199 protein-coding genes, 1 tRNA gene, 4 pseudogenes and 1 riboswitch (2 of these 205 only partly in view) are annotated in these 229,911 nt (G+C 72.1%); of the genes and pseudogenes, 105 read left to right on the top strand and 99 right to left on the bottom strand.

What is annotated here, in order from left to right; translation table 11 throughout:
- Together SCAB_RS05350 and SCAB_RS05345 are read left to right on the top strand one after the other, a co-directional pair.
- Positions 1-31: the end of an NHL repeat-containing protein gene (locus tag SCAB_RS05350; protein WP_012999027.1), read on the top strand. 1,664 nt of this gene lie to the left of the window's left edge; only the last 31 of its 1,695 coding nucleotides appear in the window; the start codon falls outside the window, past its left edge; it ends in the stop codon at positions 29-31.
- 40 nt (positions 32-71) lie between these two features.
- Positions 72-587 carry a MarR family winged helix-turn-helix transcriptional regulator gene (locus SCAB_RS05345; protein ID WP_012999026.1) on the top strand — a complete coding sequence of 172 codons (516 nt, stop codon included), beginning with the start codon at positions 72-74 and terminating at the stop codon, positions 585-587.
- Positions 588-643: 56 nt separating this feature from the next.
- Here the strand turns inward: SCAB_RS05345 and SCAB_RS05340 are convergent, their stop codons facing one another.
- On the bottom strand, positions 644-1,747 hold the full coding sequence (locus SCAB_RS05340) for an NAD(P)/FAD-dependent oxidoreductase (protein WP_012999025.1): 1,104 nt from the start codon (positions 1,745-1,747) through the stop codon (positions 644-646).
- 145 nt (positions 1,748-1,892) lie between these two features.
- Here SCAB_RS05340 and SCAB_RS05335 point away from each other — a divergent pair, with 145 nt between their 5' ends.
- Positions 1,893-2,381, top strand: coding sequence for a phosphatase domain-containing protein (locus tag SCAB_RS05335; protein WP_012999024.1), 489 nt, complete (start codon positions 1,893-1,895; stop codon positions 2,379-2,381).
- 59 nt (positions 2,382-2,440) lie between these two features.
- Here SCAB_RS05335 and SCAB_RS05330 read toward each other — a convergent pair whose 3' ends face one another.
- From SCAB_RS05330 to egtA, 5 genes are all read right to left on the bottom strand, one after another.
- On the bottom strand, positions 2,441-2,659 hold the full coding sequence (locus tag SCAB_RS05330; RefSeq protein WP_012999023.1) for a dodecin: 219 nt from the start codon (positions 2,657-2,659) through the stop codon (positions 2,441-2,443).
- Positions 2,660-2,996: 337 nt separating this feature from the next.
- The gene (gene egtD / locus SCAB_RS05325) at positions 2,997-3,959 is read right to left on the bottom strand and encodes an L-histidine N(alpha)-methyltransferase (protein WP_012999022.1); all 963 of its coding nucleotides are present in this window, start codon (positions 3,957-3,959) and stop codon (positions 2,997-2,999) included.
- A complete protein-coding gene (gene egtC / locus SCAB_RS05320) occupies positions 3,956-4,771 on the bottom strand; it encodes an ergothioneine biosynthesis protein EgtC (RefSeq protein ID WP_012999021.1) in 816 nt (271 codons plus the stop codon). Before egtC ends, egtD begins: the two co-directional genes overlap by 4 nt.
- A complete protein-coding gene (egtB, locus tag SCAB_RS05315) occupies positions 4,771-6,117 on the bottom strand; it encodes an ergothioneine biosynthesis protein EgtB (RefSeq protein ID WP_012999020.1) in 1,347 nt (448 codons plus the stop codon). The genes egtC and egtB overlap by 1 nt, the downstream gene beginning before the upstream one ends.
- Complete coding sequence (gene egtA, locus SCAB_RS05310) at positions 6,114-7,388, bottom strand: ergothioneine biosynthesis glutamate--cysteine ligase EgtA (protein ID WP_012999019.1); 1,275 nt, start codon at positions 7,386-7,388, stop codon at positions 6,114-6,116. The genes egtB and egtA overlap by 4 nt, the downstream gene beginning before the upstream one ends.
- A gap of 302 nt (positions 7,389-7,690) precedes the next feature.
- Between egtA and SCAB_RS05305 the strand changes: the two genes are divergently transcribed.
- Complete coding sequence (locus SCAB_RS05305) at positions 7,691-8,518, top strand: TIGR02452 family protein (protein ID WP_012999018.1); 828 nt, start codon at positions 7,691-7,693, stop codon at positions 8,516-8,518.
- An 8-nt stretch (positions 8,519-8,526) separates the two neighbouring features.
- Here the strand turns inward: SCAB_RS05305 and SCAB_RS05300 are convergent, their stop codons facing one another.
- The 6 genes from SCAB_RS05300 to SCAB_RS05275 form a co-directional block, all read right to left on the bottom strand.
- Positions 8,527-8,973, bottom strand: a complete 447-nt coding sequence (locus SCAB_RS05300; protein WP_012999017.1) for a type II toxin-antitoxin system PemK/MazF family toxin — start codon at positions 8,971-8,973, stop codon at positions 8,527-8,529.
- A 72-nt stretch (positions 8,974-9,045) separates the two neighbouring features.
- Entirely contained in the window at positions 9,046-10,455 is a 1,410-nt protein-coding gene (locus SCAB_RS05295) for a flotillin family protein (RefSeq protein WP_012999016.1), read from the bottom strand.
- 161 nt (positions 10,456-10,616) lie between these two features.
- Positions 10,617-10,841: a hypothetical protein gene (locus SCAB_RS05290; RefSeq protein WP_012999015.1), complete on the bottom strand. Its 225-nt coding sequence runs from the start codon at positions 10,839-10,841 to the stop codon at positions 10,617-10,619.
- Between the two features lie 52 nt (positions 10,842-10,893).
- Complete coding sequence (locus SCAB_RS05285) at positions 10,894-12,318, bottom strand: amidase (protein ID WP_037726922.1); 1,425 nt, start codon at positions 12,316-12,318, stop codon at positions 10,894-10,896.
- A gap of 116 nt (positions 12,319-12,434) precedes the next feature.
- On the bottom strand, positions 12,435-13,454 hold the full coding sequence (locus tag SCAB_RS05280; protein ID WP_012999013.1) for a helix-turn-helix domain-containing protein: 1,020 nt from the start codon (positions 13,452-13,454) through the stop codon (positions 12,435-12,437).
- Between the two features lie 171 nt (positions 13,455-13,625).
- Positions 13,626-14,600, bottom strand: coding sequence for an alpha/beta hydrolase (locus tag SCAB_RS05275; protein ID WP_037726918.1), 975 nt, complete (start codon positions 14,598-14,600; stop codon positions 13,626-13,628).
- Positions 14,601-15,369: 769 nt separating this feature from the next.
- Between SCAB_RS05275 and SCAB_RS05270 the strand changes: the two genes are divergently transcribed.
- Positions 15,370-16,404, top strand: coding sequence for a LacI family DNA-binding transcriptional regulator (locus SCAB_RS05270; RefSeq protein WP_012999011.1), 1,035 nt, complete (start codon positions 15,370-15,372; stop codon positions 16,402-16,404).
- Between the two features lie 111 nt (positions 16,405-16,515).
- Positions 16,516-17,730: a 4-hydroxybenzoate 3-monooxygenase gene (locus tag SCAB_RS05265; RefSeq protein WP_012999010.1), complete on the top strand. Its 1,215-nt coding sequence runs from the start codon at positions 16,516-16,518 to the stop codon at positions 17,728-17,730.
- 13 nt (positions 17,731-17,743) lie between these two features.
- Here SCAB_RS05265 and trxA read toward each other — a convergent pair whose 3' ends face one another.
- Positions 17,744-18,127 (bottom strand): thioredoxin, encoded by a 384-nt coding sequence (gene trxA, locus SCAB_RS05260; RefSeq protein WP_061334773.1) that lies wholly within the window; start codon positions 18,125-18,127, stop codon positions 17,744-17,746.
- Between the two features lie 128 nt (positions 18,128-18,255).
- On the opposite strand from trxA, the gene SCAB_RS05255 reads away from it, so the two are divergent.
- Complete coding sequence (locus SCAB_RS05255; RefSeq protein ID WP_012999008.1) at positions 18,256-19,716, top strand: dihydrolipoyl dehydrogenase family protein; 1,461 nt, start codon at positions 18,256-18,258, stop codon at positions 19,714-19,716.
- A 26-nt stretch (positions 19,717-19,742) separates the two neighbouring features.
- On the opposite strand, the gene SCAB_RS05250 is transcribed toward SCAB_RS05255, so the two are convergent.
- Positions 19,743-20,399 (bottom strand): peptide deformylase, encoded by a 657-nt coding sequence (locus tag SCAB_RS05250; protein ID WP_012999007.1) that lies wholly within the window; start codon positions 20,397-20,399, stop codon positions 19,743-19,745.
- A gap of 187 nt (positions 20,400-20,586) precedes the next feature.
- On the opposite strand from SCAB_RS05250, the gene SCAB_RS05245 reads away from it, so the two are divergent.
- The gene (locus tag SCAB_RS05245; RefSeq protein ID WP_012999006.1) at positions 20,587-21,996 is read left to right on the top strand and encodes a PepSY-associated TM helix domain-containing protein; all 1,410 of its coding nucleotides are present in this window, start codon (positions 20,587-20,589) and stop codon (positions 21,994-21,996) included.
- A gap of 126 nt (positions 21,997-22,122) precedes the next feature.
- Here the strand turns inward: SCAB_RS05245 and SCAB_RS05240 are convergent, their stop codons facing one another.
- Positions 22,123-22,470 (bottom strand): tetratricopeptide repeat protein, encoded by a 348-nt coding sequence (locus tag SCAB_RS05240; protein WP_037726915.1) that lies wholly within the window; start codon positions 22,468-22,470, stop codon positions 22,123-22,125.
- Positions 22,471-22,572: 102 nt separating this feature from the next.
- Between SCAB_RS05240 and SCAB_RS05235 the strand changes: the two genes are divergently transcribed.
- On the top strand, positions 22,573-23,538 hold the full coding sequence (locus tag SCAB_RS05235) for a pirin family protein (RefSeq protein WP_012999004.1): 966 nt from the start codon (positions 22,573-22,575) through the stop codon (positions 23,536-23,538).
- Positions 23,539-23,765: 227 nt separating this feature from the next.
- Positions 23,766-24,224 (top strand): annotated as a pseudogene (locus tag SCAB_RS49535) (ATP-binding protein); the annotation flags it as partial.
- Here the strand turns inward: SCAB_RS49535 and SCAB_RS05225 are convergent.
- Positions 24,205-24,753, bottom strand: a complete 549-nt coding sequence (locus tag SCAB_RS05225) for a hypothetical protein (protein ID WP_012999002.1) — start codon at positions 24,751-24,753, stop codon at positions 24,205-24,207. The pseudogene SCAB_RS49535 and the gene SCAB_RS05225 sit on opposite strands and share 20 nt — an antisense overlap.
- Positions 24,754-25,064: 311 nt before the next feature.
- Here SCAB_RS05225 and SCAB_RS05220 point away from each other — a divergent pair, with 311 nt between their 5' ends.
- From SCAB_RS05220 to SCAB_RS05175, 10 genes are all read left to right on the top strand, one after another.
- Complete coding sequence (locus SCAB_RS05220; protein ID WP_012999001.1) at positions 25,065-25,403, top strand: ArsR/SmtB family transcription factor; 339 nt, start codon at positions 25,065-25,067, stop codon at positions 25,401-25,403.
- On the top strand, positions 25,403-27,127 hold the full coding sequence (locus SCAB_RS05215) for a SulP family inorganic anion transporter (RefSeq protein ID WP_037726913.1): 1,725 nt from the start codon (positions 25,403-25,405) through the stop codon (positions 27,125-27,127). The genes SCAB_RS05220 and SCAB_RS05215 overlap by 1 nt, the downstream gene beginning before the upstream one ends.
- A complete protein-coding gene (locus SCAB_RS05210; RefSeq protein WP_012998999.1) occupies positions 27,124-27,477 on the top strand; it encodes a zinc ribbon domain-containing protein YjdM in 354 nt (117 codons plus the stop codon). Before SCAB_RS05215 ends, SCAB_RS05210 begins: the two co-directional genes overlap by 4 nt.
- 433 nt (positions 27,478-27,910) lie before the next feature.
- On the top strand, positions 27,911-28,261 hold the full coding sequence (locus tag SCAB_RS05205; protein WP_037726911.1) for an ArsR/SmtB family transcription factor: 351 nt from the start codon (positions 27,911-27,913) through the stop codon (positions 28,259-28,261).
- 1,149 nt (positions 28,262-29,410) lie between these two features.
- Positions 29,411-30,721, top strand: coding sequence for an NAD(P)/FAD-dependent oxidoreductase (locus tag SCAB_RS05200; RefSeq protein WP_012998997.1), 1,311 nt, complete (start codon positions 29,411-29,413; stop codon positions 30,719-30,721).
- Positions 30,718-31,446 carry a DUF1365 domain-containing protein gene (locus tag SCAB_RS05195; protein WP_012998996.1) on the top strand — a complete coding sequence of 243 codons (729 nt, stop codon included), beginning with the start codon at positions 30,718-30,720 and terminating at the stop codon, positions 31,444-31,446. Before SCAB_RS05200 ends, SCAB_RS05195 begins: the two co-directional genes overlap by 4 nt.
- Positions 31,443-32,765, top strand: coding sequence for a class I SAM-dependent methyltransferase (locus SCAB_RS05190; RefSeq protein WP_078580057.1), 1,323 nt, complete (start codon positions 31,443-31,445; stop codon positions 32,763-32,765). Before SCAB_RS05195 ends, SCAB_RS05190 begins: the two co-directional genes overlap by 4 nt.
- Positions 32,762-34,075: an SAM-dependent methyltransferase gene (locus SCAB_RS05185; protein ID WP_012998994.1), complete on the top strand. Its 1,314-nt coding sequence runs from the start codon at positions 32,762-32,764 to the stop codon at positions 34,073-34,075. The genes SCAB_RS05190 and SCAB_RS05185 overlap by 4 nt, the downstream gene beginning before the upstream one ends.
- Positions 34,072-34,905, top strand: a complete 834-nt coding sequence (locus SCAB_RS05180) for a DUF1295 domain-containing protein (protein WP_037726905.1) — start codon at positions 34,072-34,074, stop codon at positions 34,903-34,905. Before SCAB_RS05185 ends, SCAB_RS05180 begins: the two co-directional genes overlap by 4 nt.
- Entirely contained in the window at positions 34,902-35,591 is a 690-nt protein-coding gene (locus SCAB_RS05175) for an alpha/beta fold hydrolase (RefSeq protein ID WP_012998992.1), read from the top strand. Before SCAB_RS05180 ends, SCAB_RS05175 begins: the two co-directional genes overlap by 4 nt.
- Before the next feature lie 108 nt (positions 35,592-35,699).
- On the opposite strand, the gene SCAB_RS05170 is transcribed toward SCAB_RS05175, so the two are convergent.
- The 7 genes from SCAB_RS05170 to SCAB_RS05140 all read right to left on the bottom strand — a co-directional run bounded on the left by SCAB_RS05170 (position 35,700) and on the right by SCAB_RS05140 (position 42,730).
- The gene (locus SCAB_RS05170) at positions 35,700-36,032 is read right to left on the bottom strand and encodes a hypothetical protein (RefSeq protein ID WP_012998991.1); all 333 of its coding nucleotides are present in this window, start codon (positions 36,030-36,032) and stop codon (positions 35,700-35,702) included.
- Between the two features lie 78 nt (positions 36,033-36,110).
- Positions 36,111-36,764, bottom strand: coding sequence for a fasciclin domain-containing protein (locus tag SCAB_RS05165; protein ID WP_012998990.1), 654 nt, complete (start codon positions 36,762-36,764; stop codon positions 36,111-36,113).
- Positions 36,765-36,843: 79 nt separating this feature from the next.
- Positions 36,844-38,445, bottom strand: coding sequence for a molybdopterin-dependent oxidoreductase (locus SCAB_RS05160; RefSeq protein WP_037726903.1), 1,602 nt, complete (start codon positions 38,443-38,445; stop codon positions 36,844-36,846).
- A 570-nt stretch (positions 38,446-39,015) separates the two neighbouring features.
- Complete coding sequence (locus tag SCAB_RS05155) at positions 39,016-39,768, bottom strand: anti-sigma factor (protein ID WP_012998988.1); 753 nt, start codon at positions 39,766-39,768, stop codon at positions 39,016-39,018.
- Complete coding sequence (locus SCAB_RS05150) at positions 39,765-40,349, bottom strand: sigma-70 family RNA polymerase sigma factor (protein WP_041668906.1); 585 nt, start codon at positions 40,347-40,349, stop codon at positions 39,765-39,767. Before SCAB_RS05150 ends, SCAB_RS05155 begins: the two co-directional genes overlap by 4 nt.
- 216 nt (positions 40,350-40,565) lie before the next feature.
- Positions 40,566-41,999: a sensor histidine kinase gene (locus SCAB_RS05145; RefSeq protein ID WP_012998986.1), complete on the bottom strand. Its 1,434-nt coding sequence runs from the start codon at positions 41,997-41,999 to the stop codon at positions 40,566-40,568.
- Positions 41,996-42,730 (bottom strand): response regulator transcription factor, encoded by a 735-nt coding sequence (locus SCAB_RS05140; RefSeq protein ID WP_012998985.1) that lies wholly within the window; start codon positions 42,728-42,730, stop codon positions 41,996-41,998. Before SCAB_RS05140 ends, SCAB_RS05145 begins: the two co-directional genes overlap by 4 nt.
- A gap of 174 nt (positions 42,731-42,904) precedes the next feature.
- Here SCAB_RS05140 and SCAB_RS05135 point away from each other — a divergent pair, with 174 nt between their 5' ends.
- The 4 genes from SCAB_RS05135 (at position 42,905) to SCAB_RS05120 (ending at position 45,635) form a co-directional block, all read left to right on the top strand.
- Positions 42,905-44,269 (top strand): ferredoxin reductase family protein, encoded by a 1,365-nt coding sequence (locus tag SCAB_RS05135; protein ID WP_012998984.1) that lies wholly within the window; start codon positions 42,905-42,907, stop codon positions 44,267-44,269.
- A gap of 11 nt (positions 44,270-44,280) precedes the next feature.
- The gene (locus tag SCAB_RS05130; protein WP_012998983.1) at positions 44,281-44,715 is read left to right on the top strand and encodes an FMN-binding protein; all 435 of its coding nucleotides are present in this window, start codon (positions 44,281-44,283) and stop codon (positions 44,713-44,715) included.
- Complete coding sequence (locus SCAB_RS05125) at positions 44,708-45,061, top strand: hypothetical protein (protein ID WP_041668904.1); 354 nt, start codon at positions 44,708-44,710, stop codon at positions 45,059-45,061. The genes SCAB_RS05130 and SCAB_RS05125 overlap by 8 nt, the downstream gene beginning before the upstream one ends.
- A gap of 103 nt (positions 45,062-45,164) precedes the next feature.
- A complete protein-coding gene (locus SCAB_RS05120; protein WP_012998981.1) occupies positions 45,165-45,635 on the top strand; it encodes a GNAT family N-acetyltransferase in 471 nt (156 codons plus the stop codon).
- A 24-nt stretch (positions 45,636-45,659) separates the two neighbouring features.
- Here SCAB_RS05120 and SCAB_RS05115 read toward each other — a convergent pair whose 3' ends face one another.
- On the bottom strand, positions 45,660-46,427 hold the full coding sequence (locus SCAB_RS05115; protein WP_078580295.1) for a transposase: 768 nt from the start codon (positions 46,425-46,427) through the stop codon (positions 45,660-45,662).
- A 365-nt stretch (positions 46,428-46,792) separates the two neighbouring features.
- Between SCAB_RS05115 and SCAB_RS05110 the strand changes: the two genes are divergently transcribed.
- Positions 46,793-47,308, top strand: coding sequence for a DUF2231 domain-containing protein (locus SCAB_RS05110; protein ID WP_012998979.1), 516 nt, complete (start codon positions 46,793-46,795; stop codon positions 47,306-47,308).
- 116 nt (positions 47,309-47,424) lie between these two features.
- Here the strand turns inward: SCAB_RS05110 and narI are convergent, their stop codons facing one another.
- Genes narI through SCAB_RS05090 form a run of 4 tightly spaced genes read right to left on the bottom strand, consistent with a single transcriptional unit; the run spans position 47,425 to position 54,278 of the window.
- Positions 47,425-48,270, bottom strand: coding sequence for a respiratory nitrate reductase subunit gamma (gene narI, locus SCAB_RS05105; RefSeq protein WP_012998978.1), 846 nt, complete (start codon positions 48,268-48,270; stop codon positions 47,425-47,427).
- Positions 48,267-49,052, bottom strand: a complete 786-nt coding sequence (gene narJ, locus SCAB_RS05100) for a nitrate reductase molybdenum cofactor assembly chaperone (protein ID WP_012998977.1) — start codon at positions 49,050-49,052, stop codon at positions 48,267-48,269. Before narJ ends, narI begins: the two co-directional genes overlap by 4 nt.
- Positions 49,049-50,578, bottom strand: a complete 1,530-nt coding sequence (gene narH / locus SCAB_RS05095) for a nitrate reductase subunit beta (protein ID WP_012998976.1) — start codon at positions 50,576-50,578, stop codon at positions 49,049-49,051. The genes narJ and narH overlap by 4 nt, the downstream gene beginning before the upstream one ends.
- Before the next feature lies 1 nt (position 50,579).
- The gene (locus SCAB_RS05090; protein ID WP_012998975.1) at positions 50,580-54,278 is read right to left on the bottom strand and encodes a nitrate reductase subunit alpha; all 3,699 of its coding nucleotides are present in this window, start codon (positions 54,276-54,278) and stop codon (positions 50,580-50,582) included.
- Between the two features lie 326 nt (positions 54,279-54,604).
- On the opposite strand from SCAB_RS05090, the gene SCAB_RS05085 reads away from it, so the two are divergent.
- From SCAB_RS05085 to SCAB_RS05040, 9 genes are all read left to right on the top strand, one after another.
- Entirely contained in the window at positions 54,605-55,849 is a 1,245-nt protein-coding gene (locus SCAB_RS05085) for an MFS transporter (protein ID WP_041668903.1), read from the top strand.
- Positions 55,850-56,249: 400 nt separating this feature from the next.
- On the top strand, positions 56,250-56,516 hold the full coding sequence (locus SCAB_RS05080) for a hypothetical protein (RefSeq protein ID WP_148274178.1): 267 nt from the start codon (positions 56,250-56,252) through the stop codon (positions 56,514-56,516).
- Positions 56,517-56,843: 327 nt separating this feature from the next.
- Positions 56,844-59,102: a formate C-acetyltransferase gene (pflB, locus tag SCAB_RS05075; protein WP_041668900.1), complete on the top strand. Its 2,259-nt coding sequence runs from the start codon at positions 56,844-56,846 to the stop codon at positions 59,100-59,102.
- Positions 59,103-59,107: 5 nt separating this feature from the next.
- The gene (pflA, locus tag SCAB_RS05070; RefSeq protein WP_012998972.1) at positions 59,108-59,842 is read left to right on the top strand and encodes a pyruvate formate-lyase-activating protein; all 735 of its coding nucleotides are present in this window, start codon (positions 59,108-59,110) and stop codon (positions 59,840-59,842) included.
- A 186-nt stretch (positions 59,843-60,028) separates the two neighbouring features.
- Entirely contained in the window at positions 60,029-60,658 is a 630-nt protein-coding gene (locus SCAB_RS05065; RefSeq protein ID WP_012998971.1) for a DoxX family membrane protein, read from the top strand.
- Between the two features lie 190 nt (positions 60,659-60,848).
- Positions 60,849-61,754: a universal stress protein gene (locus SCAB_RS05060; protein ID WP_037726885.1), complete on the top strand. Its 906-nt coding sequence runs from the start codon at positions 60,849-60,851 to the stop codon at positions 61,752-61,754.
- Positions 61,755-61,779: 25 nt separating this feature from the next.
- On the top strand, positions 61,780-62,802 hold the full coding sequence (gene adhP, locus SCAB_RS05055; RefSeq protein WP_012998969.1) for an alcohol dehydrogenase AdhP: 1,023 nt from the start codon (positions 61,780-61,782) through the stop codon (positions 62,800-62,802).
- 721 nt (positions 62,803-63,523) lie between these two features.
- On the top strand, positions 63,524-64,354 hold the full coding sequence (locus SCAB_RS05045) for a universal stress protein (protein WP_012998967.1): 831 nt from the start codon (positions 63,524-63,526) through the stop codon (positions 64,352-64,354).
- A 331-nt stretch (positions 64,355-64,685) separates the two neighbouring features.
- On the top strand, positions 64,686-65,246 hold the full coding sequence (locus SCAB_RS05040) for an adenine nucleotide alpha hydrolase family protein (protein ID WP_012998966.1): 561 nt from the start codon (positions 64,686-64,688) through the stop codon (positions 65,244-65,246).
- Positions 65,247-65,396: 150 nt separating this feature from the next.
- On the opposite strand, the gene ppdK is transcribed toward SCAB_RS05040, so the two are convergent.
- Complete coding sequence (gene ppdK / locus SCAB_RS05035) at positions 65,397-68,084, bottom strand: pyruvate, phosphate dikinase (RefSeq protein WP_012998965.1); 2,688 nt, start codon at positions 68,082-68,084, stop codon at positions 65,397-65,399.
- A gap of 201 nt (positions 68,085-68,285) precedes the next feature.
- Between ppdK and SCAB_RS05030 the strand changes: the two genes are divergently transcribed.
- Both SCAB_RS05030 and SCAB_RS05025 read left to right on the top strand, forming a co-directional pair.
- Positions 68,286-70,031, top strand: a complete 1,746-nt coding sequence (locus SCAB_RS05030; RefSeq protein ID WP_012998964.1) for a sensor histidine kinase — start codon at positions 68,286-68,288, stop codon at positions 70,029-70,031.
- A 297-nt stretch (positions 70,032-70,328) separates the two neighbouring features.
- Positions 70,329-71,117 (top strand): HAD family hydrolase, encoded by a 789-nt coding sequence (locus SCAB_RS05025; protein ID WP_012998963.1) that lies wholly within the window; start codon positions 70,329-70,331, stop codon positions 71,115-71,117.
- A gap of 61 nt (positions 71,118-71,178) precedes the next feature.
- On the opposite strand, the gene SCAB_RS05020 is transcribed toward SCAB_RS05025, so the two are convergent.
- A complete protein-coding gene (locus SCAB_RS05020) occupies positions 71,179-71,769 on the bottom strand; it encodes an Rv1733c family protein (RefSeq protein WP_012998962.1) in 591 nt (196 codons plus the stop codon).
- 385 nt (positions 71,770-72,154) lie between these two features.
- On the opposite strand from SCAB_RS05020, the gene SCAB_RS05015 reads away from it, so the two are divergent.
- A complete protein-coding gene (locus tag SCAB_RS05015; RefSeq protein WP_012998961.1) occupies positions 72,155-73,225 on the top strand; it encodes a zinc-dependent alcohol dehydrogenase family protein in 1,071 nt (356 codons plus the stop codon).
- 583 nt (positions 73,226-73,808) lie between these two features.
- Here SCAB_RS05015 and SCAB_RS05010 read toward each other — a convergent pair.
- On the bottom strand, positions 73,809-74,516 hold the full coding sequence (locus tag SCAB_RS05010; RefSeq protein WP_012998960.1) for a phosphoribosyltransferase: 708 nt from the start codon (positions 74,514-74,516) through the stop codon (positions 73,809-73,811).
- Positions 74,517-74,749: 233 nt separating this feature from the next.
- Here SCAB_RS05010 and SCAB_RS48270 point away from each other — a divergent pair, with 233 nt between their 5' ends.
- From SCAB_RS48270 to SCAB_RS47515, 3 genes are read left to right on the top strand one after another with little or no spacing between them, the layout of a single operon-like run.
- Positions 74,750-75,760, top strand: coding sequence for an Acg family FMN-binding oxidoreductase (locus tag SCAB_RS48270; protein WP_041668899.1), 1,011 nt, complete (start codon positions 74,750-74,752; stop codon positions 75,758-75,760).
- Positions 75,757-76,194, top strand: coding sequence for a P-type ATPase (locus tag SCAB_RS48265; protein WP_199837892.1), 438 nt, complete (start codon positions 75,757-75,759; stop codon positions 76,192-76,194). The genes SCAB_RS48270 and SCAB_RS48265 overlap by 4 nt, the downstream gene beginning before the upstream one ends.
- Complete coding sequence (locus tag SCAB_RS47515; RefSeq protein ID WP_012998957.1) at positions 76,191-76,661, top strand: universal stress protein; 471 nt, start codon at positions 76,191-76,193, stop codon at positions 76,659-76,661. The genes SCAB_RS48265 and SCAB_RS47515 overlap by 4 nt, the downstream gene beginning before the upstream one ends.
- 136 nt (positions 76,662-76,797) lie before the next feature.
- On the opposite strand, the gene SCAB_RS04990 is transcribed toward SCAB_RS47515, so the two are convergent.
- Positions 76,798-77,499 carry a CBS domain-containing protein gene (locus SCAB_RS04990; protein ID WP_012998956.1) on the bottom strand — a complete coding sequence of 234 codons (702 nt, stop codon included), beginning with the start codon at positions 77,497-77,499 and terminating at the stop codon, positions 76,798-76,800.
- A gap of 246 nt (positions 77,500-77,745) precedes the next feature.
- On the opposite strand from SCAB_RS04990, the gene gap reads away from it, so the two are divergent.
- The 5 genes from gap to SCAB_RS04965 all read left to right on the top strand — a co-directional run bounded on the left by gap (position 77,746) and on the right by SCAB_RS04965 (position 85,617).
- Positions 77,746-78,759 (top strand): type I glyceraldehyde-3-phosphate dehydrogenase, encoded by a 1,014-nt coding sequence (gene gap / locus SCAB_RS04985; RefSeq protein WP_012998955.1) that lies wholly within the window; start codon positions 77,746-77,748, stop codon positions 78,757-78,759.
- A gap of 204 nt (positions 78,760-78,963) precedes the next feature.
- Positions 78,964-81,375, top strand: a complete 2,412-nt coding sequence (locus SCAB_RS04980; RefSeq protein WP_041670391.1) for a glycoside hydrolase family 65 protein — start codon at positions 78,964-78,966, stop codon at positions 81,373-81,375.
- 213 nt (positions 81,376-81,588) lie between these two features.
- Complete coding sequence (locus SCAB_RS04975) at positions 81,589-84,282, top strand: bifunctional acetate--CoA ligase family protein/GNAT family N-acetyltransferase (RefSeq protein ID WP_041668897.1); 2,694 nt, start codon at positions 81,589-81,591, stop codon at positions 84,280-84,282.
- A 13-nt stretch (positions 84,283-84,295) separates the two neighbouring features.
- Positions 84,296-85,030, top strand: a complete 735-nt coding sequence (locus SCAB_RS04970; protein WP_012998952.1) for a CBS domain-containing protein — start codon at positions 84,296-84,298, stop codon at positions 85,028-85,030.
- 59 nt (positions 85,031-85,089) lie between these two features.
- Positions 85,090-85,617: a flavodoxin domain-containing protein gene (locus tag SCAB_RS04965; RefSeq protein WP_012998951.1), complete on the top strand. Its 528-nt coding sequence runs from the start codon at positions 85,090-85,092 to the stop codon at positions 85,615-85,617.
- A gap of 96 nt (positions 85,618-85,713) precedes the next feature.
- Here the strand turns inward: SCAB_RS04965 and SCAB_RS04960 are convergent, their stop codons facing one another.
- Complete coding sequence (locus SCAB_RS04960) at positions 85,714-88,005, bottom strand: heavy metal translocating P-type ATPase (protein ID WP_012998950.1); 2,292 nt, start codon at positions 88,003-88,005, stop codon at positions 85,714-85,716.
- A gap of 380 nt (positions 88,006-88,385) precedes the next feature.
- Between SCAB_RS04960 and SCAB_RS04955 the strand changes: the two genes are divergently transcribed.
- The 3 genes from SCAB_RS04955 to SCAB_RS04945 are packed head-to-tail and all read left to right on the top strand — an operon-like array spanning position 88,386 to position 90,918.
- A complete protein-coding gene (locus SCAB_RS04955) occupies positions 88,386-89,762 on the top strand; it encodes an MBL fold metallo-hydrolase (RefSeq protein ID WP_012998949.1) in 1,377 nt (458 codons plus the stop codon).
- Positions 89,763-89,800: 38 nt separating this feature from the next.
- Positions 89,801-90,169, top strand: a complete 369-nt coding sequence (locus SCAB_RS04950; protein WP_012998948.1) for a rhodanese-like domain-containing protein — start codon at positions 89,801-89,803, stop codon at positions 90,167-90,169.
- A complete protein-coding gene (locus tag SCAB_RS04945) occupies positions 90,166-90,918 on the top strand; it encodes a sulfite exporter TauE/SafE family protein (RefSeq protein ID WP_012998947.1) in 753 nt (250 codons plus the stop codon). Before SCAB_RS04950 ends, SCAB_RS04945 begins: the two co-directional genes overlap by 4 nt.
- Positions 90,919-90,952: 34 nt before the next feature.
- On the opposite strand, the gene SCAB_RS04940 is transcribed toward SCAB_RS04945, so the two are convergent.
- On the bottom strand, positions 90,953-91,234 hold the full coding sequence (locus tag SCAB_RS04940) for a metal-sensitive transcriptional regulator (RefSeq protein WP_012998946.1): 282 nt from the start codon (positions 91,232-91,234) through the stop codon (positions 90,953-90,955).
- 76 nt (positions 91,235-91,310) lie between these two features.
- Between SCAB_RS04940 and SCAB_RS04935 the strand changes: the two genes are divergently transcribed.
- Complete coding sequence (locus tag SCAB_RS04935) at positions 91,311-91,877, top strand: rhodanese-like domain-containing protein (protein ID WP_012998945.1); 567 nt, start codon at positions 91,311-91,313, stop codon at positions 91,875-91,877.
- 245 nt (positions 91,878-92,122) lie between these two features.
- Here the strand turns inward: SCAB_RS04935 and SCAB_RS04930 are convergent, their stop codons facing one another.
- On the bottom strand, positions 92,123-93,106 hold the full coding sequence (locus SCAB_RS04930) for an NAD(P)-dependent alcohol dehydrogenase (protein WP_037726866.1): 984 nt from the start codon (positions 93,104-93,106) through the stop codon (positions 92,123-92,125).
- Positions 93,107-93,269: 163 nt separating this feature from the next.
- Here SCAB_RS04930 and SCAB_RS04925 point away from each other — a divergent pair, with 163 nt between their 5' ends.
- Positions 93,270-93,938, top strand: a complete 669-nt coding sequence (locus SCAB_RS04925) for a TetR/AcrR family transcriptional regulator (protein ID WP_012998943.1) — start codon at positions 93,270-93,272, stop codon at positions 93,936-93,938.
- A gap of 29 nt (positions 93,939-93,967) precedes the next feature.
- Here SCAB_RS04925 and SCAB_RS04920 read toward each other — a convergent pair whose 3' ends face one another.
- The 8 genes from SCAB_RS04920 to SCAB_RS04885 form a co-directional block, all read right to left on the bottom strand.
- Positions 93,968-94,594 (bottom strand): CBS domain-containing protein, encoded by a 627-nt coding sequence (locus tag SCAB_RS04920; protein ID WP_037727055.1) that lies wholly within the window; start codon positions 94,592-94,594, stop codon positions 93,968-93,970.
- 11 nt (positions 94,595-94,605) lie between these two features.
- Entirely contained in the window at positions 94,606-95,937 is a 1,332-nt protein-coding gene (locus SCAB_RS04915; RefSeq protein WP_037726864.1) for a Ni/Fe hydrogenase subunit alpha, read from the bottom strand.
- Positions 95,934-96,689 carry an NADH-quinone oxidoreductase subunit B family protein gene (locus SCAB_RS04910; RefSeq protein WP_012998940.1) on the bottom strand — a complete coding sequence of 252 codons (756 nt, stop codon included), beginning with the start codon at positions 96,687-96,689 and terminating at the stop codon, positions 95,934-95,936. Before SCAB_RS04910 ends, SCAB_RS04915 begins: the two co-directional genes overlap by 4 nt.
- Position 96,690: 1 nt before the next feature.
- Positions 96,691-97,497, bottom strand: a complete 807-nt coding sequence (locus SCAB_RS04905; RefSeq protein WP_012998939.1) for an FAD/NAD(P)-binding protein — start codon at positions 97,495-97,497, stop codon at positions 96,691-96,693.
- Positions 97,494-97,976, bottom strand: a complete 483-nt coding sequence (locus SCAB_RS04900) for a Crp/Fnr family transcriptional regulator (RefSeq protein WP_012998938.1) — start codon at positions 97,974-97,976, stop codon at positions 97,494-97,496. Before SCAB_RS04900 ends, SCAB_RS04905 begins: the two co-directional genes overlap by 4 nt.
- Positions 97,977-97,979: 3 nt before the next feature.
- Complete coding sequence (locus SCAB_RS04895) at positions 97,980-99,107, bottom strand: 4Fe-4S dicluster domain-containing protein (protein WP_012998937.1); 1,128 nt, start codon at positions 99,105-99,107, stop codon at positions 97,980-97,982.
- Positions 99,108-99,535: 428 nt separating this feature from the next.
- Entirely contained in the window at positions 99,536-100,027 is a 492-nt protein-coding gene (locus SCAB_RS04890) for a hydrogenase maturation protease (RefSeq protein ID WP_037726860.1), read from the bottom strand.
- Positions 100,028-100,230: 203 nt separating this feature from the next.
- Positions 100,231-101,106, bottom strand: coding sequence for a universal stress protein (locus SCAB_RS04885; RefSeq protein WP_037727053.1), 876 nt, complete (start codon positions 101,104-101,106; stop codon positions 100,231-100,233).
- Positions 101,107-101,319: 213 nt separating this feature from the next.
- On the opposite strand from SCAB_RS04885, the gene SCAB_RS04880 reads away from it, so the two are divergent.
- On the top strand, positions 101,320-101,994 hold the full coding sequence (locus SCAB_RS04880) for a CBS domain-containing protein (protein ID WP_173402840.1): 675 nt from the start codon (positions 101,320-101,322) through the stop codon (positions 101,992-101,994).
- Between the two features lie 137 nt (positions 101,995-102,131).
- Here the strand turns inward: SCAB_RS04880 and SCAB_RS04875 are convergent, their stop codons facing one another.
- From SCAB_RS04875 to SCAB_RS04855, 5 genes are all read right to left on the bottom strand, one after another.
- Positions 102,132-103,055 (bottom strand): DUF1918 domain-containing protein, encoded by a 924-nt coding sequence (locus SCAB_RS04875; RefSeq protein ID WP_012998933.1) that lies wholly within the window; start codon positions 103,053-103,055, stop codon positions 102,132-102,134.
- A 107-nt stretch (positions 103,056-103,162) separates the two neighbouring features.
- On the bottom strand, positions 103,163-103,621 hold the full coding sequence (locus SCAB_RS04870) for an Hsp20/alpha crystallin family protein (RefSeq protein WP_037726856.1): 459 nt from the start codon (positions 103,619-103,621) through the stop codon (positions 103,163-103,165).
- Positions 103,622-103,703: 82 nt separating this feature from the next.
- Positions 103,704-103,991 carry a DUF1876 domain-containing protein gene (locus SCAB_RS04865; RefSeq protein WP_037726853.1) on the bottom strand — a complete coding sequence of 96 codons (288 nt, stop codon included), beginning with the start codon at positions 103,989-103,991 and terminating at the stop codon, positions 103,704-103,706.
- Positions 103,992-104,002: 11 nt separating this feature from the next.
- A complete protein-coding gene (locus SCAB_RS04860; protein ID WP_037726852.1) occupies positions 104,003-105,358 on the bottom strand; it encodes a nicotinate phosphoribosyltransferase in 1,356 nt (451 codons plus the stop codon).
- A 27-nt stretch (positions 105,359-105,385) separates the two neighbouring features.
- Positions 105,386-105,985: an Rv1733c family protein gene (locus tag SCAB_RS04855; RefSeq protein WP_012998929.1), complete on the bottom strand. Its 600-nt coding sequence runs from the start codon at positions 105,983-105,985 to the stop codon at positions 105,386-105,388.
- A gap of 366 nt (positions 105,986-106,351) precedes the next feature.
- Between SCAB_RS04855 and SCAB_RS04850 the strand changes: the two genes are divergently transcribed.
- Genes SCAB_RS04850 through SCAB_RS43625 form a run of 3 tightly spaced genes read left to right on the top strand, consistent with a single transcriptional unit; the run spans position 106,352 to position 109,472 of the window.
- A complete protein-coding gene (locus SCAB_RS04850; RefSeq protein WP_037726849.1) occupies positions 106,352-107,221 on the top strand; it encodes a universal stress protein in 870 nt (289 codons plus the stop codon).
- Positions 107,214-108,767, top strand: coding sequence for a bifunctional aminoglycoside phosphotransferase/ATP-binding protein (locus tag SCAB_RS04845; protein WP_173402839.1), 1,554 nt, complete (start codon positions 107,214-107,216; stop codon positions 108,765-108,767). Before SCAB_RS04850 ends, SCAB_RS04845 begins: the two co-directional genes overlap by 8 nt.
- Positions 108,768-108,803: 36 nt before the next feature.
- Entirely contained in the window at positions 108,804-109,472 is a 669-nt protein-coding gene (locus SCAB_RS43625) for a zinc-binding dehydrogenase (RefSeq protein ID WP_012998926.1), read from the top strand.
- A 44-nt stretch (positions 109,473-109,516) separates the two neighbouring features.
- On the opposite strand, the pseudogene SCAB_RS04835 reads toward SCAB_RS43625, so the two are convergent.
- Positions 109,517-110,909, bottom strand: a pseudogene (locus SCAB_RS04835) (hypothetical protein).
- Positions 110,910-111,275: 366 nt separating this feature from the next.
- On the opposite strand from SCAB_RS04835, the gene SCAB_RS04830 reads away from it, so the two are divergent.
- Positions 111,276-111,914 carry a hypothetical protein gene (locus tag SCAB_RS04830; RefSeq protein ID WP_049875838.1) on the top strand — a complete coding sequence of 213 codons (639 nt, stop codon included), beginning with the start codon at positions 111,276-111,278 and terminating at the stop codon, positions 111,912-111,914.
- 52 nt (positions 111,915-111,966) lie between these two features.
- Positions 111,967-113,019: an NAD-dependent epimerase/dehydratase family protein gene (locus SCAB_RS04825; RefSeq protein ID WP_012998923.1), complete on the top strand. Its 1,053-nt coding sequence runs from the start codon at positions 111,967-111,969 to the stop codon at positions 113,017-113,019.
- A 415-nt stretch (positions 113,020-113,434) separates the two neighbouring features.
- On the opposite strand, the gene SCAB_RS04820 is transcribed toward SCAB_RS04825, so the two are convergent.
- The 3 genes from SCAB_RS04820 to SCAB_RS04810 form a co-directional block, all read right to left on the bottom strand.
- Positions 113,435-114,811: a glycoside hydrolase family 43 protein gene (locus SCAB_RS04820; protein WP_012998922.1), complete on the bottom strand. Its 1,377-nt coding sequence runs from the start codon at positions 114,809-114,811 to the stop codon at positions 113,435-113,437.
- 89 nt (positions 114,812-114,900) lie between these two features.
- Positions 114,901-116,469 carry an alpha-L-arabinofuranosidase B gene (locus SCAB_RS04815; RefSeq protein WP_037727047.1) on the bottom strand — a complete coding sequence of 523 codons (1,569 nt, stop codon included), beginning with the start codon at positions 116,467-116,469 and terminating at the stop codon, positions 114,901-114,903.
- A gap of 138 nt (positions 116,470-116,607) precedes the next feature.
- Positions 116,608-118,035: a glycoside hydrolase family 43 protein gene (locus SCAB_RS04810; protein ID WP_012998920.1), complete on the bottom strand. Its 1,428-nt coding sequence runs from the start codon at positions 118,033-118,035 to the stop codon at positions 116,608-116,610.
- Positions 118,036-119,313: 1,278 nt separating this feature from the next.
- Between SCAB_RS04810 and SCAB_RS04800 the strand changes: the two genes are divergently transcribed.
- The 3 genes from SCAB_RS04800 (at position 119,314) to SCAB_RS04790 (ending at position 122,960) form a co-directional block, all read left to right on the top strand.
- Complete coding sequence (locus SCAB_RS04800; protein ID WP_041668896.1) at positions 119,314-121,617, top strand: beta-L-arabinofuranosidase domain-containing protein; 2,304 nt, start codon at positions 119,314-119,316, stop codon at positions 121,615-121,617.
- A 343-nt stretch (positions 121,618-121,960) separates the two neighbouring features.
- Positions 121,961-122,034 (top strand) — tRNA-Trp (locus tag SCAB_RS04795).
- Positions 122,035-122,216: 182 nt separating this feature from the next.
- Entirely contained in the window at positions 122,217-122,960 is a 744-nt protein-coding gene (locus SCAB_RS04790; RefSeq protein ID WP_041668894.1) for a hypothetical protein, read from the top strand.
- A 248-nt stretch (positions 122,961-123,208) separates the two neighbouring features.
- Here the strand turns inward: SCAB_RS04790 and SCAB_RS04785 are convergent, their stop codons facing one another.
- Positions 123,209-123,925: a hypothetical protein gene (locus SCAB_RS04785; protein ID WP_049875837.1), complete on the bottom strand. Its 717-nt coding sequence runs from the start codon at positions 123,923-123,925 to the stop codon at positions 123,209-123,211.
- Between the two features lie 144 nt (positions 123,926-124,069).
- Between SCAB_RS04785 and SCAB_RS04780 the strand changes: the two genes are divergently transcribed.
- Complete coding sequence (locus SCAB_RS04780) at positions 124,070-125,443, top strand: penicillin-binding transpeptidase domain-containing protein (RefSeq protein WP_012998916.1); 1,374 nt, start codon at positions 124,070-124,072, stop codon at positions 125,441-125,443.
- Between the two features lie 10 nt (positions 125,444-125,453).
- On the opposite strand, the gene SCAB_RS04775 is transcribed toward SCAB_RS04780, so the two are convergent.
- On the bottom strand, positions 125,454-126,110 hold the full coding sequence (locus SCAB_RS04775) for a helix-turn-helix domain-containing protein (RefSeq protein ID WP_012998915.1): 657 nt from the start codon (positions 126,108-126,110) through the stop codon (positions 125,454-125,456).
- 306 nt (positions 126,111-126,416) lie between these two features.
- On the opposite strand from SCAB_RS04775, the gene SCAB_RS04770 reads away from it, so the two are divergent.
- Positions 126,417-126,923: a SigE family RNA polymerase sigma factor gene (locus SCAB_RS04770; protein ID WP_012998914.1), complete on the top strand. Its 507-nt coding sequence runs from the start codon at positions 126,417-126,419 to the stop codon at positions 126,921-126,923.
- Between the two features lie 465 nt (positions 126,924-127,388).
- Here SCAB_RS04770 and SCAB_RS46845 read toward each other — a convergent pair whose 3' ends face one another.
- From SCAB_RS46845 to SCAB_RS04755, 3 genes are all read right to left on the bottom strand, one after another.
- Positions 127,389-127,640, bottom strand: a complete 252-nt coding sequence (locus SCAB_RS46845; protein WP_148274176.1) for a hypothetical protein — start codon at positions 127,638-127,640, stop codon at positions 127,389-127,391.
- 286 nt (positions 127,641-127,926) lie between these two features.
- Positions 127,927-129,849, bottom strand: coding sequence for a protein-arginine deiminase domain-containing protein (locus SCAB_RS04760; protein WP_049875650.1), 1,923 nt, complete (start codon positions 129,847-129,849; stop codon positions 127,927-127,929).
- A 162-nt stretch (positions 129,850-130,011) separates the two neighbouring features.
- Positions 130,012-131,595, bottom strand: a complete 1,584-nt coding sequence (locus tag SCAB_RS04755) for an alpha/beta hydrolase (protein WP_012998912.1) — start codon at positions 131,593-131,595, stop codon at positions 130,012-130,014.
- 423 nt (positions 131,596-132,018) lie between these two features.
- On the opposite strand from SCAB_RS04755, the gene SCAB_RS04750 reads away from it, so the two are divergent.
- The 4 genes from SCAB_RS04750 (at position 132,019) to SCAB_RS04735 (ending at position 135,608) form a co-directional block, all read left to right on the top strand.
- On the top strand, positions 132,019-132,684 hold the full coding sequence (locus SCAB_RS04750) for a response regulator (RefSeq protein ID WP_012998911.1): 666 nt from the start codon (positions 132,019-132,021) through the stop codon (positions 132,682-132,684).
- A 1,038-nt stretch (positions 132,685-133,722) separates the two neighbouring features.
- Positions 133,723-134,319: a hypothetical protein gene (locus SCAB_RS04745; RefSeq protein ID WP_049875649.1), complete on the top strand. Its 597-nt coding sequence runs from the start codon at positions 133,723-133,725 to the stop codon at positions 134,317-134,319.
- A gap of 66 nt (positions 134,320-134,385) precedes the next feature.
- Complete coding sequence (locus SCAB_RS04740) at positions 134,386-134,694, top strand: transposase (protein ID WP_041668893.1); 309 nt, start codon at positions 134,386-134,388, stop codon at positions 134,692-134,694.
- Positions 134,691-135,608, top strand: a complete 918-nt coding sequence (locus SCAB_RS04735) for an IS3 family transposase (RefSeq protein ID WP_012998059.1) — start codon at positions 134,691-134,693, stop codon at positions 135,606-135,608. The genes SCAB_RS04740 and SCAB_RS04735 overlap by 4 nt, the downstream gene beginning before the upstream one ends.
- 28 nt (positions 135,609-135,636) lie before the next feature.
- Here the strand turns inward: SCAB_RS04735 and SCAB_RS04730 are convergent, their stop codons facing one another.
- Positions 135,637-136,092 carry a hypothetical protein gene (locus SCAB_RS04730; protein WP_041668892.1) on the bottom strand — a complete coding sequence of 152 codons (456 nt, stop codon included), beginning with the start codon at positions 136,090-136,092 and terminating at the stop codon, positions 135,637-135,639.
- Between the two features lie 66 nt (positions 136,093-136,158).
- Here SCAB_RS04730 and SCAB_RS04725 point away from each other — a divergent pair, with 66 nt between their 5' ends.
- From SCAB_RS04725 to SCAB_RS43615, 3 genes and pseudogenes are all read left to right on the top strand, one after another.
- Positions 136,159-136,404, top strand: a complete 246-nt coding sequence (locus SCAB_RS04725) for a hypothetical protein (RefSeq protein WP_148274175.1) — start codon at positions 136,159-136,161, stop codon at positions 136,402-136,404.
- A 470-nt stretch (positions 136,405-136,874) separates the two neighbouring features.
- Positions 136,875-137,344: pseudogene (locus tag SCAB_RS44455) on the top strand (transposase); the annotation flags it as partial.
- 236 nt (positions 137,345-137,580) lie between these two features.
- Entirely contained in the window at positions 137,581-138,729 is a 1,149-nt protein-coding gene (locus tag SCAB_RS43615; protein ID WP_158512222.1) for a sensor histidine kinase, read from the top strand.
- A gap of 858 nt (positions 138,730-139,587) precedes the next feature.
- Here the strand turns inward: SCAB_RS43615 and SCAB_RS47255 are convergent.
- Positions 139,588-139,851, bottom strand: a complete 264-nt coding sequence (locus tag SCAB_RS47255; RefSeq protein WP_037726836.1) for a hypothetical protein — start codon at positions 139,849-139,851, stop codon at positions 139,588-139,590.
- 399 nt (positions 139,852-140,250) lie between these two features.
- Positions 140,251-141,237, bottom strand: a complete 987-nt coding sequence (locus tag SCAB_RS04710) for an ArsR/SmtB family transcription factor (protein ID WP_037726834.1) — start codon at positions 141,235-141,237, stop codon at positions 140,251-140,253.
- Between the two features lie 141 nt (positions 141,238-141,378).
- Between SCAB_RS04710 and SCAB_RS04705 the strand changes: the two genes are divergently transcribed.
- From SCAB_RS04705 to SCAB_RS04690, 4 genes are all read left to right on the top strand, one after another.
- Positions 141,379-141,831, top strand: a complete 453-nt coding sequence (locus SCAB_RS04705; protein WP_012998906.1) for a peptidase inhibitor family I36 protein — start codon at positions 141,379-141,381, stop codon at positions 141,829-141,831.
- A 442-nt stretch (positions 141,832-142,273) separates the two neighbouring features.
- Positions 142,274-142,723, top strand: coding sequence for an SRPBCC family protein (locus tag SCAB_RS04700; protein ID WP_012998905.1), 450 nt, complete (start codon positions 142,274-142,276; stop codon positions 142,721-142,723).
- A gap of 313 nt (positions 142,724-143,036) precedes the next feature.
- Positions 143,037-146,606, top strand: coding sequence for a S8 family serine peptidase (locus tag SCAB_RS04695; protein WP_012998904.1), 3,570 nt, complete (start codon positions 143,037-143,039; stop codon positions 146,604-146,606).
- Between the two features lie 247 nt (positions 146,607-146,853).
- On the top strand, positions 146,854-147,714 hold the full coding sequence (locus SCAB_RS04690; protein WP_012998903.1) for a hypothetical protein: 861 nt from the start codon (positions 146,854-146,856) through the stop codon (positions 147,712-147,714).
- Here the strand turns inward: SCAB_RS04690 and SCAB_RS04685 are convergent.
- Complete coding sequence (locus SCAB_RS04685; RefSeq protein WP_012998902.1) at positions 147,707-150,619, bottom strand: helix-turn-helix transcriptional regulator; 2,913 nt, start codon at positions 150,617-150,619, stop codon at positions 147,707-147,709. The two genes, SCAB_RS04690 and SCAB_RS04685, sit on opposite strands and share 8 nt — an antisense overlap.
- A gap of 360 nt (positions 150,620-150,979) precedes the next feature.
- On the opposite strand from SCAB_RS04685, the gene SCAB_RS04680 reads away from it, so the two are divergent.
- Positions 150,980-151,894: an AraC family transcriptional regulator gene (locus SCAB_RS04680; protein ID WP_037726829.1), complete on the top strand. Its 915-nt coding sequence runs from the start codon at positions 150,980-150,982 to the stop codon at positions 151,892-151,894.
- Positions 151,895-152,015: 121 nt separating this feature from the next.
- Here SCAB_RS04680 and SCAB_RS04675 read toward each other — a convergent pair whose 3' ends face one another.
- Positions 152,016-152,312, bottom strand: a complete 297-nt coding sequence (locus tag SCAB_RS04675) for a DUF2218 domain-containing protein (protein WP_037726827.1) — start codon at positions 152,310-152,312, stop codon at positions 152,016-152,018.
- A gap of 394 nt (positions 152,313-152,706) precedes the next feature.
- On the opposite strand from SCAB_RS04675, the gene SCAB_RS04670 reads away from it, so the two are divergent.
- From SCAB_RS04670 to SCAB_RS04650, 5 genes are all read left to right on the top strand, one after another.
- The gene (locus SCAB_RS04670) at positions 152,707-153,993 is read left to right on the top strand and encodes a bifunctional cobalt-precorrin-7 (C(5))-methyltransferase/cobalt-precorrin-6B (C(15))-methyltransferase (protein WP_012998899.1); all 1,287 of its coding nucleotides are present in this window, start codon (positions 152,707-152,709) and stop codon (positions 153,991-153,993) included.
- On the top strand, positions 153,990-154,739 hold the full coding sequence (gene cobM / locus SCAB_RS04665; protein WP_012998898.1) for a precorrin-4 C(11)-methyltransferase: 750 nt from the start codon (positions 153,990-153,992) through the stop codon (positions 154,737-154,739). Before SCAB_RS04670 ends, cobM begins: the two co-directional genes overlap by 4 nt.
- A gap of 440 nt (positions 154,740-155,179) precedes the next feature.
- A complete protein-coding gene (locus SCAB_RS04660; RefSeq protein ID WP_012998897.1) occupies positions 155,180-156,235 on the top strand; it encodes a FecCD family ABC transporter permease in 1,056 nt (351 codons plus the stop codon).
- A gap of 1 nt (position 156,236) precedes the next feature.
- The gene (locus SCAB_RS04655) at positions 156,237-157,004 is read left to right on the top strand and encodes a heme ABC transporter ATP-binding protein (protein ID WP_012998896.1); all 768 of its coding nucleotides are present in this window, start codon (positions 156,237-156,239) and stop codon (positions 157,002-157,004) included.
- A 62-nt stretch (positions 157,005-157,066) separates the two neighbouring features.
- Positions 157,067-158,068: an ABC transporter substrate-binding protein gene (locus tag SCAB_RS04650; protein WP_012998895.1), complete on the top strand. Its 1,002-nt coding sequence runs from the start codon at positions 157,067-157,069 to the stop codon at positions 158,066-158,068.
- A 114-nt stretch (positions 158,069-158,182) separates the two neighbouring features.
- Here SCAB_RS04650 and SCAB_RS04645 read toward each other — a convergent pair whose 3' ends face one another.
- The gene (locus tag SCAB_RS04645) at positions 158,183-159,340 is read right to left on the bottom strand and encodes a cobalt-precorrin-5B (C(1))-methyltransferase (RefSeq protein ID WP_012998894.1); all 1,158 of its coding nucleotides are present in this window, start codon (positions 159,338-159,340) and stop codon (positions 158,183-158,185) included.
- 18 nt (positions 159,341-159,358) lie between these two features.
- Between SCAB_RS04645 and SCAB_RS04640 the strand changes: the two genes are divergently transcribed.
- Complete coding sequence (locus SCAB_RS04640; RefSeq protein WP_012998893.1) at positions 159,359-160,102, top strand: cobalt-precorrin-6A reductase; 744 nt, start codon at positions 159,359-159,361, stop codon at positions 160,100-160,102.
- A gap of 31 nt (positions 160,103-160,133) precedes the next feature.
- Here SCAB_RS04640 and SCAB_RS04635 read toward each other — a convergent pair whose 3' ends face one another.
- From SCAB_RS04635 to cobG, 3 genes are all read right to left on the bottom strand, one after another.
- A complete protein-coding gene (locus SCAB_RS04635) occupies positions 160,134-161,624 on the bottom strand; it encodes a precorrin-2 C(20)-methyltransferase (RefSeq protein ID WP_012998892.1) in 1,491 nt (496 codons plus the stop codon).
- Complete coding sequence (locus tag SCAB_RS04630; protein WP_037727038.1) at positions 161,621-162,253, bottom strand: precorrin-8X methylmutase; 633 nt, start codon at positions 162,251-162,253, stop codon at positions 161,621-161,623. The genes SCAB_RS04635 and SCAB_RS04630 overlap by 4 nt, the downstream gene beginning before the upstream one ends.
- A gap of 101 nt (positions 162,254-162,354) precedes the next feature.
- Positions 162,355-163,689, bottom strand: a complete 1,335-nt coding sequence (gene cobG / locus SCAB_RS04625) for a precorrin-3B synthase (RefSeq protein WP_037726820.1) — start codon at positions 163,687-163,689, stop codon at positions 162,355-162,357.
- 111 nt (positions 163,690-163,800) lie between these two features.
- Positions 163,801-163,877, top strand: a riboswitch (cobalamin riboswitch).
- 90 nt (positions 163,878-163,967) lie between these two features.
- On the opposite strand from cobG, the gene cobN reads away from it, so the two are divergent.
- A complete protein-coding gene (cobN, locus tag SCAB_RS04620; RefSeq protein ID WP_012998889.1) occupies positions 163,968-167,597 on the top strand; it encodes a cobaltochelatase subunit CobN in 3,630 nt (1,209 codons plus the stop codon).
- 54 nt (positions 167,598-167,651) lie between these two features.
- Here the strand turns inward: cobN and SCAB_RS04615 are convergent, their stop codons facing one another.
- The 10 genes from SCAB_RS04615 to SCAB_RS04570 all read right to left on the bottom strand — a co-directional run bounded on the left by SCAB_RS04615 (position 167,652) and on the right by SCAB_RS04570 (position 177,876).
- Positions 167,652-168,353 carry a gamma-glutamyl-gamma-aminobutyrate hydrolase family protein gene (locus SCAB_RS04615; protein WP_012998888.1) on the bottom strand — a complete coding sequence of 234 codons (702 nt, stop codon included), beginning with the start codon at positions 168,351-168,353 and terminating at the stop codon, positions 167,652-167,654.
- Positions 168,350-169,843, bottom strand: a complete 1,494-nt coding sequence (locus tag SCAB_RS04610) for an aldehyde dehydrogenase (RefSeq protein ID WP_012998887.1) — start codon at positions 169,841-169,843, stop codon at positions 168,350-168,352. Before SCAB_RS04610 ends, SCAB_RS04615 begins: the two co-directional genes overlap by 4 nt.
- Positions 169,844-169,954: 111 nt before the next feature.
- On the bottom strand, positions 169,955-171,412 hold the full coding sequence (locus tag SCAB_RS04605) for an APC family permease (RefSeq protein WP_012998886.1): 1,458 nt from the start codon (positions 171,410-171,412) through the stop codon (positions 169,955-169,957).
- Positions 171,413-171,617: 205 nt separating this feature from the next.
- A complete protein-coding gene (locus tag SCAB_RS04600; RefSeq protein ID WP_012998885.1) occupies positions 171,618-172,268 on the bottom strand; it encodes a TetR/AcrR family transcriptional regulator in 651 nt (216 codons plus the stop codon).
- A gap of 57 nt (positions 172,269-172,325) precedes the next feature.
- Entirely contained in the window at positions 172,326-173,171 is an 846-nt protein-coding gene (locus SCAB_RS04595) for a fumarylacetoacetate hydrolase family protein (protein WP_012998884.1), read from the bottom strand.
- Between the two features lie 11 nt (positions 173,172-173,182).
- A complete protein-coding gene (locus SCAB_RS04590; protein ID WP_012998883.1) occupies positions 173,183-174,088 on the bottom strand; it encodes a 3,4-dihydroxyphenylacetate 2,3-dioxygenase in 906 nt (301 codons plus the stop codon).
- Positions 174,081-175,541: an aldehyde dehydrogenase gene (locus tag SCAB_RS04585; protein ID WP_012998882.1), complete on the bottom strand. Its 1,461-nt coding sequence runs from the start codon at positions 175,539-175,541 to the stop codon at positions 174,081-174,083. The genes SCAB_RS04590 and SCAB_RS04585 overlap by 8 nt, the downstream gene beginning before the upstream one ends.
- 123 nt (positions 175,542-175,664) lie before the next feature.
- Entirely contained in the window at positions 175,665-176,477 is an 813-nt protein-coding gene (locus SCAB_RS04580) for an acetoacetate decarboxylase family protein (RefSeq protein WP_012998881.1), read from the bottom strand.
- A 14-nt stretch (positions 176,478-176,491) separates the two neighbouring features.
- Complete coding sequence (locus tag SCAB_RS04575) at positions 176,492-177,682, bottom strand: NAD(P)/FAD-dependent oxidoreductase (protein WP_037726817.1); 1,191 nt, start codon at positions 177,680-177,682, stop codon at positions 176,492-176,494.
- Positions 177,683-177,687: 5 nt separating this feature from the next.
- Entirely contained in the window at positions 177,688-177,876 is a 189-nt protein-coding gene (locus SCAB_RS04570; RefSeq protein ID WP_012998879.1) for a ferredoxin, read from the bottom strand.
- A 211-nt stretch (positions 177,877-178,087) separates the two neighbouring features.
- Between SCAB_RS04570 and SCAB_RS04565 the strand changes: the two genes are divergently transcribed.
- The gene (locus tag SCAB_RS04565; protein ID WP_037726816.1) at positions 178,088-179,443 is read left to right on the top strand and encodes a glutamine synthetase family protein; all 1,356 of its coding nucleotides are present in this window, start codon (positions 178,088-178,090) and stop codon (positions 179,441-179,443) included.
- Between the two features lie 20 nt (positions 179,444-179,463).
- Positions 179,464-180,768, top strand: coding sequence for a cytochrome P450 (locus SCAB_RS04560; RefSeq protein ID WP_037726814.1), 1,305 nt, complete (start codon positions 179,464-179,466; stop codon positions 180,766-180,768).
- A 65-nt stretch (positions 180,769-180,833) separates the two neighbouring features.
- Here the strand turns inward: SCAB_RS04560 and sigJ are convergent, their stop codons facing one another.
- Complete coding sequence (gene sigJ / locus SCAB_RS04555) at positions 180,834-181,760, bottom strand: RNA polymerase sigma factor SigJ (protein WP_012998876.1); 927 nt, start codon at positions 181,758-181,760, stop codon at positions 180,834-180,836.
- A 101-nt stretch (positions 181,761-181,861) separates the two neighbouring features.
- Here sigJ and SCAB_RS04550 point away from each other — a divergent pair, with 101 nt between their 5' ends.
- Positions 181,862-182,248 (top strand): hypothetical protein, encoded by a 387-nt coding sequence (locus SCAB_RS04550; RefSeq protein WP_012998875.1) that lies wholly within the window; start codon positions 181,862-181,864, stop codon positions 182,246-182,248.
- Between the two features lie 94 nt (positions 182,249-182,342).
- Positions 182,343-183,209, top strand: coding sequence for an AraC family transcriptional regulator (locus tag SCAB_RS04545; protein ID WP_037726809.1), 867 nt, complete (start codon positions 182,343-182,345; stop codon positions 183,207-183,209).
- Positions 183,210-183,328: 119 nt separating this feature from the next.
- Here the strand turns inward: SCAB_RS04545 and SCAB_RS04540 are convergent, their stop codons facing one another.
- Positions 183,329-183,994, bottom strand: a complete 666-nt coding sequence (locus SCAB_RS04540) for a DUF6215 domain-containing protein (RefSeq protein ID WP_012998873.1) — start codon at positions 183,992-183,994, stop codon at positions 183,329-183,331.
- A 335-nt stretch (positions 183,995-184,329) separates the two neighbouring features.
- Between SCAB_RS04540 and SCAB_RS04535 the strand changes: the two genes are divergently transcribed.
- Positions 184,330-185,325 (top strand): Gfo/Idh/MocA family protein, encoded by a 996-nt coding sequence (locus tag SCAB_RS04535; protein ID WP_012998872.1) that lies wholly within the window; start codon positions 184,330-184,332, stop codon positions 185,323-185,325.
- Between the two features lie 156 nt (positions 185,326-185,481).
- Positions 185,482-187,695, top strand: coding sequence for an alpha-L-fucosidase (locus SCAB_RS04530; protein WP_012998871.1), 2,214 nt, complete (start codon positions 185,482-185,484; stop codon positions 187,693-187,695).
- Between the two features lie 6 nt (positions 187,696-187,701).
- On the opposite strand, the gene SCAB_RS04525 is transcribed toward SCAB_RS04530, so the two are convergent.
- Positions 187,702-188,742 (bottom strand): L-idonate 5-dehydrogenase, encoded by a 1,041-nt coding sequence (locus SCAB_RS04525; RefSeq protein ID WP_012998870.1) that lies wholly within the window; start codon positions 188,740-188,742, stop codon positions 187,702-187,704.
- A 26-nt stretch (positions 188,743-188,768) separates the two neighbouring features.
- Complete coding sequence (locus SCAB_RS04520; protein WP_012998869.1) at positions 188,769-189,542, bottom strand: SDR family oxidoreductase; 774 nt, start codon at positions 189,540-189,542, stop codon at positions 188,769-188,771.
- A 125-nt stretch (positions 189,543-189,667) separates the two neighbouring features.
- Between SCAB_RS04520 and SCAB_RS48255 the strand changes: the two genes are divergently transcribed.
- Both SCAB_RS48255 and SCAB_RS48250 read left to right on the top strand, forming a co-directional pair.
- A complete protein-coding gene (locus tag SCAB_RS48255; protein ID WP_012998868.1) occupies positions 189,668-190,435 on the top strand; it encodes an IclR family transcriptional regulator in 768 nt (255 codons plus the stop codon).
- A gap of 68 nt (positions 190,436-190,503) precedes the next feature.
- Entirely contained in the window at positions 190,504-191,280 is a 777-nt protein-coding gene (locus SCAB_RS48250; protein WP_012998867.1) for an SDR family oxidoreductase, read from the top strand.
- On the opposite strand, the pseudogene SCAB_RS04505 reads toward SCAB_RS48250, so the two are convergent.
- The 3 genes and pseudogenes from SCAB_RS04505 to SCAB_RS04495 all read right to left on the bottom strand — a co-directional run.
- Positions 191,267-191,745: pseudogene (locus SCAB_RS04505) on the bottom strand (molybdopterin dinucleotide binding domain-containing protein); the annotation flags it as partial. The gene SCAB_RS48250 and the pseudogene SCAB_RS04505 overlap by 14 nt on opposite strands.
- Positions 191,746-191,916: 171 nt before the next feature.
- A complete protein-coding gene (katG, locus tag SCAB_RS04500; protein WP_012998865.1) occupies positions 191,917-194,130 on the bottom strand; it encodes a catalase/peroxidase HPI in 2,214 nt (737 codons plus the stop codon).
- Between the two features lie 24 nt (positions 194,131-194,154).
- Positions 194,155-194,598: a Fur family transcriptional regulator gene (locus tag SCAB_RS04495; protein WP_037726803.1), complete on the bottom strand. Its 444-nt coding sequence runs from the start codon at positions 194,596-194,598 to the stop codon at positions 194,155-194,157.
- 216 nt (positions 194,599-194,814) lie between these two features.
- Between SCAB_RS04495 and SCAB_RS04490 the strand changes: the two genes are divergently transcribed.
- Positions 194,815-195,498, top strand: coding sequence for a UdgX family uracil-DNA binding protein (locus SCAB_RS04490; protein ID WP_012998863.1), 684 nt, complete (start codon positions 194,815-194,817; stop codon positions 195,496-195,498).
- 31 nt (positions 195,499-195,529) lie between these two features.
- Here the strand turns inward: SCAB_RS04490 and SCAB_RS04485 are convergent, their stop codons facing one another.
- The 7 genes from SCAB_RS04485 to rhaI form a co-directional block, all read right to left on the bottom strand.
- Positions 195,530-196,324: an SAM-dependent methyltransferase gene (locus SCAB_RS04485; RefSeq protein ID WP_041668889.1), complete on the bottom strand. Its 795-nt coding sequence runs from the start codon at positions 196,322-196,324 to the stop codon at positions 195,530-195,532.
- Positions 196,325-196,436: 112 nt separating this feature from the next.
- Positions 196,437-197,102, bottom strand: a complete 666-nt coding sequence (locus SCAB_RS04480) for a LutC/YkgG family protein (RefSeq protein ID WP_012998861.1) — start codon at positions 197,100-197,102, stop codon at positions 196,437-196,439.
- On the bottom strand, positions 197,099-198,586 hold the full coding sequence (locus tag SCAB_RS04475) for a LutB/LldF family L-lactate oxidation iron-sulfur protein (protein WP_012998860.1): 1,488 nt from the start codon (positions 198,584-198,586) through the stop codon (positions 197,099-197,101). The genes SCAB_RS04480 and SCAB_RS04475 overlap by 4 nt, the downstream gene beginning before the upstream one ends.
- Positions 198,583-199,338 (bottom strand): (Fe-S)-binding protein, encoded by a 756-nt coding sequence (locus SCAB_RS04470; protein ID WP_012998859.1) that lies wholly within the window; start codon positions 199,336-199,338, stop codon positions 198,583-198,585. Before SCAB_RS04470 ends, SCAB_RS04475 begins: the two co-directional genes overlap by 4 nt.
- A gap of 98 nt (positions 199,339-199,436) precedes the next feature.
- A complete protein-coding gene (locus SCAB_RS04465; protein WP_012998858.1) occupies positions 199,437-200,873 on the bottom strand; it encodes a rhamnulokinase in 1,437 nt (478 codons plus the stop codon).
- A 38-nt stretch (positions 200,874-200,911) separates the two neighbouring features.
- Positions 200,912-202,951: a bifunctional rhamnulose-1-phosphate aldolase/short-chain dehydrogenase gene (locus SCAB_RS04460; RefSeq protein WP_012998857.1), complete on the bottom strand. Its 2,040-nt coding sequence runs from the start codon at positions 202,949-202,951 to the stop codon at positions 200,912-200,914.
- Between the two features lie 344 nt (positions 202,952-203,295).
- Positions 203,296-204,456 carry an L-rhamnose isomerase gene (gene rhaI / locus SCAB_RS04455; protein WP_012998856.1) on the bottom strand — a complete coding sequence of 387 codons (1,161 nt, stop codon included), beginning with the start codon at positions 204,454-204,456 and terminating at the stop codon, positions 203,296-203,298.
- 258 nt (positions 204,457-204,714) lie between these two features.
- Here rhaI and SCAB_RS04450 point away from each other — a divergent pair, with 258 nt between their 5' ends.
- The 11 genes from SCAB_RS04450 (at position 204,715) to SCAB_RS04400 (ending at position 217,020) form a co-directional block, all read left to right on the top strand.
- Positions 204,715-206,232 (top strand): sugar ABC transporter ATP-binding protein, encoded by a 1,518-nt coding sequence (locus SCAB_RS04450; protein WP_012998855.1) that lies wholly within the window; start codon positions 204,715-204,717, stop codon positions 206,230-206,232.
- Positions 206,229-207,269 (top strand): ABC transporter permease, encoded by a 1,041-nt coding sequence (locus tag SCAB_RS04445; RefSeq protein ID WP_012998854.1) that lies wholly within the window; start codon positions 206,229-206,231, stop codon positions 207,267-207,269. Before SCAB_RS04450 ends, SCAB_RS04445 begins: the two co-directional genes overlap by 4 nt.
- Positions 207,262-208,281: an ABC transporter permease gene (locus tag SCAB_RS04440; protein ID WP_012998853.1), complete on the top strand. Its 1,020-nt coding sequence runs from the start codon at positions 207,262-207,264 to the stop codon at positions 208,279-208,281. The genes SCAB_RS04445 and SCAB_RS04440 overlap by 8 nt, the downstream gene beginning before the upstream one ends.
- A 131-nt stretch (positions 208,282-208,412) precedes the next feature.
- A complete protein-coding gene (rhaS, locus tag SCAB_RS04435; RefSeq protein ID WP_012998852.1) occupies positions 208,413-209,495 on the top strand; it encodes a rhamnose ABC transporter substrate-binding protein in 1,083 nt (360 codons plus the stop codon).
- Positions 209,496-209,544: 49 nt separating this feature from the next.
- Entirely contained in the window at positions 209,545-209,865 is a 321-nt protein-coding gene (locus tag SCAB_RS04430; RefSeq protein WP_012998851.1) for an L-rhamnose mutarotase, read from the top strand.
- Between the two features lie 57 nt (positions 209,866-209,922).
- A complete protein-coding gene (locus SCAB_RS04425; protein WP_012998850.1) occupies positions 209,923-211,347 on the top strand; it encodes a BNR repeat-containing protein in 1,425 nt (474 codons plus the stop codon).
- 111 nt (positions 211,348-211,458) lie between these two features.
- On the top strand, positions 211,459-212,484 hold the full coding sequence (locus SCAB_RS04420; RefSeq protein WP_037726795.1) for a LacI family DNA-binding transcriptional regulator: 1,026 nt from the start codon (positions 211,459-211,461) through the stop codon (positions 212,482-212,484).
- Between the two features lie 111 nt (positions 212,485-212,595).
- A complete protein-coding gene (locus SCAB_RS04415) occupies positions 212,596-213,897 on the top strand; it encodes an alpha/beta fold hydrolase (RefSeq protein ID WP_041668888.1) in 1,302 nt (433 codons plus the stop codon).
- A 188-nt stretch (positions 213,898-214,085) separates the two neighbouring features.
- Positions 214,086-215,309, top strand: coding sequence for an RNA-guided endonuclease InsQ/TnpB family protein (locus SCAB_RS04410; protein WP_041670374.1), 1,224 nt, complete (start codon positions 214,086-214,088; stop codon positions 215,307-215,309).
- A 70-nt stretch (positions 215,310-215,379) separates the two neighbouring features.
- Positions 215,380-216,132 (top strand): PIG-L deacetylase family protein, encoded by a 753-nt coding sequence (locus SCAB_RS04405; RefSeq protein ID WP_012998846.1) that lies wholly within the window; start codon positions 215,380-215,382, stop codon positions 216,130-216,132.
- 48 nt (positions 216,133-216,180) lie between these two features.
- A complete protein-coding gene (locus SCAB_RS04400) occupies positions 216,181-217,020 on the top strand; it encodes a pentapeptide repeat-containing protein (RefSeq protein WP_012998845.1) in 840 nt (279 codons plus the stop codon).
- Here the strand turns inward: SCAB_RS04400 and SCAB_RS04395 are convergent.
- Positions 216,988-218,529 (bottom strand): cytochrome P450, encoded by a 1,542-nt coding sequence (locus SCAB_RS04395; protein WP_012998844.1) that lies wholly within the window; start codon positions 218,527-218,529, stop codon positions 216,988-216,990. The two genes, SCAB_RS04400 and SCAB_RS04395, sit on opposite strands and share 33 nt — an antisense overlap.
- Positions 218,530-218,648: 119 nt before the next feature.
- Here SCAB_RS04395 and SCAB_RS04390 point away from each other — a divergent pair, with 119 nt between their 5' ends.
- Both SCAB_RS04390 and SCAB_RS04385 read left to right on the top strand, forming a co-directional pair.
- Positions 218,649-219,257 carry a TetR/AcrR family transcriptional regulator gene (locus tag SCAB_RS04390; protein ID WP_012998843.1) on the top strand — a complete coding sequence of 203 codons (609 nt, stop codon included), beginning with the start codon at positions 218,649-218,651 and terminating at the stop codon, positions 219,255-219,257.
- Between the two features lie 129 nt (positions 219,258-219,386).
- The gene (locus tag SCAB_RS04385) at positions 219,387-220,112 is read left to right on the top strand and encodes a DUF2470 domain-containing protein (protein ID WP_012998842.1); all 726 of its coding nucleotides are present in this window, start codon (positions 219,387-219,389) and stop codon (positions 220,110-220,112) included.
- On the opposite strand, the gene SCAB_RS04380 is transcribed toward SCAB_RS04385, so the two are convergent.
- The 4 genes from SCAB_RS04380 to SCAB_RS04365 form a co-directional block, all read right to left on the bottom strand.
- Positions 220,080-221,336: a lactonase family protein gene (locus SCAB_RS04380; protein WP_037726790.1), complete on the bottom strand. Its 1,257-nt coding sequence runs from the start codon at positions 221,334-221,336 to the stop codon at positions 220,080-220,082. The genes SCAB_RS04385 and SCAB_RS04380 overlap by 33 nt on opposite strands.
- 144 nt (positions 221,337-221,480) lie before the next feature.
- Positions 221,481-222,668 carry a hypothetical protein gene (locus tag SCAB_RS04375; protein ID WP_012998840.1) on the bottom strand — a complete coding sequence of 396 codons (1,188 nt, stop codon included), beginning with the start codon at positions 222,666-222,668 and terminating at the stop codon, positions 221,481-221,483.
- A gap of 50 nt (positions 222,669-222,718) precedes the next feature.
- Positions 222,719-223,990 (bottom strand): aromatic acid exporter family protein, encoded by a 1,272-nt coding sequence (locus SCAB_RS04370; RefSeq protein ID WP_012998839.1) that lies wholly within the window; start codon positions 223,988-223,990, stop codon positions 222,719-222,721.
- A 116-nt stretch (positions 223,991-224,106) separates the two neighbouring features.
- Positions 224,107-224,601: an FBP domain-containing protein gene (locus SCAB_RS04365; RefSeq protein WP_012998838.1), complete on the bottom strand. Its 495-nt coding sequence runs from the start codon at positions 224,599-224,601 to the stop codon at positions 224,107-224,109.
- A gap of 146 nt (positions 224,602-224,747) precedes the next feature.
- Here SCAB_RS04365 and SCAB_RS04360 point away from each other — a divergent pair, with 146 nt between their 5' ends.
- Positions 224,748-225,722, top strand: a complete 975-nt coding sequence (locus SCAB_RS04360; RefSeq protein ID WP_012998837.1) for a phosphotransferase family protein — start codon at positions 224,748-224,750, stop codon at positions 225,720-225,722.
- 117 nt (positions 225,723-225,839) lie between these two features.
- Entirely contained in the window at positions 225,840-226,100 is a 261-nt protein-coding gene (locus SCAB_RS04355; RefSeq protein ID WP_012998836.1) for a hypothetical protein, read from the top strand.
- A gap of 153 nt (positions 226,101-226,253) precedes the next feature.
- On the opposite strand, the gene SCAB_RS04350 is transcribed toward SCAB_RS04355, so the two are convergent.
- The 3 genes from SCAB_RS04350 to SCAB_RS04340 form a co-directional block, all read right to left on the bottom strand.
- Complete coding sequence (locus SCAB_RS04350) at positions 226,254-227,282, bottom strand: SDR family oxidoreductase (RefSeq protein WP_012998835.1); 1,029 nt, start codon at positions 227,280-227,282, stop codon at positions 226,254-226,256.
- 431 nt (positions 227,283-227,713) lie between these two features.
- Entirely contained in the window at positions 227,714-228,379 is a 666-nt protein-coding gene (locus SCAB_RS04345) for an HAD family hydrolase (protein ID WP_012998834.1), read from the bottom strand.
- 65 nt (positions 228,380-228,444) lie between these two features.
- Positions 228,445-229,494, bottom strand: a complete 1,050-nt coding sequence (locus SCAB_RS04340; RefSeq protein ID WP_012998833.1) for a PHP domain-containing protein — start codon at positions 229,492-229,494, stop codon at positions 228,445-228,447.
- Positions 229,495-229,575: 81 nt separating this feature from the next.
- On the opposite strand from SCAB_RS04340, the gene SCAB_RS04335 reads away from it, so the two are divergent.
- On the top strand, positions 229,576-229,812 hold the full coding sequence (locus tag SCAB_RS04335; protein WP_037727035.1) for a hypothetical protein: 237 nt from the start codon (positions 229,576-229,578) through the stop codon (positions 229,810-229,812).
- Here SCAB_RS04335 and SCAB_RS04330 read toward each other — a convergent pair.
- On the bottom strand, positions 229,793-229,911 hold the 3' end of the coding sequence (locus SCAB_RS04330; protein ID WP_012998831.1) for a VanZ family protein. Its footprint extends 553 nt past the window's final position; the window shows 119 of its 672 coding nt (coding positions 554-672); its start codon lies off the right edge, out of view; it ends in the stop codon at positions 229,793-229,795. The genes SCAB_RS04335 and SCAB_RS04330 overlap by 20 nt on opposite strands.

Raw genomic sequence — 229,911 nt, 5'->3', positions numbered from 1 at the left:
CCGGAAGTCGGTGGGCCGCACGGAGGGGTGAATTTACTTGAGTTAGGCAACAAGATGGTAAAGTGGATCGTATGTCCCCCTCACCACCCCCGGACTCCGCTTCCCCGGAAGTGATCGAGATCGAGCGAGCCCTCACGCGCATCACCTACCTCAGCACCCGGGCCCGGGCCCATGAGCGCCTGATGAGCCTGGCCGGGGTGCCGCTGGACCGGGCCGCTGTGGCCCTGCTGCGGCAGATCGCCGACTCCGAGCCGCTGCGGCCGGGGGAGCTGGCCAACCGCCTCGGAGTCGAGGCGTCCCACGTCACCCGCCAGGTCCAGCAACTGGAGAAGACCGGTCACGTCACCCGGGTCCCCGACCCGGACGACCGGCGCGCCCAGCGCATCGAGCTGACGGCGGCCGGCGGGCGGGCGATCGACCGCATCCGCGAGGCGGGCGTGCGCGGTATGCAGATGGCGCTGTCCGAGTGGTCGCCCGAGGAACTGCGGCAGCTGGCGGGACTCTTCCACCGGATGGTGGACGACTTCCTCGCCCATGCCAACGAGTTGGGGGAGCAGGAACAGACGGGCGCGGCCCGGGGCGAGTGAGGGCCGGCTCGATCGAAAAATGCCCCGGCCCGCTCCACCCCTGCCGCGCCCACCCCTCAGGCCGAGTACCCGAGCTGCTTCCTGATGTACGGCGTCATCAGCGTCTTCGCCTTCGCCAGCGTGGACGTACGGCCGCCGAGCACCGCCGTCTCGCCCCCCGGCACCGGCACGAGCGTGATGCCGTCGGCCGGCCCGAGCGGCACGATCAGCGGAGTCCGCCGGATCGGCCGGTACGACCGCGGCTCCTTGCGGTGTCTGCCCGAACTCGCCAGATGCGCACGGATGTTGTGCGCGGCGACGTCCGCCTGGGCGAACGCGACGGGGGACAGCTTCAGTTCGCTGACGTCGTTGACGTCACCTACCGCGAACACGTCGAGGTGTCCGCCGACCCGCAGTGTCCCGTCGACCTTGACGTGTCCCGCCGGGTTGAGCCAGTCCCCGTGCCCGGCCAGCCGCAGCCAGAGCGTGTTGGGCGTGGTGCCGTTGGCCCAGAACGACAGGTCGGCCTCGATGAGACCGCCCCGCCCGTCCCGGTAGGTGCCGAAGTCGGGCCCGGGGGAGACGAACGAGTCGAGCCGCACCTCCACGTCGTGCGCCTCCAGCCACGCCAGGGCCCGCCGTCCGGCCCACTTGCTGCCCGTGGAGCTGAGCAGCTCGGACCCGGCGTGCGCGAGGGTGACCCGCGCGTCGGGCCGGGCCAGCCGTACCTCGGCGGCGAGTTCCACGCCGCCCGGCCCGCCGCCGACGACCAGGACGTGCTCGGCGGCGGCCACGTTCTCCTGGTGCGCGGCGAACGTCTTGCCCGCCTCCTCGGTGGTGGTGCCGAGGAAGCGGGCCGGCTCCGGATAGTCCGCCCCGGTCGCGATCACGACCACGTCGTACGGCAGCCGCTCGCCCGTCGCGAGCGTCACCTGCCGCTCGGCGGTGTCGATCCCGACCGCCTTGCCCGTCACGACCCGGCCGTTGCGCAGCAGCCGGTCGTACGGGATGAAGGGCGTCGTCGTCCACGCCTCGTGCACGCCCGCGCGCAGTGCGGCGATGCGGTGGAAGAAGACCTCCTTGCGGTCCACGAGGGTGACCCGTGCGACCTCGTCCAGCTGTCTGGCGAGGCGAATGCCCCCGTATCCGCCGCCGATCACGATGATTTCGCCGTCAGGCACGCCTGTTCTCCTGTGCTGTGTGGGGGGAGAGGCGACGAGCGTAACGCTTGAAACCTAAAGCTACGGGCGGAGTTCGTGTTTGTTGTGTGAAGCGACAACGGGCGACACGAGTCATCTGCCGCCCAGGCCTGCCTAGGCTGGTGCGGTGACCGACAACGACCGGCCCCTCGCCGTCTTCGACCTGGACAACACCCTCGCCGACACCGCGCACCGGCAGCGGTTCCTGGAGCGGAAGCCGCGCGACTGGAACGCGTTCTTCGCCGCCGCGCCGCAGGATCCGCCGCTGGCCGAAGGGGTCGCGCTGGCGCGGGAGAGCGCCCGGGAGTGCGAGGTCCTGTATCTGACCGGGCGGCCCGAGCGCTGCCGCCGCGACACCGTCGACTGGCTCGCCGCGCACGGGCTGCCCGAGGGCCGGATCCGGATGCGCCGCGACAACGACCGCAGGCCCGCCCGCCGCACGAAGCTGGAGACCCTCCGGGATCTCGCCCGGACCCGTGAGATCCGTGTCCTGGTGGACGACGACGAACTCGTCTGCGCGGACGCGGAGCGGGCGGGCTTCAAGGTCGTACGGGCGCGCTGGGCCGCGGACTCCGCGGCGCTGAAGGAGGCGCAGGAGGGGGAGGGGCGGACCTGAGCGTCCGCCCCCTCTCGGCCGGCCCTTCGGCCGGCCCTTCGGCCGGGCCGGGCGGCCGGTCAGCCGGTCTCGTCGTCCAGCCGGAAGCCGACCTTCAGGCCCACCTGGTAGTGCGCGATCTGTCCGTCCTCGATGTGCCCCCGGACCTGTGTCACCTCGAACCAGTCCAGGTTGCGCAGCGTCTGGGCGGCGCGGGCGACGCCGTTGCGGATGGCGTGGTCGACGCTCTCGTCCGAACTGCCGACGATCTCGGTGACCCGGTACACATGGTCGGTCATGCGGGTTCTCCTTGTCGCGAGCTCCATCGTGGCCGATGCGCCACAGGTTCTTCCACGGTGCCTCAGGCTCCGCCGGTTCGCGAGGGGGGCCGGGGTGGGTGGGGGTGCGTGTTCGGGTGCGGGGCCGGTGGGGCTTCTCGCGCAGTTCCCCGCGCCCCTGAAAAGCAGGGGCTGCGCCCCATGCTTTTCAGACCTGCAGGACCGTTGGCTTTCAGGCCCGCAGGGCCATCGCATGCCAGGCCCGCAGGGGCCTGGGCTTTCAGGGGCGCGGGGAACTGCGCGACCAGCCCCCACGCACCCGCACCCGACAACGCACCCCCCGCCAAACCGCCGCGCGCTACCCCGCTCGGCTCAAGGACAGCGCGAACCGGCCCTGTTCATCCGTCCACCAGTGGGTCAACTCCATCCCTGCGGAAGCCAGTTCCGCCCGCACCCCCTCCCTCCTGAACTTCGCGGACACCTCGGTCCGCAGCTCCTCCCCGGCCTCGAAATCCACCGCCAGATCCAGCGCGGGGATCTTCACGGTCTGCGCCGTACGGGACCGCAGCCGCATCTCGATCCATTCGCACTCGGCGTTCCAGAGGGCGACATGGTCGAAGGCGTCGGGGTCGAAGTCCGCTCCCAGCTCCCGGTCCACCACGTTCAGCACGTTCTTGTTGAACTCGGCGGTCACCCCGGCCGCGTCGTCGTACGCGGCGACCAGCACCGCCTCGTCCTTGACCAGGTCCGTGCCCAGCAGCAGCGCGTCACCCGGCGCCAGCAGCGCCCGTACGGCGGCCAGGAACGCGGCGCGCTCCGCGGGCACCAGATTGCCGATCGTGCCGCCCAGGAACACCACCAGCCGGGGCCCCGGGGTCCCGGGCAGGTCGAGCCCGGCGGTGAAGTCGGCGATCAGGGCGTGCACGTTCAGCCCCGGCCGCTCGGCGACCAGCGCCTCGCCGGCCTGCCGCAGCGCGCTCTCGCTGACGTCGACCGGCACGTAGGTGTGCAGGCCGGGCATCGCGTCCAGCAGGTGCCGGGTCTTGTCGGACGAGCCGGACCCCAGCTCGACCAGGGTGCGCGCGCCGCTCGCCGCGGCGATCTCGCCCGCCCGGCCGACCAGGATCTCGCGCTCGGCACGGGTCGGGTAGTACTCGGGCAACTCGGTGATCCGCTCGAACAGTTCGCTGCCGCGGGCGTCGTAGAACCACTTGGGCGGCAGGGTCTTCGGGGTGCGGGTCAGACCGTCCAGGACGTCGGCGCGCAGCGCCGCGTCCGTGGCGTCCTCCGGCAGGGTGCGGGTGAGAAGGAACGGGCTCACGCAGGGGGCTCCTTCGGATGTGCGGATGACGGGGCGTGGTCGTTGTGGCCGGCGGCTTCCTCCGGCTCCTTGAGCGGGGTGAGCAGGACGTCCGTGCGGCTCGCCGCGAGCAGCGTGCGGTCCGGGACCTCCACCCAGTGCGGATCGTCGTCGTACGGCTCGGATGCCACGACCGTGCCCAGGCCGGGCCCGGTGAGGTACCACAGCGTGTCGCCCCAGGCGGTCGCGGCGATCGTCTCGCCGTCCGTCAGCAGCAGGTTGAGCCGCGACCCGGGAGCCGCCCGGGCGACCTCCAGGACCGTGTCGGCCAGCGCCTGGCCCTCCGGGTCACCGGCCCGCAGCCGGTTCAGGACCAGGGCCCACACGAGCGCGGAGTCGTTGCGGGCCTCCATCGACAGCACCTCGACGGCCGGCAGCGAGGCCACGAGCGGCGCCAGGGACCGGGGCCACCCGGCCACCGCCCCGTTGTGGCTGAACAGCCAGGGCCCGGCCGAGAACGGCGCCGCCGCGGCCTCGTCGTCCGCGCCGGCCACCGTCGCGTCCCGGACGGCGGCCAGCAGCGCCCCGGTGCGGACCACCCGGGCGAGGTCCGCGAAGGACTGGTCGCCCCAGATCGGCCCGGCCCGCCGGTAGCGCCCCGGCACCGGGTCGCCCTGCGCGTACCAGCCGACCCCGAACCCGTCGGCGTTGACCGTCCCGTACCGCTGCCGCCGGGGTGCCCACGACTGCCGGAACAGACCGTGCGGCGGGTCCACCAGGACCCTGCCGAGCGGCAGGTCGGTGGTGCCGAGGCAGGCGATGTGCCGGCACATCAGACGGCCTCCGGGGTGGCGTCGCGGGCCGTGCGGAACCCGCTGAAGATCTGCCGCCGGATCGGATAGTCCCAGTTGCGGAACGTCCCCCGGCACGCCACCTGGTCCACGGCGAACGAACCGCCGCGCAGCACCTTGTGCTCGGGGCCGAAGAACACCTCCGAGTACTCCTTGTACGGGAACGCCGAGAACCCCGGGTAGGGCAGGAAGTCGCTCGACGTCCACTCCCAGACATCGCCGATCAACTGCCGTACGCCCAGCGGCGATTCCCCCGCCGCATAGCTGCCGGCCGGGGCCGGGCGCAGATGGCGTTGTCCGAGGTTGGCGTGTTCCGGCGCCGGGTCGGCGTCGCCCCACGGGTAGCGGGTCGAGCGGCCGGTGACCGGGTCGTGCCGGGCGGCCTTCTCCCACTCGGCCTCGGTGGGCAGTCGGCGACCCGCCCAGCGGGCGTACGCGTCCGCCTCGTACCAGCACACGTGCAGCACCGGCTCCTCGGCCGGCACGACCTCCGTGACACCGAAACGCCGCCGCAGCCACTGCCGGCCGTCGCGCCGCCAGAACAGCGGCGCGTGGATGCCGTGGGCGCGGATGTGGTCCCAGCCCTCGGCGGTCCACCAGCGTGCGTCGTCGTAGCCGCCGTCCGCGATGAACGCCTGGTAGGCGCCGTTCGTCACGGGCGTCGTGTCGATGTGGAACGCCGGGACGCTCCGGCGGTGCGCCGGCCGCTCGTTGTCCAGCGCCCACGGCTCGGTCGAGGTGCCCATGGTGAACTCCCCGCCGGGCACCAGCACTTCGGACGGTCCCGTGAACAGCGGTACGGGCTCGGGATCCGGCGCCGACAGCACGGCCGGGCCCTGCCGCAGCTGATGGGTGATCAGCATCGTCTCGTCGTGCTGCTGTTCGTGCTGGGCGATCATGCCGAAGGCGAAGCCCGCGTCGGTGAGCCGGGTGCCGTGGAAGTCGGCGCTCTCCAGCACGTCCAGCGCCCGTCCGCGCACCTCGTGCAGGTACTGCCGGGCCTCCTCCGGCGCGAGCAGCGGCAGCGAGGGCCGTGCCGCGCGCGGATGCTCGAAGGCGTCGTACAGGCCGTCGATCTCGGGCCGCATCGCCTCACGCCCGGCGACGTTGCGCAGCAGCCACAGCTCCTCCTGGTTGCCGATGTGGGCGAGGTCCCAGACCAGCGGGGACATCAGCGGCGAGTGCTGGGCGGTGAGATCGGGTTCGTCGACTGCGGTCGTCAGGAGCGCGGTGCGGGCCCGGGCCGTGGTCAGGGCGGCCAGCGCGCGCTCCCGGAGTATCTCGGGGTCGGCGCCGGCCGTCGGGGCCGGTGTCCGGGGTGCGGTCATGCGGGGATGTCCTTCCCGTGCAACAGGTCCAGCAGATCGTCGGCGGGGCAGCGGCCCCGGGCCACATAGCGGTCGGTGTACGCCGCGACCGCGTCCAGTACCTCGGTGCCCGCGCCCAGCCGGGGCAGGGCCTCGGCCGCCGCGGCGAAGCAGACGGCCGCCGCTTCCCGCAGGTCCGGGTCGGTCAGACCGTCACGGGTGGCCGCCTCCCAGAGCGGATTGCGCGGTGGCGGTTGCGAACCCGCCCGCTCCGCGAGCGGCTTGACGGTCCGGTACGCGATCTCCGCGGCCTCCGGGTCCTCGAACAGGGCCGTCGTCACCGCGAGCGGCACGATCCAGCCGTCCTCGCCGGGCTGGGCGTCGATCATGCGCAGCTCCAGATGGCCGCGCGGGCGCACCGGCGGGAACAGGGTCGTCAGGTGGTAGTCGAGGTCGGCGCGGCTCGGCGGGTTGTCGGTTCCGGTCCACTCCCGGAACGTCATCGCCCCGGGCACGCCCCAGGGGCCTTCGTCGGCCCGGACGCACATCACCGGCGCGTCCAGCACCAGCCGTGCCCAGGCCTCGCGCGGGTCGCCGTCGAGGTCCGGCGCGGTCGTCCGGCCCGGGTCCATCGCCGCCCACAGCGCCTGCCGCGTCGAACGCAGGCCGGTCACCCGGCCGCGCGCCAGCGGGGAGTGCGCGAACGCGGCCACCAGGACGGCTCCGAGCTGGTGCGCCAGCCACCAGCGCCGCCGGTGGCCGAGGGGGCCGGGCTCCTCGTACCCGGCGTCGAGGCACACCTGCACGGACGCGGTCGAGCACATCATGGCCAGCCCCTCGGGCCCGAAACGCCGGAGATAGATCTCCATCGCGTCGTACCGGGGCTCGTGGAGGTAGCGGGTCGGGGGGTTCCAGGGTTCGTGGCCGTAACCGCTGATGCCGAGGTCCGCCTCGCGCAGGGTGGCGCGTACGGCGGCGAGGTCGGCCGAGACGGAGTCGATGCACTCCGTCAGGGAGGCGGCCGGTGCCGAACTGAGCTCCAGCTGGCCGCCGGGCTCGACGGTCAGCGGCGAGTTCAGGGTCAGCGTCCGCAGTGCGGCGTAGGCCGCTGCGAGTCGTGCGGGTGTTGCCGGGAGCCGCGGGTCGCGCAGCTCGTGGACGTGCCATTCCAGCTCGACACCCAGGGTCCGGGGTGGACCGGTCTTGAAGCAGATGCCCCGTACCAGGGCCTCCACCTCCGCCTCGGTGACCGGGGAGCGCGGCTCCGTACAGTCACTCAGCGAATCTGACATGTCGGGATCCTCCTGATATGTCAATCTCGTCGGTCGAGCCCCCGGTCCGCACCCGGTGGGGCGGGGCCGGTGGCGCTCGTCCCACCCAAACCCTCGCGCCGCTTTCGCACAAGGGGACACATCGTGGCAATGCGGATCGACGATCCCCGTTCCCGGGATCTTCGGGCACCCCTTCCCTTTCCCGTTCCCGGCCGTTCACACGAGGAAATTCCGTTGCGGTCCTTCACCAGCATCGCCCAGGATGCGCCCATGAGCACGACGGGGGAGAAGGCGGCGCCCGCGCCGCACACGGGGGTGGCGGCGTGAGCGCGCGTCTGCGGGGAATCGCTCGGGAGACCGAGGACATCGTCGCGGCCGGGCACTATCGCGCGCCCTCCGGTCACCGGGTGTCCATCGCGGACGACGTGGCCGCCGCACGTGCGGGCACCCGGCTGCACGGCCCCGACCCGGTCGGGACTCCCCGGGCCGGCCCGGTGCGATCGGCCGTCGAGGTCACCGGCGAGAGCAGCCTGGAGGCCGCCCGCCGTCTGACGGCGGCCGACACCGCCCCGGTGGCCGTCCTCAACTTCTCCTCGGCCCGCAATCCCGGCGGCGGCTATCTGAACGGCGCCCAGGCGCAGGAGGAGGCCCTCTGCCGGGCCTCCGCGCTCTACACCTGCGTCCGGGAGGCTCCCGCCTTCTACGCCCACCACCGGGCCCACCGCGACCCGTTCTACACGGACCGCGTCATCCACTCACCCGCCGTCCCCGTCTTCCGGGACGACCGCGGCACCCTCCTCGACACCCCGTACACGGCCGGCTTCCTGACCTCCGCGGCCCCCAACGCCTCCGTCGTCCGGCGTACGGCTCCGGAGCGCGCCGCCGAGCTGCCCCGCGCCCTGGCCGGCCGCGCGGAACGCGTCCTGGAGACGGCGGCGGCGCACGGCTACCGCCGGCTGGTCCTGGGCGCCTGGGGCTGCGGGGTGTTCGGCAACGACCCGGCCCAGGTGGCGGCGGCGTTCAGGGCCCTGCTCAGGGACGGCGGCAGGTTCGAGGGCGCCTTCGCGCACGTCGTGTTCGGCGTGCTGGACCGTACCAGGGGCGCGGCGGTCCGCGGCGCGTTCGAACGAGAGTTCAGCCGGGGTTCCTGAGCGGCGGCCTACCGCCAGCCGTACCGCTCCCGCAACCGCAGCACGACGGAGTTGAACCGCATCCGGTCCAGCGCGCAGGCCTCCCGCCGCATCCCCGCCTCGTGCAGCCGCAGCACCCGGTCCACGTCCACCCAGGAATCCCGCCCGGACCGGTCCCACGGCCCGCTCCCGATCGGGACCCACTCCCGGTCGCCGTCGTGCCGCTTGCTCGACAGCTGCACGGCGAGCAGGGTCCCCGCTGCCTCCCTGGCCACGACGAGCACGGGACGGTCCTTGCCCCGTCCGTCGTTCTCCTCGAACGGCACCCAGGTCCACACGATCTCCCCGGGGTCCGGATCCCCGTCGTGCGCGGGCGCGTACTCGGTGCGCACCCGCCCGACGTCACGGGGATCGGCCTCGGTGGTGGCGGTGGGCCCGTGGCGCCCCGGCACGTCCTGCTCGGCGAAGGAAGTCACAGCGCACACGCTAACCCGCGCCCCGCCGGGGGCGCGGGCCCGGTGGCCGACGGCCACCGCCGCGTCACCGCGCTACGACTCCCTGTCGACCTGCACCTTCTCCACGGCCACCTTCTCCACCGGCACCCCGTTGACCCCCGCGGAGGCGCCGTTGGGGTTGTTCATCGAGGACAGCAGCTGCCGGGCCAGGCCGAGCCCCGTCCCGCCCATCGTGAGGGCCTTGGCGAACATGTCCGCCATCCCGTCGGCCCCGTTGAGCAGCACCATGTTGTCGACGTTGCCGAACGCGGAGGCGCCCGCCTGCACGATCTCCGGCCACTGCTCGGCCAGTTGCTGCGCGATCACCGCCTCCTGGTTCTCGGCCAGCGCGGCGGCCCGTGCCTTGATGCCCTCGGCCTCCGCGAGCCCCTTCGCGCGCGTGGCCTCGGCGGCGGCGATGCCCTTGGCCTGCCGGGCCGCGGCCTCGGCCTCACCGGTCAGCTGGGTCGCGGTCGCCTCCGCGGCGGCCGCCAGCTCGGTCTCCTTGGCCTTGGCCTGCGCGGCGGAGATCCGGGCGTCGCGCTCGGCCTCGGCGAGGGTCCGCTTCTCGTAGGCCTTGGCGTCGGCCGGCTTGCGCACGTCCGCCTGCAGTTGCTGCTCGCGCCGGGCCGCCGCCAGCTCCGCGACCCGCGTCTCCTGGACGACGACCTCCTGCAGGGCTGCCGCCTCGGCCAACGGACCGGCCTGCTTGGCCTTCGCGGAGGCGTTGTCCCGCTCGGCCTGGTAGCCGGCCTGGAGGATCTCGCTGTCCCGGGTGGCCTCCGCCATACGTGCCGCGGCCTGCTGCTCGGCCTCGGTGGCGAGCCGGTTGGCCTCGGCCTGCGCGATCCGGGCGTCCCGCTGCACGGCCGCCGCGTGCGGCATGGCCATGTTCTTGATGTAGCCGGTCGGGTCCTCGATCTCGTGGATCTGCAGCGAGTCGACGATCAGGCCCAGTTTCTCCATCTCCGTGCCGCACGCGGCCCGGGTCTGGCCGGTCAGCTTCTCGCGGTCCCGGATCATGTCCTCGACCGTCAACCCGCCCACGATGGACCGCAGATGACCGGCGAACACGTTGTGCACCCGCTCCGACACCCGCTTCTGCTGGCCGAGGAAGCGGCGCGCCGCGTTGGCGATGGAGACGAAGTCGTCGCCCACCTTGAAGATGACGACGCCCCGGATCTTCAGCGGAATGCCCTGGAACGTCACGCACTCCACGGCCAGTTCGGTCTGGTTCAGATCGAGGGAGAGCTTGCGCACCGCCTGCATACCGGGCAGGACGAGGGTGCCGCGCCCGGTGACGATACGGAAGTTCATGCCATCCGTGAGGCCCTCCATCTTGTGCTTGGAACCGGAGATGATCAGAGCCTCGTTCGGTTCGGCGACACGCCACATGAGCTTGAAGAGACTGATCAGTACCACTGCGACCGCTACGGTCGCCCCCGCGATGATGCCGACGAACATCGGCCCACCCCCTCTGGCCAGGTGCCCTCACGGCACCGAACGTCGGGAGTGTCCCGCGTGGCCCGGCGGCGGTACAGGGCGCGAGGGGCCGTTGTTGCAGTCCTGATGCGAACCGGTTCCCGAAGGCCGACACACCGCGCCGCGGGCGGCCCGACGGGCCGTCAACTGTCGTACGCGGCCGACACGTACACCGTCCGGGGCGGCAGGTACTCCATCACCATCACGAGCGTCCCCGGTGCGATCCGGTCCTTCGCGGAGGCGGGGTAGGCGAGAAAGTGCTCGGCGCCGCCCCGTACCCGGACGATCACCTCGCCGACGAGCCCGGGACCGACCGCGCCGGTCACCCGTCCCATCAGCCCGACCATCGACGCTTCGTCCATGGTCACAGCGTACGGGTCGCGGGCGGGCGCCGAACCCGCCCGCCCGCGTCCGGCACACTCAGACCGCGGGGGAGTCCGCGGTGCTCCGGCGCGGCGGCCACCGCTCGTGCCAGCGCTGGTCCGCCTCCAACTGCGCGGCCAGCGACAGCAGAAGGGGCTCGCTGTCCGCCGGGCCGAGCAACTGGGCGCCCACCGGCAGTCCGTCGTCCACGAACCCCGCCGGTACGTTGACGCCGGGCCAGCCCAGCACGTTCCACGGCCACGCGTACGGGCAGGCCGCGATCATCGCGCGGTCGGTACCGAACCCGCCGAGGTTCAGCATGGAGCCGATGCGCGGCGGGGGAGCGGCGGTGGTCGGCGCCAGCACCACGTCGTACGACCGGAAGAGCGCGCCGATCCGCCGGTGCAGGGCGAACTCGGCGCGCCGGGCCAGCCGCAGCGGCGCCCCGCCGAGCAGCCGGCCGAGGCGGGCGGCCTCCAGGGTGCGCGGGTCGAGGAGTTCCCGCTCGGCGACGGCACCCACCCGTTCGGCGATGCCGGCGGTGGCGCGCGGAATGAAGGTCAGCCCGATCTGCCCGTACCGGGGCTCCGCCTCCTCCACCTCGTGCCCGAGCGCGGCGAGCCGTTCCGCCACCGCCCGCACCCGCTCCCGCACCCGGGGGTCGAGCCGCGCGGGCAGCGCCGTGAAGGGCGGTTTGAGGGACAGGGCGATCCTGAGCCGCCCCGGGTCCCGGCCGACGGCGGCCGAGGCGTCCACGGGGGCGGGCCGGTGCAGGTCGCCCTCGTGGTTGCCGCTCGCCGCGTCCAGCAGGAGCGCGGCGTCGGCCACCGTGCGGGCGAGGGTGCCGTTGACGGTGATGCCCTGGAAGGACTCCGCGTGCGGCCAGGTCGAGATGCGGCCGCGCTGGGGCTTGATGCCGACGAGGTGCGTCCAGGAGGCGGGGATGCGCACCGATCCGGCGCCGTCCGAGCCCAGCGCGGCCGGGACGATCCCCGCGGCCACGGCCGCCGCGGAACCGCCGGAGGAGCCGCCCGGGGTGTGGTCCGGGTGCCAGGGATTGCGGGTGGCCCCGAAGGCCGGCCCCTCCGTGAACGGCCACTGTCCCAGCTCGCACGTGTTGGTCTTGCCCACGACGATCGCCCCGGCCGCGCGCAGCCGCCGTACGGCCTCGCCGTCCTCCGGGAGCGAGGGGAACTCGCCCCGGCAGCCGAACGCGGTCGGTTCGCCCGCCACGTCCATGTCGTCCTTCACCGCCACCGGCACGCCGAGCAGCGGCCGCCGGCCGCCCTCCGCCAGCTCCCTGTCCGCCGCGTCGGCCTCCGTCAGCGCCGCCTCGGCCCGCACCCGCCGGAACGCGTTCACCGTCCCCTGGCTCGCCTCGATCCGGGCGAGCGTCCGCTCCACGAGCGCCCGCGAGGTCACCTCCCCGGCCGCCAGTGCCCGAGCACACTCCACGAGACCCGGCGCACGGTCGACATCCATACGGAACACCTCCGGAAGCAGGATTTCTACCGAACGGTAATGTCCGCGCGGGCGCGACGGTACGGCGTGGACGACTTGCCTGACGAGGGCGGCGATTCGTGCGGGCGGCCGGGGGCTCAGCCGCCGCGGGCCAGGTGCCGCAGGGTGAGGGCCAGATGCAGCCGGAGCCGTCCCCGGGGCGTGCGCACCGGCCAGCCGAGGACCGCCTCCGCGTGGGTCAGCCGGTCCTGGAGGGTGGAGTGGTGGACGTTGACGCCACCGGCCGCCGCCCGCAGGCTCGCGGTCGTGGCGACCGCGTGGAGCGTGGCGAGCATCCAGGGCGCGTCCGCCGCGGCCCGCTCCAGGTCCCGTACGTCCGGCGGCGGTTCGGCCCCCGGCGCGATCAGCCCGGCGAGCAGGGCGATCCCGCCGAGGTCGTCGGCGTGCACCACGCGTTCACCGGGGTCCTGTGCGGTGCCCTCGGCGGTGAACCGCAACGCCGTCCGCGCCTCGGCCCACGACCCTGGCAGCCCCAGCACCGCCACCTCCGGCCCGACCCCGACCCGCCCGGCGGGCAGCTCGTCCTCGCCGACCCGGCCCCCGCGCACACGCAGAACGCGGGGACGGCCGCCCAGCGGGGCGACGGCGCGGACCCGGGTGGCCCGGTCGTCCAGGCCGAGGCGCCGGGCCGCGTGCAGCCGGGCCCCCTCGTCGGCGGAGGGGTCGAGCACGGTCTCCACGAGCGCCGGGTCGTCGGCGGGGGAGAGGGGCGCCCGGCCACGGGTGCGGTCCAGCACCACCCGCAGCGCCCCGGCGGCCCGCTCCAGGATGACCGCGTCCACCACACTCGGCTCACCGCCCCCGGCCCGCTCCAGCCACAGCGCGGGCGCACCGCCCGGCACGAGCGGGGCGGACGGCCAGCCCGGGTCCTGCGGCGGGCCGGTGTCGTGGCGCCGCCCGTCGGTCTCGACCCGCACCCGCACGTGCCGCTCCGCGTCGACGAGGCGCGCGGGACACCCGGCCAGCACGGCCGCGCCGCGCACCAGGGCCTCCAGCCCGGCCCGCGCCTCGGCCAGCGTGTCGAAGTAGGCGATGACCCGCACGGCGGCCCCGGCATCCGGATCCACCGCGGTCAGCCGCCCCGCCAGCTCTTTCATACGCCTCATAGTGCGCCATGGCCCCGCCGGGCGGGAGAGCGGTGACGGTCTGGAGAGCGGTGGGCGCAGCCCCTGCTCTCCAGGGGCGCGGGGAACTGCGCGACCAGCCCCCACCGGACGGACGTCCGGGGGTCGAAGGTGCGCAGCCCCTGCTGAGGACGGGAAGCCCCCTCACTCCCCGAGCAACCGCCGAACCCACCGCACATGCGCCTCCCGGCACTCCCGCGACACCGCCGCCTGCGGCGCGAACCCGTCGAACCCGTGGAACCCCCCGGGCCACACATGCAACTCCGCGACCCCACCCGCCTGCCACAACCGGGACGCGTACGCCACGACCTCGTCCCGGAACGTCTCCGCCGACCCCACGTCCAGGAACGCCGGAGGCAACCCGCTCAGATCCAGGGCCCGCGCCGGCGCCGCGTACTCCGACACCTCGTCCCCGCCGCGCCGCTCCCCGAGCAGCGCCGTCCACCCCGTCTCGTTGGCCGTCCGGTCCCACACCCCCCGCCCCGCCATCTGGTGGGCGGAAGGCGTGTCGTTGCGGTCGTCGAGCATCGGGCACAGCAGCACCTGCCCGATCGGCCGGGGCCCCTTCCGGTCACGCGTGAGCAGCGCCAGCGCGGCGGTCAGCCCCCCGCCCGCGCTCGCCCCCGCGATGATGATCCGCTCGGCGTCGCCGCCGAACTCGTGCGCGTGCCCGGCCGTCCACAGCAGCCCCGCGTAGACGTCCTCGACGGGCGCCGGATGCGGGTGCTCGGGTGCCAGCCGGTACTCCACGGACACCACGACCGCGCCCACCTCCCGCGCCCACGCCAGCGGCGCGTCCACCCCGACCCGGTTGTTGCCGACGATCATGCCGCCGCCGTGCACGTGGTAGATCACGGGCAGCGCCGCCGGGGTCGCGGGAGCGGCCGGACGGCAGATGAGCAGGGAGATCTCCGGCTCCCCCGGAGGGCCCGGCACCAGCCGGTCCTCGACCTCGAAGAACCCGTCCATGGTGAGGTCGAGCTGGGCCAGCAGCGCGATGCCGGGGCCCTGGCGCATCGCCGGGATGTCGTCCATGGTCAGCCCGCGCGGCACCATGTCCTTGATCGCTTCCAGGGCCGCCGCGAGCTCCGGATCGAACGGGGGCGGGGTCATGGTCATGGCTTCTCCTCGTGCGGGTTCCGCGTCCGCGCCGCGCACCGCGACGCGTGGCCGGCGGTGCGGACCGCGACGTGTGCCAACGGTTCGTACCGTGATGATGGGCGCGGCGGCAAGCGCGAGGACGCCGTCGTACGGCGGTGCTTGCCCGCCATCCGGCGGGTGGCCCGGGAGCCGTCCGGAGCGGGCCGTGGTCCGCGTGGTGCGGGAGGCGTCCGCAGCGGGCCGTGGTCCGCGTGGTCCGCACGCGTCCCGAGCGGCGCGGCCGGCGGGCGCGGCGCCGGTGTCCGCACCCGCGTCGAACACATAGTTCACGCCATAGCTTTCGCGTCGCGGCACCCCGTGCCGCAGCGCGGCCGGGCGGTCGCGGCACCGGCGGGGCCCACCTCCGCGCGCGTCCCGCGCGCACCGGGCGCACGGCCGTGGCCAGGCACGCGACCGCTCCCCGACCGCCGACCCCGACCAGCGGATCGGCCACCACCCTCGGCCGAACACCGAGGTGCCGCCACGTCACCGGCGCGCCCTGGCACGGGACGAGGGCCGGTCGCCCGCCCAACGGCCGGGAGCGGGAAGCAGGCCACACGACTGTGCACGGACACGGCCGACACACGCGTGTGGAGGTGGCGTGAAATGGCCGCCCGGTTGAACAGATTTCGAACACATTCGCCAAACTGCCCAGCCACAAAGATCGGTGGTCCGAACCCGGGCCTCGCACGGTCGGCGGTCCCCCGGCCGGAACGACCTTCACCGCTTCTGCAAGGATGCCCTCCTCATGGTGCAGATACCGAAAGAGCCCGCCCCGCCCTCGCCCCTGCAGCGATCCGTGCCCACGAGCGCCGACGTGGCACGGCTCGCGGGTGTCTCACGCGCGACGGTCAGCTACGTCCTGAACAACACCAGCGCCGTCCGTATCAGCGAGCCGACCCGCCGCCGGGTCCACGAGGCGGCCAAGGAACTCGGCTACGTACCCCACGCGGCGGCCCGCAGCCTGCGCGCCGGCCACAGCCGCCTGGTACTGATGCCCACCCCGAACGTTCCCGTCGGCCCGCTCTACAGCCAGTTCATCAACGAGATCCAGTGGGCCCTCAGCCGGCTCGACTACACCGTCGTGCAGCACGGCGGCATCGGACTGCGCGGCGACGACGCCGCCCGTGCCTGGGCGGAGCTGCGTCCGGTCGCGGTCATCGTGCCCGGCGTCGGTATCGGTCCGCAGGGGGTGGCGGTGCTCAAGCGCTCCGGCGCCAGGGCCGTCGTCACCCTGACCCCCGAACCCGTCGAGGGCGCCCACGCGTTGATCCTGGACCACGCGGGCGTCGGCCACAGCGCGGGCCGGCACCTGGTCGAGAGCGGCCGCCGCCGCATCGGTGTCGTCGTGCCCGAGGAGCCCGGCTTCGGGGTCTTCTCCCAGCCCCGGCTGGCCGGTGTACGCCGCGCGGTGCAGGGCACCGAGGCCACGGTCACGGAGCTGCCGCTCGCCTACGACGAGGCGGCCGCCGCCCGGCTCGCACGCGACTGGCGCTCCCTCGGTCTGGACGCGGTGTTCGCGTACAACGACGAATACGCGATGCTGGTGATGCGGGCCCTCCAGGACGAGGGCATCGGCATCCCCGGGGAGACGGCCGTGGTCGGGGCCGACGACCTGATGCTCGGCCGGCTGTTGCGGCCGCGCCTCAGCACCGTCCACCTGGAGCTGCCGTCCGGACGTCACCTCGCGGAACTGGTCGACCGCGTGGTGCGCGACCCCGCGTCGGTCCCCACCACCCACGACGTCCTGGGCGCCAGGATCGTCCACCGCGAGTCGAGCTGACCGGGCCGGTCCGATCGGGCCCGGGCGGACCGGACGCGGCCGAGCGGGCAGGGCCGAACGGGCACGGCTGAACGCACAGGGCGGCGGACCGCCCGCCTCGGGAGGCGCGTCATGCGCACGAAGGTCGGCATCATCGGCGGAGGCCCCGCCGGACTCCTCCTCGCCCGGCTGCTGCACCGGGCGGACATCGACTGCGTGGTCCTGGAGAGCCGGACCCGGGCGGACGTGGAGCGGCGCCCGGGCACGGGCCGGGGGTACGACGGCATCCTGGAGCAGGGGACCGTCGAAGCGCTGCGCGCGTGCGGCGCCGCCGGACGCCCGGAGACCGAGGGTCTGGTCCACCACGGCCTCGAACTGCGCTTCGACCGTGCACGGCACCGCCTCGACCTCCCGGCCCTCACCGGCGGCCGTACGGTCACGAGTTGCGCCCGGACGGAGATCGTGCGGGACCTCGTCGCCCTGCAACTCGCCGACGGGCCGCCGCTGTTGTTCCAGGCGGCGGCGGTCGGCGTCGAGGACCCGCTCGGCGGGCGGCCGGTGGTGCACTTCGTCCACGACGGCTACCAGGAGGAGCTGTCCTGCGACTGGGTGGCGGGCTGCGACGGTCTCCACGGCATCTCCCGCCATGTGGTTCCCGCTCCGGTCCGCCGGGTCCACAAGCACGAGTACCCGTACGCCTGGCTCGACGTCCTGGCCGAGGTGCCGCCGCCCCGCGAACCGGTCCACGCGCGCGGCGACCACGGCTTCGTCCTGCACGCCCCGCGGTCCCGCTCGTCGTCCCGGTTCCACCTCCAGGTCCCCGCGGGCACCGACCCGGCCGACTGGCCCGACGCGCGCGTCCGGGACGAACTGGCCGCGCGTCTCGCCCTCGACGACGACATCGACGACCCCGACGGCATCGGCCGGACCCTGGAACACGGGCCGATCACCGCCAGATCCGTGACCCCGCTGCGCGCCCACGTCCACGAGCCGATGCGGTACGGGCGGCTGCTGCTCGCCGGGGACGCCGCCCACGGGCTGCCGCCGATCGCCGCCACGAGCCTCGATCTCGCGGTGTCCGACGTGACGCTCCTCGCCCGCGCCCTCATCGGGCTGTACACCGACGGCACGGCGCAACTCCTGGACCGGTACACGCGGTTGTGCCTCGACCGGGTCTGGCAGGCGGCCCGTTTCGGCGACGACCTGATCCGGCTGCTGCACACACGGCCCGACGGCGGCGCCTTCGACCACCGTCTCCAGCTCGCCGGGCTGCGCCGGATCACACAGTCCCGGGAGGCGGCCGCGGAACTGGCCGCCCACTACACGGGGCTGCCGCCGGTCTGGTGAACCGGCCGGCCCGTCAGCCGTTCTGCTCGGCCTGCGCCTGCTGCTCGGCGACCGCCTTGCGGACCTCGTCCATGTCCAGCTTCCGGGCCTGCCCGATGACGTCGGTCAGCGCTGCCTCGGGCAGCGCGCCCGGCTGCGCGAAGACGGCGACCTGATCACGGACGATCATCAGCGTCGGGATCGACTGGATGCCGAAGGCCTGCGCCAGCTCCGGCTGCGCCTCCGTGTCGACCTTGCCGAACACCAGGTCCGGGTTGTCACCGGCGGCCTTTTCGTAGACCGGGGCGAACTGCCGGCAGGGACCGCACCAGGCCGCCCAGAAGTCGATGAGAACGAACTCGTTCTCGGTGACCGTCCGGTCGAAGTTCTCCTTGGTCAGCTCCACGGTGCTGCTCATGGCGTGCATCCCTCTTCCTGGTCTCGGTGCTCGGGGGCGAGCCGCACACGACAACGCCGCCCCGTGGTGGCGTATTCCGCGCGCCTACCCGTTTGGCCACCGCGCACACCAGCAACCAGACTGACCCCATGACGGATACGGAGAACACCGAAGGCACAGCGGGCGACGCGACACCGGCCGAGTACGACGTCGTGGTGCTCGGTGCCGGACCCGTGGGGGAGAACGTCGCCGACCGCACCCGCGCGGCCGGCCTGTCCACCGCGATCGTGGAGAGCGAACTGGTCGGCGGCGAGTGCTCGTACTGGGCGTGCATGCCGAGCAAGGCCCTGCTGCGCCCCGCGATCGCCCGCGCCGACGCCCGCCGCGTACCCGGGCTGCGCCACCTGGTGGAAGGGCCGCTGGACACCGCCGAGGTGCTCGCCCGCCGCGACTACGAGACCGGGAACTGGAAGGACGACGGCCAGGTGGCCTGGCTGGAGAGTGTCGGGGCGGTCCTGTACCGCGGCCACGCGCGCCTGGCCGGGCATCGCCGGGTCGTCGTGGACGCCCCCGACGGCGGGCGCCGGCTCCTCACCGCCCGGCACGCGGTGGTGGTCTCCACCGGCAGCCGCGCACTCCTGCCCGACCTGCCCGGACTCGCGCAGGTCCGGCCCTGGACCAGTCGCGAGGCCACCAGCGCGCGGACGGCTCCCGGCCGGCTGATCGTCGTCGGCGGCGGTGTGGTGGCCGTCGAGATGGCCACCGCCTGGCGGTCCCTCGGCTCCGAGGTCACCGTCCTCGTCCGCGGCAAGGGCCTGCTGCCCCGCATGGAACCCTTCGCGGGTGAACTGATCGCCGAGGCGCTCGGCGAGTCCGGCGTGGACGTGCGGACGGGGACGTCGGTGACGGCGGTGTCCCGCGAGAACGGGACCGTGGTGGCCCTCACCGACACCGGCGACCGGCTGGAGGCCGACGAGATCCTCTTCGCCACCGGCCGCGCCCCGCGCACCGACGACCTCGGCCTCGACACCGTCGGCCTGGAGTCCGGCGCGTGGCTGCCCGTCGACGACAGTCTGCGGGTGACGGGCAGCGACTGGCTGTACGCGGTCGGGGACGTCAACCACCGGGCGCTCCTCACCCACCAGGGCAAGTACCAGGCCCGGATCGCCGGGGCCGCCATCGCCGCCCGCGCGGCCGGGATCCCGCTCCTGGAGCGCGACCCCTGGGGCGCCCACGCGGCCACCGCCGACCACGCAGCCGTCCCCCAGGTCGTCTTCACCGACCCCGAGGCCGCCGCCGTCGGCCTCTCCCTCGCGGAAGCCGAGCAGGCCGGCCACCGCGTCCGCGCTGTCGACGTCGAGTTCTCGTCCGTCGCGGGAGCGGGCCTGTACGCCGACGGCTACCGGGGCCGCGCCCGTATGGTCGTCGACCTGGACCGCGAGATCCTGCGCGGTGTCACCTTCGTCGGCCCCGCCGTCGGCGAGCTGATCCACTCCGCCACCGTCGCCGTCGCCGGCGAGGTCCCGGTCGACCGGCTCTGGCACGCGGTGCCCTCGTACCCGACGCTCAGCGAGGTGTGGCTGCGGCTGCTCGAGGCGTACCGGGGCTGACACGCGGCCGCCGGCCGTCCGGGCGCTCAGTCGGGCAGCAGAAAGCCCAGCTCCCGGGCGGCCCGGGCCGGAGTCGGGTCGTTCCAGCGGTCGGCCATCGCCTGGTTGGAGGAGAGGGACCGCAGCTCGGCGTGGTCGAGGTAGAGCGTGCCGTTCAGGTGGTCCGTCTCGTGCTGGACGATACGGGCGGGCCACCCCGAGAACTCCTCGTCCACCGCCCGCCCCCGCTCGTCGAGCGCCCGCAGCCGCACCCTGGCGTGCCGGGCCACCACGGCCTGCCAGCCCGGGACGCTCAGACAGCCCTCGAAGAACGCGTCACGGAACGGCCCGACCGCCTCGTACGCGGGATTGACCAGGACGCGGAACGGCTGCGGGACCCTGCCCCGGGCGAGCCGCACCTCCTCCGGGACCGGCGCGGGGTCCTCGATCACCGCGATGCGCAGGGACACTCCCACCTGGGGCGCGGCGAGACCGACACCGGGCGCCGCGTGCATGGTGGCGCGCAGGGCGGCGACGAAGCGGGCCAGGAGGGCCGGGTCGAGCTGGCCGTCGAAGGGCTCGGCCGTGCGGCGCAGCACCGGGTCGCCCGCGGCGACGATCGGCAGCGGCCCCTCATGGGCGAGGAGTTCCTCGACCCGGTGCTTCAGCGGGCGGGAGTCGGCGCGGTCGCGTTCGGAAGGCATCGGGCCAGGATGCCAACCGCGGTCGTACGACGCGAGGCGGCTCACGCGAAGGCGCGGCCGCACGCCGCACACTGGCGGGCGACCGGAGCGCATGTGACCCACGTCACATGCGAGGCCGGGAACTCGGGGCCCTCACGATCCGACTACTGGACCGCCACGTCGTCCCCGCATCCCGGAGCATCCGCCGATGACCATCGCCCCCTCGACCGAGACGGACGAGTCCCGCGAACCCGTCGCCAAGCCCGACGGCGCCACGAGGGGCTGGGCCTCGCTCAGGCCGCTCGTGCTGCGGCTGCACTTCTACGCGGGCGTCCTCGTCGCCCCGTTCCTCCTGGTCGCCGCCCTGACCGGCGGACTGTACGCCGCCTCGTTCTCGGTCGAGAAGATCGTCTACGCGGACCGGACGACCGTCGCGAAGGTCGGCGACGAGAAGCTGCCGATATCCGAGCAGGTAGCCGCCGCCCGCAAGGCACACCCCGAGGGCACCGTCTCCGCCGTGCGCCCCTCCCCGGAGGACGACGCGACGACCCGGGTGATGCTGACGGGCGTGAAGGGCATCGACGAGGCCAACACGCTCGCGGTGTTCGTCGACCCGTACACCGCCGAGGTGCGCGGCGCCCTAGAGCAGTACGGCTCGACCGGCGCCCTGCCGGTGCGCACCTGGATCGACAAGTTCCACGCCAACCTCCAGCTCGGCGAGCCCGGCCGCCTCTACAGCGAACTCGCTGCCAGCTGGCTGTGGGTCATCTCGGGCGGCGGCCTCGTGCTCTGGTTCGCCCGTCGCCGCGCCCAGCGCAAGGTGCGCGGCACCAGCGGCCGCCGCCGCACGCTGGGCCTGCACGGCACGGTCGGCGTCTGGGCCGCCGCCGGGTTCTTCTTCCTCTCGGCGACGGGCCTGACCTGGTCGACCTACGCGGGCGCCAACATCGAGGTGCTGCGCACCGAACTCCACCAGGCCACCCCGGCGATCTCCGCCGCCGCGGGCGACCACGGGGACCACGGCGACGGCTCGCCGGAGGGCGGGGCCGCGGCGAAGGGCGACCTGGACAAGATCCTCGCCGCCGCACGGGCCAAGGGCCTCGGCGACCCGGTGGAGATCGTGCCGCCGGCCGACGCGTCCTCCACCTATGTGGTCAAGCAGGTACAGCGCAGCTGGCCCACCAAGCAGGACGCGGTGGCCGTGGACCCGGCGACGGCGGAGGTCACCGACACCCTCCGGTTCGCCGACTTCCCGGTCCTCGCCAAGCTCTCCCGCTGGGGCATCGACGGCCACACGGGCGTGCTGTTCGGGCTGGCCAACCAGCTCCTGCTGATGGCCCTGGCGGCCTCCCTGGTCGTCCTGATCATCTGGGGCTACCGGATGTGGTGGCTGCGTGGCCGCGCCTCGTCGTTCGGCCGCCCGATCCCACGCGGGGCCTGGCAGCACGTGCCGCCGCAGATCCTGGTCCCGGCCCTCGTCCTCATCGCCGTCCTCGGCTATTTCGTCCCCCTCCTCGGCATCCCGCTGGCCGTGTTCATCGCGGTGGACGTCGTCCTGGGCGAGATCGCGCACCGGCGCGGCAAGCGGTCGTACGGCGGCCGGGCAGAGGCGAAGTAGGGCGGTCGGCGCGGCCGTCGCGGGCCGCGCGGACCTGACGTGGCCCCCCGGGGGGCGCGAAGCGACGGAGTGAGGGGGCGCGTCCTGACCGGACGCGCCCCCTCACTCCGTGAACCCCTGCGCTTTCTATGGCTGCGCGAACTCGCCCGCGAGGGCCGAGGCGATCCGCAGGTGGGACTGCGCCTCCTGGTGCCGGGACTGCCGCTCCAGCGTGCGGCCCAGCATCAGCCGGGCGTACTGCTCCACCGGGTCCCGCTCCACGAGGACGCGCAACTCCGCCTCGGCCTTGCGCAGTTGGGCCGAGTGATAGTACGCGCGGGCCAGCAGCAGCCGCGGACCGGTCTGCTCCGGAACCTCCTCGACCAGCGGGCCGAGGACACGCGCCGCGGCGGCGTAGTCCTTGGCGTCGAAGAACATCCGGCCGCGCTCCCAGCGCTCGGCGGGTGTTCCGTGGTCGTAGTACGTCGTGTCCACCGGTGCCTCCTTCGAGGCGCACAACCTCCGCTTGCCGTTGAATATTCCACCACTTTGGGTGCCGGCTGACGGGGGTGGGCGGACGGGACTAGGTTGTGCAGCATGAGCAATCTTGATCGCGAGCCGGTCCCCGCGGTGTGCGGCGGCCGGGGCTTCGTGGTGGCCGAACCGGTGCGGGAACTCCTCAGCCCCCGAAAGGTGAGGCTCGGTGAGTCCACCGAGGTGCGGCGGCTGCTGCCCAACCTGGGCCGCCGCATGGTCGGCGCCTGGGCCTTCGTCGATCACTACGGTCCCGACGACATCGCCGACGAGCCCGGTATGCAGGTGCCGCCGCACCCGCACATGGGCCTGCAGACGGTCAGCTGGCTGCACCAGGGCGAGGTGCTGCACCGCGACTCCACGGGCAGCCTGCAGACGATCCGTCCGCGCGAGCTGGGCCTCATGACCTCCGGGCGGGCCATCAGCCACTCGGAGGAGAGCCCGCGGTCGCACGCCCGCTACCTGCACGGCGCCCAGCTCTGGGTCGCCCTGCCGGACAGCCACCGGCACACCGACCCGCGCTTCGAGCACCACGCCGAACTGCCGGTCGTCACGGCCCCCGGCCTGAGCGCCACCCTCGTCCTCGGCTCCCTGGACGGGGCCACCTCGCCCGGCGCGACCTTCACCCCGATCGTCGGCGCCGACCTCACACTGGCCGCCGGCGCCGACGTACGGCTCCCGCTCGAACCCGACTTCGAGTACGCCGTCCTCGCCATGGCCGGCGAGGCCCACGTCGACGGGGTACCGGTCCTCCCCGGTTCCATGCTCTACCTCGGCTGCGGCCGCACCGAACTCCCCCTGCGCACCGACACGGACGCCTCCCTCATGCTCCTCGGCGGCGAGCCGTTCGAGGAGGAGCTGATCATGTTCTGGAACTGGATCGGACGGTCCCAGGAGGAGATCGAACAGGCCCGTTCGGACTGGATGGAAGGGACACGGTTCGGTGAGGTGAAGGGCTATGACGGGGCTCCGCTGCCCGCACCGAAACTGCCGCCTGTGCCGTTGAAGCCGCGGGGGAGAGTGCGCTGACCTGTGGAAGTGACTGATCGTTCGGTGCCGGGCGGGTAACGCGCAGCCGTGCGCCGGCTCGCGCTCGCGGGGGAGTGGAGGGGTGTGCCGCAGTGGGCGAGTCGGTCGATCGGCGGACGGTGTCGGCAGCCGAGTCCCCGGCGGCAGAACGACTGTCCAGATGCCATGGTGGAATGGGGGTAGAGGGTGTCGGCACGGGCTGAGCTGTACAGGAGTTTGCGAGGGCACTCGGCCACATCGACTACCTGCGGGTCCTCCTGCCAGGACGAGATCACCCGCCGCGAGACCGTCGCCTTCCTCCGCAGGCTCCAGCGGGCTGAGTTCGAGCAGCAGGCCACCCTTGCGTATCGCCCAGGCGCTGGGACACCTCGCGGTTCGGCAGGGCGCCCACGTCCGTTTCGCCAAGAGCAACCGGATCCTCGCCGAACTCGCCGGTGGCCACGCGGACCGCACCGGAGAGGCGGATCCGCGAACTGGTGCGTCCCGACGTGCTCATCCTCGACGACTTCGCCATGCGCCAGCTCTCCGCCGCCCAGGCCGAGGACCTCTACGAACTCGTCTCCGAGCGCCAGAGCCGGTCCCTGATCGACACCAGCCAGCAGGTGATCATGAACGGGCCCGGCTACCGCCCGAACAAGCGGCCCAAGAAACCCACCGACAAATGCGTCAAATCCCCGGTCCGCTGACGCCCGGCCCGTCCACGTTCCATTCTTGCGGTAGTTCCTCGTCACAGAAGACGCAGACGAAGTACTCCTCCCGAACGATGTTCAGCTGACCGCAGGCGGGACAGCGCCGGAACACCACCTCGTGGGTGAAACCGGCCGGATGATCAATCCCAGCTGTGTCCAGAGCCCGCGCGACAGCCCGCCACGAGCTGACGTCCGGGCAGTATCCGGTCGACTGATTGCTCACCTCACCGACCACCCACTGCCCGGACTCCTTGCGGAAGCTCATCTCCCCGGCACCCAGAACAGGGCCACCGCCGGCACACACCACGTGCTCGCTCCGGCGCGGCGCCAGCCCCAGCACACCTGCCGAGTCGATGACGAACGTGAAGGGCTCGACCAAGTCCGCCGCTGTCAGAGTCGAAAGCCAGTCGTCGAAGTCCGCCGCCGAGTGGATGCGTTGGCCCTCAGCCTCTGGCCGAACAAGGGCCCGCAGATCAGGCGGTCCCACATATCGATAGCTCCATCCCAGCAAGTTCACGCCGGCCAACGTAATGCCCTCGCGAGGCCGGGGCACGGGGAAGTACGTGAACGTACGCCTGGGGAACAACGCGAACGTCCACAGCCTTGGTCGTAGCCGCGGATTCCCGCCGCACGTCGCGGCCCGCGGGCGCTTCACGCGATCTCTTCAGCAGTGTGCCCGGAGTGGGGCAGCCGACCGGGCGTCGATGAGATGCTGAATTGCAAAATTTCGCAATTGATTAGATGCTGGATGAGCTAAGCCCACTCCATCGGTGGTCACGGGCGCAGCGCAGCCGGATCCGCCCCGAGGCGGGGTGTCGTAGGAGAAGCCGAGGGGTCGTGTCCGTTCCGCTGTACCAGGCCAAGGCCGAGTTCTTCCGGATACTGGGGCATCCCGTGCGGATCCGGGTGCTGGAACTGCTGCAGGAGGGACCGCGACCGGTGCGGGACCTGTCGGCCGCCATCGAGGTGGAGCCGTCCGGCCTGTCACAGCAGCTGGTAGTGCTGCGCCAGTCCGGGATCGTCACGTCGACCCGGGAGGGCTCCACGGTCGTCCATGAACCAGCGGGCGGAGACGTCGCGGACCTGATGAGGGCCGCGCGGCGGATCCTTGCCCAGATGCTCGCCGGGCAGGGCGAGCTGCCGGCCCAGCTGCGCGAAGCCGGGGTCCCCGCGTGATGACCTCGGCGATCAACCGGGCAAAGTCCCGGCTTGCCGCGCTCCTCCCCGCTCGTGCCGACCTGGCGGCCGTGCGGCGAGCCCCGCGGCGGGACCTACTGGCCGGACTGACCGTGGCGATCGTGGCGCTGCCGCTCGCGCTCGGCTTCGGTGTCTCCTCCGGTCTCGGCGCGGAGGCGGGCCTGGCGACCGCAGTGGTCGCCGGCGCGCTCGCAGCCGTGTTCGGCGGGTCCAACCTCCAAGTGTCCGGGCCCACCGGGGCCATGACCGTGGTGCTGGTGCCGATCGTCGGCGAGTACGGTCCGACCGGCGTGCTGACCGTCGGGCTGATGGCGGGCATCATGCTCGTGGCGCTGGCCGCGCTGCGGGCAGGGAAGTACATGCAGTACGTGCCCGCACCCGTCGTGGAGGGCTTCACCCTCGGTATCGCCTGCGTGATCGGACTCCAGCAGGTGCCGAACGCACTCGGCGTACCCAAGCCCGAGGGCGACCGCGTGCTGGTGACGACCTGGCGAGCCGTCGCGGAATTCGCCAAGCATCCGCACTGGACGGCCGTCGGACTCGCGACCGCGGTGGCCGCGGTCATGCTGATCGGCGCCCGCTGGCGGCCGACCGTCCCGTTCTCCATCGTCGCCGTCATAGCGGCCACGGTCGTCACGCAGGTCGCGGGCCTGGATGCGGCACAGCCGATCGGTGACCTGCCGTCCGGGCTGCCCGCGCCCTCGCTCGGCTTCCTCGATGTGGGTTCGCCCGGCTCCCTGCTCGCCCCGGCCGTGGCCGTGGCGGCGCTCGCCGCGCTGGAGTCCCTGCTGTCCGCCTCGGTGGCGGACGGCATGACGGTGGGCCAGAAGCACGACCCCGATCGCGAACTGTTCGGCCAAGGTCTGGCGAACATCGCCGCCCCGCTCTTCGGCGGGGTGCCCGCGACCGGCGCGATCGCCCGTACCGCGGTCAACGTCCGCACCGGCGCCGGCTCCCGGCTGGCCGCCCTCACCCACGCCGCGATCCTCGCGTTGATCGTCTTCGCTGCCGCGCCCCTGGTGTCGAAGATCCCGCTCGCCGCCCTCGCCGGTGTACTGCTGGCCACCGCCGTCCGCATGGTCGAGGTCGGCTCGCTCAGGGCGATGGCCAGGGCCACCCGCTCCGATGCGCTGATCCTCGCCCTGACCGCGGTCGCGACCCTCGCCCTGGACCTCGTGTACGCGGTGATCATCGGCCTGGTCGTCGCGGGCGCCCTCGCCCTGCGTGCCGTGGCCAAGCAGGCCCGCCTCGACCAGGTGCCGCTCGACCGGGGCGACCACAGCGCCGAGGAGCACGCCCTGCTGGCCGAGCACATCGTCGCCTACCGCATCGACGGGCCGCTGTTCTTCGCCGCCGCCCACCGCTTCCTGCTGGAGCTGACCGACGTGGCCGACGTACGGGTCGTCATCCTGCGCATGTCGCGGGTGTCGACGATGGACGCCACAGGTGCCCTCGTCCTGAAGGACGCGGTGGAGAAGCTGACACGGCGCGGCATCCTCGTCCTGGCCTCCGGTATCCGCACCGACCAGCGCCAGGTCCTGGACTCCGTCGGCGCGCTGGAATTGCTGCGGCACGAGGACCGGGAGTACGCCACCACACCCGAGGCGATCCTGGCTGCCCGTGACCACCTGGCGGCAGCAGGCGTCCTGCCCGCTCTCCCCGCCCAGTATCGGCCCACTGACGGAAAGACCCCTGTGCCATGAGTGACAACAACCTTCCTGCCTGCCCCGCATGCTCCGGTGAGTACACCTACGAGATGGGCGCGCTGCTGGTCTGCCCCGAGTGCGGGCACGAATGGTCGCCCTCCGAGGAATCAGCAGGCGGCACCGGGAGCAAGGTGATCCGGGACGCGGTCGGCAACGTGCTCGCCGACGGTGACACCGTGACGGTGGTCAAGGCGCTGAAGGTCAAGGGCAGCCCGACCGGCATCAAGGCGGGCACCAAGGTACGCAACATCCGCCTCGTCGACGGCGTGGACGGCCACGACATCGACTGCAAGGTCGACGGCTTCGGCGCCATGCAGCTCAAGTCCAGCGTGGTCAAGAGGGCTTGACCCCGATGGCTCACTGTTCCGACCGCGCGGGACGACTCCCCGGGCGGCCTTCGCAGGGCCTCCAGTCGATGCTTCGGCCGGGGGCGAAGGCGCCGCCACCGTGGCGCACCGGCGCGAGGGTGCAGGCATCCTCCTCGGTGGTGATCGCCACGTCCTCAACGAATCCCGGCGTGGTCGGTTGGCGGCCGGAGGCATTGGTGGCGACCGCGTGGGCGATGTCGGCGCCCCCTCGCGAAACCTCATGAATTGCTAAAATTGGCAATTCATGAGGCTGTGGGCGCTGTATTCGGCGGCTTGGCTTCCGGCCCGCGGGTTCGGCATCGCCGGTGCCGCAGGCGAGGATGGACCGCATGTTCTTGACGAGTGAGTGGATGCGAGGCGCCGAGCTCCGGCCGGTGGGGCCATGCTGTTGCGTCGGGGAGGAGGCGGCACGATGAGTACGCCGCTGTACCAGCTGAAGGCCGAATTCTTCAAGACGCTGGGTCATCCTGCCCGCATCCGGGTGCTGGAGCTCCTGAGCGAGCGGGAGCACGCTGTGGCGGAGATGCTGCCCGAGGTGGGCATCGAGCCCGCACATCTGTCCCAGCAGCTGGCCGTGCTGCGGCGGGCGAATCTGGTCACGACCCGCAAGGCGGGCTCGACCGTGTACTACTCGCTGACCAGCCCGCAGATCGCGGAGCTGCTGCGGGTCGCGCGGAGCATTCTGTCCGGGGTGCTCGCCGGGCAGGCCGAGCTGCTGGCAGATCTGCGGGCCACGCAGGGCAAGGGAAAGCCGCTGTCGTAGCGGCGGTCCTTGAACCGCTTCCGTCTCCCGAGAGTTGACAGCGCCCTGTGGAGCACGCGCACCCCGTGACGCGCGCGGCGGTGAGAGTTTTCGACATCCGGATGGTCGCGCGGCACAGGGACGGGTTCGTAGGGCCGGGAGGGGAGTCGTGCACCGGGACCGTTGGGGCTGACCGGTTCGTGCCCCGCGGCGCGGGTGCATCGGCGGTGCAGGACGCCCACGTTCCAGCGCGCCGGCGCGTCGTCCTGCGATGGGTCCCAGAGTTCGTCGTAGGAGATGCCCAGGTGCACCTCGGTGCAGTCAGCGGCCTGGCCACCGCAGTTGGGCTGCCGAGCGTGGACGCGATCGGCATGGTCGCCGGACTGGCATTTCCGCCGCCGGACGCCGGGTCTCGAAACCGCACGGTGCCAGGCCCGGGTCCGCAGGAGGGCGTCGACCCGGCGGACCCGTACGGCCCCTTCCTCAGCCGCGCTCTCTCCCACGACTCGGGCGCGCTGCGACCGGGTTCTCAACCTGGCACCCGGCCCGGCGGCGGAAGCCGGGACCCGCGCCCAGCACCTCGCCCTCACCAGCGACGACGCAGTGGCCGCCGGCCGCCGTGTCGACGCCGTCGGCGTCGCCCTTCTGGAGATCCCCGACAACTACTACGACGGCACTGCTGCACGGTCACCGTGGGCCGCGTCTTCTTCGAGATCGTCCAACGCACCGGCGGCTGTCGCGGCTACGGCGCCGCCAACTCCCGTCCGGTCGGCCGCACAACGCCGATAGCCGTATGACGCCTGCCGCGCGGTGGACCCGTGCGACAGACCGCTTCCGCCCATTGTCCGGTGTGAGGGCCTGCCCGGTCCCGGGGCGCAGCAGAAGCAGCCCTCCGGCGATCGCGATGGTCGCGCCATCATGGCGCCACATGCGCCTGCCCCCAGCCGAGGCTTCCTGCCTAGGGTGAGCAGCTTGCAGATGCTCACGGCCGTCAACCACAGGCCGGCGAGGAAGTGCGGGCGCCCGTCGACCGAGCCGCCTCGCGAGGTCGAGTGGCTCCTTGGATTCGATGAGATACCGCGGCGCCGATCTGCGAGAACGGCCAATCCACCGCCCGACCTGCTCCGGATTACGCGGAGACCGCAGATCGCGGAGGCGGGAGGAGAGGCGATGGAAACCGAGCCGGAGGAGGCGCGCGGCCCGCAACGCCGGTCACGGCACGAGCGGCGGACGGCCGTGATCGGGTCGGGAGTCGCGGGGCTGACCGCCGCGTACCTGCTGGGCCGGAACCGGCACGTCGTCCTGTACGAGGCCGACGACCGGCTCGGTGGGCACGCTCACACCCACGAACTGACGTCGCCGCACGACGGACGGGTGCACCGTGTGGACTCCGGCTTCATCGTGCACAACCGGCGCACCTACCCGCATCTGCTGCGGCTCTTCGACGAACTCGGCGTGACCACGCAGGAGTCGGAGATGACCATGTCGGTGCGGTGCGAGGGGTGCGGGCTGGAATACGCCGGGGCCCGCGGCCCGTCCGGACTGTTCGCCCGGCGCGGCAACCTCGTGCGCGGTCGCTATCTGCGGCTGCTGGCCGAGGTGCCCGCCTTCCACCGGGCGGCCCGGCGGCTGCTGGCGCAGGGCCGAGAGGGGACCCTCACACTGGCCGAGTTCCTGGACCGGGAGGGTTTCTCCGCCTACTTCCGCACCCACTTCGTGACGCCCGTGGTGTCGGCCGTGTGGTCCTGTGACGCCGGTACGGCCCAACGCTACCCGGCCGCCTATCTGTTCCGTTTCCTGGAACACCACGGGTTGCTGTCGGTGAGCGGCTCGCCCGTGTGGCGCACGGTCACCGGCGGTTCCCGCACCTATGTCGAACGGATCGCCAAACGCCTCGGCGAGATCCGCACCGGCAGCCCGGTGCGGGCCGTGCACCGTCATGCCGACGGCGCGGACGTCACGACCGACGACGGCGCGACGCAGTCGTACGACGCGGTGGTGATCGCGGTCCACCCGGACCAGGCGCTGCGCCTGCTCGCCGACCCGACCGAGCGGGAACGGGAGGTGCTGAGCGCGTTCCGCTACTCCCGCAACACCACCCTCCTGCACACCGACACCCGGCTGCTGCCGCGGTCCCCCGGCGCCCGCGCCGCCTGGAACTACCTGATGCCCGGGTGCGAGGCCGGGGCCGACCGGGTGCGGGTCAGCTACGACATGAACCGGCTGCAACGCCTGGACGCCACCGAGAGATTCGTGGTCACCCTGGGCGGCGAGGACCGTGTCGACCCGGACCGGGTGCTGGCCCGCATGGTCTACGAACACCCCGTCTACACCCCCGAATCGGTGGCCGCACAACGGCGTCTGCCCGAGCTGAGAACCCCCGTCTGCGCGTTCGCCGGTGCCTACCATGGTTGGGGCTTCCACGAGGACGGCTGCCGGTCGGGCGTGGAGGCCGCGGCCGCGTTGGGGGCGCGCTGGTGAACGTCCTGCCTGCGCTGTACTCCTGCACGGTCGCGCACGTGCGGACCGCTCCCCGGTACGCCCTGCGCCACCGCACCTACATGTGGGTCATCGACCCCGACCACCCGCCCCGACTGCCGCTCCCCCTGCGGCCGTTGGCCCGGTTCGACCCGCGTGACCACTTCAGCGGGGACCGGTCCTCGATCCGGGCCGGCCTGGACGCCTACCTCGCCGCACAGGGCGTCCACCTGGGCGGTGGCCGGGTGGTGATGCTGACCCACGCGCGGGTGTTCGGGTACGTGTTCAACCCGCTCACCCTGTACTGGTGCCACGGCACCGACGGCGGTCTGCGCTGCGTGGTGGCCGAGGTGCACAACACGTACGGCGGACGTCACTGCTATCTCCTGCGCCCCGACGCCACCGGCACGGCCCGTTCGGACAAGGCGTTCTACGTCTCCCCGTTCTTCCCCGTCGACGGCGGCTACCGCATGCGGCTGCCCCCGCCGGACGACCGGCTCGCCCTCACCGTGCACCTGGACCGAGAGGGCGGCCGGGCCTTCACCGCGACCGTCCGCGGTGCCCGCCGCCCGGTGACCGCCCGGGCCCTGCTGCGGCTGGTGCTGCGTCACCCCTTCTCGACCCTCGCCGTGTCGGCCGCGATCCGCTTCCACGGCATCCGCCTGTACCTGCGGGGACTGCCCGTCCAGCCCCGCTCCGATCACCGCACCCCGGAGAAAGCGACATGACTGCAGCAGCGTCCCGTACGACCTCCGAGGGACATGCCGTTCCAGCGCCGCCGTCCCCGGTGGGCGCCCCCGCCGCGCTCGGCACCCTCCACCCGGCCGATCCCGCTCGCTGGCCCGACATCGTCACCGTGCCCCCGGCATCACGCCTCCGTACCGCGGTGACCGCGCTGCTGGTGCGGCGGGCGCTGGAGGGACTGCCGCTGCGGGTCAGGTTCGCCGGTTCCGACATGGCGGGCCTGGGGGGTCCGCTGCTGGAGGTGCGGGATCCGGGCGCCTTCCACGCGCGCGTCGGGGCGGACGGCCTGGTCGGATTCGGCGAGTCCTACATGGCCGGCGAGTGGGACGCCCCCGATCTGGTCGCGGCGCTCACCGTGCTCGCCGCCCACACGGCCGAACTGATCCCGGCCCCCTTGCAGCGACTGCGTGGCGTGTGGGCACCGCGGCACCCGCACGACGAGCGCAACACACCCGACGGCTCCCGCGCCAACATCAGCCGTCACTACGACCTGTCCAACGACCTGTTCGCGCTCTTCCTCGACGACACCCTCACCTACTCCTCAGCCCTCTTCCGGGGCTTCCCGGCCACCTGGGACCTGCTAGCCGCGGCCCAGCACCGCAAGATCGACCGCCTCCTCGACCTGGCAGACGTGGGCGCGGGAACCCGCCTGCTGGAGATCGGCACCGGCTGGGGCGAACTCGCCCTGCGTGCCGCCGTCCGCGGCGCCCGCGTCACCTCGCTCACCCTGTCCCGGGAACAGCAGGCCCTGGCCCTGGAGCGAGTGCGCGCGGCGGGTCTCCAGGACCGTGTCTCCATCGAGTTGTGCGACTACCGCGAGGCACGCGGGCAGTACGACGCCGTCGTCAGCGTGGAGATGATCGAGGCGGTCGGCGCGGACTTCTGGCCGGTGTATTTCCGCACCCTCGACGAGCGGTTGGCACCGGGCGGCAGGGCGGCGCTCCAGGCGATCACCATGCCGCACGAACGGATGCTGGCCACCCGCTCCACCTTCACCTGGATCCACAAGTACGTCTTCCCCGGCGGGTTCATCCCCTCCACGACGGCGATCGAGGAGACCGTCCACGATCACACCGGGCTGCACCTCGCCCGCCGTGACGCGTTCGGCCCCCACTATGCCGAGACGCTGCGGCTGTGGCGGGAGAGGTTCACCCGGCGCGCCGACGAGGTCGACGCGCTCGGCTTCGACGAGACCTTCCGCAGGCTGTGGACGTTCTACCTGGCCTACTCCGAGGCCGGCTTCCGCTCCGGCTATCTCGACGTGCAGCAGTACCTGTTCACCAAGGAGAATCCCGCGCGATGACCAGCACTGTTCCCGCGAAGGCCACCGGCGCCGCCCACCTGCTCAGCGCCCTCGCCCTGGACGTCCTCGGCGGCCCGCTGCCCCTGCGGCTGCGTGCCTGGGACGGCAGCGAGAGCGGCCCCGCCGACGCACCCGTGGTCGTCCTGCGGTCCCGGCGCGCGCTGCGCCGCCTGCTGTGGCAGCCCGGCGAACTCGGCCTGGCCCAGGCGTACATCACCGGCGAACTCGACGTCGACGGGGACCTCGCGCACGGGCTGCGGACGATGTGGTCCGCACAGCGGGAGCGCGGTCTGCGTCCGCCTCGGCTCACCGCCGCCGACCGGGCCCGCGCGCTCGCCACCGTCGTACGTCTCGGCGCGGTCGGCCCGCGTCCTCCTGCGCCGGACTCCCAGGCGCGACTGCGTGGCGGCCTGCACAGCAAGGCCCGCGACCGGGCCGCCATCAGCCACCACTACGACCTGTCCAACGACTTCTACCGGCTGCTCCTCGACGAGACCATGGCCTACTCGTGCGGCTACTGGGCGAGTGACGACGACGGCTTCGGGCCCGCCGACGCCCAGCGGGCCAAGCTGGAGCTGATCCGCCGCAAGCTGTCCCTGGCCCCCGGGTCCCGACTGCTGGACATCGGCTGCGGCTGGGGCTCGTTCACCCTGTACGCGGCCGAACGGCACGGCGTCCAGGTCACCGCCGTCACCCTGGCCCGCGAGCAGGCGGCGTACGTCCGTGAGCAGGTCCGCGAACGGGGCCTGGGCGAGCGGGTGGACGTGGTCTGCCAGGACTACCGGGACATCCAGGGCGGCGGGTACGACGCCGTCGCCACGGTCGAGATGGGTGAGCACGTCGGCGACGCGGAGTACCCGGCCTTCGCCGCCGCCCTGCACCGGCTGGTCCGGCCGGGCGGCCGGGTGCTGGTTCAGCAGATGTCACGGGGCCGCAGCGCCCCCGGCGGCGGGGCGTTCATCGAGGCGTACATCGCCCCGGACATGCACATGCGGCCCCTGGGGGAGACCGTCGCCCTCCTGGAGGAGGCGGGACTGGAGGTCAGGCACTCCGAGTCGCTGCGGGAGCACTACGTCCGCAGCATCGAGGCATGGCACCGCACCCTTGAGGAACACTGGCAGCGGTTCCTGGCGCAGGTCGGCGAGGAGACCGCCCGGGTGTGGCGGTTGTACCTGGTCGGCGCCGCCCTGGCGTTCGAGGAGGGCCGGATGGGCGTCGACCAGATCCTGAGCGTGCGGCCGGGACCCGGCGGCGCGAGCGGCATGCCCACGACCACGCATGCCTGGTACGAGGGGCTGGAGAAGCCGTGAGCGGATTCCCGTGGGGCGTGTTCGGGGTCAACCTCGCCTGGTCCGCCGCCGCGGCCCTCACGGTCATGCTCGTCACCTTCGCGCTCGCGGTCCGCGTGGGCCTGCACCGCATCGTGGACATCGCCTGGGGGCTCGGCTTCACGGTGGTGGCGGTCGTGAGCTTCGCCGCCTCCGCCGCACAGGACGAGGGCGATCCCGTACGACGGCTGCTGGCGACCGCGCTGACGGCGGCCTGGGGGCTGAGGCTGGCCGTGCACATCGCCCGGCGCGGACGGGGCCACGGCGAGGACCCTCGCTACGAGGCGATGCTCGCGAAGGCCACCGGCAACCGGAACGTGTACGCCCTGCGCATGGTCTACCTGCTCCAGGGCGCCCTGGTCTGGCTGGTGTCGCTGCCCGTCCAGGCCGCGCAGTACGTTCCCGGCCGGCCCTCGGCCCTGGCCTGGGCCGGTGCGGGGCTGTGGGCCGTCGGCCTCTGCTTCGAGGCGGTCGGGGACGCCCAGCTGGCCCGGTTCAAGGCGGGCGCGGAGGGCCGCGGGCGGATCATGGACCGTGGTCTGTGGGCCTGGACGCGGCACCCCAACTACTTCGGCGACTTCTGCGTGTGGTGGGGGCTGTTCCTGATCGCCTGCGGCTCCCCGGGGGCCGCAGCCGTGTCCGTGGCGTCCCCGGTGGTGATGAGTCTGCTGCTGATCCGGGGCAGCGGGAAGCGGCTGCTGGAACGGCACATGGCCGACCGGCCCGGATACGCCGACTACGTGGCCCGGACCAGCGGCTTCTTCCCGCTCCCGCCGAAGCGGCGCCGGACCGCGGAGGGGAGGCCACAGTGAAGGAAGGGGACTTCGGTGCGCTGCTGCCCCGACGGCGCCCCTCCCGGCCCCGGGCGGCCGTCCTGGTGCTGCACGGCGGACAGGCGACGAGCGAGCGCCCCACCAGCTCCCGGCAGTTGGCCGCGCTGCGGATGGATCCCCTCGTGCGTGCGGTGACAGCCGCGCTGCCCCACGACGACGTTCTGGTCGCCCGGGTCCGCTACCGCCTGCGCGGCTGGAACGGCGAGCGTGCCGATGCCCTGCGGGACACCCGGCGCGCCCTGGACGAGCTCGCCGAACTGGCCGGTCCCGTCCCCACGGTGCTGCTCGGCCACTCCATGGGCGGCCGGGCCGCCCTGCGTGCCGCCGGCCATCCGAGGGTGTCCGGGGTGCTCGCCCTGGCGCCGTGGTGGCCGGCGGGCGAGCCGGTCGCGCAGACGGCGGGCCGGCACGTCGTCGCGCTGCACGGGGACCGTGACAGCGTCACCTCGGCCGCCGAGACAGCGGAGTGCGTCCGCAGGGCGCGGGGGACGGCGGCGCGGGCCGGGATGGCCGTCGTCGGCGACGGCGACCACGCGATGCTGCGCCGGTACCGCGTCTGGCACCGTACCGCCTCGTCCGTCGTCGCCCACCTCCTCGACCCCGACGGCGTCCCCGACCCGCTGCCCGAGGAGTGCTACGGCGCAGGGGACTTCCCCGTGCTCTGACCGGCCGACCTTCTCAAGGTCGGTGACGCGTTCCACCGCCAGGCTCACGTTCTCTGCTGCGCTCCGCCCGCGCGCGGGCGAAGCGGTGAACGTGTGGCCGGTGATCAGTCAGACGGGGTAACCGCACCACGCCTCCCAGGCCGTCCGCAGGTCGCTGTGCCAGTGGACCCGTCGGTCGTCTGTCGTGCGGGAGCGCAGTGCCTCCGGGGCCAGCAGATGGATGGTGGCCGGGCCGTCCGGCCACGGCACGCTCGGCAGGAAGTCGTCCGCCGGCAGCAGGAGTTGCCGTAGGTCGAGGCCGGTCACGGACATGCCGGCGCACAGTTCGGTGAGTTCGTCGTGTACGGCCGAGCTGAGGTCGGGGGTCAGCGGTCCTGCCCCGGCGCACCACAGTCGGGTGCCGCAGACGGCGAGGACGCGCAGGCGGAGAAGTGCCGGCATGTTCCTTGGTCCAGTCCGTGTGACGGAGACGGGCCTGCCGGGCACCACGGTCCGCGGTGCCCGGCAGATGGCTGTGTGTCAGCTCTTGGGCATGAGAACGGTGTCGATGATGTACACGTGGGCGTTGGCGGTCTTCACGTTTCCGCAGACGACCTTGGCGGAGTCGTTGACGGTGTAGGACTCGCCGGAGCCGGAGGTGGTGAGCTTCGACTTCTCCAGAGTCTCGAAGGAGCCGTTCTCCAGGTCCTTCGGCGTGAGCTTCTGGCCGACGACGTGGTAGGTGAGGATCTTCGTCAGCTGTGCCTTGTCGTTCAGGACCTTGTCCAGGGTGGCCTTCGGGATCTTGGCGAAGGCGTCGTTGGTCGGCGCGAACACGGTGATGTCCTGGGCGTTGTTCAGGGTGTCGACCAGTCCGGCCTTCTTCACCGCCGCCACCAGGGTGGACAGGGCGGGGTTGTTGGAGGCGGCCGTGGCGACCGGGTCCTTGGCCATGCCGTCGAAGGAACCGGCACCGCTGGTGGGCACCGCGGAGCAGGCGGAACCGAACGGCTTGTCCATGGCGGTGGTGCTGCCGGATCCGGTCATGCCGTCGTCCGATGCGGAGGCCGACGCCTTGGACGAGGAGTCCGACTTGGTCGAGTCGCCGCCGCTGTCGGAGCAGGCACTCAGGGCCAGCGGGAGGACGGCCGCTGCGGCGACGGTCACGGCGATGCGGCGGATTCGGGTGTTCACGATGTTTCTCCTGTGGGTCACGGCAGCGCGTGCTGCCTGCTGAGGGAAAGGTGAAAGGGGAAAGGAGTCAGGGAAGCGGTCAGTCGACGGTGACGACCACGGAGTGCCATCCGCTCGCCCCGTCCGGGACGGTCCGGGTGCGTTTCTCGGTCTGCACCCGGCCGGTACGGTCGGTGGCGCGCACGGTGAGGGTGTGGCCGCCCCTGGCGGCCTGCCAGGGGAAGGACCACTGGCGCCAGGTGTCGCGGGTGTCCTCGGCGGCGAGCCGGGCCTGCTGCCAGGGGCCGTCGTCGATACGGACCTCGACCTTGTCGATACCGCGGTGCTGGGCCCAGGCGACCCCGGCGACCATGACCGTGCCGGCCTTGGGACGGGCGAACGGTTTGGGTGTGTCGATCCGCGACTGGGTCTTGATCGGCGCGTCGCGGGCCCAGCCGCGCTTGACCCAGTAGGGGTCGTAGGAGTCGAAGGTGGTGAGCTCGATGTCCTTGATCCACTTACAGGCGGAGACGAAGCCGTACAGGCCGGGCACCACCATGCGGACCGGGAATCCGTGTTCGAAGGGCAGCGGTTGGCCGTTCATGCCGAGAGCGAGAAGGGCGTCGCGGCCGTCCATCAGATCCTCGACGGGACTGCCGATCGTCATGCCGTCCACCGAGCGGGCGACCAGCTGATCGGCCGGCCCGCCCTTCGACGGTGGCCGCACTCCGCACTCGGCCAACACCTCCGCCAGGCGTACGCCGATCCAGCGGGCGTTGCCCACGTAGGGCCCGCCGATCTCGTTGGAGACACAGGTGAGCGTGATGTCCCGCTCGATCAGCTCACGCCGCAGCAGGTCGCCGAAGGACAGCGTGCGGGGCCGGGTGACGCCCCTGCCGTGGACGCGGAGCCGCCAGCCGGCCGCGTCCACCTTCGGCACCACCAGGGCGGTGTCGACGCGGTAGAAGCCGCCGTTGGGTGTGGTGAAGGGACTGACACCGGGAATCCGGAGCCCGGCACCCCGGGGAACGGCAGCAGCCGGGGAGGCGGGGCGGGGCAGGGCGAGCCGGTCGCGGTAGGCGACCGCGTCCTGCCCTCGGGAGGCGTTGAGCGTCCGGCCGAACAGACCGGCCCCGGCCGAGGCGGCGGCAGCGGCTGTCGCCGCGACCACGAAACCACGACGGTCCCAGTCCGCTTCCGGCCGTACCGCGCCGTCGGGCGTCCCGTGTTCTCGTGGAGCGAGGCGACCCGTCAGCGCGTGAAGGAGGACGGCTCCGGCGGCGGCGCCTACGGCCGACGGCAGCGCGTCGGCCACTCCGGCCGAGTCGGGCCTTCCGGTCGCCGCGACCGCGCCGACCGCCCCGAGAAGCAGTACGCCTGCCGCCCCGGTGCGCCGGAACCGCAGCGCGGCGATTCCCAGTCCCAGGGCGAAAAGGGCCAGCACCGCGAGGATTCCCAGTTGGAGAACCAGCTTGTCGTCCGTGCCGAAACGGCGGATCGCCCAGTCCTTGACCGCCGCGGGCGTCCGGTCGATCGCCGCACTGCCCACCGCGACGACCGGACCCGCCTGCGGGCGCACCGCCACCGACACGAGTTCCGCGACGGCGAGCGCCGTGAAGCCCGCGAGTGCGCCGCTGAGCGCACCCAGCAGCGGCCGCGTCAGGCCGCGCCGGTCGAGTGGTTCCTTCTCGTTCTCCGTCACGCGGGGAATCCGGTTCCGGCAGCCGCGCGGATTGGTCTGCCCCACGATCGGATGAATTTCCCTTTCCGGCCAATCCGTTCACGCCTCGGCTACGGATGACATGGACTTCGGATCGCGTTCCTGGCGAGTTCGGCGTTGCCGGACGACACCCTGCCGATGGTCCGCGCGGCGGAGGGGGCGAGTAGGTGTTCGCCTTGCTCGTGCGGCGGCACGCGCCGATGCCGACCCGGTCGGCGACGAAGACGGCTCGCGGCGCTGCTGCCCGCGCAGCGCCCGCGCCGACCGTCGTCGTGACGGTCGCGGGCCCGGACTGACCTCCTCGACCGCCCCTGCAGGTGTGGCGCGGGCGCGGTCGCCATCAGGTACCCGACGGCGATCCACACCCCGACCGCGACGGCTGGGATCCCCGGTCTGCGCAGTCGGGCCGGTGTGACCGGATCAGGCCCCGGCCCCACCGGTCGGCCAGTCTGCGCCGGGGCCCGTCCGGACAGGACGGCCGAACCGCGATACGTAACGGTGGCGCGTTTCCCCCTACTGCTTACGGTGCCATCCCGATGTGCGGGGGTCCCTTCAGCCCGGGAAGGGCATGACCGCGAGCGGGGCGGAGGTCGGCTGCTTCGAGCCCCCGGCGGGTTCGAGGGTCACGCCCATGCCCGACGCTCCGTCGAGTGCCCCGCGCATCAGCACGGTCTGGTCCCTGCGCCGGGGGTCCATGAGACCGGCGGACCGCATCGTGCCGTCGTCGTCGAACCACAGCTGGTAGACCTTGTCTGCGGACGGACGCGCCAGCCCGGAGGCCACGAACACGGCCCTGTCCAGGTTGCGGGAGACGACCACGGTGCCGCTGGCCCCGGCCGTCAGTTCGCTGCTGCGGCTCCGGGCGTCCGGCGCGGCCAGTACTGCCGCGATCTCGTCCGCTCCGCGCTCGGCGCGGCGCGCCTGGTCGACCGCTTCCTCGGCCCGCTGGTACTGCCAGACGGTGGTCCCACCGAGCGCCGCGGCCGCTGCCAGGCAGGCGGCGAGTGCCCACCGGGACAGCAGCCGGGTGCGTGGCCGGGCCCCGCCCGAGCGGCTCGGCGTCGATCCGCCGGGAGCCTCCTGCCGGACGGTGGCGATCCTGCGCAGCACCCGCTCGCGCATCACTGGAGGCGAGGTGGTGGAGACGGCGAGGCCCAGTCGGGCCGCTGTCGCGCACAGCTCGGCGGTCTCCTGCGCGCACGGTTGGCAGTCCGCGAGATGACGCTCGAACGCCTCGTGTTCCTCGTCGGACAGTGCGTGCAGGGCGTAGGCGCCGGTCAGGCGGTGCAGTTCGGCGGTGGTCATGCGGTCACCCCCAGGCAGTCGCGCAGTCGGATGAGTCCGTCGCGCAGTCGGGTCTTCACGGTCCCGAGGGGAAGCGACAGGGCCTCGGCCGCCTGGCGGTAGGTCAGTCCGCGGTAGTACGCCAGGGTGACCGCCTGGCGCTGGATCTCGGTCAGCGTGCGCAGGCAGCGCCGCACCTGCTCCCGCTCCAGCCGCGCCTCCACCTGCTCGGTCACATCGTCGAACTCGGGCGTCCGCTCCAGGAGGGCGGCCTTGTGGTCCCGGACCACCGCGGCCTCCACCGAGCGCACCCGGTCCACCGCCCTGCGGTGCGCCAGGGTGAGGATCCAGTTGACGGCCGTCCCCCGGTCGGGGCGGTAGCGGGGAGCGGTCCGCCACACCTCCACCAGCACCTCCTGCGCCACTTCCTCCGACTGTGCGTGATCGCGCAGGACGGCCCGCACCACACCCAGTACCGGCCCGGCGACGGTGTCGTAGACATGGGTGAACGCGTCCTCGTCACCCAGTGCCACCTGGGCCACCAGATCCTGGAGGTCAGGTTCCGTCGATGGATTTCTACCGATATGTACTGCTTCTTTCACCGAGGGCCTCCACGGTCGGGACATGTCCGGGCGTAATCCGTTCCCGCTGAGCGGTCGGATTGGTTGCGGTGGTGGTGAAATCGCAGGTGGCGGGCTGCGAGGGGCGCCACCGAGCAGGCGGGCCGGGTCAGACGGACGAAGCTCCCGCGGCCAGCACCGCTGCCACACCGCACTCGGCGGCCGGCCGCCCGTCAGGCGTGTGGACGACCCTGCGGGTCAGTACACCTGGCCAGGGAGTGTGAGACGGAAGGTGGTGTGTCCGGGGCTGCTGGTGACGGTGGCGGTTCCGCCGTGGGCGGTGATGACGGCGTGGACGATGGCGAGGCCGAGTCCGGTGCTTCCGGTGCTGCGGGAGCGGGCGTGGTCGGCGCGGACGAATCGGCCGAAGACGTCGGCCTGGAGTGTGTCGGGGATACCGGGGCCGTTGTCGCTCACGTCCACGAGGACGGTGCTCTGCTGCCTGGTGAGCGTGATGGTCACATCGGTGCCGGCCGGCGTATGGGTTCGGGCGTTGGCCAGAAGGTTGCCGATCGCCTGTTGGAGGCGATGGGCGTCCCCGGTGACGACGACCGGTTCTTCGGGGAGGTCGAGGAACCAGTGGTGGCCGGGGCCGGCGGCGCGGGCGTCTTCGGTCGCGTCGAGGATCAGCAGGGTCAGGTCGACCGGTTCGTGTTCGAGGGGCCGCCCCGCATCAAGTCGCGCGAGGAGCAGCAGGTCGTCGACGAGGCGGGTCATGCGCAGGGACTCACTGTCGATGCGTTCCAGGGCGTGGCGGACCTCGGTGGGGAGGGGGGCGTTGTGGCGGAGGGCGAGTTCGGCGTGGCCGCGGATGTTGGCGACGGGGGTGCGCAGCTCGTGGCTGGCGTCGGCGGCGAAGTGGCGGAGCCTCTCCTCGCTCGCGTGGCGGCGGGTCAGGGCGTCCTCGATGTGGCCGAGCATGTGGTTGAGGGCGGTGCCGACCCGGCCGACCTCGGTACGGGGGTCGGTGTCGGGGAGCGGTGCGGGCATGGCGACCTCCCCGCTGGCAAGTGGCAGTCCGGCGACCTCGGCCGCACGGGCGGTGACCTTCTGCAGAGGGAGGAGGGAGAAACGCACCCATACGGCCCCGGCGATCCCGGTGGCCGACAGGGCGGCAGCGAACAGCACCGCCTCGACCGCTTGGAGGCGGTGGACGGTTTCTTCGACCGGGTGCAGGGGCAGGCCGGTGATCAGGATGTCCTGGTCGTCGCCCCGGACAGCCGTGACACGGTATTCGCCCAGACCGGAGAGGCGGATGCTGTGCCCCTTCCCGTCCACGGGGATTCCGGCCAGGGCGCGCTGCTCCCCGGGCTTGAGCCGGAGGGGGCGGTCGGTGGCGTCGTCGACCACGGCGGCTTGGGTGACGTGGCCGTCGAGGAGTCGCGCGCCGAACGTGGCGTCGGCCTGGCCCCGGGTGTCGGGCCGGTTGTCCGCGTCGGGGTCGGCCTCGTGCTCCAGGCTGGCCGCGAACCGGCCACCGGACGCGGAGAGCTGCTCGTCCAGGCGGCCCATCAGAAAACCCCGCAGAGCGAGAGCGGTGGTGATCCCGACGGCGAGGCAGGCCAGAGCGAGCAGGGTGACGAGTCCGGCGGTGAGCTGGCCGCGCAGGGTGCGGGGCGGCAGGCGCCTCACGAGGCTTCCGGTTTGAGGACGTAGCCGACGCCGCGCACGGTGTGGATCATCGGGGAGCGTCCGGCGTCGATCTTCTTGCGCAGGTAGCTGATGTAGAGCTCGACGATGTGGGCGCGGCCGCCGAAGTCGTAGGACCACACCCGGTCGAGGATCTGCTCCTTGGACAGGACCCGGCGGGGGTTGCGCATGAGGAAGCGCAGGAGTTCGAACTCGGTGCGGGACAGCTCGACGACGGCCCCGCCGCGCCGGACCTCCCGGGCCTCCTCGTCCATGGTGAGGTCTCCGACCCTGAGCCGGTTCGTGCCCTGCCCGGCGGTCATTCCGGCCCGCCGCAGCAGCCCGCGCAGTCGCGCCAGGACCTCCTCCAGACTGTAGGGCTTGGTGACGTAGTCGTCACCGCCCGCGGTGATCCCCGCGATGCGGTCCTCGACCGCGTCGCGGGCGGTCAGGAACAGGACGCACACCTCGGGCATCTCGCGTCTGAGTGCCCGCAGGACCTGCAGGCCGTCCAGGTCGGGCAGCATCCAGTCCAGTACCACGGCGTCGGGGCGGAAGACACGGGCAGTCGCCAGCGCGGTCGCTCCGTCGCCGGCGGTGCGCACCTGCCACCCCTCGCCGGTGACGACTCCGGCCAGGACATCGGTGACGTCGGGTTCGTCGTCGACGACGAGGACCCGGACGGGGTCTCCGTCCGGGCGGTGCAGAAGAGATGTCGCACGCGGCTCGTCCATGGTCCCTTCAGCATCCCCCGGCGCGGGCCGCCGCGGGGTGGGGTGTGTCTCTGAGTTTCCTCTGAACCGGAGCCGGGAGCGGTCCGGCGGGGCCGATTCAGAAGGTACGCAGAGGTTGGGCTGTGAGGCTGGCCGCCCATCGCCGGAGCGTGCGCCGTGTCCCTGAGGAGCCCGATGACCACCACGTCCACGACCACGACGTACGCGAGCCGCGGGATGCACCACCGGCGCCCACGCCGCAGCCCTGTCCTGTTCCTGGCTCCGCTGGGGATCGGGGCCGGCGCCGCAGGGGTGCTGGCTCTGTGGTGGAGCGACACGACCTCGGTGGTCGGCCCCGCGGACTGGCTCACCGGAGCGGGGCGTATCACCGGTCTCCTGGCCGGGTACGCCTGCGCGGTCCTGCTGGCGTTGATGGCCAGGGTGCCGCTCCTGGACCACACCATCGGCACCGACCGCCTCGCCCGCTGGCACGCCTGGGGCGGTCGCTGCACCGTGTCCCTCGCCCTGGCCCACACCCTGCTGATCATCTGGGGCTACTCGCTGACCTCGCACACGGGCATCGTCGGGCAGACATCCACTCTCGTCCTCCACTACCCCGACCTGCTCAAGGGCACGGCCGGTTTCCTGCTGCTGGTCGCCACGGGGATCCTCTCCGCCCGGGCCGCCCGGCGCAGGATGAGTTACGAGACGTGGCACTACCTGCACTTCGCGACCTATCTGGCCGTCTTCCTCACCTTCGGCCACCAGCTTTCCGACGGAGCCGACTTCGTCGGCAACCGCCTCGCGCAGGCCGCCTGGTACACGCTGTTCCTCGGCGTCGCGGCGCTGGTCGCCTGGTACCGCTTCGCCGTCCCCGTCCGGCGGGGACTGCGCCACCGTCTGCGAGTGACCGCGGTCCACCCCGAAGCACCCGGCGTGGTCTCCGTCCATCTCACGGGCCGGCACCTCGACGACCTCGGGGGCGAGCCGGGGCAGTTCCTGCGCTGGCGTTTCCTCACCCGCGGACTGTGGTGGACAGCGAACCCCTATTCCCTCTCCGCCCCCGCCCACCCCGGCCACCTGCGCATCACGGTGAAGACCGCCGGCGGGCACAGCGCAGCCCTGGCCAGCCTGAGGCCCGGAACCCGGGTGTGGGCCGAGGGACCCTACGGAGCGTTCACCGCGAACCGCCGTACCGCACCCAAGGTCCTGCTCCTGGCCGGCGGGGTCGGCATCACCCCTCTGCGTGCGCTCTTCGAGACGCTCCCGGGCCAGGTGACCCTCGTCTACCGTGCGCGCCGTGCCATCGACCTCGCCCTGCGCGGAGAACTCGACGCGATAGCCGCCCGCCGCCGGGCCACCGTGCACTACGTCGTCGACGAGCCGGCCGGATACTCCTCCCCCCTCACCGCCGGGGCCCTGAGCGCCCTGGTCCCCGACCTGCGCGCGCACGACGTCTACCTCTGCGGCCCTCCCGGCATGGCCAGGGCAGCGATCGAAGCCCTGCGCGCAGCCGGCGTCCCCGCCCGGCGCATCCACCACGAGTCCTTCGTCCTCTGAGGAGAACCGTCATGCGCCGAGCCGTCCTCGCCACCACGGGGATCAGCACCCTGGTCGTCGTTCTGCTCAGTCTCAAACCCCACCAGAACCCCACACTCGCCGGAGTGACTCCCCGTGCTCCCGCAGTGGCGCACACTCCCGCGGGTTCGTCGTCGGGCACGCCCACGGCAACGGGCACGTTCACCGGGGATCCCGTCGACACCCCGTACGGAACAGTGCAGGTCGCGGCCACCCTCGCCAGGGGAAGGATCACCTCGGTGAAGGTCCTCCAGGCCCCGGACCACAACGGCCGGGACCGGCAGATCGCCTCCTACGCCCTGCCCCGCCTCACCCGGGAAGCGCTCGGAGCGCAAAGCGCCCACATCGACGCCGTCTCCGGAGCCAGTTACACCAGCCAGGGGTACGTCCAGTCCCTCCAGAGCGCTCTGGACCGTGCCCATGCCTGACACCCCGGGGCTGCGCCACGTCGAGCACGTCATGGGCACGGTTTTCCCCTTCGACATACGCGACCAGCCGACGCCCGCCATCCGTACTGCCTCGGCCGAGGCGGTGACCGCGCCCCACTTTCTCCACGGCGCGGGTGCGCGCCACACGTGTGTCAACGGCGGTGGTGACCTGCAGCTCCGCGGCCAGGCGTGCGCGGACAGAGCGTGGCGCGTCGGTAGAGCCCTGACGCTGACCGACGCGTACGCCACCGCAGTGTTCGCCCAAGGGATCGCGGCACAGGGACGGTCGGAAAGGCTGGACCGTCATGAAGCGCCGGCGGTGCTGCCCGGCGGCCGGGAACGGTGAACCACGGAATTCAGCCGCCTAAAGGTTGTCCCGTAACTCTGAGCTGGGTCTAGGCTGAGCCAGCCATCTGGGTACCGATCTCGTGGAGGCTGAGACAGCGCCTATGGACATATCCCTGCGCGAGCTTGAGGACAGCGACCTGCCGATCTTCTGGCAGCAGTTGACGGATCCCGAGTTGCAGCAGATGGCAGCTGTGACCAGGAAGTATCACTACGACCGTGGCCACTTCGACCAGCACTGGGCGAAGGTGCGCTCGGACTCGTCCGTGATCTTGCGAACCGTTCTTGCTGACGGCGTTGTAGCAGGGCACGCCGCTGTTTTCGGACCGCCGCAGGAGCGTGAGGTCACGTATGTCATTGGGCGAGCTCATTGGGGACAGGGCATTGCGACCACGGCCCTTGCCGTACTGATCGATCTGGAGCCCGTCCGGCCGCTCCATGCCGACGCCGCCGCTGACAATGCCGGCTCCATCCGTGTGCTGGAGAAGTGCGGCTTCACCGTCACGGGAAAGAGCCGGTGCTTCGCCCGGGCTCGTGACGAGGAGATTGACCTGGTGCGCTTGACGCTGAGCTGAGCACGGCGCCGCTACTGAGACCCCTCAACCGGCCAATGCGAGGTTGTGCAGGCGGGCGATGCCGAGCATGGCCTGATGAACGCCGTTGTCCTTGAGTCGGCAGTCACGGAGGATCTTCCAGTTCTTCAGCCGGGAAAGCGCATGTTCCACCCGGGCTCGGGCCCGGCGATGGACGGTATTCTCCGCCTCCTGCTGCTGGGTGAGGTGCGTCTGGCCGGACCGTTTGCGGTGTGGGATGAGGAGCCCGGTTCCCTGGTAGCCGCCGTCGGCGATGGTTGGGGCGCCGCGACAGACTCTGTCGACACCGGACTCCGTGAATGCCCGGCAGTCGTTGCGGCTGCCGGGCAGCGGAAGGCCGATCGCCACGACCAGGCGGCTGTTGGCGTCGATGACGACCTGCAGGTTCGTCGAGTATCGGTAGTTCTTGCTGGATGCGGCGACGCTACGGTCGCGTGTGGGCACCAGGGTGCCGTCGACGATGTAGACGGTGTCCTTGCGCGGCCGACGGGCGGGCGAGATGGCTAACAGGGGCATGAGGTGATCAAGGATGCGATCAGCCGCAGACTTCGAGACCCCGAACAGCGGCGCTACCTGCCGCAACGTGAGGTTTGTCCGCCAGTACGTGGCCACCAGCAATACGCGGTCGGCCAGCGGCAGTCGCCAGGGCCGCCCTCGCTGAATATCACCACCACGACGCCGCACCAGAGCCACCAGCTTGGCGAACTGCACCTCGGTCAGCCCGGAGAACGGCTCGATCCACTTCGGATCATCCGCTGAGATCACCCCACCCATGTCCAGCCAACGCACCAACTGCCCCACCAGTTACGGGACAACCTTTAGGGCGTGTTGCGAAAGTCCCGCCTGCCTCGCGACGCCATGCACGCACTCTCGCCGCACCGGGCGAAAGCCCAAGTACATCCAGTACGAGGGCTTCCGCCCGGCACGCCGAGAGCACGCACCTGACGCCGCGAGGCCCGCCCTTCGGGCGAACGACGGGACTTTCGCAACACGCCCTAGGGGCGTGAGGTGCGACACGACGTCATTCCCGCCCGCCGACAACGGGCGCCTCCACTCGTGTTCGCGGTCGGCCACCTGGTCGGCTCGGGAGCCCGGCTCGTCCCCGTCCACGATCCACCACCATCCGAAGGGAGACCCTTGTGGGACTCGACCTGATCAACGGCATCCCCGCGCACGTCCTGTTCGTGCACATCGTCGTGATCCTGGTACCTCTGACCGCGCTCGCGCTCATCCTTTGTGCCGGCTTTCCCGCCGTCATGCGCCGGTTCGGCCTCGCCCTGCCGGCCCTCGCACTGGTGTCCCTGATCAGTGTGCCGGTGACGAGCCACGCCGGCGAGTGGCTGGAACGGCACGTGGACAGCGATCCCCTGGTCCGCCGGCACGCCGAACTCGGGGACGAACTGCTCCCGTGGGTCCTCGGGCTCTTCCTGGTCTCCTCGGCGGTGTGGTGGTTCCACCGCCGTGCCTCCCGCCACACCCCCGGGGCGGAGGGATCCGGCCGCCCAGTGGGCACGCCGCTGCGGATCACTGCCGCAGCGCTGTCCCTCGTCATCGGAGTCGGCGCCGGGGTGCAGGTCTACCGGATCGGTGACTCGGGCGCGAAAGCCGCCTGGCATGACGGTTACTCCGCCACCGCGCACCCGAGTCGCGACTGACCCGGCCGCCCCGCGCGGTCGGCCGACGCCGCGGCGCCGAATCCGTAGGGCGTCCGGGCCGCTCAGCCCGGGGTGACCATCGAGCTGGTGCGCCCGGCAGGAGGTGGAGTCGATGGTCACGCCCGCTCCTGACGTTCTGCCTGTCGGGCGAGCGCCCCGCCGGAGTCGCCGGCGGCCGCAACGGCCTGGACCGCTCGGCGAGCGCCGGGGGTGCGCCTGCGGCGGCCGGGGCGTGCAGAGGAGGCCGAGGCTCTGGCGCGCCCCCGGTAGACCAGGTACGGCCGGACGAGATAGCCGACCGGCGCGCTCCAGACGTGCACCAGCCGGGTGAACGGCCAGACGGCGAAGAGGAGGCACGCGGTGAGGGCGTGCAGTTGGAAGAGCACCGGTGCCCCGGCGATCGCCTCCGGCTGCGGCTGGAGGGTGAACAGGCCCCGGAACCACACGGAGACGGTCGAGCGGTAGTCGTATCCCGCGCCGAACACGTTGTGGGCGGTGGTCGCGGTGATGCCCAGCAGGACGGTGACGGACAGCAAGGGGAAGAGGAGTTTGTCACTGCGATCGGTGGTGAGGCGGATCCTGCGGGTGAGCAGGCGCCGCGCGCACAGCATGCCGAGTCCGGCGACCATGGCCACGCCCGCGGCCGAGCCCGCCCAGACGGCGGTGGTGTGATAGGCGTGTTCGGAGATCCCGGCGTTCTCCGTCCAGGACGCCGGTACCGCGAGGCCCACCACATGGCCCGCGATGACCATGAAGGCGCCCAGGTGGAACAGCGGGCTGCCCCGGCGCAGCCAGCGGTGTTCGAGGAGCTGACTGGTGTGGGTGGTCCAGCCGAACTGATCGTGCCGGTAGCGCCAGAGGTGGCCGACGGCGCACACGGCGAGGCAGATGTACGGGAGGGCCACCCACAGGAGGAGGTCGGCGCCGCTCGCCGCGGCGGAGGCGGTGTCCGGGGCGTTCATCGAGGGCCTTCCGGGGAGGAGAGGGGCGGTAGGAGCGTGGGCGGTGCCTGCTCGGGCGGAACGAAGGTGCCGGGCGGCGCGAACTCACCGGCCCCGTAGGCCCCGTACGGATCGAGGCCGACGTCCTCCTGCGGCGGTCCCTGCGCGACGAGGTCGGCGACTGCCTTCCGGTCGGCATCGGTGGGTGGTGGCAGGAGGGTGAGCAGGGCGGCCAGGACGTGTCGGTACGGGGAGCCGGCGTCGGTCAGCGCGTGGTGGATCAGCTCCAGCCCTCGACGGTGCTGTCGTAGCGGTGCCTCGCCCGTCCGGGGTCCGGCGAGAGCGGCGAACTCCAGCACCACGGGCAGGTGGTCGGGGAGTTCACCGGTGCCGGCGTCCCAGCCGGCCGCCCGGTACCGCTGGTTCAGAGTGAGCAGGGCCATGCCCCGGCGGCGGGTGTCACCGTGCAGGTAGTAGGTCAGGTACAAGCTGCTCTTGCGGCGCAGGTCGAACATCTCTACGTAGTGGCGTTGCGGCCCTTCCGGATCCTGGTCGGTGAACCAGGTGGTGAAAGCGGCCAGGTCCTCAGCGGCGGGAGAGCGTGGCAGGTCCGCGACGGCGTTCGTCAACTCGGGCCGCGCGTCCAACAGTTCGGGGTCCGGGTACTGGAGCAGCAGGGAGCACAGCCGTAGCAGCAGCGTGCGGGCCCCGGTCTCCGCACGGGTGAGACGGGACGGGCGGCGAACAGCGGCCCGGACGCGGGTGCGGACGATGGCGGGGATCGTCGTCGGCAGCGGGCTCACGGGCGGCCTCCGGTGGTGTGGTCACGGCGCAGGGTGGGGAGACCGAGCAGCACACGGCGGCCCGATCGCTCGTCGGCGGAGGGCTCGACCGGGCAGCGGTTCTCCATCGCGCTCAGCGCGGCGGCGTCCTCCTTGTGGGCGGCGGGGACGACGTACCGGTCGGCGTACTTGGCGACGGCGAGCAGCCGGTGCAGGTCCTCCGCCTCCCGAGCGGTGAGGCCGACGGCCTCGAGCACGGACTCGTCGCCCGTCCCGCCGAGTGCGCGTTCACGCATGTACGAGCGCAGCGCGGTGAGTTTCATCAGCACCCCGGCCACGACGTCCGCGTCCCCGGCGGTGAACAGCTCCGCCAGATACTCCAGCGGGATACGCAGCCGGGTGACGGCGGCGAAGACATGGTCGGGGTCGTCCTGGTCGCCGCCGGCCGCGTCGACGGCGTCGAGGACCGGGGAGAGCGGGGGGACGTACCAGACCATGGGCAGGGTGCGGTACTCCGGGTGCAGCGGCAGAGCCACCTTGTAGCGCGTCACCAGGTCGTACACGGGGGAGCGGCGTGCGGCGTCCAGCCAGTCGTCCGGGATGCCGGACTCCCGTGCCGCCGCGCGGACCGCGGGGTCGTGCGGGTCGAGGAACACGGCTCGCTGGGCTTCCAACAGATCCTTTTCGTCGGGGGTGGCGGCGGCCTCGCCGACCCGGTCCGCGTCGTAGAGGAGCAGACCGAGGTAGCGCAGCCGACCGACGCAGGTCTCGGAGCAGACGGTGGGTTGGCCGGCCTCCACGCGCGGGAAGCAGAAGGTGCACTTCTCGGCCTTGCCGGTGACGTGGTTGACGTACACCTTCTTGTACGGACAGGCCGTCACGCACATCCGCCAGCCCCGGCAGCGGTCCTGGTCGACGAGCACGATGCCGTCCTCGACCCGCTTGTACAGGGCGCCGGACGGACAGGCGGAGACGCAGGCGGGGTTGAGGCAGTGTTCGCAGAGGCGGGGCAGATGGAAGAGGAAGGTCTGCTCGAACTCGAACCTCACCTTCTCCGCCCACGCCCCGGTGAGGTTCGGGTCTGCGCCCGCGTGCTCCGGCGCGCCGCCGAGGCCGTCCTCCCAGTTGGCGCCCCAGGTGACGGCGGTGGGCTTGCCGGTGAGGACCGAGCGGGGGCGGGCGACCGGCAGGTCCGGGCCGGCCGGAGCGCTGACGAGGTTGTCGTAGTCGTAGGTGACGGGCTCGTAGTAGTCCTCGATGGAGGGCAGGTCGGGGTTGGAGAACAGGGACAGCAGCCGCCTGACGCGTCCGCCGGAGCGCAGGACCAGCCGTCCGCGCCGGTCGAGCATCCAGCCGCCCTTCCACTGCGCCTGGTCCTCGTAGCGGCGCGGGTAGCCGACGCCGGGCTTGGTCTCGACGTTGTTGAACCAGGCGTACTCGACGCCGGTGCGGTTGCTCCAGGTCTGCTTGCAGGTGACCGAGCAGGTGTGGCAGCCGATGCACTTGTCGAGGTTCATCACCATCGCGATCTGGGCCATGATCCTCATGTCAGTACTCCACGTCCTGTGAGCGGCGGCGGATGACGGTGACCTCGTCGCGCTGGTTCCCGGTCGGGCCGTAGTAGTTGAAGGCGTAGGTGAACTGCGCGTAGCCGCCCGCGAGATGGGTGGGCTTGACCAGGAGCCGGGTCAGGGAGTTGTGGATGCCGCCGCGCCTGCCGCTCACCTCGGTCTTCGGGACGTTCACCGTGCGGTCCTTGGCGTGGTACATGTACACCGTGCCCTCGGGCATACGGTGGGTGACCACGGCGCGGGCTGCGACGACGCCGTTGCGGTTGTACGCCTCGATCCACTCGTTGTCCTTCACGCCGATCTTCTCGGCGTCGGCGGTGGACATCCAGATCACCGGGCCGCCCCGGGACAGGGCGAGCATGTAGGCGTTGTCCTGGTACTCGGAGTGGATGGACCACTTGGAGTGCGGGGTGAGGTAGCGGACCGTCACCTCGGCCCGTTCGCCGCCCAGTTCCTCGTTTCCGTAGTGCCTCTGTGTGTTCAAGGGTGGCCGGTAGACGGGCAGTTGCTCGCCCAATTCCGCCATCCAGTCGTGCTGGACGAAGAAGTGCTGGCGGCCGGTGAGGGTGTGCCAGGGCTTCTTGTGCTCGACGTTGATGACGAACGGGGAGTACCGGCGACCGCCCGTCTCGCTGCCCGACCACTCGTACGAGGTCAGTACCGCGCGGGGCTGGGTGCGGGTGTCGGCGAAGGTGATGCGCTCGGCCTCGCGTTCGGCGGACAGTTCCACCAGGCCCTCGCTGCCGGTGCGTTCCCGGAGGCGCCGGAAGCCCTCGGTGGCCAGACGGCCGTTGGTGGTGCCGGACAGGGCGAGGATCGCCTCGCACATGTCGGCGGCGGTGGCCAGCGAGGGGCGGCCGGCGCCGGCTCCGGCCGTCGCGGTACCGTTGAGGCGCCCCAGTTCGGCCACCTCCCGGCCCGGGTGGACGGTCACCCCCTTCGTCGTGGTGCCCAGCGTGTCCAGCAGCGGGCCGACGGCACGCATCTTCTGGGCCACGGCGGTGTAGTCCCGCTCGATCGTGACCAGCTTCGGCATGGTCCGCCCCGGGACCGGTTCGCACTCGCCGGCCTTCCAGTCCCGGACGACGCCGCCGGGCTGCGCGAGTTCGTCCGGGGTGTCGTGCATGAGGGGTACGGCGAGGACGTCGGTGCGGGTGCCGAGATGGTCGGCGGCCAGTTCGCTGAACCGGTCGGCGATGGTCAGGAAGGCGTCGTAGTCGGTCCGGGCCTGCCAGGGCGGGGCGATGGCCGGGGTGAAGGCGTGCACGAAGGGGTGCATGTCGGTCGACGACAGGTCGTCCTTCTCGTACCAGGTGGCTGCCGGGAGGACCACGTCGGCGAGCAGCCCCGTGGAGGTCATCCTGAAGTCCATGGTGACCAGCAGGTCGAGCTTGCCTTCCGGGGCCTCCTCCCGCCACACCACGTCCCTGGGGCGCCCCTCGGGAGGCGTCTCCGCGGAGCGGACCGCGGCGTCCGTGCCCAGCAGATGGCGCAGGAAGTACTCGTTGCCCTTGCCGGAGGAACCGAGCAGGTTCGCCCGCCACACCGTCAGCACACGCGGGAAGTTGGCCGGGTCGTCGGGGTCCTCGGCGGCGAACTTCAACCGTCCGGACGTGAGTTCGTCGACGATGTGCTCAGAAGGTGTACGGCCTTGAGCCGCTGCCTCGTCCGTGAGGTCCAGCGGGTTGCGGTTGAATCCGGGATGCCCCGGCGTCCACCCCATGCGGATCGCCTGGGCCAGACAGTCGGCGGTCGCACGCCCCGCGAACCGGCCCTCGCCCAGCGGCGACGCCAACTCGTCCGGCCCGAAAGCCTCGTAGCGCCACTGGTCGGTGTTGAGGTACCAGTACGAGGTGCCGGCCATGTGCCGGGTGGGCCGCTGCCAGTCGAAGGCGAACGCCAGATGCTGCAGGCCGGTGAGGGGGCGGATCTTCTCCTGGCCGACGTAGTGCGCCCAGCCGCCGCCGTTGACGCCCTGGCAGCCGGTCATCGTGACCAGGGCGAGGAACGCCCGGTAGATCGTGTCGGAGTGGAACCAGTGGTTGGTGCCGGCACCGAGGGCGATCATCGAACGGCCGTTGGTCCGCTCGGCGTTGCGGGCGAACTCGCGGGCGATCCGGGCGGCCTGCTCGGCAGGGACGGAGGTGATGGTCTCCTGCCAGGCGGGCGTGTATGGCTGCGCGGCGTCCTCGTACGACGACGGCCAGCTGCCCGGCAGCCCCGGCCGCCGCACCCCGTACTGCGCCAGCATCAGGTCGAAGACCGTGGTGACCAGGCGTCCGCCGACCCGGCGCACCGGGACCCCGCGCACCATCGTCGAACCGCCCTCCGTCGGCCCCTCGTCGAAGCGGGGGAGCACGATCTCGACCGTGTCCTCGGCCCGGTCGAGCAGGCTCAGCTCGGGGACCACGTCGCCCAGGCCGAGATTCCAGCGGCCACGCCCGGCTTCCCCCCACCGGAAGCCGAGCGAGCCGCCGGGGACCACCGGATCGCCGGTGGCCCGGTCCACGAGAACCGTCTTGAACTCGGCGTGCTCCTCCTTGCCGCCGAGATCGGCGGCGGTCAGGAACCCGTCCGGGACCAGACCGTGCCCGTCGCGCTCACGCAGGGTCACCAGAAACGGGGCGTCCGTGTACGTCCTCAAGTAGTCGCGGAAGTAGGGCACTTCACGGTCCACCAGGAACTCGCGCAGGATGACGTGGCCCATGGCCATCGCCAGCGCGCCGTCCGTGCCCGGATGCGGGGCCAGCCACTCGTCGGCGTGCTTGACGTTGTCGGCGTAGTCCGGACTGACCGCGACGACCTTGGTGCCGTTGTAGCGGGTCTCGGTGAGGAAGTGCGCGTCCGGAGTGCGGGTGACGGGGATGTTCGAGCCCCACATGATCAGATACCCGGCGTTCCACCAGTCGGCCGCCTCCGGTACGTCGGTCTGGTCGCCGAAGACCTGCGGTGAGGCAATCGGCAGGTCCGCGTACCAGTCGTAGAACGACAGCAGGGTGCCGCCGATGAGCGACATGAAGCGTGCGCCGGCGGCGAAGGACGCCATGGACATCGCAGGGATGGGGGAGAACCCGGCGACGCGGTCGGGGCCGTAGGCCTTGACCGTGTGGACGTGGGCGGCGGCGATGAGCTCGCTCACCTCGTCCCAGTCGGCGCGCACGAGCCCGCCCTTGCCCCGGGCCCGTTTGTACGCACGTGCCTTGGCCGGGTCGCCGGTGATCTCGGCCCAGGCCGCCACCGGGTCACCGAGGCGGCGCCGGGACTCGCGCCACAGCTTCAGCAACTCCCCGCGCACGTAGGGGTACCGGACGCGGCTGGGCGAGTACGTGTACCAGGAGAACGAGGCTCCTCGGGGGCAGCCACGCGGCTCGTACTCGGGGCAGTCCGCGCCGATCGACGGGTAGTCGGTGGCCTGGTGCTCCCAGGTGATGATGCCGTCCTTGACATACACCATCCACGAGCAGGAACCGGTGCAGTTCACCCCGTGCGTCGAACGCACCACCTTGTCGTGGGCCCAGCGGTCCCGGTAGAAGTCCTCCCAGCGGGGGTCGGCTTCGCCGAACACGGCCCGGCCGTCGGCCGACACCTCGCGACGGGTGAGCAGCCTCCGGGCCGCGAGCGGCCATCCCCCGCCGTCTCGTGCCACCCGGCGCCCTGCGTTCTGCTCGTCGTCCATGCCCAGGACGCTAGGCGGGGCGGGCCCGGGCGCACCCGGGGTCGACGGTCCTCGGGGACAGGCCCGTCCGGCCCCATCACGGAAGCACGGACAGGGCCGAACGGCCCTGCCCCGGGCCGCACATCACCGGTCGTGCGCGATCAGCGGCGGTTCCCCCGGGCCTTCCGGCCCCCGACAGGGACGTCCGGCCCATGCCGACCGGGCGCGCACCTGAGGACAGTTGGCGCGGGTTGTCGCACCCCGACCGAGAAGCCGGACGACAAGTCCGTGCACATCACCGCGAACCCGAGATCCCGCACATGCGTGAAGGGGAAGGAACGGACACCATGGTCCAGTCTTCGACGACAGAGAACGGCAGACCGACGGGAGGTGCCGTACCCGGCCGGGCATGGCCGATGCTGGCCCTGGCCACCGTCGGCTTCGCCGTCAACTTCTGGGCCTGGGCCCTGCTGAGCCCTCTCGGCCCCCGGTTCAAGGACACCTTGGAACTCAGCTCCTTCCAGCAGTCCCTGCTCGTGGCCGTACCCGTCGTGGTCGGCTCCCTCGGGCGCATCCCGGTCGGTGCGCTGACCGACCGGTTCGGGGGACGAGTCATGTTCCCCCTCGTCTCGGCGTCCACCGTCCTCCCGGTGCTCTACCTGGGCCTGGCCGGTCACTCCTCGCTCACCGCGCTGCTCGTCGGCGGGTTCCTCCTCGGAGTCGGCGGCACCGCGTTCGCCGTCGGAGTGCCCTTCGTCGGTGCCTGGTTCCCGCCCGAACGGCGCGGACTGGCCATCGGGGTCTTCGGCATGGGCATGGGCGGCACCGCGATCAGCGCCCTGACCACGGTGAAGCTGGTCGACGCCCACGGCATGGCCAACCCGTTCCTGCTCACCGCGGCCGTCCTGGCGGCCTATGCCGTCGCCGCCGCCGTGTTCCTCCGCGACGCCCCCGGTCGCACGGTGCCCACCGAGCCGCTCTCCCGACGGCTCGCCGACACGCTGCGCCTCGGCGTCACCTGGCAGGCGTCCGCCCTGTACGCCGTGGCCTTCGGTGGCTACGTCGCCTTCTCCGTCTATCTGCCCACCTACCTCAAGACCGGTTACGGCCTCACCCAGGCCGACGCGGCGAACCGGATGGCCGGCTTCGTGCTCCTGGCGGTGGCGATGCGGCCGATCGGCGGCTGGCTGTCGGACCGCCTCGGACCGGTCCGGGTCCTGGCCGCGGCGCTCGGCGCGGTACTGACGGGAGCCGTCGTTCAGGCCCTCACCCCGGCCCTGGCACCCGTCGGCACCCTCGCCTTCCTGACGATGGCCGCCGCGCTGGGCGCGGGGAGCGGAGCGGTGTTCGCCCTGGTCGCGCTGCTGGCTCCCGCGAACAAGGTCGGCTCGGTCACGGGGGTCGTCGGCGCCGCGGGCGGCCTCGGCGGGTTCGTGCCACCGCTGGTGATGGGCTCGCTGTACGGCGCCTACGGCTCGTACGCACTCGGCCTCGTCCTGCTCGGCCTCGTCGCGGCGGCGGCCCTGGCCTTCACCGAGACCGGCGTCCGGCACGCCCTGACCCGCCGGACGGCCACGGCCCGCTCCCACTGACACCGACCGGCGGGCAACCGCTCGCGCCCCCGCCCCCGTCGGACACGGGCCGGGGGCAGCGGTGATCCGTACCGCCCCCTCCGTGCGGCGCGCGCCGGGGCTCGCGGCGTTTGCCGATCCCGCGGTCGGCCAGTCCCTCACCGGGTCAGCGCGTCACTGTCCCGTTCGCACGGTGACAGGCCCGTCGGCCTGTGGGTGGACGAGATGTGCCTCCCTGCGTTCCGCAGGAACCGCCATGGCCGGCCTGTGCCTGCCGCTCCCCGCCCGCCATGGGCCGTACGGTCCCTCACCCGGGCCGTTCGGCGGGGCGGACGAGCCTTCCGGCATCCTGCGGCGGCTCGGGCCCCGCGGTTCCATGAAGGCGGGGGGACGACCCGCCCGACCGAGGGGGATGAGCAGCGTGGGTACCTCACCGACTCCCGGCTTCCGGAGGCTGTTCGCCGTACTCCTGGGCGGGTCCGCGGCCCTCACGTTCGTGTTGAGCGCCGTCCTCGACGCGCTGTTCGTACGGCGGCTGCGGCGGCAGGCCCGAGAGCACGACGCTCGCGCGGACCGGACCGAGGACCACCCGTCCGACACATCCGAGGACCGCACACCGGACCACCCGCACACGGCCCCGGTGGACCGAGCCCCGCAACGGCCTCGGCGGACGGCCGCGCACGGGTGACAGCGAGTCCCCACCGTCCGGGAGCATGGCAGCCGGGCGGCACCGAGTGCGGCCCTCAGGGGCACGATTCCGGCCGCGGAGCTGTGGCAGGGGATGCCCGACAGCCCGTCGCCAACTGCGCGGGCGCGGGTTCCCCGACGGTCCACGGGCCCAGGACCGCGGGCACCGCCCGGTTGGTCGGCCGTGCGGGTACCGGGCCACCCGGCCCGGTGGAGCAGGGCCGTGCGGCCCGGCCCCGCGTGCCCTGTCGGCACTCCCTCCGACCGGCACGCAGCGGCGAGCATCCGAGGTGCAGGCAGGTGCGACGAACCGAGGAGAGGACCGGCGATGACCGCGACCACGACCGTGGGCAGCCGAACGAGCGACGCCTGGCGGGACTTCGCCGGGACGCACTGGCGCGAACAGATCGACGTACGAGACTTCATCCAGGCCAACTACACCCCGTACGAGGGCGACGCCGGCTTCCTCAGCGGCCCGACGGACCGCACCCGCGCCGTCTGGGCGAAGATCACCGCGCTGTTCCCCGAGGAGCGAGGCCGGGGCGTCCTCGATGTCGACACCGCGACCCCATCGACGATCACCTCGCACGCGCCCGGGTACATAGACCGCGACCGCGAACTGATCGTCGGCCTGCAGACGGACGCGCCGCTCAAGCGCGCGATCATGCCGAACGGCGGGCTGCGGATGGTGGAGAACGGGCTGCGCGCCTACGGCTACGAGCCCGACCCGTTCGTCACCCGGGTCTTCGGCACGTACCGCAAGACCCACAACGACGGTGTCTTCGACGCCTACACCCCCGAGATGCGCGCCGCCCGCAAGGCGGGCATCATCACCGGCCTGCCCGACGCGTACGGCCGGGGCCGGATCATCGGCGACTACCGGCGCGTGGCCCTGTACGGCACGGACCGGCTGACCGAGGCGAAGAGGGCCGAGCGCGCCCTGCTGGACGCCCGCCCCTCCACCGCCGACGTCATCCGTGACCGAGAGGAACTCGCCGAACAGACAAGGGCGTTGGGCGAATTGACCCGCATGGCCGCCACGTACGGCTGTGACGTCTCCCGCCCCGCCGAGACCGCCCACGAAGCCGTGCAGTGGCTCTACCTCGGCTACCTCGCCGCCGTCAAGGAACAGAACGGCGCCGCGATGTCGCTGGGACGCACCTCGACGTTCCTCGACGTCTACCTCCAGCGGGACCTGACGGCCGGGCTGCTCGACGAGACCCGCGCCCAGGAGCTGATCGACGACTTCGTCATCAAGCTGCGGATCGTGCGCTTCCTCCGCACCCCCGAGTACGACGCCCTCTTCTCCGGCGATCCGACATGGGTGACGGAGTCCATCGGGGGCATCGGGGCCGACGGACGCCCCCTGGTCACCCGCACCTCCTTCCGGTTCCTGCAGACGCTGTACAACCTGGGCCCCGCCCCCGAGCCGAACCTCACCGTGCTGTGGTCGCCGCGGCTGCCGGAGGGCTTCAAGCGGTTCTGCGCGCAGGTCTCCATCGACACCAGCGCCGTCCAGTACGAGTCCGACGAGCTGACGCGCCCCCGCACCGGGGACGACACGGCGATCGCCTGCTGTGTCTCCGCCATGGCCGTGGGCCGGCAGATGCAGTTCTTCGGTGCCCGGGTGAACCTCGCCAAGGCACTGCTGTACGCGGTCAACGGCGGCCGGGACGAGATGACCGCCGAGCAGATCGCCCCGGCCGCGCCCCCGCTCACCGGGGAGTACCTGGACTACGAGGAACTGTCGGCGGCGTACGACCGCGTCCTGGACTGGCTGGCCGCGACGTACGTCGACGCGCTGAACGTCATCCACTGCATGCACGACAAGTACGCCTACGAGCGCATCGAGATGGCGCTGCACGACCACCCCGTGCACCGTTTCATGGCCTGCGGTGTCGCCGGTCTGTCGGTTGCCGTCGACAGCCTGTCTGCCGTCAAGTACGCGCGGGTGAAGGTGTTCCGGGACGCCGGCGGCCTCGCCGTCGACTTCCGCACGGAGGGGGACTTCCCGGCCTACGGCAACAACGACGACCGCGCCGACGACATCGCCGTCAGCCTGGTCGAGTCGTTCATGGCGAAGGTGCGCGAGCATCCCACCTACCGGGGCGCCGAGCACACCCAGTCGGTCCTCACCATCACCTCCAACGTGGTCTACGGCAAGCACACCGGCAACACCCCCGACGGCCGCCGCGCCGGACAGCCCTTCGCGCCCGGCGCGAACCCCATGAACGGCCGTGACCGGCACGGGGTCGCCGCCTCGGCCCTGTCGGTCGCCAAGCTGCCGTACGAGCAGGCCCGCGACGGCATCTCACTGACGACGACCATCACACCGGAGGGACTGGGCCACCGTCCCGAGGAACGCGCGGGCCACCTCGTCGGCATTCTCGACGCCTACACCGCATCGGGCGGCTTCCACATGAACGTCAACGTCCTGGACCGCGCCACGCTCCAGGACGCGATGGAGCACCCGGAGAAGTACCCCGACCTGACCGTGCGCGTCTCCGGATACGCCGTCAACTTCGTCCGGCTGACCCGCGAGCAGCAACTCGACGTCGTCAGCCGCACCTTCCACGGATCGATGTGAGCCGGATGCCCTCGCCCCGGGGCCGGATCCACTCCTGGGACCTGTCCACGGGCGTGGACGGTCCCGGGACCCGGTTCGTCCTGTTCGTCGCCGGCTGTCCGCTGCGCTGCCTGTACTGCGCCAACCCCGACACCTGGCACATGCGCGACGGGAAGGAGACCACGGTCGACGAGGTCATGGCGGAGATCGAGAAGTACCGCCCCTTCCTCACCACAGCCGGCGGCGGAGTCACCCTCACGGGCGGCGAACCCCTCCTCCAGTCCGGTTTCACCGGCGAGATCCTGCGTCGCTCCAAGGAACTGGGGCTGCACACCGCCCTCGACACCTCGGGCTTCCTCGGCGTCCGCGCCACCGACGAACTCCTGGACGCCACCGACCTGGTGCTGCTGGACATCAAGTCCTTCGACGTCACCACCTACCGTCGGCTGACGGGCGGCGAACTGGGCCCCACCCTGAACTTCGCCACCCGCCTCGACCGGCTCGGCGTCGCGATGTGGATCAGATACGTCCTGGTGCCCGGCTGGACGGACGAACCGGAGTCCGTCGAGGGCCTCGCCCGCTTCGTGTCCGGGCTCGGCGCCGTCGACCGCGTGGACGTCCTGCCCTTCCACAAGCTCGGCGCCGCCAAGTACGAGGCCCTGGGGCTGCCGTTCCCGCTCCGCGACACCCCCTGCCCGGACGCCGACCTGATCGAACGGATCAGTGAACGGTTCAGGACGCACGGCGTGCGCGCCCACTGACCACGGCTGCGGCGCGGTCCGCGACCACTCGCACCGCCCGGTAGCGAGCCGTCGTCCAACAGGCCTTGCGGACAGGGACGTTCAGCCCCGGGGTCACGGACCTTCGGCATCCGGCGCGGCCCGGCGGACGCGACGAGAGTGAAGGCATCACACCACGTCCCCACCGCTTTCGAAGGGAAGCCCATCATGGCCGTGCACGAGCACCCTCACCGGAGGCCCGGCCTCCACCTGCCGTCCTTCCGCGGGAGCCGGGCCGCCTCGGCGGCAGAGCCCACCCTCGCGGCGGCGACCGGCACGCACGCGGTGGCGGCCTACGCCCTCGCGTCCCTGCGTCTGCTCACCGGGTTCGTCTTCCTGTGGGCGTTCCTCGACAAGACCTTCGGTCTCGGCTATGCCACCCCGTCCGGAAAGGGCTGGATCGACGGCGGCTCGCCGACGCGGGGCTTCCTCGGCTCCGTGGCCGTCGGGCCGATGGAGTCCACCTTCCACTCCTGGGCGGGAGACCCCTGGGCGGACTGGCTGTTCATGCTGGGGCTGCTCGGCATAGGGCTGGCCCTCACCACCGGAGTGGCGCTGCGGCTCGCGGCCGTCGCCGGCACCGTGATGATGGCGCTGATGTGGGTCGCCGAATGGCCGCCCGCTCGGCACCTGTCGGACGGCTCGCCGAGCATGTCGACGAATCCGTTCGCGGAGTACCACCTCGTCTACGCCGTCGTCCTGGTCGTGCTCGCCGCCACGGCCGCCGGCGACACCCTGGGCCTGGGCAGGTTCTGGGCCGGACTTCCGCCGGTGCGCCGCAGTCCCTGGCTGCGATGACCGTGGGAGAGGCGGCGGGCCCGACGGTGGGCCCGCCGCTCCACGAAGGCGCGGCGCAGGGCCGGTCGGCCCTCCCGAGGGACTTGCGGCCCCTGCCGGGGAACCGCCCCGGCGCACGAAGCTGCAATCGGGACCCCGAAGTCCTCGCGCGAACTCTCCGATCCGTATTCCGACCCCAAAGGTGGAGATCATGAACCGCACCGTCACCGTCGGCCTCGACGGCTCCCGTGAGAGCCGCTCGGCAGCCGAGTGGGCGGCCCGCGAGGCCCAGTTGCTCGGCGTCCCGCTGAAATTGGTCCACGTCTGGGAGCCCGTCCCGGTTCCGATGGCCCAGGCACCCCTGCTCGGCGCGGAGACCCAGCAGCACTGGACCGGGCGGATCCCCAGGGAGGCCGCCGAGGGCATCCGCCTGCGCCACCCGGCGCTGGAGGTCGTCTCCGAGCACGTCTCCGGCCGGCCCTACGAGGTGCTGGTCGATGCGGCCGAGGACGCCGCTCTGCTGGTCCTGGGCTCGCGCGGACTGAGCGGCATCGGCGGCTTCATGGTCGGCTCGGTCGGGCTGGCGGTCGTCGCCCACGCCGAACGGCCGGTCGTCCTGGTCCGCGCCGCCGAACCGGCTTCGGACAAGCATGAGACGGACCCGGCCGGCATCCCGTCCGCGGCGGCACCGTTCCGGCCCGTCGTCCTCGGCCTCGACATCGAGAACCCCGACGAGGAGCTGATCGAGTTCGCGTTCGCGGCAGCCGCCCGCCGGGACACATCCCTACGAGTCGTCCACGGGTGGAACCCGCCGCCCTACTACGCGTACGGCCTCTCCGTCGACCTCGAACTCCACGGTGCCCTCGCCCGCCGCGAGACCACGGCCCTCACCGAGGTCCTGCGCCCGTGGCGCGAGAAGCACCCCGACGTCGAGGTCACCGAGGAGTCGAACTACGGCACGCCCGGCCCCCACCTCGTCGACGCGTCCCGCGAGGCCTCCCTGGTCGTGGTGGGCCGCCGGATCCGCCGCAGTCCGTTCGGCGCCCACATCGGCCCGGTCGCCCACGCCGTCCTGCACCACAGCGCCGCGCCCGTCGCCGTCGTCCCGCACCACTGACGCCACATCCCGAGGAGTTGAACCCATGAAGGCAGCGGTCGTCCGTGCTTTCGGCGAGCCCTTGGTCATCGAGGAGCGCCCCGATCCGGAGCCCGGCCCCGGTCAGGTCAGAGTCCGGGTGGAGGCGTCCGGGCTGTGCCACACCGACATCCACGCCGCTCGCGGCGACTGGCCGGTCAAGCCGAACCCGCCGTTCGTCCCCGGCCACGAGGGCGTCGGCCTGGTCGAGAAGCTCGGTGACGGGGTCACCCACCTCCGTCTCGGCCAGCGGGTGGCCGTGCCCTGGCTGGGCCGGGCCTGCGGGCGGTGCGAGCACTGCCTGTCCGGCTGGGAGACGCTGTGCGAACAGCAGATCAACACCGGTTACGGCTGCGACGGCGGGTACGCCGAGAAGATGTTGGCCTGGGCCGATTTCGCCCAGCCGGTGCCGGACGGTGTCACCGCAATCGACGCGGCCCCGCTGACCTGCGCCGGCGTGACCACGTACAAGGCGCTCAAGGTCGCCGAGGTGAAGCCCGCGCAGCTGGTCGCGATCTCCGGGATCGGCGGCCTCGGACACCTCGCCGTGCAGTACGCCAAGATCGCCGGGGCGACCGTCGCCGCGATCGACGTGACCGACGAGAAGCTCGAACTGGCCGCCGAACTCGGCGCGGACCTCCTCGTCGACGCCCGCAAGCAGGACGTGGGCCAGGTGCTCAAACGGCACGGCGGTGCCCACGCGGCCATCGCCCTGGCGGTGAACGACGCGGCCTTCGCAGCCGTCAACACGGGCCTCAGACGCGGTGGCAAGCTCGTCATGGTCGCGCTGCCCGCGCACGGCAGCGTCCAGGTTCCGATCTTCGACACGGTCCTCAACGGCACGTCGGTGATCGGGTCGATCGTCGGCACCCGGCAGGATCTTGCCGAGGTCTTCCAGCTGCACGCGGCGGGCCGGACCCGGGTCGTCTGCGAGACGCGCCCGCTGGCCTCGGTCAACGACTGCATCGACGAGGTGCTGCGCGGACAGGTCAAGGCCCGGATCGTGTTCGACCTCGCCGCGGGACGGTGAGCGGGAGGACGAAGAACCTGCCGGTCGACGTCGGCGTGGACGGCTCGGGCCCGACCCTGCGGGGCGTGGGCCGGACCGCCGGCAAGGCCGCCCGGCGCGGAGCCCCGCTGCGGGCTTCACCCCGTCCTCGGCGCCGTGCGTACGCCTCCCGGCCGAACCGCACGATCCACCGGGCGGCCGTCGGCCGGCTGGACGATCGACGCAGCGCTGCCGACCTGCGGAGACGGTCGACCGGCACCGGACCTGACCCCGCCCCGGGGCGACTCACCGGGGGGCGGCCACGGCCCGTGCGGCCGGCCGTCGGCGAGGACGTCCGTCAGGGCGTCCAGGGCCGCGGAAAGGGCGGGAACCGCCCGGAGGTCGAGTTCGCCGTGCAGCGTCAGGAGCGTGCTGCCGTCGGCTGCCCGGGTCGTGCGGTACGCGGCAGACCTCGTGTGGTTGTCGTCCATGAAGTCGTGCAAGCCAAGCCCGTGCGAGCTGTGGAAGGGCCGTTGGGCCCCTTCCTGGTGGTTCTGGAGAGAGGCCCTGTGGCCCGCCCCGCGGCGGAACCCGTGACGCCTACCCGGCTCCACGGTCCGAACGGCCCTGGGGACAGGGGCCGTTCGGCCCGCTGATGGGTTCTCCCGGCTCCTCCCGGGGGAGGCGGGACACGGCCAGCCTCGTGGAGGGGGCCACCGCCCGGTGCTCCCCGGTCACTGCCTGCCGAAAGGGAACCGGAGTCATGACTCACAACGTCGTCGTCGTCGGGGTGGACGGCACCCTCTCCTCCACCAGGGCCCTGGACTGGGCCGCCGGGGAAGCGGTCCAGCGCGGTGTCGGGCTGCGCCTGGTGTACGCCGTGCCGGACCGCGACGAGGCCGCACCGATCCTGAATGCCGCCCTCTCGCGCGTCCGGGGGCGGCACCCAGGCCTCCCCGTGCGGGCCGTCGCGGCCGAAGGCGGGGCTGTGGGGGCGCTGGCACGCGAGAGCGCCGACGCGGCCCTCACCGTGGTCGGCACCCGGGGCATGGGCCGCACCGCCGGCCTGTTCCTCGGTTCCGTCAGCCTGCGGCTGGCCCGGCATGTGCGCGGTCCGCTGCTCGTCGTGCGCGGCGACCATCCGTGCGACGGTGGGCGTGAGGTGGTGCTGGGCCTGGAGGACGACACGGACGAGCGGGCCGCGGTCTACGCCTTCGAGGAGGCCCGCCGCCGAGGCACCCGGCTGCGTGTCCTGCACTCCTGGTCCCACCGCCACGTCACACCCGCACTGCCACCGCTGGTGAGCACGGAATGCCGGCGACCGGACCCGGCCACCTCCTACGAACGCGTAGAGGAGGCCGTCCCGCGCTTCGCCCTCGCCGCTTTGCGGGAGCGGTACGCCGATGTTCCGGTGGAGGCCGTCACGGTACGGACGAGCGCCCCGGAGGCGTTGCTGGAGTCGACCCGCGAGGCCGGTCTGGTGGTCGTCGGTGCACACCGCCGCACATCCGCCGTCGCGCCGCACCGGACAGCGGTGGCTCCCGTCCTGCTGCACCGCGCGCACTGCCCGGTGGTCGTCGTCCCCGCCGCATGACCGCACGGACCAGCCCGTACGGACGAAAGCGGCCTGCGCACGTCCCGTGTGACCGCCGTCGGTCTCGACGGATCACCGGAGAGTCGCGCGGCCATGGACTGGGCCGCTCGCGAGTGAGATGTGCTCCCTCCCGCTCCGGGGCGCGCACGCCGGCGACCTGCCACCGCACGGGTATGTGCCGTTCGCCGGGGAACCGGTCTCTCCGCCGACCTGCTGCGGGAGGCGGTCACCCGGCCGGCCCGACGCCACCCGGCCTGCCGATCGAGGCCGAGCGGCTCTCCGGGACACCGCATCGGCACTGGCCGCCGCGGTCGAGGACGGCGAGCTGCCGGTGCCCGGACCGCGGGGCCTGGGCGGGGCCGCCGGGTTCCTGCTCGGCTCCGTGGCGTCGGCCGTGGTGGAGCGGGCCGGGCGGCCGGTCGTTCTCGTCCGCGCCGAGGCCACGAGGGAGTACCGGACCGACGCGTCCGGGACAGCAACGACCGCCTACCGGGACGTCGTGCTGGGGCTGGACCTCGCCGACCCCGACGACACGGTCCTCACGTTCGCCTTCGACGCGGCCTCCCGGCGGGCGCCCGGGCTTCGGGTCGTCCGCGGCCGCAGCCCGCGTCCGGTCGGCGGGCATGCGACCGACGTGCGGCGGGAGCCGCCCGCCCTGCTCGCCCCCTGGCAGGACAAGTACCCAGGAGTGGACGGGACCGATGAGGCCGTGGTCGGCCGACCGGGAGCGCATCCGGCGGACGCCTCCCTCGACGCCTGTCCGGTGGCCGTCGGACGTCGGATCCGTCCGGCCCGGGGCGCCCCGCACATCGGCCCCGTGACCTACGCCGCCCCACGGCGTTCCGTCGCCCCGGTCGCCGTGGTCCCGGTAGCCGTGGTCCCGCACACCTGACGCGGCGCGTGCCGGGCCGCCTCGCCCCGGGCAGGAGGGGGCGGGGCGGTGCCTCGTATGCGAGGGTCGAGCGAATCCGGGGGACGGCGGCGCGGCTGTCGGGCCGACGGCCGGTTGCACCGGCCCCCGGCGTCCGCCGCCGGGCCCCGCTCACCGGCTGTCGCTGACGTCCGTCCTCGCCAAGGTGGCACGGCCGGCCTCCAGACGGGCCACGGGGATGCGGAACGGAGAGCAGGAGACGTAGTCGAGCCCTGCGGCATGGAAGAAGTGCACGGACTCGGGGTCGCCTCCGTGTTCGCCGCACACCCCGATCGTCAGATCAGGGCGGGCGGCGCGGCCCTCGTCGACCGCGATCCGGACCAGCCGGCCCACACCGTCGCGGTCGATCGTCTCGAACGGTGAGGCGGTGAAGACGCCCTTGTCGAGATAAGCGGAGAAGAACGCCGCCTCGACGTCGTCGCGGGAGAAGCCCCACGCGGTCTGGGTGAGGTCGTTGGTGCCGAAGGAGAAGAACTCGGCCTCCTCGGCGATCCGGCCCGCGGTGAGCGCGGCCCTGGGCAGTTCGATCATCGTGCCGACGGGGCACCGCACGGGCACACCGGTCTCCTCCGAGACCCGGGCCAGTACCTGCTCCACCTCCTCGCGGGCGAGCCGTAGCTCCTCGACCGCGCCGACCAGCGGCACCATGATCTCCGCACGCGGTGCGCCACCGGCCCGGACACGCTCCACGACCGCCTCGGCGATCGCCCGCACCTGCATCGCGACCAGTCCGGGCACCACCAGTCCGAGACGTACGCCCCGCAGGCCCAGCATCGGGTTCTCCTCGTGCATGCGGTCGACCGCTTCCAGCAGTGCGGTGTCGTGCGCGGCGGGCAGTTCACCGCGGGCCTCGGCCGTGGCGACACGGACGGCCAGCTCGGTGCGGTCGGGCAGGAACTCGTGCAACGGCGGGTCCAGCAGGCGGATGGTGACCGGCAGACCGTCCATGGCCTCCAGGATGCCGGCGAAGTCCCGCCGTTGCAGGGGCAGCAGCGCGCGCAGCGCCCGTTCGCGCTCGCCGTCCGTGCGGGCCAGGATCATCTCCTCGACCAGCTTGCGCCGCTCGCCGAGGAACATGTGCTCGGTGCGGCACAGCCCGACGCCCTGGGCGCCGAACCGCCGTGCGCGGGTCGCGTCCTCCGGCGTGTCGGCGTTGGCGCGCACCTCCAGCCGGCGCACGGAGTCGGCCCGGCGCAGAGCCCGGGCAGCCGCCGCGACGATCCCGTCCGCCTGCTCACCGGTCTCCAGGTACCGCATGAACGCGGAGGCCACCAATGGAACGCCACCCAGGTACACGGCACCGGCCGAGCCGTCGACCGAGAGCACCGTGCCCTCCTCGACGACGGCGCCGTCACGCGTGGTGAAGCGCCGGGCATCGGTGTTCACGGTGAGTTCCTCGGCGCCGCACACACAGACCTTGCCCATACCGCGGGCCACCACGGCGGCGTGGCTGGTCTTGCCACCCCGGCTGGTCAGCACCGCCTGGGCGGCGAGCATGCCGGGCAGGTCGTCGGGGGTGGTCTCGTGGCGTACGAGGACGACCTTCTCGCCGGCGGCGGCCCGGCGTACGGCCTCGGCCGAGTCGAAGACCGCCGCACCGACCCCGGCACCGGGCGAGGCCGGGAGACCGCGGGCGAGTACGTCACCCGTCGCGGTGGTGTCGAAGCGCGGGAACATGAGCCGGGCGAGCCCGGACCCGCTCACCCGGGCGAGCGCCTCGTCCGGGGTGATGAGTCCCTCCTCGACCAGTTCGGCGGCGATGGCGAACGCGGCCTCGGCCGTGCGCTTGCCGACCCGGGTCTGCAGCATCCACAGCGTGCCGCGCTCGATGGTGAACTCGATGTCGCACAGGTCGCGGTAGTGCCGCTCCAGGGTGCCCATGTGGTCGCACAGCCGCCGGTGGGACTCCGGATCCAGCCGCTCCAGGTCCGTCAGCGGGACGGTGTTGCGGGTGCCGGCGACGACGTCCTCACCCTGCGCGTCGGACAGGTAGTCGCCGTAGAGTCCGGGGCGACCGGTGGCGGGGTCCCGGGTGAAGGCGACGCCGCTGCCGGAGTCCGCCCCGAGGTTGCCGAACACCATGCGCTGCACGGTGACCGCGGTGCCCAGGTCCTCGGGGATGTGCTCGCGCCTGCGGTAGAGGCGGGCCCGCTCTCCGTTCCAGGAGCGGAAGACCGCGAGGACGGCGAGACGCAGTTGTTCGGCGGGGGACTGGGGGAAGTCCTGTCCGGTCTCGTCACGGATCAGGGACTTGTAGGTCTCCACGAGCCAGGCGAGGTCGCTCGCGTCGAGGCGCACGTCGTCCGGGGCTTCCCGGGCCTCCTTGAGCAGCGCCATGGCCTCTTCGAACAGGGCCGGGCCGACTCCCATGACCGTGCTGCCGAACATCTGAACGAGTCGACGGTAGGAGTCCCAGGCGAACCGCTCGTTCCCCGACGTCTTGGCGAGCCCCTGGACGGATTCGTCGTTCAGGCCGATGTCCAGGACCGTCTCCATCATGCCGGGCATGGAGAAGCGCGCTCCCGAGCGGACCGACAGCAGCAGCGGGTCGTCCCGCTGTCCGAGGGACCGTCCGACGGCCTGTTCCACGGCCTTGAGATGCCGGGAGATCTCCTCCGACATCCCCTCCGGTTCGGCATCCGTGGCCAGGAACGCCCGGCAGGCCTCGGTGGTGACGATGAAGCCGGGCGGGACCGGAAGGCCCAGCCGGGTCATCTCGGCCAGGTTCGCTCCCTTGCCGCCGAGCAGGTCGGCCATGTCGCGGCCGCCCTCCGTGAAGTCGTACACGTAACGGACCATGGCGCCGGGCTCCTCCGGTCGGCTGCGGACTCGCTTCGGTTCCAGCGTCGTACGGACGGTGGCCGACGGGGAGGTGCTGTCCGTCCCCCGCGGCGGGCCGATCGGCCCTGGTCCGCTGTTCCTCCCCGGCCGCGCGCACTAGCGTGGCCGGTGCCGGACCGGTCGGTGCCTGCTTTCGCGGGCAGAAGATGGAGGAGCGCGGTGCCAAGCTCCGACGAGGCGCGCATACGGCTGCCGCAGCTGCGGCTGGACGAGCTGCTGGGGGAGTTGCAGGCTCGGCTGGACGCGGCGCGGGGGACGCGTGATCGGGTGCACAGCCTGCTGGAGGCGGTGCTGTCGGTCGGCCGGGAACTGGAGCTGGAGCTGGCGCTGCGCAGGATCGTGGAGGCGGCCGCGGTGCTGGTGGACGCGGAGTTCGCGGCGCTGGGGGTGATCGGGCCGGACGGGAAGCGGCTGTCGGCCTTCCATACGGTGGGGGTGAGCGAGGAGCAGATCGCGCGGATCGGCCCGTACCCGGAGGGGCACGGGATCCTGGGGGAGCTGATCAGCCACCCGGAACCCCTGCGGCTGACCAGGATCGCCGACCACCCCGCCTCCTACGGTTTCCCAGCCCATCATCCGCCCATGAACTCCTTCCTCGGGGTCCCGATCCGGGTGCGTGAGCAGGTGTTCGGGAATCTCTATCTGACGGAGAAGCGGGGTGGGGCGCAGTTCGACGAGGAGGACGAGTCGGTGCTGTCGACGCTGGCGGTGGCGGCCGGTGTGGCGATCGACAACGCGCGGCTGTACGAGGAGTCCCGCTTGCGGGAGCGGTGGTTGCGCGCCAACGCCGAGATCACCCAGGACCTGATGTCGGGGGCGGAGCAGGCCCTGGTACTTCGGTTGATCGCGGAGCGGGCCAGGCAGATCACCGGCGCGGCCCTCGCCGTCGTGGTGGTGCCGATGGAGGGCACCGAGTCGCTGACGGTGGAACTGGCCATCGGACAGGAGGCGAAGTCGTTGAGCGGGCTGGTCCTCCCGGTCGAGGGCACCCTGGTGGGCGAGGCGTTCACCGGCGCGACCGCTGCGACCAGCGAGGACGTCGCGCACGACGAGCGTGTGTGGGGCGGAGCACCCCGCATCACCGGCCTCGGCCCGGCGGTGGCCGTCCCCGTCGGCACCCGGGACGAGGGCATCCGTGGCGTCGTCCTGCTGGTCCGGGCGGCGGGACAGTCGCTCTTCACCACCAAGGAGACCGAACCGCTCCGTGTCTTCGCGGCCCAGGCAGCCATCGCCATGGAACTGGCCGAACGCCGCCAGGACGCGGAGGAGATCGCGGTGCTCAAGGACCGCGACCGGATCGCCCGGGACCTGCACGACCTCGCCATCCAGCGCCTGTTCGCCACCGGGATGACGCTGCAGAGCGCGGGGCGCTTCATCGAGCACCCGGAGGCATCCGAGCGGGTGCTGCGGGCGGTGGACGACCTCGACGAGACCATCAAGATCATCAGATCGACCATCTTCGGCCTGCGCACCCACGACGGCGGGGCGGACGGCGGCTTGCGAGCCCGTGTGGTGCGGACGGTCGGTGAGGCGGCACCGGTGCTCGGGTTCACGCCGAGCCTTCGGATGGAAGGGCTGATCGACACGGACGTGTCGAAGGAGACCGCCGACCACGTGATCGCTGTGCTCTCCGAGGCCCTGACCAACATCGCCCGCCATGCCCGCGCCGACCGCGCCGAGATCGCGCTGGCGGCCGACGGACACGGGCTGGTGCTGACGGTCGGGGACAACGGGGTGGGCATACCGCCGGACGGCCGTCGCAGTGGCCTGCGCAACATGGCGGAGCGGGCCGGGCAACTCGGCGGCCGGATGGAATGGGACTGCCCCGAGGACGGTGGCACGACGCTGGTGTGGCGGGTGCCGGGGACGCATGAGCAGGGCGCTGACGCGTCCGTGGATCCATGACGCATTCGCAGGGCCCTGGTGCATCCGTAGTGCGACGACGCATCCGTGCGGCACGGGCGGGACCGGCCACGGCGCGGGCGCGGACCGCGGAAGCCCGGCAGGCGAAGAGGCCGTACGGCCCCGTGCCACGGACGACCGGGTGCCCGACCCTCAAGGTGGCGCAGTGTGGCATCCGAGCACCTCGGAGGTCGTGATCGCCCGCACTCCCCGCCTCGTGCGCGATGTGATGACCCACACCGTGCTCGCCGTGCGCCGCAAAGCGTCGTTCAAGGGCATCGTGACCGTGAGGGAGAGGGCATGGCCATCAAGTCCCGGGAACCGCTCGCTCCCGTACTGGAGAATGTCCGGGCGGTCGTGTTCGACACCGACGGAGTGATCACCGACTCGGCACGGGTGCACGCCGCGGCTTGGAAGACCGCCTTCGATGCCTTCCTGCGCGCCCACCCGCCCGATGACCCCCACCAGGGGCGCCCCTTCGACCTCCGCGACGACTATCTGCGATTCGTGGACGGCCGCTCGCGACTCGACGGCGCCGCCGCCTTCCTCGTCTCGCGCCGCATCGAAGCGGGGGCCGAGACGGTGAGCGCCGTGGCGGCGGACAAAGAACGACTGTTCATCCGGCGGCTGAGTGAACAGGGCGTCGACGCCTACCCGGGGACGGTACGGCTGGTCCGTGCCCTGCGCGCGGCACGAATACCGGTGGCGGCCGTGTCCGCCTCCCGGCACGCCCGTGAGCTGCTGACCGGGGCCGGGGTGGCGGATCTCTTCGACACCTTGATCGACGGGGGAGAGGCCGCCCGACTGGGCCTGGCCGGTAAACCGTGCCCCGACCTGTTCCTGGAGGCGGCCCGCCGTCTCGGTGTCCCCCCGGACCGAGCCGCGGTCGTCGAGGACGCCCTGGCCGGAGTCGAGGCGGGACGGCGCGGCGGCTTCTCCCTGGTCGTCGGCGTGGACCGCGCCCGAGGGCCGGCCAGCGGTGAGCGACTGCTCCGCAGCGGCGCCGACATCGTGGTGGGCGACCTCGGTGAACTCCTCGACGGCGGATCGTGGCGGCGGGAGAAGCGGGGGCGGGAAAAGCAGGGATGATCCGGGCCGGGTTCGCACCGCGCGAGGCGAGCGGGGCGAACCCGGCCCAGATCATGCCCGGTCAGCTTGTCCTCTGGCTCCACATCGGGCCGATCCGGGACCACTCCGCCCCCCATCGCGCGATCCGCCGCCGGTCGAGCCACCACCGTCCGACGCCGCCGGCACCGAACACCAGACCGCTCAGGGCAAGGCCCGCCGCAACGCCCAGGACCCCCGCCTCCACGGCCGCCTCGGTGGGGGTGGGCGGCTCTGTGCTCAGCGCACCCCGGCCGTCGGTCCACACCTCGACCCCGGCGCCGGCCTTCTGTCCGGTCTCCACCAAGGTCGAACCGGTACGGGTGACGCCCTCGGGGGTCGTCCAGCGCACCTTTCCCGAAGCCTTGCCGTGCGTGCCGGTCACACCCGAGGCATTCGACGGGACATCGGCCAGGAGCACCGCCGAGACGGAACGACGATCGGCACGCTGTTCGGCGAAGACCGCGTCGGCGGCCCGAGCCGTCATGAGCCCGGTGACGGACCCGCCGACCAGGACGACCACCCACACCGCCAGCACGATCCAGGTCTCCGCCGTGTCCTCGCGTCGGCGCAGGGGATTGTTCTGCCAACGCCACAGTGCCTTCCTCGTCCTCCTCGGGTGCCTGCTGCCGTTCATCGGCCCTGCCTCCTCGTCACCGTCTCCCCAAAGAAGGTGACAGTCGTGGAACGCTGTTCACATGGGCCGAACAGGTACCGCTCCCAGGCCGACGGGGACCGGCTCCGCCGGCCGGAGGGGACCTCCGGCCCCGGCCCGGCAGCCCTCCGCCATCGTGCCGGAGGGCGGGGACCGGGCCGGGACGCCGCAGCAGGGGCGCCACGAGCGGCCCGCGCAACGGCAGACCCTGCGAGAAGGGGTCCCGCCACCCCATCCGGCACCGGGCCGGGGCCGACCGGCCCATGCGCGGTCCGGTCGGGCGGGACAAGCTGGATCTGCGGGGGCAGTCCCGGCACGGCAGGTGACACAGAAGGGCCGGGTCAGATCGAGAAAGGCAGGGATCGTCATGAAGGGCTTCGTGTTCCGCGGCCCCGGACAGTCGTCCTGGCAGGATGTGCCCGACCCGGGGATCAAGGACCCCACCGACGTGATCGTCCGCGTCGACACCGTCACGATCTGCGGGACGGACCTGCACATCCTCAAGGGTGACGTGCCCGGCGTCCGCCCCGGCACGGTCCTGGGGCACGAGGCGGTCGGTGAGGTCGTCGAGGTCGGTGGCGGCGTACGCACCGTGCGGCCCGGCGACCGTGTGCTCGTCTCCTGCATCACCGCCTGCGGCCGCTGCCGCTTCTGCCGCGAGGGCGCGTACGGTCAGTGCCTGGGCGGCGGAGGCTGGATCCTCGGGCACCTGATCGACGGCACCCAGGCCGAGTACGTCCGCGTCCCGTTCGCGGACCTGTCCGTGCACCCGCTGCCCAGCACGCTGGCCGGCGAGGAGGCGGTGCTCCTGGCGGACATCTTCCCCACCTCCTACGAGGTGGGTGTGGTCAACGGGCACGTGGGTCCCGGCGACACCGTCGCCGTCGTCGGTGCCGGCCCCGTCGGCCTCGCCGCGATCGCCACCGCCCGGCTGTACTCGCCCGAGCGGATCGTCGCCGTCGACCTGGCCCCGGCCCGGCTGGAGGCCGCCAGGCGGCTCGGGGCGGACGCCGTGGCCGATGCCCGGGAGGCGCCGGAGCAGCTGGTCTCCGACCTCACCGACGGGCTCGGCGCGGACGTCGTGATCGAGGCCGTCGGCGTCCCGGAGACCTTCGAACTCTGCACCCGCATGGTGCGCCCCGGCGGACACGTGGCCAACATCGGTGTGCACGGCGAACCGGCCACCCTGCACCTCGAAGACCTGTGGATCAAGAACGTGACCATCACGACGGGCCTGGTGGACACCCGCTCCACACCCATGCTGCTGCGGATGGCCGCCGCCGGGCGGCTGCCGACCTCCTCCCTGGTCACGCACACCTTCCCGCTGGACGGGATGGAGGAGGCGTACGACGTCTTCTCCCGCGCGAACGACACCGGAGCGCTCAAGGTCGTCCTCGGCGGACCCCGCCACGACGTCCTCGCCGTTCCGGCGGCCTGACACCGCCGAAGACGGATGGCACATCCCACGGCTCGGTCGCCTCGGAATCCGCCCGCGCCGTGGACGGGGTGGTTGATCGCCTTCGAGGCCGCCCACGAGGTCCACGGGACCCCGTGGGCGGCCTCGCCGCGAGACGTCTTGGTCCGCATCGAGGCGGAACCGGTCACCGGACGTGAACTCGTCCGAAGGCGGACGATGTACGGAGTGCGCCTGCCCCTGTGACGACAGCCGCGGCGTTCTCCGCCGCCTCCGAAGCGTCCGGTGGCGGCGCGGCGCTTCTCAGGACGACCGCGCCACACGCCGCCGAGCCGCCGAGGGCGGATCCGGCGGACGCACGGAGCCGCTGTCCGCTCCCGGTGCGCGGACAGCGGCGAGCGGCCGGCGGCCGCCGGGGCGGTGTCGTCGAGCCGTGGCCACGCGCTCTCGCACGGCGGCTTCGGGGTCCGCGGCGAGGCCCTCGGGTTCCCTCGCGGTGGTCGGCCCGCCGGAGCCGGCCCGTAGTGGGCCGCGCGCATCAGGGCCTCCATGTCGGCGAGCATCGGCATCCGCGGGTTGACGGGGGCGCACTGGTCCTCGTAGGCGTTCAGGGCCTGTTGGGACAGTGCGTCCGGGAACGTCCGCTCGTGACGGGGGCGGGGGTCGGAGACGGGGACGGAGCCGGGGTGACACGCGTGAGGAGGCCGATCACCTCGGAGTCACGCGTCTGTGTGAAGTCGCGGTACCACGCGCCGACCGAGCCCAGGGCCTCGGACGTCTCCAGACAGACGACGTGATCGGCGACCGTGCGCAACCGGGCGACGGCCTCCGCCGATCCCACCGGGACGGCGAGAACGACCCGCGCCGCGCCCTGGCCGCGCACCACCCGGCAGGCCGCCTCGGCCGTGGCACCGGTGGCCAGCCCGTCGTCCACGACCAGCACGGTGCGACCCGCGAGTGACTCACGGGCACGCCCGGCGCGGTAGCGGGCCACACGACGCTCCAGTTCCACTCGCTCGGCATGCTCGACGTCGGCCAGTTCCTCGTTCCGCAGTCCGGCGTCGTCGATCACGTCCTGGTTGAGGACACGGACACCGTGTTCACCGATCGCGCCGAAAGCCAGCTCCGGCTGCCGCGGCACCCCCAGCTTGCGCACCACGAGCACGTCCAGTGGTGCCGCGCACGCTCTGGCCACCTCGTACGCGACCGGTACGCCGCCCCGGGGCAGCCCCAGGACCACGATGTCCTCGTCGTGCAGGTGCCCGAGACGACGGGCCAGTCGGCGTCCGGCGTCCGTACGGTCGTCGAAGGGCATACGTCACCTCCTCGTGCGTCCCCGCGCCGCGACGGCGCGGGGGAGTCGGTGTGGAAGAAAAGGCGTCCTTCTGTCCGTGGCTCCATTGCATCGCGTCGCCGTGCGATCGCGCGAGGGGCCTTCGGCCCGGGGGAGGGCCGGATGGTCCCTCGCGGTGTCGGCGGCACCGTCGCAGACTTTTCATGGGCAGGCTTTTCGTGAGCGGATACCGGATGTCCCGTCGGGAGGTTGCGATGACCACGCGAGAGCTGGACACGAAGACGGTGACCGATCTCGTCTCCGACGCCACGGCCGCGCCGTCCATGCACAACGCGCAGCCCTGGCGCTTCCACTTCGTGACCGACGAACGCGTCCTGCTGCTGCGCGCGGACCTCGGCCGGGCCATGCGCCGGACCGACCCGACCCACCGCGCGCTGCACATCGGCTGCGGGGCGGCGCTGTTCAACCTCCGCGTGGCCGCCGCGCACGCCGGCCTGTCCCCGCTGGTCCGGCTGCTGCCCGACCCGGGCGATCCGCGGTTGCTCGCCGCCGTCCATCTGGCCGCCGCACGCCCGGCGGACGTCGGGGAGCCGACAGCCGACGAGCAGGAGCTGGCACGGCTGTACCCGGCCATCCACCGACGGCACACCAGCCGCTACCCCTTCGACGACCGGGACGTTCCCGAGGACGTACGGTCGCGGCTTCGGGTGGCCGCCGCCAGGGAGGCGGCCGAGCTGGCCTTCCCCGGTGCCTGGCACCTCGACACGGTCATGGAGCTGGTCCGTGACGCCGAGAGCCGCGACACGCTGGACCCCGGAGGCAGGGAGGACCTGGAACGCTGGACCCGGCTCGGACCCGAGGCCGACGTCGCCACCGACGGCGTACCCGAGTACGCGTTCGGACCGCGCCGACGGGGCGGTAAGGCACCGGCGCGGGACTTCGCCGGGCGACGGCCGGTGGCCGGCCGCGGCAGCACCGCCTTCGAGAGCAGCCCCCATCTGGCCCTGCTGTACACCCGCGGAGACGCGCTCCTCGACTGGCTGCGCGCGGGGCAGGCGCTGGAGCACGTCCTGCTGGAGGCCACGACAGCCGGACTGGCCGGCGCGCTGACCTCCCACCCGCTGGAGAACGACGACCTGCGCACCCTGGTCCGCGACCCGGTCTCCGGGCGGGGGTACGTCCAGATGGTGCTGCGTCTCGGCTACGGGCCGCACGGCCCGGCCACGCCCCGCCGCCCCGTCCGGGACGTCCTCGACATCACCTGACGGGCCCGCCCGGCCGGTCCTGCGCGGCTTGCCGCACGGGACAACCAGGTGACACCAGCTCGGCTCGCACCCCGGCGACGCCCCTCGTCGCGCTCCGCACCGGCGCCGAGCCGCCCAGCCCGCTCCAGGTCCGGCTGGACAGCCTCGGCCGACGGCTCGCGCTGCTGAGCGGCGTGGCGGTCGGGGCGTACGCGCTCGTCGCACTGGTGCGGGGCGAGACCCTGTCGGACATCGCGCTGCGGGCGGTGGCCCTGGCCGTCGCCGCGATTCCCGAGGGGCTGCCCGCCGTCCTGGCTCTGACGCTGGCCCTGGGCGTGCACCGGATGGCCCGCCGCGGCGCCATCGTCAAGCGGCTCGCCTCGGTGGAGTCGCTCCGGCGCGGCCACGGTCGTGTGCAGCGACAAGACCGGCAACGCTCACCCTCAACGAGATGACCGTACGAAGCCTGTGGGCCGATGGAAGGCTGTACGACGTCACGGGCGAGGGCTGTGGCGGGGAAGGTGCCGTCCGGGGTGTCGAGGGGCCCTCCGAGAGGCTCCGCGACGCGGTGCTGCCCTTCGCCCTGTGCAACGACGCCCGTCTCAAGGCGGAACTGCCGGTGCTCGGCTCGCGTGGACTGGGCGCGGTCACGGGCTTCGTCGTCGGCTCGGTCTCCCAGCGCCTGATCGCGAGGTCGGCGCGGCCCGTGGTGCTCGTCCGGGCACGTCAGGGCCTCGGTGACGAACACCTCCCGGCCCCGGACGGCATCTCACCGGAGGAGATACCGCGGACCCCTTACCGGGACGTGGTCCTCGGACTGGACACCGCCCGTCCGTGTGACGACCTCATCGAGTACGCCTTCGCGGCCGCGGGGCGGTCGGGGGCTCGGGTCTTGGCAGGGGCAGCCTCCATGGAACGGTGACCGGTCCCGCCGCGGTAGGGCCATAGGGCCCCACTCCTCAGGTCCTCAGGGAGAGCGGCCCGGCGACCGTCGACGAGGCGGAGGGCGCGTCCTACGGCTTCCCCGGGGACACGGGAGCCGTGTCCCCGGGGACCGCTCAGCTCGCCAGTTGGGAGCGGCGTGACGTGCCCTGTTCCGCGCCCGCAGGCGTGTCGTCGACGCGGTGGTCCAGTTCGGCGGAGACGTCGACCACTCCGTCGACGCCGCCGCACAGCCGCACCACGACCGGGGCCAGCGACTTGCGCTCCACGGTGCCGCGCAGTGTGACCCGTCCGTCGACCACCCGCACGACGACGGTGTCGGGGGCGATGCCCAGGGTGCGCAGGAGGACCTCGCCGTTGATCTCCTCGCGGATGGCGCGGTCGCCCCGCAGGAAGACACGGAGCAGATCGGCCCGGCTGATCAGCCCGACCAGCCGTCCGGCCTCGTCGACGACCGGCAGTCGCTTGACGCGGTGCCGTTCCATGACCTGGGCGGCCTCGACGACCGTCCACTGCGGTTGAGCGGTCACGGCGGGACTGTTCATCAGCCCCTCTGCCGTCGCCGCCTCCGCCTTCGCACGGGCGGCGGGTTTCGGATGCAGTACCGGCAGAAGACCGGCCGGGTCCAGCTGCGCGGCCTCCTTGCGCAGCAGGTCCGCCTCGGAGACGACGCCCACGGGGCGGTCGTCGTCGTCCACCACCGGTACGGCCGTGATGTCGTACTCGGCGAGCAGCTTGGCGATCTCCTTGAAACCGGTGTCGGGTCGTACGCGGACGACCGACGTGGTCATGAGGTCGCTCACCATCCGGTGCCGCATGGGTCTCGCCTCCCAAAGGACGCTCGTGTCTCTCCGCTTGCCTTCCCACCCACTCTCCCCTTCCGCCGGCCGCCACTCCATGGGCCGGTCGGCCCTGCGCGGGGACCTGCGGCCCCTGCTCCCGGCGAGGCCACTGCCGCGACGCTGCAATCGGGGAGGCCGACCGCGAGGCCGGGGTGACCGTCGCCGTCGCCGGTCCTCACTCGCACCAGCCGCCGTTCCCGATTCCTGAAGGAGCACACCGCCATGACCGTTCGCGTCGGCATCAACGGCTTCGGCCGTATCGGCCGCACCTACCTGCGCGCGGCCCTCGACCGCGCCGAGGCAGGAACCCGGGGCGTCGAGGTGGTCGCGATCAACGACATCACCTCGCCGGCCACGCTCGCACACCTGCTGGAGTACGACTCGACGTTCGGGCGCATCGGACGCGAGGTCCTCCACGACGACAGCTCGATCACCGTCGACGGCCGGCGCATCGAGGTCACCGCCGAACGCGATCCGGCCGCCCTGCGCTGGTCCGATCACGGCGCCGACATCGTCGTGGAGTCCACCGGCCGCTTCCGCGACCGTGAGTCCGCCGCCCTGCACCTGAAGGCCGGAGCCCACACGGTGCTGCTGTCCGCGCCGGGCAAGGGTGTGGACGCCACCATCGTCATGGGCGTCAACGACGGCACCTACGACCGGCACCGCGACCGGATCGTCTCGGCCGCCTCCTGCACCACCAACTGCGTGGCCCCCATGGTGAAGGTCCTCGACGACGCCTTCGGCATCGAGCGCGGCGTGATGACCACCATCCACGGCTACACCAACGACCAGGCCCTCCTGGACGGCCCGCACAAGGACCTGCGGCGCGCACGCTCGGCGGCACTGAGCATCATCCCGACCAGCACGGGCGCCGCCCGTGCCGTGGGCCTGGTGATGCCGGAGCTGGCGGGCACCCTGGACGGGATCGCGGTCCGGGTGCCCGTCGAGGACGGCTCCCTGACCGACCTGGCCGTGGTGCTGGAGCGCGAGGCCACGGTGGAGGAGGTCGACGCCGCGTTCCGGACGGCCGCCGACGGCCCGCTCCACGGCATCCTGCGCGTGTCGAACGCCCCCATCGTCTCCCGCGACGTGATCGGGGACCCGTCGTCCTGCGTCTTCGACCCGGGCCTCACCCAGGTCAACGGCACCCTCGCCAAGGTCTTCGGCTGGTACGACAACGAGTGGGGCTACACCAACCGCCTCCTCGACCTGACCGCCCTGGTCGCCGACGACTGAGGACACCCGGGAGGCATGATCCCCCGTCTGCCGCCGTACCCGCGTCGTACCGGGGCCGGCCGGCCTAGGCTCGACACGACGACCGGGACGCTCATGGGCTCCGCGCGGCCCCGCCGTCGAGGCGGCTTCGCGGAGCCCGACGTGCCGCCCGACGTGCCGCCCGACGTGCCGCCCGACGTGCCGCCCGACGTGCCGGAGGACCGGATGCGTGACTGGATCTGGGAGTACGAAGGTTACGACCCGGAGCAGGAGGGGCTGCGCGAGGCGCTGTGCACCCTCGGCAACGGCTGCTTCGCGACCCGCGGCGCGCTGCCCGAGTGCGGCGCCGACTCCGTGCACTATCCGGGCACCTACGCCGCAGGCTGCTACGACCGGCTCACCTCGGAGGTGGCGGGCCACCGGGTCGAGAACGAGGACATGGTCAACCTGCCCAACTGGCTGCCGCTGCGCTTCCGCCTCACCGGCGAGGAGTGGCTGGCCCCGGACCGTCACCGGCTGCTCGACCATTGCCTCGGTCTGGACACGCGGACCGGTCTGCTGGAGCGCCGCTCCACCTACGCCGTGGCCGCGGACGACGGCGCGGGCGACCCCGCAGCCGCTGGTACCCACCGACGTCTGCGGGTGCGGCAGGTGCGGCTGGTGCACATGGGGGATCCCCATCTCGCGGCGCTGCGCACGGAGTTCACCGCCGAGGACTTCTCGGGCGAACTGGAGGTGGAGGCGGCCCTGGACGGCCGGGTGCGCAACACCGGAGTGGCACGCTACCGGGACCTGCAGGCCCGCCACCTCGTGCACGTCCACACCGGCTCCGCGGACGCCGACACGGTGTGGCTGCGCTGCCGCACCGGCGCCTCGGACATCCGTATCGGCATGGCGTCACGAACGCTCGGCGCGGGCGGGGAGAGCCCCGAGGCCCGGCACGAAGGGCGGCGGGCGGTCCAGCGGTTCCGCCTCGCCCTCACCCCGGGCCGTACCGTCACCGTGGACAAGACCATCGCCCTGTTCACCTCCCGCGACCCCGCCATCGACGACCCGCTCCGGGCGGCCGTCGACCGCGTCGGCCGCGCCCCCGGCTTCGACGAGCTGCTGGAGTCCCATCTCACCGCGTGGGACCTGCTGTGGCGCCGGGCCGACCTGGAGGTGCCCGGCGAGGCCGGCCGCGTCCTGCGGCTGCACCTGTTCCACGTCCTGCAGACGCTCTCCCCGCACACCGCGGACCTCGACGTCGGCGTCCCGGCGCGAGGACTGCACGGCGAGGCCTACCGCGGACACGTCTTCTGGGACGAACTGTTCGTCCTGCCCTATCTGAACCTGCACTTCCCCGAGGTCTCCCGGGCGCTGCTGACCTACCGTCACCGCCGCCTGCCACGCGCCCTGACCGCGGCCGGGGACGTCGGGCGGACGGGAGCGATGTATCCGTGGCAGAGCGCGAGCGACGGCCGCGAGGAGACCCAGCAGCTGCACCTCAACCCGCGCTCCGGGCGCTGGCTGCCCGACCACTCCCACCTCCAGCACCATGTGGGCTCGGCGATCGCCTACAACGTGTGGCGCTACTACGAGGCCACCGGCGACGGCGAGTTCCTGCACACCAAGGGTGCCGAGACACTGCTGCAGATCGCCCGGTTCTGGGCGGACGCGGCCACCTGGGACGAGGGCCTCGGCCGCTACCGTGTCCGTGGTGTCGTGGGACCGGACGAGTACCACGAGGCCTACCCCGGGGCCGAGCGGCCGGGCCTCGACGACAACGCCTACACCAACGTCACCGCCGCATGGGTCCTCGCCCGCGCCTGTGAACTGCTTCAGACGCTTCCCTGGCCGCGCCGCCGCGAACTCGCCGACCGCACCGGCTTCGACGGCGGCGAACTCGAACTGTGGGAGGACGTCTCCCGCTCTCTCCACGTGCCGTTCCACGACGGTGTCATCAGCCAGTTCGAGGGGTACGGCGAACTCGCCGAACTCGACTGGGCGACGTATCGGGCGACGTACGGCGACATCCGGCGGCTGGACCGCATCCTGGAGGCCGAGGGCGACACCGTCAACCGTTACAAGGCGTCCAAGCAGGCCGACGCGCTGATGCTGGGCTATCTTTTCTCACCCGCCGAACTGCGCACTCTCTTCAGCCGGTTGGGCTACCGCCTGGACGAGGAGAGCTGGCGCCGGACCGTCGACCACTACCTGGGCCGTACGTCACACGGCTCCACCCTCAGTGCCCTCGTGCACGGCTGGGTCCTGGCCAGGGCGCGGCGCGCGGAGGCGTGGACCTTCGTCCAGGAAGCACTCGCCGGGGACATCGCCGACCTGCAGGGCGGCACCACCGCCGAGGGCATCCACCTGGGGGCCATGGCGGGCACCCTCGACCTCGTCCAGCGCGGGCTGACCGGGCTGGAGACACGGGAAGACATGCTGCGGCTGGACCCGGCGCCGATCCCGGAGCTGTCCTCGTACGGGTTCTCCATCCGCTACCGCGGCCACTGGGGCGTACGCCTGCGGCTCCGGGCCGGGCAGCTGCACATCACCGTGCCCGAGTCCGACCGGGACCCGATCACCGTCGCGCTCGCCGACCGCATGTTCACCCTGCGGCCGGGGGAGTCCCGCACACTGGCCCTCCCGGACTGAGGCAGGGCCTACGTACGGATCCGGGCTCGTCGGCGGACGGGGGGCCGTCTCACACCTACCGGGACGCCGCCCTGCGCGTTGCCACTGGTGACGGGGCCGTCAGGCTCGTCCGATCAGGGCCGACCGGCCCTCCCTCCGCCCCCGGTCAGCCCATGCGAGCGCCGCCCGTTCCGCCGGATGCTCGAAGTGTCACCGGCCCCGAGGAGACCTGCCATGACGGAAGACCTGCTCAGCCGCCCCCCTGTCCACGCCCTGCTCGCGGACGGAACGACCGTTCGCGTCCGGGCCGTGGAGCGAGGCGATCACGACCAGTTGCAAGGACTCTACGAGGAGATGTCCCCGGAGAACCTGCGGCGGAGGTTCTTCGCGGCGAGCCGGCGATCGGCCGAGCAGGCGGCGGACCGGGCCTGCACCCCGCCGCACGCCGGACACCGCGCGCTGCTGGCGGAGCGCGAAGGCCAAGTGATCGGTCTCGCGGAGTACGAGGCCGGTGACACCGACGACACGGCCGAGATCTCCGTCGCGGTCGCCGACGGACTGCACCACCGGGGCGTCGGCACGCTGCTGATCGAGCACCTCGTGTCGGCCGCCCGCGCGGAGGGGATCACCACGTTCACGGCCGACACGCTCAGCGAGAACAACGAGGTGCTCCGGCTCTTCACCGACCTCGGTCTGCGCACGTTCCGCACCTTCGACGGCCCCGAGGTGCGCTGGACCATCGGTCTCGCCGAGGACGACGGCTATCTCACGGCCGTCGAGACCCGCGGCCGGGCCGCCGACGTCGCAAGTCTGGTGCCGCTGCTGCGGCCCCGTACGGTCGCCGTGGTAGGCGCCGGCCGCAAGCCGGGTTCCGTGGGGCGGGCCGTCCTGCACCACCTGCACACCGGGGGTTTCACCGGACGACTGTTCGCGGTGAATCCCGCTGCCGCCTCCCTTCTCGGCGTGCCGTGTCACCCCTCCGTCGCGGCCCTGCCCCAGACCCCCGATCTCGCGGTCCTCGCCGTACCCGCGGCCGCCGTCCCGGTCACGGCCGAGGAGTGCGGCAGCGCCGGCGTCCGGGCCCTGCTGGTGGTCACGTCGGGCCTGGACCGTGACCAGGCGCGGGCCCTGATGGCGGCCTGCCGCTCGCACGGCATGCGTCTTGTCGGCCCCAACTGCCTGGGCGTCTCCCACACCGACCCGGCCGTCCGGCTGGACGCGACCTTCGCCGTCGGCCATCCGAGCCCCGGCACCGCCGGTGTCGCCGTGCAGTCCGGAGGGGTGGGTATCGCCCTGCTGGACGGGCTGTCCCGGCTCGGTATCGGTGTGTCGTCCTTCGCCTCGCTCGGCGACAAGTACGACGTCAGCGGCAACGACATGCTCCAGTGGTGGGAGAGCGACGGCCGCACCGACCTCGCCCTGCTCCACCTGGAGTCCTTCGGCAACCCCAGGGCGTTCTCGCGCACAGCGCGCCGGGTGACCCGCCGTATGCCGGTGCTCACCGTCGACGCCGGCCGCACCGAGGCGGGGCGCCGGGCCGCCGCCTCGCACACGGCCGCCGCCGCCACCCCGACCATGACCCGCCGGGCACTGTTCACCCAGGCCGGCGTCACCGCCACGGGGTCGGTCGGTGAGCTCCTCGAAACCGCGGCCCTCCTGCATTCCCAGCCCCTGCCGAAGGGGTTCCGTGTCGCCGTCCTCACCAACGCGGGTGGCGCGGGCGTCCTGGCCGCCGATGCCTGTGTGGAGGCCGGACTGCTCCTCCCGGCGCTCGCCCCCGAACTGGTCGACGACCTGCTCACCGCGCTGCCCAGGGGCGCCAGTGTCGGCAACCCCGTCGACGCCACGGCCGCCGTCACGGAGGAACAACTCAAGGACTGTGTGGAACGGGTGCTGAGCAACGGCGGTATCGACGCCGTACTGCTGGCCCTCGTCCCCACGGCGGTCGCCGAGGCGACCGGCGACGACCTCGTCAAGGCCCTCACCGACGCCGGGAGCCCCAGGACGAAGCCGGTCGCCGCGGTGCGACTCGAACAGGACCTGCCGGTCCGGCTGCTGACCGCCAACGGGGGCGGCACCGTCCCGTCCTACGCCGAACCCCAGGCCGCCGCACGGGCTCTGACCCACGCCGCCCGCCGAGCCGCCTGGCTCGCCCGCCCCGCCGGAACCGTCCCGGACCTGGAGGACGTCGAGACCGGGCGTGCCCGCGCCGTCGTCGAGGCGTTCCTCGCCACGAACCCGGACGGCGGCTGGCTCGACCCGCGCACCTGCGCCGACCTCCTCACCTGCTACGGCATCCCCCAGATCCCATGGGCCTGGGCCGAGACGGAGGACGCCGCCGTCCTCGCCGCCGACCGGCTGCGCGGCCCCGACGGCCGCGTGGTCATGAAGGCCCACTGGCCGGGCCTCGTGCACAAGACCGAACAGCACGCGGTCCACCTCGATCTGCAGAACGACTCGCAGGTCCGCGCCGCCTTCCGCGATTTCGAGACCCGCTTCGGGGCGCTGCTGGACGGCGTCGTCGTCCAGCCGCTCGCCCCGCGCGGCACCGAACTCTTCGCCGGCGTCGTCCAGGACGAGGTCTTCGGTCCGCTCGTGCTGTTCGGGCTCGGCGGCACCGCCACCGAAGTGCTCGGCGACCACGCGGCCCGGCTCGCCCCGCTCACCGGCCTCGACGTCCACGACCTGATCACCGCGCCGCGCTGCGCCCCGCTGCTGTTCGGGGCGCGCGGCAGCGGACCGGTCGACCTCGAACGCCTGGAACGGCTGCTGCAAGGGCTGTCGCGGATGGCGGCCGACCTGCCGCAGCTCACCGAGGCCGACTTCAACCCCGTTCTCGCCACGTCGGCCGGAGTCTCCGTGCTCGACGCGCGCGTACGCCTGCTGCCCCGCAGGCCCCAGGACCCGTATCTGCGGCGCCTTCGCTGAGGAGGGATCGGACATGAAGCACGACAAGGTCGGCTCCGTGATGACGACGGACGTCGTCCGTGCCGAGTACGACACCCCGTTCAAGGAGGTCGCGCGGCTGCTCGCCGGCCACCGGATCAGCGGACTGCCGGTGATCGACGACGACGAGAAGGTCATCGGGGTGATCTCCGAGACCGACCTGATGGTCCGGCAGGCAAGGACACCCGACCCGTACGGGCAGCCCAGGCACCGTTTCCCCTTCGCCGTGCTGACGCGCGCCGCACGACGGCAGGCGGTCAAGGCAGAGGCCCGCACCGCCGGCCGGCTGATGACCGAGCCGCCTGTCACCGTGCACGCCGACGACACCATCGTCGAGGCCGCCCGGACCATGGCCCGGCACCGCGTGGAGCGGCTGCCCGTCGTGGACGAGGAGGAGCGCCTCGTCGGCATCGTCTGCCGCCGCGACCTGCTCCAGGTCTTCCTGCGGCCCGACGAGGAGATCCGCTCCGTCGTGACCAGGGACGTGCTGGAAGGTGCCCTGTGGCTGCCCCCGCACAGCATCGACGTGACCGTGGCCCAGGGCGTCGTCACACTTTCCGGCCAGACGGAACGCAAGAGCGAGACGGAGATCGCCGTCTCCATGACCCGCCAGGTCGACGGAGTCGTGGGCGTGGTCGACAAACTCACCTGGAAACTGGACGACGCGCACGTCGAGCCGGCCGGGCAGGCGCTGCACGGCGTCGCGGACCACTGGCTGCGCAGGCTGTGAACCGACAGCCACGCGCAGGCGTAACCGCACGCGCAGGCCGTGAAAGGAGGCGTACCACCATGACCGCCAAAGTCCTGGTCGCCTACGGGACGACCAACGGATCCACCGCCCGGATCGCCGAGACCATCGCCGAGACCCTCATCAAGGAGGGACTGACCGCCGAGGCCAGTCCCGCCGAATCCGTCGTCACGCTGCTCCCGTACGACGCCGTCGTGGTCGGCGGCGGGGTCTACGCCGGGCGCTGGCAGAAGAACGCCCGCCGCTTCCTGCGTCGGCACCGTCGCGAACTTCCCCTGCGCCCGCTGTGGTTGTTCAGCAGCGGTCCCCTCGACGCCTCCGCCGCCGAGCGGGACATCCCACCCGTTCCCGGCGTCCGCAGGGCCGTCATCCGGTTCGACGCCAGGGAGCACGTCACGTTCGGGGGCTGCCTGGAGAAGGGCGCGAAGGGCTTTATCGCCCACCGCATCGTGGAGTCGGGCAAGGGAGGCGACTTCCGGGACTTTCCCGCGATCGAGGCGTGGGCGGGCCGGATCGCGAGGGAACTGCGGGGAGCGTCGCAGGAACCAGAAAAGCAGAGGAACGGGTGAACCGGGAGGTGCGCGGGTGCGGTGCGGCGGGCGATCGGTCGCCCGCCGCACCGTGTGCGTGGCCGCTCCCGCGGCCGCGTCGCCGCGCGGGACACCTCACGGTGCCAGCGAGAAGTAGCTCTCCTCCTCCTGGTCGAAATGCAGCCGCAGCACGCCGTAGAGCCCGTACAGGCAGGCCCGCAGGTCGTCGATGTTCTCCGGGCGGAGCCGGCCGTCCTCGTCGGTGAGGGTGAGGTGGGTGGCGATACGGCCGGCGAGTCGGTCGATCTCGGCGTGGGCCCTGCTCATCGTTGCTGTGGACTCGGGGCCGCCCAGCGAGTCGGCGAGCGCCGGATAGAGTCGGCGCTCCTCGGCGTGCTCGTGCGGCAGCAGCCGTTCGGTCAGCAGCCGGTGCACCTCCTCGACGGATGTCCGCGCCGCGTCCGGGGGCGCCTCGGAGAGCCGGTCGGCCGCCGTACGGACGGCCTCCACGACCTCCCGCAGGTCGTCGTGCTCGGCCGCGAACCGGTGGACCAGCCGCTCCGCGGTGGGCGTGAGCACCTGCACGTCCTTGCGGTCGGGCAGGAGCGCGCGCAGGGCGTTGAGGATGACGGCCACGTCGATGCCTTCCTGGAGGAGGGCCCCCGCGGCCGGAGGGAGCAGCCCGAAGGCCGCCGCCACCATCGCGGCCAGCGACATGACCATGCCGCCCAGCGCGCTCTGCACGGCGATGCGGCGGGCGCGTACGGCGATCCCCATGGCGTCGGCGAGCCGGTCCACGCGGTCCGTGGTGAGCACGACGTCGGCCGCTTCGGAGGAGGCGCCGGAGCCACGTGCCCCCATGGCGACACCGACGTCGGCGGCGGCGAGTGCCGGTGCGTCGTTGACACCGTCGCCGACCATCACGGTGACGGCCCGGGAGCGTTCGGCTCGTACCGCCGCGACCTTGTCGGCGGGGGACTGCCCCGTGCGCACGTCGTCGAGACCGAGAACGGTGGCGACCTCGCGGGCGGGTTCGGCGCGGTCACCGGTGAGCATCGTCAGGCGCCGTATGCCGGCCGCACGCAGCCGGCGCAGTGTCCTCGGCGCGTCCCGGCGCAGTGGATCACGCAGCAGAGCGGCACCGGTCACGTCACCGTCGTCGGCCACCCAGACCACGGTCGCGCCGTCGAGCACGGCCCGGTTGTCGACCGCGCGGACCCATGCGGTGGTCTCGGCCCCGACGGGCATCCGGCCAACGGACAGCGGCAGGCCGTCCACGATGCCTGTGGTGCCGCGTCCCGGCATCTCATGGACGTCCGTCGGCAAGGACAGCTCCAGTCCGCGTCGATGGGCCTCGTCCACGAGCGCCTGGGCCAGGACGTGCGGGGAGTACCGGTCGAGGGAGGCGGCCCGGCGCAGCACCTCCGCCGGATCGGAGCCCGGGGCCACGGCGACGTCCACCACACGAGGGCGCCCGGCCGTGAGCGTGCCCGTCTTGTCCAGGACCAGCGTCCGGGCCCGGCCCAGGCTCTCCAGGGCGCCGCCGTCACGGACGACGACACCCAGCCGGGCCGCCCGTGAGAGGCCCGAGACGATCGCCACGGGAGCGGCGAGCAGCAGGGGGCAGGGCGTGGCGACCACCAGCACCGCGACCGCGGAGGTCGCCGACCCGCCGAACAGCCAGGCCAGACCCGCCACGACCAGGCTCAGCGGGACGAACCACGCGGCGTACCGGTCGGCCAGACGCACCACCGGGGCCGTCTCGGCACCGGCCTGCCGGGCGAGCCGGACGATCTCGGCGTAGGCGCTGTCCTCCTCGGTGGCGGTGGCCCGCAGTTCGAAGGCGGTACCCGCGTTGACTGTGCCGCTGCGCACCAGTTCGCCCCGGCCGTGTTCGACGGGCAGCGACTCACCGGTGAGCACCGACTCGTCCAGGACGGCGAGGCGATCGACGACGCGGCCGTTCACCGGAACGACCTCGCCGGGCCCGACCACCAGCAGATCGTCCACCGCGACCTCGGCCAGGGGGACGGTGTGTATCTCGACCCCCGTGCGGCGGCGCGCCGACCGTGGGGCGTGCCGCACCAACGCGCTGAGATCGCGGGACGCCCGCCGTCGCGCCGCGGCCTCCAGCGCCCTGCCGGTGGCGAGCATCACCGCGATCAGAGCCCCGGCCAGGTACTCGCGTACGGCGAGCGTGCCGCCCAGGGCAAGGACGGCGATCACGTCGACTCCCGCGTGCCCCTGATGCAGGGCGCGCAGGATCCAGACCACCGACGGGACCACCGCCGCCACGGTCCCGGCCGCCCAGCACAGATCGGCCACGTCGGGCGCGTCGGCGAGCCGGGCGACCCCGCCGACGACCAGCGCCGCCGTGGTCACCGCCAACAGCAGCGCGTCCGTTCTCCGTGCCAGTCGTACACGCATCAGCCGGCCTCCTCGCCCGTCCGACGTGGCTCCGCTCGCTGGGCGGGCCATCGGCCGGCACAGGGCTCCGGTTCCAGCGTCTCGCGCACACGGCGGTACGGCTCGGGGCCGTCCAGCCCGGGCGGCGGGAAGAACGGCCCCTCTCTCTGGGCCGGTGGGGCCCAGGTGGAGGCGGAACGCCCCCGTGCGGCTGCGGTCGGCGCATGTGAGGTGCAGACGAGGCCGACGGCGACGAACATCGCGGCGAGCCGGGTACCCGAGGGGCACCGGGCGATGGGCTTGAGCGGATGCCCTTCGCCTCGGAATACCCCCCTGGGTATAGCTGTTAAGGTGGACGTCAGATACCCCCGGGGGTACATTTCCGAGAGGAGTCGTGAGCCGTGTTCTTCGTCGACACCCTGGAGTTCGAGGGCCTGGGCAACCGCAGTTACCTGGCCGGCGGGGCCGGTGCCGCGGTGGTCGTGGACCCGCCGCGGGACATCGATCAGGTCATCGCCGCAGCGGCCCGCCGTGGAGTGCGTATCGCTCTCGTGGCCGAGACCCATGTGCACAACGACTACGTCACCGGCGGTCTGGAGCTGGCCCGCGTCACCGGTGCCCGGTACTTGGTGCCGGCCGGAGCGCACGTGTCGTTCGCCCGCACCCCGGTCGCCGACGGCGACATCGTGGCGGTCGACGAGGGGCTGGTGCTGCGTGCGGTCGCCACGCCCGGACACACCCCCCACCACACCTCCTACGTCCTCACCGAGGACGGACGCGGCGCGGCGGTGTTCACCGGCGGATCCCTGCTCATCGGTACGGTGGGCCGCCCCGATCTGGTCGAGCCGCGGCTGACCGAGCAGCTGGCCCGCGCCCAGCACGCCTCCGCCCATCGGCTTGCCGAGGAGCTGGACGACGAGGTGCCGGTGCTGCCGACCCACGGGTTCGGCAGTTTCTGCTCCTCCTCGCATGCCGAGGGGGACGCGACCACCATCGGCAAGGAACGCACGGCCAACGACGCGCTGACCCTGGACGTGGACACCTTCGTCGCCCGGACGCTCGCCGGGCTGGACGACGTGCCCGCCTACTACGCGCACATGGGCCCGGCCAACGCCGCGGGTCCCGATCCGGTCGACCTCACCCCTCCGGAGCGTGCGGACGCCGAGGAGATCGCTTCCCGGCTGGCCGCGGGGGAGTGGGTGGTGGACCTGCGCAGCCGCACGGCCTTCGCCGAGGGGCACGTGACCGGGTCGTTCAACTTCGAGGGCGACGGCAAGCTCGCCACCTACCTGGCCTGGCTGATCCCGTGGGGCAAGCCCGTCACCCTGCTCGCCGAGACGCCCCGGAGGATCGCCGCCGCTCAGCGGGAGCTGGCGCGGGTGGGCATCGACCGCCCGGCCGCAGCCGCCACCGGAGACCCGGCCGCCTGGATCCGTGCGGGCGAACGGCTCGCCTCCTTCCCCCGCGCCCGCTTCGCCGACCTGGCCGATGCCCGCCGACGCGGCGACGGCGTGGTCGTTCTGGACGTGCGCCGCGACGCGGAGCGTGCGGGCGGCTGCATCGACGGCTCGCTCCACCTCCCCGTCCACGAGCTGCACGGCCGCCTCGGCGAGGTGCCGGACGGGGTGGTGTGGGTGCACTGCGCCGGTGGGATGCGCGCGGCGATCGCCGCCTCCCTGCTCGATGCCGCAGGCCGGGACGTGGTCGCCGTCGACGACGGATTCGACGCCGCTGCCGAGGCGGGACTGACGATCATGCGCCCTGGCCGCACCGACTGACACGCCCTGCCGCGCATCCGCACGAAAGTGATTCCCCGATGTTCTCGTTTCTCCGCCGCGGCCGTGGCCGCGGACGTCTCACCCCTCAGCCGGCCCACGAGCAGACCAGTGACGGCACCGCCGTCCTGCTGGACGTCCGCGAGACGGCGGAGTGGAACGCCGGCCACGCGCCCGGCGCGCTGCACCTGCCCCTGACCCGTCTGGCGGCGGGAGCGTCGCTTCCGGCGGCCGTGCAGGGCAGGCTGGTGATCACGATCTGCCGCTCGGGTCACCGCTCCCAGCAGGCCGCCTCGTTGCTGGGCGGGCGCGGCTTTCAGGCCACGGATGTCGCCGGCGGCATGACCGCCTGGGCGCGTGCGGGGCTGCCGGTCCTCGGCCAGGACGGCAGCGACGGTGTCATAGCGTGAGTGCGCTGATCCTGGCCCTGATCGCGGGGGCGGTGGTCGGGCTCGCGCTCGGCGCACTCGGCGGGGGCGGCAGTGTCCTGGCCGTTCCGGCGCTGATCTACCTGCTCGGCTTCACCCCGGGTGCCGCGACCACCGCCAGTCTGATCATCGTCACGGTCACCTCGCTCACCGCTCTGTACGCCCACGCCCGCACCGGACATGTCCGCTGGAAAGCCGGCGCCCTGTTCGCCGCGGCCGGCCTCCTGCCCGCCGCCGCAGCCGGAGCTGCGGCATCCCGCGTGCCCCAGCCGTTGCTGACCGCCGCATTCGCGGCCATCGCCGCACTCGCGGCCGTCCGCATGCTGCGTCCCGGCCGCGCCGCCATCGGTCCGGCGGCCGGCGGGAGGCAGCCCGCCCGGGCCGCCGGAACCGGCGCGGGGCTGGGTGCGCTGACCGGTCTGCTCGGGGTCGGCGGAGGGTTCCTCGCCGTCCCGGCCCTGGTCACCGTGCTCGCCTTCGAGATGCAGGCCGCCGTGGGCACCAGCCTGCTGGTCATCTCGGCGAACTCACTGGCCTCCCTGGTCACCCGCGGCGCCACGACCGTCGGCGTCGACTGGGCGGTGATCGGCCCCTTCACCGGGGCGGCCGTCCTGGGCGCCTGGGACGGCAGACGCCTGGCCGCCAAGGTCACGGGCCCCCTGCTGCAACGCACCTTCGCCGTCCTGCTGTTGGCCGTGGCAGCGCTGATGCTCATCGACGCCCTCACCTGAGGAGTCGGGCGGTGCGGCGCCGCAGGATCATCGCTCAGGCCAGCGACAGAAACAGCTTCTCCAGCCGGGCCCGCATCTGCTCCCGGTCGCCGGAGGCCGTCATGTCGGAGTCGGTCAGGCAGTGCTGCAGACCGGTGGCGATGATCGCGAAACCGGCCTTGTCCAGAGCCCGGGACGCCGCGGCGAGCTGGGTGACCACGTCCTCGCAGTCCCTCCCCTCCTCGATCATCTTGATCACCCCCGCGATCTGACCCTGCGCCCGGCGCAGCCGGTTGACCACTGTCTTCAGTTCCTCGGCCGCCATCGCCAGTTCCACAACCCACGCTCCTTCGAGATACCCCCTTGGGTATCCTACCGAAGGGGCAACCCTGACCGAGCAAAGGAAAATCCCCATGGCACCGACCGCCACCCTCACCGCCGACCAGGCCCACAGCCGCCTGCACGAGCTGACCGTCATCGACGTGCGCACTCCCGGCGAATACGCCTCCGGCCACCTCCCCGGCGCCCACAACATCCCCCTCGACCACCTCGACGCCGCCCTGCCCGTGCTGAAGACCGCCGCGGACCGCGGCGACCTCCTCATCGTGTGCGCCTCCGGCGCCCGCTCCGCCGAGGCCTGCCGGCGCCTGGCCGACCAGGGGATCACCGCCGCCACGCTCACCGGTGGCACCACCACCTGGACGCAGCTCGGCCACGACACGCACCGCCCGGCCGGCACCCGCGCCCCCTGGGCCATGGAGCGGCAAGTCCGCTTCGCCGCCGGATCCCTGGTCCTGGCCGGCCTGATCGCCGGACGACGCTGGAACGCGGCCCGCTGGCTCTCCGCAGGCATCGCCGGCGGCCTGGTCTACTCCGCCCTCACCCACACCTGCGGCATGGCCGCGGTCCTCGCCAAACTCCCTCACAACCAGCCCAGGGCAACCGACCTGGACGACACCCTCGCGGCTCTGACCCGGTGATGCCCCGACCGCAAGGCGGGTGATGTTCTCCCGTGAGGCCTGCGCCGGTCAGGACGGCACCGCGCCGGTGGAGGACCACGTGGGGAGTCCGCCCGGGCGGAGCTGACCGGGGTGGTGCCGGCCGCTCAGACGTGCGCCGCAACGCGCTCTTCTCCGCGACTCTCGGTGCACGCGCAGTCGTGGGCGGCCGTGAGGATGTCCCTGGGCGGTGGTTGTGCCGTGGGGCCGGGTGTCGAGTGGGATCGTCACTCGAAGGGGAGGGCGAGCGCCAGCTTGCCGGTGACGCGGCCGTCGAGCAGACGTCGGATCGCCGAGGCGGTCTCGGCGAGCGGATGGACGCGGTCCACGACGGGTCTGAGCGCGCCCGTGTCGATGAGCGTGGTCACCTTGCGCAGTGCGACGGCGTGCTCGGTGGCGATGAAGGTGCCGAGGTGCTGGCCGACGAAGGGGGACAGCATCTGGGCGCGGAGTTGCCGGTCGGTGCCGCCGAGCCAGGGGCCGTCCGTCTCACCGCCGGTGATGACCAACCTGCCGTGGGGTGTGAGAGCGTCCCGCAGATCCCGCAGACGGCGGTTGCCGGCGATGTCGACGATGGTGTCGTAGCGTCGTCCGTCGGCGAGGAAGTCCTCGCGGGTGTAGTCGATCACGTGGTCGGCACCCAGTGACCGTACGGCGTCGAGCTTGGGGGTGCTCGCGACCGCCGTGACCCGGGCGCCGAGGTGGTGGGCGAGCTGGACGGCGAAGGTGCCCACGCCGCCGGCGGCTCCCGTGATCAGGACCTCCTGACCCTGCTCGATCCTGCCCTGGTCACGCACCGCCTGGAGCGCGGTGAGCGCGCTGACGGGCACCGTCGCCGCTTCTTCGAAGGTGAGTCCCGTCGGCTTGGGAGCGATTCTGTCGGGCCGGGCGGCGGCGTAGTCGGCGAAGGCGGCGGGTGCGGTGCCGTAGACCTCGTCACCGGGTGCGAATCCGGTCACGGTCGACCCGACCGCCTCGACGACGCCGGCGATGTTGCGGCCGGGATTGGGAAGCCTCGGCCTGCGCAGCCCGCTCACGGGCCGGACCGCGTAGGGCAGTCCGGCCATCATGTGCCAGGTGCCCCGGTCCACGCTGGAGGCACGCACCCGCACCAGTACCTCGCCGGGCCCGATGCCGGGCTTGGGGAGCCGCGCCACGCGAAGCACGGGTTCCGGCCGGGTGCCGTAGCGCTCCTGTACCACGGCCGCCATGGTCGTGGATCCGCTGGTTGCGATCGGTCGGCTCGTCTTGTGCATCGTCGGATCTCCCACCTCTCCGTACTTACGGTGTAAGTATTGCTTACGCCGTAAGTACAGCACTTACGGCGTAAGCTCGTCAACGCCGAGAGACCGAGAGAGGAAGTGAGCGCTCACCGTGCCCCGACGTACCAGGCCGCAGACGAACCGCGAGACACTCACCCGGCAGCGCGTGCTGCGCGCAGCCGTCGAACTCGCCGACGCAGGCGGCCTGGAGACGCTCAGCATGCGCAGACTCGGCGAGGCCGTCGGAGTGGAGGCGATGTCCCTCTACAACCACGTGGCCCACAAGGACGATCTGCTCGACGGCATGGTCGACCTGGTCTTCGGCGAGGTCGAGCTGCCCGAGCCCGGCGACGACTGGCGGGAGGCGATGCGGCAGCGGGCCGTCTCCATGCGCCTGGTGCTGACCCGGCACCGCTGGGCCATCGGACTGATGGAGTCACGGTCCAATCCGGGCCCTGCCACCCTGCGTCACCACGACGCCGTGCTCGGCTGTCTCCGCCGAGGCGGCTTCTCCCTGACCCTGACCGCCCACGCCGTCTCGCTCCTGGACAGCTACATCTACGGCTTCGCCCTGCAGGAGAAGAGCCTGCCCTTCGACTCCCCGGAGGAGACCGCCGAACTGGCCGAATCCATCACGAGCGGTTTCGGTGACGGCGAGTATCCGCACCTGAGGGAGATCGCGACCGCTCACGTGATGCGTCCCGGGTATGCCTACGGCGACGAGTTCACCTTCGGACTCGATCTTGTCCTGGACGGCCTCCACCGAGCGGCGACAGGCTGACGGGCGGGCCGTCGCACCGGGCGGCACGGTCAGCGATGCGAGAGGTCGAGACGGATGTCGACGACCCCCTCCACGGCCCGTGCGGCCCGGGCCAGGACGGGTACGAGACCGCGGTCGGGGAGCGAACCGCCCAACGTCACCACGCCCTCCGCGACGGCGACAGTGATCGCCTCCGTGGACGGGAGCGAGGTGAGGACGGAGCCGCGTATCTCCTCGGCCAGCTCCTCGTCGGGGCGGAGGAACACCTTGAGCAGGTCCCCGCGGCTGACCACACCCTGGAGCATGCCGACGCGGTCGACGACCGGGAGCCGCTTGACCTTGCGGCGCGCCATGATGCGGGCCGCCTCGGCCAGGGAGGCGTCAGGGTGGACGGAGACGGCGGGGGCGTTCATCAGCTCCCCGGCGGTGACCGCGCCCGCCTTGAGGCGGTCCGCGAAGTCGCCCTGGCGCTCGTCGGCGTCCCGGAACTCCTCCTTGTGCAGCAGATCGGCCTCCGACACCACGCCGACGACCCGGCCCTCGCCCTCCAGTACGGGCAGAGCGCTGACCTTCCACTGGTCGAACAGCTGGACGATCTCCTTGAAGGGCGCGTCACGCCCCACAGCGACGACGGTGTGTGTCATGACGTCGCTCACGGTGTACGGAGAATCAGCCATCATGGCCTCCTTCAGGTGCGGACGACGGTCAGGTCGAGGAAGTGTGCGGAGCAGGAAATGCACGGGTCGTGGTTGCGGATCGCCCGCTCGCACAGGGCCGTCAGCTCCGCGTCGTCCGGGTCGCCGCCGGTGATCGCGTCCTGGGCGACACGGAGCAGGTCGTCCTCGATCGCGCCCTGGTTCTGCGCGGTGGGCGGAACGAGCCGGGCATCGGTCAGAATGCCGTCGGCGTCGATCGTGTAGCGGTGATAGAGCAGTCCGCGCGGGGCCTCGGTCGCCCCGTGGCCGACGCCGGCGGCCGGCGGGACCTCGGTGTACGGGCGCGGCGGCGGCTCGTACGCCTCGATGATCCGCAGCGCCTCCTCCACGGCGTACACGACCTCCACGGCCCGAACCAGGATGGTCCGGAAAGGGTTGCGGCACACCGCGCCCTCGCGCGGATCACCCAGCCCCGCCGCACGCGCGGCCTCCAGCGCCACCGGTGACAGCAGGCGCCCGCCGACCGCGAACCTGGCCAGGGCACCGGTGAGATGGCGTCGCCCGTCCAACCGGGCGTGCAACGCCGTGGAGTGCGGCACCTGGGTCTCGGTGACGTGGCCGGTGAAGTCCCGCACCGGGAAGGACCGGAGCGTACCGTCGGAGCGCAGCACGGTCGGAGTGCCGCCCTCGACGGCATACGTGTCGGGGGCGGCCAGCGCGAACAGGTCGGCGTCGACCCGGGCCTCGGGGAACTCGAACCCGGCCACCCAGCGCACGGTCTCCAGCGCGTCGTCCAGTGCCTTCCTCAACTCTTCAGCCAGCGGCCGCAGTTCGGAACGGGTCGGGGCGCGGTGGAAACCCCCGAGCCGTACGTTGACGGGATGGACGGCCCGTCCGCCCAGCAGCTCCATCACGGAGTTGCCCGCCTTCTTCAGCCTCAGCCCCCGCTCGACCTCCGCCCGGTGCGTGCGTGCCAGCTCGATCGCGCTCGCCCGGCCCAGGAAGTCCGGCGCGTGCAGCAGGTAGACGTGCAGGGTGTGGCTCTCGATCCACTCGCCGCAGTACAGCAGCCTGCGCAGCTCACGGATCCCCTGGTCGACGGTGACGCCGCAGGCGTCCTCGACGGCCGCGCACGCGCTCATCTGATACGCCACCGGACAGATTCCGCACACCCGGGCGGTGATGTCGGGCGGCTCGGTGTACGCCCGGCCTCGCAGGAACGCCTCGAAGAAACGGGGCGGTTCGTAGATGTCGAGCCGGGCCTCGCGCACCATACCGTCGTGGACGCTCAGCCGCAGCGCGCCCTCACCCTCCACCCGGGCGAGCGAACCGACATGCAGGACTCGGGAGCCGCGATGGGTCACTTCGGCACCTCCTCGTCGAAAGCGAGGGCGTTGAAGGTGTGCAGCAATCGATCGGTGGCGGCGTCGTCGAGGCCGTCCCGTCGCAGCACGGGGATCAGCGCGGGCAGGTTCACCGTGCCCGAGGGCCCGAAACAGCCGTAACAGCCCCGCCCGTACGCGGGGCACAGGGCCCCGCAGCCGGCGTGGGTGACCGGTCCGAGGCAGGGCGTGCCGTGGGCGACGGTGACGCAGACCGTGCCGCGCCGCTTGCACTCGAAGCACACACTGTGGTTCGGGACGTCCGGCCGGCGTCCGGCGAGATATGCGGTGATCACCTCGATGAGCTGCCGCTTGTCGATCGGGCAGCCGCGCAGTTCGAAGTCGACGTCCACGTGGGCCGACACCGGTGTGGACGTGGCCAGGGTCGAGACGTACTCGGGGTGGGCGTAGACGACCCGCCGGTACTCGTCGACGTCCGCGTAGTTGCGCAGTGCCTGGATGCCGCCCGCGGTCGCGCACGCGCCGATCGTGACCAGACGACGCGAGGCGGACCGGATCTCCCGGACCCGCCCGGCGTCCTCGGCGGTGGTGACCGAACCCTCGACCAGTGCCAGGTCGTACGGTCCGTCCCCGACCGCGCTGGAGGCCTCCAGGAAGTGGGCGATGTCCACCTGCCCCGCCAGCGCGAGGAGTTCGTCCTCGCAGTCCAGCAGGGTCAGCTGACAACCGTCGCAGGAAGCCAGTTTGAACACGGCGAGCTTCGGCACGGCCATCTCACAACTCCCTCACGGACAGCAGGGCTTCGGCCCGGTCCCAGCTCACGACCGGACCGTCCCGGCACACCAGCAGCTGACCCAGCTGGCAGTGCCCGCACGTCCCGGTCGCGCAGCGCATGTTCCGCTCCAGCGACACCCGGATCCGCTCGCCGGGCACCCCGCGATGGACCAGCTCCCGGGCGGTGGCGCGGATCATCGGCTCGGGACCGCAGACGAACGCCCAGCCGGTGCCGGGGTCGAACGGGGCCCGGCCCAGCAACTGGGTGACCACGCCGACGTCGCCGTGCCAGCCGGGGCCGGGCCGGTCGACCGTCATCCCCGTGAACGCCGTCGGCCAGCCCTCGGTCTCCTTCCGGCCGATCAGGTCGCTCGGGGTGCGGGCCCCCACGAGCACACTGAGCCGGCCGAACGCCTCGGGCTCGGCGAGCACGCTCAGGACCAGCGGGCGCAACGGGGCGAGGCCGATGCCGCCCGCGACCACCAGGACGTCCCGGCCGCCCGCCTGCCCGACCTCCCAGCCGGTGCCGTACGGTCCGCGCAGCCCGAGCACGTCACCCGTACGGGCCGCGCACAGCCCGTCGGAGACGGCGCCCACGGCCCGGACGGTGTGCGCGAGCCCGCCCGTGCCCTGCACGGAGCTGACCGACAGGGGGATCTCGCCGCGGCCGAAGCAGTGCACCATCGCGAACTGGCCCGGAGCGAAGTCCGCCAGCACCTCGCCGGCCGGCTCCAGTCGCAGCGTGACCGTCTCCGGGGTCTCCCGCCGCCGGTCGACCACGCGGTACGGAACGGGCACGGTGGTCATCGCGCACCCCCGCCGTGCGGGTGGCCGTACAGGTCCACCAGGCGGGTGCGGGCCGCGCCGAGCCGGTGGGACAGCACCCGGCCCACCCAGAGCCCGACGGCCCGGCCGAACTCGGCGTCCTCCTCGCACATCCTTCGCACGGCCACGGCGTCGAACTCGTGGGCCGCCACCTGGGTGACGGCCCCGGCACCCAGCTGCCAGACGTACGGCTCGTACAGCCACGACCAGCCCACCAGGTCGCCGGCGCCCAGGGTCTCGATCACCGGCGTGCGGCGACCGGGCATGTGCAGGTCCAGGGCGACCCGGCCGTCCCGCACGACCCAGAAGCGGTCGGCACGTCCGCCCTCCTCGAACAGCCGGGTGCCCGGCCGCAGATCGACCTCGCGGGCGACGCGCAGCAGCCGGTCGCGGTGCGCGGGCGGCAGCGCGTCGGCGAGGCGCAGGGCGGGAGAGGGGCGCAGGGCAGGGAAGGGGCTCATCGCTCATGCCTCCGCAGGGGGCGCGCTTCGGTCGGCGGTGAGTTCCGCGTCCAGCGCGGCGACCTCCTCCGTGATGTCGATGCCGGTCGGGCACCAGGCGATGCACCGCCCGCAGCCCACGCATCCGGAGGTGCCGAACTGGTCGTGCCACGTGCCCAGCTTGTGGGTGAGCCACTGCCGGTAGCGCGAGCGCCCCGAGGCCCGCACCGGCCCCTCGTGCAGATGGGAGAAGTCCAGGTCGAAGCAGGAGTCCCAGCGCTGCCAGCGCTCGGTGTGGTCACCGGTCAGGTCGGTGACCTCCTCGGTGGTCACGCAGAAGCAGGTGGGGCACACCATCGTGCAGTTTCCGCAGGTCAGACAGCGGGCGGCGACGTCGTCCCAACGCTCGGCCTCCAGGCTCGCACCCAACAGCGTCCGCAGGTCGACCGGGGGCAGGGACCTGCCCATGCGCTCACGCGCCGCGTCCACCGAGGCGCGGGCGGTGTCCCGCGTGCTCTCGTCGGCCGTGCGGTGCGGGACCCGGTCCAGCAGGAGGGCGCCGTCGTCGCTGCCCACCCGGACGAGGAAGCGGTGGCCGTCCCCGTCCACGACCTCCGTCAGCGCGAGGTCGTACCCGGGATCGGCAGCCGGCCCGCCGCCCGTCGACACACAGAAGCAGGTGGCGCCCGGTTCCGTGCACTCGGCCGCGATCAGCAGCGCCCGTCCGCGACGCTTGCCGTAGCCGTCGTTCGCGTATCGCCCGCCGGTCAGGACCCGGTCCTGGATCGCGATGGCCCGCAGGTCACAGGGCCGGACGCCTAGAAAGGCGTACGCCGGTGCCTCGGGCGGGTGCGCGGTGAACACCGGCTCGCCGTCTGCCGTCCGGTCGGCGCTCCACAGCTTCTCCCGCGGTGGATGGAGGTAGTTCTTCCACGACTGCGGGCCCGCGCTGTGCGCGAACGCGGCCCCGTCCTCGCGCCGGACGAGACGGTAGCGGCCGGCCTCCAGCTCGACCCCCCAGCCGTAGGGGAGCTCGGCCGCCGAGCCCAGCTCCGCGAGCACGACCGCGCCGTCACGGACCGTCGGCCCGACGACGGTGCGCCCGTCGGCCACCAGTACCGACACCAGGGCGTCGAGGCCGTCGCGGTCCATAATCGCCGGTGGAGCCGTTGGGGTCATCGTGTTCCTCCTCCGTCGAGGCGGTTGCCTGCCCTTCGCTTCCAGCGTCCGGCCGGGGCCGGGCACCATGGCAGGGGCCGTACGGCCCCTGCACCGGGCCGATCGGGCCCGGTGCGCGGAGCCGCGATGCGGCCCCGGGCGACACTTGCCGCGGCCGGGCAGCGCCCCGAAGAGGCATGGAGCAACGCGCGACCACTGCCATGACACCGCACCGGACGGGCGAGGGCACGTCAGGGCCTTGTCGCGAAGTCACGGTTCGACACGGTCGGCGCAGCACCCGGCGTCCGGTGTGCCTGCGCCTCCGCGTACCTCGGTGTCCCGCTGTGTGCCGTTGGTCCGGGGCGGCCGTGCCGCTGCCGGCGATGGCGCGATCGGTGTGTCGTGCGTTCACGACAGCCTCCTCACCGACGCGCGCGGTACCGCGTGATCTCGTTCCGGACCGTGTCGACGAGGGGCCCCAGCGAGGCGGTGACGGCGGGGGAGAGCCCGGTGCCGATGGATCCGTCGGCTCCCTCCACCGCGTACACGACCAGACGCCCCGGCAGCCGTCCCAGTAGGCGGGCAAGCTCGACGGCCTCGCCCAGGCCCAGCCCGTGCGAGCTGGTGGCACCCGACCGGGCCGGGTGACCGGCGCCGAGTTCGAGACGGTGCACCCGCCCGGGGCTTCCCGGATGAGCGTGGGCGGCGTCCACCACCACGGCGAGCCCCGCGTCCTCCCAGAGGCCGATCAGCCGGCCCGGGTCACCGTCGCAGGTGGCGAGCACGGTGTCCGACGGCAGCGGAAGGTCCTCCGCCCGCTCCCGCAGCCTGGCGACCGCCGCCCAGCCCACGCCGTCGTCGCGCCGGAACTCGTTCCCGACACCGATGACGCTGATCCGCCTGCCCTTTGTCATGGTCCGCACCGTTCGTAGGGACGCCCGGGCTCAGCGAGGGGCCGAACGGTCCGGGGCCGTGAGCGGTTCCCCGCGTCCCGGCCCGGTCACCCATGCCGCCGTCCAACACGTGAGCTGCCCGGTGGCCGTCGTGCCCCGATCCACTCTGACTCGAAGCGGGAGGACGACGGCGGAGGCCGACGGCACACCGGGTCCCCACGCCGTCAGGCCAGTTCCGGGACCACGGCGACCGGACACGCGCAGTGATGCAGCAGGACATGGGCGACCCGCCCGAGCTGGAGACCGAGACGGCTCTGGTTGCGCACGGCTCCGACGACCATCAGGTCGGCGCCCACCGAGGCGTCCAGCAGGACACGGTGTGCCGGGCCCTCCACCGGCCGGGGTCGGATCTCGACGTCCGGGTGTTCCCGCACGGTTTGGCGCAGCGCCTCGTCGAGGTCCGCCGAGGCCCTCTCGCGGTGTCCCTGATCCGTGCGGTCCGCCGGCAGGGGACGGTCCATGTGCTCATGGTCCGGACTGCGCCAGGCCCGTACCGCGGTGAGGGCACAGCCGCGCGACTCGGCCTCACGGACGGCGAACCGTACGGCGCCCGTGCGTTCGGGCTCGTCGCCGAGGCCCACCACGACCGGGCCGTGGGACCCCCTGGCAGCAGGCTCCGCGCCACGGACCACGACGACCGGGCACAAGGCGCGGGCCGCCACCGCGAGACTCACCGAGCCGAGCAGCAGCCCGGCCACCTCGCCCCTCCCACGTTCTCCCACCACCAGGGCGAATGCCTCGCTCGCCGTCCGCAGCAGGGCCGACACGGCATCGTCGGGCACTGTCTCGCCCGTCACCCTCACCCCGGGGGCGCGGAGCCTGGCACGCTCCGCGCAGGAGGCGACGATGTGCTCCGCCATCACCTCCCCGGCGGGACGACCGGTGGAGAAGGACGGCACGGTCCGTTCGTAGCGTTCCCAGCGGGACGCGTGCACCAGGCGCAACGGCAGTCCGTGCCGCGCGGCCGCATCCGCGGCCCAGTCGACCGCCAGCAGGCTGGAGTCGGATCCGTCGACGCCCACGACCAGCGGGAGTTCCATCGCCATCTCCGCCTTCCCGTCCGCCTGCTGCAGGCACTCCTTGAAGACACCGTCGCACCACTGGTGGACCGTCGCGACACGGACCGGTCGCCGAGCGGGTCCGGGTTGCGTGGGCTCATGACCCGGTGATGCTGGAGACGTGCGGTCGAACGCCCGCCCGGGCCGCTGGACCGCACGTGATCCCGTATCCTCCGCGCCCAAGGACCCGTGGCCATGCCCGACACCCCCCACATCGTCAGCGACGTGATGAGCCTCCCGGCGGTGGCCGTTCGGCGTGACACGCCGTTCAAGGACATCGTGCGGGCCATGACGGACCGGCAGGTCAGTGCCGTGCCGGTGGTGGAGGGCGACGGCCGTGTGGTGGGTGTGGTCTCCGAGGCCGACCTGCTGCCCAAGGAGGAGTTCCGGGACCGCGACCTCACCCGTGCGGAGCAGCTCCGGCGGATGTCCGACCTCGCCAAGGCGGGCGCGGTGACCGCGGAGGAGGTCATGAGCGCGCCCGCGATCGTGGCGCACCCGGACGTCACACTGGCGCAGGCTGCTCGGATCATGGCCGTGAACCGGGTCAAGCGCCTGCCGGTGATCGACGACGAGGGACGGTTGCTCGGCGTCGTGAGCCGTGGTGACCTGTTGAAGGTCTTCCTGCGGTCGGACGAGGACATCGAGGAGGAGGTGCGCCGCACGGTGGTGGCCTACCTCTTCCCCGCACTCAGTCACACGATCCATGTGACGGTGCAGGACGGGGTCGTCACCCTGCGCGGGAGGGTCCGGGACCCCACGCTGGGCTGGGTCGCCGAGCGTCTGGTCCGCGCCGTGGAGGGCGTGGTGGACGTGCACGCCAGGCTCGGCGAACTGGACGACGCCCCCGGCCCGGCGAAGGACGGCTGACCGGGGGACCGACGAGGAGGAGGCGGCGCCCCGGCGATCTGGGTGCGGTGCGGCCGGACGGTGGACAGCCCCCACGTCCACCGCCCGTCCGGACGGTGGACGTGGCCCGCCGCCCACCGTCCGCCCGGAGCGCCGCCTCACTCGTCCGCCGGTGTGATCCGGCGACCGGTCAGGCGTGTGGCCCGGATCGACACCCACATGTCGCGGGCGCCGCCGGCCCATGGCGTCGTGTGTGCCTGTCCGGTGAGACGACGCACGGCGTCGGCTTCCGTGACGACGCTCGCGGGACCGACGGCGAGTACGCTCCACCCTCGGCTCAGCGGCTCGTCCACATGGTCGACCTCGAAGGCCACCTCCGTTCCGACTGCCGCGGCGAGCAGCGAGTCGGGGGCGGTGCGGAAGGCGATGGTGTCGTCGACGGCTTCGTAGTTGACCGGGACGACCGCCGGACGGCCGTCGGGTGTCGTCACCGCGACGCGTCCCACGCCGTGCGTGGACAGCAGCCTGTGGCATTCGTCCGTGTCGAGGTCCCGCAGCCGCGGATGCCGCAGTGCCCGCCCCCGGCCGGGCGGCAGATCGACGCCCCCTCCGCGCAGAGCGTCGGCGGTGGTGCCCAGTGCGTCGGCCAGGTTGATGACGGCCGCCTGCGTCGGATCGGCGGGATACTCCTCCAGATACGCCAGATAGCCGGGCGACATGCGCGCGCGTCGGGCCGTCTCCTCGCGGCCGAGTCCCTGCCGCTGTCGTTCCGCGACCACGCGTCGGCCGATGTCACCGGGACCGACGGCGTCCGACGACGGCGCCCGTTCACCGGTGGCGGATCCACCGTCGGCCCCTCGTGAGGAGGAGCCGCCGACCGTTCCCGGCGGCGCGGAGGCGAGATGATTGACGTGGGCGTCGGGGCCGGGGAAAACGAGCGTCACCTCGTTCGTGTCCGACCAGCGCACGTCGTAGGGCGGTGTTCCGTCCTCGTGGTGGAGTCCGACGATCTCGCCGTCCCGCCGAGTGGCGCCGGACGTGGTGGTTTCGATGACGAGCTGGTCGCCGAGACGAGCTTCCATGGTGCCGCCCCTCTTCTCAGGGTCTTCCGTGTCCGGGTCACGAACGGGGCCGTGGCCGCGCCGAATCCGGGCGGACGGTGTCCTGCCGTCGGCCCGCGAGAACGGGCTCAACCGGTGATTTCGACGCGCCGTGCCCGGACCTTCTCGCTCTTGGGGATCCGGACCGTCAGTACGCCGTTGTCCAGTTCGGCGCTGATGTGTTCGGTTTCGGTGTTCGGTGGCAGGGTCGTGCGGTAGTCGAACCGCCCGATGTGCCGGGTCTGCCTGCGCACCGCACCCGTGCGATCCCTCTGCCGGACTTCACCGTGGACGTCGAGTTCACCGTCGGAGACCTCCACGGTGATCTGCTCCTTGTCCATGCCGGGCAGCCCCAGTTCCACCAGGTAGGCGTCCTCGGCGTCCTCGATGTCGGCCGCCGGTGCCCATGGTCCGGACGAGCCGGACGTAGGCCATCCGCCGTCGGCGAAGGCGGCGTGCATCAACTGGTCCACCTGCGTACGAAGGTCGTCCAGCTCGCGCAGAGCGGCCGGCAATGCGGCGGTTCCCTGTCGTGCGGGATGCGTCATGGCTGCTTTCCTCCTGGGTTCCCTCACTGCTTCGTGGTTCGTGTGTCCTTCCGGCTTCACGGGGCTTCACGTCCCGGGGGTTTCACAAGGGCCATCCGGTGGCCTGCGGTCTGCTCGGCCGTGATGCTCCCACCCCCTCGATGTCACGCTCGGCGGCCCTGATCAGCTGCCGGGCGAGGTTGTTCATGGCGCGGCCCGCCGCCAACTCCTCGCCGATCTCCGGCACATCGGTGTCCGTGGGATGACAGTGAGCCGAACCGCGGCCGACGATCCTCGCGACGCCGGTGTCCAGCACCAGATGGGCCTTGGTCGCTCCTTCGTCGTCCTCGAAGAGATGGAGGCGGACCTTCCATTCCGCTGTGTGCGCCATCGCGTTCCTCCTCATCCCGGCGCGGGCCGATGTGCCGCGACCATGTTCTCGACGCGGTGCCGGACCTGAGCGGTGAGTTCTCTCAGTCGCCCCGAGGACGTGGCACGCGGCGCGACCGGCCCTACGATCCGGCGGGCCGACGCCGGCAACCGCGCCATGTCGTCGGCGCATCTCGCCCGGCACTCGTCGAGTGTGGACGGTCTTCCCGTACGCCGCCCGTTCCGCATCACCGTCTCCAGCAACGCCACGGCGCCGTCCGTCGGCTTTTCGTCGGCGAGGCCGATCACGTCGGCACAGCCGGGGCGGCGGAACACCTGCTTGGCGCCTGGCGCCGTCACCTTCGCCGACGACAGTTTCATCACCGGGCGGCCCTCGTACTCCACCAGTTTGTACGCGGAATCCAGATACGGAGCGTCCGCGGCAACCCCGACACGGGTGCCGACGGCGTACACGTCGATCGGCGCCCCGGAGCGCACCAGCTCGTCGACGGCGTACTCGTCGAGGCCGCCGCTGGCGACGATCCGCACCCCCGTCAGGCCCGCTTCGTCGAGGATCGACCGTGACCGTACGGCGAGGTCCCCGAGGTCGCCGCTGTCCAGTCGCACGGCGCAGCCGGGTGCCTGTTCCGCGAGGTCCAGGTCGCGCAGGACGTCCGCAGCCACCCGGACACCCTCCTCGGTGTCGTAGGTGTCCACGAGCAGGGTCACCGGCCCGGGGTGGGTGCGGACGAAGGCACGGAAGGCGTCCTCCTCGGAGGCGAACGCCTCCACGAAGGAGTGGGCCATCGTCCCGACAGCCGGTATGCCGAGCGCCGTGGCCGCCGCCACGTTGCTGGTCCCGGCGAATCCGGCCAGCGCACCGAGCCGGGCCGCCTGGAACCCGGCCTGCGGACCGTGCGTGCGCCGCAGGGAGAAGTCCACGAGCGGCCGGCCGGCCGCCGCGAGCACGCACCGGGCGGCCTTCGAGGCGACGGCCGTCTGATGGCTGAGCTGATTCAGCAGGTACGTCTCGACCAGCTGTGCCTCGGGCAGCGCGGCCATCACCTCCAGCAGGGGCTCACCGGCGAGCACGACCCGGCCCTCCGGCACCGCCCGAACCCCGCCGGTGAACTCCAGGCCGAGCAAGGGTGCCAGATCCCGGCGCGGCCGGTGCAACGCCGCGGCGAAGGCATCGACGTCCTCGGGGCCGACATGGAATCCGGTCAGGTGGTCCAGTGCCGATTCCAGTCCTGCCGTGATCAGGAAGCCGCGTTCCGGGGGCAGGTCACGGACGAAGAGACTGAACGTCGCCGGGGCGGTCATCCCCTCCCGTAGGTAGGCCATGGCCATCGTCACTTCGTACAGGTCGACGGTCGTCTCGTCCGACATTCCCGCTGCCTCCTCCCGCACGGTTCGTCAGCGACGGAAGCGGGCGGACCACAGCGGCTCCACCTTGTCCCAGTCGGCGTCCCACCGCGCGTACCTCCCGCGGTCCAGCAGCAGGCGCGTGCCCGAGCGGACCGCGTAACAGCCCATGGCCACGCCGAAGGCCGCCATGCCGCCCGCCAGCCAGCCGGAGGCCTTCGCGTTCAGCGTGTTCATCGGGGGCGCGGTGAGGTTTCCGTCACGGTCCAGCCACACGCGCACCGAGGCGCCCTTGTCCGTCCCCGCCTTGACGAGGGCCTCTCCGGTGCGCATGCCGCCGTTCTCATCGGTCCAGCTGACCCGCGCAAGCTGTTTCGCCGCGTTGTTGTCGCGTTCCAGGTCCTCCGCCAGCCGGGCCGTGATCTCGTGCCGCTCCGCCCTCTGGACCTGTACGGTCCGCACCGACGACGCGTACACCCGCGTCCCCGCGCTGTAGGCGACCACCGGCAGCCCGAGCACGAGCACGAGCAGCAGAAAACGCCGGAGCCAGGACTCGAACCTGTCGGACGGGCGCATCAGGGGGTTCGGGCCTTTGAGCCTGTCGCGCGGGGAGGGCGGGCCCGGCGTGTACGGAGTTCCTTGTGCGGTCATGGGTCGGCCTCCAGCGGCTCGCTGGTCGTTCTCCCTGTCCTCCTGGTCCCACCCTCGGATGCCGGCGGTCTCCGGTCATAGGGCCGAATGTCCCTGTCCTGGCGTCTTCCGGCCCTGCGCGGGATCCGACTGCGCGGGATCCGACCCGACTGCGCGGCGGCGGGCTGTCCCACACCGGAGTTTCGTGTCGCCTCTCGTGTCGTCGGCCTCGGTCCACATGCGCGCCCGCGGGGTTTGCGGTACTCCTCGAAGGACGGCGCGCCGCAGCCGCTCGGCGTGTCGACCAGGTTCGGGCGGGTGGGTCGGCGGACTCGTTCGCCTCGTCCGCCCGCATCTCCAGCTTCGTACGAGACGGAGGCCGCCGCCATGGAACCAGTCGTCACCGTGGGCCTCGACGGTTCACCCGCGAGCCTCGCCGCCGCCCGCTGGGCCGCCGACGAGGCCGAGAGGCGCAGGCTCACGCTTCGGCTGCTGCACGCGTGGCCGCTGCTGGCACCGCAGCCGGCCCACACCCCCGCCGAAGTCGACCAGAACTACTGGGCCAAGCGCCTCGTCCACACCGCCCAGACGGAGCTGGGCGCACGCCACCCGGGTCTGACCGTCGTCGGCAGTCTCGTCGCCGACGACGCCCAGGAGGCTCTGCTCCGCGCCGCCTCGGAGTCCGAGATGCTGGTGCTGGGTTCACGGGGACTCGCGTCCGCCGAGAGCTACTTCATGGGTGACGTCAGCATGCCGGTAGTGGCGCGGGCCGAGCGGCCCGTGGTCCTGGTCCGCGCCGAGCCGACCGAGGAGCAGCCGGACGCCGCCCCTGCCGACAGGATCGTCGTGGCGATGGACCTGCGCGGGTCCGCCGACGAACTGCTCGACTTCGCGTTCCACAGTGCCGCAGCGCGGGGCGCTGCCCTCCTCGCCGTCCATGGGCGCAGCGTGCCGTTCCACGCACGCATGCCCTGGGGCGTGGACCACGGGGTCGGCGAGGAGCTGTCGCGGGAGGCGGGGGAGGAGCTGAGCAGGGTCCTGCGGCCCTGGCGCGAGAAGTACCCGCAGGTGGTGGTGGCGGACAGCATCCATCTCGCGAGCCCCGCCGAGGCCGTCGTGCACGCGGCGAAGGGGGCCGCGCTGCTGGTCGTCGGACGACGGGCGCACCGGCACGGCGCGACGCACCATCTCGACCATGTGGCTCATGCGGCCCTCCATCACGGCCGCTGCCCCGTCGCCGTCGTCCCTCATGAGTGAAACCGGAGCCCCGGGGGAGCAGCCGCCGCCACGCGCGGAGGTGGCCGAGACCCACACCGCGATCGTGTTCTTCGCGGGTGATCGCGCCTACAAGGTCAAGAAGGCTGTCGATCTGGGTTTTGTGGACTACACCGACCGGCAGGCACGACGGGCGGCCTGCGTACGCGAAGTGGCGCTCAACCGCCGCTTCGCACCGGATGTCTACCTGGGCGTCGGCGAGGTCGTCGCCCCTGACGCCGAGGTGTCCGAACCGCTCGTGGTCATGCGCCGCATGCCGGCGGGCCGTCGCCTGTCCGCGCTGGTGCGGGCGGGCGCCGATGTCGACGAGGTCCTGCGTGCCGTGGCTCGGCGCCTCGCCGCCTGGCATGCGACCGCGCCCCGCGGCCGCGACGTGGACGAGCAGGGAACCAGGGACGCGCTGGCGTCACGCTGGGAGGCGAGCTTCGAGCAGGTCCGCGCGACGACCGAGGGTGGCTCCGGCTTCGACGGTGTGCCCGAGGTCCAGCGGCTGGTGCGCCGCTATCTCGCCGGCCGCGAGGCGCTGTTCGACTCCCGTATCGAGCAGCGGCGAGTGGTCGACGGGCACGGCGACCTGCTCGCCGAGGACATCTTCTGCCTGGACGACGGTCCCCGTGTCCTGGACTGCCTGGAGTTCGACGACCACCTGCGCTACGTCGACGGGCTCGACGACGCCGCGTTCCTCGCCATGGACCTGGAACAGCTCGGCGCCCCGGCGGCGGCGGCCCGTTTCCTCGCCCGGTACGGCGAGTACTCGGGTGACCCCGCGCCGCCGTCGCTGTGGCACCACTATGTCGCCTATCGCGCGTTCGTGAGGGCGAAGGTGTCCCTCATCCAGGCGGAACAGGGCGCGCCGGGGGTCCGGTCGGCGGCACGGCGTCTGGTCTCGACGACTCTGCGCCACCTGCGTACCTCCGCTGTCGGCCTGACACTCGTAGGCGGGCTGCCCGGCAGCGGGAAGTCCACTCTCTCCGGCGCCCTGGCGGACCGGCTGGGCGTCACCCTGCTCAGCAGCGACCGCCTCCGCAAGGAGCTCGCGGGCATACCGCCGGAGAGCCCTGCGCCGGCCGCGTACGAGGAGGGGCTGTACACACCGGAGTGGACGGCCAGGACCTACGACATCCTGCTCGACCGAGCGGCGGCCCTGTTGTCGCGTGGCGAGTCCGTCGTCCTGGACGCCACCTGGTCCGCCGCGGAGCTGCGTGCGGCGGCGGGGAGGGTGGCCGAGCGCACCTGCGCCGATCTGGTGGCCCTGCACTGTCAGGTGCCGGACGAGGTCGCCGCGGCACGCCTGAGCACGCGCTCCCCCGGGCCGTCCGACGCGGACCTCGGCGTCGCCGACGCGCTCGCGGCGCGGGAACCTCCCTGGCCCGACGCCGTCGTGGTCGACACCAGCGGTCCGCTGGAATCCGCGGTCTCCCGCGCGCTCGCCGCCGTACGACCGTGGGGTACGGACCAGGCCCCGGTGTTCCGCCGGCCCTCGGCGGAACCGGACCAGGACCGAGGCGCCGGATCTTCTCTCCCGTGAACGGCCGGGCCGCGCATCCTCTGATTCTTCCGGGCAGTGGGGCGCTCGGGCAGCAAGGCATCAAAGCCGACGGCCCTGCCCGAAGTCGGCTGCGGGAGGACCAGGCGGAAGGCCGTCGCCTACCTCGCCCTGTTCAGGGCCGATCGTCATCTCGCGCCGGGGGCCGACGTGGCGGTCTTCGGCTGCGGGCCGCTCGGTCTGGCCGCTGTCGCCCTGGCCCGGGGGGCAGGAGCGAACCTCGTCGTGGCGACTGAACCCGCTGCGGACCGGGCGGCCATCGCCGGCAGAATGGGAGCCGACCGGGTCCTGAGCGGAGAGCGAGGCCGCGAACTGGCCGACGAACTGCGTGACGCCACCGACGGCCGCGGTTTCGATGTGGTCGTCGACGCCACCGGCGCGGCAGCGGAGGTTCTGCCCGAGGCCGAGCGGATTGTCGCGGTCGGCGGGCACGTGGTCCATCTGGGGGTCGGCGGCCCCGCCGCGCCGATGCATCCGATCGTGACCATGGTGAACGGCACCACACACAGCTTCAGCATGGGGCATCTGGGTGGCTTCGACCCCGTCATCGCTCTCCAGGCGGTGGGCCGAATCGACCTGACTCCGATGGTCACCGCGCGCTATCCGATCACGAGCGGGCTCGAGGCGCTGGCCCACGCGGCCACACGAAACAGCGCGAAGACGTTGGTCACCGCGGGTGCCGATTGATCGTCCGCTGCTCCTCCGGACGGCCTGCGTGCCGGTCCGGACCTTCACCAGCCGGTGAGCAGGAGGTGGTTGAGGAGCAGCGCGAGTACGGCCTGGGCGGCCAGCCAGGCGCGGGGCCGGGGGAGCAGGGCGCCTGCCGCGAGCAGCCACACGGCGAAGGGCAGCCAGATCCGTTCGGTCTCTGCCTTGCTCATACCCGACAGGCCGGCGACGAGGAGTGCGCCCAGAGCGAGGAGTACCAGCAGGGCCAGGCGGACTTCGGAGGTGTGCCGGGGTGTGGTCTCGACGGCGACGGACAAGGAGCGTGTGCGTGCCCGGATCGGCAGGAGGCGTGCGCGCTCCCGGACGACCAGGGCCGCGATCCGCCGCAGCCCCGCCACCGTGGCCGGGCCCACGACCAGTACGGTGCAGGCGAGGTTCGCCCACACCCAGTAGCCGTACGGTCTGAACCCGCCCGCTCCCTGGTAGTAGCGTTCGACGAGCGGGTGGTACGCCTCCCACCAGTCGAAGCCCACGAGTGTGAAGGCCAGCGGTACGACGGCGGTTCCCGCAATCAGGAAGGGCAGTGCCCTGAGCCTCCTTCGCCCGAGGACCAGCACCCCCGCCCCGATCACCGCGAACAGCGTGAGCCCGTACGAGAGGTAGCAGATCAGGCCGAACACCAGGCCCGCACCGAACGCGGCGGTGCACGACCGGCGGATCGTCCTTGCCGTCGCCGCGAGTGCGACGAGGGCTACGAACCACGCGGCGACGGCCGCGAAGTAGCCGTCGGCCGACGTCCCCATCCACACGGCGGCGGGCGCGAGCGCGAGGAAGGGTGCCGCTCGGCGGGCCAGGGTTTCATCGGCCAGGCTTCTCGTGGCGACGAGGACGGCGACCGCCGTGGTGGCCCCGGTGGTGACGGCCCATACGCCGGCCCAGGCGCCTCCGCCCAGGCCGATCCGGTCCAGGAGGACGAAGGTGAGGGTGGCGCCCGGGGGATGTCCGGCGACGTGCGGGGGCCAGTGGTCGGCGGATGTGACCAGGATGTGGTTCGTGAAGTCCCGGAGGGTCGCGGGGATGTCGTCGAAGCGGTCGATGACCTGGAGGTACTCGTACCGGGTGGTGAGCCGCCGGGCGATGCCCCGGTGCCAGCCGTCGACGAGGGCGAGCGAGAACGTCCACGCCGTGGCGGTGGCCCAGGCGGCGAGCAGCAGGCGGCGCCAGGGCAGGCGTGCGGCGACGGTGGGGCCGTACCGCCACGACGACCGCCGCGACGGTCAGCGCTGCCGGGGTGCCGGGGCCGATGTGGGGAAGCCAGTTGGCGTACAGGGGCGGCCAGCCGACGTGGAGGACGTCCTTCGACCGCTTGATGGCGACACCGACCAGCGCGGCCGTCACAACGAGCAGTGCGGCGGCGGCGACCGCGTACAGGTCGCGGCGGAGATCACGGTTCACAGGGGAACGTCAGGCCGGACGGCCGCGGCCGGGCCCGGGACCGACGCGGACGTCAGCATTTCGTCATGGTTCACGGACGGTGTGGTGCCGCCCGCCCGCGTGGCCCTGCTCGTACGGAGTCCGGGCGGGAGTGCCGCTGCACGGGAGTCTACGGCGAGCGTTTCCGCTGCCAGGAGGTGGAAGGCCCGGGTTCCTCGAATTCGGTGGCCGCTGCGACGGTGCTCGTCCTGGCCGCGCGGGAACCCACCCGCCGTCGGCGGCCGCCGACCTGAGGAGGGCGGGGACCCGCGTCGCGCCGTCTTACGGGTGTCTTACGCCTTCCCGCCGGACGGTGTCGCTGGGCGGGGGGCCTCCTACGGTGACCGGATGCGATCCCTCCGTGTTCTTCGTACGACGGCGCTGGTGACGGCCGCGCCACTGACACTGGCCGTCGCGGGTCTGCTGCATCCGCGGCATCTGACGACGGCGACGGCAGGTCACTGGGCGGGGCTGCACATCGCCCTGCTGCCCGTGTTCCCCCTTCTGGCGCTCGGCCTGATCGTCCCGTTGTGGGGCAGGCCCGGCAGGGATGCCGAGGGTGCCTTGACGGTGCTCGCGTGGTCCGGGTGCCTGGTCTACGCGGCGTACTACTCGGGGCTCGACGCGGTGGCGGGGATCTCGGCCGGCACCGTGGTGGATCACGGCATCCGAGGTGCGGCCGGGCGGCTGTTCGCGGTCGGCGGTGAGTTGGGCCGGACGGGGGTGTACGCGCTGGCCGTGGCCTGCCTCGCCACGTGCGCGGTGCTGTGGCGCCGACATGGGGCACGGATCCTGCCGGGGTCCGTGGTGCTCCTCGCCGCCTGCTGGTTCTTCGTCGACAGCCACATCTTCTGGCCGCGGGGCGTGTTCACCATGCTCGGCTTCGCCGTCGCCTTCACCCTGCTGACGGTGGCGACGTACCGGTCGCCGAAGGACACGGCACGAACCGAAGTGCTGCGAGCCGCTGAAAGGCTTACGAACCGCTGACATTCCCGAGACGATCGGCCCGCGAGCGGATGGACGGTCCTACGGTCGGAGCATGTTGATCCTGGTCACCGGAGGTGCGGGCTTCATCGGCTCGCACGTCGTCACCGCCCTCATCGGCGCCGGGCACACGGTGCGCGTCCTCGACGCACTGCTGCCCGCCGCCCACCGCACCGCGCCGCAGATCCCTCCCGGGGTGGACTGGCGGCACGCCGACGTCCGTGACAAGGCAGCCGTCACCGACGCCTTGCGGGGCGTGGGCGCCGTCTGCCACCAGGCCGCGATGGTCGGCCTCGGCAAGGACTTCGCCGACGCGCCCGACTACGTCGGTTGCAACGATCTCGGCACCGCGGTGCTGCTGGCGGGCATGGCGGAGGCCGGGGTGAGGCATCTGGTGCTGGCAGGTTCGATGGTGGTGTACGGCGAGGGACACTACGCATGCTCCCGGCACGGCGTGGTCCGGCCGGGGCCGCGCCTGGTGGCGGACCTGGAGGCGGGGCGCTTCGAACCGCCGTGTCCGCACTGCGGTGAGCCGCTCACCGGCGGGCTGGTCGACGAGGACGCGCCCGCGGACCCGCGCAATGTGTACGCCGCCACGAAGCTCGCCCAGGAACATCTGGCCGCCGCGTGGGCGCGGGCGACGGGCGGCAGGGCGTCCGCCCTGCGCTACCACAACGTCTACGGCCCCGGCATGCCGCGCGACACTCCGTACGCCGGCGTCGCGTCCCTGTTCCGGTCCGCGCTGGCGCGCGGGGAGGTCCCGCGCGTGTTCGAGGACGGCGGCCAGCGGCGGGACTTCGTACACGTCCGGGACGTGGCGGGGGCCAACCTCGCCGCGCTCGACGGTGTGCGCGGCCTTCCGGAGGGCGGCCTGCGGGCGTACAACGTCGGCAGCGGCGAGCCGCACACCGTGGGGGAGATGGCCACCGCGCTGGCCGCGTCGTACGGCGACCGGGTACCGGTCGTCACCGGGGAGTTCCGGCTCGGCGACGTCCGCCACATCACGGCTTCCTCACGACGTCTCCGCGAGGAACTGGGGTGGAAGCCGCAGGTCGCCTTCGCGGAGGGGATGGCGGAGTTCGCCGCGGCACCCCTGCGAGCCGGGTGAGTCCGGCCGGTCCGCTCCTTTCGATCCATCACCGATCGTTCCCCCCCGACCCCAGACCGCCGCAGGCAGACGGACCTCGAACCGGCAGCCGCCCGGCACGTTGGACGCAGCCGCGTGCCCCTGGTGGGCCTCGACCCGACGGAGGAGCACCGCGGCCGGGACGGGCACGTCGCGGCACTCGGCCACGTGCCCGTAGCCGTGAAATGCCCGTAGGCCGTCGTCGCATCCGGGTTCATGGGCGGACGGACCGGTGACGCTTCGTTAGGCGCAGGTCCCCGTGGCAGGTTCGGCTGACCATCGCCGGAGCCGTGGCCCTGGCCACAACAACTGCCGCCGTGACGGTGACCGTGGTCTCGGCGGGGGAGAGTGCGCTGACCCGCAGGGCGGAAGGCGGTCGGGGGAGTCTCGCCCAAGCTCAGTACCAGACGGAGAACGTGGCGTCGCCCCTGCCGGTGGCGGTGGAGATCGGGTCGATGCGCAACGCGTAGTTGAAGTGGCGGATGTAGCGGTCCGGGTGGTTGTGCGAGCGGAACGACGACCAGGACGGGTCGGCGAGCCCGGCGGTTCTGTGGAAGGTGGCGTCCTGGGCGAACAGTGTGGTGCCGTCGTTGGCGTCCAGTCGCAGCTGGTAGTAAGCGTGCCGTAGGTAGCGGGTCGGCTGGTTGACGGACTGGAAGGAGACGCCGGAGGGGTCGGCCAGCCCCGGCACCAGCTTCCATTGCGAGTCGGTGTAGGGGTCGAACGGGTACGGGTCGATGCGGCCGAGGGAATCGACCTGCCGCCAGTATCTGTCGGGGAAGTTGTAGGACTTCAGCCGGTTCCAGGCAGGCTTTCCCCACTTGGTGATCATGTTGTCGTACACCGTCTGGGGGATCGGCTTGATGTCGGCGTGCTTGGAGTTCAGCGGCTGGGTGTGGACGCGCCGGTCGGTGGCGGTCCAGGTGCCGGTGGAGAGGTCGTCGGTCTGGTAGGCGTAGAAGAGCGCGTTGGCGTCGCCCCACAGGTACCAGGTGCCGGAGGCCTCGGTGAGGATGGGGCCCTCGATGCCACCCTGCGGCGCCAGGCCCGAGGTGAACTGGGTGAAGCTGCCGGGCGCGAGGGAGGTGGACCTCGCACCGACCAGGCTGTTGCGGCCCTTGTAGTACAGGTAGTTGACGCCGTTCACGTCCTTGGCCAGGGTGCCGTCGATGATGTCGTAGCCCGGGTCGAAGAAGACCTGCGGTGCCGTCACCGTCTGGAAGTCCGTCGTGTAATTCACCATGATCACGTTGTGGCCGCTGCTGTTCACGGCCGAGTAGATGAGTGCGTACTGGCCGCGGGAGGGGTCCCAGAAGGCTTCGGGCGCCCAGGTGTGGGTGGCCATGTCGTGCAGTTTCAGCAGGCGGTAGTTGTCGAAGGAGCGCAGGTCGGCGGAGTCCCAGACGTGGATGTACGGGGTCTTCCTGGTCCAGTCGGTGCCCTTCAGGTTGGTCGCCATGACGACGTAGGTGCCGTCCTGCCTGGGCAGGATGAAGGGGTCGCGCAGACCGCCGTCGCCGGCGGTCGGGGTCACGACGGGGTTGTTCTGGTTCAGCGGCATCCACTGCAGCGCGTCGGTGCTGACGGCGAGGTGCAGGCCGTAGTCCGTGCCGAGGTTTCTCGGTGACTGGGTGAAGTAGGCCATGACGAACGGGGAGGTCGTCGCGGCGCTCGCCGACTGGTTGCCGAGGGTCAGTACGCCGGTGGTGGACAGCGGCACGGCCGCGGCCATGCCGAGGAAGAGCCGGCGCGAGGGAAGGGGTGTTGCGCTCATCTGGTGCCTCCAGGGCGTGGGGAACGTGCGGGCGGATCCACAACCGTGGGCGGCCCCGGCCCGGAGCCGCCCACGGGTTCTGTCCCTCGTCAGCTCCAGGGAGCGGCGGTGAGCCAGCTGGTGTCCTGGGCCCACGACTTCGTGTTGTCCCAGGTGTTGGTGCCGCCGTTGGCGGCGATGTAGGCCGTGTAGTTGTAGTGGCGGAGGTACTTGGTCGGGAAGTTGACCGACTGGAAGGAGGTGCCGACCCCGCTGTTGCCTGCGGTGGGACAGAAGGTGGCGTCCTTCGCGAACGAGCTGCCGCCGCCGTCGGTGTTCAGGTACAGCTGGTAGTTGGAGTGACGCAGGAACTGGCCGGGCTTGTCGGCGGACTCGAAGGACAGGCAGGAGGTGTTGGCCAGTCCGGCCCGGACGATCCAGGTGGCGTTGGCCTTGTCGGTGGCCGGGCTGGCGGAGTTGACGCTGGAGATGACGACCTTGGTGTCGCCCGTGTTGTGCCGCAGGTAGTGCGTGGTGCAGCAGGGCGAGGTGGTGGCCTGCAGGGAGACCCGCGAGCCGGGGGTGAGGGTTCCGGTGCCGGTCGAGCCGCTGTTGTAGCCGGCGGCGGTGATGTTGGCCTGGACGGCGTTCTCGGTGGCGTCCGAGGGGTAGCCCGCGGTCATGACGCCCTCGTAGAAGGTGCCTTGGCCGGTGTTGCTGTTGTCGCCGCCGATGCCGAGGATGATCGCGCCCTGCTTCTTCATCGGGTTGTAGCCGCCGGCGGTGGGGCGTATGCCGTTGTAGAAGGTGGACAGGCCGCCCGACTGGGCGTTGCCGCCGCGGATGGCCCAGTGGTTCGGCTCGCCCTTGATGATGGCGGTGGTGAACCGGTGGTTGATGGTCGGGTCGCCCGAGTTCACTCCACGGTTGACGCCGGAGAACAGGCCGTTCTCCAGGTCGGCCATGATCCAGGGGCCGGTGCCGCTGCCGGAGCCCCAGCCCGTGCTGTTGCCGAAGTAGATGGCCTCCATGGTGCCGTTGCCGTCGTCGTTGCCGGTCGTCTCGGCGTTGCCGTAGTCGAAGCAGCAGCCGGCGTTGTAGTGCGTGCCGTCGAAGATGGCGTACATGCCCTCGGGTTGGTCGCCGGTGGCGATGCCGTTGGTGTTGTTGTTGCGGTAGCCGGTGCCGGGGGCGACGTAGACGCCGTACGCCTTGTGGCCGCCGACGGTGACCGGGGCCTCGAAGGCGTTGGCCAGGTTGTCGTTCCCGTTCTCCGCCGGACCGGGCCAGTGGCCCTTCAGCGCCTGGGTGAGGTCGTTGTGCTTGGGCGACTGGTCGTAGATGACGGTGATGACACAGCTGGTGTTCGCGCAGAAGGAGTCCTGCTGCGCGGCGTCGGAGACACCTCCGGCGGCCAGCGGGCCGATGTCCTTGGTCGCGCTGTCGGAGGCGCGCTTGACCTGGTACAACGGGCCGTTGTACGCCCCGTACAGGGCGCGGGTGGTGCTGTGCGCGGCCACGCAGGGGGTGCCGCCCGCGGCGTAGATGTCGCACGGCCCCTGGGTGGCGGCCTGCGAGGTGGTGGCCGTGGCGGTGAGCAGACCGGCGGCGAGCGCGACGGTGGCACCGGCCGCGAGCAGCGCGTGTCTGACACCGCGTATCCACAGTGGCTTGATCATGAAGGACTCCTTCACCAGGCGGGGTGTGAGGGTGAGCGGACGTTTCCCTGCTGTTCGGCCGTGCGGATGTGGGGGGGTTGCGGTGACGCGTCGGTGCCGGCGCCGATCCGGAGGCGCCGGCACCCCTGGCGACGCGGGTCAGTTCGTCACACGGAAGGTGGCGTCACCGCGGGCTGTCGTGGTGGTGATCGGGTCGAGGCGCAGCTGGTAGGCGTAGTGGCGGATGTAGCGGTCGGGGAAGTTGTACGACTGGAACGACGACCAGGTGGAGTCGGCGAGGCCTGCGGCCTTGCGGAAGGTGGCGTCCGCGGCGAACTGGCTGCTGCCGTCGTTGAGGACGAGCTGGACGTCGTAGTTGGCGTGGCGCAGGAAGTAGCCGGGGTGGGCCACCGACTCGAAGGAGACGGTGCCGGTGCCTGCCAGGCCGGGCCTGATCCGGAACTGGGAGTCCTCGACGGGGGTGACGTTCGGGTCGATGCGCACGTCGAAGTCGGTCTGGCGCACGTACCGGTCCTGGAAGTTGTACGACTGGAGCCGCTGGGCCGGGGTGTTGGGCCAGCGGGAGAGCACGCGGCTCTCCTCGGCGGCCGTGAGGGTCATGATCGCGCCGTGGCGCTTGGGGGTGCCGCCCATGTCGTAGCTGGTCGTCGGTTGCAGCCGGTAGGTGCTGACGTCGAACGGGTTGGTCGTCAGGATCGGCCGGTACTCGCGTACGCCCTGCGCGTTGTTGTGGTCGATGTAGAGGGCCCACTCGTCGCGGTCCCTGAACTTCATCCAGACCGGGCCTTCCACCACGTTGCCGGTGAGGCCGATGCTGGAGAGGTTGCCGAGGTTGGTCCACGTCCCCAGGATCGAGTTGCTGCCCTCGATGTTGTTCTGGCCGTCACCGGAGGCGCGCAGGTAGCGGTAGGGGCCGGTGCCGCCGGGCACCTCGGTCATCTGGGTGTCGACGACCGGGGTGCTGCCGGGAGGGTCGATCCAGATCTGCGGGGTGGTGATGGTGCGGAAGTCCTTGGTGCGGGCGGAGTAGATGCGGTACTTGAAGATGCCGTTGACCGTGGCGTTCGTCGCCCAGTACAGGACGTAGTCGTTGGTCTCGGGGTTCCAGATCGCCTCCGGCGCCCACGCATTCTTTCCGCCGGGGACCAGTCCGGCGGCGCCGAGCAGCCACGGCTTCGACCAGGTCACCAGGTCGGTCGACTCCCACACCACGAAGTTGGGGCTGCCGTTGGTGTACGTCGAGCCGCAGCGGATGCACAGGTCGGTCGCGATGATCCAGTACTTGCTGCCGTCGGGTGAGCGCACCAGTGCGGGGTCGCGCACCCCCTTCGTGCCGATCTTGGAGTTGAGGATCGGCGCTCCGCCGTTGAGGTCGTTCCAGTGCATGCCGTCCGTGCTGTGCGCGAGGTACAGCATCTGACCGGTCGCGGAGTCGCCGGTGAAGTGCACCATCAGATAGCCGGGGTCGGCGGCGGCCGCCCGTTGGGGTGTGGTCAGGGCTTGCCCTGTGAAGAGGAGGCAGACGGCGAGCAATATCACCGTCAGCCGGGCGCGGAGCGCAGACATGGGATCTCCTGTCGGGTGCGGGTGCCATCGCCGGGCGGAGGGGGAGCGGGGTGGCGGGGGAACTGGGCCTTGGAACGGGCGGGGCAAAGCCCGGCTGCCGCGCGAGCCGCAAGGGGCGGATCCGAATGACGGTGCTTTCCCGCTTCGCCCAGGACGCCGTGGTGACGGCGGGTCAGGATGCACGAGCATGTGCGTCTACCCAGGTGGGGCGGGGTTGCGGCACGGGCCGGGTGTCGGTGCTTGTCAGCGCCCGTGTAGGCGTGTCGGGTGGGCGGCGCTTCGGTCGGAAGCCTGCATAGCCGATTCACTGTCCGATCCGGCGTTGGACGACATATCGAACGCTGTTCGTGAAATCGGGCAGAGGCTAGATCCGGAAAAGAGCGCGCGTCAATACATCCGACACATTCGGTCCATCGAACGTACGGATGGGCGACGATCATGGCCGGCGGCGTGAGCACGCTCTCCCTGGTCGACGCCCAGCGCAACCACCGGGAACGCCGGCCGAGGACGGAGCCGGGGAGGCCGCGGTGGCTCAAGGAGGCTGCGAGTGCCGCCTCCGCTCCCACGCATCCAGCAACATCCCCCGCCCGCACAACCCCCGGCACACCGCGCCGGCAGCCGGTACCGCCCTCGATCACCAGCCACAACGCAGCGCTCAACCCCGTCGGGCAATCACCAGCACAATGCCCGCCCAGTTTCTGTTATTGCCCCGCCGTCCCCCCGTCTCCTGTACATGCACGCAACAGAGCAGATCGGTCGGCGCACCATGCTCAGGGCCGCGGGCGCCGCGGCCGTCGGTCTCGTCGGCGTCGGCACCTCCTCGGTGGCCGCCAAGGTGAAGACCTGCGGCGCGCCCTGCTCCGCCGGGTACGCGAAGTCGGCCGCCAAGCTGCATGCGCAGAGCGGCTGCACGGCTCGTCCGCAGGTCATCGTGTACCGAGGCATGGAAGTGCGCCCCGGCAGCACGTGGCCGCAGAGCTACGGGATGACCCGACAGCCGGTGAGAATTGTGTGTTCACGGGCTGGACACCAGCAACGTCCCTACCCGTTAATCCATCCAATGTGTCAGCGAAGACCTGTGTTCCATATTTCGGACGACGTCTGAAAAATCGAACCACGAGGAAATATCGTCGACCCTCGACCCTCGGCCCCCGGTCTGCCGTAGAGCGCCGCGTCGGCAGCACACCAGCCCGTGACGCGCCACGCCCGACCGTCGGACGTGTGAGCCGGCACATCACAAAGTCCAAGCAGCCGCTCTGCCGTATCGAAAGGCTCACCATGTCTCCCTCCGTCAGCAGGCGTCGTCTTCTGCAACTGGCCGGGGCCACCGTGGCCGCCTCTGCCACCGGATCCCTCGTCGGTGCGTCTTCCGCCCAAGCGGCCATCGCCCCCGCGAGGACCGACATCGGGGTCCTGGCGCACCCCTTCGAACTCGGCCAGGTCCGGCTCACCGCGAGCCGGTGGCTGGACAACCAGAACCGCACCCAGAACTACCTGCGGTTCATCGATGTCGACCGGCTGCTGTACAACTTCCGCGCCACCCACAAGCTGTCCACCAACGGTGCGACCCCCAACGGCGGCTGGGACGCGCCGAACTTCGGCTTCCGCACCCACATCCAGGGGCACTTCCTCACGGCGTGGGCGCAGTTGTACGCGGTGACCGGGGACACCACCTGCCGGGACAAGGCGACCCGCATGGTCGCGGAACTGGCCAAGTGCCAGGCCAACAACAGCGCTGCCGGTTTCAACACCGGGTACCTCTCCGGCTACCCCGAGTCCAACTTCACTGCTCTCGAGCAGGGAACCAGTGGCGAGGTGCTGTACTACACGATCCACAAGACCCTCACCGGCCTGCTGGACGTATGGCGCCTCATCGGCAGCACACAAGCCCGGGACGTGCTCCTCGCCCTGGCCGGATGGGTCGACTGGCGTACCGGCCGGCTGACCGGCCAGCAGATGCAGACCATGCTGCGCATCGAGTTCGGCGGCATGAACACCGTGCTGACCGATCTCTACCAGCAGACCGGCGACGCGCGATGGCTCACCGTCGCCCAGAGGTTCGACCACGCCGCGGTCTTCGACCCGCTGGCGGCCAACCAGGACAAGCTCAACGGGCTGCACGCCAACACCCAGGTACCCAAGTGGATCGGGGCCGCCCGGGAGTACAAGGCCACCGGCACCACCCGCTACCGGGACATCGCCACCAACGCCTGGAACATCACCGTCGCCGCGCACACCTACGCCATCGGCGGCAACAGCCAGGCGGAGCATTTCCGCGCCCCGAACGCCATCGCCGGCTTCCTGAACAACGACACCTGCGAAAGCTGCAACACCGTCAACATGCTGACACTCACCCGGGAGCTGTACACGCTCGACCCCGACCGCGTGGAGCTGTTCGACTACTACGAGCGGGCGTGGCTGAACCAGATGATCGGCCAGCAGAACCCGGCCGACGACCACGGCCACGTCACCTACTTCACCCCCCTCAAGCCGGGAGGCCGGCGCGGTGTCGGCCCGGCGTTGGGCGGCGGCACCTGGAGCACCGACTACGGCAGCTTCTGGTGCTGCCAGGGAACGGGCCTGGAGATGCACACCAGGCTGATGGACTCCATCTACTTCCACAATGACACCACGCTGACCGTGAACATGTTCGTGCCCTCGGTGCTCACCTGGACGGAGCGCGGCATCACGGTCACCCAGACCACGACATACCCGACCAGCGACACCACGACCTTGCAGGTCACCGGCAGCGTCAGCGGAACGTGGGCGATGCGCATCCGTATACCGGGCTGGACCACCGGGGCCGCCGTCAGCGTCAACGGCGTCGCGCAGAACATCACCACCACGCCCGGCAGTTACGCCACCCTGAACCGCTCGTGGACCTCCGGCGACACGGTCACCGTCCGCCTGCCCATGCGGATCGGCATCCGACCGGCCAATGACAACGCGAACGTCGCCGCGATCACCTACGGCCCGGTGGTCCTGTCCGGCAACTACGGTGACTCCACGCTCAGCTCCCTCCCTGCGCTGACCACATCCTCGATCAAACGGACCAGCAGCAGTTCACTCGCCTTCACCGCAACCTCCAGCGGCTCCACCGTCAACCTGGGCCCGTTCTACGACGCGCACGGCTTCAACTACACCGTCTACTGGAACACCACCGGCAACACCGTCCGTCTCGTCAACGCGAGCAGCGGTCTCCTGCTGGGCATTCAGAACATGTCCACGTCCAACGGCGGCCGCGCTCTGCAATGGACGGACAACGGCACCGCCGACCACAACTGGGAAATGGTCACTGATGGAAGCGCGATCCGGTTCCGAAACGCCCACAGCGGCAAGGTGCTCGGCGTCCTGAACATGGACACGGCAGACGGCGCGACCGTCCTCCAGTGGTCGGACAACGGCACCGCCGACCACAAGTGGACGCTGCTCGGCCAGGGAGACGGGACCTACAAGATCCGCAACGTGAACAGCGGCAGGCTGCTCGCCATCGCGGGCAACTCCACCGCGGTCGGCGCGTTCGCGGTCCAGGACGCGGACGACGGCACCGCCGACAACCGCTGGCGCATCGTGCTGAACTGAGGCGTGTGGCACAAGGCCGTGAACTGGGCATTACCTGTGCATCGCTGGGGTGTCGGGCGCTGAACGGGTGTGGGTTGAGTCGTACACGGGGCTGCGGTTGACGTAGTTTCGCGGATACTCAAGCTGTGCGGGAGCGGAGTGGCAAAGGCACGACTCAGGCACGCTGGGCGCCCGGGTCCTTCCCTCCGCTACCGGCAGTGGGGCTCGTCGTCGATCGGTACGCGCGGGTACTGCGACAGCCACCGCCACGGGAGTCTCGCTGACCTGCGGGACACGCAGGAATCTGAAGCGACAGAAATCGTTGGTGATGGCCCTGCGGCCATGTCAAGCTTTCCCCCGTCAAAGGGGTGTAGCTCAGATGGCCAGAGCGCCGGCCTCCAAAGCCGGATGCCGCAGGTTCGACTCCTGCCGCCCCTGCCCAGATCTCATGCTCCTCGTGGCGACTGGAGTCCACCCAGGCCCGGGCTGGGTGGAGATGCCCACGCCCGCGATGCTGCTCGCTGAGACCACCGGCCGCCCGGAGCGTCAGCGCAGCATGTGAAGGTACGTGCATGACATGGAGCGGCGAAACACCAGCGTGGCGGGAAGTGGTACAGGCCATGCGGGATGCCTCGGACGCCGAGGAGAGCGTACGCCTGGGCGAAGGCGTGGGGGATGAGGAGATGAACGGCTGGGGGGTCTCAGTGCCCGAGCCGATCCGGGAGATCTGCCGCCGGAGTGGAGTGCTTCAGGTGGGCCCCCACGGCGAGTTCGGGGCCGCGTACCGCTCCGGGGCCGTCAACGGCGGGGCCGTCCGGCGGTGCGGAAAGCCCGGCTCGTTTCGTGTCGTGCACACCAACGCAGCCGCGGAGACGTACTACGTGGACATCGATCCCGGGACGGGCGCGTGGGGTCCGGTGTTCAAGTTCTGGGAGGACCACGGTGCCGAGCTGGTCGCGCCGTCACTCGCGCACTGGCTGGTGACCGTGGCAGAGATGGTGAAGCGCGCCTCGGAGGATGCGGAGCACTTCGGCGGCTTCTCCACGGCATTCCTCAACTGGTTCTCCGGGGACTTCGCCGATGCCGACGACGAGTTCCCCGAGGATTCGCCGGCTGCCCTGGCGCGCGCGGCCGGGCCTGTGACCGCGATGCCTGTCACGGCCGAGGCAGCGCGTGCCTCGGGTGATGCCGTGCTCGCGGACATCGGCTCCCGGCTGCCCGAGCGTGCGCTCGTAGCCGACCTGCGCAGGGCGGACGGACCGACGGAGATTCCGTTCGGCCGTCACCCCGGCTGGCCCGGAGGTACTCCCGTCTACCACCGCTTCCACAACGGCACGATCCTCGCGGCCGTCGGCGAGGCCTGACCATCGCGGCAGTGGCTCGTAGCTGCGACTCCGGGCCCACCTGAACGGTGATCAGGTCCCTGGCCGACATCCCTGTTGATCCGGCCCGAGCCGAGTGGCCGTGGTCGACAAGCTGCGAGCGCCGTACCCGGTGGAGCTGGAGGGGGCCGCGCCACGTGGATCGCGGCGCGGTTGACCAGGCGTCCGCAGGTTCTGCTTCACCAATGCCGTGGCTGAGACGGCTGGTTCCGGTGCTCACCGTGGCGCCCTCACCGTGGCGCGGTGATCCACAGCCGGCCCAGGATGCTGCCGGCGCGGAGGGCGACGAGGCAGGAACCTAGGTAGGCCGCGATGATCCCGGTGAAGGCGAGGTGCCAGGTGAATTCCGCGCCGACCGAGTAGTTCCCCGTGCCCATCCAGCTGAAGAAGCCCAGGATCACCTCGAGCACCGAGAGCACGGCGATCGAGAATCCCCAGGGCATCGTCGGTATGCCGATCAGGAAGGCCAGGAAGCGCAGGTTGGGGTGGCCTCGGTGGACGACGGCGACCAGCAGCACGGCCAGCGCCGCGACGACGTAGGCCTGGGTGAAGGCGTTCCACTGCAGCCAGTCGACGAGAGACATCGCGTCCCGTGTCTCCAGTTCCAGGAAGCGGTGGCCGTTGTGCGTGTACGCGAGGGTGATCAGGTTCCCGATGACGAGCACGCCGAGCAGCCAGCCGCACAGGGCCACGACGAGCAGGGCCGACAGGCCCACGGCCACCCCGACCTGCGTCGAGGACATCTCGGCCAGCCGGACCCGGGCCTCGCGTGCCGTCCCGCCCAGTCCGCGGGCGAGCGCCACGGTCGACCTGATGGTGCCCAGCCAGGAGGTCACGAGGACGAAGACCAAGAACGCCGTGAGGGCGATGCCCGGGCCGAAACCCGCCTTGAGCGCGAGTTCCCCCACGTCGTCGGGCTGAGGTATGCCCTGCAGGAACTCATCCATCCGTTCGCCCCCGTCCCCGCCCCTCCCGAACACGCCGAACTCGGGGCGCACTGCGCGAATCCTGGCACGAAGCACGCCGGTTCGGACCGGGAAAGTCACAACAACTGCGTCACCGATCACGGGCTGTTCTCTAGGCTGTCCTCCATGCACTCGATGATCAGGGGGGCGCTCGGCGTCTCGGGTGTTCTCGCCGCGCTGGCCGCTCTGTCGACCGGCTGCAGCAGGGGCGGCTCACCCACCGACTCCGCCGACGACAAGCCCAGCGGCACACCCGGTTCGCAGTCTGCCTCCAGTCCGTCGTCGCACCGCGGGCTCGGCGACATCCTCGTCGGCGGCAGGGCCGTCACAGGGTCGAAGCCCTCGGGCAACAAGAAGGTGCCCTACCAGCGCACTTACTCCGACGGATCGGTCTACGCGCCGGTCACCGGCTACCGGACAATGGTGTACGGCAACGCGGGACTGGAAGCCGTGTACGACGACGTACTGGCCCCAGACCCATCCGGTGACGCACCGGGTGACGTCTCCACGACGATCGACCCCGGCGCCCAGAAAGCCGCGTTCGACGCGCTGGGCGACCGGCAGGGAGCAGCGGTGGCTCTCGACGCCGAGTCCGGGAAGATTCTCGCGCTGGTCAGCACCCCCTCCTACGACCCGGCGGCGTTCGGCGGACAGCGACCGGCGGACGCGAAAGCGTGGAAGACCCTCAACGCCGCCGACCCCTCGCCCCTGCGCAACCAGGCGCTGCACCGGATCGGCTCCCCTGGCACGACCTTCAGCGTCGTCGTCGCGGCGGCCGCGCTGGAGGCCGGACTGTACGAGACGGTGGACGAGAGCACCAGCAGCCCGCTCACCTATGTCCTGCCCCGGACGGTCACCCGCGTGACCGGCGCGTCTCCCCGCTGCGAGGACGCTTCGATCAAGGAGGCGTTGCGCTCCTCCTGCGACAACGTCTTCGTCAAGATGGCCGCCGAACTCGGCGCGGACCGACTCCGGGCGACGGCGGAGAAGTTCGGCTTCGACGACGACACGCTGACCGTGCCGGTGAAGGCCTCCGGGAGCAGCTACCCCCAGGGAGACGTACCGGCCCCGGACACGGCGCTGACGGGTATCGGTGGCGGAGACGTCCGGGCGACCCCGCTTCAGATGGCCAGGGTCGCGGCCGTGGTCGCGGGCGAGGGGCGACTCGTGGCCCCGCAGATGGTGGAGCGGGTGGTGAAGGCCGACGGCACCACCGTCAAGCCCGAGGCACCAGGCGGCAGGGCCGGGCAGGCCGTCTCCCGCCGCACGGCCGACGCGCTGCGGACGGCGCTCGGGGGTGGGACGGGGGCCGGGTCCGGCGGAACGTCCGCGTGGGTCGCCGACGGTCAAAAGGGGTCCGGTACCTCATGGTTCATTACGTACGCGGATGCGGAGGGCGGGCGGCCGGTCGCCGTGGCGGTCTGTGTCGAGGGTTCCCCGTCCGGAAAGGACGACCGGGCTGCCGAGGTCGCCGACGTACTCATCGCCGAACTCTCCTGATACCTGGCCCTCACCGGAGAACGCAGCCAGGGTGGCTTTCTCGGGTGTGGAGCCCGAAGTCGTTGAAGAACTGGATGTGTCCCTTGCTGTTCCGCGCTGGTGCTCGGCGCATGATGCCGAGCAGTTCTCCTGGTGTCAGAGCGGAGAGAGCCCGGAAGTCGCGGTTCATGTGGGGCTGGTCGTGGTATCCAGCCTGGCTGGCCAGGCCGGCGAGCGAGTCCAGGCCGCTCGATGCCACAGCCAGCACACGGTGGAAGCGGATGATGCGGGAGAGGGTTTGAGCAGGCAGCCCGATGTGCTCTCGTAGCAGCCCTTGTATGCGGCGCTGACCGAGGCCGGTGACTGCGGTCAGCTCGCGTAAGGACGCGGCGCCGTCACGATCACGCAGCAGGTTCCATGCCTGGGCGGCGGCAGGTGGGAGGGCCGTCGTTCCGTCGCTGAGTCGCCGGGTGAGTAGGGTGTCGAGAAGCTGCCAGCGGCGGGGCCAGCGCGGTGTGGCGGCCAGTTGTTCGGTGGCCTTGGCAGTCCAGCCGACTCCCATGATGTGGTCCGGGTCGACGACCGTCCTGGCCAGGTGGTGCAGGGGGAGGTTCAGGAGCCGGTATGCGCCGAGCGGGGTGAGTTCGATCTCGACGGCAGATGCGGATCCACTGAAGCCGGCCAGCATGGGCCCGCTTTGGAGACCCGCGATCATCGCAGGCCACCGATCTGGTGACGCTTCTTCTGGACCGCTGTCGATGGTCAGCGGCTCCCCCCAGCCCAGGAGCACGATGACGGCTGCCGAGGGAAGGGTGACCCGCCCTGTCGGCTCGGCATCCTGCGACGACTGTGCGAGGGAGGGCGGGGAGGTTGCGGAATGGGACGGCGAGGATGATCTCGTGTGGGCCAGGTCACATGGTGGGAGTGCATAGCGGGGTAGGGGCCAGCGCCTTTTTGAAGGTGCAGGGGCGTGCAGGGGTAAGGGGCGACGGTTATGGGGGAGTTGCGGGCCGACGCGTTCGACCGGTTCGTGACGGCTCGGTGGTCGGCGTTGCTTCACCTGGCCCGGCTGCTCACCGGCGGTGACCGGCACCGGGCCGAGGATCTGCTGCAGGAGGCGCTGGTCAAGCTGTGGTTCGCCTGGCCGAAGGTGGGCGAGCAGGCGCCAGAGGCGTATGTGCGCAGGATTCTTGTCCGTGCCGCGGCTCGCTCGGCACGGCGTCGCTGGTGGGGCGAGCATCCCGTGGACCGGTTGCCCGACCCGCCCGGGGTGGGTGACGAGACCGCCGCCGTGGATGAACGGACCCGGTTGGAGGCCATGTTGGCGCTGCTGCCGGCGCGGCAGCGGGCCACGGTGGTGCTGCGCTACTACCAGGACCTGCCCGAACGGGACGTCGCGGAGGTGCTGGGATGCCCGGTCGGTACCGTCCGTTCGCTCACGACCCGCGGCGTCGCACGGTTGCGGCTGCTTCTGGCTGAGGCCGTCGAGCCAGTGGAATGAAGAAGGAGCCATGGATCACTTCGAGCAGGACCTGGCACGGATGATGCGTGACGGTCAGGAGGACAGGCCCTACGAGGACCGGCACCGCCACCGACTGCAAGCCGGCGTTCGCACCCGACGCCGGACCCGGACGGCCTTCATGGCCACCTCCGTGCTCTCCGCTGCCGGACTCGGCGTCGGCGTCGGACTGATGGTTCTGCCGAGTTCGGTCGCTCAGGGCGGACCTGCCGTCGCCCGGCCCCGCCCTGTCACCTCTGCCGAGGCGGGCCTGATGCCGTCGACGGCCCGTCCCGCGTCCACCGCCGAGGACATGCCGATGCCGGCCTGCATGTCACCCACGGGGCCGGAGCCGATGCCGTACCGCTCCTCGACTCCCGAGCCGCTCCCGATGCCGTACCGCTCCGCACCTCCCGAGTCGGCCCCGATGCCGACCTACACGTCACCCACGAGGCCGGAGCCGATGCCCTACCGTTCTTCGACTCCCGAGCCGGCCCCGATGCCCACCTGCACGCCGACCACGACGCTCGATCCGATGCCGTACCGCTCCTCAACTTTCGAGCCGGTCCCGATGCCGACGCACAATCCGACCACCAGGTAGCGACGTGGTCGGATGCAGCGGCCGAGTTCGGTTGTGATCTGACGGACCTGCGCCTTCTCGCGCAGCCGGTCGGCGACATGGCTTCCGGCCGGGTCGGGTACGGCTCGGTTCCGTGACACCAGCGCCTGCTTGTCCGACGGTTGCTCCCGAGGATCCGGCAGGCTCCGGAGTTGCTGACGCCCTGACGCCCTGACGCCCTGACGCATGGGCGGGAAGCATGCCTCCCGTCCGTGCGCCAGGGCGTGAGCCCCGCGGCTTCCGGTTCTCCCGGATCTCGAAGTCCCCCGCACCCCTTCGGTCGAGGTGGCGCGGTCGCTCATGACCGGCCCTACCTTGACGACAACACGACGACAAGGTCGATGCAGCCGGATACCCGAGCCGCCCGGCAAGGCCGCTGACCGCTGCTCACCGAGCCGAGCCCGCCCACCATGCGGTCGACACGTCGCGCAGGGTGTTGGTGCCGCAGTGCACCTCGCCCTGGCCGAGGTGATAGGTGTACCAGTCGTCGATGTACGACACCTTCAGACCGGCTCGCGTGTAGACGGCCGTGACCGCTTCCGTGAAGATGTCCTTGCCGCCGATGACGGGTCCCCACTGGCGGGGGGCCAGATAGCGGTCGCGGCCCAGGAGTACGCCGTTGACCGCGCCGGGCACGTATGCGCTGGTCATGACCGGCGCTGGAGCCTTCGCGCGCGAGGCGGCAGGGTTGTCGGCGAGCCACTTCTGCTGGCCGTGCTCCTTGAGGCTGTTCACCAGGGCCGAGCCGCCGCCCATGCGCGTCAGGCGTGGCACGGGAACGCTCTGCCCGTCGGCGGCCTGCTCCATCACGTCACGCGTGTACAGGGCGGGCACCCGTACGATCTCGCCGTCGGTGACGCCCGTCTCCCGCTTGAGGATCTCCAGGTTGGCCGCGATGCGCTCGGCCGCCATCTCGTTGTCGGCCACGAGGTGCCGGGAGGCGAGCGCCTGGGCGATGGTCTCCTTGGGGGCGGGAGCGCCCTTCGTGCGGGGGACGGAGAACACCTTCGTACTGCCGTGTCCGGCGCGCTCGGCGTCGCGCAGCAGCTTCAGCCCGGCGCTCGGGTCGGCGAGGCCGATCCGCCAGCCGCGCGGGGTGTCGGCGGGCAGGAACTGCACGAACTCGTCGACGTGTCCGACGCCCAGCCAGGAGGTGTCCAGAAGCAGGGGGTTCTGGAGGCCCTGTGACGTCAGCATCGTGCGCATGACCTTGGACGGGCGTATGTCGCTGCCCTTGCGTTCGCCCATGATGATGCGCCCGGCCGGGTACGACTTCCCGTTGTGCGCGTAGGGCGGGACGGTCTCCAGGTTGCCCATCGAGTTGAGTGACCAGTCGGCCGGCGGGACCGGGTCGGTGACCTGTACGACGCCGATGTCCCGGCCGCGGATCCTCTCGAACAGTTCCCGGCCCGACTCCCGGTCCAACTGGGCGGAGCGCAGCATCACGCGCATGACCTGTGGGCGGCCTCCCGGCCCGGTCATGCTGACGTAGGCCGGTTCGACGAAGTCCTGGGCCCAGGGGTCTCCGTACTTGGTGAAGGTGACCAGTGGTGCGGTGACACCGGCTGCCTTGACCTCCCTCGCCAGGTCCTTCACGAACTTCCGCTGCAGGCGCCCGTATTCGCCCTCGCCGCGGACCTTGGTGACCATCACCTGCTGGGTGTCCTGGAGGTGATGCTGGGTCAGGAGCGGTGCGGTGCGCAGGGTGACGGAGTCGGACGACGTCCCTTCGCCCGACTTCACCGTCAGGCGGATCACCGCCCTGCCGTCCCACCGGGCGCTGTCGCGGATGACATCGGTCGCCTCGACGCCGAACTCCACGCCGGAGCGCAGCTCGGCGGCGGTCAGCCGGGTCCGGGAGGTCACCAGGGTCCATGTCCCGGAGCGCTTGAGAAAGACGTGCGTGTGCTTGGTTCCTGCGGTGACCTTCAGGCTGCCTTCGGCGTCGGCGGGAAGGCCGGGAAGGGGCAGGGACCGGATCCGGGCGAGGTCGGCGGCGTCCGCGCTGCCGTTGACCTTCGTGTCCGAGGCGTCGTTGCAGGCGGCCAGCTTGGCGTCGGACAGGGGTTTGCCGCCGGGGCCGGTGGCGGGGCACCGCTTGGTGTCGTCGTCGAGGTTGGGCAGGTGCACCGCTCCACGACTGACGGACCAGCCGTCCTCGCCGGATGTGTCGGTGTCGCCGCTGACGTCGATCCGCCCGTCGCGGTTCACGTCCGCGCGCAGATCGGCCCGGGTGGCTGGGCCCGAGGCGGAAGCGGGGAGTGCGGGGCCCGCCAGCACGGATCCCGCTGCCGCGAGAGCCAGGACCATCGGCCCGGCAGGGTGGATACGCCTACGTATGCGTGAACGCACCTTTCGGCACCTTTCAGTTGGGGTGTTGTCGTGCAGCAGACAGGTCGGCGGGGAACCGTTCCGGGAGGGGGTGTCGAGTTCCCGCGCCGACGTGTCGGACAGGCTGTGGACGAGGCCGGGTCACCGGCTCGCCGTCGGTCCCAGCAATCCCGGCAGCGGGTTGACGAGGCTGCTGGCCGACTGGCGCTGGGCGGCGGTGCCGGTGGGCCAGACCGCCGGGCAGTGGGCGCCCTTGCGCGGTGTCTTCAGGGTGAGGAGGTACTTGTCGATGGCGCCCTGGGCGCACGGGCTCATCCAGTAGTCGCCGTGCCCGACTCCGTCATAGGTGAGGAGAACCGCCTCGTGACCGATCTGACGGGCTGCGTTGGCGCCCCAGGAGTGCGGGGTGGCCACGTCATAGCGGCTGTTGGTCATCAGGATCGGCGGGGTGCCGTCGACCCGCAGCCGGTGCTGAGGGTTGGTCACCTTGTTCGGCCAGTTCTGGCAGCCGGTCAGGTCCGTCCAGGCCAGGGGATTGACCCGGGTGACGGGGGAGATACGGGCCAGTTTGCGCTCGTAGCCCGCGAGGGTTTTGTACGACCGTAGTCCGAAGTCGTTGTCCTGGCAGGTCACCGCCAGGTATCCGTACTCTTCGGGCTTGCCGTGCCCCCGCTCGGTGAGGGACGGGCTGCCTTTCGCGGCGTCCAGTCGAGCGAGATCAGCAGCGAACTCGAACCAGGAGGACGGGTCGTACATGGCCCCGAGCGCGGTGTTCCGGAGTTCGGCGAGGGTGTACGTGTGGGGCGGGTCGCCGGGCAGGACGATTCCGTCGGCGGCGCGGCGGGCGAGCGACTTGTACAGTGCGCGCACGTCGCGGTCGTGCAGGGCGCAGGACGTGGTGCGGGCGCACCAGTCGGCGAACTGGCCGAACGACCCCTCCATGGCCACGGCCTCGGTCTTCTGGTAGGCCCAGGCGCCCAGGCTGTGGTCCATGTTGGAGTCGAGGGTCATCGCCCGTATGCGGCGCGGATAACGCTCGGCGTACTGCTGGCCGATGGCGGTGCCGTAGGAGACGCCGTAGTAGCTGATCCGGCGCTCGCCGAGGCCGGCCCGGATGGCCTCCATGTCGCGGACGACGCTCGCGGTGTCCATGTGGTCGAAGAGCTTCCCGGAGAGGTCCCGGCAGTTGCGGCCGAGGTCATGGTTCGTCTTGCGCAGGGAGGCGAAAGAGGCGGCATCGTCCGGGAAGAGCAGCTCGTTCTGGGCAATGATCAGATCCGCATCGCACATCACCGCATTGCTGCGTCCGACGCCGCGAGGGTCGAAGCCCACGATGTCGAAGCGCGCGCGCAGGGCCGACGAGAAGGATTCGGGGGCGGAGAAGGCGAAGTCGACGCCGGACCCGCCCGGGCCACCGGGGTTGATCAGCAAGGAGCCGATCCGGTGGGCGCGGTCGGTGGCCGGGAGCCGGTTGAGCGCCAGGTCGATGGTCGCTCCGCCCGGCTTCTTCCAGTCCACGGGCACCTTGAGGGTGGCGCACTCGAAGCCGGACGTGCCGTCGGGGGAGGCACAGGGTTTCCAGGTGATGCGCCCGGCCGTCGGGGCCTTGGCCGGGGCGCTGGCTACAGAGGTGCCGGCGAGCAACTGGCCGAACAGTGTGGTGATCAGGACGCCTACGGCCAGTCTGCTGCGGGTGCGCGCCTTTTGTGGGGCATTGGGGTGCACGGATGGTCCTCCATGACTGCGGAGTCTGGGGTCGAGTCCCCCTGCGAGACGGAACGCACATGGCCGAACGTCCGTGTGGGGAGGACTACTTGACGAGTCATCGCATCACGGAGGGCGTAGTGCCGTCCCCCTCCGAAGGGCTAGGTTCTGACTCGCACACGCTCCCCATTCGCGGAGCCGAGGGCTGGTCAACAGCAGCGAGCGGCAGAGAGGTTCAGGCAGTCCTGTGCCCGGACATTGAGGCGATCACCGGCAGTTGCGCGTAAGCAACTACGGAGTGCGGGACGCCATGTGCGTGTCTCTTCTCCGGGCCATGGAGCCATCGGGCTACGCGAAGGCGGAGCAGCCGTGGGCCGCCGCTTGCCCTATGCCGGATGGCAGTTGCACGTTCGAGGTGTCTCTGCCCTTGAGGAAGGAAGTCCCGTGACGGTTTCCGTGTTGCTGGCTGACGACCAGGACATGGTGCGCTCCAGCATGCGCATCATGATCGACGTCGAGGCCGACCTCAAGGTGGTCGGGGAAGCCTCCGACGGAGAGGCGGCCATCGGCATGGCTGCCCGGCTCCGTCCGGACGTCGTGGTCATGGATATCCGTATGCCCAGGATGGACGGAGTGGCGGCAACGCGGAGCATCAGGAGCGCGAGCAGCCCGCCGGCTGTTCTCGCGCTCACCACCTTCGATCTCGACGAGTACCTGTTCGGCACGCTACGAGCAGGCGCCGCGGGCTTCGTGCTCAAGCAGGACAGTGCCGCCACCCTGCTTGAGGGCATCCGAGCAGTCGCCCGGGGGGAAGGATTCGTCTCGCCCGGGCCGACCAGACGGCTGATCGAGCGAGTGTCCGTTCCGGAGGACACCCCCTACCAGCTACCGGCCGAAGTGACACGACGGGAGCGGGACGTCCTCGCTCTGCTCGGCCGCGCGATGAGCAACACGCAGATCGCGCACCGCCTGCACATCGAGGAGAGCACCGTCAAGTATCACGTCCAGAACCTGCTCACGAAGCTCGACGCCCGCACCCGGGTACAGGCGGCCCTCATCGCCAGTCGGGCCGGAATGGTGCCGGATTCCTCGGGCGACGGGCAGAGGTGAGCGTTGCGGCGGAGGCTGTCCGAAAGCGGCGTACCGGCCCGACCTGATCCGAGCGCTTTCGTCGGCATCGGGCCGGCCTCGCTCGGGCGGACGCCACCGACGTGGTCGGGCCGCCGGACTTGAGAGCCACCGTCAGGTGTGGTGGTTCCCGTCGGTCCCGAGTCCGCCATCGGCGGGCCGGCCATCGTCGGCGATGCCGGTGCACCAGTCATGACCGTCGCCTCGGACCGCCGTCCCGCTCACCGGACCGGGGCACGTGTCCCAGAGGGGCGCTCCGGGGCACGCGCCCCGAAGCGGCGCCGAATCCTTCATCGGTGCAGCGACATCACACGCCGGCCAAGGACACCGAGCTCCCGGTGAGACCGGTCGGCGGCTCGACAGGACCACGCCGTGTCGTCGAGGGGAGCGCGGGCGCCGGTTCGTGCCGATGCCGATCGCCTTGACGACGGCGTCGTTCCCTTCGCCGCGTAGCCTTTCCGGCGCCGGTTGTGCCTCGGTAGGGGCCTGCTCGGCGTGGTGGTCCAGACTCGCTTTCTGTGAGTGCAGGACGCCGTCGGAGCTGAAGTCCCAGACCCGCCGGTGCGTGTCGGGCACGGCGAAGGTTCATGGGCGCGATCGTCGCCGCGGCCGCCCTTCGGGTGGGGTTCGAGCAGTCGCCCGACAACCGTTCGATCTTGCCAGTCGTGGACGGCGAGCGCGGCGCGGTGCGCCATGCCCCTTCGATGCGGCGAACTCCTCACAGACGGCCCGGCCGCTCTGCATCGTGACCATCGCGGCGATGACCACGAAAGCGCGGAGGTTGCCGCCTTCACCACCAATGCCGCCCGTGTCGAACTGACTTGGCAGCCGTATGTGGTTACCACATAGGACACGCTGTTAGAAGGCTATTCAGGAAAAAATTCGAAGAATCTCGCGGCTTGCTGAACGTGAGACTGCGGGTTCGCGTACTTCTCGGTGAACGCAGGCGCCGCGTCCAGGAAATACTTCGGCCGGCTCAATGGTCGATACCACCCCCCTGATTCAGAGTGAGGCATCAGTATGTCCAGGGCTCTTCCGAAGTACCGCAAGCGTCGCGTAGCGTTGATCGGCGGTACTGCCGCAGTGGTGTTGTCCGGAGCGGTGATTGCCGGCTCCGCCATGGCCGGGCAGACGAACAAGCCGAACGGCGATTCCAATGGCGCGCAGAATTCCGCCGCGTCCACGGTGAACTGTCCGAACGTCGCGTCCCAGATCTCCGCTATTCCTGCCGCTGCGCAGGCCGAGGTCAACCGCAACCTTGAACTTCTGAACACCCAGATCGAGGATGCGAACAAGCGCCTCGCCAATGCGGCCGGTCAGGGCGGAGCCAACTTCGTCGAGAACGCCGTCCTCAGCCCGCTCAAGGACAAGCGCGTCGCGACCATCGACCGCATCGTCAAGGCCGCGGGGGACGGTGCAGCGAATCTACAGGTCGACGTCCTGGCTACGTGCACTCTCAACAACAACGGCGCGGGCAATGCCGGAGAAAACGGCAACGCGAATGGAAACGACGGCGACAACTGCGCCGCAAACGCTGGTGGTCAGGCCGGTAACGGCCAGGCGGGCAAGGGTCAGGCTGGTGACGGCCAGGCCGGTAACGGTCAGGCGGGCAACTGAGGTTCCCCCGAGATGCGGAGGAAGTTGACAGCGGGTCAGATGGGACTCATGAGAGGACCTGTGACCATGGCTGCACCCCGGAAATACTCGCTCGAGTTGCGTGAGCGTGCGGTACGGATGTACCGCACCACCGAGCCGAAGCCGCAGATCAAGAAGCTGGCCGTCGACCTCGGCGTGCACCCCGAGGCCCTGCGCGGCTGGATCCGCCAGGCCGAGGCGGACGCCGGCGAACGCGACGACCGTCTCACCACCGACGAACGCGCCGAGCTCGCGGCCCTGCGCAAGGAGAACGCCCAGCTCAAGCGGGCCAACGACGTCCTGCGGACGGCCTCGGCTTTTTTCGCGGCGCAACTCGACCCGACCCGGCCCAGGTGACGGCGCTCGTTGACGAGCATCCCCGCCTGGGAGTCGAGTGCGTCCTGCGGGAACTGCACATCCCCTCCTCCACCTACTACCGCTGGCGCCGCGCGGAGAAGGAACCGTGCGAACGGCGACGCCGCGACGTCGAACTGGCCGAGCGGATCAAGGAGATCCACGCGGAGTCCGGCGGCAATTACGGATCGCCGCGCGTGCACGCCGTCCTCAGACGCGAGGGCACACGCGTGGGCCGCAAGCGGGTCGAGCGCCTGATGCGCGAGGCCGACATCGCGGGGATCAGCCCGCGGCGGAAGGGCTTCACGCGCCGCGATCCCAAGGCCAGCCTCGCCCCGGACCTGGTCAACCGGGACTTCACCGCACCGGCGCCGAACCGGTTGTGGGTCACCGACCTCACGATGGTCTCCACCGGCGAGGGACCGTTGTGGCTCTCCGCGATCCGGGACGCATTCTCCCGGCGGGTGGTCGCGTGGGAGACCTCCGCCCGCGCGGACGCCGACCTGGTCCTGACCACGCTGGAGTACGCGCTCGCGTCCCGCGAGGTCGAGCCGGGCAAGCTCATCCACCACGCCGACCACGGCTGTCAGTACACGTCCATCAAGCTCACAACCCGGCTGATGCGGGCGGGAGTTGAGGCGTCCATGGGCTCCGTCGGGGACTCGTACGACAACGCCCTCGCGGAGAACCTCTGGATGCTCATCAAAACCGAGGGCCTCCGTGGCCGCACCTTCACCACGAGGGCCGAGGCGAATCTCGCGCTCTTCGAGTACATCGACGGCTTCTATAACTCCCGCCGCATCCAGGAACGGCTCGGCTTCCTCAGCCCGATCGAGTTCGAGGAGAAGTACTACGCCGAGCAGGCGACGGCCGAACCAACGAATCTGAACACCCGTCAACCCCTGCTGACCAGCTGATCAGCGGCTCCCGCATGACGGGGGAACCTCAAACGGCCAGGCCGGTAACGGTGAGGCCGGTAAGGGTCAGGCGGGTCACGGCCAGGCTGGTAACGGCCAGGCCGGCAACGGTCAGGCGGGCAACGATCAGGCCGGTAATGGCCAGGCTGGAAACGGTGAGGCTGGCAAGGGTCAGGCGGGCAAGGGTCAAGCTGGTAACGGTCAGGCCGGCAACGACGGGGCGGGCAAGGGCCAGGCCGGTAATGGTCAGGCGGGCAACGGTCAGGCCAGCAACGACGGGGCGGGCAAGGGCCAGGCCGGCAACGGTCAGGCGGGCAACGGTCAGGCCGGCAACGGCGGGGCGGGCAACGGCCAGGCCGGCAACGGTCAGGCGGGCAACGGCCAGGCCGGCAACGGCGGGGCGAACGCGGGTGACAACTGCGGAAACAACGTCGGCGGTAACGATCAGGCGGGCAACGCCGGCAACAACGGAGGCGGAAATCAAGCAGGCGGCCAGGCCGGGGCCGCGAACACGGTGAACTGTCCTGACATCGCGTCCAGGGTCTCCGCCGTGCCCGCCGCGGCGCAGGCCGAGGTCAACCGTAACCTCGGCCTCCTGAAGACCCAGATAGAGGATGCGAACAAGCGCCTCGCCAACGCGGCCGGTCAGGGCGGAGCCAACTTCGTCCAGAACGCCGTCCTCAACCCGCTCAAGGACAAGCGCGTCGCGACCATCGACCGCATCGTCAAGGCCATCGGTGGCACCGCCGCGAAGCAGCAGGTCGACGCTCTGGCCACCTGCACCGTGAACCGATAGTCGTCGGCGGACGGTACGTCACCGACGTGGCCGCTCGGGCACCAGCCCGAGCGGCCACGTCGCTGTTCTGCCCCTGAGTGAGCGTTGCCGTCCGCCCTGGCTGAAGTTGTCGTCGTGATGGAGTCAAGGCGAGGGCATGCAGTCAAGGAACTCGTTCCCCTCACTTTGGATGGGCTGTTCATCGCCCGCCCCAGCACTTGGTGCAGTTCTGCAGCGTGTGCAATGTTTCGACCCCGTCCAACCCATAGTTTTGCCTAGCCCCTTCGATCATGAATGGAGCTGGATGAAACGTGCGCACCTCCATGAAAGAGAATCGGCCGGTCATGGCTGCATTGAGCGACGGCTTGTTGGTCAGTCGTCAGCTCGAGGCGGCTGCGTTTACCGGTTCCACCGGTATCCCCTTGGATGCGAACATCGGGCACGGGTTCGATGTCCAGGCGATTTCGAAGAACGTCGGGAAGAAAAAACAGATCTCCCCGTGTGGTGCTCCATGGAACTGGATTACGCCTCAAGGACTGTGGGAGACGGCGAAGCCGTTGATTCCGAAGCACCAAGCGCGCAGTCAGGGCGGCGGCACAGCGAACACATGCGACGAAGCGCTGTTCGCGGCCATTCTCTACGTGTTGGTCAGTGGCTGTGCCTGGCGTTCGCTTCCGCCGTGCTTCGGAGTATCCAAGTCGACGGCCCACCGCCGTTTTCTGATGTGGACCAGGGCCAACCTGTGGCGACAGCTACATGTAGCGCTTCTGGGGAGGTGTGAGGAAGGGAATCTGATCGATTTCTCTCGAAGAATCCTGATCTCCGCCCACGCCCGGACCGAAAAGGGGGCGAACGTAGAGGTCCGGGAGGCATGGACAGATGCAGAGGAAATCCCAGGATGTGTGTCCTGCCGGACAAGGCCGGACTGCGCTTGGTCGTCGGTGTCTCAGCCACCAGCACATCCGTGATCCGTACACTCTGGTAAGAGAACGGTGGCTGAAGCTTGTACCTGGGCCGGTTGGACAGTGCTTCCACCACTGCGATCTCGGGAGCGCCGACGAGCCCATGACGCAGCAGCGGAACCCGGGGTATCGGCAGCGCAACGACAACAGCGCCCCGACGGGGTGCCGTAACGGAGTTCATATGCTCGGCACGGTGAGCGGTTCACCCGAAGCACCCCGCTCGCATCGTGCGACGGTGATCGCCCTTGCTGTCGTGGCAGCCGCGCTCGACCTGGGCGACCTCTACTGGTTCGGCGTGACGATGTACGGGCTGCCGGTCAGCGTCGTCGCCGGAACCTCGTTGGGTCTGTCCGTGATGTGGCGCCGTACGCGTCCGGTGGCGGCACTGGTCGTCGCCGGGTCGGGATACCTGGTTGCATGGGTCGTGGTCGTCTGCCTACCCGATGCGGGGCTGGTACCCACCATGGCCCAGGCCGCGGTGTGGGTGGTGGTGTTCAGCCAGATCGCCGAGGGCACCGCCCGTATGCGCCACAGCGCCCTCGCCCTGCTCGGTGTCTCTGTCGTACTGGACGCTCAGCAGCACATCCGGATGATGAACCAGAGCGACACCCCTCCCTTGATGGCGCTCTACAACGTCATGACGTTCACATTCGTTCCCCTCGCCCTCTGCGCTGTCGCCGACACCGTACGCGGCCGTGTCCAACTGGCCACCGCGCAGGCGGCGCAGGCCGAGCGGCTGCGCGAACTGGACGCACGCACCGCGGCGCACAACGAACGGCTGCGCCTCGCACGGGAGTTGCACGATGTCGTCGCCAACAGGCTGAGTGCGGTCGCCATGCGGATCACCGCCGCCGGTCATGTCCGAAGGCTGCCGGCGACATCCGAGAGCGATGTCCTCGACGAGATCGGAGAGGAGATCGACTCGGCCCTCGGCGAGCTGCGCAGCATGCTGGGCACGCTGCGCAGCGACGGGGGCGGCGCGGACACCGCGGCTCCCCCCTCGCTGGCGAACGTCGACGAACTGGCTGACAGCGCGCGCCGGGCCGGTGCCGAGGTGGAGATCGTCATCAAGGGAACCCCGGTGCCGCTGCCGAGCATGCTGGACCTGACGGCCTACCGCATCCTCCAGGAGGCCCTCGCCAACGTCAGCCGCCATGCCCGGCCACCCTGCGCGACCCTGACGGTCGACTACCGGACGGACGGTGTGTACCTCCGTGTCGATGACGAAGGCGGGCACGCGGGACCGGACGCGCTGCCGGGCCACGGCATCATCGGCATGCGCGAACGCGCGGCACTGTGCGGCGGCCGGGCCACGACGGGGGCTCGCCCGGACGGAGGCTGGACCGTCGAAGCAGCCCTGCCCCTGCCGCTCGGGTCGACCTGACACCCAACCATGGCCGGCCGAGCTCAAGGCCTCGATCGTGCCCGAGGCCGAATGGTTGCTCGCCCATCCCGGTGATGCGGTGACAACCATCGCCCTGTTCGGCCCGGATTCCGCGAGTCCACCCATGCCGGCAAGAGAGCCGAGCGGGAAGCCGAGACCCGCACCGCGCGTCGGACGAGATGCCTCGCCGTCGGTCTGTCGGTGTTCCTCGTCCTGACGCACGCCGCCGGTCTTGTCGCCTGGCAGCGCAATGAGGTCAGTCGGGAGGAATCCGCCAAGGCCACCGCTCCGCCTTGGCCCAGCCCATGCCGCTGCGGGCACGGTGTGGCAGCGGCCCCGGAACTCCTGACAAGGGCTCCGGTGGCTTCGGCTGTCAGGGAGTCCGAGGTGCCGGCGTGCACCGACGGTGGCGGCCCCTACCGAGGCAAGGGACGCGGCGAATCTCCGCTCCGAGTGCCGACGGCACTTGGGTGAGGGTGCCGATCACGTCCAAGGTGTAGTTCTCGGCCTCCGTGCTCCAGGCATTCGGCCTGGCGGTGTCGGCGATCTCTTCGGAGTACTGCTCCACCCTCGACCGGGCGTTGCGCGGCGTCATGCCCGTGCAACGAATCCCGGAGGGGAAAGATCGCCGACACCGTCCGGGACGCGCCGGATGCGAGTCAGCGGACGCGGGTCAGCCGGCCGCGTTGACGGAGTGGAACGGCTACGTACCCACCGCTGTGATCAGCCGCTGAGCGATGCCATCGTCCGGGACGACACCGCGATGGCCGCAGGCGGCCAGGCCAACGTCCTCGCTTTCCCTCTGATCCACCGCGCCCACGCCGACACGCCAGCTCCTGGACCAGGTCGCCACCCGCGTCAGAACCGGCCCAGGTAGTGCAAGCTGCCGTAGTGGTCGTCGGTCCACCACACGTCACCCGAGGAGATGGCCCGGACAATCCGGCGGGCGTCGCGACGGGGAACGGTACTGCTCCCCTGGCTGGTGTACACGGTCGTGTTGTACTCCTGGAAGGTCCCTGTGTAGCCGATGGCGGCCGACCCGGCGTGGCCGCCGTTCATGAAGCTCCGCAGCGCGCCGTCCCGGTCGAAGTACTGCCCTCCGGTGTAGATGTTTTCCTGCACCCCAGGGTGACCCGCCGGTCAGGTGGCCGACCGCCGGGCGGGAGCCGTCGGGGGCGAAGGTGAGAGCGCTCCGCAGAGGTGGGGACGTGTCACGGCCCAGCTCCGCTGCCCGCAGCGGCGTGCGTGCGCGCCGGATGAGATCCGGGTGGCGGCTGCCCTTGAATTTCTGAGCCTGGAAGCAGTGCTCCGAGGTCGGCCACCAGATCCCGTCGAGGTCGAAGCCGTGACCGGAGAAGTTCGGGAAGCATCCATGGGGGACTTCGTCGGCGCCGTAGAAGTAGATCGTCATGGGAGCCTCGCGCGTGTCACGGAAACCCGCACCGTGTCAGGCACGCCCCGCTCCCGCAATCAGTTATCGGCCGGTATGTGGCCACGGGTCGAGTCCGGCGGCCCGGGCCCTCAGTCGTCCTGCCGGGGCTTCCGCTCCAGCAGGGCGGCCCCGAGCGGGGTCAGGGTGTGCAGGACCGTGTTGGCGTGGCGGTGGCTGTTGATCAGGCCCGCGTCGCGCAGGACGGCGGTGTGGTGGCTGGCCGTCGTCGGGGTCACTCCGGCCCGGTGTGCGGCCTCGGTGGTGGTGCAGCCGGTCGCGCCGGCCCGCAGGATGGCGGCGCGGGTGGTGCCGAGCAGGGCGTTCAGGGAGGGTGAGTCGAGGGCACGCGTCGTCGCCGGCAGGTGGTGCAGGGGGTAGAGCAGCACGGGCGGGAGCCCCGGGTCGGCCAGGGCGATGGGCGCGTGCCAGCAGAAGTGGGAGGGGATCAGGAGCAGCCCTCGGCCGTCGAGGGAGACGTCGCGGTGGTCCGGGTACGGGGCGATCTCCAGGACCGGTGACCGCCAGCGGACGGTGGGGCCCAGCTGGTCGAGCATCCCCCCGGTCCCGGCGTGGAACAGCGTGTGCGCGTGCCGGGCTCGTTCGGCGTGGAGCCGTTGCTGGATGTGCTCCTCGTGCGGGGCGATCACGGCGTGGTGGTAGGCGCGCAGGGCGCACACGAGTTGTTCCCGCATGCCTCGCTCACCGAGCCGCCGGGTCCACGCGGGGGCGCCGACGGCCCGGTCGAGCAACTCGACCTCGCCCGCCACCCTCGTGTCAGGGGTCGCCAGGACGGCGTCCAGCCCGGCGTCCAGCCCCTGTGTGCCCTCCGGGGGCGTCAGGAAGTCGGGGAAGTAACCGGCGCGTGGGAACAGCGGCAGCAGGAAGCTTTTCACGGTCTGTTCGAGCCCGGCCCGGCGCAGCGCGACCCGCGCGTCACGGAACCAGGGGGCGTAGGCCCAGCGGCCTTCGCGTGTCTGGAGCCGGTGCAGGCTGACCGCGATCTCCCAGAGCGCGTGGGGCTCGGTCGCCACGCGCACCTTGGTGAGGTCCTCGGGTGTGAAGTGAAAGCGGAGCATCCTGTTCCCCATGGTCGCCTGTCTCCGACCTGCGTGTTTTCACTCCCCTCGCATGAGCATGACAGCGACGCATGGTGCGGGAAACATGAATTCCCGCCAGCCGTGCCCACCGGCACGATCCCGCAGCAGAAGGGACCGGGAATGTCCTCGCACCAGCAGGAGAACGACCGGAAGTCCAGCCGCCGCCCCCGCCGGGCCCGCCGGGGCATCGCCACGGCGGCCCTCGCCATCGTCACGGCCTCCCTCGGTCTCGTGGCCCCGAACCCCGCCAGTGCCGCACCGCTGGCCTTCAGCTGCGACACCGGAGATGTCTGCGTCTGGAACGCCACCGAGGGCACGGGCAGCCGCTGTTCGTGGAGCAACGCCGACCCGGACTGGTGGAGCGGTTCCACGCAGTGCTCGTGGTCCGACACCCAGAACGTCAGGTCCGGAATTAACCGCGGCACGTCGTCCGCGTACAGGGCGGTCGCCTTCTACTCCGGCGCCAACTACACCGGCACCCTTGTCGGCTGCCTTCGGCAGAACGGCGAACGGGACGGCCAGGCCAACGTCAGGGTGCGCTCGCACAAGTGGGTGGCCTCCGCCACCTGCTGATGCACGCGCGTCCGGGCCCGCTGGGGGCCGAACATGGCCGACGGCTTCGTTCGAGCTCCGGCGGGTCAGGGTTGCCGGAGTCGACGCGACTCATGCGGTCCGCCTCATGTGTCAGTCCTTCGAGCCCTGCGGCTCCCCGTGCCGGGCAGTCGCTGCGGCGGGTGGGTGCGGTGGGCCCGGACCGGACCCGCCGTGGTGGTATCGCGACGACGCGCTCGCCCCGTGCGGCAGTGATCGCCGTGGCAGCCGGGCTCGATCTGATCGCCCCCTCCCGGTACGGCATGACGATGTACGGGCCGACAGCCCACGTCGTTGCCGGGCCTCTGGGCATGTCCGTGGTGTGGCGCCGTGCGCGCCCGGGGGCGGCCCCTGGACGCCGCCACCACTCGACCACGCAGGCCCCACCGACCGGCGATCAAGCACGCCTTTCCAGGATGGCCAGGTGCCGCACTTCGAGATCGTGACAGCCGTCGCCGCACCCCCGCACCGGGTGTTCGAGGCATGCCTCGACGTGGAAGCACACACGCGGTCGATGGCCGATTCCTCGGAGCGGGCGGTCGGCGGCAGGACCCGAGGCGCACTCTCACTCGGCGACACGGTGACCTTCCAGGCCCGCCACTTCGGCCTGACCTGGCGGCTCACCGCCCGCATCACGGCGTACGACCCGCCGCGGTGCTTCGTGGACGAGCAGGATGCCGGCCCCTTCGAGCGATGGCATCACCGTCATCACGTCGAGCCGGACGGCACTGGCGGCACCGTGATGAGGGACGTCATCGACTTTGCCTCGCCGTTCGGACTCCTCGGACGTGTCGTCGATCGCACTGTCCTGAGCTGGTACATGCCCCGCCTCATCAGAACCCGCAACGCCTACCTCGCCGGCGCCTTGCGCTGAGCCCGGATCGACGATCACCACGACCGCAGGGGCGGTACAGGGTCCCGGCAGCCGCCACAAAGCCGGCCGAGCCGAGCCGAGCCGACCGGCCGCCCATCCAGTTGCTCGATGACGAGGGCAGGCACACGGGACCGGGCGCGCTGCCGGGCCACGGCCGAACGCGTCCGCATGAGCGCGTCCGCATGAAATTCCTCCGCGCCCCACGCGGCCGACGCGACTGATGACCGATGACCGGGACCGGGATCGGGACCGGGACCGAATTTTTCAGAGTGTCGTCGAGGGTCGCTGAAAAAAGCCTCTGACCTGGACGCTCGTGACCAGGACGACCGCGGCGCCCGCCGACGGCGCCCGCCCTTCCCTCCTCCAGGTTCTGGTCACCCATGCGTACCCACATCCTGCCGCCGCCCACCTCGGCTCCGGCGTCGCGTACGACGTGATCGAGCTCCTGTCCCCTCAGATTCCGGCGTGGAGCCGGACACCGAAGGAGCATGCATTGCCGCCCAAGTCAGTCAGGTGGGGGTTGCTCCCCGCCCTCGCAGGTGCGGTGGCCGTCTCGGTCGCCGTGCCGGGACCGGTCGCGCAGGCCGTCGCCCCCGAAGCCGCGTCGGTGGGGCAGCGCACGCAGACCGCCACCACCGTCACCCTCATCACGGGGGACCGGGTCACCCTGCGCCCCCGGCTCGGCAAGAAGGTTCCCGCCGTGTCCGTGCTGCCCGGCAAGGGCCGGCAGGACATGGGCTTCCGTGTCGTACGCGCCCTCCGAGCCGGGACACAGCACATCAGCGTGATCCCCCAGGACGCCGAACGCCCCCTGTCCAGCGGGAAGCTGGACGCGCGGCTGTTCGACGTCACCGAGTTGATCCGCATCGGCCGGGACGACGCGCGCTCGCGCTCACTGCCGTTGATCGTCATGGAACGGGCTGGCAAGGGTGCCTCCCGGTCCGCCCTCGCCGCACACGGAGCCGGCCTCGGCCGCACCCTGCGCGCCCTGAACGGCGGCACCCTCACCCAGCCCAAGAAGACCACCGGCGGTCTGTGGCAGTCACTGCTGGACGGACAGCTGTCCAGCCGTGTCAGCAAGCTCTGGCTGGACGGCAAGGCGAAGGTCCTGGACGACGAGAGCAACAAGGTCATCGGTGCCCCCACCGCCTGGAAGTCCGGCATCACCGGCAAGGACGTGCTGATCGCCGATCTTGACACCGGTATCGACGCCAACCACCCCGACTTCAAGGGACGCATCGCCGAATCGAAGGTCTTCGCCGGCACCAGCCTCAAGGACGGGTACGGGCACGGCACCCACACCGCCTCCACCATCGCCGGCACGGGCGCAGCGTCGAACGGCAAGTACGCGGGCGTCGCGCCGGGCGCCAGACTGCTCGTCGGCAAGGTCTGCGACGACGACGGCGCCTGCCCGGACAGCGCGATCATCGCCGGCATGGAGTGGGCCGCGGCCCGGCACGCGGTCGCCGTCAACATGAGCCTCGGCGACACCGTCACCGACGGCACCGACCCGGTGTCCACCGCCCTGAACCGGATCACCGCACAGACCGGCACCCTGTTCGTGGTGGCCGCCGGCAACGAGGCCGGGCCCAAGAGCAACGGAGTCGACGGCACTGTGGGAAGCCCCGGCAGCGCGGACGCCGCGCTCACCGTCGGCAGCACCACCAAGCGCGACACGCTCAGCTACTTCTCCAGCCAGGGGCCCCGGCTGGGCGACGCCGCCGTCAAGCCCGACCTGGTGGCACCCGGCTCGGACATCATCGGTGCCCGCGCCGACGGCACCAACATGGACACGCGCGTGCCCAACCCGCGCTACGAGCAGGCGTCCGGCACCTCCATGGCCACCCCGCACGTCACCGGCGCCGTCGCCCTGCTCGCCCAGGCCCACCCCACCTGGAAGGCCGCCGACTTCAAGCGGGTCCTGACCTCCTCGGCGCACGGCCTGAAGAACCTGACCGCCTTCCAGCAGGGCTCCGGCCGCCTCGACATCGTCCGCGCCCTGAAGCAGAAGGTGTACGCCACCTCCGGCGCCGCCAGCCTGGGCCTGTTCACCTGGCCGCACGCCGGCGCCACCGCCACCCGTCAGATCACCTACCGCAATGACGGCGACCAGCCGGTCACCCTGGAACTCGCCCTCGACGCCTACGGCCCGGGCGGCAAGCGGCCACCCACCGGCATGTTCTCCCTGGACGCCAACAGCGTGACCGTCCCCGCGCACGGCACCGCCACCGCGCACGTCACCGGCCGTACCACCAAGGCCCAAGTCGGCCGCTACGGCGGCGCGGTCCTCGCCACCGCCGGAGACACCACGGTGCGTACCGCGGTCGGGCTGTTCGCCGAACCGGAACGCCACACCCTGACCGTCACCGGCCTCAACCGTGAGGGGAAGCCGGCCGCGGGTGCGCCGCTGACGGTCTTCGGACCGCGCACCGGCATCCGGCAGGACATCCGGCTGGGGAGCGACGGCACGTTCCGGCTGCGTCTGCCGGAGGACGACTACGTCATCCTCGGCGTCGACGACAGCCTCGCCGGGTTCGACGGTTCCGGGAACCGTACCGGCACCCGGACCCTGCTCGCCGCCACCGGCATCCGCACCGACCAGGACCGTGACGTGACCCTCGACGGCCGCAGGGCAGGCAAGGTCTCGGCCCGCACCGACCGCCGCGACGCCACCGCGATCTCCACCTCGGCCACCCTCGCGCTGGCCGGGGCGAAGGAAATCGACAACTACTCACTCACCGCCGTCGTCGGCAGCAAGGCCACCCTGTACGCCATCCCCACCGCACAGGCCCCGGGCGTCACCTACGCCGCCTTCACCACCCTCACGGGCAAGGACGCGGGCGGCGCCTACCGCTACTCCCTGCGGCAGACCCACAAGGGCGGCATACCCGCCGACACCAACCCCGTCGTCCACGACCGTCAACTGGCCACCGTGCACGCCACGTACGCCTCCCAGGGCGGCAGGCGGGCCGTGGCCGTACGATCCGACCTGCCGTCGTCCACGTCGGATTTGATGCCGTTCGTCCCGACGCTGCGCACCGCACTGCCGAGCCGGGCGACCGAGTACTACTCGGTCGCCCCCGGACTGACCTGGACTCACTACCTGGACCTCTTCGGGACGACGGACAACGGGCCAGACGGCAGTCTCCCGGAACACGACGAGACCACGGCGGTCCGCCGCTACCGGGCCGGACACACCTACGGCATCGACTGGAACCGGGCACCCGTCGGCCCGGCCGTCCACAGCGCCACCCGCAAGGGCAACGACGTATCCCTGGACCTCGTGCCGTATGCCGCCCGAGGCACCGGGCAGCGCCTCGACCTCGCCGAGTCCGGGATGTCGCGCGAGGTCGTGCTGTCCTCCGGCGGACGGGTCCTCCACCGGGCCCACGACCTCCTGGACATCGGCTTCGCCGTCCCCAGCGCCGCGAAGCGCCGCTACACCCTGGCCGTCCGCACCACGCGCACGGCCGACTGGACGGCGCTCGGCACCCGCTCCACGGTGACCTGGGGCTTCACCTCGGCACGGCCCCACGGTTCGACGTCCACGGCACTGCCGCTGCTCACCGTACGGGCCGGGGGAGCCGTCGACCTCCGGAGCACCGCCCCCGCCGGCCGCGCCTTCCGCCTGCCACTCACGGTGCAGCGCCCCCCGAGTGCCGGACGGCCGGCGGTGACCCGGCTGGCCCTCCAGGTCTCCTACGACGACGGCCGCACCTGGAAGAGCGTCCACGTCACCCGCCGGGGCACCACCGGCAGCGCCCTGCTCCACCACCCGAGCCGCACCGGATACGCCTCCCTGCGGATCAGCGCGGCGGACAAGGCGGGCAACACGGTCACCCAGACCGTCCTGCGCGCCTACCGCATCGCCCCGGCCCACTGACCCGCGCGGCACGGTCCGAGGGGGAGCACCGGGTCTTGTCCGGTGCTCCCCCTCGACGGCGCGTACGTACCCGGAATACGTACTCCTACCGACGCGCCCCCGGCAGCCGTGCCGTTTCCTTGCGTTCGTGACCACAGCGGTGTGCTGCCGGGCACCGGCCCGCTCACCGGTTCGCGCGTCACATCAACAGGCCCCGCGACCAAGGCAGTCCCGCGGGGCCGTCCGACCTCATCCAGGGGGGAACCACATGCGCGTATCCAGCATCGCGGCCACCGTCGTCTCCGGCGCGGCCGTCCTCTCGACCCTCGTTCTTCCGGGCACCGCCCAGGCGGTGGGGCACTCCGGGGCGGCGAAGGACCTCGGAGCCCTCGCCTCGGAGCGCGCCCGGCCGCAGGACCCGATCGGCGGCACCACCTTCACGAAGGGGGTCGTCAACAAGGGCAAGGACGTCGTGCTCGGGGTCACGGGCAAGAAGGCCGTTCCCGTCACCTTCACCGCGTTCGACGAGGAGGGCCTGGCTCTCACCCAGGCCTTCCTGTGGCAGGGCACCGACCCTTCGGACACGGACACCATCACCGGCGCCCTGGGGTCGGACGACGACCCCGCCTGCACCGAGACGACGGTCCAGGGCGGCTACCGCTACAGCTGCAGCACGGTCTTCACCATCGACCCGGCCGTCGACTTCAAGGACGGCAACGGCACCGCCGGGACCTGGAAGCTCTTCCTGGGCGCCTACGACCTCTACGCGAACGTCAGCGTCGACGACGACGTCGCCCACGGCAGGATCAAGCGGGCGGCTAAACTGACCACGGACGCCTCCCCGGAGCCCGTGACGGCGGGCAGGAACATCAAGGTCACCGGCAAGCTGAGCCGCGCCAACTGGGCCACGGGCAAGAACGCCGGATACGCGGACCAGCCGGTGCAGCTGCAGTTCCGCAAGCGGGGCACCAGCACCTACACCACCCTCAAGACGGTCAGGACCGGCAGCGGCGGCACCCTGAGCACCACCACCCGGGCCCGCTCCGACGGCTACTTCCGCTTCGTCTTCGCCGGCACCACCACGACCGGCTCCGCGACCGCCTCCGGCGACTACGTCGACGTCAGGTGACCGGCCCGGCGTCCCCGAACCGGCCCCCGGCGCGGCGGCGGGCCATCAGCGCCGCCAGGGCCGTACGGGAGGAGACCCCGGTCTTGCGGAAGGTCCGGGAGACATGGGTCTCGACGGTGCGCCGGCTGACGAACAGCCGGTCCGCGATGGCCTGACTGGTGAGCCCCTGCGCCACCAGTTCGGCTATCTCCAGCTCCCGGGCGGTCAGGGCGGCCAGCCGTTCGGTGCGTTCGGCGCGGTCCGCGGAGCCGAACGGCGCCTGCGGGCCGCCGCCGGGCGGCCGGGTGGCGTCGGCGAGGCCGACCAGCATGCCGCTGCCGCCCGCCTCGGCGAGCCGGCGCCCCCGGAGCCAGGCGTGCGTGGCGGCCCGGTCGCGGCCCGCCGCCGCCTCCAGCGGGGCGCCGAGCAACAGGGACTGGGCCTCCCAGAAGACCGCGCCGCAGCGGGCGCTCTCCGCCGCGGCCTCCGCGCACAGGTCCGCCGCAGCCGCGGTGTCCCCCTGCGCCAGCGGCAGATGGGCGGCGCTGCGCAGCGCGGACGCCCGCTGCATCGGCAGCCCCAGTTGTTCCGCCTCCTTCCGGGCCCGCTCGGCCCAGCCACGGGCCTCCTCCGGCATCCCCGTCAACAGGGCGGCCGTGACGAGGATCTCCAGGTAGAGCGGCCGCATCGAGGGCTGGATCCGCTGCAGTTCGGGGCCGCCCGCCTGCAGCATCGCGTCCCGGGCCCGCACCGGATCGCCGGCCATGAGCGCGGCCCAGCCGAAGATGCACCAGGCCGTGGAGGCCCACCAGTCGACCCCGCCGCCGGCCGCGGCCACCGCCTCCTCGGCGACGGCCAGGGGGCGCGGATCGCCCGGCGGGCACCCGGCGACGAGCGCCGCGGCCCTGCTGGCCAGGACGAACGCGAGCAACTGGTCGCTGCCGATCCCGCGCGCGATGTCCTCGGCCCGGTCGGCGAGTTCCAGCGCTGAGGGGATCCGGCAGGTCTGGACCCGGACATGGGACAGGCACAGCAGCAGATGGGGCACGACATAGAGCTGACCGCTGCGGCGGGCGATGTCGAGGCCGCGCTCGGCGTGCCGCTCCGCGTCCGGATAGTGCTCCAGGAACGCCTCCGCCCAGCCGAGCCGGGCCAGCGGCTCGCACAGCGCGGTGAGGTCGTTGTCCGGCAGGGAGTCGACCAGGGCGGCGGCCTGCCGGGCGAGCCGGTGCGCCGCCGTCATGTTGCCCTCGTACGCCTCTCCCAGGGCGGCGACGGCGAGGACGCCCGCCTCCCCGACCTCGTCCCCCGTGGACCGGGCCGCCGCGAGGGCCGCCTCGACCTCGGTGCGGACCCGGGCGTAGGAGGTCTCGCTGTCCAGGGGCGCGGCCGAGCCGAGCTCCAGGCCGAGCCGTACGACGTGGGCCGGGGCCGGGTCGCGGGCCAGTTCGCGGCGCAGCACCGCGACGGCCTCGGTGGAGCGCCCCAGATGACGCTCCACCACCGCGCACAGGACGACCGCGCGCACGCGGAGGCTCTGGTCCTCGCCGGCCGTCGGCCCCTCGGGTGACCGCCGTGGGGTGGCGATCAGTTCCTGGAGGAGGTCGCGGCTCTCGCGCAGGCCACCGCACGCCGCCAGCGCACGGGCCCGCCTCAGCGTCAACTCCCGTCGCCGGAGCGCATGGTGGGGGGTGTGCGGGAGGTGGCGGAGGGCCACGTCGAGCCAGTGGGCGCAGCTCGCCGGGGCCGTCCGGGCCGTCTGCGCGGCGGCCTCGTCCAGTACGGCCACCGCCTCCGGGTCCCAGGCGGTCAGCGACCGTTCCACGTGATGGGCGCGCTCGGCGGCCGAGGCGCCGACGCGGGCCAGCTCCTGCGCGGCGAGCCGGTGGATCTCGGCGCGCCGCAGGAAGGGCGTGCTCTCGTGGACGAGGGTGCGCACGACCGGATGCCGCAGGGTCAGCAGGCCCTGTGAGGTGGTGCGCAGCAGGTCGCGGCGGGTGAGCGCGTGGACGTCGTCGGCGAACGCGGTACCGGGCCGGCCCGTCACCCGGCTCACCATCGCGGGGGTGGCGTGCTCGCCCAGGACCGCGACGGCCTCGACGATGCCGCGCCGGGCGGGGGCGAGCACGGTCAGCTCGTCCAGCAGCAGGGTGCCGAGCCCCGGCGGCGGCGAGGACTCGGGCGTCGTACCGTCCCTGCGGGCCTGGAGGAGGGTGAGGAAGTAGAACGGGTTGCCCTCGCTCGCGGCGTGCAGCGCGGCCGTCTCGGCGGGCGGCAGGCCGGGACCGGCCAGTTCGGCGCAGTCGCCCGCGCTCAGCGGTCGCAGGCCGAGCCGGACGACCGTGCCGGTGTCGACCCCCCGGGTGAGTCCGGCGGCGAGGGACTCGGGCCCCTGCCGGTCACGGCGGGTCACGGCCACGACGACGGGGGCGTGCGGGGGATGGCGTACGAGGTGGTCCAGCAGTTCCAGGGACGCCGGGTCCGCCCAGTGCAGGTCGTCCAGGGCCAGCAGCAGTCCGGACGGGGCGGCGAGCCGGGCGAGCAGGTCGGCCGTGGACCGGTGCAGTCCGAAACGGTCGACCGCGCCGCTCCGCCCGAGGAGGAGCGCCGCCGCGTCGGTCTCCCGGAGGCCCTCCGGGGCGTGCGGGCCGAGGTGGGCGAGCGCGTCGGTGAACACCTGGAAGGGCACCCGTCGTTCGTACTCCGTCGCCCTGCCGCGCAGGACCGTCATACCGCGCCGGTGCGCCCGTGCGCAGACCTCGCCGAGCAGCCGGCTCTTGCCGATCCCTGCCTCGCCGGTGATGTCGACGAGCCGGGACCGTGCGCCGTCGCGGGACTCCTCGCCGCTCGCCGTGCCGCGCGCGCCCGCTGCCGCGCGGTCGAGCAGCGCGTCGAACCGGGCGAGTTCGGAGGAGCGGCCCAGCAAGGGAGTTCCGCTCCCGTCCGCCCCAACTGCCGCGTCCGCTCTCACAGTTGCCCCCTCTTCTTCACATCCCCCTCACGCGTCATTCTCTCCTGCCGATCACCGTGACCGCCGCGCGGGATGACCGGAACGGACAGATGTCACAGGGCGAGCGGCCTCCCCGGCCCCGGACGGACGGTGCGCCCTCGGGGGCCTCTCTCGGCGAGAGGACGTCGTACGGGTTCTCCTCTGAAGGGGACGGCTCCTTGGGGTGAAGGGCGGTCGCGGGCCGCCTTGACGACCTCCCCTCGCTCCGGGAACCTGCAGGCGGAGGAGACATGCCGCAGCGTCGGCATGGTAGGTCGAGGACATCTGGAGCACGTGATGGCGCATGGGGATCCCGTGGGGGCCGGCCCTGCCCGGGACGGTGCCATCCTGCGGCTCGGCTTCCTTCCGCCGGAGGAGCGCGTCCCCGGTTTCGAGATCATCGATCTCGCCACCCTGCACGAGCGCCGCCGACGGCAGGGCCGGCGGACCGACCTGGTGCACCGGGTCGACTTCCACACCCTCACCCTCGTCACCCGGGGCAGCGGCGAGCACGCGATCGACTTCGTCACCCATCCGTGCCGCCCCGGCACGCTGCTGTGGGTGCGGCCCGGTCAGGTCCAGAGCTTCGTCCGGCCGGGCACGACCGAGGGCATCCATCTGCTGTTCACACCGGCCTTCCCGCCGCACACCAGCAGCGCGGACCGGATGGTCGACGAGTGGTACGGGCCCTCGTGCCTGCAGTTGGGCGCGAGCCCCGCCTACGCGGTGCTGTCCACGCTGATGGGGCAGATCCGGGCCGAGTACGACCGGCCGGAGCAGACCGTGTCCGCGGAGATCCTCCAACTCCTGCTGGCGACGGTGCTGTTGCAGATCGACCGGCTTCCCCATCCCGAGGGCGGCGGCGACCCGCACGCCGGCGGAGAGGTCTACGCCCGGTTCCGGGCCGAACTGGAACGCTCCCACGCCACCACCCGGCGCGCGGCCGACTACGCCCACCGCCTCGGCTACACCGTCAAGACCCTCACCCGCGCCTGCACCGCCGCGACCGGCCGGCCCGTCAAGCACGTCATCGACGACCGCGTGGCACTGGAGGCGCGGCGGCTGCTCGCCCACACCGACGAACCGGTGGCCAGGATCGCCCGTCGCCTCGGCTTCCCCGAACCCACCAACTTCGGCAAGTTCTTCACCCGGCACACCGGCGTCACCCCCGGCGCCTTCCGGCAGACGTATCGGAACCGGACCGGGGCGTAGGAGAGGCGGAGGCCGTCGCCCGGGTGGCCGGGTGAGAAGGACTCGTCGAACCCCTGGTTCCAGGCGTACGCGCGCGTGGGCCCGACGGACAGGCCGTCGGGCCCACGCGCGGTGCGGCGGGTCAGTCGTCGGACGGCTCGTCCCAGGTGACCGACAACTCGTTGCGCTGGCCGAAGCGTTCGAGGTGGCTGCCGACGACCTCCCTGATGCTGGAGAGCGCGGACGCGTCGGGCGCGGTCACCCGGATCAGGAGGTGGTCCGCGGCGGGCTGGAGAAGGACGTCGGTCTGCTGGAAGGTGAGGCGGTGACCGCCGTCGGGGGTCGCCTCACTGGGAATCTTCCGGCCGAAGTGCGAGGCGAGCTGCTTGGCGTAGCGGGGGGCGGCGTCGGTGGTGGCGCGACCGAGGGAGGTGGGCATGGGGGACTCCTGGGTGCGGGCGAAGGGGCGGCCGGTGTGGTGGACGCGGCTCCGCCGCACCGATCCGCCTGTTCTTGATACTTCAAACAGTGGTGCCGACCCTAGTCCTCCCTGATTCAAATTTGAAGCAATGGAGATGTTGCGTGGCTCACACCCCTGTGCCGCCCCGCGTCGGCCCCACGCGCCGGACAGCGGCAGACTGCCCCAACGACCCTCCACTGCGCAGTGCTGGACGACTGCCAGGAAGCCGCCCCGGCCATGGCATGTGCGATCGGGGGAGCCGCCGGGCGGCCGGTTCCCGCGCACCCGGCCACGGGCGCGCAGGTCACCGCCCAGTAGAGTGCGCCTTCGTCATCACCCGAGAGCCGCCCCCGATCCGCCGAGGTACCCCGCAGTGACCCCCGCACGACCAGGACCGCCCCACGCCGTCACCGTCGTCGGGCTCGGCGCCGACGGCTGGCAGGGCCTGCCCGACTCCTCCCGGGCCGCCCTGCGCGAGGCCGAGGTCCTCATCGGCGGCCCCCGCCAGCTCGACCTGCTCCCCCCGGAGTGCGCGGGGACACGGATCACCTGGCCCTCCCCCCTGCGGCCCGCGGTCCCCGCCCTGCTGGCCGCGCACGCCGGCCGCCGGACCGCCGTACTGGCCAGCGGCGACCCCATGTTCTACGGCATCGGCCGCGCCCTCGCCGAGGAGGCCGGGGACCGGCTGCGCGTCCTGCCGCACCCCTCGTCCGTCTCCTACGCCGCCGCCCGCCTCGGCTGGCCGCTGGAGGACATCGAGGTGGTCACACTCGTCGGCCGCCCCGCCACCCGGCTGGCCGCCGCCCTGCACGACCGCCGACGCCTCCTCGTGCTCAGCGCGGACGCCGGCACCCCCGCGGAGGTCGCCGCCCTGCTCCGGGACCGGGGCTTCGGACCGAGCCGGATGCGCGTCCTGGAACAGCTCGGCGGCGAGAAGGAGCGGACGGGTGACGCCGTCACCGCCGACGACTGGGAGCCCGCGCACCCGCCCGGCGACCCCCTCAACATCGTCGCCGTCGAGTGCCTGCGGGCCCCGGACGCCCTCCGCCTCGGCGCCGGGCCCGGCCTTCCCGACGAGGCGTACGAGCACGACGGCCAGCTCACCAAGCGCTATGTGCGCGCCGCCACGCTGGCCGCCCTCGCCCCGGCACCCGGCGAACTCCTCTGGGACGTCGGCGGCGGATCCGGCTCGATCGCGATCGAGTGGATGCGTACGCACCCCTCCTGCCGGGCGGTCACCGTCGAACGCGACCCCGTGCGCGCCGCACGCATCGTCCGCAACGCCGAGCGGCTCGGTGTCCCCGGTCTGCGGGTCGTCACCGGGGCCGCACCCGCCGCCCTGGCCGAACTGCCGCCGCCGGACGCCGTGTTCATCGGCGGCGGGCTCACCGCGCCCGGCCTGCTCGACGCCTGCCGACAGGCCCTGCCGGTGGGCGGACGGCTGGTCGCCAACACCGTGACCCTGGAGTCCGAGGCCGTCCTCGCCGCCGCCCACCGCCGCCACGGCGGGGAACTGGTACGGCTCGCGGTGGCGCACGCCGTGCCCGTGGGCGGCTTCACCGGGTGGCGGCAGGCGATGCCGGTGACCCAGTGGGCCGTACGCAGGACCAGCCTCGACACCGCCGACACCGCCGACACCGCTTCGGGAGAAGACAGATGACCGTGTACTTCATCGGCGCCGGCCCCGGTGCCGCCGACCTGATCACGGTCCGTGGCGCCCGTACGCTCGCCGCCTGCGGGGTCTGCCTGTACGCGGGCAGCCTCGTTCCGCGCGAGCTGCTGGCCGAATGCCCGCCCGGCGCACGGCTGGTGGACACCGCCCAGCTCGATCTGGACCAAATCACCGCCGAGTTGGTGCGCGCGCACGAGGAGGGGCACGACGTGGCCCGGCTGCACTCCGGGGACCCGTCCGTGTTCAGCGCGGTCGCCGAGCAGATGCGGCGGCTGGACGCGGCCGGCGTGCCGTACGAAGTGGTGCCCGGGGTGCCCGCGTTCGCCGCGGCGGCGGCCGCGCTGAAGCGGGAGCTGACCGTGCCGACGGTCGGCCAGACCGTGATCCTCACGCGCGTCGCCCAGCAGGCCACGCCCATGCCGGACGGCGAGGACCTCGCCACCCTCGGGCGCAGCGGGGCGCTCATCGTGCTGCACCTGGCCGTCCGTTACGTGGACCGTGTCGTCGAGGAACTCCTCCCGCACTACGGCGCGGACTGCCCGGCCGCGGTCGTCGCGTACGCCTCGCGGCCCGAGGAGCTGGTTCTCCGGGGGACGTTGGAGGAGATCGCCGGGCAGGTGAAGGCGGCGGGTGTGCTGCGTACGGCTGTGATCATGGTCGGCCGGACGTTGGGTGCGCGGCAGTTCCGGGACAGCCACCTGTACTCGCCCGAACGGGACCGGCACGAGTGCTGAGGGCTGGGTGCGTGGTCGGGTGCGGGTGAGTGGGGGCTGGTCGCGCAGTTCCCCGCGCCCCTGAAAAGCAGGGGCTGCGCCCCGTGCTTTTCAGGCCCGCAGGGGCTGGTCTTTCAGGGGCGCGGGGAACTGCGCGAGAAGCCCCAACGGACCCGCACCCGCCGACGCACCCGAACCCCCGAGCTAATAGGCGCCCCCGCCCCCGGTGCTACGCTCCCCTTGCCTCCCGCGGGGGAAGTCCGGTGAGAGTCCGGCGCTGACCCGCAACGGTGTGCGCGACGGCCCGACGGCCGTCGCGCGAGCCCGATCGCCCGAGGGTGGTGCGACCCGTTGAACGCTCGCCGTGGACTGCGAGAGGGGACCGCACGGCCCCCGGGCCGTACGGGCTGTTCCTCGACCGACGTCCGTCAGGCGGCCCCAGGCGAAGGACCGCCCCGACCGTGCGCCGCAGCCCCGCCCCCAGCCGGACCCCCCTGCCCCCGCTGATACTCGGCCTCGCCCTGCTCCTGCTGCTGTCGCTCGTGGCCGGCACAGGGCTGGGCGCCGCCGGCATCGCGGGGACGGACGTCCTGCGGTTCCTGTGGGCCGGGCTCACCGGCGGGACCGTGCACGCCGGGGACGCCGCCGCGTACACCATCGTCTGGGAGATCCGGCTGCCGCGGGTGGTGCTCGGGGCGGTCGTGGGCGCCGGGCTCGCCTCCGTCGGGGTGGGCGTCCAGGCGATCGTGCGCAACGCCCTCGGCGACCCGTTCGTGCTCGGCATCTCCTCCGGCGCTGCGGTCGGCGCCAACGCGGTCATCCTGCTCGGCGCGTTCGCCGCGCTCGGGATCTGGGCGCTGTCCGTGTCGGCGTTCCTCTCCGCCCTCGCCGCCATGGCCCTGGTGTACGCGCTGGCCCGCTCACCCCACGGGCTGTCCCCGCTGCGGCTGGTCCTGACGGGAACGGCGCTGGCGTACGGCTTCGAGGCGGTCACCACCGTCATGGTCTTCGGGGCCGCCCGCGGCGAGGCGGCCCGGTCGGCGCTGATGTGGCTCCTCGGCAGCCTGGGCGGGGCGACCTGGGCGCAGGTGCCGCTCGTCGCCGTGACCGTGGCCGCGGGCTGGGCGTGGCTGCGCCGGCGGGCCGAGTCCCTCAACGCCCTCGCCCTGGGCGACGAGACCTCGGCCGCGCTCGGCGTCCGCCCGGAGCGGCTGCGCCGGGAGCTGTTCCTCGTCACCGCCGCCGTGACCGGCACCGTCGTGGCGGTCAGTGGGGCCATCGGGTTCGTCGGGCTGATGGTGCCGCACGTCGTGCGGATGCTGGTCGGCGCCGACCACCGGCGGGTGCTGGCGGTCGCCCCGCTCGTCGGTGCCGTGCTCCTGGTCTGGGCGGACGTGCTGTCCCGGCTGCTGCTCGCCCCCGCCGAACTGCCCGTCGGCGTGATCACGGCCGTGGTGGGCGTGCCCGCGTTCCTGCTGCTGATGCGGCGCGGCGGCTACGCGTTCGGAGGCCGCTGACATGCGACTCGACATCGACGGGGTGTCGGTCGAGGCCGCGGGCGCCCGGCTGGTCGACGACATCCGGCTCACCGCCGGCAGCGGGGCGTTCGTCGGGCTCGTCGGCCCCAACGGCAGCGGCAAGTCGACGCTGCTGCGCTGCGTCTACCGGGCGCTGCGCCCGGCCGCCGGGGCCGTGCGGCTGGACGGCGAGGACGTGCACACCCTGCCGCCCCGGGCCGCCGCCCGGAAACTGGCGGCGCTGCCGCAGGAGTCGTCCGCAGAGTTCGACTTCACGGTCACCGAGGTGGTCGCCATGGGGCGGCTGCCGCACCGGGACCGGACGGCCGCCTCCGACACGGAGATCTGCGCGCGGGCCATGGCCCGCACCGGCGTGGACCACCTCGCCGACCGCGGGTTCCCGGCCCTGTCCGGCGGCGAGAAGCAGCGCGTCCTGCTCGCCCGCGCCCTCGCCCAGCAGCCGCGGGTGCTCGTCCTCGACGAACCCACCAACCACCTCGACATCGCCCACCAGCTGGACGTGCTGTCCCTGGTCCGCGACAGCGGCGTCACCGTGCTCGCCGCCCTGCACGACCTCAACCTCGCCGCCGCGCACTGCGACGTCCTGTACGTGATCGCGGACGGCCGCATCGTCGCCTCCGGCCCGCCGCACGACGTCCTCCGACCCGAGCTGCTCGCCGAGGTGTTCGGGGTCCGCGCCCATCCGGTACGGCATCCGGTCACCGGAGCCGTCCAACTCCTGTTCGACCTGCTCCCGTCCACCCCTTGAAGCCCCGGCTCCGCCTCCACCCCGAGCCCCGGCCCCTCCACCACCTCCCCCGAGGACCCCTCATGCGCAAGCTGCTCGCCACCGCCCTCTGCCTCGCCGCGACCGCCGCGGTCACCGGATGCGGGGCGACCGTGGAACCGCCCGCGGACGGCAGGGCCGCGTCCGCCGGGAAGGCCGTCACCCTCACCAACTGCGGCCGGAAGATCACCTTCGACAGGGTCCCAGAGCGCGTGGTCACCAACGACGTCGGGATCACCGAGCTGATGTTCGCCCTCGGCCTGGAGGACCGCATGGCCGGTTACGCCATGCCCGACGACAAGGGCGACCTGAGCGACGTGCCCTGGAAGAACGGCTACGGCAAGGTGAAGTGGCTGTCGAAGGACCAGCTCACCAAGGAGAACGTGCTCGACGCCGAGGCGGACCTCGTCTTCGCCGGCTGGAACTACGGCTTCCGCGAGGACGCCGGCTTCACCCCCGACGCCCTGAAGAAGCTCGGCATCCCCTCGTACGTCCTCACCGAGTCCTGCCGCAACGGCCGTACCGAGACCTCGCGGGGCATCATGCCGCCCCTCGACGCCCTCTACACCGACCTCACCAACCTCGGGAAGCTGTTCGGCGTCGAGAAGCGGGCGGCCACGCTGATCGCCGGGTTCAAGAAGGAGATCGCCGCCGTGCACGCGCAGGCGCCCGCGAAGAAGCCCACGGTCTTCCTCTACGACAGCGGCCAGGACCAGCCCTTCACCTCCGGCCGTTACGCCGCGCCCGAGCAGATCATCACCGAGGCCGGCGGCGTCAACGTCATGCACGACGTCGAGGACTCCTGGACCACCGTCGGCTGGGAGAGCGTCGTCCGGCGCAACCCCGACACCATCGTGATCTGCGACTACGGCGACGTCGGCGCCGAGCAGAAGAAGAAGTTCCTGCTCTCCTACGCCCCGCTGCGCGACGTCTCCGCGATCAAACACCGGCGGATCTTCGTCCTCGACTACGCCGACCTCGTCGAGAGCCCCCGCAACCCGTCGGCCGTCGCCCGCCTCGGCGCCTACCTGCGGACGGTCGGCTAGGGCCCTTCTCACGGGTCTCCGTGGGGGAAGGAGCGGCGGTCGGTGCTTGCTCTCGGCGTGCCGCGAGAGGGCGTGCCGGGCGTCGCGACGCCGCGGAGAGCCGTCAGAAGGGCCCTAGGGGTGACGCACCCCGCTGCGGCCCACGACCGTGCCCGCCCGGTCGATGCAGAGGACGTCGACCGCGACGGGCGCGCCCCGGAGGACGGCGAGGGCCTCGTCACGGGCCGCCACCGCGACCAGGTCGCCGAGCGCCACCCCGGCCGCCACGCACAGCTGGAGGGCGGCGAGCCCGGTGTTGGCGCCGGCCACCTCGGCGGCCAGCGTCTCGTCCGCGCCGCCGCGCCGGGCCAGCTCCGCGAGGAAGCCCTTGTCGACCTGGGAGCGCGCGGAGTGCAGGTCGAGATGGCCGGCGGCGAGCTTGGAGAGCTTGGCGAAACCGCCGCAGACCGTGAGCCGGTCCACGGGGTGCCGGCGCACGTACTTCAGGACCGCCCCCGCGAAGTCGCCCATGTCGAGCAGCGCGTCCTCGGGCAGCGCGTACTCGGCGACGACCGTCTTCTCCGACGTCGACCCGGTGCACCCGGCGAGGTGCGTGCGCCCGGCCGCCCGGGCCACGTCGACGCCCCGCCGGATGGAGTCGATCCACGCCGAGCAGGAGTACGGGACCACGATCCCGGTCGTGCCCAGGATGGAGAGACCGCCGAGGATGCCCAGACGGGGGTTCCAGGTGGAGCGGGCGATCTCCTCGCCGTGGTCGACGGAGACGGTGATCTCGACGTCGCCGCTGCCGCCGTGGCGGGCGGCCACCTCGGCGACATGGTCCCGCATCATCTGCCGGGGGACCGGGTTCACCGCGGGCTCGCCGACCGCGAGGGGCAGGCCCGGCCGGGTGACCGTCCCCACCCCGGGACCGGCCCGGAAGACCACCCCCGCCCCGGCGGGCAGCCGCCGTACCGTGGCCCGGACCAGCGCGCCGTGCGTGACGTCCGGGTCGTCGCCCGCGTCCTTCACGATCCCCGCCGTCGCGCTGTCACCGGCCAGCTCCTCGGCCGCCAGCGCGAACGCCGGGGTCTGCCCCTTCGGCAGGGTGATCGTCACCGGGTCGGGGAACTCGCCGGTCAGCAGCGCGGTGTACGCGGCCGTGGTGGCGGCGGTCGCACAGGCACCGGTGGTCCATCCGGGGCGCAGACCGGTGTGCTTGAGTTGGGCCGCGCGACCGCCCGCCGCCGCACCGCCGGCCCCGCCGGCACCCTGCTTCTCGTCACTGCTCATGATCGGACCCGGACTTCCATGCACGTACTGATACTCGGCGGAACCACGGAGGCCCGCCGCCTGGCCGAGCTGCTGCACGACACCCCCGGCCTGCGGCTGACCAGCTCGCTCGCCGGACGGGTCGCCAGCCCCCGGCTGCCCCCGGGCGAGGTCCGCGTCGGCGGCTTCGGCGGGGCCGAGGGGCTGGCCGCCTGGCTGCGCGAGCACGGCGTGGACGCGCTCATCGACGCCACCCATCCTTTCGCCGGGACCATGAGTTTCCACGCGGCACGGGCGGCCGCCACCACCCATGTTCCCCTGCTCGCGCTCCGGCGGCCCGGCTGGGTGCCGGGCCCCGGCGACGACTGGCACGACGTCGGCTCACTGCCGGAGGCGGCGCGGCTGCTGCCCACGCTCGGCCACCGCGTGTTCCTCACCACCGGGCGCATGGGGCTGGCCGCGTTCGCCGCCCTGGAGGGCCTGTGGTTCCTCGTCCGGTCCGTCGACGCCCCCGAGGCCCCGTACCCGGCCCGGACGCAGGTGCTGCTCGACCGGGGACCGTTCACCCTCGACGGCGAGCGGGACCTGCTGAGCCGCCACCGCATCGACGTCGTCGTCACCAAGGACAGCGGGGGAGCGGCCACCGCGCCGAAGCTGACCGCCGCGCGGGAGGCCGGGCTGCCGGTCGTCGTGGTGCGCCGGCCGCCCGTGCCGGAGGGCGTCACCGTGGTGGCGGACCCGGACGCGGCGGCCCGCTGGGTGCGCGCGCGGCTGCCCCGCTGACGCCCCGGCGCCGTACCCGCCCGCGCCCCGCTCACCCCTCCGGGTACCGGCGGGGCGTCCACACGATCTGCTCCCCGTCCCCGCGCCGGACCACCCGGGTCTGCGAGGAGCCGACCAGCAGGATCGTCCGCATGTCGACCTCGGCCGGGTCCAGGTCGGCCAGCGTCACGATCCGTACGCGCTCGCCGGAGCCGCCCACGTCCCGCGCGACCACGACCGGGGTGTCCGGCGCCCGGTGTTCGAGGAGCAGCTCACGCGCCTTGCCCACCTGCCAGGTACGGCTGCGCGAACCGGGGTTGTACAGCGCCAGCACCAGATCCGCCGAGGCCGCCGCGCGCAGCCGCTCGGCGATGACCTCCCACGGCTTGAGCCGGTCGGAGAGGGAGAGCGTGGCGTAGTCGTGGCCCAGCGGGGCGCCCGCGCGGGCGGCGGCCGCGTTGGCGGCGGTCACCCCCGGCAGCACCCGCACCGGCACGTCCGCGTACTCCTCCTGCGCGGCGACCTCCAGCACGGCCGTCGCCATGGCGAAGACCCCCGGGTCGCCGCCGGAGACGACCGCGACCCGGCGCCCGCGCCGGGCCAGGTCGAGGGCGAACTCGGCGCGCTCCGACTCGACCCGGTTGTCCGAGCCGTGCCGCACCTGCCCAGCCCGCCGGGGCACCCGGTCCAGATAGGTGGTGTAGCCGACGAGGTCGTCGGCGGCGGCGAGCGCCCCCCGCGTCTCGGGTGTCAGCCACAGCGGACCGGCGGGCCCGGTGCCGACCACGACGACCTCGCCCCGCTCCCGGGCCGCGGGCCGTTCGGCGTCGACCTGGCTGGGCAGTACGGCCACCGAGAAGTACGGCACCGACTCCGGGTCCACGTCAGCCAGTTCACCGATGCGCTCACCGGGCATGGTGGCGCGCTCGACGTAGTGGGCCTCGGCCAGCCGACCCGAACTCGCCAGCGCGCCGCGCACCTTGGCGAAGGTCCGCCCCAGCTTCATCACCACGGCCACGTCGGTCGCGGCGAGCCGCGCGGTCAGCTCCTCCTCGGGCAGGGTGCCCGGCAGGATCGTCAGCACCTCCTCGCCCTCGACGAGCGGTGTGCCGAGGCGGGCCGCGGCGGCCGAGACGGACGTGACACCGGGGATCACCTCGGTGTCGTAGCGGTCGACCAGCCGCTTGTGCATGTGCATGTAGGAGCCGTAGAAGAGCGGGTCGCCCTCCGCGAGGACCGCGACCGTGCGCCCGGCGTCCAGATGGGCGGCCAGGCGGGCCGACGCCTCCTCGTAGAAGTCCTCCATCGCGCCCTTGTACCCGCCCGGGTGGTCGGTGGTCTCCGTGGTCAGCGGATACATCAGCCGTTCCTCGATGTGGTCGTCGCGCAGGTGCTTCGCGGCGATCGAGCGGGCGATGGATCGGCCGTGCCGGGCGCTGTGGTACGCGATCACATCCGCCTCGGAGATGACCTCGACGGCCCGGACGGTCATCAGGGACGGGTCGCCGGGGCCGAGCCCGACGCCGTACAGCTTCCCGCTCACTCTTCCTCACTCGCGATCGCGTTGAGCGCGGCGGCGGCGATGGCGCTGCCGCCCCGCCGGCCGCGTACGACGAGGTACTCCAGTCCCGAGGGGTGCTCCGCCAGCGCGTCCTTGGACTCCGCGGCGCCGACGAACCCGACCGGCACACCGATGACGGCGGCGGGCCGGGGGGCGCCCTCCTCGATCATCTCCAGCAGCCGGAACAGCGCGGTGGGCGCGTTGCCGACGGCCACGACCGCTCCCTCCAGCCGGTCCCGCCACAGCTCCAGCGCGGCGGCGCTGCGCGTGGTGCCCAGCTTCGCCGCCAGCTCCGGGACGCCCGGCGCGGAGAGCGTGCACAGCACGTCGTTGTCGGCGGGCAGCCGCTTGCGGGTCACCCCGCTGGCCACCATCTGCACATCCGTGAAGACGGGCGCCCCGGCCCGCAGGGCCTCGCGGGCGCGGGCCACCACGCCGGGCGTGTACGCCAGGTCCCGCACGAGGTCGACCATTCCGCAGGCGTGGATCATCCGCACCGCGACCTGGCTGACGTCGGCGGGCAGCGCCGCGAGGTCCGCCTCCGCGCGGATGGTGGCGAAGGACTGCCGGTAGATCGCCGGGCCGTCCTTCTCGTAGTCGTAGGTGGTCACGGTGGTCTTCTCGCTGCTCTCGGTCGGCGTACGGGGATCGTTCGTGCGGGTCGTGCGGGTCGTGCGCGTCATCGGGGCCGTGTCGTACGGCTTTTCGGCTTCTAGGGGGTGATCTCCCCCAAGGCGGCGGCGAGTCGGGACGGGTCCGTCATGGGCGCGGTGCGAGGGCTCTGGCCGGGGGCGGTGCGGGAGAGCTCGTAGCCGCCGCCCTCCACCGCCACCACGTCGATCCGTCCGCCCCGGGGATGGCCGCAGCGGCGCTCGCAACCGGACCAGTACAGGGGGAGTTCCGCGCGTCCGGCTGCCGCCAGGCTCTCGGTCGCGTCCGCCCTCACGTCCGCCCGGGACTTCGCACAGCCGGGCCTTCCGATACAGGCACCGACACCCAGCCAGGGGGAGGCCGGATCGGTGACGAGGCCGGTCACCGAGAGCCGGGCAAGCGCGTCGGCCGCCTGCTCCTCGCTCAGGCCGGGTGCTGGTACGACGACTCCGCGCCACGGGGTCAGCCGCAGCTCACGGCACGGTGTCGCGACCGCGAGGGCGGTCAACTCCCGCCACTGGAGAGGGGTGAGGCGACCAAGCGGGGCGTGTACGGAGAGGGCGTCGGCGACGGCTCCCGGTGGCGGGCCGCCCTCGGCCCCGGCTGTCACGCTCTCGGCACGGCCCCGGCTCACCGAGCCGACCCCGACCCCGGCAGCGGCCAGCCGGTCCCGGACCCGGCGGAGCAGCCCGTCCTGGAAGGGGAGTTCGGTCACCCGCCACACGCGGGCCCCGCTCTCCCTCGCCGCCTCCAGGAAGGTCTCGGCGGCGGTCAGCGCGGCGCGGGACGCGTCCGCACCTGAGACCGCCAGGCTCTCGCCGGCCGTGCCCAGGCTCAGCAGCGCACCACCGTCCTCGGCCGCCCGGACGGTCACATCGGCGTCCAGCGCGGCCACATCGCCCCGCCCGTCGTCGAGCGCGAACAGGAAGCGACCCGACAACTCCCGCGCCGCCTCGCTCGCGCACAGCGCGCCGTCGAGGGCGGACAGCCAGGGCCGTACGTCGCGCAGACCGCGTCCGTCGAGGCCGGACAGGGGCGAGGCGACGATGTTGCGCACCCGTTCGTGCCCGGCGGACGGCATCAGCCCGGCCGCGTCCAGCGACGCGGCCAGCTCGCCCCCGCAGCCTTCGGCCAGCCCCCGCAATTGAACATTGCCGCGGGAAGTGAGGTGAAGATCACCGTCGCCGAGCCGCCCTGCCGCCTCCGCGAGCGCCTCGGCCTGGCGCGTGGTCAGTACACCGCCGGGCACCCGGACCCGAGCCAGCGCCCCGTCGTCCGCCGCGTGCAGCCGCAGCGTCCCCGGGCAGGCGTCGCCACGGTCCCGTGTGGCCGCTGTGGCCTGGGACGATGATCGGACGGGAGGCGTGGACATGGCCGCGAGCATACCCACCGGCATCGGGGACGTACTCTCCGCCCTTTTGAGGCGACCCTTACTATGCTGATTGGCGGATCATCCGGTCCGCCTACGCCACCACGGCGCTAGGGTCTGTCGTCGCATTCCCTAGGGGAGGAAGCCCGGTGTGAGTCCGGCGCGGTCCCGCCACTGTGAGTCCGTCCCAGGAGGGGCGGGCGAGTCAGGAACTCCCTTCCCCGTACCTCTCGGTCCGTCCGAGCAGGGGAGACTCCGATCCGACACCGCCCGGGGCGCGGACCCCGAGGAAGGCCAGCAGCCGCATGCAGCCATCGCCCGGGGAGCGCTCGACGCAGCCCCGCATCCTGCTCCTGTCGACCTCCGACACCGACCTGCTCAGCGCCCGTGCGGCGGCCGGCCCGGTCCCGTACCGCTTCGCCAACCCCTCCCGGATCGCGCTGGAGGACCTCCCGGACCTCCTCGACGGCACCGGCCTGGTCGTCGTCCGCCTCCTCGGTGGCATCCGGGCCTGGCAGGACGGCCTCGACCTGCTGCTCGCCGACGGCCGCCCGGTCGTCGTCCTCACCGGTGAACAGGCCCCCGACGCCCAGCTGATGGCCGCCTCCACGGTCCCGGTCGGCATCGCCGCCGAGGCCCACGCCTATCTCGCCCACGGCGGCCCCGCCAACCTGGAGCAGCTGGCCCGCTTCCTCTCCGACACCGTCCTGCTCACCGGGCACGGCTTCGAGGCCCCCGCGCCCGCGCCGTCCTGGGGCCCGCTGGAGCGCACCCCGCGTGAGGGTACCGACGGCCCGACCGTCGCCGTGCTCTACTACCGGGCCCACCACATGAGCGGCAACACCGCCTTCGTGGGCGCCCTGTGCGAGGCGATCGAGGACAAGGGCGCCCGCGCGCTCCCGCTGTACGTGGCCTCCCTGCGCGCCCCCGAGCCCGAGCTGATCGAGGAACTCCGCGCCGCCGACGCCATCGTGACCACCGTCCTCGCCGCGGGCGGCACCAAGCCCGCCGAGGCGTCCGCCGGCGGCGACGACGAGTCCTGGGACGCGGGCGCCCTGACCGGCCTCGACGTGCCGATCCTCCAGGCCCTGTGCCTGACCGGTTCGCGCTCCGTCTGGGAGGAGAACGACGAGGGCGTCTCCCCGCTCGACGCGGCCAGCCAGATCGCCGTCCCGGAGTTCGACGGCCGCCTGATCACCGTCCCGTTCTCCTTCAAGGAGATCGACGCGGACGGCCTCCCCGCCTATGTCGCCGACCCCGAGCGCGCCGCCCGCGTCGCCGGGATCGCCGTACGCCACGCACGCCTTCGCCACATCGCCAACGCCGACAAGCGCCTCGCGCTCGTCCTGTCCGCCTACCCGACCAAGCACTCCCGCATCGGCAACGCGGTCGGCCTGGACACCCCCGCCAGCGCGGTCGCCCTGCTGCGCCGACTGCTCGACGAGGGCTACGACTTCGGGGGCGCCGACGTCCCCGGACTGGCCTCCGGCGACGGCGACGAGCTGATCCGCGCCCTCATCGAGGCCGGCGGCCACGACCAGGACTGGCTGACCGAGGAGCAGCTGGCCCGCAACCCGGTCCGCATCCCGGCGGCCGACTACCGTCGCTGGTACGCCGGACTCCCCGAGGAACTGCGCGCCTCCGTCGAGGAGCACTGGGGCCCGGCGCCCGGCGAGATGTTCGTCGACCGCAGCGCCAACCCGGAGGGCGACATCGTCCTCGCGGCCCTGCGCTTCGGCAACCTGCTGATCCTCATCCAGCCGCCGCGCGGCTTCGGCGAGAACCCGATCGCGATCTACCACGACCCGGACCTGCCGCCCTCGCACCACTACCTGGCCGCCTACCGCTGGATCGCGGCCCGCGCCGACGACGGCGGTTTCGGCGCCGACGCGATGATCCACCTCGGCAAGCACGGCAACCTGGAGTGGCTGCCCGGCAAGAACGCGGGCCTGTCCGCCGCCTGCGGCCCCGACGCCGCCCTCGGCGACCTGCCCCTGGTCTACCCGTTCCTGGTCAACGACCCGGGCGAGGGCACCCAGGCCAAGCGCCGCGTCCACGCCACCCTCGTCGACCACCTCGTGCCGCCGATGGCCCGCGCCGACTCCTACGGCGACATCGCGCGCCTGGAGCAGCTCCTCGACGAGTACGCCCAGATCTCCTCCATGGACCCGGCGAAGCTCCCCGCGATCCGCGCCCAGATCTGGACCCTCATCCAGGCCGCCAAGCTCGACCACGACCTGGGGCTGAACGACCGCCCCGAGGACGACGGCTTCGACGACTTCCTGCTGCACGTCGACGGCTGGCTCTGCGAGGTCAAGGACGCCCAGATCCGCGACGGCCTGCACGTCCTCGGCAACCCGCCGACCGGCGCCGACCACGTCAACCTGGTCCTCGCCGTGCTCCGCGCCCGCCAGATCTGGGGCGGCACCACCGCCCTGCCCGGCCTGCGCGAGGCGCTCGGCCTCGACGAGTCCGCCGCGACCCGGACGACCGCCGACGAGGCGGAGGAGAAGGCCCGGGCGCTGGTCCAGGCGATGGAGGACGCGGGCTGGGACCTCGCCGCCGTTCCCACCGAGCACGGCGAACAGGTCGCCGCGATCCTGGAGTTCGCCGCCCGCGAGGTCGTGCCCCGGCTCGCCGCGACCACGGCCGAACTCGACCACACCGTGCACGCCCTGAACGGCGGCTTCGTCCCGGCCGGTCCCTCCGGCTCCCCGCTGCGGGGCCTGGTCAACGTCCTGCCGACGGGCCGCAACTTCTACTCCGTCGACCCCAAGGCCGTCCCCTCCCGCCTCGCCTGGGAGACCGGCCAGGCCCTCGCCGACTCCCTGTTGGAGCGCTACCGCGCCGACAACGGCGAATGGCCCACCTCCGTGGGCCTCTCGCTGTGGGGCACCAGCGCCATGCGCACGGCCGGCGACGACGTGGCCGAGGCCTTTGCCCTGCTCGGTGTCCGCCCGGTCTGGGACGACGCCTCGCGCCGGGTGACCGGCCTGGAGGCCGTCCCCGCCGAGGAGTTGGGCCGCCCCCGCGTCGACGTCACCCTGCGCATCTCGGGCTTCTTCCGCGACGCGTTCCCGCACACCGTCGGCCTGCTCGACGACGCCGTACGCCTCGCCGCCTCCCTGGACGAGCCGGCCGAGGCCAACCACGTCCGCGCCCACGTCCAGGCCGACCTCGCCGAGCACGGCGACGAACGCCGGGCCACCACCCGGATCTTCGGCTCCCGGCCCGGCACGTACGGCGCCGGACTGCTCCAGCTCATCGACTCCCGCGACTGGCGCACCGACGCCGACCTCGCCGAGGTCTACACGGTCTGGGGCGGTTACGCCTACGGCCGCGAACTGGACGGCCGTCCGGCCCGCGAGGAGATGGAGACCGCCTACAAGCGGATCGAGGTGGCCGCGAAGAACACCGACACCCGCGAGCACGACATCGCCGACTCCGACGACTACTTCCAGTACCACGGCGGCATGGTGGCCACCGTCCGCGCCCTGCGCGGCACCGCCCCCGAGGCGTACATCGGCGACTCCACCCGCCCCGAGACGGTCCGCACCCGCACCCTGGTCGAGGAGACCTCCCGGGTCTTCCGCGCCCGCGTGGTCAACCCCAAGTGGATCGAGGCGATGCGCCGCCACGGCTACAAGGGCGCCTTCGAACTCGCCGCCACCGTCGACTACCTGTTCGGCTACGACGCCACCACCGGCGTGATCGCCGACTGGATGTACGACAAGCTCACCGAGACGTACGTCCTGGACGAGACCAACCGGGAGTTCCTCCAGCAGGCGAACCCCTGGGCCCTGCACGGCATCGCCGAGCGGCTGCTGGAGGCGGAGTCGCGCGGCATGTGGGAGAAGCCCGACCCGGCGGTGCTGGAGGGCCTGCGGCAGGTGTACCTGGAGACCGAGGGCGACCTGGAGGGCGGCGAGGACTGACGGCGGCGCGGCCCGGACCGACAGGTCCGGGCCGTCGTCGTAGTACGGCCCGGGTCAGCGCCGGTCGCCGGCGGCCCGGACGAGGGCGTCGAAGAGGGCCTGCTGCGCCGGGTCCTCCCCGGCGGTGTCCTCGGGGTGCCACTGCACGGCCGTGAACCAGCCGGTGGCGCCCGGGAGTTCGAGACCTTCCGCGGTGCCGTCGGCGGCGCGGGCCGTGACTTCCAGGCCCTCGCCCAGCCGGTCCACCCGCTGGTGGTGGTAGCAGGACGCCTCCACCTTCTGCGCGCCGGTGACCCGCTCCAGCAGCGTGCCGCGCCGGAGCGCCACCGGGTGCACGAGGTGGCGGTGTTCGTGTTCGGGGCCGCCCATGTCCTGCTCCAGGGTGCCGCCGAGGGCGACGTTGACGACCTGCAGGCCCCGGCAGACCGCCAGCAGCGGGAGGCCCGACTCCAGGGCGGCGCGAGCGACGTCGAGGTCGAAGGTGTCCTGGACCTCGTCGACGTCGTACACGCTGGCGTGGGTGCTGCCCGCGCCGTAGCGGTGCGGGGCGAGGTCGCCGCCGCCGGGCAGGAGGACGCCGTCGAAGCGGGCCAGGCGGGCGGCCGTTCCGCCGGCGGCCGGGTGGATGCCCGCGGGTTCGCCGCCCGCCCGCCAGACGGCCTCGATCAGGGCGCGGGCGTTGACCTCGGCGGCGTACCGCAGCGCGGAGGTCGTGGCGGCGAAACGGGCGGGGACCGCGATCAGGGGCCGGGTCACAGCTGGATCCAGGTGGTCTTCAGTTCGGTGTACTTCTCGATGGCGTGGGCGGACTTGTCGCGGCCGTTGCCCGACTGCTTCATGCCGCCGAAGGGGACGGTCAGGTCGCCCTCCTCGTAGCAGTTCACCCAGACCGTGCCGGCCCGCAGGGCGCGGGAGACGCGGTGGGCGGTGGACAGGTCGGAGGTCCACAGGCCGGCGGCGAGGCCGTACTCGGTGTCGTTGGCGAGCCGTACCGCCTCGTCGAGGTCGTCGAAGGTCAGGACGGACAGGACGGGGCCGAAGATCTCCTCGCGGGCCAGCCGCATCCCGGGGTCCACCCGGTCGAAGACGGTGGGCCGCAGATAGCTGCCGCCGGTCTCGGCCAGGACGCGTTCGCCGCCGGCCCGCAGCCGCGCGCCGTCGCCGACGCCCGCGTCGATGTGGCCGAGGACCCGTTCGAGGTGCGCCTCGCGGACCAGGGCGCCCATCTCGGTGGCCGGGTCGAGCGGGTCGCCGACGCGCAGCTCCCGGGCGCGGGCGACGACGGCCTCGGTGACGCGTTCGGCGACCGAGGAGTGCACCAGCAGCCGGGAGGGGGCCGTGCACATCTCGCCCTGGTTGAAGAAGATGCCCCAGGCGGCGGTGGCGGCCGCCTTCTCCAGGTCGGGGGCGTCGGGAAGGATGATGTTGGGGGACTTGCCGCCCAGTTCCAGCCAGACCCGCTTGAGGTTGGAGTCGGCGGCGTAGTGCAGGAAGTGCCGGCCGACGGCCGTGGAGCCGGTGAAGGCCAGGACGTCCACGTCGGGGTGGAGCCCGATGGCCCGCCCGGCGGTCGGCCCGTCACCGGTGACGACGTTGAGGACGCCCGGCGGCAGTCCGGCCTCGGTGGCGATCCGGCCCAGCAGCAGGGCGGACAGCGGGGAGTTCTCCGAAGGCTTCAGGACGACCGTGCAGCCCGCCGCCAGCGCCGGGGCGACCTTCCAGCTCGCCAGGGTCAGGGGGAAGTTCCACGGCACCACCGCGCCCACCACACCCGCGGGTTCACGGGTGACCAGGGCCAGGGCGTCGGGGGCGGTGTGGGGCGACTCGTCGGTGAGCTTGTCCGCCAGCTGCCCGTACCAGCGGAAGGTGGTGATCGCGGCGCGCAGTTCGATGTCGTGCGCCTCCCCGTACGGCTTGCCCATCTCCAGGGTGATGGTCAGGGCCAGCTCCCGGCGCCGTTCCTCCAGGAGGTCGGCGACGCGCAGCAGGATCCGGCCGCGGTCGGCGGGGGCCATACGGGGCCAGGGGCCGCGGTCGAAGGCGCGGCGGGCGGCGGCCACGGCCAGGTCGACCTCGGCGCCGTGCGCGTCGGCCACCTCGACGAGGGTCCTGCCGTCGCGGGGTGACACGACGGCGAAGGATGCGCCCCCGCCCGGTTCGTCCGCCCCGTCGATGTGGTGCCGGCTGGGGAGGTCCAGCTCCTCGGCGCGGCGGAGCAGGTCGTCGTGGGCGAGGGCGGCGGGCATCTCGGCTCTCCTCATTCCTTGTGCGGTGTGCGGGGTGTTCGGTGTGCGGGGCCCGCACCGGTGGCGGCAGGGCGGTGGCGGCGGCCGGGACCGGTCCGTGGCAGCCGGGGGTCAGTCCGCGGCCGGCTGCCTGTTCCGGGTCACCATCGCCGCGACGAGACCGAGCACCAGGACCACGGGCACGGTCAGCTGCAGCCACAGGGCGGTGGTCGGGTCGCCGCCGATGAGCGTGGTGAAGTTCTCGATGATCAGCCAGATGGCCCAGGCGATGCCGAGCGCGCCCAGGACGGGGGCGATCAGCGTGTTCCAGGGCCGGGTGTCGGCGCGGGAGCGGCGGAAGAAGACGACCACGGACACCGACGTCAGGAAGTACAGGAGCATCATCGCGAGCACGGCCACCCCGCTGAACCAGGAGAACAGCGTCAGCACGGGGTCCTTGCCCAGCAGGGCGAACGGGACGACCAGAGCCGCCGCGATCACGGTCTGGACGATGCCGGCCGCCCAGGGGGAGTGACGCCCGTTGAGGGAGGTCAGCCCGCGCGGCAGCAGTCCTTCGCGGCCCAGGGAGAACAGGTAGCGGTTGGCGCTGTTGTGGAACGCGAGGATGCCGGCGAACAGCGAGGTGGCCAGCAGGACGGGCAGCACGTCGCCGGTCCAGGCGCCGAACTCCGCCGCGATGGGGGCGAAGACCCAGCCCGCCGCGTCGCCGCCCTCCAGGGCCTTGCCCGCCTCCGCCGTGGCCCGGGACGCGCCGTGCGCGGAGACCAGCATCCAGGAGGTGAAGGCGAAGAAGCCGGTGACCACCGCGACCGAGAGGTAGGTGGCCCGCGGGACCGTCTTCCTCGGCTCCTTGGCCTCCTCGCCGTAGATGGCGGTCGCCTCGAAGCCGAACATCGACGCCACGGCGAACATCAGCGCCACTCCGGGGGCGCCCTGGAGCGCCGCGTCCGGGGAGAAGCTGTCGGCGAGGCCGAGCCCTTCGGGGCCGCCGCCCTTGAAGAAGGTCACGAAGGCGAAGGCGATCAGGATGCTGAACTCCGCGAGGACGAACACGGCCAGCAGCTTGGCGCCCATCTCGATCCCGGCGGCGCCGAGGACCTGGACCACCACCATGGTGACCAGCGCCCACACCCACCAGGCGATCGTCACGTCGGCGTAGTGCGCGACGAGGCCGCTCACGGTCGCGCCGTAGAGGCCGTACATCGCGGCCTGGATGGCGCAGTACGCGAAGAGCGCGACGCCGGCGCTGCCGGAGCCCGTCGTGCGGCCCAGCCCCTTGCCGATGTACGTGTAGAAGGCGCCCGCGTCCACGACGTGGCGGCCCATCGTGACGAAGCCGATGGAGAACAGCAGGATCACCACGCCGGCCGCGATGTACGCGGCCGGGACACCGGCCCCGTTGCCGATGACGACGGCGATGGGGACGGCTCCGGCGATGCCGGTGAGCGGGGCCTGGGCGGAGAGGACGAAGAAGAGGATGCCCAGGACGCCGAGGGAATCGGGCTTGAGCCTGCCTGCCGTGGATGGATCGTGCGAGCTGTGCGGGGCGACCGCCGTCTGACTGTCCACTCGGATCACCTGTCGGGGACGGGGAGGGATGGGATTCGTTTAGACCCAAACGAGTTGCCTCATCGTGAGCCCGAACTATCCGATTGGCAAGGGGTTCCGTGAAGATTTTCGGCGGGCTTCCCCGGGCCTTCCGGCATGCCCGCGCGGGCATGCCGGAAGGCCCCGGACGTCGCACGTCCGGGGCCATGACCGCTCGGGTCGGCGGCTACGCGCCGGGGTCGCCGGTCTCGTCCGTGCCGTGCCCGCCGGACGCGCCGCCGTCGGCGTGGAGCAGCCGCAGCAGGGCGCGCAGCTCCTCCACGGCCTCCTCCGTGACCTCCGGCTCGTCGAAGACGAGCTGGTGCAGCACGAGACCGTCCAGCGCGGCGAAGACCAGCCGGGCCAGCGCCTTGTCCGCGCCGACGGGCAGCATCCGGCCCAGCTCGCGCCGGGCCGCGTCGAAGTACTCGTCGTACAGCTCGCGGATCTGGGGCAGCAGCTCCGGCCGGCGCCGGGACTCCAGCAGCAGCTCGTACTGGAACGCCTGGGTGTCCGGGTCGGCCGTGACCATCTCCGACAGGCCGATGGAGAAGTCCGCGACCTCGCCGGTGCCCGGTTCCAGGGAGCTGGTGTCGAGCGAGGAGCGGATGGTGTGGGCCAGGGCCTCCTCGATCAGGGCGTCGCGCGAGCCGAAGTGGTGCACGACCAGCCCGTGGGTGACCCCCGCCTCCTCCGCGACGGCCCGGTAGGTGAGCCGGCGCAGTCCGCCCCGCGCCACCACGCGCACGGCGGCGTTCAGCAGGGCTTCCCGCCCCTCGCCGTAGTGGAGGCGCTTGCGTGGCCGTCGGCTCGCGGGGGCGTCGGCGGAGTCGGTCATGCGCGTGACCCTACCCGCCCGCCCTCCGCCCGCCGCCGGCCCGTCCGGCCGCCGGGATCACCGCCGGGGCGGGCGGACGCCACGGAACTCCCAGTCGCCGCCGAGCGCCGTGGACAGCACTTCCTCGGACTCCGTGGGCTGTGCGCCGACGTCGGCGCGTACGGGGGTGGGGCCGGTGACGATGTGGTTGGTGAGCCGGCCGAGGCCCTCCACCTCCACCTCGACGACGTCGCCGGGCTGCACGGGCCGGGAGTTGGCCGGGGTGCCGGAGAGCAGGACGTCCCCCGGGTACAGCGTGATGGTGCGGGCGATGTCGGCGACGAGGTAGTGCATGTCCCACTTCATCTCGTCCGTCGTACCGTCCTGGACGACCTCGCCGTTGACGTACGTCCGCAGCCGCTTGCCGTGGAAGTCCCAGTCGGTGACGAGTCCGGGGCCGAGCGGGCACAGGGTGTCGGACCCCTTCACCCGCAGCATCGAACCGGCGTCGGTGTCACGGAAGTCGTGCAGACCGTAGTCGTTGGCGACCGTGTAGCCGGCGATGTACGCGCCCGCGTCCTCGGGCGCGATGTTCCGCGCGGTCCTGCCGATGACGATGGCGACCTCGCCCTCGTAGTTGAGCCACTTGCAGCCGTCGGGGCGGACGATCGCGCCCCGGTGGCCGTTGAGGGAGGAGGTCGGCTTGTGGAAGTAGGTGGGTGTCTCCGGCAGATCGATCTGAAACTCGTCGACCCGGCTGCGGTGGTTGAGGTGGACGGCGATCACCTTCGACGGTACGACCGGCGGAAGGTGGTGGGCCTCCTCGATCTTGACGCGGCGGCCGTCCCCGGCAACCAGTTCGTCGCCGTCGACGGTGACCTCGACGGTGGCCCCGTCGAGGAGGATGCGGCGGTACTCGGGCATGGCTGGCCTTCCTAGGGGAGTCGGTGAGGGGTGCCGGTCCAGCCGGCGGCGGGGCGGTCGAACCACAGGTGCACCTGGCCGGTGCCGATGGAGTTCTCGTACTCCCCGTACTGCCGGGCCGTGGCGACACAGTCCTGTTCGCCGAGCGCGCCGGCCATCATCAGGTAGTGGTAGAACCTGGCCTCGGGCTTGTACTTCCAGAACTCGTCCATGGTGTCGAGGACCTTGTCGTGCCGGCCCTCCTTGAACCAGGCGATCCGCTCCAGGTCCGCCGCCCGGGCCTCGGGCGTCCGGATGTGCACCGGGTCGCTGGCCTCGTGGTCGCGCAGCTCGCGCAACGGCCAGAAGGTGTGGGAGAGGGCGCCGGAGGCGATGATCAGGACCCGCCGGCCGGGGGTGGCGGCGATGCCGTCGGCGAGCGCCCGTCCCAGCCGCAGATGGTCCTCCATGTCGCCGGTCTGGCAGACGCCGATGGTCACCCAGCGCTTGTCGGGCAGGCCCTCGCCGAGGAACTTCCACAGGTTGATCGTGGCGTAGTAGATCGGCAGGTACTCGTCCTCGATCGCGGTGATCCAGGTGCCGTGCTCGTCCGCGAACCGCTCGATGTTCCGGGCCAGTTCGGGGTCGCCTGGGAAGTCGTACGGCATCCGGCACATCCCGCGCGGCAGCTCCTCGGAGGTGAAGAGACCGGCCCGGCGCGCCTGCGCGGTGACCACGAACTCCACGGTCGTCGCCCAGTGCGAGTCGAGGACCACGACGGTGTCGTAGTCGTCGCGGGAGAAGACGTCCTCGCGCAGCTGCCGCAGTCCGGTGACGAGGGTGATCTCCTTGCCCTCGTTCAGCTCCAGCCGGTCGGCCTCCGGCAGCACGATGGTGGGGACGTGGGCCAGGAGCCCCGCCCCGACGATCTCACCCATGGTCGGTCCATCCGTTCGGTGCGGTGACGGTGTTCTTCACGTCGCAGTAGAAGTCGAAGCTCCAGGTGCCGCCCTCCCGGCCGACCCCGGAGTGCCGGGAGCCGCCGAAGGGCGCCTGGAGGTCGCGGACGAAGAAGCAGTTCACCCACACCGTGCCCGCCACCAGCCGCTCGGTCACCCGGGCGGCGCGCTCGGTGTCGCCGGTGGCCAGGGTGGCGGCCAGGCCGAAGCGGGTGTCGTTGGCGAGCCGGACCGCCTCGTCCTCGTCGGTGAAGGTCTGCAGGGTCAGGACCGGCCCGAAGACCTCCTCCTGCACGATCTCCGAGTCCTGGGCGACATCGGTGAGCAGGGTGGGGGCGTAGTACTGCCCCTCCCCGGGGTGCCCGCCGACGACCACCCGGGCCCCGTCGGCAACGGCCCGCCGCACGAAGCCGTCGATCTTCTCCAGCTGCCGGGGATGGATGTTGGGCCCTATGTCGGTGGTCTCCTCGCGCGGGTCGCCCTGCGTCAGCGCCGAGGCCCGCTCCACGAACCGCCGGGTGAACTCCTCGGCGACCGACTCCTCGACCAGGAACCGGGTGGCCGCCAGGCAGACCTGCCCGGCGTTGTCGTACTGCTCCACCGCGAGGTCCACGGCCAGGTCCAGGTCGGCGTCCGCGAACACCAGCAGCGGCGACTTGCCGCCCAGTTCGAGGCTGAGCGGGGTGAGGTTCGGCGCCGCCGAGGCGGCGATCCGCTTGGCCGTGGGCACCGACCCGGTGAAGCTGATCCGCCGCACGTCCGGGTGCGAGGTGAGCGCGTCACCGATCTCCGAGCCGTACCCCTGGACGACGTTGAGGACCCCGGCGGGCAGTCCCGCCTCGGCGGCGATGTCCGCCAGCAGCGAGGCGGTCAGCGGGGTCCACTCGGCGGGCTTGAGGATCACCGTGTTGCCGGCGGCGAGGGCCGGGGCGACCTTCCAGGTGGCCAGCATCAGCGGCGCGTTCCACGGGGTGATCAGCACCGACGGCCCCGCCGGGTCCCAGCTCACCCTGTTGGTGTGTCCGCGCGTCTCGAAGTCCTCGTGCGCGAGCGTGAGCAGCCAGTCGGCGAAGAACCGGAAGTTGTGCGCCACCCGCGGCATCACACCCCGCCGGTGCGAGCGCAGCAGCGCCCCGTTGTCGTGGGTCTCGACGATCGCCAGCTCTTCGAGGCGCTTGTCGACCCCGTCGGCGATGGCGTGCAGGACACGGGCGCGTTCGGCGCGATCGGTGGCGGCCCAGGCGGGGAACGCCTCGCGGGCGGCGGCGACGGCGGCCTCGACCTCGGCCGGTCCACCGCGGGCGATCTCGCCGAGGACGCGGCCGTCGATGGGGGAGACGTCGGTGAAGGTCCCGGCGGAGGCGACGCGCCGCCCGCCGATCCAGTGCCGGGTGTCGACGGGGACTCCGGCGACGGTGATCTTGTCGGTCATGAAAGGGGCTTCCTTCTCAGGAGGGGAGGGACCCGCCGACCCGGAGGCGCGGGGCTGTGTCGACCTGCGGCTCCGCCGCGCGGGCGCGACCGGCCACGGACAGGCCGCGGCCGCTGGCGCGCCTCACTCGGCGGCCGCTTCCGATGTCCCGGACTCCAGCAGCCGTCCGCCGTCCCAGACGACCCCCACCTGCCGGTAGTACGCGGCGATCGGCTCCTCGACCGACAGCCGGGCCAGCTCCTCCGTCGGCGCCTCGAACAGCTCCAGCTCGGCCTCGCCCACCCAGGACTGTCCGCCCTCGAAGGACGCCGCCCCGGTCTCGATCAGCTCGTCCAGCGCCAGCCCCTTGCCCTTCTCGATCGACGGCAGCCACCGGTGGTGGGCCATCGGGTGGGCGTTGACGAAGCCGTTCGTCTCCGAGGGCTCCCGCAAAGTGACGACCGTCTGGGCCAGACGCCGGTCGGCCGCGGCCAGCGTCGCCCCGAACCGGGCGCCCGCCTCGATCCGCGGCGCGGGTCCCAGCGGGTGCGGCCGCGTCTGGTGGATGGACCCGAGCTTCTTCGGGTACCCCTGGTGCAGCCCGCGCGCGATGGCGAAGTCCTTGTCGACCCAGATGTGGACGCACCGCGAGTAGGTCTGCCCCTTGTACCGGCAGCGGACGACCGCGAAGGCCTCCTTGTACTGGGAGAGCACCGGGTCGAGCAGCTCCGCGCCCGAGGCCGAGCAGGACTGCCAGTCGGCCCAGATCAGCGCGACCGCGCCGGGGTCCTCCTCGGCCAGTTCCAGGGGCTCGGGCAGCAGTTCACGCACCCGCGCGGGATCCGTCCGGTACTCGACGGTGAGCAGGTCGCCCGAGTAGCGCCACGGCGGCGACGGGATCAGCGACGAGGCACCGCTCGCCGTCTTGGGGTGGAAGTATCCACGGACACTGGTCATGGTCAGGGGGATCCTTACGCGGTGAGGGCGGGCTGCTGGAGCAGTTCGGCGCGGTGGCGGGCGGCGGCGGACACGGTGGCGGGGCCGCCGAGCGCGACGACCCCGACCAGCCGGCCGCGGTGGTGGTAGCCGGCCAGGACGTCCCCGGCGGGGTCGCCCTGCAGGACCCGTACGTCGTCCCGGCCGAGGACCGGCGCGCCGAAGGACTGGAGCCGGAAGTCGTGCTGGTCGCTCCAGAACGTCGGCAGTGGTGCGAAGGGGGGCGGTTCGGCGCCGGTGAGGACCTTCGCCGCGTGCTTGGCGGTGTCCGTGGGGATCGACCAGTGCTCGACCCGGCGGGGCACGCCGTCGTAGCGGGCGTTGGGGAAGCGGGCGACGTCGCCGACGGCGACCACCTCGGGCCGCCCGCCGACCCGGAGCTGCTCGCAGGTGAGCACGCCGTCGGACAGGTCCAGGCCGTTGCCCTCCAGCCACTCGACGTTGGCGACCGAGCCGACCGACTCCACCACCACGTCGGCGGGCAGGACCCTCCCGTCGCCGAGCACCACACCCGTGACCCGGTCCCCGCCCTCGAACCCGGCGACGCCCGTGCCGAGCGCGAACCGCACCCCGCGTTCCTCGTGCCGCCGCAGCAGCGCGCGCCCGAGCAGCTCACCGAGCGGACCGACCATGGGCAGCGGCAGCGGATCGACCACGGTCACCTCGGCGACACCGAGCCCCACCGCCGTGGCGGCGACCTCGCAGCCGATGAACCCGGCGCCGATCACGACCACCCGGGCACCGGGCCGGGTCAGCTCCTCGCGCAGGCCCTGCGCGTCGGCCAGCGTACGGACCGTGTGGCGGCCGGCGAGCGGACCGGGGCAGGCGAGGCGGCGGGGCCGCATACCGGTGGCGACGACCAGGGCGTCGTACGACAGCGTGGAGCCGTCGTCGAGGTCCACGCTCCGCTCGTCGAGGCGCGCGGCGACGGCCTTCGTGCCGAGCCTCCACTCCACGTCGGCCACGCTCGCGCGGGGGCGGAAGGCCAGCGACTCGAAGGGCGCCTTCCCGGCCAGCACCTCCTTGGAGAGCGGGGGCCGGTTGTAGGGCATGTGCGGCTCGTCGCCGACGACGGTGACGTGCCCGGTCCAGCCCGCCGCCCGCAGCTGCTCGGCGGCGCGCAGACCGGCCATCGAGGCACCCGCGACGACCACGCGTCCTGTCATGGTGCTCAGCCCTCGATCCGGATGGCCTGGAGCGGACAGACGTCGGCGGCTTCCTCGACCTCGTCGAGGAGCGCGTCGTCGGGGTCGCTGACGTAGGCCAGGTGCCCGTTCTCGTCGAGCTGGAAGACGTCGGGGGCGGCGAAGACGCACTGCCCGTGGTCCTGGCACTTGTTCATGTCGACGACGACCTTCATGGCCGGTCCTCCTGGGAATCAGGGCGTCGGGCGGGGTGGGGAGCCGACGGTGGGCATCTCGTTTGGCTTCAAACAACATAGGAAGCCGCCACCCCCTGGTCAATACCTGTCCAGGTGGATAATTTTTTTGGGGTAGACCCCTTGCGGGCCGCTGGAGACATTCTTATCGTTTGGCATCAAACAATCGGCCCCAGTCGTCTAGGAGACAACGGTGAGCGCATCTGAAACGCCGGCCGTCGGGCATTACCAGGAGCGGCTGGCCGCAGAGGGCATCGATGTGGTCCGGGTGACCTACCCCGACCTCATCGGCACCGACCGGGCCCGGGACGTGCTGCTCGACCAGCTGCCCACGGCGTGCGAGCACGGGCTCGCCTTCTGCCGGGCTGTCTACCACACCTCGCCCCAGGGTGACGTCGTCCCCGTCGCCGGAGGGCTGGACGCGGGCCTGCCCGACATCCACGTGCGCCCCGACCTCGACACCCTCGTCGCCCTGCCCTGGGAGCCCGGGGTCGCCGTCTGTCTCGGCGAGAGCATCGACCCGGCCACCGGGGCACCCGCCCCCGAGTCCCCGCGCGACCTGCTGCGCTCGGTGCTCGCCCGCTGCGCCGAACAGGGCCTGCGCCCCGTGGTCGGTCCCGAACTCGAGTACTTCCTCTGCGACGAGGACCCCGCCTCGCCCAGCGGCTACAAGCGTTACGCGGGCACCACCGGCGCCGTCTACACCGCCGGTCTGCGCGCGGACCCCGACAACCACCTGCTGCGCACCCTGCGGCACCTGCGCGACCTGCGCATCGGCGTCACCAACGGCAACCACGAGTTCGACGGCGGCCAGTTCGAGATCAACCTGACGCACTCGGAGGCCCTCTCGGCCGCCGACCGCTCCTTCCGCTTCAAGGCCGCCGTCAAGGAACTCGCGCGCCGGGAGGGCCGCCTCGCCACCTTCATGGCCAAGCCCTTCAACGACGCCGGAGGCTCCGGCTTCCACCTCCACCTGTCCTGCGACGACGAGCGGGGACAGAACGCCTTCGACGACCCCGCGGGCCGGTACGGGCTGTCCGACACCGCCCGGCACGCCGTCGCCGGCGTCCTCGCCCACGCCCCGGCGCTCGCCGCCCTCGCCAACCCCACCATCAACTCCTACAAGCGGTTCGGCCCCGACACCCTCGCGCCCTGGCTGATCGACTGGGGGCTGGACAACCGCAGCGCCATGGTCCGCATCCCGCCCGAGCGCGGTGCCGGCGCCCGCCTGGAACTGCGGCTCGGCGACGCCGGAGCCAACCCCTACCTGCTGATCGCCGGCGCGATCGCCGCCGCGCTGCTCGGCGTCCGCGCCGGTGAGGAGCCCCCCGCCCCGCTGGAGGGCTACGGCTACGACACCGCCCGCTCGGCCGTGTTGCCGACCAGCCTGCCCGCCGCCCTGGACGCGCTGGAGGCGGACACCGCCCTGACCGAGATCCTCGGCAAGGACTTCACCACCTCGTACCTCTCCTACAAGCGCGATGAGGTCGAACGCTTCCAACGGCACGTCACCGACTGGGAGTTCACCGAGTACGCCTACCACCTGTGAAGCCCAGGAGAACCACCGACATGACCACTTCCGCCCACCTTCCCCCCGCCCTCGTACGCGAGGCCGTCCAGGAGCCCCTGCCGCTGGACGACGTGAACCTCGCCGACCTCGACAACTTCACCGACGGTGTGACCCCGTGGCGCATGTTCCACACCCTGCGCCACGAGGACCCGGTGCACTGGCAGCCCGAGGAAGCCCCCAACTCCGGCTTCTGGGCGGTCACCCGGCACGCCGACATCGCCCGCGTCGACCGGGACGCCGAGACCTTCACCTCCACCCGGTTCGTCAACCTGGAGGAGGTCGACGAGAACCAGATCGCGATCCGCGCCTCCATCCTGGAACTGGACGGCGTCCGCCACCGCGCCCTGCGCAGCGTGATCCAGCGGCAGTTCGGCGCGAACGTCATCAACAGCTACACCGACTTCCTGCGCGGCCTCACCGCCCGCACCCTCGACGCGGCCCTCGCCAAGGGCACCTTCGACTTCGTCGCCGACGTCTCCGCCGACTTCCCCATCAACGTCCTCGCCCGGCTCCTGGACGTGCCCCCGGAGGACAACCAGCGCCTCATCGACTGGGGCAACCGCATCATCGGCAACACCGACCCCGACTACGCCGACGTCCTCCTGCACAGCGCCGAGAGCGAGCGCTACCGCGACCTGCCGTTCCGCTCGCCCGCCTCCCTCGAAGTCTTCGAGTACGGCCGTGAACTGGCCCGGCAGCGGCGCGGCGGCGAGGGCACCGACCTGGTCTCCAAGCTGGTCAACACCACCCCGCGCGACGGGATCCCGCTCTCCGCGCAGGACTTCGACAACTACTTCCTGCTCCTGGTCGTGGCCGGCAACGAGACCACCCGCCACACCATCACCCACTCCATGCTGGCGTTGCTCCAGCACCCGGAGCAGCTCGCCCGACTCCAGGAGGACCCCTCCCTGATCCCGGCGGCGACCGAGGAGTTCCTGCGCTGGGCGTCCCCCGTCTACCACTTCCGCCGCACCGCGACCCGTGACGTCGAACTCGGCGGCAAGCAGGTCAAGGAGGGCGACAAGGTCGTCATGTGGTACGCCTCCGGCAACCGGGACGAGGCGGTCTTCGGCAACCCGTACGACTTCGACGTCGCCCGGGCCGACAACGACCACGTCACCTTCGGCAAGGGCAGCCCGCACCTGTGCCTGGGCAACCTGCTGGCCCGCACCGAGATCCGCATCATGTTCGAGGAGCTGATCCCGCGCCTCGCCGACATCCGTCTCGTCGGTGACGTGCCGCGCGTCCGCTCCAACTTCGTGAACGGCATCAAGAAGCTGCCGGTCGAGGTGACCCTCGCCTGACACACCCTCGGGCACCGGTGGGGGAGATGCCCGCCGGTGCCCGAGCCGTACCGGGCCCGAGGGCTCTAGTGCTCCCCGGTCCAGGGACGGAGCTTCTCCGGGTTGCGGACCGCCCAGATCCGGGTGACGTGGCCGTCGCGGACGTCGAACGCCGCCACCGTCATCACGACCCCGGCGCGCCGGGCCACCAGGCCCGGCACGCCGTTGACGGACCGCTCCACGAGTTCGAGCCCGGGCGCCCTGTCGGCGAGGGCGACCAGGTAGCGGGCGATGCGCGCGCCCCCCTCGACCGGGCGCAGGACGGCGCCGACCAGGCCACCGCCGTCGGCGGTCAGCACGGCGGACGGGTCGAGGAGGGCGACGAGGGTCGCGATGTCCTTGGCCTCCCACGCCTCCTTGACCCGGCGCACCACCTCCGCCCGGCCGGACGCCGTCACGGGGGCGGCCGGAGCGGACACGTCCCCCACCCGCCGCCGGGCGGAGGCGGCCAGCTGCTTGCAGGCCGCGGGGGTCCGGCCGAGCACGTCGGCGATCTCGGCGAAGGGGTACCGGAAGACGTCGTGCAGCACGAACGCCACGCGCTCGGCGGGCGTCATCGACTCCAGGACCACGAGGAACGCCATGGCCACGGACTCGTCCAGGACGATCTGGTCGGCGGGGTCCGCGAGCCCGGTCGGGGCGCCGCCGCCCGCCTGCTCCCGCTCGGCGCGGTCGGGCAGCGGCTCGGGCAGCCACGCGCCGACATAGCGCTCGCGGCGGGCCCGAGCCGAGCCGAGCAGGTCCAGACAGATACGGCCGGTCACCGTCGTCAGCCACGCGCCGGGCGAGCGGATTTCTTGCTGACGGCTCCGTGGCAGCCCGTACCAGCGGGCGTAGGCGTCCTGCACGGCGTCCTCGGCCTCGGTCACCGAACCGAGCAGACGGTAGGCGACGTTGACCAGCCGGCGCCGCTCGCCGTCCACCACGTCCGTGCCGGTCCCGACAGTCGTCATGCCTCCGGCCGCCTCCTCGCCTTACCTTTCACGGGCCCACGTCGTCGAACCGGTGAGACCTTATCGATCCACTGCCCACGGGCGGAAACGGGGACGACGACATGGCCACCCGGACGACGGCGAAGGCGACGGCTGCGGCGAACGGAAGGCGGGACTCCGCGTTCCTGCGGATCGCGATCGCCCTGCAGACCCTGACCATCTTCCTCCAGGCGGTCTCCGCCGGACTGCTGCTGACCTCCTCCTACGGGGAGACCCTGCACAGCGTCGGCGCCCGCGTGATGTACGGCGCGTCCATGCTGTACGTGCTCGCGGCGGTCCTGGCGTGGAAGCCGGGCGGCGGCCCGCTCCGGCCGGTCCTGCACGCCTGCGGTTTCCTCGCCCTCGCCTCGGTCCAGGTCGTGCTGGGCATCGCACACGTCCCGTCGGTCCATCTTCCCCTGGGCGTGCTGATGTTCGGCCTGAGCCTGCTGGCGCTGGCCCGGCGCTGAGCCGTGGCCCGCGCCCGACCGGAGCGGGCACAGGATGTCGGGTGCGGCAAGGTGGCTCCTTCCTAACGTGGCGGGTGAAAGGAAGGAGGCCGGAGTGCTGGAACGGCTCAACCAGGCCATGGAGCACATCGAGGACCACCTCGACCAGCCGATCGACGTGGCCGACCTCGCGCGGATCGCGGTGACGTCGGAGTACCACCTGCGGCGGCTCTTCTCCGCGCTCGCGGGCATGCCGCTGTCGGAGTACGTCCGGCGCCGGCGGCTGACCGTGGCCGGCGCCGAGGTGCTGGCCGGCGAGCGGACCCTGCTGGAGATCGCGGTGCGCTACGGCTACGGCTCCGGGGAGGCGTTCGCGCGGGCGTTCCGCGCCCTGCACGGCGTCGGCCCCGGGGAGGCCCGGCGGACCGGCGCGAGTCTGCGGTCCCAGCCCCGGATGTCCTTCCGCCTCGTCGTCGAAGGGAGCACGAGCATGCGGTACCGAGTGGTGGAGAAGGAGGAGTTCCGGGTGGTGGGAAGGGGGACCAGGGTCCCGCTCGTGCACGAGGGGATGAATCCGGCGATCGCCGACTTCATCCGGGGCATCGGGCAGGAGACACTGCGACGGATCGAGAGCCTGTCGGACCAGGAACCGCGGGGCGTCGTCTCCGTCAGCGACAACCTCGACGGCAGCCGGGCCGAGGGAACCGAACTCGACTACTTCCACGGGGCGGTGACCCGGGCGGCCGTCCCCGACGACCTGGAGGAACTCACCGTCCGGGCCGGTACCTGGGCCGTCTTCGAGAACTCCGGTCCCTTCCCGCAGGCGCTGCAGTATCTGTGGCGGGACGTGTTCACCCAGTGGTTCCCGTCCAACCCGTACCGCAGCCGGCCCGGCCCGGAGATCCTGCGGACCCGGCTCTCGCCCGACGCGGCACAGGCGGACGCGGAGCTGTGGATCCCGGTGGAGCGGATCCCGCTGTGAGGGCCGTGGCTCCGCGGGAGGCGGTCGTCGGGCCCCGGGAGTCCGTCGAGGCGCGGGACGCGACGGGCCGGGACCGTCCGGCCCGGGCGACCTGAGGTCTGAACCGGTGAGAGGTCCTGTCAGCCGGCCGGCTTCCAGCCCTGGAGTTTCGGCAGGACCTTCTCCGCGACCCGGAACAGCGCGGCGTCGTCGGGCCGCTGGGTGTCCTGGCGCCAGATGACGAGTTCGAAGGTGCTGCCGCTGTCCTTCGGGTCCGTCGCGACCAGCAGCCGGCGGGCGACACCGCCGGGGCCGGACTTGGCGTCACCGCCGTCGAGCCTGAACGAGATGGACATGGTCTGCCCCGAGTAGAGGACCGCCCGGTGTCCCAGGACGGTCCTGCTCTCGGCGTCGGCGCCCAGATAGTCCTCCGACTCGGCCACCGGGAGATCCTCGAAGGACGCCGACAGCTTCACGGCGTAGGTGTCCAGTTCGACGGTCGCCTCGGGGGTGACGGTCCTGGTGCCGTCGGCCCACTTCGACTCGCTGTCCCCGCCCGACGCGCTCACCGCCTGCTCGGTCGGTGTGCCGAGGAGTTCGGGCAGGTCGGCACGGTTCAGCGCGGCGCAGAGCCGTGCGCCGGAGACCTCGCCCCGCGGGGCCTGGGAGGCGTCGTCCGAGGACGAGCAGACGGCCGGTCCCACCTTCCCGGGCGTCTGACCGAGGAAGTCTCCGATCAGCCACAGACCGCCCAGGATCACCCCGACGGCCGCCACGGCCGAGAACACCTGGGCCCCCGTGCTCATCTCCTTGCGGGCACCTGTTCCCGGACCCGTTCCGTACCCCGCACCCCCACCCGCACCCGCGCCCGTTCCGGAATCGGTGACGCCGTCGTTCATGTCCCCCGTGCCCCCGCCTTGATGTGCACACGCCCCCCGTGTGCCGGGGGAGCCTAACCTGTGACCGGACCGAGGGAAAACGGAATTCCGCTTGCGGACTTTCTCCGGACACGACAGAAGGGCACGGCATGTCCTCGCAGGACTCCCCCGCTTCTCGGCCGGACTCAGCCGGTGCTCGGCCCGGAGCAATCGGCGCACCCGGCGCACCCGGCGCCCGCGGCGCGCGCTCCGCTTCGCTCGGCGTGGCCGTCGTCGGCACCGGCCGCATGGGCGCCGACCACGTGCGCCGGCTCACCGAGGTGATCAGCGGCGCCCATGTGGCCGCCGTGGTCGACGTCGACACCGGCCGCGCCGAGGCGGTCGCCGCGGGCGTCGAGGGATGCGCGGCCTACGCCGACACGGCAGAGGCACTGGCCGCACCCGGGGTCGACGCCGTCCTCGTCGCCTCCCCGGGGCCCGCCCACGAGGCCGCCCTGCTCACCGCCTTCGAGCACGATCTGCCCGTCCTGTGCGAGAAGCCGCTGACCCCGGACCCCGCCTCCGCGCTGCGCCTGCTGGAGGCCGAGCGGCGGCTCGGGCACCGCCGGGTGCAGGTCGGGTTCATGCGCCGCTACGACCGGGAGTACCTCGCACTCAAGTCCCTCCTGGACAGCGGGGAACTGGGCCGCCCGCTGCTGCTGCACCACCGGCACCGCAACGCCGGGGCGCCGCCCGGGTTCACCGACGCCATGATGATCAACGACTCCGTCGCCCACGAGATGGACGTGACCCGCTGGCTGCTCGGCCAGGAGATCACCGCCGTCACCGTGCTGCGGCCCCGCCCCTCCGCGCACGCCCCGGCGGGGCTGAGCGACCCCCAGTTCGTGGTGTTCGAGACCGACGGCGGTGCCGTGGCCGACGTCGAGATCTTCCTCACGGCCCGTTACGGCTATCAGGTCCAGGCCGAGGCGGTCTGCGAGAACGGCACGGCACGCATCGGCGACGGGCACGGCATGCTCGTCAGCACGGCCGGACGCTGGGGCGGCACGGTCACGCCGGGCTACCTCGAACGCTTCGAGGACGCCTACGACCGGCAGGTCCAGGCATGGGTGGACGCCACCCGCCGCGGCGAGGTCACCGGACCCGGCATCTGGGACGGATACGCCGTCGCCGCGGTCTCCGAGGCGGCCGTCCGCGCCCAGCGGGAGGGCGTCCGCGTCGAGGTGGAACTCGTCGAACGCCCCGCTCTCCAGGACTGACCCCGGACCGTGACCTGACCTCCGATACATGTGATGTTTCCATCGGTTAAAGTGGGTCTACATCAGGAAAAAGCAGTCAACTGCCTCTCTCGTTGACAACATTCATCCCTGCGCAGTCGTTGACAGCGGCGGTCCGCATGCCTGACGTTCGTGCGTATGTCGCAATCGATCAGCAGGCGCAGGCTCCTGACGGGTGCCACGGCCGTTGTCCTCGCCACCGCCGCCACCGACGTGATAGCGGCCGGGGGCGCCATGGCCGGCTCGAAGAACTACAAACCCACCTGGGAATCCGTGAACAGACACACCGCCGCCCCCGAGTGGTTCCGGGACGCCAAGTTCGGGATCTACTTCCACTGGGGCGCGTTCAGCGTCCCGGCGTACGACAGCGAGTGGTATCCGCGCAACATGTACCTCGCGGGCCACAAGGCGAACAAGCACCACATCGAGACCTACGGCGCCCCGGCCGACTGGCAGTACCACCGCTTCATCGACGGGGCCGACGATCTCGCTGGCCGCCACAAGGAGTTCGCGCCGAAGCTCAAGTCCGCGGGCGGGAACTTCGACCCGGAGGAATGGGCGCAGCTGTTCGTCGACGCGGGCGCACGGTTCGCCGGGCCGGTCGCCGAGCACCACGACGGCTACTCGATGTGGGACAGCCGGGTCAACGAGTGGAACTCCGTGGACAAGGGTCCGAAGCTGGACCTGCTGGAGCTCTTCACCGACGCCGTGCGGGCGAAGGACCTGAAGCTGCTGGTCGCGATGCACCACGCGTACAACTACACCGGCTTCTTCGAGTACGCGCCCGAGCAGTCGGACCCGAGTCTGAAGAAGCTGTACGGGCAGCTGAGCCCGGAGGCCGAGCACCAGCTCTGGTACGACAAGCTCAAGGAAGTGATCGACCGGTCCCGGCCCGACATCCTCTGGCAGGACTGGCGGCTCGACCACGTCGACGAGAAGCAGCGGCTGAACTTCCTGTCGTACTACTTCGACCAGGCGAACAAGTGGGGCAAGGAGGTCGTGGCCACCTACAAGGACGGCTTCGACCCCCACAGCGCGGTCTTCGACTACGAGCGCGGCGGCCCCGCCGACATCACCGCGCCGTACTGGCTCACCGACGACAGCATCTCCAACAGCAGCTGGTGCTACACCGAGGGCATCGGCTACTACTCCCTCGCGCAGATGCTGCACTCGTTCGTCGACCGGATCAGCAAGAACGGCACGGTGCTGCTCAACATCGCGCCGAAGGCCGACGGCACCATCCCGCAGGGCCAGAAGGACATCCTGCTCGGGATGGGCGACTACCTGAAGCGGTTCGGCGAGTCGGTCTACGGCACCCGGGCCTGGACCGTGTACGGCGAGGGGCCGACGAAGATGGGCGGCGGCTCCTTCACCCGGCCCACCGCCGGTACCGCCCGGGACATCCGGTTCACCCGCGACAAGGAGGGCACCGTCCTCTACGCGACCGTCCTCGGCTGGCCCGGCGACTCGCTGACCCTGAAGACGCTCGGCTCCGACCGGATCGACCTGGACTCGCTCACCTCGGTGGAACTCCTCGGGTCCGAGCCCGGCACCTACCTCGGCCTCGGCACCCCCGAGCAGAAGGAGGCCGGGCTGAAGGTGGCCCTCCCGGCGAAGCCCTTCGACGCCCCCGCGTACGTCCTCAGGTTCCGCTTCTCGGGCGCGATCCCCGTGCTCCGGCCCCACCTGGGCGCGCTCGCCTTCGAGGACGCGCGCTTCCGCGGCGACGGTGTCGTGCTCTCCCTGGGCGACCACACCGCGGACCGGCTCACCCTCGCCGGCATCGAGCCGCGCGGGCTCTCCTCGCTGAAGCTCGCGCCGGGCCACCGGCTGGTCGGCTACTCCGCCGACGACTTCACCGGCACCGCCTGGACGTTCACCGCCGACAGCCTCAGGATCCGGGAGAAGATCACCTCGCTGCGGGTCGTGCTCGACCCCGCCGCCCGCTTCCGGATCACCAACGTCGTCAACGGTCTCACCCTGGACAGCGAGGGAGCGGTGCCGAGCGGTTCGCCGCTCAAGCAGTCGGCGTGGGACGACTCCCCGAACCTGCAGTGGTACGCCGTCCCCCTCGGCGACGGCCACTACAAGCTGGAGAACCGGGCCAACGGCATGGTCGCCGACGGCTGGGGCGCCACCACCGACGGCTCCGCCGTACGGCAGGCGGCCTGGAAGAACTCCAGCGACCAGCAGTGGCTGATCACCCACCGGGGCGACGGCCGCTACACCCTCGCCAACCGCACCACCGGGCTCGTCCTCGACGGCGGCGGCAGCGTCTCCGCCGGATCGGCCGCCAAGCAGTGGACGTGGGGCTCCAGCACCAACCTGCTGTGGACGCTGACCCAGGTCTGACGCCCCTCACTGTTCCCCGGACAGATCCAGCAGCACCTTGGAGGCGACCGTGCGGTCCTGAGCCGTGTCGAACGCGGCGACGGACCGCTCCAACGGAAAGGTGTGCGTGACGACCGCGTCGACCGGGAGGCCCTGGGCCAGCAGGGACAGGGCCTCGTCGAACTCGGTGTCGAAGCGGAAGGATCCGCGCAGTTCCAGCTCACGGGTGACCGCGACATTGCCGAGCAGCCCGATCTCGCCCGGCGGCAGCAGCCCGAGCATCACCACCACGCCGCCCCGCCGCACCCGCTCCACACAGCTGCGCAGCCCGGCCGGAGCCCCGGACGCCTCCACGGCGAGGTCGAAGACACCGGCCCAGGCGGGATCGGCGGGCCGGTCCGCCCGTACGACGGCGGTGGCGCCGACCTCGCCGGCGATCCGCAGCGGCTCCTCGTGGAGGTCGCTGACGACCACCTCGGCGGCCCCCGCGTGCCGCAGCGCGGCCACGACCAGCAGACCGATCGGACCGGCCCCGGTGACCAGCACGCGCCTGCCGCGCACCGCACCCGCCCGGCGCACCGCGTGCAGCGCCACCGCCAGGGGCTCGGCGAGCACGGCACGCCGCAGACCGAGCCCCGGCGGCAGCGCCCGCACCTGCCCGGCCGGCACGGTGATGTACTGCGCGAACCCGCCCTGCACATGCGGGGTGTGGGCCGCGCTGCCCAGATAGCGGGTGTGCGCGCAGACGTTGCGGGCCCCGCGCGCGCACTCGGGGCAGACCCCGCAGGGCGTGGCGGGGTGGACGGCGACGGCCGTGCCCACCGCGGGGGCGGCCGGTCCCTCGACGCCGGCCCCGAGCGCGGCGACCCGGCCCACCACCTCGTGGCCGAGCACCATGGGCTCGCTGACGGCGAAGTCGCCGACCCTGCCCCGGTGGTAGTAGTGCAGATCGGAACCGCAGATCCCGCCGAGGGCGACGGCGACCGCGATCTCACCGGCCGCGGGACCGCCGTACGGCCGCTCCTCGACGCGGAGATCGCCGGCTCCGTGGACAACGCACGCGTGCATGGGAACTCCTCGAGAGGTCGGCCGGGTCACAGGACGGACAGCATGCCGCCGTCGACGTACAGCGTCTGCCCGTTGACGAAGTCGGAGGCGGGAGAGGCGAGGAAGAGCAGGGCGCCGACCAGTTCCTCCACCCTGCCCCAGCGTCCGGCGGGGGTCCGCCCCCGCACCCAGGCGCTGAACTCCTCGTCCGCGACCAGCGCGGAGGTGAGTTCGGTGTCGAAGTAGCCGGGGCCGATGCCGTTGACCTGGATGCCGTGCGGCCCGAGGTCGGCGCACATGCCCTTGGTGAGCATCTTCAGGCCGCCCTTGGTGGCGGAGTAGGGCGCGATCCCGGGGCGGACCGCCTCGCTCTGCAGCGAGCAGATGTTGACGATCTTGCCGTGGCCCCGGGCGACCATGCGGCGGGCGACCTCGCGGCCCACGAGGAAGGCGCTCGTGAGGTTGGTGTCGAGCAGGGCGTGCCAGTCCTCGTCGGTGAAGTCGAGGAAGGGGGCGCGGCGCTGGACGCCGGTGTTGTTGACCAGGATGCCGATCGGGCCCGTCCGGTCCTCGATCCGGGTGACGGCGGCGGCGACCGCGGCGGAGTCGGTGACGTCGAACGCCTCCGCGCGGACCGCCTCACCGAAGGTGCCGGCGAGTTCCGCGCGGGTGCTCTCCAGGGTGCCGGGGTCGCGACCGTTGAGGACGACCGTGCAGCCGGCCTCCAGCAGGCCGGTGGCCAGCGCCCGGCCGATGCCTCGGCTCGACCCGGTGACCAGGGCGACCTTTCCGGTGACGTCGAAGAGGGGGTGGCTCGTCATACACGGTCTCCCTGTTTTCCCACTGAGTGGAAAAGCTGTCTGCTCAACGGAAAAGCATCGTCGAGGTTCGAGGTGGCCGCTGTCAACCGTGGGAGGTTTTTCCACTCAGTGGTAACTTGCCGGGCGTGAGCGGCAGCGAGGTACCCACGGACGTCGTCGGGCGGGCGATCAGGTTGCTCGTCCTGGTCGGCGAGCACCCGCATGGCATCACCCTGTCCGCGCTGGCCCGCGCCAGCGGCGTCGCCGTCAGCACCGCCCACCGGCTGGTCAACTCGCTCTGCCGCGAGGGCCTGGTGGAGTTCGAGGCCGACGGCAAGCGCTACAGGCCGGGCCTGCGACTCTTCCAGCTCGGTCAGCGGGCCGGGCAGGTCTACGGATTCGCCGGCACCGCCCTCCCCGTGATGCAGCGCGTGACGAGCCGGACCGAGGAAGCCACCCTGATGTCCGTCCTCGACGGCACCCGGCACCTGTACGTGCACTACGTGGACGGCCCCCTCCCGGTCGGCGTCCGCAGCGAGCCGGGCCGCCACGGGCCGCTGCACTGCACCTCGATGGGCAAGGTCCTCATGGCCTTCGCCCCCGACGACGTACGTGCCGACCTCCTGGACCGCGTCGAGCTGACCCCGCACGGACCGAACAGCGTCACCGACCGCGACGTGCTGCGCGCCCAGGTGGCCCGCGCCGCCGAACTCGGCTACGCCACGGCCGACGAGGAACACCACCCCGGACTGCGGGCCGTGGCCGTGCCGATCCTGCGCCCCGACGGCACCGTCTTCGCCGCCCTCTCCACCGCCGCGCCCGCCTTCCGCCGCAGCATGGACGATCTCGTCGCCCTGGTCCCGCTGCTGCGGTCGGCGGCGGACGAACTGGGAGTCCGGCTGCCGGCCCGTTGACCCGCCCTCCCCGTTCGCGGTGAACTGCCCTGCATCGGCGGCGAGTTCACGGCGGAGAGGCTGACGGCATGGGCGACCCGGACGGGGCAGGCGCGAAACCGCTCGACGGCAGGACCGCACTGGTCACCGGCGCGGGCACCGGAATCGGCCGGGAGACGGCCCTGATGCTCGCCGGGGAGGGCGCGACGGTGGTCCTCGTGGGGCGGCGCCCGCACCTCCTCGACGAGGTCGCCGCCGCCGTCACGGCCGCCGGAGGCACGGCCTTCGCCCGCCGCGCGCACGTGGAGGACGCCGACGAGGTGCGGCAGCTGGCCGCGTGGACCCGGGAGACGGCCGGCCCCGTGGACATCCTCGTCAACAACGCGGGAGGCGCCGGCCCCACCGGCGACGTCCGCGGCCTCGGCGAGGACGAGTGGAACGCCGTCATGGGCGTCAACCTCACCGGGGTGTACCTGCTCACCCGGGCCGTCCTCCCCGGCATGCTGGAGCGCGGCGGCGGCACGATCATCACGATCTCCTCGCTCGCCGCGCTGCGGCCCACCCCGCTCGGCGGTGCCCCCTACGGCGCCGCCAAGGCGGGCGTGCGCAACTTCATGGCCTACCTGCGCGCCGCGTTCCGGGACGCACACGTCCGGGCGACCTGCATCCTGCCCGGCGAGGTCGACACCCCCGCCCACGACGGCCGGGCCGTGCCGCCGAGCCGGGAGCGGCGGGATGCCATGGTGCGCCCGGAGGACGTGGCACGGGCCGTCCTGCTGTGCGCCACGCTCCCGGAGCGCACGGTGGTCGAGGAGCTGGTCATCGCTCCCACCGTGACCGCCCCGCCCCGGCTCAGCGGTCCGTGACCGGGGTGACGGCCGCGGCGGCCGGCTTGAACAGGGGCTGTTCGGAGGCGGGGTCCCAGGCGGTGAGGGTGGTCTCGTTCGCCGCGCGAGGCGGTGTCCTCTCGTCGGGCCCCACCCCGCAGGGCGTGTCCCAGTAGCAGTAGTGGAAGGGCACGAACAGCACCCGGGGTCGTACGTCCGTGAGCCGCAGCCGTCCCCGCAGGGCGCCCCTGCGGGTGCGGACCTCGACCGTCCCGCCCTCGCCGCAGCCGATCCGCTCGGCGTCGCCCGCCGACATCTCCACCCACACCTCGGGCGCCGCCGCGTCGAGCTGCGGGGTCCGGCCCGTCCTGGTGCGGGTGTGGAAGTGGTAGAGGGTCCGGCCGGTGGTGAGCTGGAACGGGTACTCCGCGTCCGGCACCACCGGCGGGGGAGGTAGGGAGCCGACTTGATCATGGCCCTGCCCTCGGGGTTGCGGGCGCGGTAGGCCGCCTCGTCGGCAGGGTTGCCTCCTGCCGCCGGCCGTCCGGAACCGAGGGCTCCGCAGGGTGCCGACGGGTACCCGCGCACGGTCTCGGGCAACGGCCCGGACGGGTACGGAAAACGTCCGGGCCGGCCCCTCGCGAGGGGCCGGCCCGGACGCCGTCAGCGGGAGTGTCAGACCAGGTCGAAGCGGTCCAGGTCGGAGACCTTGGCCCACGCCGCGACGAAGTCCTTCACGAACTTCTCCTTGGCGTCGTCGCTCGCGTAGACCTCGGCGAGGGCGCGCAGCTCGGAGTTGGAGCCGAACACGAGGTCGGCACGGGTGCCGGTCCACTTGACCTCGCCGGTGTCCGCGTCACGGCCCTCGAACAGGGTCTGGTCGGCGGACGTGGACTTCCAGGTCGTGCCCAGGTCGAGCAGGTTGACGAAGAAGTCGTTGGTGAGCACGCCTGGGGTGCCGGTGAAGACGCCGTGCGCGGACTGGGCGTGGTTGGCGCCCAGGACCCGCAGACCGCCGACGAGGACGGTCAGCTCCGGCGCGCTCAGCGAGAGCAGGTTGGCCCGGTCGAGCAGCAGGTACTCGGCGGGGAGGCGGTTGCCCTTGCCCTGGTAGTTGCGGAAGCCGTCGGCCGCCGGCTCCAGCGCCGCGAACGACTCGGCGTCCGTGTGCTCCTCGGTGGCGTCCACGCGGCCCGGGGTGAAGGGCACCTCGACCTCGACACCGGCGTCCTTGGCGGCCTTCTCGACCGCGGCGGCTCCGCCGAGGACGATCAGGTCGGCCAGGGAGACCTTCTTGGCGCCGGAGTTGAACTCCGCCCGGACGCCCTCCAGGACGCTCAGGACGTGACGCAGGTCGTCGGGGTTGTTGACCTCCCAGCTGCGCTGGGGCTCCAGGCGGATACGGGCGCCGTTGGCGCCGCCGCGCTTGTCGCTGGAGCGGAAGGTGGAGGCCGACGCCCACGCGGTGGACACCAGCTGCGAGACGGTCAGACCCGAGGCGAGCAGCTTGGCCTTGAGCGCCGCGATGTCGGCCGCGTCGACGGCCTCGCCCTCGGCCGCCGGCAGCGGGTCCTGCCACAGCAGGGTCTCCGCCGGGACCTCCGGGCCGAGGTACAGCGACTTCGGGCCCATGTCACGGTGGGTCAGCTTGAACCAGGCGCGGGCGAAGGCGTCCGCGAACTGGTCGTGGTTCTCGTGGAAGCGCTTGGAGATCTCGCCGTAGATCGGGTCGAAGCGCAGCGAGAGGTCGGTGGTGAGCATCGTGGGCAGCTTCTTGGCGTCGCTGTGGGCGTCGGGGATGATCGCCTGCGCGTCCTTGGCCACCCACTGGTTGGCGCCGGCGGGGCTCTGGGTCAGCTCCCACTCGTAGCCGAAGAGGATGTCGAAGAAGTCGCTGCTCCACTGGGTCGGCTTGGTGGTCCAGGTGACCTCCAGGCCGGAGGTGATGGCGTCGCCGCCCTTGCCCGTGCCGTGGGTGGACTTCCAGCCGAGGCCCTGCTGCTCCATGGTGGCGGCCTCGGGGTCGTCGCCCACGTTGTCCGCGGGGCCGGCGCCGTGCGTCTTGCCGAAGGTGTGACCACCGGCGATGAGGGCGACGGTCTCCTCGTCGTTCATCGCCATGCGGCGGAACGTCTCACGGATGTCGCGGGCCGCGGCGAGCGGGTCCGGGTTGCCGTTGGGGCCCTCCGGGTTGACGTAGATCAGACCCATCTGGACGGCGCCGAGCGGGTTCTCCAGCTCGCGGTCGCCCGTGTAGCGCTGGTCGTCCAGCCAGGTGGTCTCGGGGCCCCAGTACACGTCCTCGTCGGCCTCCCACACGTCGGCGCGGCCGCCGGCGAAGCCGAAGGTCTCGAAGCCCATCTGCTCCAGGGCGACGTTACCGGTGAGGATCATGAGGTCGGCCCAGGAGATGGACTGGCCGTACTTCTTCTTCACCGGCCACAGCAGACGGCGGGCCTTGTCCAGGTTGCCGTTGTCCGGCCAGCTGTTCAGCGGCGCGAAGCGCTGCTGACCGCGGCCGCCACCGCCGCGGCCGTCGCTGATGCGGTAGGTGCCGGCGCTGTGCCAGGCCATACGGACCATCAGCGGGCCGTAGTTGCCGAAGTCGGCCGGCCACCAGTCCTGCGAGGTGGTCAGCGCCTCGGCGATGTCCTGCTTCACGGCCGCGAGGTCGAGGTTGTTGAACGCCTCGGCGTAGTCGAACTCCCCGCCGAGGGGGTTCGCCACGACCGGGTCCTTGGCGAGGATCTTCAGGTTGAGGCGCTCCGGCCACCACTGACGGTTCCCGCCGCCCTGGGTCGGGTGCGCGGCACGCCCGTGGGCGACCGGGCAGCCGCCCGTCTCCTCGGGCTTCGCGTCCGTGACGATCGCGTCGTGGTTCTCAGTCATGGGAGTCCTTCCGGAACTGGTGGATCACGGTGCTGAACTACTGGCTGCGGAACAGGGGGGACACAGGCCCCAGTAGATGACCTCTGCCTCGTCGATCGCGAAGCCGCGGTCGTCGGAGGCGGTCAGACACGGGGCGTGCCCGACCGCGCAGTCGACGTCGACCACGACACCGCAACTGCGGCACACGAGGTGGTGGTGGTTGTCCCCGACACGGCCCTCGTACAGGGCGGGGCTGCCGGGTGGTTCGAGGCGGCGCACGAGCCCGGCGCCCGCCAGGGCGCCGAGGGCCTCGTACACGGCCTGGAGCGATATGTGGCCGACGCGATCGCGCACCCCCGAGGCGATCGCTTCGACACCGAGGTGGTCGCCGTCCCGGACGGTCTCCAGCAGCGCCACGCGCGCGGCCGTCACCCGCAGGCCGGCACCGCGCAGCTCCTCGGCGGTGTTCGGAGGCTGGGATGCGGTCATGCCGACCAACCTACCTCCCTAAACACGAACAGTTCAAGAAAACGAACCACCCAAGTTTGGGTGTGCCGTTTCGGCCACCGTCCGTGACCACCGCGCACGTCGGTCGCAGGTGAGCGGGACGGCGGAACCTCGCGGGCGCGTCCCCGGTGTTCCGGGCGCGCCGGGGTACCCGGGGACGAGCGGCGACTCCCGTCCCTGCGAAGGAGGCGGCTGAGGATGAGCACCCGGGCGCGGCACGAGCGGACCGCCGGGCCGGCCCACGACGCCGGGCCGTACCTCCCGGGCCGCGGCGGTCTGCCCGCCCACCGCCGGGCCGCGGCCGACTGCCGGGGCTGTCCGCTGTGGGAGCACGCCACGCAGACGGTCTTCGGCAAGGGAGACGCCGCCGCACGGCTCCTCCTCGTCGGCGAGCAGCCGGGGGACCGGGAGGACCGGCAGGGCGAGCCCTTCGTCGGCCCCGCCGGGCGGCTGCTGCGCCGGGCGCTGGAGGAGGCCGGGATCGACATGGACACGGCCTATGTGACCAACGCGGTCAAGCACTTCAAGTCCACCCGGCCGCCGGGCGGCGGCAGACGCCGTATCCACCAGGCCCCCGACCTGCGCGAGGTCGCCGCCTGCCGCCCCTGGCTGCTCGCCGAACTGCGGCTGGTGCGGCCCGAGGTCGTGGTCGTCCTCGGCGCGACGGCGGGCCGCGCGCTGCTCGGCCCCTCCTTCCGGGTCACCAGGGACCGTGGCGCGCTGCTGTCCCTGCCCTCGGAGGGAACAGAGGCCGGGCCGCGCGTCGTGGCCACGCTCCACCCTTCCGCCGTCCTGCGCGCCGACGACCGCGAGGGCGCGTACGCGGGGCTGGTGGCGGATCTGGAGGTGGCCGCGGGGGTCCTGGCCGGGAGCGGGCCGTAGCCCTCGTGTTCTCATCGCCGTACCCCGGCTCTCAGGGCTTGCGGGCGACGCCGCCGAAACAGTCGACCTCCGGCGGCTCGTCGGCGCCGCCCGGCTCGGCCCGCCAGCGGGCCACGGACACGAGACCGGGCGCCAGCGGCTCCAGGCCGTCGAAGAAGCGGGCGAGCTGAGCGGGGGAGCGGTTGACGCGCGGGTTGTCGCTCGTCTTGTTCCAGTGCGCGACCATCGCGCGCATCGCCTCCGGCCGGTACACCTCCGTGCTGTCGCCGAGCACCAGATGGCTGCCCGGGGCCAGCGCGTCCAGCAGCCCGGCGACGATGCCGTGGGCGCTCTCGTCGGGCAGGTGCGCCGTGATCCCGAGCAGCACCAGACCCACCGGGCGGGTGAGGTCCAGGGTGCCGGCGGCGCGGTCCAGAATGACGTCCGGGTCGCGCAGGTCGGCGCCGACGAAGGCGGTCGCGCCCTCGGGGGTGCTGGTGAGCAGCGCGTGGGCGTGGACGAGGACCGTCGGGTCGTGGTCGACGTAGACGATCCGCGCGTCCGGGGCCGCCCGCTGGGCGACCTCGTGGGTGTTGTCCGCGGTGGGCAGCCCGGTGCCGATGTCGAGGAACTGGCGTAAACCGGCCTCCTCGGTCAGATGGGTGACCGCTCGGCGCAGGAAGGCCCGCTGGGCGCGGGCGATGTCGACGATCTGCGGGTTCAGCCCGCGGATCTCGTCACCGACCCGCCGGTCGATCTCGTAGCAGTCCTTGCCGCCGAGCCAGTAGTTCCAGATCCGGGCCGAGTGCGGCACCCCGCTGTTGATCACCGGACGGTCAAGTGGCATGGATGCTCCCCGTGTTGGCGTCTTCGGCCGCCGCCAACCTAGCAAGATCACCACGTACGTGACCGGTGGACAGCCCCCGGAACGGCCGCCCACCGTCGAGATCCGGCCTGCCTCACTCCGGGCCCCGGCCGCCGCCCCCGCTCACCAGCACGACCTCCAGGGTGCGCGGACCGTGCACGCCCTCCACCCGGTCCAGCTCGATGTCGCTGGTCGCGGACGGGCCGGAGATCCACGTCAACGGGCGGACCGGATCCAGGAGTTCGAGCGCCTGCGGCACCGACGACACGACCTGATCCGGTACGTGGACGACACAGACGTGGTGGTCGGGCACGAGCGTGATCCGGCGGCGGCCCTGATCGGGGGAGCCGTCCAGCACGATCGTGCCGGTCTCGGCGATCGCGAGGGCGCAGGCCGTGACGACACTGTCGACCCGGTCCAGCTCGTGCGCGGTGCTCTCGCCCCGGTCCGGCACCCGCGTCAGATCCGTCGCCGACAGCCAGTCCTCGCGCAGCCCCGACGGCACCAGCACCGTCTTCGAGCCGCGCGCGCGCAACAGCCCGGCGATCGTCTCCGCGAGCCCGTCCGCGTCCGTGCGGTGCACGAGCGCCCGGTAGTCCGCCAGGTTCTCCGCCAGCAACTCCACCGTCCCGTCGGGGCTCAGCCCGCCGTGCTCACGGAGATAGCTCCGCCGGAAGGCATGCTCGTACGGAGTGTCATCACGGCGTACGTCCGCGAGCGCGCGTCGCACCCGGCCCAGGATCAGGTCCCTGCTGCTCACTTGCCCGTGTCCTTTCCGCCGTTCGTCCGCTGCCACCAGTCCCGGAACGGCTCGGCGGGCAGCGCCGGGAGGTCGCGACTGGCACTCCACGCCCTGCCGGGGCCCGGCAGCGTCCGGGGATGGAACCGGCGCGTGCGCGAGGCGATCCGCTGCCCGGCCCGCAGCGCCCCGGGGTGGCCGAACGCCCAGCGCGCCGCCCGCATCGCCGCCCGCTCGGCGGCGTGCCCCTTGGCGGGCTTGAGCACGACCTTCGTGCCCCGTTCCGTCACGATGCCGCCCTGCGCGACCCGCTCCCGCAGATGCACCAGCACCTCGGGGATGTCGATGGCGACCGGGCACACCTCGTAGCAGGCGCCGCACAGCGAGGAGGCGTACGGCAGGGAGGCGTCGACCTCGCTGCGCGTGCCCCGCAGCTGCGGGCTGAGGATGGCGCCGATCGGGCCCGGGTAGACCGAGCCGTACGCGTGCCCGCCGGCCCGCTCGTACACCGGGCAGACGTTGAGACAGGCCGAGCAGCGGATGCAGCGCAGGGCCTGGCGGCCGACCTCGTCGGCGAGCGTGTCCGTGCGGCCGTTGTCGATGAGGACGAGGTGGAAGGTCTGCGGCCCGTCGGCCGTCCCGGCGTCCGACGTGCCCGTCCAGGTGGAGGTGTACGGGTTCATCCGCTCGGCCGTCGAGGAGCGGGGGAGGGTCTGCAGGAACACCTCCAGGTCCTGCCAGGTGGGGACGATCTTCTCGATGCCGACGACCGAGATCAGGGTCTCGGGGAGGGTGAGGCACATCCGGCCGTTGCCCTCCGACTCCACGACCACCATCGTGCCGGTCTCGGCGACCATGAAGTTGGCGCCGGAGATGCCGACCTTGGCGCGCAGGAACTTCTCCCGCAGATGCAGCCGCGCGGCCTCCGCCAGCTCGGCGGGCGTGTCGGTGAGGCCCTCGGGGGCCGGACGGCCCCACTCGGCCATCTCGCGCGCGAAGATGTCCCGGATCTCGCCCCGGTTGCGGTGGATCGCGGGGACGAGGATGTGCGAGGGCCGGTCCTTGCCCAGCTGGACGATGAGTTCGGCGAGATCGGTCTCGTAGGCGCGGATCCCCTCGGCCTCCAGCGCCTCGTTCAGCCCGATCTCCTGGGTGGCCATCGACTTGACCTTGACGACCTCGCTCTCCCCGGTCGCCTTCACGAGGTACGTGACGATCCGGTTGGCCTCGTCCGCGTCGGCGGCCCAGTGGACCGTGCCGCCCGCCGCCGTGACCGACTCCTCCAACTGCACCAGATAACGGTCGAGATGACGGAGGGTGTGGTCCTTGATCTGCTTTCCGGCCTCGCGCAGCGCGGCCCAGTCGGAGACCTCCGCGACCGCGGCGGCGCGCTTGGCGCGGATGGTGTGCGTGGCGTGGCGCAGATTGCCGCGCAGCGTCGTGTCGTGGACGGCTTCGTGCGCGGCCTTCGGGAAGGCCGGCATGCCGAGATACGTCCCGCTCATGCGAGGGGCTCCTCTTCCGTGCTCGCCAGGATCTCCGCGATGTGCACGGGCCGGACGGCCGTGCGCAGCCGGGTCATCGTGCCGCCGAGGTGCATGAGACACGAGTTGTCGGCCGCGCACAGCACCTCGGCGCCCGTCGACTCGGCGCTTCGCACCTTGTCCGCGCCCATGGCCGCCGAGACATCGGAGTTCTTCATGGCGAAGGTGCCGCCGAAGCCGCAGCACTCCTCGGCGCCCGGCAGCTCCAGCAGCTCCAGCCCCTTCACGGCCGCGAGCAGCTTCCGCGGCCGTTCGCCCAGCCCGAGGCTCCGCAGCCCGTGACAGGTCGGGTGGTACGTCACCTTGTGCGGGTAGTACGCGCCGACGTCGGTCACACCCAGCACGTCCACCAGGAACTCGGTCAGCTCGTACGTCTTCGGCACGACCGGCGCCAGCGTCCGCGCCAGGGTGTCCCCCCGCCCCTCCGCCCGCGCCCGCTCACCCATCCGCGGATACAGCTCCCGCACCATCGCCCCGCAGGAACCGGACGGCGTCACGATCGCCTCGTAGTCACGGAATACATCGGAGAACTTCCGGGCCAGCGGCTCTGCCTCGTGACGGTATCCGGTGTTGTAGTGCGCCTGCCCGCAGCAGGTCTGACCCACCGGGAAGTCGACGTCAACCCCCAGCCTGGTCAGCAGTTTCACCACGGCGCGGCCGGTATCCGGATAGAGCGTGTCGTTGACACAGGTCAGGAACAGAGCGACACGCATCGCGGCTCCTCAAGAGTCGGTCATCGGATGAGTGCAGGGTACGACGCGACTGCGCGGAGGGCGAGAGGCACCCCCGTACCGATCGGCGGGAGCCCCGCTCACCGTGCGGTGAGCCGGGCCTCCGCCGTGCGCCAGGCCGCCGGGTCGCCCTGCGGTGTGTACCGCACCAACGGCTGGGTCCGGGCGAGGAGTTGCCGCATCGAGGCCCGGTCGCCCACCAGGCCGTGGGTGCGGGCCTGCACCAGGACGTTGCCCAGGGCCGCCGCCTCCGCCGGTCCCGCCACCACCGGGAGCCCGCAGGCGTCGGCGGTGAGCTGGCACAGCAGCGCGTTGCGGGTGCCGCCGCCGACGATGTGGACGACGTCCACGGGGTGGTCGGCCAGCGCCTGCGCCTCGGCCACGGCCCGCCGGTGGGCCAGGGCGAGGGAGTCGAGGATGCAGCGGGTGATCTCGGCTGGCGTCCCCGGAACGGGCTGTCCCGAGGCCCGGCACGCCTCGGCGATCCGGCCGGACATCCCGCCCGGCGCGAGGAACGCCGAGTCGCCGGCGTCCACCACCGACCGCAGCGCCGGCACGGTCGCGGCCCCCCGCAGCAGTTCGCCGAGGTCGGGGTCGCCCCACTCCCGTACGCACTCCTGGAGCAGCCACAGCCCCATGATGTTCCGCAGGTAGCGGACCGTGCCGTCGAGCCCCAGCTCGTTGGTGAAGTTGGCCGACCGGCTCGCCTCCGTCAGCACCGGGGCCTCCAGCTCCAGACCGGCCAGCGACCAGGTGCCGGTGCAGATGTACGCGAACCGTTCCCCGGTCGCCGGCACGGCCGCCACCGCCGAGGCGGTGTCGTGCGACCCGACCGTGGTCACCGGGACGGGGCCGGAGAGCCCCGTCGCCTCCAGTACCTCGGGGCGCAGCAGGCCCGCCGGGTCGCCGGGCCGCCGCAGCGGCGCGAACAGGCCGAGGTCGATGTCCAGCCGGTCCGCGACCTCCCGTGACCAGTCACCGGCCCGGGGGTCGATCAACTGTGTCGTCGAGGCGTTGGTCAGCTCGGTGCCCTGCTCGCCCGTCAGCCAGTACGCCAGCAGATCGGGGATGAGCAGCAACCGCCCGGCCTGCGCGAACTGGGCCGACGACCGGGCGGCCACCAGCTGGTAGAGCGTGTTGAAGGGGGCGTACTGCAGCCCGGTCGCCGCATACAGCTCGGCGGCGGGCACGGTGGCCCACACCTTCTCCGCGACACCCTCGGTCCGGCCGTCCCGGTAGTGCACCGGGTTGCCCAGCAGCGCGCCGTCCGCGTCCAGCAGCCCGTAGTCGACGGCCCAGCTGTCGATGCCGACGGAGTCGACCTGCCCGGCCGCCCGCAGCCCGTCCAGGACCCCCGCGTACAGCGAGAGAACGTCCCAGCGCAGGCCCTCGGGCGTGCGCACCGGCCGGTTCGGGAAGCGGTGCGCCTCTACCAGCTCCAGCGAGTCCCGGTCCGCGCGGCCGACCATGACCCGCCCACTGGACGCGCCGAGGTCGACCGCCGCGTACGCCCTCACGGACCCGCCCGACGCACCTTTGCCCCTGGCACGCGCGCTCATCGGAGGAAGGCGGCGGCCACGCCGGCGTCGACCGGGACGTGCAGACCGGTGGTGTGCGTCAGTTCCCCGCCCGTCAGCGCGAACACCGCGTTCGCCACGTGCTCGGGGAGCACCTCGCGCTTGAGGATGGTCCGCTGCGCGTAGAACTCGCCCAGCTTCTCCTCCTCGATCCCGTAGGTGGCCGCCCGCTGGGCGCCCCAGCCGGCCGCGAAGATCCCGGAACCGCGCACCACACCGTCGGGGTTGACCCCGTTGACGCGGATGCCGTGCTCGCCCAGCTCGGCGGCGAGCAGCCGCACCTGGTGCGCCTGGTCGGCCTTGGTGGCGGAGTAGGCGATGTTGTTGGGCCCGGCGAAGACGGCGTTCTTGGAGGCGATGTAGACGATGTCACCGCCCAGACCCTGCGCGATCATCACCCGCGCCGCCTCCCGCGACACCAGGAACGAGCCGCGCGCCATGATGTCGTGCTGGAGGTCCCAGTCCTTCGCGGAGGTCTCCAGCAGCGGCTTGGAGATCGAGATGCCCGCGTTGTTGACGACGAGATCGACGCCGCCGAAGGCCAGCGCGGCGGCCTTGAAGGCCGCACCGATCTGCTCCTCGTCCGTCACGTCGACGGTCACGGCGACGGCCTTGTCCGGCCCGCCCAGCTCCTCGGCGACGGCGGCGGCGTTCCCGGCGTTCAGGTCGGCGACGACGACACAGGCGCCCTCGGCGACCAGCCGGTGCGCGATCGCCTTGCCGATCCCGCTGCCCGCACCCGTCACGAGCGCCACCCGGGTCGCGAGCGGCTTCGGCTTCGGCATCCGCTGGAGCTTGGCCTCCTCCAGCGCCCAGTACTCGATGCGGAACTTCTCCGACTCCTCGATCGGCGCGTACGCCGACACGGCCTCGGCGCCCCGCATCACGTTGATCGCGTTGACGTAGAACTCGCCGGCCACCCGCGCGGTCTGCTTGTCCTTGCCGAAGCTGAACATGCCCACGCCCGGGACCAGCACGATCGCCGGGTCGGCGCCGCGCATCGCGGGGGAGTCGGGCTCGGCGTGCCGCCGGTAGTAGGCGGCGTACTCGTCCCGGTACTCGGCGTGCAGTTCCTTCAGCCGGGCGATCGCCTCGTCGAGGCCGCCGGTCGGCGGGAGGTCCAGGACGAGCGGGCGGACCTTCGTCCGCAGGAAGTGGTCCGGGCACGAGGTGCCGAGGGCGGCGAGGCGCGGGTGCTCGGCGCTCGCCAGGAAGTCGAGGACGACGTCCGTGTCGGTGAAGTGGCCGACCTGCGGCCTGTCCTCGGAGGCGAGGGCCCGGATGTGCGGCGCCAGGGCGGCGGCGCGCTCCCGGCGCTCCGCCTCGGCGAGCGCGGCGTAGCCCTCCAGGACGGGTCCGAACGGCTCGGCCTTCCCCTTCTCCTCCAGGAACCGCTCGGCGGTCCGGATGATGTGCAGCGAGTTCTTCTCGCACTCCTCGGCGGAGTCGCCCCAGGCGGTGATGCCGTGCCCGCCGAGGACGCAGCCGACGGCCTGCGGGTTGGCCTCCTTGACGGCGGCGATGTCGAGGCCCAGCTGGAACCCGGGCCGGCGCCACGGCACCCACACCACGGTGTCCCCGAAGCACTCGGCGGTCAGCTTCTCCCCGTCGGCGGCGCAGGCGAGCGCGATCCCGGAGTCGGGGTGCAGATGATCGACGTGGGCGGCGTCCACCAGGCCGTGCATGGCGGTGTCGATGGACGGCGCGGCGCCGCCCTTGCCGTGCAGGCAGTAGTCGAACGCGGCGACCATCTCGTCCTCGCGCTCCACCCCCGGGTACACGTCGACCAGGGCCCGCATCCGGTCCAGCCGCAGCACGGCCAGGCCCTCCCCGGTGAGCGTGCCGAGGTCGCCGCCGGACCCCTTCACCCACATCAGCTCCACCTCGCCCCCGGTGACGGGGTCGGTGTCGGTCCCCTTGGCGGAGGTGTTGCCGCCGGCGTAGTTGGTGTTCCGGGGATCGGCACCGAGCCGACGGGACCGGGCGAGCAGGGCTGCGGCTTCGGGATGGGTCGCCATGCGTGATCAATCCTTACGGTGAGACGGGGTACGGGTACGCGGTGCGGGGTGCGGGGTTCAGCTCGGGGGTCGGGGTGCGTTGCCGGGTGCGGGTGAGCGGGGCTCCTCGCGCAGTTCCCCGCGCCCCTGGAAAGCAAGGGCTGCGCCCCTGGCCTTCCAGGCCCGCGAGGTCGTGGTCTTCCAAGCCGGCGGGGCCTGGGGTTTTAGGGGCGCGGGGAACTGCGCGACCAGCCACTAACCGGCCCGCAGCCCGCATCCGACGGAACTCGGCAGACGAAATGCGGCACTCGGCGTCAGCCGGCGCAGCGGTCACGCGGCACTCGGCGTCAGGCCGGCGCAGCGGATCAGGCTCCCCAACCCGCCTGCTCCCCGCCCACCCGCTCCTCGACGATCTTCGACGCCCACCCGGACCGGCGGTACGCCTGCAGCGGCTCGGGGTCCAGCCCCATCTCCTCGCGCACCTCACGCAGCAGCGGCCGCACATCGGTGTTGTACGCGTCCATCACGACCGCGTTGGCCTCCAGCACGTCCCCGGCCCGCTGGGCGGCGGCCAGCGCGTCCCCGTCGACCAGCAGCGCCTTGGCCGTGGCCTCCTGCACGTTCATCACCGAGCGGATGATCGCCGGGATCTTCGCCTCGATGTTGTGGCACTGGTCGAGCATGAACGCGACCTCGGGGGTGAAGCCGCCGCCGCGCACGACCTCGTACATGATCCGGAACAGCTGGAACGGGTCCGCGGAGCCGACCATCAGGTCGTCGTCCGCGTAGAAGCGGGAGTTGAAGTCGAACGCGCCGAGCTTGCCCTCGCGCAGCAGCGTCGCCACGATGAACTCGATGTTGGTCCCCGGCGCGTGGTGCCCGGTGTCGACCACGACCTGCGCCTTGGGCCCGAGCTTCAGACAGTGGGCGTAGGCGGTGCCCCAGTCCGGCACGTCCGTCGTGTAGAAGGCCGGCTCGAAGAACTTGTACTCCAGCAGCATCCGCTGGTCGTCGCCGAGTCGCCCGTACACCTCGGCGAGGGCCTCGGCCAGCCGGTCCTGACGCGCACGGATGTCGTCCTGGCCGGGATAGTTCGTCCCGTCCGCGAACCACAGCTTCAGGTCCCGGGACCCGGTCGCGTCCATGATGTCGACGCACTCCAGCAGATGGTCGACGGCCTTGCGGCGCACCGCCGCGTCCGGGTGGCAGACGCTGCCCAGCTTGTAGTCGTCGTCCTGGAAGGTGTTGGAGTTGATCGCGCCCAGTCGCACGCCACGCTCCTCGGCGTGCTTGGCGAGCGCCGCATAGTCCTCGACCTTGTCCCACGGGATGTGCAGCGCGACCGTCGGGGCCACACCGGTGAACTCGTGGACCTTCCCGGCGTCGTCCAGCTTCTCCCAGGGATCGCGCGGAACACCCTGTTGGGCGAACACCTTGAAGCGCGTTCCGGAGTTTCCGTACGCCCACGACGGCGTCTCGACGGCCTGGGTCTTGAGGGCGGCCTTCACCGCGGCGAGCTCGGTCACGTCAGGGCTCCTACCGGCTTCGATGTCTGAAACGATTCAGCAACGGAAACTATGAGCGGCTCGCCGGACTGTCAACCCCTGGGCTCCACGCCGTTCTCCGTGACCCTGTTGTGACCCCTTCTATCGAAAGAATTTCGACCGGAACCCATTGACGTGACATGCGTGGGGTGCCTAACGTCCCGGCAACCTAGTTGAAACCTTTCACGACGGAGTGAGGCGGCTTCTCCGCCAGCCACCTGCCGTCGTCGAGGAGCCCCCATGACCCACCGGTCCGACACGGGTCCGGCCCCCGTTCTCGCGCTGAAGGGCGTTTCCAAGTCCTTCGGCGCCGTACGCGCCCTGCGGGACGTGTCCCTCGAACTGTTCCCGGGCGAGGTGCACGCACTCGCCGGGGAGAACGGTGCGGGCAAGTCGACCCTGATCAAGAGCCTCGCCGGGGTGCACCGACCGGACTCCGGTCAGGTGCTCCTCGACGGCGAGCCCACGGTCTTCCACGGCCCGGCCGACGCCCGGGACGCGGGCATCGCCGTGATCTACCAGGAGCCCACGCTCTTCCCCGACCTTTCGATCGCCGAGAACATCTTCATGGGCCGCCAGCCGCGGCGCGCCCTCGGCCGCATCGACCACAAGGCCACCCATGCGGCGACCCTCGCCCTGATGCAGCGGCTCGGTGTCGAACTCGACCCCGACCGCCCGGCGCGCGGCCTGTCCATCGCCGACCAGCAGATCGTGGAGATCGCCAAGGCGCTGTCCTTCGACGCCCGCGTCCTGATCATGGACGAGCCCACGGCCGCCCTCACCGGCAGCGAGGTGGCCCGCCTCTTCGGAGTCGTACGCACCCTGCGCGAGCAGGGATCGGCCGTCCTGTTCATCTCCCACCGCCTGGAGGAGATCTTCCAGATCTGCCAACGGGTCACCACCCTGCGCGACGGCGCCTGGATCTCCAGCGAACCGATCGAGGGCATGACCGAGGACGACCTGGTCCGCCGCATGGTCGGCCGCGACCTGGAGGAGCTGTACCCCAAGCAGGAGGTCGCGCCGGGCGAGGTCGCGCTGAGCGTGCGCCGGCTGACCCGCGAGGGCGTCTTCACCGACGTCTCCTTCGAGGTCCGCCGCGGCGAGATCGTCGGACTGGCCGGCCTCGTCGGCGCCGGCCGCACCGAGGTCGCGCGGGCCGTCTTCGGCATCGACCGCTGGGACGCGGGCGAGGTCGACCTCGACGGCAAGGCGCTCACCAACGGCGCCCCGTCCACCGCGATGGCCGCCGGACTCGCCCTCGTCCCCGAGGACCGCCGCGCCCAGGGCCTGGTGATGGACATGTCCATCGAGCGCAACATCGGCCTCACCGGACTGCGTACGGCCGTGCGGGCCGGGCTCGTCGACCGCGGCGCCGAACGCAGCCGCGCCCTCGACTGGGCCGTCAAGCTCCAGGTGAAGTACGCCCGGATCGCCGACACCGTCAACACGCTGTCCGGCGGCAACCAGCAGAAGGTCGTCCTCGCCAAGTGGCTCGCCACCGGGCCGAAGGTGCTGATCGTCGACGAGCCCACCCGCGGCATCGACGTCGGTACGAAGGCCGAGGTGCACCGCCTGCTCAGTCAGCTCGCCGCCGACGGCGTGGCCGTGCTGATGATCTCCTCCGACCTGCCCGAGATCCTCGGTATGGCCGACCGCGTGCTCGTGATGCACGAGGGCCGGCTCACCGCCGAGATCCCTCGCTCCGAAGCCACCGAGGAAACCGTGATGGCCGCAGCCACCGGGAGGGCCGCCGCATGACGGTGACCACCCCCGAGAAAACCCCCGTCGCCGAGGTGCCGAAGTCCAGCGGCACCCGGCTGGTGGACCGCGTCTTCAAGATGCGCGAACTCGCCATCCTCGTCGTCTTCCTGGTGATGATCGTCGTCACCCAGCTGGGCAACAGCGAGTTCCTCACCGAGCAGGGCATCAAGGACCTCCTGCTCAACGCGACCATCCTGGTGCTGGTCGCCGTCGGCCAGTCGCTGGTCGTCATCACCCGCAACGTCGACCTGTCGGTCGGCTCCACCCTCGGCATCAGCGCCTTCGCCGCCGGCACCTACCTCCAGGGCGGCGGGAACGCGGTCGTGGCCGTCGCGCTGGCCATCCTGATGGGCATCGGCTTCGGCCTGCTGAACGGCCTGCTCGTCAGCCTCGGCCAGGTACCGGCCCTCGTCGTCACCCTCGGCACGCTCTACATCATCCGGGGCATCGACTCCATCTGGGTCGGCTCCAGCCAGATCACCGCGTCCGCCCTGCCCGACGGGTTCGTCGACTTCGGCTCCGGCGGCATCTCCGCGGTGCCCTACCTCGCGCTGATCGCGGTGGCGGTCCTGGTCGCGACGGCGTACTACATGAAGCACTTCGGCAGCGGCCGCGAGCTGTACGCCCTCGGCTCCAACCCGGAGGCCGCCCGCCTGGCCGGCATCCCGGTGCGCAAGCGGATCCTCGTCGCGTACACCTTCTGCGGCGCCCTCGCCGGCCTCGCCGGAGCGCTGTACCTGGCCCGCTTCGGCAACGTCGACTCCAGCACCGGCAACGGCTACGAACTCACCGTCGTCAGCGCGGTCGTGGTCGGCGGCGTCGTCTTCACCGGCGGCTCCGGCAGCGTCTACGGCGCGGCCCTCGGCGCCCTGCTGCTGACCTCCATCAACAGCGTGCTCCCCGCCCTCGGCGTCAGCTCGGTGTGGGTCCTGGCCATCAACGGCGTCCTGCTCATCCTCGCCATCGCGGTGGACCGTGTGGTCGCGCTGCGGGTGGCGGCCGCCCTGAAGAAGAGGAACGCCCGCCATGGCTGAGTCATCCCTCTCCCGCGCGATCCGCTGGTCCGCCTTGAAAAGGTGGGATTCAGCGGTCGGCGCCACGCTCGTCGTCGTGCTCCTGCTGTCCTTCTCCACCGTCGACGGCTTCGGCAACGCGCTCAACCTGTCCTTCCTCATCGGCAACACCCTGCCGATCGCGCTGGTCGCCCTCCCGATGACCCTCCTGGTGGTCTCCGGCGAGATCGACCTCTCCGTCGCCTCCACCGCCGGACTGTCCGGCGCGGTGATGGGCGCCCTGTGGAACCAGGGCCTGACCATCGAGGCGATCATCCCGATCTGCCTGCTCCTCGGCGTCGTCTGCGGACTGATCAACGGCCTGCTGGTCACCCGGCTCGGCCTGTCCTCCCTCGCCGTCACCATCGGTACGCTCGCCGCCTACCGGGGCATCGCGCAGATCGTGCTCGGCTCCGACGCGGTCACCGACTTCCCCACGCAGTACCTGGACTTCGCCGCCGGCCGGATCGGCGACAGCTTCGTCCCCCGGGCGTTCATCCCCTTCCTGGTGCTGCTCGTCATCGCCGTGATCGCCCTGCACGCCACCCCGTTCGGGCGCTCCCTGTTCGCGATCGGCGCCAGTGAGGAGGCCGCGCGCTTCACCGGCATCCGCGTCAAGCGCCAGAAGCTGATCCTCTTCACGGTGACCGGCCTCATGGCCTCCCTCACCGGCATCTTCTGGGCGCTGCACTACGCCAGCGCCCGCTACGACAACGCCACCGGACTCGAACTCTCCGTCATCGCCGCCGTACTGCTCGGCGGCATCGACTTCGACGGCGGCAAGGGCACCCTCGGCGGCGCGATCGCCGGTGTGTTCCTGCTCGGCACCCTGCAGAACGTGATGAGCCTGCAGGACGTCTCGGCGCAGTCGCAGATCGTCGTCACGGGCGTCCTGCTCGTGCTGTCCGTCCTCGGACCCCGGGTGGCGAAGCAGATCGCCCTCGCCCGGGCCGGGCGGCCGTCCGGGCCCGATCCCGTCGCGAAGACCGGTTGACGACCGGCCGCCGACGAGCCGCCGGCCGTTCCGGGCCGGCCGCGCCCCCGCGGCGGACGCCGCACACCCGTACCACCCCGTGCCCCTCTCCGGGGCACGACACCACTCCTCCTCGAAAAGGAACCCCCGCCATGCGCAGAGCAACCCTTCGTCGCTCCTGTGCGGCTCTCGCCGCCGTCACCTCCCTCGCGCTCGCCGTCACCGCCTGCGGTGGCACCACCAAGAGCGACGTCAAGGACGACTCCGCCTCCGCGGCGGCCACCGGCAAGGCCGACCCGAACGCCGCGCTGAAGAAGGGCCTGACCGTCGGCTTCCTGCCGAAGCAGGTCAACAACCCGTACTTCACCTCCGCCGACAAGGGCGGCGAGGCGGCCCTGAAGGAGCTGGGCTCCAGCTACAAGGAGGTCGGCCCCTCCAGCGCCACGGACACCTCCGGCCAGGTGAACTACGTCAACACGCTCACCCAGCAGCAGGTCGACGCCATGGCCGTCTCCGCGCAGGACCCGGGCGCGCTGTGCACCGCGCTCAAGCAGGCCATGAGCAACGACATCAAGGTCGTCACCTACGACTCCGACACCAAGCCGGAGTGCCGCAACGCCTTCGTCTCGCAGGCCAGCGCCGAGGACCTGGGCCGCACCGAGGTCCAGCTCCTCGCCGAGCAGATCGGCTACAAGGGCGAGATCGCGATCCTGTCCGCCGCGCAGACGGCGACGAACCAGAACACCTGGATCGACTTCATGAAGGACGAGCTCAAGGACCCCAAGTACAAGGACGTCAAGCTCGTCAAGGTCGCCTACGGCGACGACGACGCCCAGAAGTCCTTCCAGCAGACCCAGGGCCTGCTGCAGGAGTACCCGAACCTGAAGGGGATCATCTCCCCGACCACGGTCGGCATCAAGGCCGCCGCCCAGTACCTGTCGGGCTCCAAGTACAAGGGCAAGGTCAAGCTGACCGGCCTCGGCACCCCCAACGACATGCGCAAGTACGTCAAGGACGGCACGGTCGAGGGCTTCGAGCTGTGGGACCCGGCGAAGCTCGGCGAGCTGGCCGCCCGTACCGCGGTGGCGCTGGTCTCCGGCCAGATCACCGGCAAGGAGGGCGAGACCTTCACCGCCGGCGACATGGGCGAGTACACCATCGGCAAGGACGGCGTGATCAGCCTCGGCAAGCCGACCGTCTTCACCAAGGACAACATCGACAAGTTCGACTTCTGATCCCTGGGCCCCGGTCCCAGCCACCCCCCTCACCCCAGGAGCGGTTCTCATGCAGCGCGTCTGCTTCCTCCTCAAGGTCCGCCAGGACCGGATCGACGAGTACCGCGAGCGGCACGCCGCCGTGTGGCCGGAGATGCTCCAGGCTCTCTCGGCCACCGGCTGGCACAACTACTCCCTCTTCCTGCGCGACGACGGCCTCCTCGTCGGCTACCTGGAGACCGAGGACTTCCCGGCGGCCCTCGCCGGCATGGAGGCCGCCGAGGTCAACGCCCGCTGGCAGAAGGAGATGGCGCCGTTCTTCGAGTCCCTCGACGGCGCCCGGCCCGACGAGGCCATGAAGCCCCTCACCGAGGTGTTCCACCTCGCCTGACCCCGACACCGCAGCACCTCCCCCCTCCCATTTCGCACGACAACGGAGTCCCCCGAGATGAAGAGACGCACGCTGCTCGGCGCCGCCCTCGCCGGTGCCGTGGCGACCCCCGCCCTCGGCGCCGCGACCGCCAGCGCCGCCGACCCCGGCCCGTCCGTCCGCCAGACCGGCAACACCCTCCTCGACGGCCAGGCGATCTACTTCGTCTCCTACGACGGCCTGGTCAACAACAACGCGTTCCAGAAGAACGCCCTGCTCACCCACAAGGGCCACCAGTACGCCGTCTGGTACACCGCCGACCGCAACGCCGTCGTCGGCCGCCGCGTCCTCGGCTCCTCCACCTGGTCCACCGTGAAGGTCGGCCACACCCTGCGCTACAACGACTCCCACAACGTCATCTCCATGGGCGTCTCCAAGGCCGACGGCCGGCTCCACCTCAACATGGACTCCCACAGCGACGGCTTCACCTACGTCAAGTCCGTCGCCGGCCTCCTGGACAACCCGACCGGACTGAGCTGGACCACGAGCCGCTTCGGCGCCCCGCAGTCCACCCTCGACGGACTGGCGCTCACCTCGCAGTTCACCTACCCGCAGTTCGTCTCCGTGCCCGACGGCAAGCTCCAGCTGAGCTACCGCGCCGGCATCTCCGGCAACGGCCGCAACGCCCTCGCCGAGTACGACGGCACCTCCTGGACGAACCTCGGCGAGTGGACGTCCTCCACCGGCACGTACACCAGCGAGCACGGCTCCTCGACGGCCCGCAACATGTACCTGCACGGCATCGACTACGACCGCAACGGCCGCCTGCACGCCCTGTTCACCTGGCGCGAGCAGAACGGCGCCGTGATGTGCAACGGCGGCGGCATCACCAACCACGACACCGGCTACGTCTACTCCGACGACCGCGGCCGCACCTGGCGCAACAACGCGGGCACCGTCGTCGGCACCACCGGCGGCTCCGACAAGGTCGCCGTCACCGACGCGGGGCTCGTCGTGGACGCCCTCAACCCGGACCACTCCCTGATGAACCAGGAGAGCCAGTGGACCGACTCCGCGGGCCGGCCGCACGCCATCATCAGCTACGTCCCCGGCCGCTTCGGCCAGTGCACGACGAACTACGTCGCCGACCGCACGGCAGGCGGCAGGGCGTTCCTCGTCCGCAAGAGCGCCTCCGGTCCCTGGACGAAGACCGAGATACCGGTGCCGCTGAACTCCAGCCAGCGCACCAAGCTGGTGATGGACAAGTACAACAACGCCTACGCGCTGTTCCCCTTCGGCCGGATCGCCGGTGCCTCGGCGGCCTCCGGCCACACCGACTGGACGATCCTGTACGACGGCTCCGGCCTCAACGCCTTCGGCGAGGTGGTGTTCGACGAGAGCCGGATCGCCCAGGACAATGTGCTGTCCGTGATGTACCAGGTGAAGTCCAGCGGGACGACCCCCTCGGCGCTCCGCGTCGTCGACTTCGCCCTGCCCGCCTGACCCCGTACAAGGGCGACATTCCCGTGTTCCGCCGGGCCGTTCCCGGTGTGACGGCGACGGTAATGTGAACGTATGCCCGCCGCTCCGTACCTTCCTGGAGGTCCCCGTCCGATGTCGCAGCCGGTGGGTATCAAGGACGTCGCCGCAGCCGCCGGAGTCTCCGTCGGCACGGTCTCCAACGTCATCAACCGGCCCGACTCGGTGGCCTCCGGCACCCGGGCCCGGGTGCTGGCCGCCATCGACCGCCTCGGCTACGTCCGCAGCGAGTCGGCGCGCCAGCTGCGGGCCGGGCGGAGCAGGATCATGGGGCTGCTCGTGCTCGACATGGGCAACCCCTTCTTCGTCGACGTCGCGCGCGGTGCCGAGCGGGCCGCGCGCGACGCCGGACTCGGCGTGATGGTCTGCAACAGCGCGCAGAGCGCGGGCGAGGAGTCCGAGTACCTCTCGCTGTTCGCCGAACAACGGGTGCGCGGCGTCCTGCTCACCCCCGCCGACGCGACCGGGCGCAACATCGCGGCGTTCCGCCGCCACGGCATTCCCTTCGTCCTCGTCGACCGGGTCGCCGAGGGCACCACCGAGTGCTCGGTCTCCGTCGACGACGTCGCGGGCGGCACCCTGGCCGTCCGGCACCTGATCGACGCCGGGCACCGCTCCCTCGCGTACGTCAGCGGACCGGCGGGCTTCAACCAGGTCCGGGACCGCCGTACCGGCGCCCTCAACGCGCTGCGCGAGGCGGGGCTCGGCGCCGACGCCCTGCGGGAGCTGCCCACCGAGCGCCTCGACGTGGCCGCCGGCCGGGACGCGGGCGCCCGCCTGCTGGGCCTCGTCGACCGCCCCACCGCCGTCTTCTGCGCCAACGACCTGCTCGCCCTCGGCGTGCTCCAGGCCATGTACGCGGCCGGCGTCAGCGTCCCCGACGACCTCGCCATCGTCGGCTACGACGACATCGAGTTCGCCGCCGCGGCCGCCGTCCCCCTCACCTCCGTACGGCAGCCCGCGGTCACCATGGGCGCGCTGGCGGCCGAACTCCTGCTGGAGGAGACCGAGGCCGAGACGGCGCCGGTGCGGCACGAGCACCGAAGAGTCGTCCTCCAGCCGGAACTGGTGGTGCGGCGCTCCAGCCTCTCGGCGCGCTGACCGGCCGTTCAGGACGGGTCCCGGCACTTTCTTGATCCACGGGGTCGGCCCGGCGGAGAATCTGTGCTGGACTGGACCACGGCCTGGAATTCGTCCGCTCAGGGAGCCCCGTTGTCCGTCAGCTACCGGCAGCCCGGTGTCGTCCTCACCGACCGCCGCTTCACCGTCCCCCTCGACCACGACCGCCCGGCGGGGGAGCGGATCGAGCTCTTCGCGCGCGAGGTCGTCGCGAGCGACCGGGCGACCGCCGAACTGCCCTGGCTGGTCTATCTGCAGGGCGGCCCCGGCTTCGGCGCCAACCGCTTCGTCGGCCGCGAGGCATGGCTCGGCAGGGCCCTGGAGGAGTACCGGGTCCTGCTGCTCGACCAGCGCGGCACGGGTGCCTCCACCCCCGCCAACCGCCAGACCCTCCCGCTGCGCGGCGGCCCCGCCGAACAGGCCGACTACCTGGCCCTCTTCCGCGCCGACTCCATCGTCCGCGACTGCGAGGCCATCCGCCCGGAGGTCACCGGCGGCGCCCCCTGGACCGTCCTCGGCCAGAGCTTCGGCGGCTTCTGCGCGGTCGCCTATCTCTCCGAGGCGCCCGAGGGACTGAGCAGCGTCGTCATCACCGGCGGACTGCCCTCCCTCGACGCGACCGCCGAGGACGTCTACCGGGCCGCCTTCCCGCGCATCGAACGCAAGGTCGCCGCGCACTACGCCCGCTACCCGCAGGACGTCGAGCGGGCCCGGCGGATCGCCGAGCACCTGCTCCGGCACGACACCGTCCTCCCGAACGGCTACCGCCTCACCGTCGAGGCGTTCCAGTCCCTCGGCATCCTCCTCGGCCGCGGCGACGGCAGCCACCGGCTGCACTTCCTGCTGGAGGACGCCTTCGTCCGCACCCCCGCGGGGCACACCCTCTCCGACGCCTTCCAGGAGGAGGTCCAGGGCCTGCTGTCGTACGCGGGCCATCCGCTCTACGCGCTCCTGCACGAGGCGTGCTACGGACAGGACCCCGGCCCCACGAACTGGGCGGCGGAGCGGGTGCGCGGGCAGCTCCCGCAGTTCGACGCGGCCAAGACGCTGACGGGCGACGGCCCGCTGCTCTTCACGGGCGAATCGGTGCACCCCTGGATGTTCGAGAACGACCCCGCCCTGCGCCCGCTGCGCGAGACGGCGCGGAGCCTGGCCGAGGACCGGGGCTGGTCGCCCCTCTACGACCCGGAGCGCCTGGCCCGCAACGAGGTCCCGGTCGCCGCCGCCGTCTACCACGACGACATGTACGTCGACACGGACCACTCCCTGAGGACCGCCCGTGCCGTCCGGGGACTGCGCACCTGGGTCACCGACGAGTTCGAGCACGACGGCGTACGCGCCGGCGGACCGCGGGTGCTGGACCGGCTGCTGGCCCTGGCCCGTGACGAGGCGTGAACGCCGCGGCTACCGGACATCATTCGTAGTGCTCCGGCCTTCAGGCCGGAGGTGAAGCGAATCTCGTGGTCGCGATGCGGAGCGTCGCGGTGTCGTTCCGGCGGAGCCGGACCCTGCTTCGTGACGGTGACGGATCGTTCGCATGTTCCCGATGGCGGCGTGGGTTCGACGTGCCTAGTGTGATCGTCATGCAGCTCCGGTACGCCTTCAGGTTGTACCCCGACGCAGCTCAGCAGGCCGCTCTGGCCCGGGCGTTCGGGTGCGCACGCGTCGTGTTCAACGACGCCGTGCGTGCCCGTGAGGACGCCCGTGATGCCGGGCAGCCGTTCCCGACGGCCGGTCAGCTGTCCACGCGCCTGATCACGGAGGCGAAACGGACGCCGCAGCGCGCCTGGCTGGGCCGGGTCTCCGCAGTCGTCCTCCAGCAGTCCCTGCGGGATGCCGACACCGCCTACAGGAATTTCTTCGCCTCCCTCAAGGGCACCCGCAAGGGATCGAAACTGGGCGCACCCCGTTTCAAGTCCCGCAAGGACGCCCGGCAGTCGATCCGGTTCACCGCCAACGCCCGCTGGCACCTCACCGACAGCGGCCGCCTGAACCTGCCGAAGATCGGCGCGGTGATGGTGAAGTGGTCCCGCAAGCTGCCTACCACTCCCACCTCGGTCACCGTCATCAAGGACGCGGCCGGCAGGTTCTTCGCCTCCTTCGTCATCGACACCGACCCGGACGCCGACGCGACACGGATGCCCGAAACCGATCGCACCATCGGCATCGACCTGGGCCTGACCCACTTCACGGTCCTGTCCGACGGCACAAAGACCGACTCCCCGCGCTTCCTGCGCCGCGCGGAGAAGAAGCTCAAGAAGACCCAGCGTGAGCTGTCTCGCAAGCAGAAGGGATCCAGGAATCGCGCCAGGGCCCGCATGAAGGTCGCCCGCGCTCACGCCAAGGTCGCCGACGCCCGCCGTGAGTTCCACCACCAGCTCTCCACGAAGCTGATCTCCGAGAACCAAGGGATCGCTGTGGAGGACCTGTCGGTGGCGGGACTGGCACGCACCCGCCTGGCCAAGTCCGTCCTCGACGCGGGCTGGTCGTCGTTCCTGCACATGCTGGAGTACAAAGCGGGACGGTACGGGCGCACCCTGGTGAAGATCGGCCGGTTCACTCCGACCTCTCAGACCTGCTCGGCCTGCGGCGCCGTGGACGGGCCCAAACCCCTGAACGTCCGGGAATGGACCTGTGCCACCTGCGGCACCGTCCACGACCGGGACCACAATGCCGCGATCAACATCAAGACGGCCGCCGGACTGGCGGCATCGGCCTGCGGAGCGCCGGTAGGACCGGGAGCGATCCCGGCACAGCGCGAAGAAACAGGAAGCCACGGATTCCGCACCGGAAACCGTGCCGCTTAGCGGCACGGCAACCAGTCAAGGAAGGCCAGAATCCTCGCCCTCAGCGCGAGGAGCATGTCAATGTGCGTTTATGACGGACCCGCAGAAGGACCAGCCCGAGCAGCTCGCGCCCATGCCCGACGACTGGCGGCGCGCCCTCGCCGTCGTGGCCCACCCGGACGACCTGGAGTACGGCTGTTCCGCGGCGATCGCCGCGTGGACCGACGAGGGCCGCGAGGTCTCGTACGTCCTCGCGACACGCGGCGAGGCCGGCATCGACACCCTGGAGCCCGCCCGGTGCGGCCCGTTGCGGGAGCGGGAACAGCGCGCGAGCGCGGCCGTCGTGGGCGTGACACGGGTGGAGTTCCTCGACCACGAGGACGGCGTCGTCCAGTACGGGCCCGCCCTGCGCCGGGACATCGCGGCGGCCGTCCGCCGCCACCGCCCCGAGCTGCTCATCACCCTCAACCACCGCGACACCTGGGGCGGCGTCGCCTGGAACACCCCCGACCATGTGGCGGTGGGCCGAGCCACCCTGGACGCCGCCGGGGACGCCGGGAACCGCTGGATCTTCCCCGAACTCGTCGAACAGGGGCTTGAGCCCTGGGACGGCGTCCGCTGGGTCGCCGTCGCCGGTTCCGCAAGCCCCACCCACGCTGTCGACGCCACGGCCGGGCTGGAGCGCGCGGTGGCCTCCCTCCTGGAACACCGCACCTACCTGGAGGTGCTGACGAAGGAGGAGCCGGAGACGTACGTGCGTGACTTCCTCACCGGCGTCGCCCGGACCACGGGGGAGCGGTTCGGCGGCCGGCCGGCCGTGGCCTTCGAGGTGTTCCCGCGCTGAGGAGCCGGGCCGGCGGGCCGCCCGGCGAGTCGTGGTTAGGGTGACCGTATGGAACAAGGATCCGCCGATGCCGTGGGCCGGTACGAACTGCACGACCTGCGTGCGGACTGCGGCAACTGCTTCGGCCTGTGCTGTGTCGCCCTGCCCTTCGCCGCCTCGGCGGACTTCGCCGTCGACAAGCCCGCGGGCAGGGCGTGCGGCAACCTCGGGGACGACTTCCGGTGCGGCATCCACACCCGGCTGCGGGCCGAGGGCTTCGGCGGCTGCACGGTCTACGACTGCTTCGGCGCCGGACAGCGGGTCTCGCAGGTCACCTTCGGGGGCGTGAGCTGGCGTGCGGGCGGCCCCGAGCACGCCCGGCGGATGTTCGACGTCTTCCCGGTCGTACGCCAGCTCCACGAGCTGCTCCGGTACCTGGCCGAGGCGCTGACGCTCCCCGCCGCCCGCCCGGTGCACGCCGACCTCCGCCGGATGCGCGCCGAGACCGAGCGGCTGGCCGGGGGAACACCCGAGGAACTGGGCGAGCTGGACGTCGCCGCGCACCGGCAGCGCGTCAACGAGCTGCTGCTCCGGGTCAGCGCCCTCATGCGCGCGGGCGCCGGACGCAAGAAGAACCGGCGCGGCGCCGACCTCATGGGCGCCCGTCTCAGGGGTGCCGATCTGCGCGGGGCGGACCTGCGCGGCGCCTACCTGATAGCGGCCGACCTCACCGGAGCCGACCTGCGCGGCGCCGATCTGATCGGCGCCGACCTCCGGGACGCCGACCTCACCGACGCGGACCTGACCGGTGCCTTCTTCCTGACCCAGCCCCAGCTCCAGTCGGCACGCGGCAGTGCCGGGACCCGGCTCCCGGCGTCACTCACCCGCCCCGGTCACTGGACGGCCTGACGGCGCCGAGGACGGCGTCGGCGGCGACGACGGAGTCCGCGGGGCGTCCGTCCCCGCGCCCGCCCGCCGCCGCACCCGCAGCCGCAGCCCGTCCGGCATCAGCGTCAGCCGCTCCACCACCCGCAGCCGGTACCCCGGCTCCGGGGTCAGCTCGTACCGGCGCAGCAGCAGGCCCAGCACCAGCGTCGCCTCGTGGAGCGCGAACTGGCGGCCGATGCAGGCCCGCGCCCCCGTGCCGAACGGCTTGAAGGTGTGCGGGGCCCGGCCGCGTACGGCCGCCGCGTCGAAGCGGTCCGGGTCGAACCGCTCCGCGTCCGCGCCCCAGACCTCCGGGTCCCGGTGCAGCATCGACGTCAGCACCAGTGCCCAGGCGCCCCGCCGCATCGGGTGGACCCCGCCCAGCACGGTGTCCTCGCGGGCCTCGCGCGAGAAGGCGGGCGCGGTCGGCCACAGCCGCAGCGCCTCGTCCAGCACCCGGCGCACGTACCGCAGCTTGGCGACCTGCTCGTAGCCGGGCCGCGCCGCGTCGCCCCACACCCGGTCCACCTCGGCGCGGGCGCGGGCGGCCAGGTCCGGGTACCGGGCGAGGTAGTGCAGGGCGAAGGACAGGGCGCCGGAGGTGGTCTCGTGCCCGGCGACCAGGAAGGTGATGACCTGGCGCCGGACGTTCTCGGCGGACAGCCGCTCGCCGGTCTCCGGGTGGGCGGTCTCCAGCATCCGGTCGAGGAGGTCGCCGTCACCGGCGCCCCGGCCACCGCCCGGGGAGCGCCGGGCCCGCACCACCGCGTCGACCGTCTCGACGAGGAACGCCATGTCCGCCCGGTTCTGCTGGGCCGCGCCCCGCAGCAGCACCGGGACCAGCGGGTCGGGGACGACGTTGCGCTGCTGTGCGTAGGTCAGGGTGCCGACCATGGCGGCGACGAACGGGTGCGGGCGGGTGCGCTCGAAGGAGCCGAAGTCGTGGCCGAAGCCGGTGCGGGCGATCGTCTCCAGGGTCAGCTTGGTCATGTCGCCGGGCACGTCCACGGCGGAGCCCGCCGTCTCCTCGCGGTCCCAGTGCTCGATCAGCCGTTCGGCGACGTCGAGCATCATCGGGTGGTAGCCGGCCATGGCCTCCCGGCCGAAGCCCGGGGCGAGGACGTCGTGCGCCAGCTGCCAGTTCGGCTCGTGGTTGTACGCGGTGAAGAGGCCGTCCCCGGCCACCGGCCGCAGGTTGGCGACCCCCACGCCCACGTGCTTGGCGAACCGGGCCTCGTCCGCCATCTCGGCCGCGAGTTCCGCGCCCCCGACGAACACGATCTCCTTGCCGAACGCCTTCCGCCGGAAGATCGGGCCGAGGCGCTGCCCGAGCCGGGTCGACTCCTGGACCGGCGTGCGCACGTTGGTGCCGAGCACGTCGCCGAGGAGGGGGATCCGGAACGGCGGGTGGGGTATCCGGTGGAGTTCGGGCCAGCCCAGCTCGGCGCTGCGGAAGCCGCTGATCGCCGTGGCCGCTGTCGTCGCCGTCATGACCACATCTCCCTCGCGCGCACGGCGTGCCCGGGGGCCGTCGCGGCTGTTGTACTCGGGTTCAATAGTGGGCCCAGTCTCGTCCCGTTGTTGAATCCACGTCAAGTAAGGTGACCGTCATGGCAGCCAGGCAGGGAGAGCGCCCGCGTCGACGCCTCAGTACCGAGGAGCGGCGGGAGCAGCTTCTGGCGGTCGGCGCCCGGCTCTTCTCGGAGAGCCCGTACGACGACGTGTGGATCGAGCAGGTAGCCGAGATCGCCGGTGTCTCCCGCGGCCTGCTCTACCACTACTTCCCGAACAAGCGGGACTTCTTCGCGGCCGTCGTGGAGCGCGAGAGCGAGCGGATGCTGCGGATCATGACGCCGGCCCCGGGCCGGTCGGCCCGTGAGCGGCTCGCCAACGGGCTCGACGCCTTCCTCGCCCATGTCGAGGAGCACGCCCACGGCTTCCGTGCCTTCCACCGGGCCGACGCCACCGGGGACCAGGCCGTGCGCAGGGTCTACCAGCGGGCGCTGGCGGTGCAGGAGGCGCAGATCCTGGCGGCGCTGGCCTCGGACGCCGAGTTCCGGGCCGCCCTCGACGGGCGGCCGGAGATGCGGCTCGCCGTGCGCGGGTGGCTGGCGTTCACCACGGCCGTCTGCCTGGAGTGGCTGCGGGGTGCGGAACTCTCCCGTGAGCAGGTGCGGGACCTGTGCGCGCGGGCGCTGTTCGGCGTGCTCACGCCCTGAACCGGGTCCTGCGGCCGGGTTCCGGGGTGCGCGGGCGGAGTGAAGAGTTTCGTGGAACGGTCCGGTGGTGGTTGGCGTACGCCCCGATCTTCGATAAGTTAGGCAAGGCTTACCTAATGGAGGTTTGGGATGGGTGACCGTCACACCTGGACGGCCGCGCCCGCCGCGGCGGAGCGTGCCCGTTCGGTGCTCGCCGCGGCGTGGTCCTGCGCGGTGACCGCCGACGGCGGCCGCGAGGAGTTCGTCGGCGCGCACGGCGTCACGGAGGACGGCCGGGTGACCCTGCGCGTCCCCGAGGACAGCACACTGGTCGCCGCCGCGATCTGCGCGCCGCGCGGCGAGCCGTCCGCCGTGCTGGAGTTCGCCGACGTGGCGCCCGTACCGGTGCGCGGCCGCATCCGGGCCCGGCTGTGGATCGCCGGCTGGTTCACGCCCGTCGACGGCGACCTGGAGTTCCGGCCCACCCGCATCGTGCTGCGCGAGCCCTCCGGCGCCGTCCTGGTCGACCCCGACGAGTTCGCCGCGGCCGAGCCCGATCCGCTGGTCACCGCCGAGGCCCGGCTGCTGGCCCACCTCGCCGACGCGCACCCCGACGCCGTCGAACGCCTCACCCGGCTCGTCCCGCACGACAGCCTGCACGGCGCCGTCCGCGTCCGGCCGCTCGCCGTCGACCGGCACGGCCTGACCCTGCGCGTCGAGCGGGCCCGCGGCGACGGCGACGTCCGCCTGACGTTCCACAAGCCCGCCGACGACCTGGCGCAGCTCACCGAGCGCATGCACGCCCTGCTCGCGCAGGCGAGCGCCGCGTCCTGCCCCCGCGCCCTACAGCGGCAGCGCACAGACGGCGACGGGTGACGCGAACGCCCCGCCCGCGCGCCGCAGTTCACCGCTGCCGGCCTCGACCCGGAAGACGCTGACGGCACTCGACCGCTGCAGCGCGGCGAACAGCAGGCCCCCGTCCGGCGACAGCGCGATCTGGCGCGGGAAGGCCCCGCCCACCGGCACGGTGTCGAGCAGCCTCAGCCGTGCGCCGTCCGCCTCCACGGCGTAGCGGGTCAGACTGTCGTGCCCCCGGTTGGCGAGATAGGCGTACGAGCCGTCCGGCGTCACGACCAGCTGCGCCGGATAGTTCGTGCCCGCTCCCGTGCCCGTGGACTGCGGGTCGCCCGGGGTGAGCCGCCCGCTGCCGGGGTCGTAGGCGCAGACCACGACCGTGTTGTCGAGCTCGTTGGCCAGATACGCGTACCGGCCCCCGGGATGGAAGGTGAGGTGCCGGGGCCCGGCGCCCGGCCTGGTGCCCGCCCGGGAGACCTCGGTGAGCGTGCCCCGGGACTCGTCCAGCCGGTAGGTGTAGACCGTGTCGGTGCCCAGGTCGACGGCGAGGACATGACCGCCGTCGGGGCTGGTGATGATCTGGTGCGCGTGCGGCCCGTCCTGCCCCGGACCCGGCGCCGGGCTGCGGTGCACCACCAGATCCGTGCGCTCGCCCAGCGCTCCCGAGTCCTCCACCGGGTGCACGGCGACGCTGCCCGAGCCGTAGTCGGCGTTCAGCAGCCACCGCCCGCCCGGGTGCACCGACAGGTGGCAGGGCGCCTCGCCGCCGCTGCTCCGGGTGCCGAGGACCCTGCGGTCGGCCAGGCGTACGGCGGTCACCCCGCCCCGCGTGCGCTCGTTCACGGCGTACAGCGTCCGGCCGTCCGGGTGCACGGCGAGATACGACGGGTCGGCGACGCCGGTGATCGTCCCCCCGCCGGTGATCCGGCCGCTCGGGACGTCGTACGTCGCCACGCCGATGCCGGTGCCGCCGCCCTCGGCCGAGGTGTAGGTGCCGATGTAGAGCGGCCGGGGCCCGGTGCGCGCCGGGGAGGGCGAGGCGGTCGCGGCCTCCGTCGCCGCCCCGGCCTCCGTCCCCGTCGAGGGGGCCGTCGGCGCGTTCGGCGCGGAGGAGGAGGCCGCTCCGGCCGGTGCGCCGGAGTCCGCGCACCCGGCCAGGGCGGCCGGTACGGCCGCTCCCGCCAGCAGCCCCAGGACACTGCGCCTGCTCCGGCCGCGCCTCGCGTCCGCCGCCTCACTCGTCATGCGTGCACCTCGGGTGTCGCCGGTCCGGTCCGTCACCACCTTGACGGGTACGGGCGCCCGCGCGCAAAGGCGGCGGCGGGCGGCGCACACCCCGCGCCGCCCGCCGCCGTCCTCGTGCCGTCCGTCGGACCGGTCTCCCTCCGGCTACCAGTCGCCGTCCCGGACGGGCTTGCCCGGCGCGTCACCGAGCGGCTTCACCTGGCCGGGAGCGGGCGCCTGCCACGGGTCGAGGTCGTCGCCGAGCCAGTCGCCGACGGGCTTCACCGTGCCGAGCGCGTCGGCCGGATCGAGATCGTGGGCGGCCCCGTCCTCGTCGTAGTAGTCGAACCACGGCAGCCCGGCCTGGGTGTACGCGGCCCGGTCCACCGGCGACGGCGGCGGGGCCTCCCCGGTGATCCGGCGCCACTCCGGCGGCGTGACCAGATGCACGAAGACCCGCCCGGCGGGCGTCTTCGCCCAGCTGCCGCGCGGCCAGGTGTCCCGGTAGACCTCCTGGCGCATCGAGCCGCCGACACCGAGTCCCATCGCGGCCTGCGCCCGGGGCGCGGCGGCGGGTGCGGCGGCCATCGGGGCCGCGGCGGGCGCCGGCGCCCCGTAGGGCGCGGGGGGAGGCATGGGCGCGCCCCCCGGGGCGGGCGCGCCGAACCCGCTGAACGGGGGCGGCGGGGGAGCCGCGCCCGGGGGAGGCATCGGGACGGCGCCCGGCGGCGGCATCGGCACCTGGCCCGTGCCGGCGAAGAGGCCCCCACCGCCGACCAGACCGATCGACGTCTCCTGCTCGGCGCGCCGCCGCTCCTCCCGCCGCCACACGGCGAGCTGCTCGTCGTTCAGCGGGAACGACTGCAGCTGGACCCCGCCGAACACCTCCTCGCCGGTGACCTGGCCCTCGACCGTGGCGCCGAGCCCGAGCGGGACGGCCACGAACTGCTTCACCGTGCCCTTGCCGGAGTTGATGCCGTCGAGCCACGGCTGGCGGGGCACGACCACGTAGTTCTGCGGGTCGCGCGCGAGGGTGCCGCTCCACGGCTTGCCCGACACCGCGCACACCTTGCCCACGCCGACCTGGAGCGCGGCCGGTTCGGTGCAGCCGCCGAAGTGCAGCCACATGGCCTCGCGCAGATACACGGGGAGCATCACCCCGCCCCGCGCCCGCATCTCCGCGGACACGGTCTGCGGATAGTCCTCCACCCGCCGGATCGGGAAGTCGCCCAGACCGGGCGGGAGCGGGTGGGTGCCCGTCTCCGGCAGCCGCAGGGTGCGCTGGAAGCGCACCCGCACCCCTCCCGGCAGACACAGCGTCGTCCCGTCGATCCGCACGGTGCCTTCGGCCATTCCGTACGCTCCCCTCGATCTCGCGTGGTGCCTCGTCGTTCGGTACGACGTCACCCGGTACGACCGGTAGCACGTCCGGCGGGGCCGGAGCGGTTCCGCCGCAGGGGGTGCGGGATGCGGCGCGCGCGGTCGCGCAGGCGCGTGAGCCGGGGGGAGCGCTCGCGCTGTTCGCGGGTGCAGCGGTCGAGTTCCTCCAGCAGCCTCTTGGAGCGGTGCTCGGTGTCCAGTTCGTCCAGGATGCGATTGACCTCCGTCAGGACGGCGCCGTGCAGCTGCCACTGGCGGGCGTCCCGCTGGACCTCTTCGAGGAGGAGCTGGGCGAGCTTGTCGCGGGTCGCGGTGGCCGCCGACAGCTCGGCGGTGAGCCGGTCCTCCGCGGACTCGGCACTGGTGCTGACGTCGGTCGTCACCAGCACCGCGAAGCTGACCACGGCGTCGCCGATCTCGGCGAGCAGCTGTTCGACGGCGGCTCCCACCGGGGCGACGAACAGCGGATCCGGCTCCCGTTCCTTGGCCAGGTCGGTCAGGGTGCGGGCCAGCACCCGCAGGACCACCGTGCAGATCTCCAGGGTGTCCAGTCCGGTGCGCAGCACGACCCGGTTCAGCAGCCCCTCCCGTACGCGCGGATTGAGCTTCAGGCTGTCCTCGGCCTGCTTGAGGGCCGCGTCGACCTCCACGATGTCGAAGTCGAGTTCCCGTGCCTCGTGGAGCCGGGCCGCCGCGGCCTCCGCCGGGGTGTGGCCCGCGGCCTCCTCGCCGACGCGGATCATCAGCCGCCGCATCCGCCGGGCCAGGTCCTCGATGGACTCACCGGCGGCCTCCACCCACACCGGGGGAGCGAGCAGCAGGTTGAAGGCGAGTCCGACGCCCGCGCCGATCAGTGTCTCCAGCACCCGGTCCCACGCCGTGTCGCCGACCCGGGTCACCCCGAGCACCAGCATCGCGCTGATCGCCACCTCGGGCACGAACTCGCTGACCCGCACCGCGTGTCCCACCGCGAGCGAGGCCAGGATGATCAGGGCGAGGCTCCACCAGGTGAGGCCCACGAGGACACTGAAACCGATGGCGACGACCACCCCGGCGATCACCGAGTTCACCCGCCGGACGCCCATGACCAGGGTGGAGTAGAGGGTCACCTGCACGACGAGGAGGGCGGTCAGGGGTGCCGTCAGCGGCGCCGGCTCCGAACTGAGCTGCAGCGCCACCACGTAGGCCACCGTGGCGGCCGCCGTCGACCGCACCGCCTGCACGATCACCGGGTCCTGCCGCCATTTGGCGACCCTCGTGCCGATCAGGTCCCACACACCACGTACGTCTCGCATCCTTGCGCTGTTCCCGCTCCGGGGCTCCACCGAACTCCCGACCGGGGACGGCAGTCCCCCGGGTGACCTGGCAGGAGGGCCGGGAGGCGGCCCCGGGGCGGCTCCCGCGGCCCGCCTCAGTCGTACAGCTTGTCCAGGAACGCGGAGAGATTGCCCACCGTCCGGGCTATCTGCTGCTCCGTGCTGAGGGTCTCCTCGAAGCGGCTCCCCGTGTCGAGCGCCTTCCTGCCCCGTACATACAGCGAACAGGCCAGGTCGGCGCACATGTAGAGCCCCACGGAGTTCCCCTCGCGCCCGGCCGCGCCGGCCTTGCGCGCCGTCATCAGCGAGACACCGCCGCCCCGGTGGGTCGTCAGGCACAGCGAGCACATGCTCCGGTGCAGAAAGCCGCGCCGCTCGGTCGGCAGACGCAGGGTGACACCGGCCGGCCGTCCCGCCCGCTCGGTCACGAGGTAGCTGCGGTCGGGCGCGCCCGGGTCCCGCCAGCCGAGGAAGTCCAGGTCGTCCCACGGCCGTCGCTCCAGATCACGAGGGAGCGAGATCCGCTTCGCCTCGCCCTTGGAGCAGTTGACGAACGAACCGCGGATGTCCTGCTCGGTGAGGGGCTTCATGGGGTGTCCTCCGGGGGAGTCGCGTCTCAGGAACCTAGGGATACTAGGTTTTCGCCTAAACTACTCGCACCTCTGACGGGAGGCCAATGGATTTGGCAGAGTGGGCCCGTCGGCCGTGCGGCCGGACGGGACGAGGGGGGACACGGGTGGACGAGGGAGAGCGGGCGCGGCTGGTCCTGGCGGGGGCGGGGCTGGCGCCCGAAAGCCTCGCCGAACGGCTGCCGCTCGGCGGCGGCACGTACAACACGGTGGAGGAGCTGCGCCTGACCGACGGCACCCGGCTGATCCTCAAGATCCCCCCGCCGTCCACCACGCCCCGCCTGGCCTACGAGAGCGAACTCCTCGGCGCCGAGGCCGAGTTCTGCCGGGCCGCCGCGACCGTCGGCGTCCCCGCCCCCCGGGTGGTCGCCGCGGCCCTCGACGAGTCGGCCCCGGCCGGCCGGCATCTCCTGCTCACCCACTGCCCGGGCGGCGACTGGGGCGCCCTGGAGCCCGCCCAAAAGGGCCCGGTGCGCCGGGAACTGGGCGGGCTGGTGGCCCGCCTCCACCGGGTGACCGGCCCCGGCTTCGGCTACCCGTCCGGCACGTTCGGTCCCCTCGCCGCCGACTGGCGCACCGCCTTCGCCGCGATCTACGACGGCGTGCTCGCCGACGCCCGCCGCTTCCGTGCCTGGCTGCCCCTGCCCGTGGACGAGGTGGCCCGCACGGCGCGGACCGCGTACGACGCCCTCGACGACGTGACCGTGCCACGCCTGGTCCACTTCGACCTGTGGCAGGGCAACATCCTCGTCGAGCCCGGGCGGACCCCGCGCGTCGGCGGCCTGATCGACGGTGAGCGCATGTTCTGGGGCGACCCGGTCGCGGATCTCGTCTCGCTCGCGCTGCTCGACGACATCCGGCGGGACGACGACTTCCTGACCGGCTACCAGGAGACCGGCGGCGAGATCGACTTCACGCCGTCGGCCCGCCGTCGCTACGCCCTCTACCGCAGCTACCTCTACCTGATCATGCTGGTCGAGGTGGTGCCGCGTGCCCTGGACGACGGGGACGTCGCCTGGCGACGGGAGTCGGTGGCGCCGCGTCTCACGGCGGCCCTGGAGGAGCTGCGCGCCCTGTCCTGACCGCACGGACCGCGACGGTCCCGGGTTTGTGCCGATCACACCGTGGTACCCGCGTGCGGCGCGCCGACGGAAACAGGAACGCGTGCGGCGCACCACCGGAGCGGGAAGGAGCACGCCGTGACCGATCACCGGCTGGAGGGTCCCGGCGAGCACCCGGACCCCGTACCGAGGGACATGCCCGATCAGCAGGCGCACGAGGGCGAGGACCCGTGGGAGGTGGCCCCGGGCCGCGCCGGCGGCGACGAGCGGGACGGGGGCCGGGCGGGGGAGGACGCCGACGTGCCCGACACGGACGAGGCCGGTACCGGCCGCCAGGGGGAGGCGCGATCGGGCGCCGTCCATCCCGAACAGCCCGTACCCGACGAGCCGTCCGGCTGACGGGCTCCTCGCGGGGCCGCGGGCCGGACGCATCGGCCCGCTCTCTCGCACCTCGCGAAGGGTCCCGTGGAACTCGGCGCCTCCCCGGTGGGACCCGGGGAGGCGCCGTCATGTCGCCGGACCGTCCGCAGGGCCGCGGGGCGGTCGGCGCGGTCAGCCGACCTTCCGCCCCCGGAGCGGTTCGGTGTCCGCCCCGGCGCCCTGCCGCAGCCCCTCCAGGAACTCCTCCAGCACCTCCACCGCGGTGCGCTCCGGGCGCCAGCGCAGCTCGTCACGGGCCTTGGAACAGTCCATCAGCGGCAGCCGCAGCACCGCGTCGAAGAGGTGCGGGGAGGCGGGCAGCAGCCGCAGGTTCCACGCGGCGGCGACCGCGGAGCGGACCGCGGCCCGGGGCAGCCTGACCGGACGGGAACCCAGCACCTCGCTGAGCAGCGCCGCGTCCACGGGCGGCTCCGCCGCGAGGTTGAAGGCGCCGCGGGCCTCGCCGTGCAGCGCCAGCACATAGGCCCGGGCGGCGTCGTCGGTGTGCAGGGTCTGCACCCTCAGCCCGGGAATGTCGGGCAGGAACGGCAGCAGCTCCGGCCGCGCGAGCGGCCCCGGCAGGAACCGCCCGCCGAAGATACGGCGCTGCTCGCTCGCCGACTCCCGTTTGAAGAGGAACGCGGGCCGCATCCGCACCACCCGCACCCCGGGATGCTCGTGCTCGAAGGAGTCCAGGGCCCGCTCCAGATAAGCCTTCTCCCGGCAGTAGGCGGCGTCCGGCCAGCCGTGGGTGGGCCACGACTCGTCCACCGCGCGGTCCTTCGGCCCCGGTGAGTAGGCGCCGACCGACGAGGCGTGGATCAGCGTCGGCACCTTGGCCGCCGCCACCGCCTCGAACACCCGGATGCTGCCCAGCACATTGGTCCGCCACGTCGAGGCCGGGTCGTGCGTGGGCTGGAACGCCCAGGCGAGATGGACGACCGCGGACGCCCCCTCGAACTCCTTCACCAGATCGGTCTGCTCGGCCCCCAGGTCCACGGCCGACCAGTCCGTCTTCGCCGGTGCCATGTCGGGGACCCGACGGGCCAGCCCCCGCACCTCACCGACCCGCTCGTCCTCCGCGAGCAGCCGCACCAGACTCGTCCCCACATTGCCGGTGGCCCCCGTGACCACGACCCTGCCGCCGGATTCTCCGTTCACCGCTGACTCCCCTCGCGCGCTTCGTCCCTCCAGGGCCGCCCACGAGTACCCGGGCCCCGCGGAAGCACGCGGTCATATCCGGACACACCGCCCGTCCGGTCGAGCGCGTCGGTGCGGCCGGGAGGAATCCGGCGCCCGGACGGCGCGGAACGAGCCGGAGCAAGAGGAAAGCCCCGACCGGGACGGGGGAATCGCGGTCGGGGCGGTCTGTGCGTGGGTGCGGACGGCGGTCGCCTCTCGGCGAAAGGCTCCACAGGGCTTCAGCCGAACGATCGTCCCTGTGGGCAAAAGGTGAGGCCCGGGGACACTGTCCCGTCCACACCCACGGTTGGTTCAACGGGAAAGTACCAGGGGGTGTTCCCTGCGTATCCGGACATTGCCGGTGATCTGCGTCACGTGCCGCAAGCCCGGCCGGAGCACCTGTCACCAGGTCATTCCTCCCGCCCGAGCGGACTCTCCTCCAGTGCGGCCAGCAGATGGGCGGGATTGCGGAACACCGCCTCCGCACCGGCCGCCTCCAGCTCGATCCTCGGGACGCCGCCGCAGAGCACCGCCACACAGCGCACCCCCGCCCGGACGCCCGCCCGCATGTCCCAGACCGTGTCCCCGACGAACACCGACTCCTCCGCCCGCGCGCCCGCCAGCTCCAGGGCCTGCTCGACCGGATCCGGCGCGGGCTTGCCCTCGGCGACGTCGTCCGCGCTGGTCGTCGCCGTGATGGCGTCGTCGGCCCCGATCGCCCGCCGTAGCGCGGCCAGCTCCGGTCCGCCCGCCGAGGTCGCCAGCACCACGCTCCAGCCCCGGTCGGCGAGCCGCCGCAGCAGCCGCCCGGCGTCCGGCAGCGCGGGCAGACGGTCGACGTACGTCCCGTACAACGCCTTGTGCGCCGCGCTCAGCGCGTCCTTCTCCCGCGGATCGCGTTCCTCACCCAGCAGATGCGTGATCAGATCACCGGACGGCAGTCCCACCGCCCGGTGCACGTCGTGCATGGACACCTGATGGCCGCCCTGCCGGAACGCCTCCCACCAGGAGACGACGTGCAGATGATTGGTGTCGACCAGGGTCCCGTCGACATCGAACACAGCAGCCCTGCTCATCGGCTCACCTTCCTGATTCCTGGAACATTCCCGGAGACCGCCCGCCTGCCCCGGACTGCCGTGGCCTAGGCATCCACGGCCCCCACCCGACCGGGAGCCTCCCGTTCCCGGGCCCACCCCAGAAGCTCCTCCACCCCCCAGGTGGTCACCACCCGCTCCGCCGGCACCCCGCACTCCTCGGCGCGCGCGCATCCGTGGACCTGCCAGGTCAACTGCCCCGGCGCGTGCGCGTCCGTGTCGATGGAGAACAGCGCGCCCGCCGCCACGGCGGCCCGTACCAGCCGCCGCGGCGGGTCCAGCCGCTCGGGCCGGGAGTTGATCTCCACCGCTGTCCCCGTCTCCGCGCACGCCGCGAACACCGCCTCCGCGTCGAACTCCGACTCGGGGCGCCCCCGCCCGGTGACCAGCCGCCCCGTGCAGTGCCCCAGCACGTCCGAGTGCGGGTCGCGGACGGCGGCGACCATGCGCCGGGTCATCGCCCGCGCGTCCATCCGCAGCTTGGAGTGCACGGACACCACCACCACGTCGAGCCGCTCCAGCAGCTCCGGCTCCTGGTCCAGCGAACCGTCGTCGAGGATGTCGCACTCGATGCCGGTGAGCAGCCGGAACGGCGCCCACGTCTCGTTCAGCGCGGCCACCACGTCGAGCTGCTCCCGCAACCGCTCCGGGGACAGGCCCCGGGCGACGGTCAGCCGGGGGGAGTGGTCCGTGAGCACCGCCCACTCGTGGCCCAGGCGCGCGGCGGTGCGGCCCATCTCCTCGATCGGGCTGCCGCCGTCCGACCAGTCCGAGTGCACATGGCAGTCGCCCCTGATCAGCGCCCTCAGCCCGGTGCCGGCACCACCCTCCGTGAGCGGGGCCTCGGCCCCCTGCTCCAGCTTGCGCAGATAGCCCGGCACCTCACCGGCCAGCGCCTCGCGCGCCACCTGCGCGGTCCTGGGCCCGACCCCCTTCAGCGCCTCCAGCGAGCCCGCCGCCGCCCGCTCGGCCAGCTCCCGCGCCGACAGCGCCCCGAGCACGGCCGCGGCCGTCCGGAACGCGCGGACGCGATAGGTGGGGGCCCGGTCCCGCTCCAGCAGGAAAGCGATCCGGTCCAGGGCCTCGACGGGATCCATGGCACCTCCAGCCTTCCGCTTCCAGCGTCGCCCAGCCACCGGGTACCCGCACGGCGGCCGGAACCGATCTACGCTGTGGACATGACCGAAAGCGCGAGCCCCTACATTTCCCACCCCCGGGTCATGGTGCTCGGGGTGCAGCCCGGTACACCGCCGTTCCGGATCGTGGAGATCGACGGCGAGGTGGTCGGCGAGGCGAGGACCTTGACCGACGTCCTCCAGGCCGCGGCGGCCCACGGCGTCGTCGTCCACGACCTGGACGACCCCGACGAGGTCCGCTGGGTGGGCGGCGACAAACTCACTTGGAGGCCGCGCTAGCGCTTCCGCGGCGGCGGCCCACCCGCAGACGCTGTGCCCAGGCGCGGCCGGACGCGGACTTCCGCTGCGCGGGCGACTTCCTGCGCTGTGCGGGCGCCC

The organism is Streptomyces scabiei 87.22 (assembly GCF_000091305.1).
Classification (GTDB): domain Bacteria; phylum Actinomycetota; class Actinomycetes; order Streptomycetales; family Streptomycetaceae; genus Streptomyces; species Streptomyces scabiei.
The sequence above is the reverse complement of the archived record's forward strand: the minus strand, read 5'-3'. Positions and strand labels throughout refer to the sequence as shown.

Bases quoted from the DNA above. Each gene is read 5' to 3' on its own strand.
- SCAB_RS05345 (WP_012999026.1), top strand. From the start codon at position 72: ATGTCCCCCTCACCACCCCCGGACTCCGCTTCCCCGGAAGTGATCGAG.
- SCAB_RS05330 (WP_012999023.1), bottom strand. From the start codon at position 2,659: ATGACCGACCATGTGTACCGGGTCACCGAGATCGTCGGCAGTTCGGAC.
- egtC (WP_012999021.1), bottom strand. From the start codon at position 4,771: ATGTGCCGGCACATCGCCTGCCTCGGCACCACCGACCTGCCGCTCGGC.
- egtB (WP_012999020.1), bottom strand. From the start codon at position 6,117: ATGACCGCACCCCGGACACCGGCCCCGACGGCCGGCGCCGACCCCGAG.
- egtA (WP_012999019.1), bottom strand. From the start codon at position 7,388: ATGTCAGATTCGCTGAGTGACTGTACGGAGCCGCGCTCCCCGGTCACC.
- SCAB_RS05295 (WP_012999016.1), bottom strand. From the start codon at position 10,455: ATGTTCGTCGGCATCATCGCGGGGGCGACCGTAGCGGTCGCAGTGGTA.
- SCAB_RS05285 (WP_037726922.1), bottom strand. From the start codon at position 12,318: ATGGATGTCGACCGTGCGCCGGGTCTCGTGGAGTGTGCTCGGGCACTG.
- SCAB_RS05280 (WP_012999013.1), bottom strand. From the start codon at position 13,454: ATGAAAGAGCTGGCGGGGCGGCTGACCGCGGTGGATCCGGATGCCGGG.
- SCAB_RS05275 (WP_037726918.1), bottom strand. From the start codon at position 14,600: ATGACCATGACCCCGCCCCCGTTCGATCCGGAGCTCGCGGCGGCCCTG.
- SCAB_RS05270 (WP_012999011.1), top strand. From the start codon at position 15,370: ATGGTGCAGATACCGAAAGAGCCCGCCCCGCCCTCGCCCCTGCAGCGA.
- SCAB_RS05265 (WP_012999010.1), top strand. From the start codon at position 16,516: ATGCGCACGAAGGTCGGCATCATCGGCGGAGGCCCCGCCGGACTCCTC.
- trxA (WP_061334773.1), bottom strand. From the start codon at position 18,127: ATGAGCAGCACCGTGGAGCTGACCAAGGAGAACTTCGACCGGACGGTC.
- SCAB_RS05255 (WP_012999008.1), top strand. From the start codon at position 18,256: ATGACGGATACGGAGAACACCGAAGGCACAGCGGGCGACGCGACACCG.
- SCAB_RS05250 (WP_012999007.1), bottom strand. From the start codon at position 20,399: ATGCCTTCCGAACGCGACCGCGCCGACTCCCGCCCGCTGAAGCACCGG.
- SCAB_RS05245 (WP_012999006.1), top strand. From the start codon at position 20,587: ATGACCATCGCCCCCTCGACCGAGACGGACGAGTCCCGCGAACCCGTC.
- SCAB_RS05235 (WP_012999004.1), top strand. From the start codon at position 22,573: ATGAGCAATCTTGATCGCGAGCCGGTCCCCGCGGTGTGCGGCGGCCGG.
- SCAB_RS05215 (WP_037726913.1), top strand. From the start codon at position 25,403: ATGACCTCGGCGATCAACCGGGCAAAGTCCCGGCTTGCCGCGCTCCTC.
- SCAB_RS05210 (WP_012998999.1), top strand. From the start codon at position 27,124: ATGAGTGACAACAACCTTCCTGCCTGCCCCGCATGCTCCGGTGAGTAC.
- SCAB_RS05205 (WP_037726911.1), top strand. From the start codon at position 27,911: ATGAGTACGCCGCTGTACCAGCTGAAGGCCGAATTCTTCAAGACGCTG.
- SCAB_RS05200 (WP_012998997.1), top strand. From the start codon at position 29,411: ATGGAAACCGAGCCGGAGGAGGCGCGCGGCCCGCAACGCCGGTCACGG.
- SCAB_RS05190 (WP_078580057.1), top strand. From the start codon at position 31,443: ATGACTGCAGCAGCGTCCCGTACGACCTCCGAGGGACATGCCGTTCCA.
- SCAB_RS05185 (WP_012998994.1), top strand. From the start codon at position 32,762: ATGACCAGCACTGTTCCCGCGAAGGCCACCGGCGCCGCCCACCTGCTC.
- SCAB_RS05170 (WP_012998991.1), bottom strand. From the start codon at position 36,032: ATGCCGGCACTTCTCCGCCTGCGCGTCCTCGCCGTCTGCGGCACCCGA.
- SCAB_RS05155 (WP_012998988.1), bottom strand. From the start codon at position 39,768: ATGACCACCGCCGAACTGCACCGCCTGACCGGCGCCTACGCCCTGCAC.
- SCAB_RS05140 (WP_012998985.1), bottom strand. From the start codon at position 42,730: ATGGACGAGCCGCGTGCGACATCTCTTCTGCACCGCCCGGACGGAGAC.
- SCAB_RS05135 (WP_012998984.1), top strand. From the start codon at position 42,905: ATGACCACCACGTCCACGACCACGACGTACGCGAGCCGCGGGATGCAC.
- SCAB_RS05130 (WP_012998983.1), top strand. From the start codon at position 44,281: ATGCGCCGAGCCGTCCTCGCCACCACGGGGATCAGCACCCTGGTCGTC.
- SCAB_RS05125 (WP_041668904.1), top strand. From the start codon at position 44,708: ATGCCTGACACCCCGGGGCTGCGCCACGTCGAGCACGTCATGGGCACG.
- SCAB_RS05120 (WP_012998981.1), top strand. From the start codon at position 45,165: ATGGACATATCCCTGCGCGAGCTTGAGGACAGCGACCTGCCGATCTTC.
- SCAB_RS05115 (WP_078580295.1), bottom strand. From the start codon at position 46,427: ATGGGTGGGGTGATCTCAGCGGATGATCCGAAGTGGATCGAGCCGTTC.
- narI (WP_012998978.1), bottom strand. From the start codon at position 48,270: ATGAACGCCCCGGACACCGCCTCCGCCGCGGCGAGCGGCGCCGACCTC.
- narH (WP_012998976.1), bottom strand. From the start codon at position 50,578: ATGAGGATCATGGCCCAGATCGCGATGGTGATGAACCTCGACAAGTGC.
- SCAB_RS05090 (WP_012998975.1), bottom strand. From the start codon at position 54,278: ATGGACGACGAGCAGAACGCAGGGCGCCGGGTGGCACGAGACGGCGGG.
- SCAB_RS05085 (WP_041668903.1), top strand. From the start codon at position 54,605: ATGGTCCAGTCTTCGACGACAGAGAACGGCAGACCGACGGGAGGTGCC.
- pflB (WP_041668900.1), top strand. From the start codon at position 56,844: ATGACCGCGACCACGACCGTGGGCAGCCGAACGAGCGACGCCTGGCGG.
- pflA (WP_012998972.1), top strand. From the start codon at position 59,108: ATGCCCTCGCCCCGGGGCCGGATCCACTCCTGGGACCTGTCCACGGGC.
- SCAB_RS05065 (WP_012998971.1), top strand. From the start codon at position 60,029: ATGGCCGTGCACGAGCACCCTCACCGGAGGCCCGGCCTCCACCTGCCG.
- SCAB_RS05060 (WP_037726885.1), top strand. From the start codon at position 60,849: ATGAACCGCACCGTCACCGTCGGCCTCGACGGCTCCCGTGAGAGCCGC.
- adhP (WP_012998969.1), top strand. From the start codon at position 61,780: ATGAAGGCAGCGGTCGTCCGTGCTTTCGGCGAGCCCTTGGTCATCGAG.
- SCAB_RS05045 (WP_012998967.1), top strand. From the start codon at position 63,524: ATGACTCACAACGTCGTCGTCGTCGGGGTGGACGGCACCCTCTCCTCC.
- ppdK (WP_012998965.1), bottom strand. From the start codon at position 68,084: ATGGTCCGTTACGTGTACGACTTCACGGAGGGCGGCCGCGACATGGCC.
- SCAB_RS05025 (WP_012998963.1), top strand. From the start codon at position 70,329: ATGGCCATCAAGTCCCGGGAACCGCTCGCTCCCGTACTGGAGAATGTC.
- SCAB_RS05020 (WP_012998962.1), bottom strand. From the start codon at position 71,769: ATGAACGGCAGCAGGCACCCGAGGAGGACGAGGAAGGCACTGTGGCGT.
- SCAB_RS05015 (WP_012998961.1), top strand. From the start codon at position 72,155: ATGAAGGGCTTCGTGTTCCGCGGCCCCGGACAGTCGTCCTGGCAGGAT.
- SCAB_RS05010 (WP_012998960.1), bottom strand. From the start codon at position 74,516: ATGCCCTTCGACGACCGTACGGACGCCGGACGCCGACTGGCCCGTCGT.
- SCAB_RS48270 (WP_041668899.1), top strand. From the start codon at position 74,750: ATGACCACGCGAGAGCTGGACACGAAGACGGTGACCGATCTCGTCTCC.
- SCAB_RS47515 (WP_012998957.1), top strand. From the start codon at position 76,191: ATGACCGTACGAAGCCTGTGGGCCGATGGAAGGCTGTACGACGTCACG.
- SCAB_RS04990 (WP_012998956.1), bottom strand. From the start codon at position 77,499: ATGCGGCACCGGATGGTGAGCGACCTCATGACCACGTCGGTCGTCCGC.
- gap (WP_012998955.1), top strand. From the start codon at position 77,746: ATGACCGTTCGCGTCGGCATCAACGGCTTCGGCCGTATCGGCCGCACC.
- SCAB_RS04980 (WP_041670391.1), top strand. From the start codon at position 78,964: ATGCGTGACTGGATCTGGGAGTACGAAGGTTACGACCCGGAGCAGGAG.
- SCAB_RS04975 (WP_041668897.1), top strand. From the start codon at position 81,589: ATGACGGAAGACCTGCTCAGCCGCCCCCCTGTCCACGCCCTGCTCGCG.
- SCAB_RS04970 (WP_012998952.1), top strand. From the start codon at position 84,296: ATGAAGCACGACAAGGTCGGCTCCGTGATGACGACGGACGTCGTCCGT.
- SCAB_RS04965 (WP_012998951.1), top strand. From the start codon at position 85,090: ATGACCGCCAAAGTCCTGGTCGCCTACGGGACGACCAACGGATCCACC.
- SCAB_RS04960 (WP_012998950.1), bottom strand. From the start codon at position 88,005: ATGCGTGTACGACTGGCACGGAGAACGGACGCGCTGCTGTTGGCGGTG.
- SCAB_RS04950 (WP_012998948.1), top strand. From the start codon at position 89,801: ATGTTCTCGTTTCTCCGCCGCGGCCGTGGCCGCGGACGTCTCACCCCT.
- SCAB_RS04935 (WP_012998945.1), top strand. From the start codon at position 91,311: ATGGCACCGACCGCCACCCTCACCGCCGACCAGGCCCACAGCCGCCTG.
- SCAB_RS04930 (WP_037726866.1), bottom strand. From the start codon at position 93,106: ATGGCGGCCGTGGTACAGGAGCGCTACGGCACCCGGCCGGAACCCGTG.
- SCAB_RS04920 (WP_037727055.1), bottom strand. From the start codon at position 94,594: ATGGCTGATTCTCCGTACACCGTGAGCGACGTCATGACACACACCGTC.
- SCAB_RS04910 (WP_012998940.1), bottom strand. From the start codon at position 96,689: ATGGCCGTGCCGAAGCTCGCCGTGTTCAAACTGGCTTCCTGCGACGGT.
- SCAB_RS04905 (WP_012998939.1), bottom strand. From the start codon at position 97,497: ATGACCACCGTGCCCGTTCCGTACCGCGTGGTCGACCGGCGGCGGGAG.
- SCAB_RS04900 (WP_012998938.1), bottom strand. From the start codon at position 97,976: ATGAGCCCCTTCCCTGCCCTGCGCCCCTCTCCCGCCCTGCGCCTCGCC.
- SCAB_RS04895 (WP_012998937.1), bottom strand. From the start codon at position 99,107: ATGGACCGCGACGGCCTCGACGCCCTGGTGTCGGTACTGGTGGCCGAC.
- SCAB_RS04890 (WP_037726860.1), bottom strand. From the start codon at position 100,027: ATGACAAAGGGCAGGCGGATCAGCGTCATCGGTGTCGGGAACGAGTTC.
- SCAB_RS04885 (WP_037727053.1), bottom strand. From the start codon at position 101,106: ATGGAACTCCCGCTGGTCGTGGGCGTCGACGGATCCGACTCCAGCCTG.
- SCAB_RS04880 (WP_173402840.1), top strand. From the start codon at position 101,320: ATGCCCGACACCCCCCACATCGTCAGCGACGTGATGAGCCTCCCGGCG.
- SCAB_RS04875 (WP_012998933.1), bottom strand. From the start codon at position 103,055: ATGGAAGCTCGTCTCGGCGACCAGCTCGTCATCGAAACCACCACGTCC.
- SCAB_RS04870 (WP_037726856.1), bottom strand. From the start codon at position 103,621: ATGACGCATCCCGCACGACAGGGAACCGCCGCATTGCCGGCCGCTCTG.
- SCAB_RS04865 (WP_037726853.1), bottom strand. From the start codon at position 103,991: ATGGCGCACACAGCGGAATGGAAGGTCCGCCTCCATCTCTTCGAGGAC.
- SCAB_RS04860 (WP_037726852.1), bottom strand. From the start codon at position 105,358: ATGTCGGACGAGACGACCGTCGACCTGTACGAAGTGACGATGGCCATG.
- SCAB_RS04855 (WP_012998929.1), bottom strand. From the start codon at position 105,985: ATGACCGCACAAGGAACTCCGTACACGCCGGGCCCGCCCTCCCCGCGC.
- SCAB_RS04850 (WP_037726849.1), top strand. From the start codon at position 106,352: ATGGAACCAGTCGTCACCGTGGGCCTCGACGGTTCACCCGCGAGCCTC.
- SCAB_RS04845 (WP_173402839.1), top strand. From the start codon at position 107,214: ATGAGTGAAACCGGAGCCCCGGGGGAGCAGCCGCCGCCACGCGCGGAG.
- SCAB_RS04830 (WP_049875838.1), top strand. From the start codon at position 111,276: ATGCGATCCCTCCGTGTTCTTCGTACGACGGCGCTGGTGACGGCCGCG.
- SCAB_RS04825 (WP_012998923.1), top strand. From the start codon at position 111,967: ATGTTGATCCTGGTCACCGGAGGTGCGGGCTTCATCGGCTCGCACGTC.
- SCAB_RS04820 (WP_012998922.1), bottom strand. From the start codon at position 114,811: ATGAGCGCAACACCCCTTCCCTCGCGCCGGCTCTTCCTCGGCATGGCC.
- SCAB_RS04815 (WP_037727047.1), bottom strand. From the start codon at position 116,469: ATGATCAAGCCACTGTGGATACGCGGTGTCAGACACGCGCTGCTCGCG.
- SCAB_RS04810 (WP_012998920.1), bottom strand. From the start codon at position 118,035: ATGTCTGCGCTCCGCGCCCGGCTGACGGTGATATTGCTCGCCGTCTGC.
- SCAB_RS04800 (WP_041668896.1), top strand. From the start codon at position 119,314: ATGTCTCCCTCCGTCAGCAGGCGTCGTCTTCTGCAACTGGCCGGGGCC.
- SCAB_RS04790 (WP_041668894.1), top strand. From the start codon at position 122,217: ATGCGGGATGCCTCGGACGCCGAGGAGAGCGTACGCCTGGGCGAAGGC.
- SCAB_RS04785 (WP_049875837.1), bottom strand. From the start codon at position 123,925: ATGGATGAGTTCCTGCAGGGCATACCTCAGCCCGACGACGTGGGGGAA.
- SCAB_RS04780 (WP_012998916.1), top strand. From the start codon at position 124,070: ATGCACTCGATGATCAGGGGGGCGCTCGGCGTCTCGGGTGTTCTCGCC.
- SCAB_RS04775 (WP_012998915.1), bottom strand. From the start codon at position 126,110: ATGCTGGCCGGCTTCAGTGGATCCGCATCTGCCGTCGAGATCGAACTC.
- SCAB_RS04770 (WP_012998914.1), top strand. From the start codon at position 126,417: ATGGGGGAGTTGCGGGCCGACGCGTTCGACCGGTTCGTGACGGCTCGG.
- SCAB_RS04760 (WP_049875650.1), bottom strand. From the start codon at position 129,849: ATGGTCCTGGCTCTCGCGGCAGCGGGATCCGTGCTGGCGGGCCCCGCA.
- SCAB_RS04745 (WP_049875649.1), top strand. From the start codon at position 133,723: ATGTCCAGGGCTCTTCCGAAGTACCGCAAGCGTCGCGTAGCGTTGATC.
- SCAB_RS04740 (WP_041668893.1), top strand. From the start codon at position 134,386: ATGGCTGCACCCCGGAAATACTCGCTCGAGTTGCGTGAGCGTGCGGTA.
- SCAB_RS04710 (WP_037726834.1), bottom strand. From the start codon at position 141,237: ATGCTCCGCTTTCACTTCACACCCGAGGACCTCACCAAGGTGCGCGTG.
- SCAB_RS04705 (WP_012998906.1), top strand. From the start codon at position 141,379: ATGTCCTCGCACCAGCAGGAGAACGACCGGAAGTCCAGCCGCCGCCCC.
- SCAB_RS04690 (WP_012998903.1), top strand. From the start codon at position 146,854: ATGCGCGTATCCAGCATCGCGGCCACCGTCGTCTCCGGCGCGGCCGTC.
- SCAB_RS04680 (WP_037726829.1), top strand. From the start codon at position 150,980: ATGGCGCATGGGGATCCCGTGGGGGCCGGCCCTGCCCGGGACGGTGCC.
- SCAB_RS04675 (WP_037726827.1), bottom strand. From the start codon at position 152,312: ATGCCCACCTCCCTCGGTCGCGCCACCACCGACGCCGCCCCCCGCTAC.
- cobM (WP_012998898.1), top strand. From the start codon at position 153,990: ATGACCGTGTACTTCATCGGCGCCGGCCCCGGTGCCGCCGACCTGATC.
- SCAB_RS04655 (WP_012998896.1), top strand. From the start codon at position 156,237: ATGCGACTCGACATCGACGGGGTGTCGGTCGAGGCCGCGGGCGCCCGG.
- SCAB_RS04650 (WP_012998895.1), top strand. From the start codon at position 157,067: ATGCGCAAGCTGCTCGCCACCGCCCTCTGCCTCGCCGCGACCGCCGCG.
- SCAB_RS04645 (WP_012998894.1), bottom strand. From the start codon at position 159,340: ATGAGCAGTGACGAGAAGCAGGGTGCCGGCGGGGCCGGCGGTGCGGCG.
- SCAB_RS04640 (WP_012998893.1), top strand. From the start codon at position 159,359: ATGCACGTACTGATACTCGGCGGAACCACGGAGGCCCGCCGCCTGGCC.
- cobG (WP_037726820.1), bottom strand. From the start codon at position 163,689: ATGCCGGTGGGTATGCTCGCGGCCATGTCCACGCCTCCCGTCCGATCA.
- cobN (WP_012998889.1), top strand. From the start codon at position 163,968: ATGCAGCCATCGCCCGGGGAGCGCTCGACGCAGCCCCGCATCCTGCTC.
- SCAB_RS04610 (WP_012998887.1), bottom strand. From the start codon at position 169,843: ATGCCCGCCGCCCTCGCCCACGACGACCTGCTCCGCCGCGCCGAGGAG.
- SCAB_RS04600 (WP_012998885.1), bottom strand. From the start codon at position 172,268: ATGACCGACTCCGCCGACGCCCCCGCGAGCCGACGGCCACGCAAGCGC.
- SCAB_RS04595 (WP_012998884.1), bottom strand. From the start codon at position 173,171: ATGCCCGAGTACCGCCGCATCCTCCTCGACGGGGCCACCGTCGAGGTC.
- SCAB_RS04590 (WP_012998883.1), bottom strand. From the start codon at position 174,088: ATGGGTGAGATCGTCGGGGCGGGGCTCCTGGCCCACGTCCCCACCATC.
- SCAB_RS04585 (WP_012998882.1), bottom strand. From the start codon at position 175,541: ATGACCGACAAGATCACCGTCGCCGGAGTCCCCGTCGACACCCGGCAC.
- SCAB_RS04580 (WP_012998881.1), bottom strand. From the start codon at position 176,477: ATGACCAGTGTCCGTGGATACTTCCACCCCAAGACGGCGAGCGGTGCC.
- SCAB_RS04575 (WP_037726817.1), bottom strand. From the start codon at position 177,682: ATGACAGGACGCGTGGTCGTCGCGGGTGCCTCGATGGCCGGTCTGCGC.
- SCAB_RS04570 (WP_012998879.1), bottom strand. From the start codon at position 177,876: ATGAAGGTCGTCGTCGACATGAACAAGTGCCAGGACCACGGGCAGTGC.
- SCAB_RS04560 (WP_037726814.1), top strand. From the start codon at position 179,464: ATGACCACTTCCGCCCACCTTCCCCCCGCCCTCGTACGCGAGGCCGTC.
- sigJ (WP_012998876.1), bottom strand. From the start codon at position 181,760: ATGACGACTGTCGGGACCGGCACGGACGTGGTGGACGGCGAGCGGCGC.
- SCAB_RS04550 (WP_012998875.1), top strand. From the start codon at position 181,862: ATGGCCACCCGGACGACGGCGAAGGCGACGGCTGCGGCGAACGGAAGG.
- SCAB_RS04540 (WP_012998873.1), bottom strand. From the start codon at position 183,994: ATGAGCACGGGGGCCCAGGTGTTCTCGGCCGTGGCGGCCGTCGGGGTG.
- SCAB_RS04530 (WP_012998871.1), top strand. From the start codon at position 185,482: ATGTCGCAATCGATCAGCAGGCGCAGGCTCCTGACGGGTGCCACGGCC.
- SCAB_RS04525 (WP_012998870.1), bottom strand. From the start codon at position 188,742: ATGCACGCGTGCGTTGTCCACGGAGCCGGCGATCTCCGCGTCGAGGAG.
- SCAB_RS04520 (WP_012998869.1), bottom strand. From the start codon at position 189,542: ATGACGAGCCACCCCCTCTTCGACGTCACCGGAAAGGTCGCCCTGGTC.
- SCAB_RS48250 (WP_012998867.1), top strand. From the start codon at position 190,504: ATGGGCGACCCGGACGGGGCAGGCGCGAAACCGCTCGACGGCAGGACC.
- katG (WP_012998865.1), bottom strand. From the start codon at position 194,130: ATGACTGAGAACCACGACGCGATCGTCACGGACGCGAAGCCCGAGGAG.
- SCAB_RS04495 (WP_037726803.1), bottom strand. From the start codon at position 194,598: ATGACCGCATCCCAGCCTCCGAACACCGCCGAGGAGCTGCGCGGTGCC.
- SCAB_RS04490 (WP_012998863.1), top strand. From the start codon at position 194,815: ATGAGCACCCGGGCGCGGCACGAGCGGACCGCCGGGCCGGCCCACGAC.
- SCAB_RS04485 (WP_041668889.1), bottom strand. From the start codon at position 196,324: ATGCCACTTGACCGTCCGGTGATCAACAGCGGGGTGCCGCACTCGGCC.
- SCAB_RS04475 (WP_012998860.1), bottom strand. From the start codon at position 198,586: ATGAGCGGGACGTATCTCGGCATGCCGGCCTTCCCGAAGGCCGCGCAC.
- SCAB_RS04470 (WP_012998859.1), bottom strand. From the start codon at position 199,338: ATGCGTGTCGCTCTGTTCCTGACCTGTGTCAACGACACGCTCTATCCG.
- SCAB_RS04460 (WP_012998857.1), bottom strand. From the start codon at position 202,951: ATGGCGACCCATCCCGAAGCCGCAGCCCTGCTCGCCCGGTCCCGTCGG.
- SCAB_RS04450 (WP_012998855.1), top strand. From the start codon at position 204,715: ATGACCCACCGGTCCGACACGGGTCCGGCCCCCGTTCTCGCGCTGAAG.
- SCAB_RS04445 (WP_012998854.1), top strand. From the start codon at position 206,229: ATGACGGTGACCACCCCCGAGAAAACCCCCGTCGCCGAGGTGCCGAAG.
- SCAB_RS04440 (WP_012998853.1), top strand. From the start codon at position 207,262: ATGGCTGAGTCATCCCTCTCCCGCGCGATCCGCTGGTCCGCCTTGAAA.
- rhaS (WP_012998852.1), top strand. From the start codon at position 208,413: ATGCGCAGAGCAACCCTTCGTCGCTCCTGTGCGGCTCTCGCCGCCGTC.
- SCAB_RS04430 (WP_012998851.1), top strand. From the start codon at position 209,545: ATGCAGCGCGTCTGCTTCCTCCTCAAGGTCCGCCAGGACCGGATCGAC.
- SCAB_RS04425 (WP_012998850.1), top strand. From the start codon at position 209,923: ATGAAGAGACGCACGCTGCTCGGCGCCGCCCTCGCCGGTGCCGTGGCG.
- SCAB_RS04420 (WP_037726795.1), top strand. From the start codon at position 211,459: ATGTCGCAGCCGGTGGGTATCAAGGACGTCGCCGCAGCCGCCGGAGTC.
- SCAB_RS04410 (WP_041670374.1), top strand. From the start codon at position 214,086: ATGCAGCTCCGGTACGCCTTCAGGTTGTACCCCGACGCAGCTCAGCAG.
- SCAB_RS04405 (WP_012998846.1), top strand. From the start codon at position 215,380: ATGACGGACCCGCAGAAGGACCAGCCCGAGCAGCTCGCGCCCATGCCC.
- SCAB_RS04400 (WP_012998845.1), top strand. From the start codon at position 216,181: ATGGAACAAGGATCCGCCGATGCCGTGGGCCGGTACGAACTGCACGAC.
- SCAB_RS04395 (WP_012998844.1), bottom strand. From the start codon at position 218,529: ATGACGGCGACGACAGCGGCCACGGCGATCAGCGGCTTCCGCAGCGCC.
- SCAB_RS04390 (WP_012998843.1), top strand. From the start codon at position 218,649: ATGGCAGCCAGGCAGGGAGAGCGCCCGCGTCGACGCCTCAGTACCGAG.
- SCAB_RS04385 (WP_012998842.1), top strand. From the start codon at position 219,387: ATGGGTGACCGTCACACCTGGACGGCCGCGCCCGCCGCGGCGGAGCGT.
- SCAB_RS04380 (WP_037726790.1), bottom strand. From the start codon at position 221,336: ATGACGAGTGAGGCGGCGGACGCGAGGCGCGGCCGGAGCAGGCGCAGT.
- SCAB_RS04375 (WP_012998840.1), bottom strand. From the start codon at position 222,668: ATGGCCGAAGGCACCGTGCGGATCGACGGGACGACGCTGTGTCTGCCG.
- SCAB_RS04370 (WP_012998839.1), bottom strand. From the start codon at position 223,990: ATGCGAGACGTACGTGGTGTGTGGGACCTGATCGGCACGAGGGTCGCC.
- SCAB_RS04365 (WP_012998838.1), bottom strand. From the start codon at position 224,601: ATGAAGCCCCTCACCGAGCAGGACATCCGCGGTTCGTTCGTCAACTGC.
- SCAB_RS04345 (WP_012998834.1), bottom strand. From the start codon at position 228,379: ATGAGCAGGGCTGCTGTGTTCGATGTCGACGGGACCCTGGTCGACACC.
- SCAB_RS04340 (WP_012998833.1), bottom strand. From the start codon at position 229,494: ATGGATCCCGTCGAGGCCCTGGACCGGATCGCTTTCCTGCTGGAGCGG.
- SCAB_RS04335 (WP_037727035.1), top strand. From the start codon at position 229,576: ATGACCGAAAGCGCGAGCCCCTACATTTCCCACCCCCGGGTCATGGTG.